191 protein-coding genes (1 of these 191 cut by a window edge) are annotated in these 230686 nt (G+C 36.4%); 100 read left to right on the top strand and 91 right to left on the bottom strand.

Annotation, left to right across the window (positions count from 1 at the left end; genetic code table 11):
- Positions 1 to 223 precede the first annotated feature (223 nt).
- Positions 224 to 421, bottom strand: coding sequence for a transposase (locus EV200_RS10505; RefSeq protein ID WP_132532273.1), 198 nt, complete (start codon positions 419 to 421; stop codon positions 224 to 226).
- 827 nt (positions 422 to 1248) lie between these two features.
- Here EV200_RS10505 and EV200_RS10510 point away from each other — a divergent pair.
- The 10 genes from EV200_RS10510 (at position 1249) to aqpZ (ending at position 19993) form a co-directional block, all read left to right on the top strand.
- The gene (locus EV200_RS10510) at positions 1249 to 8283 is read left to right on the top strand and encodes a type I polyketide synthase (protein ID WP_132532276.1); all 7035 of its coding nucleotides are present in this window, start codon (positions 1249 to 1251) and stop codon (positions 8281 to 8283) included.
- 15 nt (positions 8284 to 8298) lie between these two features.
- Positions 8299 to 12534, top strand: a complete 4236-nt coding sequence (locus EV200_RS10515) for a type I polyketide synthase (RefSeq protein ID WP_229676746.1) — start codon at positions 8299 to 8301, stop codon at positions 12532 to 12534.
- Positions 12535 to 12569: 35 nt separating this feature from the next.
- A complete protein-coding gene (locus EV200_RS10520) occupies positions 12570 to 12818 on the top strand; it encodes a phosphopantetheine-binding protein (RefSeq protein WP_229676745.1) in 249 nt (82 codons plus the stop codon).
- Positions 12806 to 13570, top strand: coding sequence for an alpha/beta fold hydrolase (locus EV200_RS10525; protein WP_132532283.1), 765 nt, complete (start codon positions 12806 to 12808; stop codon positions 13568 to 13570). The genes EV200_RS10520 and EV200_RS10525 overlap by 13 nt, the downstream gene beginning before the upstream one ends.
- Positions 13571 to 13585: 15 nt before the next feature.
- Positions 13586 to 14791: a glycosyltransferase gene (locus EV200_RS10530; protein ID WP_132532286.1), complete on the top strand. Its 1206-nt coding sequence runs from the start codon at positions 13586 to 13588 to the stop codon at positions 14789 to 14791.
- An 11-nt stretch (positions 14792 to 14802) separates the two neighbouring features.
- A complete protein-coding gene (locus tag EV200_RS10535; RefSeq protein WP_132532289.1) occupies positions 14803 to 16005 on the top strand; it encodes a glycosyltransferase in 1203 nt (400 codons plus the stop codon).
- On the top strand, positions 16005 to 17276 hold the full coding sequence (locus EV200_RS10540) for a condensation domain-containing protein (RefSeq protein ID WP_132532292.1): 1272 nt from the start codon (positions 16005 to 16007) through the stop codon (positions 17274 to 17276). The genes EV200_RS10535 and EV200_RS10540 overlap by 1 nt, the downstream gene beginning before the upstream one ends.
- Positions 17277 to 17286: 10 nt before the next feature.
- On the top strand, positions 17287 to 18549 hold the full coding sequence (locus EV200_RS10545) for a phthiocerol/phthiodiolone dimycocerosyl transferase family protein (protein ID WP_132532295.1): 1263 nt from the start codon (positions 17287 to 17289) through the stop codon (positions 18547 to 18549).
- A gap of 16 nt (positions 18550 to 18565) precedes the next feature.
- Positions 18566 to 19036 (top strand): hypothetical protein, encoded by a 471-nt coding sequence (locus tag EV200_RS10550; RefSeq protein ID WP_132532298.1) that lies wholly within the window; start codon positions 18566 to 18568, stop codon positions 19034 to 19036.
- Between the two features lie 249 nt (positions 19037 to 19285).
- Positions 19286 to 19993 carry an aquaporin Z gene (gene aqpZ / locus EV200_RS10555; protein WP_132532301.1) on the top strand — a complete coding sequence of 236 codons (708 nt, stop codon included), beginning with the start codon at positions 19286 to 19288 and terminating at the stop codon, positions 19991 to 19993.
- Between the two features lie 134 nt (positions 19994 to 20127).
- Here aqpZ and EV200_RS10560 read toward each other — a convergent pair whose 3' ends face one another.
- Positions 20128 to 20643: a glutathione peroxidase gene (locus EV200_RS10560; protein ID WP_029285401.1), complete on the bottom strand. Its 516-nt coding sequence runs from the start codon at positions 20641 to 20643 to the stop codon at positions 20128 to 20130.
- Positions 20644 to 21321: 678 nt separating this feature from the next.
- Here EV200_RS10560 and topA point away from each other — a divergent pair.
- Entirely contained in the window at positions 21322 to 23886 is a 2565-nt protein-coding gene (gene topA, locus EV200_RS10565; protein WP_132532304.1) for a type I DNA topoisomerase, read from the top strand.
- 106 nt (positions 23887 to 23992) lie between these two features.
- Positions 23993 to 24397, top strand: a complete 405-nt coding sequence (locus EV200_RS10570) for a hypothetical protein (RefSeq protein WP_132532307.1) — start codon at positions 23993 to 23995, stop codon at positions 24395 to 24397.
- A 158-nt stretch (positions 24398 to 24555) separates the two neighbouring features.
- Here the strand turns inward: EV200_RS10570 and EV200_RS10575 are convergent, their stop codons facing one another.
- Positions 24556 to 24990 carry a nuclear transport factor 2 family protein gene (locus EV200_RS10575; RefSeq protein WP_229676744.1) on the bottom strand — a complete coding sequence of 145 codons (435 nt, stop codon included), beginning with the start codon at positions 24988 to 24990 and terminating at the stop codon, positions 24556 to 24558.
- A 272-nt stretch (positions 24991 to 25262) separates the two neighbouring features.
- Here EV200_RS10575 and EV200_RS10580 point away from each other — a divergent pair, with 272 nt between their 5' ends.
- Together EV200_RS10580 and pbpC are read left to right on the top strand one after the other, a co-directional pair.
- Positions 25263 to 30854: an alpha-2-macroglobulin family protein gene (locus tag EV200_RS10580; RefSeq protein WP_132532313.1), complete on the top strand. Its 5592-nt coding sequence runs from the start codon at positions 25263 to 25265 to the stop codon at positions 30852 to 30854.
- Between the two features lie 78 nt (positions 30855 to 30932).
- A complete protein-coding gene (gene pbpC / locus EV200_RS10585; RefSeq protein ID WP_132532316.1) occupies positions 30933 to 33308 on the top strand; it encodes a penicillin-binding protein 1C in 2376 nt (791 codons plus the stop codon).
- Between the two features lie 225 nt (positions 33309 to 33533).
- Here pbpC and EV200_RS10590 read toward each other — a convergent pair whose 3' ends face one another.
- The 4 genes from EV200_RS10590 to EV200_RS10605 form a co-directional block, all read right to left on the bottom strand.
- A complete protein-coding gene (locus tag EV200_RS10590) occupies positions 33534 to 34226 on the bottom strand; it encodes a lysoplasmalogenase (protein ID WP_132532319.1) in 693 nt (230 codons plus the stop codon).
- Positions 34227 to 34299: 73 nt separating this feature from the next.
- Positions 34300 to 34497 (bottom strand): hypothetical protein, encoded by a 198-nt coding sequence (locus EV200_RS10595; RefSeq protein ID WP_132532322.1) that lies wholly within the window; start codon positions 34495 to 34497, stop codon positions 34300 to 34302.
- A gap of 292 nt (positions 34498 to 34789) precedes the next feature.
- Entirely contained in the window at positions 34790 to 36214 is a 1425-nt protein-coding gene (locus tag EV200_RS10600) for a glycoside hydrolase family 125 protein (protein ID WP_132532325.1), read from the bottom strand.
- Between the two features lie 11 nt (positions 36215 to 36225).
- Positions 36226 to 37302 (bottom strand): glycoside hydrolase family 76 protein, encoded by a 1077-nt coding sequence (locus tag EV200_RS10605; RefSeq protein WP_132532328.1) that lies wholly within the window; start codon positions 37300 to 37302, stop codon positions 36226 to 36228.
- 377 nt (positions 37303 to 37679) lie between these two features.
- On the opposite strand from EV200_RS10605, the gene EV200_RS10610 reads away from it, so the two are divergent.
- The gene (locus EV200_RS10610; RefSeq protein ID WP_132532331.1) at positions 37680 to 38867 is read left to right on the top strand and encodes a DUF1624 domain-containing protein; all 1188 of its coding nucleotides are present in this window, start codon (positions 37680 to 37682) and stop codon (positions 38865 to 38867) included.
- A gap of 92 nt (positions 38868 to 38959) precedes the next feature.
- Here the strand turns inward: EV200_RS10610 and EV200_RS10615 are convergent, their stop codons facing one another.
- Positions 38960 to 41245, bottom strand: coding sequence for a GH92 family glycosyl hydrolase (locus tag EV200_RS10615; protein WP_132532334.1), 2286 nt, complete (start codon positions 41243 to 41245; stop codon positions 38960 to 38962).
- A 244-nt stretch (positions 41246 to 41489) separates the two neighbouring features.
- Between EV200_RS10615 and mnmA the strand changes: the two genes are divergently transcribed.
- The gene (gene mnmA / locus EV200_RS10620; protein ID WP_132532337.1) at positions 41490 to 42581 is read left to right on the top strand and encodes a tRNA 2-thiouridine(34) synthase MnmA; all 1092 of its coding nucleotides are present in this window, start codon (positions 41490 to 41492) and stop codon (positions 42579 to 42581) included.
- Between the two features lie 143 nt (positions 42582 to 42724).
- Positions 42725 to 44542 carry a glycoside hydrolase family 15 protein gene (locus EV200_RS10625; protein WP_132532340.1) on the top strand — a complete coding sequence of 606 codons (1818 nt, stop codon included), beginning with the start codon at positions 42725 to 42727 and terminating at the stop codon, positions 44540 to 44542.
- Between the two features lie 11 nt (positions 44543 to 44553).
- On the opposite strand, the gene EV200_RS10630 is transcribed toward EV200_RS10625, so the two are convergent.
- From EV200_RS10630 to EV200_RS10655, 6 genes are all read right to left on the bottom strand, one after another.
- Complete coding sequence (locus EV200_RS10630; protein ID WP_132532343.1) at positions 44554 to 45324, bottom strand: SDR family NAD(P)-dependent oxidoreductase; 771 nt, start codon at positions 45322 to 45324, stop codon at positions 44554 to 44556.
- Positions 45325 to 45352: 28 nt separating this feature from the next.
- Positions 45353 to 46438, bottom strand: a complete 1086-nt coding sequence (locus EV200_RS10635; RefSeq protein WP_132532346.1) for an AI-2E family transporter — start codon at positions 46436 to 46438, stop codon at positions 45353 to 45355.
- A 36-nt stretch (positions 46439 to 46474) separates the two neighbouring features.
- Complete coding sequence (locus EV200_RS10640; protein ID WP_132532349.1) at positions 46475 to 46690, bottom strand: hypothetical protein; 216 nt, start codon at positions 46688 to 46690, stop codon at positions 46475 to 46477.
- 154 nt (positions 46691 to 46844) lie between these two features.
- Entirely contained in the window at positions 46845 to 47495 is a 651-nt protein-coding gene (locus EV200_RS10645; protein WP_132532352.1) for a response regulator, read from the bottom strand.
- 56 nt (positions 47496 to 47551) lie between these two features.
- Positions 47552 to 48649 (bottom strand): PAS domain-containing sensor histidine kinase, encoded by a 1098-nt coding sequence (locus tag EV200_RS10650; RefSeq protein WP_229676743.1) that lies wholly within the window; start codon positions 48647 to 48649, stop codon positions 47552 to 47554.
- A 77-nt stretch (positions 48650 to 48726) separates the two neighbouring features.
- The gene (locus tag EV200_RS10655; protein ID WP_132532355.1) at positions 48727 to 49095 is read right to left on the bottom strand and encodes a response regulator transcription factor; all 369 of its coding nucleotides are present in this window, start codon (positions 49093 to 49095) and stop codon (positions 48727 to 48729) included.
- 389 nt (positions 49096 to 49484) lie between these two features.
- On the opposite strand from EV200_RS10655, the gene EV200_RS10660 reads away from it, so the two are divergent.
- Together EV200_RS10660 and EV200_RS21765 are read left to right on the top strand one after the other, a co-directional pair.
- Positions 49485 to 49778, top strand: a complete 294-nt coding sequence (locus EV200_RS10660; RefSeq protein ID WP_132532358.1) for a hypothetical protein — start codon at positions 49485 to 49487, stop codon at positions 49776 to 49778.
- A 548-nt stretch (positions 49779 to 50326) separates the two neighbouring features.
- On the top strand, positions 50327 to 50497 hold the full coding sequence (locus EV200_RS21765) for a hypothetical protein (RefSeq protein WP_165877913.1): 171 nt from the start codon (positions 50327 to 50329) through the stop codon (positions 50495 to 50497).
- Positions 50498 to 50522: 25 nt separating this feature from the next.
- Here the strand turns inward: EV200_RS21765 and EV200_RS10665 are convergent, their stop codons facing one another.
- A complete protein-coding gene (locus EV200_RS10665; protein ID WP_132532361.1) occupies positions 50523 to 51038 on the bottom strand; it encodes a DinB family protein in 516 nt (171 codons plus the stop codon).
- A gap of 211 nt (positions 51039 to 51249) precedes the next feature.
- Here EV200_RS10665 and EV200_RS10670 point away from each other — a divergent pair, with 211 nt between their 5' ends.
- On the top strand, positions 51250 to 52080 hold the full coding sequence (locus EV200_RS10670) for a hypothetical protein (protein WP_132532364.1): 831 nt from the start codon (positions 51250 to 51252) through the stop codon (positions 52078 to 52080).
- Between the two features lie 47 nt (positions 52081 to 52127).
- Here the strand turns inward: EV200_RS10670 and EV200_RS10675 are convergent, their stop codons facing one another.
- Both EV200_RS10675 and EV200_RS10680 read right to left on the bottom strand, forming a co-directional pair.
- Entirely contained in the window at positions 52128 to 53204 is a 1077-nt protein-coding gene (locus EV200_RS10675) for a calcium:proton antiporter (protein ID WP_132532367.1), read from the bottom strand.
- A 472-nt stretch (positions 53205 to 53676) separates the two neighbouring features.
- Positions 53677 to 54159: a hypothetical protein gene (locus tag EV200_RS10680; protein WP_132532370.1), complete on the bottom strand. Its 483-nt coding sequence runs from the start codon at positions 54157 to 54159 to the stop codon at positions 53677 to 53679.
- A 260-nt stretch (positions 54160 to 54419) separates the two neighbouring features.
- Here EV200_RS10680 and EV200_RS10685 point away from each other — a divergent pair, with 260 nt between their 5' ends.
- The gene (locus tag EV200_RS10685) at positions 54420 to 54923 is read left to right on the top strand and encodes a hypothetical protein (protein WP_132532373.1); all 504 of its coding nucleotides are present in this window, start codon (positions 54420 to 54422) and stop codon (positions 54921 to 54923) included.
- Between the two features lie 169 nt (positions 54924 to 55092).
- On the opposite strand, the gene EV200_RS10690 is transcribed toward EV200_RS10685, so the two are convergent.
- Together EV200_RS10690 and EV200_RS10695 are read right to left on the bottom strand one after the other, a co-directional pair.
- A complete protein-coding gene (locus EV200_RS10690; RefSeq protein WP_132532376.1) occupies positions 55093 to 55485 on the bottom strand; it encodes a response regulator transcription factor in 393 nt (130 codons plus the stop codon).
- A 43-nt stretch (positions 55486 to 55528) separates the two neighbouring features.
- The gene (locus EV200_RS10695) at positions 55529 to 56293 is read right to left on the bottom strand and encodes a DeoR/GlpR family DNA-binding transcription regulator (RefSeq protein WP_132532379.1); all 765 of its coding nucleotides are present in this window, start codon (positions 56291 to 56293) and stop codon (positions 55529 to 55531) included.
- 158 nt (positions 56294 to 56451) lie between these two features.
- Here EV200_RS10695 and EV200_RS10700 point away from each other — a divergent pair, with 158 nt between their 5' ends.
- From EV200_RS10700 to EV200_RS10720, 5 genes are all read left to right on the top strand, one after another.
- Complete coding sequence (locus tag EV200_RS10700) at positions 56452 to 58014, top strand: glycerol-3-phosphate dehydrogenase/oxidase (protein WP_229676742.1); 1563 nt, start codon at positions 56452 to 56454, stop codon at positions 58012 to 58014.
- 48 nt (positions 58015 to 58062) lie between these two features.
- Positions 58063 to 59553, top strand: coding sequence for a glycerol kinase GlpK (gene glpK / locus EV200_RS10705; RefSeq protein ID WP_188754100.1), 1491 nt, complete (start codon positions 58063 to 58065; stop codon positions 59551 to 59553).
- Between the two features lie 30 nt (positions 59554 to 59583).
- A complete protein-coding gene (locus EV200_RS10710) occupies positions 59584 to 60315 on the top strand; it encodes an MIP/aquaporin family protein (protein ID WP_132532388.1) in 732 nt (243 codons plus the stop codon).
- A 146-nt stretch (positions 60316 to 60461) separates the two neighbouring features.
- Positions 60462 to 61142 carry a 3'-5' exonuclease gene (locus EV200_RS10715; RefSeq protein WP_132532391.1) on the top strand — a complete coding sequence of 227 codons (681 nt, stop codon included), beginning with the start codon at positions 60462 to 60464 and terminating at the stop codon, positions 61140 to 61142.
- A complete protein-coding gene (locus EV200_RS10720; protein ID WP_132532395.1) occupies positions 61127 to 62578 on the top strand; it encodes a DUF294 nucleotidyltransferase-like domain-containing protein in 1452 nt (483 codons plus the stop codon). Before EV200_RS10715 ends, EV200_RS10720 begins: the two co-directional genes overlap by 16 nt.
- 637 nt (positions 62579 to 63215) lie before the next feature.
- On the opposite strand, the gene rplT is transcribed toward EV200_RS10720, so the two are convergent.
- The 8 genes from rplT to EV200_RS10760 form a co-directional block, all read right to left on the bottom strand.
- Entirely contained in the window at positions 63216 to 63560 is a 345-nt protein-coding gene (gene rplT, locus EV200_RS10725) for a 50S ribosomal protein L20 (RefSeq protein WP_029285460.1), read from the bottom strand.
- Between the two features lie 75 nt (positions 63561 to 63635).
- Positions 63636 to 63836, bottom strand: coding sequence for a 50S ribosomal protein L35 (gene rpmI / locus EV200_RS10730; RefSeq protein WP_010600880.1), 201 nt, complete (start codon positions 63834 to 63836; stop codon positions 63636 to 63638).
- Positions 63837 to 63865: 29 nt separating this feature from the next.
- Positions 63866 to 64435 (bottom strand): translation initiation factor IF-3, encoded by a 570-nt coding sequence (infC, locus tag EV200_RS10735; protein ID WP_056872808.1) that lies wholly within the window; start codon positions 64433 to 64435, stop codon positions 63866 to 63868.
- An 18-nt stretch (positions 64436 to 64453) separates the two neighbouring features.
- Entirely contained in the window at positions 64454 to 66379 is a 1926-nt protein-coding gene (gene thrS, locus EV200_RS10740) for a threonine--tRNA ligase (protein ID WP_132532398.1), read from the bottom strand.
- 329 nt (positions 66380 to 66708) lie between these two features.
- Positions 66709 to 67605 (bottom strand): hypothetical protein, encoded by an 897-nt coding sequence (locus EV200_RS10745; RefSeq protein WP_132532401.1) that lies wholly within the window; start codon positions 67603 to 67605, stop codon positions 66709 to 66711.
- Positions 67606 to 67698: 93 nt separating this feature from the next.
- On the bottom strand, positions 67699 to 68436 hold the full coding sequence (locus EV200_RS10750; protein WP_132533254.1) for a (Fe-S)-binding protein: 738 nt from the start codon (positions 68434 to 68436) through the stop codon (positions 67699 to 67701).
- Positions 68437 to 68454: 18 nt separating this feature from the next.
- Positions 68455 to 69762 (bottom strand): MFS transporter, encoded by a 1308-nt coding sequence (locus EV200_RS10755; RefSeq protein WP_132532404.1) that lies wholly within the window; start codon positions 69760 to 69762, stop codon positions 68455 to 68457.
- A 106-nt stretch (positions 69763 to 69868) separates the two neighbouring features.
- Positions 69869 to 71767 (bottom strand): RecQ family ATP-dependent DNA helicase, encoded by a 1899-nt coding sequence (locus tag EV200_RS10760; protein WP_132532407.1) that lies wholly within the window; start codon positions 71765 to 71767, stop codon positions 69869 to 69871.
- A gap of 111 nt (positions 71768 to 71878) precedes the next feature.
- On the opposite strand from EV200_RS10760, the gene EV200_RS10765 reads away from it, so the two are divergent.
- Together EV200_RS10765 and EV200_RS10770 are read left to right on the top strand one after the other, a co-directional pair.
- Positions 71879 to 72133 carry a hypothetical protein gene (locus tag EV200_RS10765; RefSeq protein WP_132532410.1) on the top strand — a complete coding sequence of 85 codons (255 nt, stop codon included), beginning with the start codon at positions 71879 to 71881 and terminating at the stop codon, positions 72131 to 72133.
- A complete protein-coding gene (locus tag EV200_RS10770) occupies positions 72130 to 75357 on the top strand; it encodes an amidohydrolase family protein (protein ID WP_165877914.1) in 3228 nt (1075 codons plus the stop codon). The genes EV200_RS10765 and EV200_RS10770 overlap by 4 nt, the downstream gene beginning before the upstream one ends.
- 330 nt (positions 75358 to 75687) lie before the next feature.
- Here the strand turns inward: EV200_RS10770 and EV200_RS10775 are convergent, their stop codons facing one another.
- A complete protein-coding gene (locus tag EV200_RS10775) occupies positions 75688 to 77883 on the bottom strand; it encodes a B12-binding domain-containing radical SAM protein (RefSeq protein WP_132532413.1) in 2196 nt (731 codons plus the stop codon).
- A 136-nt stretch (positions 77884 to 78019) separates the two neighbouring features.
- On the opposite strand from EV200_RS10775, the gene EV200_RS10780 reads away from it, so the two are divergent.
- Positions 78020 to 78736: a hypothetical protein gene (locus EV200_RS10780; RefSeq protein WP_132532416.1), complete on the top strand. Its 717-nt coding sequence runs from the start codon at positions 78020 to 78022 to the stop codon at positions 78734 to 78736.
- A 56-nt stretch (positions 78737 to 78792) separates the two neighbouring features.
- Here EV200_RS10780 and EV200_RS10785 read toward each other — a convergent pair whose 3' ends face one another.
- Positions 78793 to 79983 (bottom strand): BaiN/RdsA family NAD(P)/FAD-dependent oxidoreductase, encoded by a 1191-nt coding sequence (locus tag EV200_RS10785; RefSeq protein ID WP_132533258.1) that lies wholly within the window; start codon positions 79981 to 79983, stop codon positions 78793 to 78795.
- Between the two features lie 55 nt (positions 79984 to 80038).
- Between EV200_RS10785 and EV200_RS10790 the strand changes: the two genes are divergently transcribed.
- The 4 genes from EV200_RS10790 to EV200_RS10805 all read left to right on the top strand — a co-directional run bounded on the left by EV200_RS10790 (position 80039) and on the right by EV200_RS10805 (position 83689).
- Entirely contained in the window at positions 80039 to 81178 is a 1140-nt protein-coding gene (locus tag EV200_RS10790; RefSeq protein WP_132532419.1) for a 5-(carboxyamino)imidazole ribonucleotide synthase, read from the top strand.
- Positions 81179 to 81269: 91 nt separating this feature from the next.
- Entirely contained in the window at positions 81270 to 81788 is a 519-nt protein-coding gene (purE, locus tag EV200_RS10795) for a 5-(carboxyamino)imidazole ribonucleotide mutase (RefSeq protein ID WP_132532422.1), read from the top strand.
- An 80-nt stretch (positions 81789 to 81868) separates the two neighbouring features.
- Entirely contained in the window at positions 81869 to 82675 is an 807-nt protein-coding gene (locus EV200_RS10800; RefSeq protein WP_132532425.1) for a helix-turn-helix domain-containing protein, read from the top strand.
- Positions 82676 to 82747: 72 nt separating this feature from the next.
- Complete coding sequence (locus EV200_RS10805) at positions 82748 to 83689, top strand: nitrilase family protein (protein ID WP_132532428.1); 942 nt, start codon at positions 82748 to 82750, stop codon at positions 83687 to 83689.
- 71 nt (positions 83690 to 83760) lie between these two features.
- On the opposite strand, the gene EV200_RS10810 is transcribed toward EV200_RS10805, so the two are convergent.
- Entirely contained in the window at positions 83761 to 84324 is a 564-nt protein-coding gene (locus EV200_RS10810; protein WP_132532431.1) for a YqgE/AlgH family protein, read from the bottom strand.
- A gap of 46 nt (positions 84325 to 84370) precedes the next feature.
- Between EV200_RS10810 and pdxH the strand changes: the two genes are divergently transcribed.
- On the top strand, positions 84371 to 85021 hold the full coding sequence (pdxH, locus tag EV200_RS10815) for a pyridoxamine 5'-phosphate oxidase (RefSeq protein ID WP_132532434.1): 651 nt from the start codon (positions 84371 to 84373) through the stop codon (positions 85019 to 85021).
- 417 nt (positions 85022 to 85438) lie between these two features.
- On the opposite strand, the gene EV200_RS10820 is transcribed toward pdxH, so the two are convergent.
- Both EV200_RS10820 and EV200_RS10825 read right to left on the bottom strand, forming a co-directional pair.
- Positions 85439 to 87046 carry a RagB/SusD family nutrient uptake outer membrane protein gene (locus tag EV200_RS10820; protein WP_132532437.1) on the bottom strand — a complete coding sequence of 536 codons (1608 nt, stop codon included), beginning with the start codon at positions 87044 to 87046 and terminating at the stop codon, positions 85439 to 85441.
- Positions 87047 to 87058: 12 nt separating this feature from the next.
- Positions 87059 to 90187 (bottom strand): SusC/RagA family TonB-linked outer membrane protein, encoded by a 3129-nt coding sequence (locus EV200_RS10825; RefSeq protein ID WP_132532440.1) that lies wholly within the window; start codon positions 90185 to 90187, stop codon positions 87059 to 87061.
- A gap of 420 nt (positions 90188 to 90607) precedes the next feature.
- Between EV200_RS10825 and EV200_RS10830 the strand changes: the two genes are divergently transcribed.
- The 3 genes from EV200_RS10830 to EV200_RS10840 all read left to right on the top strand — a co-directional run bounded on the left by EV200_RS10830 (position 90608) and on the right by EV200_RS10840 (position 94349).
- Positions 90608 to 91501, top strand: a complete 894-nt coding sequence (locus tag EV200_RS10830) for a 3-hydroxybutyryl-CoA dehydrogenase (protein WP_132533260.1) — start codon at positions 90608 to 90610, stop codon at positions 91499 to 91501.
- A gap of 31 nt (positions 91502 to 91532) precedes the next feature.
- Entirely contained in the window at positions 91533 to 92555 is a 1023-nt protein-coding gene (ruvB, locus tag EV200_RS10835; RefSeq protein WP_132532443.1) for a Holliday junction branch migration DNA helicase RuvB, read from the top strand.
- Between the two features lie 285 nt (positions 92556 to 92840).
- On the top strand, positions 92841 to 94349 hold the full coding sequence (locus tag EV200_RS10840) for a carbon-nitrogen hydrolase family protein (protein WP_132532446.1): 1509 nt from the start codon (positions 92841 to 92843) through the stop codon (positions 94347 to 94349).
- A 68-nt stretch (positions 94350 to 94417) separates the two neighbouring features.
- Here EV200_RS10840 and EV200_RS10845 read toward each other — a convergent pair whose 3' ends face one another.
- Positions 94418 to 94624 carry a hypothetical protein gene (locus tag EV200_RS10845; protein WP_132532449.1) on the bottom strand — a complete coding sequence of 69 codons (207 nt, stop codon included), beginning with the start codon at positions 94622 to 94624 and terminating at the stop codon, positions 94418 to 94420.
- A 135-nt stretch (positions 94625 to 94759) separates the two neighbouring features.
- On the opposite strand from EV200_RS10845, the gene queG reads away from it, so the two are divergent.
- Positions 94760 to 95695: a tRNA epoxyqueuosine(34) reductase QueG gene (gene queG, locus EV200_RS10850; protein ID WP_132533262.1), complete on the top strand. Its 936-nt coding sequence runs from the start codon at positions 94760 to 94762 to the stop codon at positions 95693 to 95695.
- 61 nt (positions 95696 to 95756) lie between these two features.
- On the opposite strand, the gene EV200_RS10855 is transcribed toward queG, so the two are convergent.
- Together EV200_RS10855 and EV200_RS10860 are read right to left on the bottom strand one after the other, a co-directional pair.
- The gene (locus EV200_RS10855) at positions 95757 to 97616 is read right to left on the bottom strand and encodes a M1 family metallopeptidase (protein WP_132532452.1); all 1860 of its coding nucleotides are present in this window, start codon (positions 97614 to 97616) and stop codon (positions 95757 to 95759) included.
- A gap of 70 nt (positions 97617 to 97686) precedes the next feature.
- Entirely contained in the window at positions 97687 to 98637 is a 951-nt protein-coding gene (locus EV200_RS10860; protein WP_132532455.1) for a 3'-5' exonuclease, read from the bottom strand.
- A 166-nt stretch (positions 98638 to 98803) separates the two neighbouring features.
- Between EV200_RS10860 and EV200_RS10865 the strand changes: the two genes are divergently transcribed.
- Together EV200_RS10865 and EV200_RS10870 are read left to right on the top strand one after the other, a co-directional pair.
- The gene (locus EV200_RS10865) at positions 98804 to 100777 is read left to right on the top strand and encodes a DUF3857 domain-containing protein (protein ID WP_132532458.1); all 1974 of its coding nucleotides are present in this window, start codon (positions 98804 to 98806) and stop codon (positions 100775 to 100777) included.
- Positions 100777 to 102681, top strand: coding sequence for a DUF3857 domain-containing protein (locus tag EV200_RS10870; RefSeq protein ID WP_132532461.1), 1905 nt, complete (start codon positions 100777 to 100779; stop codon positions 102679 to 102681). Before EV200_RS10865 ends, EV200_RS10870 begins: the two co-directional genes overlap by 1 nt.
- On the opposite strand, the gene EV200_RS22095 is transcribed toward EV200_RS10870, so the two are convergent.
- Together EV200_RS22095 and EV200_RS10875 are read right to left on the bottom strand one after the other, a co-directional pair.
- Positions 102668 to 102790 (bottom strand): hypothetical protein, encoded by a 123-nt coding sequence (locus tag EV200_RS22095; protein WP_262707932.1) that lies wholly within the window; start codon positions 102788 to 102790, stop codon positions 102668 to 102670. The two genes, EV200_RS10870 and EV200_RS22095, sit on opposite strands and share 14 nt — an antisense overlap.
- Positions 102791 to 102827: 37 nt before the next feature.
- Entirely contained in the window at positions 102828 to 104276 is a 1449-nt protein-coding gene (locus EV200_RS10875; RefSeq protein ID WP_132532464.1) for an SDR family oxidoreductase, read from the bottom strand.
- Between the two features lie 165 nt (positions 104277 to 104441).
- On the opposite strand from EV200_RS10875, the gene EV200_RS10880 reads away from it, so the two are divergent.
- From EV200_RS10880 to EV200_RS10910, 7 genes are all read left to right on the top strand, one after another.
- Entirely contained in the window at positions 104442 to 105224 is a 783-nt protein-coding gene (locus tag EV200_RS10880; protein ID WP_132532466.1) for a murein L,D-transpeptidase catalytic domain family protein, read from the top strand.
- 116 nt (positions 105225 to 105340) lie between these two features.
- Complete coding sequence (locus EV200_RS10885; RefSeq protein ID WP_132532468.1) at positions 105341 to 106144, top strand: PorV/PorQ family protein; 804 nt, start codon at positions 105341 to 105343, stop codon at positions 106142 to 106144.
- On the top strand, positions 106110 to 108164 hold the full coding sequence (locus EV200_RS10890; protein WP_244312991.1) for a helix-hairpin-helix domain-containing protein: 2055 nt from the start codon (positions 106110 to 106112) through the stop codon (positions 108162 to 108164). Before EV200_RS10885 ends, EV200_RS10890 begins: the two co-directional genes overlap by 35 nt.
- Before the next feature lie 3 nt (positions 108165 to 108167).
- A complete protein-coding gene (locus tag EV200_RS10895) occupies positions 108168 to 110255 on the top strand; it encodes a ComEC/Rec2 family competence protein (protein ID WP_132532470.1) in 2088 nt (695 codons plus the stop codon).
- Position 110256: 1 nt separating this feature from the next.
- Positions 110257 to 111033 carry an enoyl-CoA hydratase/isomerase family protein gene (locus tag EV200_RS10900; RefSeq protein ID WP_132532473.1) on the top strand — a complete coding sequence of 259 codons (777 nt, stop codon included), beginning with the start codon at positions 110257 to 110259 and terminating at the stop codon, positions 111031 to 111033.
- A gap of 23 nt (positions 111034 to 111056) precedes the next feature.
- Positions 111057 to 111740 carry a hypothetical protein gene (locus EV200_RS10905; RefSeq protein ID WP_132532475.1) on the top strand — a complete coding sequence of 228 codons (684 nt, stop codon included), beginning with the start codon at positions 111057 to 111059 and terminating at the stop codon, positions 111738 to 111740.
- Between the two features lie 95 nt (positions 111741 to 111835).
- Entirely contained in the window at positions 111836 to 114004 is a 2169-nt protein-coding gene (locus tag EV200_RS10910; protein WP_132532477.1) for a S9 family peptidase, read from the top strand.
- A gap of 87 nt (positions 114005 to 114091) precedes the next feature.
- Here the strand turns inward: EV200_RS10910 and EV200_RS10915 are convergent, their stop codons facing one another.
- Both EV200_RS10915 and EV200_RS10920 read right to left on the bottom strand, forming a co-directional pair.
- Positions 114092 to 114802, bottom strand: a complete 711-nt coding sequence (locus EV200_RS10915) for a DUF3307 domain-containing protein (RefSeq protein ID WP_132532479.1) — start codon at positions 114800 to 114802, stop codon at positions 114092 to 114094.
- Entirely contained in the window at positions 114802 to 115413 is a 612-nt protein-coding gene (locus EV200_RS10920; protein ID WP_132532481.1) for a SatD family protein, read from the bottom strand. Before EV200_RS10920 ends, EV200_RS10915 begins: the two co-directional genes overlap by 1 nt.
- A 154-nt stretch (positions 115414 to 115567) precedes the next feature.
- On the opposite strand from EV200_RS10920, the gene EV200_RS10925 reads away from it, so the two are divergent.
- From EV200_RS10925 to pdeM, 4 genes are all read left to right on the top strand, one after another.
- Complete coding sequence (locus EV200_RS10925; protein ID WP_132532483.1) at positions 115568 to 116623, top strand: ligase-associated DNA damage response exonuclease; 1056 nt, start codon at positions 115568 to 115570, stop codon at positions 116621 to 116623.
- The gene (locus EV200_RS10930; protein WP_132532487.1) at positions 116620 to 118218 is read left to right on the top strand and encodes an ATP-dependent DNA ligase; all 1599 of its coding nucleotides are present in this window, start codon (positions 116620 to 116622) and stop codon (positions 118216 to 118218) included. The genes EV200_RS10925 and EV200_RS10930 overlap by 4 nt, the downstream gene beginning before the upstream one ends.
- Positions 118219 to 118260: 42 nt before the next feature.
- Positions 118261 to 120738: a ligase-associated DNA damage response DEXH box helicase gene (locus EV200_RS10935; RefSeq protein ID WP_132532490.1), complete on the top strand. Its 2478-nt coding sequence runs from the start codon at positions 118261 to 118263 to the stop codon at positions 120736 to 120738.
- Positions 120739 to 121316: 578 nt separating this feature from the next.
- A complete protein-coding gene (pdeM, locus tag EV200_RS10940) occupies positions 121317 to 121955 on the top strand; it encodes a ligase-associated DNA damage response endonuclease PdeM (protein ID WP_132532494.1) in 639 nt (212 codons plus the stop codon).
- A 1-nt stretch (position 121956) separates the two neighbouring features.
- Here the strand turns inward: pdeM and trxA are convergent, their stop codons facing one another.
- The 4 genes from trxA to EV200_RS10960 all read right to left on the bottom strand — a co-directional run bounded on the left by trxA (position 121957) and on the right by EV200_RS10960 (position 127690).
- On the bottom strand, positions 121957 to 122253 hold the full coding sequence (trxA, locus tag EV200_RS10945) for a thioredoxin (protein ID WP_132532497.1): 297 nt from the start codon (positions 122251 to 122253) through the stop codon (positions 121957 to 121959).
- Between the two features lie 97 nt (positions 122254 to 122350).
- Positions 122351 to 123688 carry a dihydrolipoamide acetyltransferase family protein gene (locus EV200_RS10950; protein ID WP_132532500.1) on the bottom strand — a complete coding sequence of 446 codons (1338 nt, stop codon included), beginning with the start codon at positions 123686 to 123688 and terminating at the stop codon, positions 122351 to 122353.
- A gap of 47 nt (positions 123689 to 123735) precedes the next feature.
- A complete protein-coding gene (locus EV200_RS10955; RefSeq protein ID WP_132532503.1) occupies positions 123736 to 124989 on the bottom strand; it encodes a competence/damage-inducible protein A in 1254 nt (417 codons plus the stop codon).
- 4 nt (positions 124990 to 124993) lie between these two features.
- Complete coding sequence (locus EV200_RS10960; protein ID WP_132532506.1) at positions 124994 to 127690, bottom strand: putative LPS assembly protein LptD; 2697 nt, start codon at positions 127688 to 127690, stop codon at positions 124994 to 124996.
- 74 nt (positions 127691 to 127764) lie between these two features.
- Between EV200_RS10960 and EV200_RS10965 the strand changes: the two genes are divergently transcribed.
- The 3 genes from EV200_RS10965 to EV200_RS10975 all read left to right on the top strand — a co-directional run bounded on the left by EV200_RS10965 (position 127765) and on the right by EV200_RS10975 (position 130539).
- Positions 127765 to 128628: an N-acetylmuramoyl-L-alanine amidase family protein gene (locus tag EV200_RS10965; protein WP_132533266.1), complete on the top strand. Its 864-nt coding sequence runs from the start codon at positions 127765 to 127767 to the stop codon at positions 128626 to 128628.
- A 10-nt stretch (positions 128629 to 128638) separates the two neighbouring features.
- Positions 128639 to 129418 carry an N-acetylmuramoyl-L-alanine amidase family protein gene (locus EV200_RS10970; protein WP_132532509.1) on the top strand — a complete coding sequence of 260 codons (780 nt, stop codon included), beginning with the start codon at positions 128639 to 128641 and terminating at the stop codon, positions 129416 to 129418.
- Positions 129419 to 129585: 167 nt separating this feature from the next.
- On the top strand, positions 129586 to 130539 hold the full coding sequence (locus EV200_RS10975) for an MlaD family protein (RefSeq protein WP_029285558.1): 954 nt from the start codon (positions 129586 to 129588) through the stop codon (positions 130537 to 130539).
- A gap of 207 nt (positions 130540 to 130746) precedes the next feature.
- Here the strand turns inward: EV200_RS10975 and EV200_RS10980 are convergent, their stop codons facing one another.
- From EV200_RS10980 to EV200_RS10995, 4 genes are all read right to left on the bottom strand, one after another.
- The gene (locus EV200_RS10980) at positions 130747 to 131652 is read right to left on the bottom strand and encodes a ribonuclease Z (RefSeq protein WP_132533269.1); all 906 of its coding nucleotides are present in this window, start codon (positions 131650 to 131652) and stop codon (positions 130747 to 130749) included.
- 70 nt (positions 131653 to 131722) lie between these two features.
- Complete coding sequence (locus EV200_RS10985; protein ID WP_132532512.1) at positions 131723 to 132100, bottom strand: STAS domain-containing protein; 378 nt, start codon at positions 132098 to 132100, stop codon at positions 131723 to 131725.
- A gap of 40 nt (positions 132101 to 132140) precedes the next feature.
- On the bottom strand, positions 132141 to 133085 hold the full coding sequence (locus tag EV200_RS10990) for a phosphoribosylaminoimidazolesuccinocarboxamide synthase (RefSeq protein ID WP_132532515.1): 945 nt from the start codon (positions 133083 to 133085) through the stop codon (positions 132141 to 132143).
- Between the two features lie 104 nt (positions 133086 to 133189).
- The gene (locus EV200_RS10995; RefSeq protein ID WP_132532518.1) at positions 133190 to 134149 is read right to left on the bottom strand and encodes a PhoH family protein; all 960 of its coding nucleotides are present in this window, start codon (positions 134147 to 134149) and stop codon (positions 133190 to 133192) included.
- Between the two features lie 102 nt (positions 134150 to 134251).
- Here EV200_RS10995 and EV200_RS11000 point away from each other — a divergent pair, with 102 nt between their 5' ends.
- From EV200_RS11000 to EV200_RS21770, 3 genes are all read left to right on the top strand, one after another.
- Positions 134252 to 135031, top strand: a complete 780-nt coding sequence (locus tag EV200_RS11000) for an SAM hydrolase/SAM-dependent halogenase family protein (RefSeq protein ID WP_132532521.1) — start codon at positions 134252 to 134254, stop codon at positions 135029 to 135031.
- Positions 135032 to 135231: 200 nt separating this feature from the next.
- Entirely contained in the window at positions 135232 to 135747 is a 516-nt protein-coding gene (locus EV200_RS11005) for a hypothetical protein (RefSeq protein WP_132532524.1), read from the top strand.
- Positions 135728 to 135874 carry a hypothetical protein gene (locus EV200_RS21770; RefSeq protein ID WP_165877915.1) on the top strand — a complete coding sequence of 49 codons (147 nt, stop codon included), beginning with the start codon at positions 135728 to 135730 and terminating at the stop codon, positions 135872 to 135874. Before EV200_RS11005 ends, EV200_RS21770 begins: the two co-directional genes overlap by 20 nt.
- Before the next feature lie 55 nt (positions 135875 to 135929).
- On the opposite strand, the gene EV200_RS11010 is transcribed toward EV200_RS21770, so the two are convergent.
- The 8 genes from EV200_RS11010 to EV200_RS11045 all read right to left on the bottom strand — a co-directional run bounded on the left by EV200_RS11010 (position 135930) and on the right by EV200_RS11045 (position 145476).
- Positions 135930 to 136880, bottom strand: a complete 951-nt coding sequence (locus tag EV200_RS11010; RefSeq protein ID WP_188754098.1) for a D-2-hydroxyacid dehydrogenase — start codon at positions 136878 to 136880, stop codon at positions 135930 to 135932.
- Between the two features lie 61 nt (positions 136881 to 136941).
- Complete coding sequence (serC, locus tag EV200_RS11015) at positions 136942 to 138015, bottom strand: 3-phosphoserine/phosphohydroxythreonine transaminase (protein WP_132532527.1); 1074 nt, start codon at positions 138013 to 138015, stop codon at positions 136942 to 136944.
- A 473-nt stretch (positions 138016 to 138488) separates the two neighbouring features.
- Positions 138489 to 140909: a TonB-dependent receptor gene (locus EV200_RS11020; RefSeq protein ID WP_132532530.1), complete on the bottom strand. Its 2421-nt coding sequence runs from the start codon at positions 140907 to 140909 to the stop codon at positions 138489 to 138491.
- 83 nt (positions 140910 to 140992) lie between these two features.
- Positions 140993 to 141664 carry a ribulose-phosphate 3-epimerase gene (gene rpe, locus EV200_RS11025; RefSeq protein ID WP_132532533.1) on the bottom strand — a complete coding sequence of 224 codons (672 nt, stop codon included), beginning with the start codon at positions 141662 to 141664 and terminating at the stop codon, positions 140993 to 140995.
- A 226-nt stretch (positions 141665 to 141890) separates the two neighbouring features.
- Positions 141891 to 144026: a polyribonucleotide nucleotidyltransferase gene (gene pnp, locus EV200_RS11030; RefSeq protein ID WP_132532536.1), complete on the bottom strand. Its 2136-nt coding sequence runs from the start codon at positions 144024 to 144026 to the stop codon at positions 141891 to 141893.
- A gap of 177 nt (positions 144027 to 144203) precedes the next feature.
- Complete coding sequence (gene rpsO, locus EV200_RS11035; RefSeq protein WP_131537188.1) at positions 144204 to 144488, bottom strand: 30S ribosomal protein S15; 285 nt, start codon at positions 144486 to 144488, stop codon at positions 144204 to 144206.
- A 295-nt stretch (positions 144489 to 144783) separates the two neighbouring features.
- The gene (locus tag EV200_RS11040; protein WP_132532539.1) at positions 144784 to 145263 is read right to left on the bottom strand and encodes a hypothetical protein; all 480 of its coding nucleotides are present in this window, start codon (positions 145261 to 145263) and stop codon (positions 144784 to 144786) included.
- 9 nt (positions 145264 to 145272) lie between these two features.
- The gene (locus tag EV200_RS11045; RefSeq protein WP_132532542.1) at positions 145273 to 145476 is read right to left on the bottom strand and encodes a hypothetical protein; all 204 of its coding nucleotides are present in this window, start codon (positions 145474 to 145476) and stop codon (positions 145273 to 145275) included.
- 93 nt (positions 145477 to 145569) lie between these two features.
- Between EV200_RS11045 and EV200_RS11050 the strand changes: the two genes are divergently transcribed.
- From EV200_RS11050 to EV200_RS11075, 6 genes are all read left to right on the top strand, one after another.
- Positions 145570 to 145989: an acyl-CoA thioesterase gene (locus tag EV200_RS11050; RefSeq protein WP_132532545.1), complete on the top strand. Its 420-nt coding sequence runs from the start codon at positions 145570 to 145572 to the stop codon at positions 145987 to 145989.
- Between the two features lie 646 nt (positions 145990 to 146635).
- The gene (locus tag EV200_RS11055) at positions 146636 to 148060 is read left to right on the top strand and encodes an MATE family efflux transporter (protein ID WP_132532548.1); all 1425 of its coding nucleotides are present in this window, start codon (positions 146636 to 146638) and stop codon (positions 148058 to 148060) included.
- 98 nt (positions 148061 to 148158) lie between these two features.
- On the top strand, positions 148159 to 149946 hold the full coding sequence (gene lepA / locus EV200_RS11060) for a translation elongation factor 4 (protein ID WP_132532551.1): 1788 nt from the start codon (positions 148159 to 148161) through the stop codon (positions 149944 to 149946).
- Between the two features lie 83 nt (positions 149947 to 150029).
- Positions 150030 to 150911: a bifunctional 5,10-methylenetetrahydrofolate dehydrogenase/5,10-methenyltetrahydrofolate cyclohydrolase gene (locus tag EV200_RS11065; RefSeq protein ID WP_132532554.1), complete on the top strand. Its 882-nt coding sequence runs from the start codon at positions 150030 to 150032 to the stop codon at positions 150909 to 150911.
- A 138-nt stretch (positions 150912 to 151049) separates the two neighbouring features.
- Positions 151050 to 151310 carry a DUF6364 family protein gene (locus EV200_RS11070; RefSeq protein WP_132532557.1) on the top strand — a complete coding sequence of 87 codons (261 nt, stop codon included), beginning with the start codon at positions 151050 to 151052 and terminating at the stop codon, positions 151308 to 151310.
- 3 nt (positions 151311 to 151313) lie between these two features.
- Positions 151314 to 151730 carry a PIN domain-containing protein gene (locus EV200_RS11075; RefSeq protein WP_132532560.1) on the top strand — a complete coding sequence of 139 codons (417 nt, stop codon included), beginning with the start codon at positions 151314 to 151316 and terminating at the stop codon, positions 151728 to 151730.
- A gap of 68 nt (positions 151731 to 151798) precedes the next feature.
- Here the strand turns inward: EV200_RS11075 and EV200_RS11080 are convergent, their stop codons facing one another.
- Positions 151799 to 152134 (bottom strand): Rieske (2Fe-2S) protein, encoded by a 336-nt coding sequence (locus EV200_RS11080; protein ID WP_132532563.1) that lies wholly within the window; start codon positions 152132 to 152134, stop codon positions 151799 to 151801.
- Between the two features lie 107 nt (positions 152135 to 152241).
- On the opposite strand from EV200_RS11080, the gene EV200_RS11085 reads away from it, so the two are divergent.
- From EV200_RS11085 to EV200_RS11095, 3 genes are read left to right on the top strand one after another with little or no spacing between them, the layout of a single operon-like run.
- Complete coding sequence (locus EV200_RS11085) at positions 152242 to 152865, top strand: 7-carboxy-7-deazaguanine synthase QueE (protein ID WP_132532566.1); 624 nt, start codon at positions 152242 to 152244, stop codon at positions 152863 to 152865.
- Positions 152866 to 152901: 36 nt separating this feature from the next.
- Positions 152902 to 154788, top strand: a complete 1887-nt coding sequence (locus EV200_RS11090) for an OmpA family protein (RefSeq protein ID WP_132532568.1) — start codon at positions 152902 to 152904, stop codon at positions 154786 to 154788.
- The gene (locus tag EV200_RS11095) at positions 154785 to 155708 is read left to right on the top strand and encodes a DUF6438 domain-containing protein (RefSeq protein ID WP_132532570.1); all 924 of its coding nucleotides are present in this window, start codon (positions 154785 to 154787) and stop codon (positions 155706 to 155708) included. Before EV200_RS11090 ends, EV200_RS11095 begins: the two co-directional genes overlap by 4 nt.
- A gap of 49 nt (positions 155709 to 155757) precedes the next feature.
- Here the strand turns inward: EV200_RS11095 and EV200_RS11100 are convergent, their stop codons facing one another.
- The 3 genes from EV200_RS11100 to recQ form a co-directional block, all read right to left on the bottom strand.
- On the bottom strand, positions 155758 to 156474 hold the full coding sequence (locus EV200_RS11100) for a YqjF family protein (RefSeq protein WP_132532572.1): 717 nt from the start codon (positions 156472 to 156474) through the stop codon (positions 155758 to 155760).
- A gap of 2 nt (positions 156475 to 156476) precedes the next feature.
- Positions 156477 to 157289 carry a 3-deoxy-8-phosphooctulonate synthase gene (gene kdsA / locus EV200_RS11105; protein WP_132532574.1) on the bottom strand — a complete coding sequence of 271 codons (813 nt, stop codon included), beginning with the start codon at positions 157287 to 157289 and terminating at the stop codon, positions 156477 to 156479.
- Positions 157290 to 157378: 89 nt separating this feature from the next.
- Positions 157379 to 159568, bottom strand: coding sequence for a DNA helicase RecQ (recQ, locus tag EV200_RS11110; protein WP_132533273.1), 2190 nt, complete (start codon positions 159566 to 159568; stop codon positions 157379 to 157381).
- A gap of 91 nt (positions 159569 to 159659) precedes the next feature.
- On the opposite strand from recQ, the gene EV200_RS11115 reads away from it, so the two are divergent.
- Positions 159660 to 160628, top strand: coding sequence for a KpsF/GutQ family sugar-phosphate isomerase (locus EV200_RS11115; protein ID WP_132532576.1), 969 nt, complete (start codon positions 159660 to 159662; stop codon positions 160626 to 160628).
- A 14-nt stretch (positions 160629 to 160642) separates the two neighbouring features.
- On the top strand, positions 160643 to 161734 hold the full coding sequence (locus tag EV200_RS11120) for a mannose-1-phosphate guanylyltransferase (protein ID WP_132532578.1): 1092 nt from the start codon (positions 160643 to 160645) through the stop codon (positions 161732 to 161734).
- A gap of 102 nt (positions 161735 to 161836) precedes the next feature.
- Here the strand turns inward: EV200_RS11120 and rlmB are convergent, their stop codons facing one another.
- A complete protein-coding gene (gene rlmB, locus EV200_RS11125) occupies positions 161837 to 162607 on the bottom strand; it encodes a 23S rRNA (guanosine(2251)-2'-O)-methyltransferase RlmB (RefSeq protein WP_132532580.1) in 771 nt (256 codons plus the stop codon).
- Positions 162608 to 162851: 244 nt separating this feature from the next.
- Here rlmB and dnaB point away from each other — a divergent pair, with 244 nt between their 5' ends.
- Entirely contained in the window at positions 162852 to 164414 is a 1563-nt protein-coding gene (gene dnaB / locus EV200_RS11130) for a replicative DNA helicase (RefSeq protein ID WP_132532582.1), read from the top strand.
- Positions 164415 to 164799: 385 nt separating this feature from the next.
- Here dnaB and chrA read toward each other — a convergent pair whose 3' ends face one another.
- Both chrA and EV200_RS11140 read right to left on the bottom strand, forming a co-directional pair.
- Positions 164800 to 166017, bottom strand: a complete 1218-nt coding sequence (gene chrA / locus EV200_RS11135; RefSeq protein WP_132532584.1) for a chromate efflux transporter — start codon at positions 166015 to 166017, stop codon at positions 164800 to 164802.
- A gap of 55 nt (positions 166018 to 166072) precedes the next feature.
- Complete coding sequence (locus tag EV200_RS11140) at positions 166073 to 166408, bottom strand: tetratricopeptide repeat protein (protein ID WP_029284246.1); 336 nt, start codon at positions 166406 to 166408, stop codon at positions 166073 to 166075.
- A 62-nt stretch (positions 166409 to 166470) separates the two neighbouring features.
- Here EV200_RS11140 and EV200_RS11145 point away from each other — a divergent pair, with 62 nt between their 5' ends.
- The 5 genes from EV200_RS11145 to EV200_RS11165 all read left to right on the top strand — a co-directional run bounded on the left by EV200_RS11145 (position 166471) and on the right by EV200_RS11165 (position 171613).
- On the top strand, positions 166471 to 167208 hold the full coding sequence (locus tag EV200_RS11145; RefSeq protein WP_132532586.1) for an electron transfer flavoprotein subunit beta/FixA family protein: 738 nt from the start codon (positions 166471 to 166473) through the stop codon (positions 167206 to 167208).
- A gap of 77 nt (positions 167209 to 167285) precedes the next feature.
- Positions 167286 to 168254, top strand: a complete 969-nt coding sequence (locus tag EV200_RS11150) for an electron transfer flavoprotein subunit alpha/FixB family protein (protein WP_132532588.1) — start codon at positions 167286 to 167288, stop codon at positions 168252 to 168254.
- A 50-nt stretch (positions 168255 to 168304) separates the two neighbouring features.
- Complete coding sequence (locus EV200_RS11155; RefSeq protein WP_132532590.1) at positions 168305 to 168919, top strand: bifunctional nuclease family protein; 615 nt, start codon at positions 168305 to 168307, stop codon at positions 168917 to 168919.
- A gap of 166 nt (positions 168920 to 169085) precedes the next feature.
- Positions 169086 to 170471 carry a nucleoside permease gene (locus EV200_RS11160; protein ID WP_132532592.1) on the top strand — a complete coding sequence of 462 codons (1386 nt, stop codon included), beginning with the start codon at positions 169086 to 169088 and terminating at the stop codon, positions 170469 to 170471.
- Between the two features lie 20 nt (positions 170472 to 170491).
- Positions 170492 to 171613: a DUF3667 domain-containing protein gene (locus EV200_RS11165; RefSeq protein ID WP_132532594.1), complete on the top strand. Its 1122-nt coding sequence runs from the start codon at positions 170492 to 170494 to the stop codon at positions 171611 to 171613.
- 160 nt (positions 171614 to 171773) lie between these two features.
- On the opposite strand, the gene EV200_RS11170 is transcribed toward EV200_RS11165, so the two are convergent.
- From EV200_RS11170 to EV200_RS11210, 9 genes are all read right to left on the bottom strand, one after another.
- Positions 171774 to 173063 (bottom strand): citrate synthase, encoded by a 1290-nt coding sequence (locus EV200_RS11170; protein ID WP_132532596.1) that lies wholly within the window; start codon positions 173061 to 173063, stop codon positions 171774 to 171776.
- A 134-nt stretch (positions 173064 to 173197) separates the two neighbouring features.
- On the bottom strand, positions 173198 to 173728 hold the full coding sequence (locus tag EV200_RS11175) for a DUF3347 domain-containing protein (protein ID WP_132532598.1): 531 nt from the start codon (positions 173726 to 173728) through the stop codon (positions 173198 to 173200).
- Positions 173729 to 173824: 96 nt separating this feature from the next.
- Entirely contained in the window at positions 173825 to 174376 is a 552-nt protein-coding gene (locus tag EV200_RS11180) for a hypothetical protein (RefSeq protein ID WP_132532600.1), read from the bottom strand.
- A gap of 149 nt (positions 174377 to 174525) precedes the next feature.
- On the bottom strand, positions 174526 to 175041 hold the full coding sequence (locus EV200_RS11185; RefSeq protein WP_132532602.1) for a hypothetical protein: 516 nt from the start codon (positions 175039 to 175041) through the stop codon (positions 174526 to 174528).
- A 115-nt stretch (positions 175042 to 175156) separates the two neighbouring features.
- The gene (miaA, locus tag EV200_RS11190; RefSeq protein ID WP_132532604.1) at positions 175157 to 176083 is read right to left on the bottom strand and encodes a tRNA (adenosine(37)-N6)-dimethylallyltransferase MiaA; all 927 of its coding nucleotides are present in this window, start codon (positions 176081 to 176083) and stop codon (positions 175157 to 175159) included.
- Between the two features lies 1 nt (position 176084).
- Positions 176085 to 176882 (bottom strand): hypothetical protein, encoded by a 798-nt coding sequence (locus EV200_RS11195; RefSeq protein WP_132532606.1) that lies wholly within the window; start codon positions 176880 to 176882, stop codon positions 176085 to 176087.
- 57 nt (positions 176883 to 176939) lie between these two features.
- Complete coding sequence (locus EV200_RS11200; RefSeq protein WP_132532608.1) at positions 176940 to 177302, bottom strand: hypothetical protein; 363 nt, start codon at positions 177300 to 177302, stop codon at positions 176940 to 176942.
- Positions 177303 to 177351: 49 nt separating this feature from the next.
- Positions 177352 to 178446: an MBL fold metallo-hydrolase gene (locus EV200_RS11205; RefSeq protein ID WP_132532610.1), complete on the bottom strand. Its 1095-nt coding sequence runs from the start codon at positions 178444 to 178446 to the stop codon at positions 177352 to 177354.
- A gap of 117 nt (positions 178447 to 178563) precedes the next feature.
- Positions 178564 to 179493, bottom strand: a complete 930-nt coding sequence (locus tag EV200_RS11210; RefSeq protein WP_132532612.1) for a helix-turn-helix transcriptional regulator — start codon at positions 179491 to 179493, stop codon at positions 178564 to 178566.
- Positions 179494 to 179658: 165 nt separating this feature from the next.
- Here EV200_RS11210 and EV200_RS11215 point away from each other — a divergent pair, with 165 nt between their 5' ends.
- The 3 genes from EV200_RS11215 to ppnP all read left to right on the top strand — a co-directional run bounded on the left by EV200_RS11215 (position 179659) and on the right by ppnP (position 183229).
- Positions 179659 to 181737 (top strand): TonB-dependent receptor plug domain-containing protein, encoded by a 2079-nt coding sequence (locus EV200_RS11215; protein ID WP_132532615.1) that lies wholly within the window; start codon positions 179659 to 179661, stop codon positions 181735 to 181737.
- Between the two features lie 13 nt (positions 181738 to 181750).
- Positions 181751 to 182818, top strand: coding sequence for an HmuY family protein (locus EV200_RS11220; protein ID WP_132532617.1), 1068 nt, complete (start codon positions 181751 to 181753; stop codon positions 182816 to 182818).
- 123 nt (positions 182819 to 182941) lie between these two features.
- On the top strand, positions 182942 to 183229 hold the full coding sequence (ppnP, locus tag EV200_RS11225; protein ID WP_229676738.1) for a pyrimidine/purine nucleoside phosphorylase: 288 nt from the start codon (positions 182942 to 182944) through the stop codon (positions 183227 to 183229).
- A 68-nt stretch (positions 183230 to 183297) separates the two neighbouring features.
- Here the strand turns inward: ppnP and EV200_RS11230 are convergent, their stop codons facing one another.
- Complete coding sequence (locus EV200_RS11230; protein WP_132532619.1) at positions 183298 to 184569, bottom strand: M16 family metallopeptidase; 1272 nt, start codon at positions 184567 to 184569, stop codon at positions 183298 to 183300.
- Complete coding sequence (locus tag EV200_RS11235; RefSeq protein ID WP_132532621.1) at positions 184562 to 185806, bottom strand: M16 family metallopeptidase; 1245 nt, start codon at positions 185804 to 185806, stop codon at positions 184562 to 184564. The genes EV200_RS11230 and EV200_RS11235 overlap by 8 nt, the downstream gene beginning before the upstream one ends.
- Positions 185807 to 185971: 165 nt before the next feature.
- Between EV200_RS11235 and EV200_RS11240 the strand changes: the two genes are divergently transcribed.
- The 5 genes from EV200_RS11240 to EV200_RS11260 all read left to right on the top strand — a co-directional run bounded on the left by EV200_RS11240 (position 185972) and on the right by EV200_RS11260 (position 191537).
- Positions 185972 to 186601: a hypothetical protein gene (locus tag EV200_RS11240; protein WP_132532623.1), complete on the top strand. Its 630-nt coding sequence runs from the start codon at positions 185972 to 185974 to the stop codon at positions 186599 to 186601.
- 1 nt (position 186602) lies between these two features.
- A complete protein-coding gene (locus EV200_RS11245; protein ID WP_132532625.1) occupies positions 186603 to 187280 on the top strand; it encodes a hypothetical protein in 678 nt (225 codons plus the stop codon).
- Positions 187281 to 187343: 63 nt separating this feature from the next.
- Positions 187344 to 188468: a cyclic dehypoxanthinyl futalosine synthase gene (gene mqnC, locus EV200_RS11250; RefSeq protein WP_132532627.1), complete on the top strand. Its 1125-nt coding sequence runs from the start codon at positions 187344 to 187346 to the stop codon at positions 188466 to 188468.
- A 1100-nt stretch (positions 188469 to 189568) separates the two neighbouring features.
- Positions 189569 to 190837: an AAA family ATPase gene (locus tag EV200_RS11255; RefSeq protein WP_132532629.1), complete on the top strand. Its 1269-nt coding sequence runs from the start codon at positions 189569 to 189571 to the stop codon at positions 190835 to 190837.
- Positions 190830 to 191537, top strand: coding sequence for an RloB family protein (locus EV200_RS11260; RefSeq protein ID WP_165877916.1), 708 nt, complete (start codon positions 190830 to 190832; stop codon positions 191535 to 191537). The genes EV200_RS11255 and EV200_RS11260 overlap by 8 nt, the downstream gene beginning before the upstream one ends.
- A 210-nt stretch (positions 191538 to 191747) precedes the next feature.
- Here EV200_RS11260 and EV200_RS11265 read toward each other — a convergent pair whose 3' ends face one another.
- Positions 191748 to 192602: a HEPN domain-containing protein gene (locus EV200_RS11265; RefSeq protein WP_132532633.1), complete on the bottom strand. Its 855-nt coding sequence runs from the start codon at positions 192600 to 192602 to the stop codon at positions 191748 to 191750.
- A 404-nt stretch (positions 192603 to 193006) separates the two neighbouring features.
- Here EV200_RS11265 and EV200_RS11270 point away from each other — a divergent pair, with 404 nt between their 5' ends.
- Positions 193007 to 193414: a helix-turn-helix domain-containing protein gene (locus tag EV200_RS11270; RefSeq protein ID WP_132532635.1), complete on the top strand. Its 408-nt coding sequence runs from the start codon at positions 193007 to 193009 to the stop codon at positions 193412 to 193414.
- 57 nt (positions 193415 to 193471) lie between these two features.
- Here EV200_RS11270 and EV200_RS11275 read toward each other — a convergent pair whose 3' ends face one another.
- The gene (locus EV200_RS11275; protein ID WP_132532637.1) at positions 193472 to 194011 is read right to left on the bottom strand and encodes a hypothetical protein; all 540 of its coding nucleotides are present in this window, start codon (positions 194009 to 194011) and stop codon (positions 193472 to 193474) included.
- A gap of 506 nt (positions 194012 to 194517) precedes the next feature.
- On the bottom strand, positions 194518 to 194802 hold the full coding sequence (locus EV200_RS11280; protein ID WP_132532639.1) for a hypothetical protein: 285 nt from the start codon (positions 194800 to 194802) through the stop codon (positions 194518 to 194520).
- A 573-nt stretch (positions 194803 to 195375) separates the two neighbouring features.
- Here EV200_RS11280 and EV200_RS11290 point away from each other — a divergent pair.
- Entirely contained in the window at positions 195376 to 196122 is a 747-nt protein-coding gene (locus EV200_RS11290) for a hypothetical protein (protein ID WP_132532643.1), read from the top strand.
- A gap of 723 nt (positions 196123 to 196845) precedes the next feature.
- On the opposite strand, the gene EV200_RS11300 is transcribed toward EV200_RS11290, so the two are convergent.
- Together EV200_RS11300 and EV200_RS11305 are read right to left on the bottom strand one after the other, a co-directional pair.
- On the bottom strand, positions 196846 to 197706 hold the full coding sequence (locus EV200_RS11300; protein WP_132532645.1) for a ferritin-like domain-containing protein: 861 nt from the start codon (positions 197704 to 197706) through the stop codon (positions 196846 to 196848).
- A gap of 19 nt (positions 197707 to 197725) precedes the next feature.
- On the bottom strand, positions 197726 to 198454 hold the full coding sequence (locus EV200_RS11305; protein ID WP_132532647.1) for a ferritin-like domain-containing protein: 729 nt from the start codon (positions 198452 to 198454) through the stop codon (positions 197726 to 197728).
- 124 nt (positions 198455 to 198578) lie between these two features.
- Between EV200_RS11305 and EV200_RS11310 the strand changes: the two genes are divergently transcribed.
- The 5 genes from EV200_RS11310 to EV200_RS11330 all read left to right on the top strand — a co-directional run bounded on the left by EV200_RS11310 (position 198579) and on the right by EV200_RS11330 (position 204650).
- Positions 198579 to 199364 (top strand): LytR/AlgR family response regulator transcription factor, encoded by a 786-nt coding sequence (locus EV200_RS11310; RefSeq protein ID WP_132532649.1) that lies wholly within the window; start codon positions 198579 to 198581, stop codon positions 199362 to 199364.
- Positions 199365 to 199395: 31 nt separating this feature from the next.
- On the top strand, positions 199396 to 202359 hold the full coding sequence (locus EV200_RS11315; protein WP_132532651.1) for a sensor histidine kinase: 2964 nt from the start codon (positions 199396 to 199398) through the stop codon (positions 202357 to 202359).
- A 252-nt stretch (positions 202360 to 202611) separates the two neighbouring features.
- Positions 202612 to 203178, top strand: coding sequence for an SMC-Scp complex subunit ScpB (gene scpB, locus EV200_RS11320; protein WP_132532653.1), 567 nt, complete (start codon positions 202612 to 202614; stop codon positions 203176 to 203178).
- Between the two features lie 88 nt (positions 203179 to 203266).
- Positions 203267 to 203458 carry a hypothetical protein gene (locus EV200_RS11325; RefSeq protein WP_132532655.1) on the top strand — a complete coding sequence of 64 codons (192 nt, stop codon included), beginning with the start codon at positions 203267 to 203269 and terminating at the stop codon, positions 203456 to 203458.
- A gap of 73 nt (positions 203459 to 203531) precedes the next feature.
- The gene (locus EV200_RS11330; protein ID WP_132532657.1) at positions 203532 to 204650 is read left to right on the top strand and encodes a GNAT family N-acetyltransferase; all 1119 of its coding nucleotides are present in this window, start codon (positions 203532 to 203534) and stop codon (positions 204648 to 204650) included.
- Positions 204651 to 204711: 61 nt separating this feature from the next.
- On the opposite strand, the gene EV200_RS11335 is transcribed toward EV200_RS11330, so the two are convergent.
- From EV200_RS11335 to EV200_RS11370, 8 genes are all read right to left on the bottom strand, one after another.
- Positions 204712 to 205644, bottom strand: coding sequence for an EamA family transporter (locus tag EV200_RS11335; RefSeq protein WP_208864534.1), 933 nt, complete (start codon positions 205642 to 205644; stop codon positions 204712 to 204714).
- Between the two features lie 4 nt (positions 205645 to 205648).
- Positions 205649 to 206128, bottom strand: coding sequence for an Lrp/AsnC family transcriptional regulator (locus EV200_RS11340; RefSeq protein ID WP_132532659.1), 480 nt, complete (start codon positions 206126 to 206128; stop codon positions 205649 to 205651).
- 507 nt (positions 206129 to 206635) lie between these two features.
- Positions 206636 to 206959 carry a helix-turn-helix domain-containing protein gene (locus EV200_RS11345; RefSeq protein WP_132532661.1) on the bottom strand — a complete coding sequence of 108 codons (324 nt, stop codon included), beginning with the start codon at positions 206957 to 206959 and terminating at the stop codon, positions 206636 to 206638.
- Positions 206960 to 207038: 79 nt separating this feature from the next.
- Positions 207039 to 208391 (bottom strand): UDP-N-acetylmuramate--L-alanine ligase, encoded by a 1353-nt coding sequence (locus tag EV200_RS11350; RefSeq protein WP_132532663.1) that lies wholly within the window; start codon positions 208389 to 208391, stop codon positions 207039 to 207041.
- A gap of 80 nt (positions 208392 to 208471) precedes the next feature.
- Positions 208472 to 209311, bottom strand: a complete 840-nt coding sequence (gene prmA / locus EV200_RS11355; protein ID WP_132532665.1) for a 50S ribosomal protein L11 methyltransferase — start codon at positions 209309 to 209311, stop codon at positions 208472 to 208474.
- Entirely contained in the window at positions 209312 to 210073 is a 762-nt protein-coding gene (tpiA, locus tag EV200_RS11360; RefSeq protein ID WP_132532667.1) for a triose-phosphate isomerase, read from the bottom strand.
- A 51-nt stretch (positions 210074 to 210124) separates the two neighbouring features.
- On the bottom strand, positions 210125 to 211297 hold the full coding sequence (locus tag EV200_RS11365; RefSeq protein WP_132532669.1) for a GlmU family protein: 1173 nt from the start codon (positions 211295 to 211297) through the stop codon (positions 210125 to 210127).
- A 72-nt stretch (positions 211298 to 211369) separates the two neighbouring features.
- Positions 211370 to 211618 (bottom strand): type B 50S ribosomal protein L31, encoded by a 249-nt coding sequence (locus EV200_RS11370; protein WP_025142617.1) that lies wholly within the window; start codon positions 211616 to 211618, stop codon positions 211370 to 211372.
- 318 nt (positions 211619 to 211936) lie between these two features.
- On the opposite strand from EV200_RS11370, the gene EV200_RS21775 reads away from it, so the two are divergent.
- Together EV200_RS21775 and EV200_RS11375 are read left to right on the top strand one after the other, a co-directional pair.
- Complete coding sequence (locus tag EV200_RS21775; protein ID WP_157263259.1) at positions 211937 to 212104, top strand: hypothetical protein; 168 nt, start codon at positions 211937 to 211939, stop codon at positions 212102 to 212104.
- 7 nt (positions 212105 to 212111) lie between these two features.
- On the top strand, positions 212112 to 212798 hold the full coding sequence (locus EV200_RS11375) for a hypothetical protein (protein ID WP_132532671.1): 687 nt from the start codon (positions 212112 to 212114) through the stop codon (positions 212796 to 212798).
- Positions 212799 to 212805: 7 nt separating this feature from the next.
- Here the strand turns inward: EV200_RS11375 and EV200_RS11380 are convergent, their stop codons facing one another.
- Both EV200_RS11380 and mce read right to left on the bottom strand, forming a co-directional pair.
- On the bottom strand, positions 212806 to 213090 hold the full coding sequence (locus EV200_RS11380; protein WP_132532673.1) for a hypothetical protein: 285 nt from the start codon (positions 213088 to 213090) through the stop codon (positions 212806 to 212808).
- A gap of 84 nt (positions 213091 to 213174) precedes the next feature.
- Positions 213175 to 213582, bottom strand: coding sequence for a methylmalonyl-CoA epimerase (gene mce, locus EV200_RS11385; RefSeq protein WP_132532675.1), 408 nt, complete (start codon positions 213580 to 213582; stop codon positions 213175 to 213177).
- A 117-nt stretch (positions 213583 to 213699) separates the two neighbouring features.
- Between mce and EV200_RS11390 the strand changes: the two genes are divergently transcribed.
- The 4 genes from EV200_RS11390 (at position 213700) to EV200_RS11405 (ending at position 217960) form a co-directional block, all read left to right on the top strand.
- Entirely contained in the window at positions 213700 to 214911 is a 1212-nt protein-coding gene (locus EV200_RS11390) for an IscS subfamily cysteine desulfurase (RefSeq protein ID WP_132532677.1), read from the top strand.
- Between the two features lie 117 nt (positions 214912 to 215028).
- Positions 215029 to 215442, top strand: a complete 414-nt coding sequence (gene iscU, locus EV200_RS11395) for a Fe-S cluster assembly scaffold IscU (protein ID WP_010602054.1) — start codon at positions 215029 to 215031, stop codon at positions 215440 to 215442.
- Between the two features lie 95 nt (positions 215443 to 215537).
- The gene (locus EV200_RS11400; protein ID WP_088300521.1) at positions 215538 to 215864 is read left to right on the top strand and encodes a HesB/IscA family protein; all 327 of its coding nucleotides are present in this window, start codon (positions 215538 to 215540) and stop codon (positions 215862 to 215864) included.
- A 179-nt stretch (positions 215865 to 216043) separates the two neighbouring features.
- Positions 216044 to 217960 carry an AMP-dependent synthetase/ligase gene (locus EV200_RS11405; RefSeq protein ID WP_132532679.1) on the top strand — a complete coding sequence of 639 codons (1917 nt, stop codon included), beginning with the start codon at positions 216044 to 216046 and terminating at the stop codon, positions 217958 to 217960.
- Positions 217961 to 218044: 84 nt separating this feature from the next.
- Here EV200_RS11405 and EV200_RS11410 read toward each other — a convergent pair whose 3' ends face one another.
- The 3 genes from EV200_RS11410 to EV200_RS11420 form a co-directional block, all read right to left on the bottom strand.
- Positions 218045 to 219448, bottom strand: coding sequence for a glycoside hydrolase family 28 protein (locus tag EV200_RS11410; RefSeq protein WP_132532681.1), 1404 nt, complete (start codon positions 219446 to 219448; stop codon positions 218045 to 218047).
- Positions 219449 to 219503: 55 nt separating this feature from the next.
- Positions 219504 to 221132, bottom strand: a complete 1629-nt coding sequence (locus EV200_RS11415) for a sodium/sugar symporter (protein WP_132532683.1) — start codon at positions 221130 to 221132, stop codon at positions 219504 to 219506.
- A 127-nt stretch (positions 221133 to 221259) separates the two neighbouring features.
- Complete coding sequence (locus tag EV200_RS11420) at positions 221260 to 222267, bottom strand: LacI family DNA-binding transcriptional regulator (RefSeq protein ID WP_132532685.1); 1008 nt, start codon at positions 222265 to 222267, stop codon at positions 221260 to 221262.
- A gap of 413 nt (positions 222268 to 222680) precedes the next feature.
- Here EV200_RS11420 and EV200_RS11425 point away from each other — a divergent pair, with 413 nt between their 5' ends.
- From EV200_RS11425 to EV200_RS11445, 5 genes are all read left to right on the top strand, one after another.
- A complete protein-coding gene (locus EV200_RS11425) occupies positions 222681 to 223568 on the top strand; it encodes an inositol oxygenase family protein (protein WP_132532687.1) in 888 nt (295 codons plus the stop codon).
- Between the two features lie 52 nt (positions 223569 to 223620).
- On the top strand, positions 223621 to 226662 hold the full coding sequence (locus EV200_RS11430) for a SusC/RagA family TonB-linked outer membrane protein (RefSeq protein ID WP_132532689.1): 3042 nt from the start codon (positions 223621 to 223623) through the stop codon (positions 226660 to 226662).
- An 11-nt stretch (positions 226663 to 226673) separates the two neighbouring features.
- A complete protein-coding gene (locus tag EV200_RS11435) occupies positions 226674 to 228272 on the top strand; it encodes a RagB/SusD family nutrient uptake outer membrane protein (RefSeq protein ID WP_132532691.1) in 1599 nt (532 codons plus the stop codon).
- A 203-nt stretch (positions 228273 to 228475) separates the two neighbouring features.
- The gene (locus EV200_RS11440; RefSeq protein WP_132532693.1) at positions 228476 to 229702 is read left to right on the top strand and encodes an acyltransferase family protein; all 1227 of its coding nucleotides are present in this window, start codon (positions 228476 to 228478) and stop codon (positions 229700 to 229702) included.
- 1 nt (position 229703) lies between these two features.
- Positions 229704 to 230686, top strand: partial view of an alpha-N-acetylglucosaminidase gene (locus EV200_RS11445; protein ID WP_132532695.1) — the beginning only. Its footprint extends 1228 nt past the window's final position; only the first 983 of its 2211 coding nucleotides appear in the window; its start codon is at positions 229704 to 229706; the stop codon falls past the right edge of the window.

The raw sequence follows: 230686 nt of genomic DNA on the forward strand, positions 1-230686 counted from the left end.
CAGACGCACAAGGCCAACCCTGGCGTAAGCATCCTTCATTTCATGGATTACCTGGTACTGGACTTTTTTCTAATGGGCACCTTCAGCTCGGACTCCGCAATATCGATCATCCTGCTATAGGCCTCAGCACGTAACTGCTCGTCTTCCAACTGGCGTTCGAGTGCTTTGATGCGAGCTTTCAGCTCCTCATGAGAGGTATCAGATTGGACTGGCTTATTTGTTTTCAAGGGATGGGATCGAAGTACAAACTTAGCGAACATTTACCATACCTTTCATAATTGCGTTGCCAGTTTAAAATAGAGCTCTTTCCCTTGATCCCATAACGGCGACGGGCAGCCTCCTTACTGATAGCGCCACAGCTCACCTCTTCGATGATTGTGCGCTTGAATTGTTCACTGAATTCTTGAATCTCTTTTTTCATAAGTCTACATTTTTATGTAAACCTATTTTAGGACAAGACAATATTTCAACCACCCCGCCCTTTGGGCACCCCTCCAAAGGAGGGGAATGGCGACCGTCTAGCCAATTCATTTTGTTCAGCGAACACTCGCTGTAGAATTTACTCCAGATACTAATCTTGCTAAAAGATTTATTGATCATCCTCTTCTCTCCTCTGGTTTCGGCCTTTTTAAATGTTTACGAAAACATTAAGAATAAAAAGAAATAAATGATAAGTGTATTTTATACAATATGCCTCAAATAAAACAAATTTAAATATACATATTATAATAATTAATTATACATATGAAACTAAATGAAAATATTAATAAATAATAATAATCATACAAATTAAATTGCTTTTTATATTCAAATTAAGAAGCATATCACAAAACCCAACTATTACTAAAAATTCGATTGATGCGATTAAATGTGCCTAAAAACTTTAAATTAATATGTTTTTAACACTTTTTTAATCAAAAAATAACAGAAGTCGTCAATATTTTTCGTGTTTTCAAATTATGTTTGTATAATAATTTATATTAAATAGTATTAAAAAGTTTGTATTATGTATTTTTATATTTAATTTTATATCACTACTCATTACTATATTCATTTTATTCATTTCATATTTCAGTGCAAAAAATTCAATTTTTGATTTATATATTAGACTTATTAATAATACACACAAATAGTATCGGAAAATTGCTGCCAAATGGCATAATCATAAACTAATAATCAATCCTTTATTCCTTAGGTATCTGGAAAAAAGCCAGGGCTTAAGATGATAAAGCTAAATGATCTCAAATCATGAACAGACACCTTCTTATTGGGTTAACTCCCTTCGAAATCCCAGATGCCAGGCTAGTATCCAGTTTAGCAAAAACCTCTTGTTTCCCTGTTCTTAGCTTTGGGCATGACAAAGCCAAGGCTGAGCAGGCCTTAAAAAGTTTGAAAGAACAAACCATTATGGATTATGGCGTTTGCTATAATACCAATGAGTGGCAGGATATTGAATTGCCAGCCGAGGTAAGTCTGATTATTGCGCCTTTTGGCTTTGAGTTTAAAAAACAGCCTCAGGCTAAAGTCATCTACCAGATTTTTGATCTTGAATCTGCCCGGAAAGCCAAGGCTGCAGGTGCATATGGCATCATCATTAAAGGAAACGAAGGTGCAGGAAAAGTGGCTGCTGAATCTTCTTTTGTGCTCTTTCAGCGGGTAGTTAAAGAAGCTTTAGACCTTCCAATCTGGGTTCAGGGCGGCGTTGGCCTTCATACGGCAGCATCATTAATTGCGCAAGGTGCATCAGGTGTAATTTTAGACAGTCAGCTGACGCTCTTTGCAGAATGTGCTGCTCCGGCAGAATTAAAGTCTGTATGTGGTAAACTCAGTGGAACAGAAACTAAAATCATTGATCAACATAGGGTATTGGTTCGTCCTAATTCTCCAACACTGTTTGAAGATGATCAAAACTATTCAAAACTTAAAACATACTTTGGTGGCTATGATCTTAATACGAATTACCTGCCAATGGGCCAGGACATTAGTTTATCAATAGATCTGTTTGAAAAATATAAGAAGTTAGATAAACTTATATTTGGTTTGAAAGCTTCCATTTTCGGGCACTTAAAACAAGCAAAATCTTTAAATACCATCAGCGCAAATAATGCATTGGCTGAAGATTTAAACATCAAATATCCCATTGCGCAAGGCCCTATGACACGGGTAAGTGATGTACCACTTTTTGCCGATGCCGTTTCAACAGCCGGGGCTTTATCATTTGTGGCGTTATCTCTTTTAAAAGGTAGTGCGGCAAAAAACCTGATCGATCAAACCAAAGCATTGGCTGGTACAAAAACCTGGGGCGTGGGTATACTGGGTTTTGCTCCTCAAGAGCTTCGCGATGAACAACAGGAATACATTTTAGCTGCAAAGCCACCTGTATTATTGATTGCTGGGGGAAGACCTTCACAAGCTAAACCCTTTGAAAAGGCTGGCATTAAAACGTTTTTACACGTACCATCTGCTGCCTTACTGGACATGTATCTGAAAGAAGGGGCGAAAAGGTTTGTATTTGAAGGCCGTGAATGTGGTGGCCACGTTGGACCTTTATCCAGCATGGTTTTGTGGGAAAAACAGATAGAACGCCTTTTAAAAGTAGACAAACCTGAAGAGATCAGTATCTTCTTTGCCGGTGGTATTCATGATGCTTTTTCAGCGGCCTTTATTTCTATAATGGCTGCCCCCCTCGCCGCAAAAGGAATGAAAATTGGCGTGCTGATGGGTACGGCTTATTTATATACAAAAGAAGCGGTGAGCACGGGTGCTATTCTGAATAAGTTTCAACAGGAAGCCATGCAGGCGCAAGAAACAATATTACTGGAAACAGCTCCCGGTCATGAAACCAGGTGTTTAAATTCTTCTTTTGCCAACCATTTTAACCAGGAGAAATCCAAATTGCAGGCACAGGGTATCGACAAAAAACTGATCTGGGAAAAATTAGAAAGTCTGAATGTGGGCAGATTGAGAATTGCCGCGAAAGGAATTGAAAGACAGGGTGATCAGCTAGTTGAAATTAACGAAAAAGAGCAGACTGAACTGGGTATGTATATGATTGGCCAGATTGCGCCTATGCACCAGGAAGTTGTTTCTTTGGTTGATTTGCATGAGGCTGTAGCGACTGGAAATTATGAATATATTGATCAGGCCATCTTATCTGCACCACCAAAAAGTGAGGCAAAATCTTTAGATGTAGCCATTGTGGGCATGGCCTGTATTTTTCCTGGTGCTAAAAATCTGGACGAATACTGGAGAAATATTATCCTGGGAAAAGATTCTGTAACTGAAGTACCAGATGAAAGATGGAATAAAGCGGTTTATTATGATCCGGAATCTACTGCTGGCGACATGTCGCACTCTAAATGGGGTGGCTTCATTCCAAGAATAGACTTTGATCCGCTTGAATTTGGTATTCCACCACAATCTCTTGCTGCTATTGAGCCTACCCAACTCCTCACTTTGATGGTAGCTAAACAGGCCATGCAACATGCTGGTTACGGTGATGAAGGTGTTGATAAAGAAAACGTATCCGTGATTATTGGTGCTGAAGGCGGAAATGATTTGGCCAATAGTTATAGTTTCAGGTGTTTTTATAAACAGGTATTTGGTGAAATGCCAGCGGAAGTTGATGCTGCATTGCCTAAGATGACTGAAGATTCTTTTCCTGGGATTCTGGCGAATGTAATATCTGGCAGAATCACCAACAGATTGAATTTAGGCGGTAGGAATTTCACGGTTGACGCTGCTTGCGCATCTTCTCTTGCGGCCATTGACCTGGCTTGCCAGGAACTTTTCCTCGAAAAATCTGATATGGTGTTGGCTGGCGGTGCCGATCTTCATAATGGTATTAACGATTACCTGATGTTCTCCAGCACACATGCCCTATCCAAAAAAGGAAGGTGCGCAACCTTTGATGCGGAAGCAGATGGAATAGCCCTGGGCGAAGGAATTGCGATGGTGGTTTTGAAAAGACACGAAGATGCCTTAAGAGATGGTGACACGATTTATTCAGTGATTAAAGGCGTGGGTGGATCCAGCGATGGAAAGAGCCTTGGCTTAACTGCCCCTCGTAAAAACGGACAAATCAATGCTTTAGAAAGGGCTTACAGTCAGGCGGGGATCATGCCATCCAGCGTAGGCTTAATTGAGGCGCATGGAACAGGTACCGTTGTGGGTGATAAAACAGAAATCAGCGCTTTAACAGATATGCTGAATGAAACCGGCGCAACTGTGGGACAAACTTACCTAGGGTCGGTTAAGACGCAGATCGGACATACAAAATGTGCTGCTGGTATTGCGGGTTTAATTAAGGCTTCACTTGCCGTTTACCACGGAATTAAACCTCCTACTATAAATTTAAAAACGCCAAACAGTTTCTATAATGCTAAAACAAGTCCTTTCGCCTTCCATACTGAGGCTGGCTTATGGATGGAAGAAAAACGTTATGCTGGCGTGAGTGCCTTTGGTTTTGGTGGAACGAATTTTCATGCTGTGCTAGAAAGCGGTAAAAATATCGAGAACCAATATCCAGTTCTTAAATCATGGCCATCGGAATTGTTTGTATTTAGAGGCGATACTTATGAGGAAGCTAAAATAACACTCACTGATGTTAAAAATCTTTTGGAAGTTAATGGTCAGATTGCACTGAAGGATATTGCCTTCAGTTTGGCTACAGGTACACAAAAGCCAATACAGATGAGTATTGTAGCCAACAATGCTGAAGATTTAGTCATGAAAATTGACTTGGTTTTATCTGGCATTCAAAGTAAAGACACTTATAAAACCAATATAAAAGAAGGTAAAGTGGCCTTTCTTTTTCCTGGCCAGGGCAGCCAACGGATTAACATGGCAAGAGATCTTTTTGTGGTTTTTCCAGAGATGAGAAAATTATTAAAGGGCTATCCGGCTTATGAAAAAATACTTTTCCCTCATGCGGTATTTAATGCAGAATCGGCTACACTACAGAAAGAAAGCATTAAAGATACGCGGATGGCGCAGCCATTGCTCGGCATAGTCGATCTGGCTATTGCAAAATTGCTTCAATCTTTAGGTATTCAGCCAGATATGGTTGCGGGCCATAGTTATGGTGAATTACCAGCACTTTGTTTCGCAGGTGCTTTTGAAGATGATCAACTGGTTAAATTGAGTGCACAAAGGGCACAATCAATTTTAGATGCCGTTACAGATGGAGATCCTGGAAGTATGCTGGCCGTTAGCGCAAAACGTGAAGACCTGAGTGATTTATTATCAGGTATAGAAAATGTTTACCCTGTAAACTTTAATGCACCAACACAGTGTGTTATAGCAGGTTCAACAACAGGCATTCAAAATTTAGCCGCTAAATTGAAAGAAGCAAAAGTTTCTTTCCGACAGTTGGAAGTGGCTTGTGCTTTTCACAGCCCAATCGTAGCCAGGTCTAAAGACCTTTACCAAGAGGTATTGTCAAAAGTTCCATTCCAGAATATAGAAATTCCAGTCTGGTCCAACACAACTGCAAAAACATATCCTACAACTGCTTCAGCGATTAAGGAGCGCTTAACAGCACATTTGGTTCAGCCCGTACTTTTTGTTGATCAGCTGAATAACATGTACGATGCTGGTGCAAGAATTTTTATCGAAGTAGGTCCCGGCAAGGTATTAAGCGGGCTGACTAAATCTTGTATTGGTAAAGATGAAACTATTTTTCATACCGAAGATCAGGGCCAAAACAAGTTGAGTAACCTTCTTGGAACTTTAGCCAGCTATATTTCAACTGGAAGAACCATCAATCTTGAAAAATTATTCGAGGGAAGGTCTGCACAGTTTATTCAAATCGACCAGCCAACACTTTACAAAAAAAGTCCGGCCATCTGGTATGTAAATGGTCAACATGCCATACCATCAACGGGCAAACTTCCAGAAAACGGAGCCGCTCCAATCACCAAACCGATTATTCTTATGAAAGAAACACCAGGTCAGTATAGTAGCCAACAGGTTCAGTCATCCGCAAAAGATATGATGATGCAAGAATACTTGAATAGCATGAAAACGCTTATTCAGGCACAACGAGATGTGATGCTGTCTTTTTTAGGGCAGAATCCATCCGTTCAAATGCCAGCTTATCATCAAGCGCCACAAGCTGCTTACCAAACACCGCAACCCATTAAAATTGAAAATCAATTGATCGGGCAGGTAGAAATTTCACCAGTGATGGAAGTAAAATCTGCAGTATTGGTACAAAAGGACATTAAACAGGTTTTATTACAGATTGTAAGTGACAAAACGGGATATCCGCAAGAAATGCTGGGAATGGAAATGGATCTGGAAGCAGATTTAAGCATCGATTCCATCAAACGGGTTGAAATTATTGGTGCCTTACGTACTGAATTGGGCGGTTTTTCTGAGCTTAATCTTCCAGAGGATAAAATCATGGAACAACTGGCAGGCTTAAAAACACTGAGCAGCTTAGTCAGCTGGATTACAGAAAACACCCAGCAGCAGGCTCCAGAAATTCAGGTGGTGATTTCAACGAAAATCGCAGAGCCTCAAAAGTTGTCCATCGATCAGTTAAAATCAGCTATTCTGGATGTGGTGAGTGAAAAAACAGGTTATCCTAAAGAAATGCTGGGAATGGATTTAGACCTGGAGGCAGATTTAAGTATAGATTCTATTAAACGCATGGAAATTATCGCCTCGCTTAAAGAAAAAGTAGGTTTTGGTTCACAAAATGATCAGACAGATGATTTAATGGAAAAATTAGCCGCCATTAAAACCTTAAATAGTCTGGTTAACTGGATTGCGGATATAGAAACTGAAACTACCGAAATACTGATCGAAGCGAAAAAAATTATTGAGGATAGTATTGATGACCTCACGGTTAAAGAAAAACTTTCGCGATTGCGTTTTGAGCTTACACCTGCTGCACTAACCATAACAGAGGCGGCCATTTTAAAGGGGCAACGGTTTGCACTGACTAATGATGGCGGCGGACAGGCGCTTAAAATTAAAGCGATGTTGGAAAAACACGGGGCCATTGCTGATATCGTGAATATTGATGATTCATTGGAAAGCTATCAGGGCCTGATTATCCTGAATATGTTCGATGCGCAGAAAAAGGCAAGTATTCTGGATCACTTTTCTACCATCAAAAAACTAAATTTCGATACCGTAAAATGGGTTTATCTGATTGCTGATACAAAAAGGTATTTCAATGCAGAATCAGACATATCATTCTTAAGAAATTATCAAGGCTATTCGGGTTTCTTTAAAAGCCTGGATCGCGAATACGAGCACACCAAATGCCGTTTTATCAGCCTGGAAACTAAAATGTCGGCAGATGAAATTGCCAATGTTACTTTAAATGAAATTTTAAATCCGGATAAACCATCTGAAGTGATTTATAACGATCATAAAAGACACATCATGGAACTTGTACCTACGCAACTCAGTATGGAAACTGATGAGGCTCATATTCAATTGGATAAGGATGCCGTGGTGATGGTTTTAGGTGGTGCACAAGGCATTACCGCAGAGCTGATGATTCATTTCGCAAAAGATTATCCATGCCATTACATTTTGGTTGGAAGGTCGGCTAATCCGCAGTTAAGCCTTCAGGAAGCGACTGCAAAATTAGAAACGAAAGATGAAATCAGAAACTATATTATTCAACAGGCACAGTTATCTAAACCTGCCGAAATTGAAAAGGAAACCAATCGGATTTATAAAAACAATCAGATTCTCCGTTGCATTTCCACACTTGAAGAAGGTGGCTCAACCGTGGTTTACGAATCGTTGGATCTTCGGGATGAAGATGGCCTGAACAGATTAATCAAACAGGTATACCAGGAATATGGCAGAATTGATGGCGTGGTACATGGAGCAGGTTTATTGGAAGATAAATTGTTCAGCAGTAAAACTTCAGAATCTTTTGAACGGGTTTTCGACACTAAGGTAACACCGCTTCGGGTACTTGCCGAGCAGTTGAGACCTGAAACCCAATTTGTTATTCTTTTCTCCAGCATTGCGTCTGTTTATGGAAACCGCGGACAAACAGATTATGCCGCTGCAAACAGCGTAATGGATAAATATGCCTGGGCTTTAAAACAAAAAATTAAAGGAAAGGTAATGGCCATTAACTGGGGTCCATGGAAAGGTGCCGGAATGGTTTCTCCAACCCTGGAAAAAGAATATCAACGCCGTGGTATTGCCATGATTCCTTTACAGGATGGAATGGAAACATTCTTAAACGAACTGAAATATGGGAAAGAGAGTCAGGTTTTAATTATGGCTGGCAATACCTGGACTTAAATTTAAAGTACAACCATGATGAAAAAAAGCGATGTGGCAATTATTGGAATGTCTTGTACGTTTCCCGGGGCTAAAAACGTGCAAACGTTTTGGGAAAACATCCTGAATGGCATTGATTCGACTCAAACCGTTCCTGCCGATCGCATTGATCCGGTACATTTTGATCAATCGGCGACTGGCGTAGATCGTTTTTATTGTAACAAAGGCGGTTTTATTCCTGAATATAGCTTTGATCCTCAGCGATTTGGAATCCTACCCTTAGCCGTTGAGGGTACAGAACCAGATCATTTAATTACACTTGATCTGGTGCATACCGCCATGGAAGACGCTGGTATTTTTGAAAAAAAATATAGCCTGGATAAAACCGGAATCATCATCGGCAAAGGCAATTACACGGGCCCGGGGGCAACCAGAGCCATTGAAATTGTAAGAACAGGAGAACAGATTTCGAGTGTACTCAAAGACCTTCTTCCACATTTATCTGATACAGACCTGGAAAAAGTGAAACATGAATTTCAGTTTAAAAAGGGACGTTTCAGTGCTGATACTGCCATGGGATTAATCCCTAACCTGGTTGCTTCACTGGTGGCCAACCGTTTTAATTTAGGTGGCCTGGCCTTTACATTGGATGCGGCTTGTGCCAGTTCACTTTTAGCGGTTGACCATGCCGTGCAGGAACTGAACAGCGGACGTTGCAACATGGTGATTGCCGGTGGTGTTCATTTGGGTCAGAATGCTGCCTTCTGGAGCATCTTCTCACAATTAGGTGCTTTATCCAAACAAGAAAAAATTAAGCCATTTGATCAGCATGCCGATGGGTTGATTATTGGTGAAGGCTGCGGCTTTGTGGTGCTTAAGAAACTGGATGATGCCCTTCAGGATCAGGATAAAATCTATGCTGTAATTAAAGGAATTGGCGTAAGTAGCGATGGAAGCGGAACAAGTGTGATGAGCCCATCGGTTAAAGGTCAGCTTAAAGCCGTTGCACAAGCCTGGGAAAATTCGACACTTGATCCTCAAAATATCGGGTATCTGGAAGCGCACGGAACGGGTACGCCACTAGGCGATAAAACAGAAATTGAAACCTTAAAACAGTTTTTTGGTGAAAATGAAGCTTTACCAAAGGCTGGAATTGGTTCGGTAAAATCGAACATTGGCCATGCCATGCCTGCAGCCGGAATAGCCGGATTAATTAAAACCTCTTTAGCTTTATATCACGGCGTTATCCCTCCTACTTTACATTGTGACGAACCTTTGGCTCAACTTCAAGAAACCAGGTTCTCAGCCGTTCAAAAAACAATTAACTGGGCTAATTCGGGTTTGCCAAAGCTGGCTGCAGTAAATGCATTCGGTTTCGGAGGCATTAATGCACATGTGGTTTTAGCGGGTTTTGATCAACCCAAAAAAGACGAAGTGATTGTAATGGCCCGCCAAACGCAACAAGAATTAATTGATGCGCTTGAGGCTAAAGATTATAGCCCGGGAACTGGGAATTTCCGCATCGCCATCTTTAATCCAACGACGGATAGAATAAATAAGGCGATTAAAATTGTAGCCAAGAACATGCCTTGGAAAAACAAACAGGATATTTGGTACAGCAGAAACCCTTTGCTTGAAAAAGGTGGCAAAATTGCCTTTGTTTTTCCAGGCCTGGATGGTTTATCAGGAGGAGAAGTAGATAGTGTGACTCAATATTTCAACATCCAAACTGACGAGCAGGAAACGAAAGAAGGACTGCTGAGTGATGCGCTTCAAACCTTAAACAAAAGCAGTGTTTTAGACCAGGCGCTAAAAAGTTTAGGCATCAAATCAGATATGAATGCGGGTCACAGTTTAGGCGAATGGCTTGCGGCAAGATCCTCAGAGCTGGCAGAAGAAAGTTCTGTGATGAATTTACTGAAAGTGCTAACGCCGGAAACATTCGAATTAAAAGATTCACGCTTTATTGCCATAGGTTGTGGTGTAGAAACTTTGGAACCCGTGATCGAAAGTATTTCAGACTTATACATTTCAAATGATAACTGCCCGCAACAGGCTATTCTTTGTGGCAGCAAAAATGCATTGGAAGAACTGGTTCCAATTTTAAAGGCAAAGCAGATTTTTCATCAGATTTTACCTTTCCAATCAGGATTTCACTCCCCTTTTGTTGCCGATAAATTAGAAGTCATTCTTGCTGGCATGAAAGATATGACGTTCAGAAAAACCACTACTCCATTGTGGTCGGCCACTACTTTAGAAATTTACCCCGAAGGTTTTGATGCCATCAGGCAATTAAGTGCTGAGCATTTAATTAAGCCGGTGCGTTTCCGGGAGCTGACCGACAAACTTTATCAGGAAGGTGCGAGAGTATTTATTCAGGTTGGTTCGGGTGGATTAACAGGTTTTATTGATGATACTTTAAAAGGAAAAGAAATCAGCACGATTAGTGCAAATGTTCCGATCCGTTCAGGCATTACCCAGTTACAAAGAGTGGTAGCTGCCTTGTTTGTTGAGGGAAGAGAAATTGGACTGGATTTTCTTGGTCAGACAAAATCCAGTTCGGTTAAACCAAATAAAGGGATTAAGCTTGTACTGGGTTCACCCATTATCCATCATCTTCAAACTTTAAAAAACCTTGCTATTCAAAATCAGCCGAAGGCAAAACCTGTATTTGCCGATTCGCTGCATCCTGTTTTAAATGCATTTAATGAGAATGTTTTAGAGATGATCAGCATGCAGGAGGAAATGATCGGGCATTTTGAAAAAGCAAACTTCAACGATCAAAGCCAGCCAAGTTTTGAATACCAGCATCCTGTAAAAACCATTCGTAAACCTTTCAGTCAAAAGCTGGATGTCAGTTTAGATCATCAACCCTATTTAATTGATCACTCCCTTTTAAGACAGCCTAAGGGATGGCCCACTGTAGAAGACATGGATCCGGTAATCCCCATGACGATGATTTTTGAGCTTTTTGCAGAAATTGCCCTGGCGCAATCTCCGGAGGAGAAGGTTCATAAAATCAAAAACATGCGTGTTTTTCAATGGATGAATGTAGTTAAACCTTTTCAGGAAACCGTTACCGGAGAATGGAAAGATGATGAAACCGTTTACCTTAATTTAGAACGCTTTGCCAATGCTGAAGTAAAGCTTTCACCATTTTTAAACACAGCACCTGATCGTAATTTTGATATCGGTGAAAAGCTAAATATAGACCGGACAGCGGAACAGATTTACGATGCCCACATGTTTCATGGCCCTGCTTACCAGGGCATTAAAAAAATTGTTGCAGTTGGCCAGAACGGAATTACCGGAATTATTGAAGCGGCCGATGGTAAAGGTTCACTATTGGATAATGCCGGGCAACTTTTTGGTTTGTGGCTACAGCTTACCCTCGAAAAAGATCGCATTGCCTTTCCTGTGAAAATACAGGAAATAGAGTTTTTTGGCGAGATTGCTGAACAAGATGGCACATTTGAATGCACTTGTGTACTCACCGAATTAAATGATGAATTTGCTACGGCAGATATCGTGATGAAAAAGGCTGGTCAGATCTGGCTCATCATTTCGGGCTGGCAAAACCGCCGTTTAGAGATCGATGAACCGCTTTGGAATGTATCCATGTCACCACTGCGCAACCGCTTATCTGAAGAAATTGCACCTGGGGTTTTCCTTTTTGGAAATGCCTATTCGAGGGTGGTATCATGGGATTTTATCCTGAAAAGATATTTCAATCAGACAGAAAAAAAGCACCATAATAGCCTTTTACCCAATAAAAGAAAAACCTGGATGATTAGCAGGGTAGCTGCAAAAGATGCGGTCAGGAATTTACTGAATACCCAAAAACAACAGGCTTGCTACCCTATCACCTTCGAAATCTATTCGGATGAATTTCGCAAACCCTATGTTAAAGGTGGTTTAACTGAAGGGATACAGATTTCAATTGCCCATAAGGGAACAGATGCCGTGGGTATTGCCAGGTTTGATCAGGCTGTTGGAATAGATATCGAAACCATTGAAGAAAGAAGTCATGCTTTTTTTGACCTGGTTTTCAATGACCACGAACTGGAACTTTTAGCACAAAAAGACAAAACCGAATGGGCAACCCGCTTCTGGGTAGCGAAAGAAGCTTATGGCAAATTTTTAGGCAAAGGCTTACAGGGAAACCCCAAGGCTTACACCGTAGAAAAAATTAATGGTGATGAACTCATCATTAATAACATCACTATCAAAACAATCAAACACCAAAACTATATCATCGGATGGACACTATAACAACTAAATTAAGCAAAGAAGAGATTTTCAATCTCATGAAAAAATTTATAACTGAAGTAATCGGAGAAGAATTTGTGGAGGAAATGGACATCACACCAGAAAGTTCATTCACCAAAGATTTAGAAATGGACAGCATTGAGATTGTGTCCTTTTCAGAAAAAATCAAAGCACATTTTGGCGATCAGATTGATTTTACGGGCTGGCTTTCATCCATGGATTTAGATCAGTTGATTAATCTGAACTTAGGTATGATCATCTCTTACATCGAAGAATGCCAATCTTAAACATCAATCATCAATCGGTACATATTCAGGAGTTGAATCAAAATGCACCTGAAACCATTGTGTTGGTACATGGCATGTTCAGTAATTTATCTGTTTATTACTTTAGCATCGCTCCTATGCTGGCTACACATTTTCATGTGGTGTTGTATGATTTGAAAAGTCATGGTATGAGCGGAAAAACGCTGTCTGGTTACGATCTAAAGAGTATGACGGATGATTTAAAAGGTTTAATGGATGCGCTGAAATTAAAACAGGTTTACTTAGGTGGTTATAGTTTTGGTGGATTAATTGCTTTGAAAATGGCTATCCGCTTTCCAAACCTGATTAAAAAACTGGCGGTTATTGAAGCTCCTGATCCCAGCGATGAAAAAGCCCGAGGAATTATTGAAGAGTATAGTCGTGAGTTTCTGGAACATTACGTAGAAAATTTTACTGATACCACGAAGGTTAAAATGGGTAAAAGACAAATGGAAAAAAATCACCGCATGTATGAATATCTCTTTCATCAAACCTCTATTAAAGAAGATATGATTCTGGAAAAAGATTTTTTTAAAGAGGAAGCCATTACAAAAATTGAACAGGAGGTTTTACTGCTCTACGGCTTAAGCTCAAACTGCCTGGAAACTGGTAAAAACCTAAACCAGAAAATTAAAAATTCATCGATTCAAATCGTTGATGGAGACCATAACATTCCAATACAAGAGCCACAACTTATTGGTGAGGCACTATTAAATTTCTTTCAACGAAAATAAAAAAGATCAACGCGTATGGCAAAATTTGTATTCATTGTACCTCCATTAACCGGTCACATTAACCCTACCCTAAGCCTGGGCACTGTTTTGTTGGAACGCGGACACCGGGTAGGCTGGATTACTTTAGATCAAGCGCTAGGTGATAAACTTCCCTTGGGAGGCGAACTTTTGCTTATCCAATACCATGAAGATGATCAGCAGAAAAAAGAAGCGGAAAAATACCTGGATATCATCACTCAAAAAGTAGTTTACGGAATTGATAGTGTTAAATTTTTATATGAAGAAGTGTTGATTCCGCTCAACCGGCACAGTTACGATGGGATAGTGAGGTGGTTAGATTTGTTTAAGCCCGATATGGTGATTACAGATCATCAAATGTTTGCAGGGGGAATGGCAGCAACCCATAGAAACCTACCCTATGCCACCTCTGTGACTGCACCAGCTGCCATAAAAGTAATGGATGAGTTGCCCAAAGTGCATGAGTGGGAAGTTAATCAAATTATGGCCTTGCAACGGGAGTTTGGCATTCATGAATCGAAAAATCTAAGCACTTCAGAACTCCTGACGCTGATTTTCACCTCCCGTGATTTTTTCGGAGAAATGGAATTGCCAGAGCATTTCAAATTTGTAGGTCCGGTTTTTAACCACCGGAAAGTAGCAATACCCTTTAACTGGGAGGCTTTTCACCGTATTAACCAACCTAAAATTCTGGTCAGCATTGGTACAACCTTCGATCATGAGCATAAAAAAAGCTTTTTTAGTAAAGTTGTTGAAGCCTTTGCGTCACAGCCTATTCATGTAGTGGTTGTTTCCGACCCTAATTTATTTGAGGAATGGCCGGAAAATTTTACAGTTCAGAAGCAGGTTCCTCAGGTTGAGTTACTACCTTATTTAGATGCAGTGGTTTGCCATGCAGGCCATAATACCGTTTGTGAAAGTTTAATGCATGGCTTGCCTTTGGTGGTTATTCCAATTGCATATGATCAAAGTCATGTCGCGGGCCGTGTAGTAAGAGTGGGTGCAGGTGAACGTTTAAACTTCAATCGCTTTAAAGCAAAACACCTTTTAGAAACTGTAAATGGCGTGCTCGAAAATCCATCGTACAAAAATGCCGCCATACAAATTAAACAATCCTTCATTCATGCTGGTGGAAACGAAACTGCAGCCGATTTATTGGAAAATGCACTTCTTGAAGCCACCAGTAAAACATTGACCACTTAATTTAAATCCATATGTCGAAATTTCTATTTGTTGTTCCACCCTTTTTTGGCCACATTAGTCCAACACTCAGCATTGGGGCCAGCTTACTGGCTCGTGGACATGAAGTAAAATGGTTTGGAATCACTTCGTTGGCAAAGGTTCATCTCCCAGAAGGTGGTGACTTTATTTATCCGGAAGAAGATTTACTGCCACACGCTGAAGAAATTGATTTGATTTTAAAACGTCAGGATGATGGACCATCATGTTCTGGTCCGGAAGTGATGAAACTCGCCCTAGAGGAAACTTACGTTCCCTTTGCCCGCATCATGATGAAGCCACTGAATAAATTCGTGGATGAGTGGAAACCTGATGTGATTGTAAACGACTGTATTACTTTTGCCGGAGCACTATGCGCTCATATAAAAGGAATTCCATCAGTGACCACTACACCAGTACCGCCAGATGTGATGGGCGATACGGCGAACAGCGCACCCAAAATATTTGAGTGGCAACAAAATCTGATTTTAGGTCTGCAGAAGGAAGTGGGGATTTACAGTGAGCAAATCCATATCCACTCGCACCAGCTGAACCTGGTTTTTACCTCACAAACTTTTGCTGGGTTCGATGAAAAACCAGCACATATGCATTTCGTAGGTCCGGTTAAAGGCCGTCCGAACCTGGCAGCATTTGATTGGGATAGATTAGCTGAAGCCACTACTCCCAAAGTGTTTGTTTCCTTAGGCACTTTATTAGTAGATATTCGTGCAGCATTTTTTCAAAAACTCATCGATGCTTTTGCTGGTGAACCGATAACCATTGTTGCGGCTACCAATCCGGATATTTTCGAAAAATGGCCAGATAATTTTATTGTAAGTGGCTTCGTTCCACAATCCGAACTAATGCCTCATATGGACGCTGTTATCTGTCATGGTGGTTTCAACACCGTAAATGACACCTTTACCAATGGCCTACCCATGCTAATTACGCCAATTGCTTATGATCATTTTCATACCGCAAAACTGATTGAGCAGGCAGGTTGTGGGGTAAGTATCAGGTATAAACGACTTCGGATAACTGATTTAAGAAATACCGTTTTCGAACTATTGGAAAATCCTAAATATCGTCTGGCCGCTCAAAAAATCAGGGAAACCTTTATTGCTGCTGGAGGGAATGATAAGGCTGTTGAATTACTGGAAGATTTCGCTAAAAATAACCGCATTTTAGAACCTGCCTGATGAATCAAATCAAACGAAAATTACTCTTTGGCGAAAGAATGCTTTATGGTGATGGAACAAGTCCGTTTAATCTGGTTCTTCCATTTAAAATTAAGGGCGAAATTTCTGAAAAGATCCTGGAGTCGGCACTTTTAAATATTCAGATGAAACATCCTTGGCTGGCTGCAACTATCCAAATAGATGAGAATCAAAAACCCTGGTTTACAACACATTCAGCAACATCGTTAAAAGTTCCGGTTCGCATGGTCGCACGCCATCATGATACAGATTGGAAAGAAGAATCTGAACGGGAATGGCGTATGCCATTTGATGCAACCATTTCACCACTTTTCAGGGTTACCTGGATCAAAGGCTTAGTATATTCAGAATTTTTGCTGGTTTTTCACCACTGCCTTTGTGATGGAACTGCTGGCCTGTCCATCTTAAAAGAACTTCTTTTATTACTTGATCATCCGGACGCAAATATTGGAACCGAAATTCCCATCCTGGACATTAAAGATATTGTTCCCGCAAAGGTGCTTAGCAATTATCGTAAACGAACCAAAAATGCACTGATCGGTAGAATGGCAACCTTAGCACTATGGATAATGCCAGTTAAAAAGGTTGAGATAGACCGAAAGCAGGATTTTCTAATCCACTGGAAACTTAATGAAGAACTTACTACAGCTATCGTAAACTTTTGTAGAGCAAACGAATTTACGGTTAACACGCTACTTAGTGCTGTTGTGTTAAAGGCATTTCACACAGTAAGAGCAGAAAAATCTTTTAATAAAATATCTCTTCCGGTTGATATCAGAAATTTAAATCCATTGATTAAAAAGGACCATGTTTTTGCCTTTGGATTAATGATTGTGCTATCTGCAGAAAAAAATGATCATTTTATTGATGGTGTTAAACAACTACAGAAAAAGGTTAATGAGAAATTAGCAAAACTCGATCCATATGCTTTAATGATGATGATGGAAGTTTGTCATCCTGCACTTCATCATTTCAGTAAGCTACTAAAATATGGTAAAACAAGTAACGATTGTATGTTTTCGAATCTTGGAAAACTGGATTTTCCGCATGAATATGAAAATTTCGAACTTGTAACCATCTACAGTCCTTCCGTAATCGGACCATTGGGAAATACCACCACCATATTAACTTCAACTTTTAGAAAACAAATGGACTTTTCCTTCATCGCCAGTGAGGGCTATCTTCCATTTAAAGATGCGCAGTTCATTCAGGAAAAGGTAATTGCTCTTTTAGAAGAATGTGTCAAAATATAGAGATGATGATATGAAAAGAAGATTAATTTTAGGCGAAAGAATCATGTATGTTGATCCCATAACGCCATTAAACTGCGTTTTTACGGCAAAAATACTAGGTGAATTGGAAGAAAATAATATTCAGCAGGCGCTGGATAAAATTCAAAGCAAACATCCTTTGCTGCGGATGAATATTGAGATGATCAATAAAATCCCTCATTTTGTACCCAACGATAATATTGATCAAATCCCGATACGTAAAGTAGCTTTTTTAAGCGACAGTGACTGGTTAAAAGAATCTAAAACAGAATGGTATAAGCTCTTCAATCAAAACAATAAACCTCTTGCTAGACTGGTGTGGTTAAAGGGTAACCTGGAATCCAATTTAATGTTGATTCTACCCCACTGCATTTGCGATGGAACGACCATAGCCAACCTGATGCAGGAGCTGTTAACTTTAATTGATCATCCAGAACAGGAACTTCAGCCTTATCAATCCTTTTCATCAGTTAGTGAATTATTACCTCAAAAGGATTTGAAGCAAAATTTAATAAAAGGTAAAACATTTGCTGCTTTGGGAAGACTATTTTTCCTTTTCAAACCTACATCAGAAAAGAGATTTAATCCGAATAATTATGCCATCAACTGGAAATTGAGCAAGGAAGAAACAAACGCTTTTCTGAACAAATGCAAAACAGAAAACACAAGCGTTCATGCGGCTATTTGTGCCATTTTTATTGATGCCTTTAAAAGGTTAAAGCAAGATAAGGCTCATGGAAAAATCATTTGTCCTGTAGATATCAGGCGATTTATACCGGGTATAAAGGCTGATACCATGTTTGCTTTTGCACCAATTGCCGAACTTAAAGTACCTGCTGGTGATACGGATATCTGGCAAAATGCCCGAATGCTAAAAGCTAATCTGGAGGATAAAATTAATAAAATGGATGTAGCTCAACTTTTAAAAATGAGTGAATTTTTCCATTCCACTGCCAGTAAAATGATTGGTTTCTTACGTTCTACAAATGGTTCTCATGATATTACATTAAGCAATATGGGGCTGCTAAATATCAGGCAGCATTATAAAACATTTAGTGTAGAAACCATTTATAGCCCTACTGTAGCCTTTCCATGGAAAAACGCCAACACACTGGTCGTAAGCACTTTTAACAATCAACTGGATTTCTCTTTTATGTCTGAAGAGACTTTTTTAAGAGAAGTTGATGCTTTATCAATCAAGGCTAGTGTAATTTCATTAATGACCAGCGATATCAATGAATATGCAAACATCTGATCTGATGAGAATAAAAATGATTAGATGGCAAAAATTTGTACGCAAAAATTTATTATTATACTTCGTTCCGAATGTGTTACTAAATACTGTCATCCCCTATTTTGTACTGAGTGCACAACCCTCTGTTTACTTATTTAGCGGTGAGCAAAACCTGGCCCGGTTCCTATTGCCTATGTCATTATTACTACCATTTCTCATCACCATAGATGTTTTGAAAAAAGTAAGGGCATTACAAAATGATGATGCCATCCATTTTGTAATGAATAAAAAATTCGAAGAAAACCGTAAAATGTTCAAACTAGCTGGCCTGCATAGTTTCTATACCATATTAATCGTATCCATTACTTTATTCATTATTCATATAAGCTTTCCTGATCATTTTGATTTTGGTGTGACCGCCTCGGTGGCATCTTCCGGTATTTTAGCTGGCTTTTATTCCATTGCATTTTTCTTTTTATCCATCAGGAAAATAAGAATTATTAATTAGAGACTAATTGAAATGCTATTGAGATAGATAATGTTTATTCATCTTTTATCAAAATTCTGAGTTATTTCTTTACTTCAAAAATAGTTTGTTTGGTTAATTTGGGGCTTGAGGATTTGAGCCCCTTAACTCTTAAAGACAAATTTCAACCCTTACATTTATTTTACGAAAATATTTGAAAATGTAAAATTTAAATTACTTTTACGATGAATCTCCCCCTATTCGTTTTTCTAAACTTCTAATTTAAATTATATGGAAACGAGTAAATTCTCAAAATTTAGTGCTGAATTTTTAGGTACAATGGTATTGGTTTTAATGGGTTGCGGCAGCGCCGTAATTGCGGGGGCAGATGGCACAACTGGTGTCGGTTTGCTGGGTATTTCTTTTGCTTTTGGCCTCTCGGTTGTGGCGATGGCTTATGCAATAGGTCACATTTCTGGTTGCCACATCAATCCAGCTATTTCCATCGGTATGGTGGTGGTTGGCAGAATGAAGGCAAGTGAAGCAGCTTACTATATTGTTGCACAGGTGTTAGGCGGAATTGCAGGTGCGGCACTGCTTTATCTTATTGTAAGCAATCAAGCTAATTTTGCCATGAAAGAATGGGCTTTGGGTTCTAACGGCTGGGGAAAAGGTTATCTGGCTGAATATAATTCAATTGCAGCATTTGTAGCCGAAGCTGTTTTCACATTCATTTTTCTACTGGTCATTTTTGGAGCCACCTCTACCAAAAATATTAATGGTGGTTTCGCCGGCCTGGCGATTGGCCTTTCATTGGTGCTTATTCATATCGTCGGAATTAAAATTACAGGGGTTTCTGTAAATCCAGCACGAAGTATTGGTCCGGCGTTGCTATCTGGTGGTGAAGCACTGAAACAAATATGGATGTTTATAGCTGCACCGATCACTGGTGCAGTGCTCAGTGCAGTAGTTTGGAAAACAATTTTAGAAAAGAATTAAGAGGCATTAGCGTTAATTTTTCAACAATAAAAAAAGGTTTAAGGAAGATAAATCATATCCACTTCCTTAAACCTTTTTTACAATCTGTATTTTTAAATTTTGTCAAGGATTAATACCCCCCGCAATATTTAAGCTTACAGGTTTTTCACTATAGCTTCATCTAAAGGCTTTGTTTTAGAACGGAAGCGGTGAACTAATTGACCTTTTTCATTGATCAGAAATTTCTCAAAATTCCATTTGATATCGCCTTGCTCTTCTGTATTGGTTTGAGAAGTCAGATATTTAAATAATGGATTGATATCATCTCCTTTAACACTGGTTTTTTCTGCCATTAAGAATGATACATTATATTTACCAGTACAAAACTCTTTAATTTCAGCATTGGTAGAAAATTCCTGACCGCCAAAATTTCCTGCCGGAAAACCAATTAGCACTACTTTTTTGCCATATTGCTTCTGAAGTTTTTCTAAATCTTCGTACTGTGGCGTGAAACCGCATTTTGAAGCCGTATTCACTATCATGATTTTTTTGCCTTTAAATTTCGACAGTTTTACCTCTTTACCATCAATGGTTTTAAAGCTGAAATCGTAAACAGTTTTTGGTGGATTCGGAACCAAAAAGTTTAATAGGATTAGAATTGTGCTGATCATCGTTCTTTTTTATTTATATACGAATATAGGTACAAAAAGTTTTCATCAAGGTAATGTTCCTGTAAATAATGTAAAAAGCCCCTATCCGCCTAACGGCACCTTTCCCCGGGAGGGAAAGGATTAAGACAGCATTCTTCGCACCTCGCGATCGACGACCTGCTATTTCTACCCTGACAACCGGCTTAGGAGATGATGGAAAGAGAAGCTATTGAAAATTTAACCCCTCCCATTCAATTAACTTAAGGCCAACAGCAGTAAAATTGTCGCTAAGCCACCATAGTTTGAATTGGTTGGTATTGGTTAGTTTGGTTTGGTTGGTGAGTCACCAACCAAGGGTGGTGGGGGTCAAACGATTAACCTGAATTCGATAATTATTAATTTATTTTAACACCCCGGTCTGCGACCACCCCTCTGAAAGAGGGGAATTACGATCGCCATTCCCTCCTATGCATCGGAAGGTGCCGACAGGCTTATAGGTATTCAACAAATAGCGATAAAATCGATGTTCTCATTCATCCTCGTTAAAAAAGAGGACGATGTATATAACCATTAATCATTCTGTTTTCTTAAAATAATGATTAGCCTCACTTCTTAAATTTGAAAAAAAATCGTATAAAATTCCATGCATGTTTTGATTTATGCTTTAATTATAGCTTTATTTGCACAAAATCGTATTTCATGGCTAAAAACTTATTAATCGTCGAGTCTCCTGCAAAAGCTAAAACCATAGAGGGCTATTTAGGAAAAGATTTCCTTGTGAAATCCAGCTACGGCCACATCCGGGATTTGGTTAAAGGCGACATGGCCATTGATATCAAAAATAACTTTGCCCAGACTTACGAAGTACCTGCCGATAAAAAAAGCATGGTTGCTGAATTAAAGAAATTAGCAAAGGAGGCCGAAATGGTATGGCTAGCATCCGATGAGGACCGTGAAGGAGAAGCAATTTCATGGCACTTGTTTGAGACTTTAGGTCTGAAGGAAGAAAAAACCAAGAGGATTGTATTTCATGAAATCACTAAGCCTGCGATTTTAAAAGCCATTGATAGTCCGAGAAGTATTGATTATAATTTAGTGAATGCCCAGCAGGCCCGCCGTGTTTTAGACCGATTGGTGGGTTTTGAACTATCACCTGTATTGTGGAAAAAAGTAAAACCATCACTATCAGCAGGTCGTGTTCAATCCGTTGCGGTGCGTTTAATTGTTGATAGAGAAAGAGAAGTTCAAAACTTTAATGCTTCAGCAGCCTTTAAAATTACAGCTCAGTTTTCTACTGGTAAAGGCAGAGAAACCGTAAAAGCAGAATTGCCTCAACGTTTCGATAGCGAAGCTGATGCAGAAAAGTTTCTTCAGGATTGTGCAACAGCCAAATTCGATATTACCAGCCTGGAAACGAGACCAGCAAAACGTAACCCTGCTGCACCATTTACCACCTCAACTTTACAACAGGAAGCCTCCAGGAAATTAGGCTTTTCGGTAGCCAGAACCATGCAGGTGGCGCAAAGATTATACGAAGCCGGTAAGATTACTTACATGAGAACGGATTCGTTAAACTTATCAGATACAGCTTTATCTGCTGCAGAACAAGAAATAAAATCGGCCTATGGTAATCAGTATCATCAGCCAAGAAAATATAAAACGAAATCTGCCGGTGCACAAGAGGCTCACGAAGCCATCCGCCCAACTTATTTCGATAGACACACTGTAGACGGCGATATTTCTGAAAAACGTTTATACGATTTGATTTGGAAACGTTCCATCGCTTCACAAATGAGTGAGGCCTTATTTGAAAAAACCACTGCCCAAATCACCGCATCTACCAGAAAAGAACATTTAGTTGCTGAAGGTGAAGTATTAAAATTTGATGGTTTCTTAAAAGTTTATTTAGAATCTACAGATGATGAAGAAGGTGAAGAAAAAGAAGGCGGTGCGATCCTCCCTCCTTTAGCTAAGGGACAAGAACTATTCTTAAACGAAATGCAGGCTACGGAGCGTTATTCGCGTCCGCCAGCAAGATATACTGAGGCCAGTTTAGTAAAGAAATTAGAAGAATTGGGCATTGGCCGTCCGTCTACTTATGCACCAACCATTTCTACGGTTCAAAATCGTGGTTATGTGGTGAAGGAAGACAGAGATGGTAAACCCCGTAAGTTTACAGCGATTGTTTTAAATAACGGAACAGTTACAAAAGAAATTAAATCTGAGATTACAGGTGCTGAAAAATCAAAACTCTTCCCTACTGATATTGGCGAAGTCGTAAATGATTTTCTGGTTGAACACTTTAAAGGTATTGTAGATTTCAATTTTACCGCTAATGTAGAGAAGGAATTTGATGAGATTGCGCAGGGTCTACAAGAATGGACTAAAATGCTGCATTCTTTTTATAACCCTTTTCACCAGGAAGTAGAAAATACTTTAGAAACTGCAGAACGTGCAACTGGAGAGCGTTTACTTGGTTTGGATCCGGCTACTGGCAAAAATGTGTATACGAAAGTTGGTAAATTCGGTCCGCTCGTTCAGATTGGTGAACAGGACGATGAAGAAAAGCCACGCTATGCCAGTTTAATGCGTAGCCAATCCGTTGCTACGATCCAACTCGAAGATGCTTTAGAATTGTTTAAACTTCCATTTTCGCTTCCTGATTTTGAAGGTAAAGAAGTGATGATCGGTGTGGGACGTTTTGGTCCGTACGTGAAGTGGGGAGAAAGCTTTATTTCGCTACCAAAAAATGAAGAACCTTTATCGGTAACCTATGATCGGGCGGTTGAAATTATTAAGGAGAAGATGGATGCTGATGCACCTATTGCGCATTACGAGGGTTTAGGTGTAACGAAAGGAAAAGGCCGTTTCGGACCATTCATTAAATGGAATGATTTATTCATTAACATCCCTGCAAAAGGGTATGATTTCGATAACTTATCACAGGAAGATATTGAGGCACTCATTAGTAAAAAGGTGGAGAAAGAAGCTAATCGCTTCATTAAGACCTGGGATGCAGAAAAAATTTCTATTGAAAATGGACGTTGGGGACCATTTATTCGCTTCGGTAAACTCATGCTTAAATTGAGGAACAACGAGGCTACTAAACAAAAATATACACCTGAAGAATTGGTTGACATTGATTTAGAGGTAGTAAAGAAAATGATTGTAGAACAAGTACCAAACGCATTCGAAACCAAGAAAAAAGCACCTGCAAAAAAGAAAGCACCAGCAGCGAAAAAAGCCGTGGCGAAGAAAAAATAGATCAGGATTAAAAGATTTTAGGATTATCAGGATTAAATTTACATGCTATTATTCTATCATTCAAAATTTCAATTATTCCATCATTCAAAATTCAATAATTAAAAAATTGAAAGCAGATTTACCAGAAAATATAGTTGAAGATATTGCAATGGCAGTTGTGCTGATGAGTGAAACGCCAGAAGTTAAAAACTGGACGGTTTATCTGGTCAACTTAAAAAACGAGCCGATTACCAATGTGCTCATCAGTTCTAAAGGTTATGGAGAAAAAGATGGCAAGCAAGTTAAAACGTCTGTTTTACGACATTTCATCGGTGATATGGCTGCACAGGAATTCAAAGGTGTAGAAGCCATTGATCCAGAAGTTTTTGGCCTAACCAATGAATATTGGCTGAGTTATTATATTGGTAGCACGATCTATGATAAAAAGTTTATTTTTCTCCCGGAAAGTATAGTCGATATCAATCTAATTAAAATTCCACTGGTGAACAGGCCGGGCGTGATGATTAAGTAAATAGGTTATAGGGTTAGGGTTTAGGAGGTTAGATATTAATCGAAATTTAGACTCAAAGCTTATTAAAGCACCCAGAACTCAAGACTGCAAACTCTAAACTCAAGACTAAATTAACGCACCCAGGACTTATGACTCCGAACTCTAGACTAAAGACTCACTTAAGGTACTTTAACCGCCTGTCTGCCAAGCAACTTCCAGCCTGATTTCTCCTTACTCCAGATCAGTAAAATATAGAGGTTAATACTTCCCTTAACTCCCTTATCATTTGTTTGAGCTGTCAATTTATGACGCACCAGCGCTGTATTGCCTTGAACGATAGTTTTAGGATCACCTATTATCATATCATCCAGAAAATCTGATTCACCGGAAAGTAATGAATGCATAAACTCCTGCTTACTTTGAATCTTTCCACTCGAATGGCCGTAGCTTAAATTATTTAAAAGCAATTGATCCAGTTTGAGGCTATCCGGGGTAACCATTAATCCTAACAATTTGCTTACGGCTTGATCAACTTCCTTTTCGGCATTTGTTTGTTGCGCAAAAGAAATATTAGCAAGTATCATCAGGCATCCAAAAATCAATAATTTCTTCATTATATCTCGTTTATAAGGTTGATGACGTAAACATATCTAAATCATACTAAAGGAACAAATCGAAAAGTAAGGAAATGTTTCCAATCGTTGGGCATTGATTAAGGTATTAATATAAATAACATTAACTGATCAATCATTATTTAGAAAAACATAGCAATTACGACAATGAAAATATACAAGGGCATTCAAATTACGTCTTACTTTTCAACATCATTCCTTTTCACATTAATTTTATTTAATTTCCTCCATCTAAAATAAAACATTATCCCAAAATGGAGCAACCATCTACCTACCAATCGTCATCCAAAAAGAAATTTATTTTTATAGGTCTTTTAGCACTATCGATTGCTGCAATCATTTTTATTTATTTCCGTCACAAGAAAAAATCAAATGAAGACAATCAGGCCTATGCCAAATACATTGAGGCATATACCTCAGGTACAATATCTAAGAAAAGTTTTATCCGTGTTCACCTTGCAAATGCAGCAACAGGTATGCAGGATCTGGGAAAGGCAGATTCCCGGGACCTGTTCGATTTCTCGCCCTCTATTTCGGGAAAAACTTATTGGATTGATCCACAAACGGTTGAATTCAGACCAGATGAAAACCTGAAACCAGGTAAAGAATACGAAGCAAGTTTCAAATTATCAGAAGTTTCAGCAACGGAAAAAGGGCTGGAAGATTTCGATTTTGAATTTAAGGTCATTACGCCTGGAATCATGCTTACTCAGAATGGCCTGGTTTCTCAAAATAATACCTCGTTGGAGTATATGAAACTGACGGGTGAAGTGGCTACAGCAGATGCTGAGGAAACCGCTAAAATTGAAAAAGTTATAACCCTTGATTTTGACCAGAAACTAAAAATAAAATGGCAGCATGATCCTGCTAAAAACATATCAAAATTTACAGTCGACAGTATAAAGAAAAAAGCATCAGACCAAACCCTCAAATTAGACTGGGATGGCGATGAACTGGATGCAGAGCAAAAAGGTAAAGAAGAAATCCGCATACCTGCCTTAAATAAGTTTGAAATTCTGGATATGAAAGCCATTCAGGGCGAAGAAGATTATGCTTTGGTGCAATTCTCTGAACCCATTGGTGTAGGCCAGGATTTGACAGGTATGATTGCCCTTGGAAATTTAAGCGATTTAAGGTTTACGATAGATGCCAGTCAGGTAAAGGTGTATGCCGCAGAAGAACTGAAAGGAAATTACACGTTGAACGTTAACAATGGTGTAGAGAATATTAATGGCAAAACATTAGCAGGTGGCAAAACTGCAAATCTGGTTTTCGAAGATAAATTACCAGCCGTAACCATTGCAGGTGCTGGCACAATTCTGCCAAATTCAAGCAAACTCGTACTACCTTTTGAAGCCATCAACCTTAAGGCTGTAGATGTTACTGTTATTAAAATTTATGAAAATAACATTCCTCAATTCTTCCAGAGCAATAGTTACCGCGATGGAAATGAACTTAGAAGAGTAGCTAAACCGATTCTGCAGAAAACCATACGACTGGATGAAGACAAATCTCTAAACTTGCATAAAAAAAATCGCTTTACGCTGGATTTAGATAAGATGATCCGTACGGAGCCTGGTGCCATGTACCGGGTAACCATCGCGTTTAGAAGAGAATACAATGCTTATAACTGCAAAGCCAATGATGAAAAAGTAGAAAGCGATGGTGGGGATAGCTATTATGATGAGAACGAAATATATGGTGAAAAAATAGATGAAGATGATAATTTCTGGCAGAAATACAATAGCAACTATCCACCCAATTACCGCTGGAATGATAAGGATAATCCTTGTACCCCGTCATTCTATACGACTGAGCGTTGGGTAAGCAGAAATTTATTGGCTTCTAATATCGGTTTAGTTGCTAAACGAGGAAATGATAACAGCATGCTTATCGTCGCAACTGATTTGTTAACAGCTAAACCATTGAGTGGGGTTGATCTGGAGTTGATGGATTACCAGAAGCAAATCATTTTTACAACGAAAACAGATGGCGATGGCTTTGCCCGTTTTGACTTAAAGCGCCATCCTTTTTTGCTGATTGCAAAAAACGGTTCGGAACGCGGATATTTGAAACTAGATGATGGAAGTTCGCTCCCGTTGAGTCGTTTTGATGTGAGTGGTGATGTAGTTCAAAGTGGTTTAAAAGGATTTATTTATGGGGAACGTGGAGTTTGGCGACCTGGAGATAGTTTATTTGTGTCTTTCGTACTGGAAGATAAACTAAAAAAACTTCCGGCAAATTATCCGGTTACCATGGAATTTTATAACCCAAAAGGGCAATTGTACAAACGCCTGATTAATGGCAAGCCTTTAAATGGTTTTTATACTTTCAAAACAGCAACCGAAAATACAGCACCAACCGGAAACTGGATGGCGAAAGTGAAGGCAGGTGGAGCAACTTTCACCAAAACCCTGAAGATTGAAACGGTTATGCCAAACCGATTAAAGATTGATTTCAATGTAGGCAACAAACCTTACCTGACTACCGGAACTTCTGCCGCTACCCTATCTGCTAAATGGCTATTTGGTGCTGCTGCTCAAAATTTAAAAGCCAAGGTTGATGTGAATTTAAATACCACAGAAACTAAATTTAAAGGCTTTGAAGGCTACAGTTTTGATAATCCTACGGTTAATTTTGAATCACAGGTGAAGACCATTTTTGAAGGCACATTAAATGCCGCAGGAAGTGCGCAAGTGAATACCAATTTAAACGAAAACAATACTGCTCCGGGTGTTTTAAGGGCTAACTTTACCACAAAGATTTTTGAACCAGGAGGAAATTTCAGTATTGATAATTTTAGTATTCCTTATCATGTTTATAAGAGCTATTTGGGTATTCGCCCGGAAAAGGGAGATAAACTCAGTGGCATGCTGGTTACTGGCAAAGACCATAAAATTGAGATTGTAAATGTGAATACAGATGGGAAATTGCTTTCTGGCAGTAAAACCGTTCAGGTAGAGCTGTATAAAACACAATGGCGCTGGTGGTGGGAACAGGATGATCAGTATACCTATGCCAACTTCACGCAAAATCAATACAACAAGTTGGTAGAAACACATCAGGTAACCCTATCAAATGGAAAAGGCAGTTGGAATTTAAAAATTGATGAACCTGAATGGGGTCGGTATTTAATTTTAGTTCGGGATGTAAATGGTGGTCATGTTACCGGAAAATCAGTTTATGTAGATTGGCCGGGTTGGGCACAACGTGAACAAGGATCAAATCCAACAGAAGCATCCATGTTATCATTTACCGCAAATAAAGAGAAATTTACAGTTGGTGAAGATATTACGCTTACCATTCCTACTGCTGAAAATGGTAGAGCATTGGTATCTATTGAAAATGGAAGTCGGGTTTTAAAAACCTTCTGGATTGATACTAAAGCTGGACAAACGCAATACAAATTTAAGGCGGAAAAAGAAATGGCGCCAAATGTTTTTGCGAACATTACACTGTTACAGCCTCACGCACAAACGGTTAATGATTTGCCAATCCGGATGTACGGGGCAATTCCGATTCTGGTAGAAGATCCACAAACCATTTTGAAACCTACCATCAAAATGCAGGATAAGATTAAACCTGAAACTGTAAATACCATTACTGTTGGGGAACAGAACGGAAAGGCCATGACTTATACCATTGCACTGGTTGACGAAGGTTTATTGGATTTAACACGTTTCAAAACACCAGATCCGCATGGTGCATTCTACGCCCGTGAAGGATTAGGCGTTAAAACCTGGGATTTATTTGATTATGTTTTAGGTGCATGGGGAGGAAACCTGGAACGAATTTTAAGTATTGGTGGTGATGGAAGTATCAATAAAAACTTAAATCCGGCAAAGGCTAACCGATTTAAAGCGGTGGTTAAATATATGGGACCATTTACCATTGGTAAAGGCGAAAGCAAAACCCATAAATTCAAATTACCACAATATATTGGAGCAGTTAGGGCAATGGTAGTAGCCGGACAGGATGCAGCTTATGGCTTTGCAGAAAAATCAGTTCAGGTGAAAAAGCCTTTAATGGTTTTAGCAACATTGCCACGGGTAATTGGTCCGGGTGAAACCTTTACTTTACCCGTTACGGTTTTTGCAACAGAAAAAAATCTAAAAAATGTTTCCGTTCAACTTCAGGCAAGTAATCTAATTGTTAAGGGTACCAATAAACAACAGCTTTTCTACAAGCAAACTGGAGAGCAAATGGCCTATTTTGAAGTAAAAGCACCTAATACAGTTGGCATTGCTAAAGTGAAAGTTATTGCACAAAGTGGCGGTGAGCGAACAGACTATGATGTGGAAATGGATATTCGAAATCCAAACCCTTATGTAACCAATGTAGTTTCTGCAACCGTTCAACCCGGTCAGAAATGGGCAATAAATTATTCACCTATCGGAATGACCGGAACAAATTCAGGTGCACTTGAAGTGTCTTCTATCCCATCGATTAACTTAAAGAAACGCCTGAGTTATCTGATCCAATATCCGCATGGATGTATTGAGCAAACTACTTCAGGTATTTTTCCACAGTTGTATTTAGATCGGTTAAGTCCGTTAAATGAGCAACAAAAAGCCATGACGGAGAGAAATATTAAAGCCGGAATTAATAAAATAAAAGGATTCCAAACCACTGATGGTGGATTATCTTATTGGCCTGGTGAGGGAAATGCAGATGAATGGGGAAGTAATTATGGTGGCCACTTTTTAGTTGAAGCACAAAACGCGGGCTACACCTTACCTGTAGGATTGCTGGAGGATTTACTGCGTTATCAAAAAACAAAAGCAGCTAATTGGGCACCTAACAGCAATAATTTTTACGGTGGGGATTTATCTCAGGCCTATCGCTTATACATGCTTGCACTTGCAAAAAAACCAGAAATGGCTGCGATGAACAGGTTAAAAGCATTTGAGTACTTATCCGTTTCTGCAAAATGGCGTCTGGCTGCTGCTTATAAATTAGCAGGTCAAAATGATGTGGCACAAAACATGATTCGTGGATTAGACACTTCCATCCAGCCATACAAACAGTTGGGTGGAACTTATGGTTCTGATGTTCGGGATGAAGCAATGATTTTAGAGACTTTAACCTTGCTCGGTCAGAAAGCTAAGGCAGCAAGCCTATTACAACCTTTGGCAGCAAAATTAGGTGAGAATACCTGGTATAGCACCCAAACTACAGCATATAGTTTACTGGCCATTGCTAAATTTTGCGGTACTACGCAATCTGCTAATAAATTACAATATCAATATGTTTTAGATGGAAAAACAGCCGCCGTAAATTCAAATCAGTATTTAAACAATACAGCAGTAAACTTTAAAGGAAACACGGCATCTGTAACCAATAGCGGTAAAAACGTTTTATTTGTACGTTTGGTTTTAGAAGGACAACCTGTTGCAGGTCAGAATAATTTCTTACCAAACCGACCTGAGGTATTGGATATGAATGTAATTTACAAACGCTTGAATGGAACCACATTAGATCCTACAACACTGAAACAAGGAATGGATTTTTATGCTGAGGTAACGGTTAAGAATCCAGGAAGAATGGGGTATTATGAGCAAATGGCTTTAACACAGATTTTCCCATCTGGATGGGAGATCATTAACACCAGGTTAAATGATAACCAAAGCATTTTGGCTTCTTCTCCTTTTACTTATCAGGATATCAGAGATGATAGGGTTTTCACTTATTTCAACATCCGTGAAAATGAAAGTCTGGTTTACAAGGTGCTGTTGAATGCTTCTTATTTAGGGAAATATTATTTATCAGCAGTGCAATGCGAAGCGATGTATAACAATGATATTTCGGCAACACAAGATGGTAAATGGGTGCAGGTAGTGAAATAGTCCCCTATTTAATTTATTCATATCTCCAAACCTCACAGGTTTTAAAAACCTGTGAGGTTTCTAATTTTCTAAAATTAAATGCATAAAACACCAAAAGCATTTCTGATTACAGATATCATTTGTATTACCTTGCTTTTGGTGTTCTTGTTACTTTTGCCTTCAAAACTTTTTAAATCTCCTACATCTTTTGTGGTTGAAGCCAGTAATGGAAATTTATTGAGTGCAGCAATTGCAAGTGATGGGCAATGGCGCTTTCCGGTGGCCGATTCAGTACCAGTGAAATTCAAAGACTGTATTATTGCCTTTGAGGATAAAAGATTCTATAGCCATTTTGGAGTTGATTTCCTGGCCATGAGCAGAGCTATGCGACAAAACCTTCGGGCAAAAAGTGTAGTGAGTGGTGGAAGTACCCTAACCATGCAGGTAATCAGATTATCCAGAAAGGAAGATAGAACCATATGGCAGAAGCTTTATGAAGTGATCCTCGCCTTTAGGCTGGAACTTAAATATTCAAAGCCAGAAATTATTGGTTTATATGCCGCTAATGCACCATTTGGAAGTAATGTAGTCGGATTGGAAGCCGCAAGCTGGCGCTATTATGGCCGTAATGCCAAAACCCTTTCCTGGGGTGAAATGGCCACCTTAGCTGTTTTGCCTAATAGTCCTTCATTGGTTCACCCCGGAAAAAATTCAACCCGGTTAATTAAAAAACGAAATGATTTATTAGATAGACTAGCCAAGCTTAACTATATAGATCAAGGAACGGCAAACCTGTCAAAGCTGGAACCTATTCCTGGAAAACCCATGCCCCTGCCACAAAATGCACCTCATTTGCTCAATCGATTCAAGGCAGAAAGAGCGAGTTTGGAGATTAATTCCACCAGAATTACGACAACACTAAATGAAGACATTCAACTCAAAGTGAATGCCATTCTGAAACGCTATAATAACCGTTACCGTGCAAATGACATCAATAATATTTCTGCATTAATTCTTGATGCTAAAACAGGTAATGTGGTCAGCTATGTGGGTAATATTTATCAACCTGAAAATACAGCATTGCTTAGTCATGTAGATATGATCAAAGCACCAAGAAGTCCGGGAAGCACATTAAAACCCTTGCTTTACGCCAGTATGTTGAATGATGGGTTTATTCTACCACATACACTAATTCCAGATGTGCCTACGCAAATTGCTGGTTATTCACCTCAAAATTATGATTTGGGATACGATGGTGCAATTGCGGCCGATAAGGCTTTAAGTCGTTCGTTAAATATACCAGCCGTGAAAATGCTGCAGCAATATAAGTATGAAAGGTTTTACGATAAGCTAAAAAAGCTCGGGATTGGAACATTAAATCAACCAGCAGATCACTATGGCCTATCTCTTATTTTAGGCGGCAGTGAAGTAACCATGTGGGATCTGGCAAATACTTACATGGGCATGGTGCGAACTTTAAACCATTTTAATGCCTATAAAGGGTTATATGATCCCAATGATTATAAACAGGCAACCTATTATCATCCTAAGCAGGAGAATGAAAAAGATTATCAACGCAACTCTTTTTTAGATCATGGAGCCATTTGGGCAACTTTTAATGCTATGGAAGAAGTAATGCGTCCGGGTGATGAAGGCTTATGGGAACAATTTTCTTCATCACAAAGAGTCGCCTGGAAAACAGGTACAAGCTTCGGCTTTCGCGATGCCTGGGCAGTAGGTTTAACACCAAATTATGTGGTTTGTGTATGGGTAGGCAATGCAGATGGAGAAGGCCGGCCAGGTTTGGTGGGTATAGAAGCCGCTGCACCAGTTTTATTTGATCTTTTTAGGTTGTTGCCAAATGGCAAATGGTTTGAAACACCTAAAACAAAATTAAAAAAAATTAAGGTTTGTAAACAAAGTGGTTATAAAGCCGGAGAATTTTGTCCTGATGTTATAGATGAATGGGTGCCCGTTGCCGGAGAAAAAACCGTTGTTTGCCCCTTTCATAAAATTGTTCATCTAGATAGAACCGGAACATACCGTGTAACCGATCAGTGCGAAAGTGTAACCAATATGCAGCATAAAAGCTGGTTCATTCTGCCACCGGCAATGGAATATTATTATAGAATTAAAAACAGTGATTATAGAAACTTGCCACCCTATCTCCCTGGCTGTGATCTATCTGGAGGAAATAATGTGATGGAGCTGATCTATCCAAAAAATGGAGCTTCCGTTTATATTCCGCTTGAACTAAATGGAACACGTGGAAAAATCGTTTTAAATGCAGCGCATCGAAATCAAAGTTCTAAAATTTACTGGCACATTGACAATGAATATATCGCTACCACTACCAATTATCACCAACTGGCTGTTAGTCCGCCGCCAGGAAAACATACGCTGACGCTTGTAGATGAAAATGGAGAAAGATTAGTACAAGTGTTCACAGTGATGGATAAGGATAAAAAGAAATAGCGAGGATATTCTTTTTGAAGTTTTTACCGCAAAGAAAAAGAAGATTTTCGCAAAGAATAAAAAGTAAGGTGAGTTATTTTTCACCACAGAGGGCACAGAGATTTACACAGAGCAGTTCAAGAATTCGCAAAAGAGAAATAAAATTTGAGCGCAGTATTCTCTGTGCCTGCTACTTTGGTGTGTAATTCAATAAGGTACTCCTTTGTTGGTAAAAAACGCAGGTATCTATATCTCTGTTTGCTTCACCACCAACTCCCGCACCACTGTTCCGTAAACAATCAGATATTGAGCTAACATATAGCTGGCCATAATGAGTAGACCAGCTTGAGGAATAGGTCTGCCGAACTTATTCACCGCCAGCACACTATCCGATAAAAGGAAAAGCAATGCACCCACTAACACAAACTTAAAACTACTCAAGTTTACTTTTCCATAACGATTGAGCGCCATAATCGTCATAAATGTAATGATGATGGCATACATTAAAATCGCAAACTGCCAGGCACCCAGGTAAGGTTGTAAGTAAAAGAATAAACCCATGCAGAAAATGATTAATGCTCCTGCACCCCACAAAAAAAACGGACTTCTAAATTCTGGGTTAGATTTATGATCAAGAGTAAACGCCCTAATATAGAAGATGTGACAAAGTAAAAATGCAATCAGGCCATAATTAAAAAAGCTACCGTTTTCAGATTGCAACATCAAAAAGATATCGCCAGCCAAACTAAAAATTAAACCTGTAAAAATTCTTTTGTGAAAACGACCTTTAAGATGAGTAGCCAAGTACAACCAAACCAATAATGTAATTACGATAAATGGTTTAGAAACTTGACTCAATAAAGTATTTCCTGATGCTTCTGCATACAATTGAACAATAAATACCAGTGTAAAAATGAAGGCAAAAAGTTTTGTTTTCATTAAGATTTATAAATTGAAGAACAAATTTAATGTTATTACTTAAAGCCTGAAAATAGTAAAGAAGATATTCTGGTTAGCACACCTGGCGAAGTTTTTTCGCTTTGATCTCACCACCTTCCTGAAGTCCAAAAATTAACATTAAAAATTCATCAGTTTCCTGAATGGCAATATTAACCACCACCCCTGATAATCCATTATCATCACTTATGGTGTCGCCTACCTTAATTTCTAATAGTGTTGATGTTGGAATGTTATCATTTAAAACAGTCATGATATTGATATATTTAAAAATAAAATTAATTGCTGGATAAGAGCAGGCTTAATAGTTGACGTTTTAGTTGCCCATTGAATTAACCTGTTTACCCCTAAACGGTGGCAAAATTGAACATATTTTTAATAAGGCAAAGCATTAAACCTCAAGAAATTTGGTTTTCTTGACAAGCCTGTGAGATGGCTTCGGTAGAAGATGTGATCAATTTGGTTCTAAATCAAGATAGAAACCCATAAGTATTTTATAAGCCAAAGGCCTTCACAAAAATGAATGGCCTTTAGCAAAATGGGTTTTAAACGGTTAAAAGTGAAGGTTTTTCATGGTAAGTCCTCCATAACAATTCTCCAAAAAGCGTGTTGGACCATGCAAACCAGGCTCTGGTAAATTTAGCGGGATTATCTTTATGAAATGACTCGTGCATAAAACCCTTACCGGCATGTGTTTTTTGTAAGGTGCTGATACAATATTTGATTTCAGCATCATCTTTTGATGTTAATGCCCTCATGGTAATACTCATTGGCCAAATCATATCCTGACCAACGTGTGGTCCTCCTATTCCTTCACCGGCGGTACCTTTAAAAAAGTATGGGTTATCTTTAGACAATACAAATTTTCTGGTGTTTTGGTAAATTGGATCTTCCGCACTCATTGCACCAAGATATGGCAGACTTAATAAACTAGGTACATTTGCATCATCCATTAAATAGTTACTTCCAAAGCCATCAGTTTCAAATGCGTAGATTTTACCATATGTTGGGTGGGTAACAATTGCATGCTTTTTCAAAGCCACATTTACCTCATCAGCCAGATTAAGCAAATTACTTTCTAAAGCTTTATCACTTTGAAGTGCCCTGATCATTTCAGCAGCTTGTTTTAAGCTGGACACAGCAAAGAAGTTGGAAGGTATTAAAAAAGGAAAAATTGTAGCATCATCACTTGGGCGAAAGGCCGAACAAATTAATCCGACAGGGTTTACCGGAAAGCCATATCCAGCCATCGGTAATGAATCTGTAGGCTTGGTGGTTTCACGCTGAAAATGATAAGGGCCGTGATCTGTTTTACGTTGCTGCTCTTTAAAGGTTTTTAGAATCGTTTCTATTCCTTTCTTCCAATCTGAATCAAAAGGAGCTTTATCTTCTGTCTTTTTCCAATAATGATAAGCCAAACGAATGGGATAGCACAATGAATCAATTTCCCATTTACGTTCATGTACACCCGCCTGCATAGCAGTATCATCTGTTTTCCATTCACCTACTTTATTGGCATCACCATAAAAAGCATTGGCATATGGATCTTTTAGCACACACTTCGTTTGATGATTGATTACACCTGCAATTAGTTTTTTCAGGGCTTCATCTTCATTTACGAATTGCAAATATGGCCAAACCTGGGCTGAACTATCCCTTAACCACATGGCATCTATATCTCCGGTAATCACATAGGTATCGGAACGACCATTTTTTTCTGAATAATAAACCGTGGTATCTAATGTATTGGGAAAACAGTTTTCGAAAAGCCAGGCCAATTCCGGATTTTTAACATTAGACTGGAACGTTTTTATTGCGGCATTCACTGCCTTACTTTCAAAATGTCTTTTTCCAGCCGCAGCGCGAACTACCGGAAACTCTGAAGCAAAGTCAGCTGCAAATGAAAACTTGGATGCCACTACTCCTGCCCCAAGCAAGCCTGTATTTTGAATAAATGTTCTTCTTTTCATTAATTATATTTTTATGATTTGGTTAAATTTAAAGTTGCCAGTCTGGCGTATATTTCTAATATTCCGGCCTGTTGCAACAAAGTTTTATCACTTTCCTTTCCTAAAAGATTTCTTTCATCACGTTCGGTATTCCAAATGCGATCTGCATCTTTAATCAAAAATGCCAGGCGTGAAGCGTTTTTTTCAACAGCATATAAAGCCAGGTAACCTCTAAGCAAAACGGCATTAAACCAATAATGGTCTGGCAGTTTTCCATTTTTATAAAATCGTTTTTCAGCAGCCGCAGCAATAAGTTTTGCTTCTTTTAGGTATTTATCATCTTTTGTGATTTTATAAAGCAGCACATTTGATTCCAGCATTGTACCCGTATTGTATGTGTAGGCAGCAGAATCTATTTTTAAGGATGCAACCCTTATTGCATCATAATAAATACCATCAGGCCCCCGCAAGGTTTTATTGGTCCAGTTATAGACCAATAAGGCTGTATCCAGATATTTTTTTTCTTTTGTAGCTTGATATAATTCAAGCGAAACTAAGATATTAGGCCCATTTGAACAAGTGTTTTTGGAGGTTTTCTCATCTTCTTTCCAGTATAATCCGCCACCGGTTTTGTTATCATATCCAGTTAATAACCATGTATAAATTTCTTTTGCCCGATCAAAATAAATCTTATTCTTTGTACGGCTGTAAGCATTGAGGTAAGCAATTGCAATCCATTGATTATCATCGTAAAACTGACTACTTTTTTCAACATAGGATTGATAAGCCGGCGCTGGAGATTCTTTGGTGTAATACTGATCAATCGCTTTCATTACTGGCTGCATACCCTGATCATTTTTTAATACCTCTGTTTCGTTTTTAGCCTGAATTAGTGCACAAAGTGGCCATAAATAAGAATATGGTTTTTCGGTTTTTCCAATATTTTCAAGATATAGTCCCTTATCTTTCAGGTAAAAATAACGATCTATATTACTTTCGATAATTTTAATGCGTTGTAAATATTTAAATTTACTGATTTGTGCAGATGAATTGATCCAGCATGAAATCAATAATAAAAAACCTGTAAATACTCTAGTGATGTGTTGCATTTAAAATTATTAAATGTTAAGCTCCTTTTATACCGATCATGGTTAGCCCTTTAGAAAATTCAAATAATCAACATTTGGTCAGAACTTAACAAATATTAGGATATTTTTTAAAAGATCAAAATTAAAAACGCATATTTTGGCATTCCTAAATCGATTTTACAATTCAATACAGTGATTGATTCGAAATGGTAAAATATATTTATCAAATAAATAAAGATGCATTAATTGATTAAATCAGGACCACACAAATATAAAAAGGGCAACAAAATCACCAGATAAAAGAAACAGGCATTGCTAAAGTCTAAGCTTCATTTAACTGGAATCATTCAGCATGCTTTTTTGTCTGGATTTTATATCTTTAAATAGATTATATAAATATGAATACAGATCACTCCCCGCCTTCAAACCGCATCTTATCTATTGATATCCTGAGAGGAATAGTGATGATTATTATGGCACTAGATCATACACGTGATTTTTTTCACATATCGGCCATGACAGGTAATCCGCTCGACCCTGCCACCACAACTGGAGCGCTGTTTTTTACCAGATGGATTACCCATTTCTGTGCACCCATATTTGTTTTTCTTTCAGGTTTATCAGCTTATTTATCTGCACAAAATAAAACTCCTGCAGCATCAGGTAAATTTCTTATTAAGCGTGGGTTATGGCTTGTCGTAGTTGAAATCGTATTCGTGTCATTAGGGTTAACCTTTAACCCATTTTATAATTTTATTATCTTACAGGTAATTTGGGCCATTGGCTGGAGCATGATTCTCCTAGGGCTGATAAGCAGATTATCATATAAAACTGTATTAATTATTGGGTTACTCCTGGTATTTGGGCATGATATTTTAAACCTGTTGCCAGTACCACAAAACCCTACCTGGGCGATAATATTAAAAGTACTATTTACAGCATTTGGAACAGTGCTGCCCATATCTAATAATCATTTAGTTGGGGTATTCTATGCCATACTACCCTGGACGGGCATCATGTTTATCGGTTATGCCATAGGTAGCTGGTACAAAAAGGGATATGATGTTGCAAAGCGCAAAAGAAATTTAATCCTCGCAGGTTGTTTAACCACCTTACTATTTTTGGTTTTAAGATGGATTAATCTTTATGGCGATCCTGCCCCTAGAAAAGAATATCTTAATGTTTTCCGTAACATGCTTTCTTTTTTAAATGTAAGTAAGTACCCACCTTCCTTACTGTATACCTGCATGACTTTAGGTCCTGCAATGCTATTTTTAGCTTTCTCGGAACGTTTAAAAAATATCGGGAGCCGGATTTTTGCTATTTATGGCTCAGTCCCCTTCTTCTATTACGTATTACACTTTTATCTGTTACATACTTTTTTGGTTATAGCTTTTTTTGCAACAGGCTTTACAGGGAAAGATATTATCCAGATTCCATTTTATTTTAGACCTGTGAATTTAGGCTTTAATTTAATAGTGGTCTATATGATCTGGTTTTCAGTTGTAGCATTACTCTATCTTCCCTGCAAATGGTTTAAAAAATATAAACAAACACACAGGCAATGGTGGCTGAGGTACGTTTGAGTTGATACTACCATTATAATCATCAAATTGAAAAACAAATAAACCGCTGGCATGACCAGCGGCTTCATATGACAACCGAGACAATTGAAATATTATTTTTTTGGTTTAGCACTCATGTAGAAAGTCAGCTTTCCGCCAGCCGTAATATCTGCATGTTTGATGCTGTGGTTCGTAATTTCTTTTCCATTTAACATCACTTTTTGAACATAAACGTTTTTATCGCTTTGGTTTATGGCCTCTACCGTAAACGTTTTATTATTTTCCAATTGCATTACTGCTTTGTTCACCAACGGACTACCTAATGAATACACATCAGAACCCGGAGCTACCGGATAAAAACCCATAGCCGAAAACATATACCAGGCACTCATTTGCCCGCAATCATCATTTCCGCCTAAACCATCGGCAGTGGGTTTGTATTGCATGTTTAAGATGTGACGAATCTGCGCCTGACCTTTATACACCTCATCAGTCCAGTTATATAAATAAGCCACGTGATGGGCTGGCTCATTGCCATGTACGTAGCCCCCAATAATTCCCTCTCGGGTAATATCTTCAGTATGTGCGAAAAACTCATCTGGCAAATGCATACTAAATAATGAATCTAATCGAGCGGCGAATTTCTTTTTGCCACCCATTACCTCAATCAGCGAAGTGGGATCATGAGGAACAAAAAAACTGTAATTCCAGCTATTTCCTTCAATAAAACCCTGTCCTTCCGTATCCTTTGGGTCAAACTTCTTTTTAAAAGTTCCGTCAGCCAATTTAGGTCGCATAAAGCCAGATGCCTGATCATAATTGTTTCTCCAGTTTTCTGAACGCTTAATGAACTCCTTATAAACATCCGTACGATTTAATTTTTTAGCCAGTTGTGCTATTGCCCAATCATCATAAGCATATTCCAATGTGTTGGAAACAGATACGCCACTTTTCTCCGCAGGGATAAAACCCTTATCCATATAATAACCTATTCCTTCATAATCGCGGTGTTTTGCTGTTACTACACAGGCATCAAGTGCTTGATTTGGATCTCCGTTGTAAGTCCCTTTAACAATGGCATCGGCAATTACTGAAACGCTATGGTATCCACTCATACACCAGTTATCATTTGCATAATGCGACCAGATGGGTAACATATGCAAACTGCTTTGATCATAATGTGCCAGCATTGATTTCACCATGTCATTGCTGCGACCTGGTTGCACCAGATTAAAAAATGGATGCAATGCCCTATAAGTATCCCACAATGAGAATGTGGTGTAATTGGTAAAACCTTCCGCTTTATGAACGCCCTGATCCAAACCCTTATACTCGCCATTTACATCAGTATACGTAGTTGGATTAATAAATGCATGGTAAAGTGCTGTGTAAAAGTTAACTTTATTTGAGTTTGAAGTTGTTACCTGGATTTTGTTCAGCTCCTTATTCCAGGTGGCTTGTGCCTGTGCTTTTACCTTATTAAAATCCCATCCTGAAATTTCGGCACGCATGTTCTGTAAAGCATTTTCCTGACTAACCGGCGATAATGCAAACTTAATTTTCACCTGCTCCCCTTCTTTGGTATCAAAGTCAAAATACATTTTGATTTTCTTGCCTGCTATTTCAGGAAAATTCTGTTCCTGGTTAAATTTACCCCAGAAGCCCCGGTAAGCTTGTTTTGCATCGTAGCTTTTCCTTCCGTAACTTTTAAAAGGTTTAGAAAAACTCATGGCAAAATAAACCGTTCTGGTACGTGCCCAGCCGTTCGTTTGGCGATAGCCCGTAATCAATGTATCATTAACCACTCGAACGTAAGTCCAAACTGTTTTATCTTCATAATTGTAGATACCAGCCATTAAATCTAAAATAATATGCGATTGATCAGATTTTGGAAAAGTATATTGGTGCATTCCTACACGAGTAGTCGCCGTTAATTCGGCAGTGATGTTATGGTCATCCAGTTTCACTTTATAATAGCCAGCCTCCGCAGTTTCATTGGCATGAGCATAGGCCGAACGATAACCACTTTTAGGTTGATCTGCCGTACCCGGATTTAATTGCAGTTTACCTTGTGTAGGCATAATTAAAAAGTCGCCCAAATCTGAATGCCCTGTACCACTAAAATGGGTATGACTAAAGCCAACTATCGTTTTATCTTCATATTTATAACCTGCACAATACTTATATACATCGCCGTTATACTTTCCGTTCACTTCATAAGATAAAGTATCTGTTTCCGGACTTAACTGCACTGCTCCGAAAGGAACGGTTGCACCCGGATAGGTATGCCCCATTTTAGAGGTACCAATAATGGGATTGACATATTGTACTAAATTCTGCTGTGCAGATGCAAAAAATGCCGAAAACAGCAAACAAGGCAGGATAATTTTTTTAATCATGAGGTTATTAAAATTGAACATTTGCAATGAAGATTCTAAGGTATAAATTAAAATTGAAATCTGTTTAAACATTAAACTAAAACGTTTAACTTAAATTAATTCGCGAACTGAGAAAATCATCCACTGAATATCTACACGGAGTTTATAATCATCTGATGACTAATGGCTGCTTTTTACAACGAACTGACTTGCTTTAAAAAATTTCAGGTAAATAAACCTTATTTTTGCAACCTATAATTTAGAAATGAGTAAACACGGTAGAATTCTGGTGGCCATGAGTGGCGGTGTAGATAGTTCGGTTGCAGCTGTAATGTTGCATGAGGAGGGTTATGAGGTAATCGGATTAACTATGAAGACCTGGGATTATGCCAGTGCAGGTGGCAGCAGCAAGGAAACTGGCTGTTGTTCATTAGACAGCATTAACGATGCCCGCACACTTGCGGTGAATTATGGTTTCCCCCACTATATTCTGGATATTCGTGATGAATTTGGCGATTATGTAATTGATAATTTTGTAGATGAATACCTTGCGGGAAGAACGCCTAATCCTTGCGTTTTGTGTAATACCCATATTAAATGGGAAGCGTTATTAAAAAGAGCAAATAAACTGGATTGCGAATTTATTGCTACCGGGCATTATGCCAATATTCGTCAGCAAGATAGTGGCCGCTATGTGATCTCAAAAGGTAAAGACGAAAATAAAGATCAGTCTTATGTGCTTTGGGGCGTATCTCAGGAAAACCTTTCCCGTACTAAATTCCCTTTAGGTAGTTTTGCAAAATCAGACATCAGGCAAATGGCTTTGGATATGGGACAGGAAGAGTTGGCCAAAAAATCAGAAAGCTATGAGATCTGTTTCGTACCTGATAATGATTACCGTGCGTTTTTAAAACATAAAGTAGAAGATCTGGAAGATCGCGTTGCTGGAGGTAATTTTATTTTAAGTAACGGAATGGTCGTTGGAAAGCATAAGGGTTATCCATTTTATACCATTGGCCAGCGTAAGGGTTTAGGTGTTGCATTTGGCGAACCGATGTTTGTTACTCAGATTTTACCGGAAAGTAATACGGTGGTTCTAGGTCGGGCTGATGAACTGGAACGTAAAGAAGCCATGGTTCGGAATATTAACCTGATTAAATATGCAGCTATTGAAGAACCTATGAATGATGTGATTACCAAAATCCGCTATAAGGATGCAGGTATGCTGAGCACTATTGTTCAGGAGAAAGACAAAATGCGTGTTGTTTTTGACCATAATGTTTCTGCCATTGCCCCCGGTCAGTCTGCAGTATTTTACGAAGGAAATGATTTATTAGGTGGAGGATTTTTAGTTTAAATTCCCATTTCAGAAATACGAATCCCGGCTAACCAGTCGGGATTTTTTTTTGAATTAATTTGTAATTCTACTTTACAACCAAACAAAAAGTATAGAATTTCCTTTGTTAGGGTAAACTTATTATTCATCATTCCCGTAACCATATGAATCACATCAAAAGACCATTTCAACCGATAGAAAACTATGGCATCATTGGCAATTTAAGAACTGTTGCACTGGTATCTTTAGATGGATCTATTGATTTTATGTGTGCACCAAAGTTTGATTCTCCCTCGGTGTTTGCCACCATGTTGGATAGGCAAAAAGGTGGTTTTTGTGCTTTAGAGCCAGAGTTGGAAGATTTTACAACCAAGCAGCTTTATTTCCCAGGAACAGCGATTTTACTTACACGGTTTTTCGCTGATACCGGAATTGCAGAATTAACGGATTTTATGCCAATATCAACCGAGCATAATTCGTCAACAAGTGCCATTGTGAGACAAATTAAAACCATCAGGGGTAGCATTAAATTTAAATTTAGTTGTGTACCCCGGTTTGGTTATTCAGAAAGCAACTACGAAGTTACAAATCAAAAAGACCATGTTATTTTTGATTGCCCGAAGGAAGACTTGAAAATTAAAGTCTCTGCAGACGTGCCATTAACCATAAGAAAGCAAAATGGATATGCAGAATTTATGCTGGAGGAATCTGAAACGGCTACCATTGTATTGGAGTTTTTAAAACCAAATGAAGAAGGTGAACAACTCTCCTATTATATTGATAAAGCCTACCACGAAACTAAAGATTTTTGGGTTAAATGGATTAATAAAACCAGTTATAAGGGTCATTATAGTGAATTGATCAGACGTTCGGCCATCACACTTAAGTTGCTTACTTCAGCAGAATGTGGTTCTGTTGTGGCAGCACCAACCTTTGGATTGCCCGAAACACTTGGTGGTAATAGAAACTGGGATTACCGCTTCACGTGGATTAGAGATGCGGCCTTTACAATGTATGCTTTTTTATCTTTAGGCTATTATGATGAGGCGACAGCATTTATCGACTGGATTTTCAATCTTTGTCAAAAAATAGACCTGCAACTCATTTATCAAATAGATGGTAACCCACATATTGAAGAGCAAGAACTCAAACATTTTGAAGGCTATCGAAAATCAAAACCTGTTAGGATTGGAAATGCTGCAGCGAATCAAGTTCAAATTGATATCTATGGAGAATTGATTGATACCATATACATTTACAACAAATCATACAAACCCATTACTTATCAATTCTGGACAATTATAGAAAAACAAATTGCTCAGGTAATTAAAAACTGGAAAAATCCCGATCATGGTATTTGGGAAATCAGAAATGCAGAAAAGGAATTTTTACATACCCGATTGATGTGCTGGGTGGCGATGGACAGGGCAATCAAAATCGCGGATGATCGTTCATTCCCATATCCGGAGCAAGAGTGGCACGAAATCAGAAGTGAAATATATAAAGATATCTACCATAATTTCTGGAATGAAAAACTGGGTGCCTGGGTACAATACAAAGGCGCTGAACAAGTTGATGCCAGTGCGCTTTTAATGCCTTTAACCCATTTTATTTCTCCGCTAGAACCTAGGTGGCTATCCACCATGAAAGTCATTGAAAAGGAACTGCTATTGGATGTACTCGTTTACAGATACAAAAACGGCGATGATAGTTTTGATGGCCTTGACGGAGAAGAAGGTACATTCAATATGTGTTCTTTCTGGTTTATTGAATCTCTTGCAAAAAGTGGGGAGTTGGATAAGGCTGTGGAATATTTTGAGAAGATGATCAGCTATTCTAATCATCTTCTTTTGTTTAGTGAAGAATTGGGTAGAAAGGGAGAACATTTAGGCAATTTTCCTCAGGCTTTCACACATTTAGCGTTAATTAGTGCAGCTGTCGAATTAAACAAACAGCTCAACAGGCAGGTTGTTAAAGGCTAATTATAAATGCTTTATTGTTCTTCGTAATGGTAAGTTAAGCCACCATCAACATAATAAGTTGAACCGGTTACATAAGCAGCTTCATCTGATGCCAGAAATGCGACAACTGCTGCAACATCATCTACGGTACCCATTCTTTTTAGTGGGATGTTGCTGATTACTTTTTCTAACTGCTTTTTGTCATTCAACAAATCCTGATTAATTGGGGTAGATATTGCGCCCGGTGCCACATTATTTACCCTGATATTGAAAGGTGCTAATTCTGTAGCCAGATTGCGACTTAGCATTTTTAAACCACCTTTACTCGCACAATAAGCAGCAAAATGCGGGAAAACAATTTCTTCATGTACAGAACTCATATTAATGATGGTACCAGGTCTTTTTGCCTTCCTGCAATAGTTTACAAAAGTCTGAATCCCAAAGAAAACACCTTTTAGGTTGGTATCCATCACCAAGTCATAATCTTCCTCCGTTACCTCCCAAAAATCTGCCTTGGTTTCTAAACCAGCATTATTGACCAAAATATCCAAAGATCCAAACACTTCAATAGCATCTTTAACAAGCTTGATCACATCCTTAGTCTTGCTCACATCAGCAGCTAAAAATTCTGCCCTTCCTCCCATCGCTTTAATCTCAGCAATTAATTCTTCCCCACGTTCGTCAAATTTTCTGCCATTTAAAATGATATCTGCTCCTTCTTTCGCTAACCGTAAGGCACAAGCCTCACCTATACCCTGACTACTTCCTGTGATCAATGCAATTTTATTTTTAAAACGCTTCATGCTAACTATATTTTATGATATAAATAAACTACTTGTGATAAACAATCTCGTCAATTCTATGGTCCATTTCCAAATCTTCCGGCAAATTTTTCAGATAAAATTCTTCATAATATGCTTTTATAATGGCTGCCATTGGCGTAGCTAAAAGTGCTCCGGTTAGGCCAAAGGCGGCACCCATGGCCAATAACATCACTAATGATGATACCGGATGAATGTTCATGGTAGAAGAGCGAAGCTTTGGCATCAGAAAATCAGAAACCAGCTCATTCAACAAAAGGAAAAATAATAGACACCAGAACGCTGTTAACGGACTTATAGAAAGCGCAACCAACGTGGGTGGAATGGCCATTATGTAAAAACCAAGCTTTGGAATCAACTCTGAAAAGAAGGCCAAAGCTGCCCAAACCAAAGCTCCAGGTACACTTATAATACTTAAAAAAGCATAAACCAAAACAGATTGGATGGCACCACCTATTAAATTAGATTTCATCCAACCCACTAACATGGTTGTAGTATGTTGCAAAGCATTTTTCGCGCTTTCTCTTTTTCGAGGTTGAAAAAGAGATAAATATAATTCAACAATTGGTTTAGGATGGCTGACATAAAAAACAACCAGACAAATAAATACGATAAATAAAAATATCCCTCCAATTATACCGAAGGAAAAGTTGCCAAGCCCGATGATTGTTTTTCCAACCGATGGAATAGCAGAGCCAACGGATACGCCACTATCCTGAATTTCACGATTAAACTCTGGGTAATTTTTAAGTGTTGATGCAATGTGTTTAGATGCGGAGGTATAATAACCAGGTAAGTTACTGATTAATACATCCAGCTGATTGGTAATGTGTGGTACAATTAACCACCCCAATCCGATACTTACTCCAAAAATAATAACAAAAATAATAGAGCTCGCCAGCCAGCGTTTCATTCCCATTCGTTCGAATTTACTCACGGGCGCACTGATGATAATTCCCAATACCAATGCGAAAATAACCAGCAAAACAATGGAAATAATTTTAAACGTAAAGAACAGCAGTAAGGTTAATCCTGTGATGTAAAGAATAGTTGATTTAATAGTTTCAAAAAGGTTATTGTTTTTTGATAAGCTCATTTGGCTATTGGTTTTGATTTAATGCTACGGTGAATATTACACCAATACTATTTTTTCAACAGCTTCAATACCCTCACAACGAATAAAGAGAACCCTGGGTTGATTTAGGTTTTTAAACCGGTTTTTAAGTTTGGCAATAAAGCTTTTTGCATTGGTTTCCCGAACTAAAGTAATCGCAAGCGCATTAGCATTACCCCTCACCTCAATAATTTCAGTTGGATAAACCGCTCTCAGCTCCTGTGTAAATTCCATACTGAAGAAACCAACTTTTTAAATTAATGTTTGATTTAAGCGGTTAATTTATCTTTCAACAAAAAAAATCCTGAAGTGGTTCAGGATTTTTCTTTTTGTCAAGGTGATTAGATCAGCAACATCTACATTGCAAGCAAAACTGATTTCTAATACTTTAACTTACATAACCATTTAATACCGCATAGCGGATTAATGCAGCAGAATTTTTAGCACCTGTTCTATCAATCAATGCCTGCCGGATACCTTCAACCGTCCTCCTACTTAAAAAAACCTGTTCTGCAATTTCCTGATTCGTCATACCATTAGCGATTAATGCTAAAACCAATTGCTCACGTTCAGAAAGTGCCAACCTTGGCATTCCCTTTTCGGGCATATTGGTAAGCTGGTGGTTGAAACGTTCTAGCACACCAATGCTTAATTCAGATGATAAATATCTTTTTCCATTAACCACTTGCCGTAAAGCAAAAAGTAACTCGGTTTCATCAACATCTTTAGATAAGTAAGCTCTTGCGCCTGCTACAAATGATTTTGCCGCATATTTCTCATCTTCGAGAATAGATAGCATGACAACATGAATCTGTGGATTTATTAAGTGAATTTCAGAAATCATTTGAATCCCATCCATGTCGGGCATAGACACATCAGTTAGCACGATATCTGCTTTTGTTCCATTTTTTAAAAGTTCTAAAACTGCATTTGCGCCACCCACCGCTTCTACTACCTCTAAATCAACATGTTGCTTTAACAATGCCTGTAAAGATTTCCTTACGATTTGATGGTCTTCTACTAAGATAATTTTAATCATATAATTTATTTGAATGACCTGGTATTTTTCCAGATCTCCTAACCTTTAGCTAAATGCTATTTCGGAAGCATAATATAAAATTCTGTTCCTTTGTTTATTTCTGTGTCGAACCAAATTTTACCGCCATGCAAATCAACAATAGCCTTAATAATTCCCATACCAAGGCCATGTGACTCTTCACCTTTTAGTCCACGTTTAAGTCCTTGCTCGGCTCTGTCAAAAAGTGACGATCTTATTTCCTCTGGAATTCCACATCCATTGTCAGCAACAGAAATCAGTACTGTTTCATCCATCTCCTGTGCAGTAAGCGTAATCTCACCCTGATCACCCGTAAACTTAATGGCATTAGAAATCAAATTATTTAATACCTGAAGAAACTTCATACTATCCATGCGAATGTAAATGCGGTCAGATTTACAATTAAAAGAAAAGTTTTTATTTTCCTTTAAACGTGATCTTCTGTAAAAACGAATCAGATCACGAAATTCCCATACCAAGTCTGTACGTTCTTTTTTAATTTCTACTTCTGCTGATTTTAGGAATTCTTTATTGATCAGGCTTCTAACCATCTTCATATTCCTTTCGCACATTTCAATAATGAAAGATAATCCTTCCGATAAATATTCATCATTTTTTCCTTCTATCCCATTTGCCATTGATGAGGCAGCGAGCTTCATCATACCAAAAGGCTCTTTCAAATCATGAGAAAGTACTTCAAGTGCTATATTTTTTCTATTATTAATTTGTTCAATGTGGATTCTATTATGCGTTTCAACTGTAACATCTTCCACAATTCCGCATAAGGCTTCATTTCCACTTCCAGTTACCGGACTTATGCTCACCCTCAAGCATTTTTCTTTTTCATCATCCAGCAGCAATCGAAATTCATACTTTTTAAATTTTTTATCATCAGAAATTTCCTGAAAGCAATAACCTACCAGTTCCTGGTCATCCGGATGTACCAGATCGAATAAAATGGTAGGCGATTTCCTGATGTCATCCGGTTTTAAACCCCATATGCCTGTTAACGCAGCATTGAAGTATAAAAATTTACAATCAATAACATCATAAACAAAATATCCATCAGAGGATTGTTCTCCCAGTTGATAAAAAAGATCTTGTTGCATTACATTATTATTTTGTTGATCAATCATAAAGCTATTTTTTTAATAGAACAGGCATAACCCAAACAATGGGTTTCACAAAATGTTTACGTGGCCGGTAAGATGTTTTAGCTTTTTTGAATTAATTTTTCAACCACGCTTTCCAGATAGGAAATATCGAATGGTTTTTGAATCAACAGCTCATGTCCGCAATCAAGTGTTTCTTCTTTAATAATGGCTGCAGATAGCAGGATAATAGGAATGTGAGCTGTAGACGGCATTTGCTTTAAGTTTCGACAAATCGCTCTCCCATCGTTAACACCAAGCATGATATCGAGCATAATCAGATCCGGCTTAAACCTGATCATTAAATTTTCAATATCTGTAATATCCGCTATAGTCTTAATTTGATAAAACTGTTGATCAAAGATAAATGGAATCATTTCTCTGATACTTTCATCATCATCAATAAGCAGTAGTTTCTTTGTTGAGCGCATAATTTAAAAGCTCAAATTTATAGATAAATCAGTATTGGTAAATAAGTATATCTACTTGAATTTACTGCAACAGGTATAGAATTTATGAAGAATAATAAATGATAATACAGATATAATCAGCCTAGTGAAAGCTTCATTAAGATAAAATTTTCAAGTAACTTTTTTAAAATGAAGCAGGTATCTGGTAATCTGATCTAAAATACTATTTAAATAGCGGCATTAAGATGCATTACAAACTACTGACTTACAGACCATAGCTTGCTGGGTTTTAAAATTTAGATAAATGTTAAAAAATAAAAGCCTATTTCTAAAATAAGCAAGCTACATTTGCGGGAATGTTGTCACAATACCAAATTTTATATTTTTTTGAAGGGGAAGGATTAATCATCATGGAACTGAAGCGAAATGACATGCATCAAGGTGCAGATTTAGCTGAAATTTTCCATTGGCTCTATCTTGAAAAACAATCCCAGTCATTAATTAAGTTATGGTTTAGGTCGATGGATTCATCTGCTGATATTGAAGAACGCTTTTTTGAACAAGGTTACCTAAAATTTAACGCCAGAGAAGCTACATTTATTGAAAAATATAATTCAGCACAACACAAACTCATTAATGACCCGGTTGATTCTGTAAGGGAAGACATCCATGAGATCATTAGAAACTACTTAAAACAGCCTTAGGCTTATCCAGCTTTACTTGCTTTTTTTGTTTACAAACATTGACTGTTATTTGTTTAACCTAATTGAACACATAATAACCCTAAAACCTTTGGTTGTAAACAAATAATTAAATTATCGTTAATTTAAAAAATATTTCTTTGCGATTATGTGTTTAAATCTTTTTAAATATTACAATGGACCAAGGTAGAGATCACAAAAGAATTGAAGATTCCAATAAAATAGTTGCAATTACCATTTTAACCGGAATTTTGGTGCTACTATTCATGGCGATGATCAGATAAAAAAGAAATTGACCGATTATAAGGTTCCCTATCTTATTTTCAGCAATACACATCCCAAGATTACGATAAAAAGCTTCGCATTGCGGAGCTTTTTTATTAGAATAAAATTTAAACTATATAATATCATCTGACCAACCTCATTAAGATCCGTTTTAGTCATACTGAAGACAGATTCTAAATGATAAATTTATTTTTCTTATACTTTTTTGAATTTTAAAGATAATTTCCTTATATTCACAGTATTAGTCACCAATTAATCAGGATGTTATGAAAAATATAGCCATTTTCATTATAGCTTGTCTGATCTCAACAGGCTCAGCCTTTTTTTCTAAAACAATAGCCGCTCCGGAATTAGGTATTTCGACGATACTATTGGTATGGGGTATGGCAACCTGGTATTTCCTGAATCGCCAAAGCCGAACCATTGAGAATGAATAATCAGTCTTTTTAAAAGACTAATTATTTAAATTCCATTATTTTTTACAACAGCTACCGTAACCATCAATTGTCCTAAATGGCGCATGGTATGTTCTGCAGCATGAAACAGTAAGCCAATAACGGTAGAAGGCAAGCCTGCTCTTCCAATCCACCTGTAATCTGTCAAATTCGCTTCATTGGTTTCTTTTAACTGTTTTAGCGCCTGATCCACCTGAAGATTAAACCGCTCAACCAAATCACTAACTAAACATTTCTCTTCAATGTCTTTTCCCTCTTGAGATAATTGTTGAAACTGCAATTCAGAAAGACCTTCAGCACGTGCGTATGTAAATACACGATCGAGTACGCCGCTTAAGTGTTGCAAATGAAATCCTGCGGACGCCATCCCGGCAGGGCGGATCCAAAGCAGATCATCAGAAAACTGATCCAAATATTCGTTAACTTCCTCTTTCGCCTGCAGCAATGCATGAGCCACTGGCTGAAGCAATGGAGCGACATCAGGTACCGGACCTCTTTGCCAAACTTCAGTTTTTTGTGTCATATTAATTGGTTCTGATTCAAAATTAAAATAAAAACTGTTACCTCAATTGAATACTTATGATAGTTTGAAACTTTATTCGTTTCCTTCCGTTTTAATAAACATAAGTTCAATGATATTTAAGTCTTATTAGCATATTACTTTGATTGCAAAAAAGAATTAATGCTGTCTTGATATAATTTTCTAATTTTAAAGCCTAATACTATAAAGTAGCATGTCCGTTCGTTCACTGTCATCACAAAATTTTTCTCAATATCAGGAAGCAATTTCCACATCCACCAGTGCAAAAAAAAGCTTTTCTTCAATAATAGATCTTTATCAGCGCCTTACAATAAACGAGGAAGAATTGGAAGCGCTGCAATTTGATTCTTTGCTCACCGAAATTCAGGCACAATACGATCTTCAAAAAGAATCCTTTAGAAATGAACATCAAATATTAAAAGGTGTTCGAAAAGCAATTGATGAGCGGATTTTAATTGTAGAGCAAAAACTTTACCTCGGTCTTCCAGATGATCTGACTGAAATGGATCGATTGATAGCCGAACAGGAAGCCATAGTTGCTGATCAGGAAGAACTCAATGAGAATGAGCTTGCCCTTATGGAAAAAATGAGTCAAAGTGATATCAGTTATGGCAAAAAATTAGCTGCACTTGATCAATCTAAATCTAATCGTGAGCTACCTTTAAAATCAAAATTAGACAGGCAAATTTCGCAAGTAGTCCAAGCAGAGAAACAAACTGCTTTTCGCACCAACATATTGTCTATAGTTGTTATTTTACTTATTCCAATAATTCTGGATTATTTAGCTTACTTGCTTGGGCTTAATGGCAAAACAGATACCAGATTGATTTTCTCTCATTACGTTTTCCTCCTTACGTTTATCATAATTGAGTTTTTCTATGCGGAGAAAATCAAAAACCTGATTTCTACTTTCCTTGCAAAAAAACAATGTGATTCTTTTTTAAATGAAATTTCAGCTTCGCTGGAAAATATTGAAAAAGCCAAACGTAAGTTGAATATCAATCAATTAAATATCGTTTTATAGATTATCTTCTTCAATCATCCAGGCGCAATGCTTCCAGGAATTATTGATTAAGGCACAACAGTATAAAACAAGTAAGAAGCAAAGATTACCAGCAAAACTACACCTTGCTGTACATTTGTTTTTCCGGTAGCCAGAGAGAACATAATGGTAATCATAGAGAGCAACAGCAATACGGTAGAACTCATGTCGATCCCTAACGTAATTGGCATACTAAAAGCAATAGAAACAGCCGCAACTGCAGGAATTGTTAATCCAATACTTGCCAGCGCAGATCCCAGGGCAAGATTCAAACTCGTCTGAATTCTGTCAGCCTTTACGGCACGGTAAGCAGCTAATCCTTCTGGTAAAAGTACTATAGCCGCAATGATTACGCCAACAACTGATTGTGGTGCACCCATCGCCAGTACCATGACTTCAATATCATTAGAAAGATATTTTGCCAGCAACACAACAGTAACTAAACTCACAATTAAAAGCGTTAAACTGCTAAACGTAGTGGTATTATTGGGTGCGTGCTCATGTTCCTCTTCGGATGATGAATCTTTTGGGATAAAATAATCCCTGTGCCTAACGGTTTGCATAAAAATAAAGCCACCATATAAAACCAATGATACAATAGATACAAATATCAACTGGCTGGTGGTATACTCTCCCATGGCACCGCTAATGGTGTAGTTAGGCAAAATAAGTGTAAGTACTAAAATGGAAGCTAGTGTGATTAAAGCTGCGTTAACGCCCTGAAGTTTATAAAGCTGCTCTTTAAATTTGATGCCGCCACGCAGCAGGCAAATCCCTACAATTGCCGTTAAAATAATCATTACTGCTGCAAAAACAGTATCTCTTGCCAACGCTTTTGTTGCTTCACCCCCGGCGAGCATTAACGATACAATAAGCCCAACCTCTATAGTAGTGATGGCCAGGGCCAGAATAATCGTACCGAATGGTTCTCCTACCCGATGTGCAATAACCTCTGCGTGATGTACCGAAGCCAGAATACTACCAACCAGCAGGCCAGCTAATAATACTCGAAACCAAACGCTTGATTCTATTCCTGTTAAAAAGTAGGCTACAATTCCTAATACTGGAATTAACATAGTCCATTTGGGTAGATTAATATTTTTCATAGGCATAATTGAGTTGCCTAACTAACAAAAAACTATCTAGACGGTTTTTATTAATCACAATCAATGAAAATCACACTAACATTTAGCATAATATTTTATACTTCTAAAAAAAGACATATCTTTATAGAACTTAATCGTAATGATTGAATTACGTGATGAAAACCAAATTTTAAACTATGCTATTTTTTGCAGTTCCATTATATTTTACAGCATTTGTAGGGTGGCTACTTTACGCAGGATTTATCAAAAGAAATTTGAGGCATCATTTACCTTTGGTGTATTTTGGTAGTATCTTCAGTATGATCTGGTTTGCTATTGTATTAATATCAATAACATAATATATACCATTTATCAAGTATTAAATTGCTTTCGCAATTGGAACACAATCGTGTTTTTTAAGCTTATTTTATAAATTTCCCCTCTGTTTATTGCGGTTTTTCTAGAAGTAAAGAATCTATATAGATTAAGTTAATTAATCCCAGCCAGCCATATTTTTTTTCCTAACCGTTGGTTTTGCCAGCACGGTGAAATCATCTGAAAAATCATGATTAAAAACCTGAAAGCTTATAGGCCATTCATCTTTTAGTAAACCAGGCACAAATTTGGAGAATATACCTTCAAAACTTTTAAAACTAATTCCCGATTTGCACACCACTAAATATTCCTGATCAGATTTTGCAACCACTTCATGAATCATATTATTCCACCTCGACGTGAGTGCTAATGGAAGTTGATTAAAATGTTGTTTCTCTATCAATTTAATAAGGCTATTTAATAATTCTTCCGAAAAATCTTCACCACTTAGCTGTTTCCAGTTTCCATCGAATTTATCAAGACTACCCATTAACTCACCATCAAGTACTACCCTCCACGAATCTTCAGGAGAAAATTGAATCACCTGATAAACAAGAATTTCTGTATCTGCTTGCGTAAAAAAACACTCTAGTTCAATCATAAATAGGGATAAATATTTGATCTAATAATCCTCAAATATAGACTTAAATACTAAATTAAATAGCAATAAATGTATTTAACTTATGCCTAAACACGAATAACCAGGCTAGCTTTAATGATAATCAGAAGGTTAACTACTAAAAATATTAGTTAAACTAATTATATCAAATATGGATTCAATTCTCATATCTCTGTTACAATATCAATCTTGGCACAGCATTTGAATTTTAATCAATACACACAAATTAAATTTAGATTATTATGAAAAAGCTATTAATCATCTCCGCGATTGTAGGAATCGTGGCTTTAACATCCAATCAATCTAGCGCTCAGGTAAGTTTAAATGTAAATATCGGTTCGCAACCCACATGGGTGCCTGCTGGCTATCAAGATGTAAACTATTATTACCTACCTGAAGTTAATTCTTATTATTATGTACCACAAAGGCAGTTTGTTTATCTAAATGGAAACCGCTGGACCAGATCACGAAGTTTACCAAACCGATACAGAGGCTATGACTTAAATAATGGAAGAAAGGTAGTTGTTTATGGTAACCAACCTTATCGCAGTTACCATAAACATCAAGTGAAGTATGCCAACAGGTCTAATGTTTACAGATCAGCATATGGAGGTGGCAATCGTGTAAATTATAGACCAGTAAGAAATAATCACAGGTCATTTAAGGTAGATAAAGGCCGTCATGGCAGACATGAGAATCCAAGATTTGCTCCTCATGGTCATGGTGGAAAACATGGAAGACATTAATTTAATTAAGCCTTGTAGCCGGAAGAAAAAATTTTCCGGCTTTTTATTTATACTTCTACTTATACATAAGACAAAATAACTGTCGAAATCTTTTTAAACAGCAAAGGTTGGAAGAAATTCCAACCTTTGCTGTTTCTATGAAAAACTTTAATTAACCTACTAAGTTAAATTAGGCTTTTGCAGGACTATTTTCTTCACTAATTTTCAATTGTGCGTTAATACGATCCAAAACGTCATAAATATCAAAGGGCTTGCTGATGTAATCATTTGCAAAGGCTGCGATTGCTTTTTGTTCACTGTTGTTTTGTGCAGACATTACAATAATTGGAATGTGTTTAGTGAACATATCCGTTTTTAAATCTTCACATATTTCGGCACCATTGCCATCAGGAAGCATTACATCAAGTAAAAATAAGTCTGGCATGGCATCCTGGATATTTTTTTTCAATTCGGCGAAAGAAGATGATAACTGTAATTCAAACCCCTCCTCTTTTAAAAGAATTTCAATTACATTTCTAATTTCCTGATCATCTTCTAAAATGTGTATTCGTTTAGTTTCCATATTCAAATTATATTGTTTTGGTTTCTTGCATAAAAAATAAATTTTATACGATAGTTACTGTAACACCTAAACCTTCTAAATGTTTTACAATTTGTTCAGAAATCCCCTTATCTGTAATGATATGATCAATTTCCTCCAATCCGCATATTTTGCCAAATCCTCTTTTTCCAAATTTGGTAGAATCAGCCAGTACGATTGTTTTTTGCGATGCGTTAATCATTTTCCTATTGAGGTGAGCTTCCATCGCATTGGTAGTCGTTAGACCGAAATCTAAGTCAATTCCATCAACACCTAAAAAAAGCTTGTTAAAATAGAAATCCTGCAAAACCTGTTCAGCATAGGCACCCATTACAGATGATGAGCTTTTTCTTAAAATGCCACCCAATTGAATGACTTCAATATTTGGTTCACGCATTAATTCTAAGGCCACATTAAGTGCAGATGTAACTACTGTAAGTTGACTAGATGGTGTAATATTTTTAGCGAAGTAATAAACCGTTGTTCCTGAAGCAATTACAATAGAATCATTTTCATTTAATAAGGCTGCCGCTGCAATACCAATTCTATTCTTTTCTGTTGACTGGATTTTCTCTTTTTCATTCACCGGCCGATCCACCGTATATGGATTATTAATGGTAGCGCCGCCGTGCGTTCTGAAGAGTAAGCTCTTATCTTCCAGGAGTTTTAAGTCCTTTCTTATCGTTACAGAAGACACTTTCAACTCCTTACATAAATCTACAACATTAATATATTGATCTTTTTGTAAGCGACTTAAAATAAACTGGTGCCTCTCAGCCAAATTCATCATAAACTTTATTAGTTAAGTATTTTGCAAAATAGCAAATAATAATCTCTATAAAATTGATTTGTTGAAATATTTAATATTTTTTTAATGTGGATCATCAATGATTTCGAAATTGATTATTTATACTTGCGTATTGTTTCGTTTTATTTTTATTCATCCAAGTGAAGACAGCACACGATTATATTTTGCCAGCAAGTTCTGAATGGGATATCATTATCATTGGAGGAGGCGCTACGGGTTTAGGTACAGCCCTTGACGCGGTAACCCGTGGCTTAAAAACATTGCTCGTAGAACAATCAGACTTTGCAAAAGGTACATCCAGTCGCAGTACAAAACTGGTACATGGTGGTGTCCGGTACCTCGCACAGGGTGATATCGGCTTAGTTAGGCGTGCGTTAAAAGAGCGTGGACTTTTACAATTAAATGCCAATCACCTGGTAAACAAAGAGGCTTTTATCATTCCATGCTACGATTGGTTCTCCATTATTAAATATTTAACAGGCTTAACACTTTATGATTGGCTAGCTGGTAAATTCTCATTTGGTAAATCTAAGTTTCTTTCTAAAAAAGAAACACTCATTTTAATGCCTGGCATCAAATCAAAGGGCTTAAAAGGTGGAGTAATCTACTATGATGGAAAATTTGATGATGCTCGTTTAGCCATAAATATTGCTCAAACAGCTGTAGAACAAGGCGCAAAACTTTGCAATTATACTAAGGTAATCGGATTAATTAAAAATAACAGCGATGAAGTAACTGGTGTAAAAATCTTGGATACACTCAGCGGAAAAATAGCAGAAGCGCGAGGAAAAGTGATCATTAATGCCACTGGTGTATTTGTAGATGATATTTTACAAATGAATAATCCACTATCAAAAAAAATAGTAAGACCCAGTCAAGGTGTGCATATTGTTATTGATCAGGCATTCCTAAACACAAATGCTGCATTAATGATCCCTAAAACATCTGATGGAAGGGTTCTTTTTGCAGTCCCTTGGCATAACCATCTTTTAGTAGGCACCACTGATACACCATTAGATGCCCATGATTTAGAACCCAGAGCTTTAAAAGAAGAAGTTGATTTTATCTTGAATACGGCCAGCACTTATTTTGAAAGGGCGCCACTTAAAAAAGATATACTAAGCGTATTTTCTGGCTTACGCCCACTTGCCGCACCAACAAATGGCGATAAAAATAGCACCAAAGAAATCAGCCGAGACCATAAACTTATTGTTTCTGCCAAAGGATTAATTACCATTACTGGTGGTAAATGGACAACTTATAGAAACATGGCGGAGGAAACCGTTGATTTAGCCATCAGCCATGCACAATTAAAAGCAGAGAAATGCAAGACTCAAAATTTGAAAATTCACGGCTGTAGTGCTTTCAAGGCAGATCATTACTTAGATATTTATGGTTCAGATCGTAAAGAAATAGAAAAACTTGCTATTGAGCTGCCGGAATATAACCGGAAACTTCACCCCGCATTTCCAGATACAGAGATCCAAGTAGTATGGGCGGCGAGGTATGAAATGGCCAAAACTGTTGAAGATGTACTAAGCAGAAGATTGCGGATCTTATTTATTGATGCCAAGGCTGCAAAACTAATGGCACCGATAGTTGCAACCATTCTTGCTTCCGAACTTAATAAAGATGAAACCTGGGAACACGAACAGATTATAGATTTTAATCAACTGGCTGATGGTTATATTTATACATCTTAATATCATGTATACTCCATATTAAGCCAAACAGTAACTAACCAAATCATGATGAATAAGTATATTTTATCTTTAGATCAGGGAACAACAAGTTCAAGAGCAATCATTTTTAATCATAACGGCGAAATTGTAGCCATTGCTCAAAAAGAATTTAGACAGATTTATCCTCAGGCGGGTTGGGTGGAACACGATCCTTTAGAAATCTGGTCTACACAATTAACTGTTGCCACAGAAGCCATTATTAAAGCAGGTTTATCTGTATTTGATATTGATTCTATAGGCATTACCAATCAAAGAGAAACCACTGTAGTTTGGGATAGGGAAACCGGACAACCTGTATATAATGCCATTGTTTGGCAAGACAGACGCACTTCCCAGTATTGTGACGATATTAAAGCAAAAGGGCTGTCTGATTTAATACAAAAGAAAACCGGCTTAATCATAGATTCATATTTTTCAGCAACTAAGGCAAAATGGATTCTTGAAAATGTAGATGGTGCAAGAGAAAAAGCTGAAGAAGGCAAGCTTGCCTTCGGTACAATAGATACGTGGCTAATCTGGAAGCTAACCGCCGGAAAAACCTTTGTTACGGATGTTACCAATGCTTCTAGAACCATGCTCTACAATATTCATACGCTGGAATGGGACGATGAGCTTACAGAATTATTTGGGATTCCTAAAAGCATGTTGCCAAAAGTCAAATCATCTAGTGAGGTATATGGTGAAACTGCAGGTAAAATTCTAGCCGCAAAAATACCGATTGCAGGAATTGCAGGTGATCAGCAATCTGCCCTCTTTGGACAAATGTGTACAGAAATCGGAATGGTTAAAAACACCTATGGTACGGGCTGTTTTATGCTGATGAATATTGGTGAGACACCTAAAACATCTTCTAATAATTTGTTAACTACTATTGCATGGCAAATAAATGGTCAGGTTAATTATGCTCTTGAAGGAAGTATATTTATTGGAGGCGCTGTAGTACAATGGCTAAGAGATGAATTGGGAATGATTTCCAAATCAGCTGATGTGGAAACACTGGCACAACAGGTAAAAGACACTAATGGTGTTTATATTGTCCCTGCATTTGCGGGTCTGGGTGCTCCCCATTGGGATCAGCATGCAAGAGGAACCATTACTGGCCTAACCCGTGGCACCAATAAAGCACATATCGCCAGGGCGGCATTGGAGAGTATTGCTTTCCAAACGATGGACGTATTAAAAGCGATGGAAGCTGACGCCGGAATAGAAATTACGGAATTACGAGTTGATGGCGGCGCAACCAGAAATAATCTTTTGATGCAATTTCAGGCAGATCTTTTAAAAAGCATTGTAGTAAGACCTGAAATTACGGAAGTTACTGCCTTGGGTGCTGCTTACCTCGCAGGTTTGGCTACAGGTTATTGGGATAGTATTGAACAAATCAGGTCGCAGTGGAAGATAGACCAAACGTTTAAAGCCGAGGAAGGCATAGATAATACCGCAAGAATTAAAGGCTGGAACCGTGCCATAAAAGCCGCAAGAGTTAGTGCTACAGATTAAATACAATTTGAATTTATAACATATTAACTGATGACAGAATTTGTTGCAGAATTAATAGGAACAGCCCTGCTCATTCTTTTAGGTAACGGTGTAGTGGCTAACGTGGTGCTGAAGGGTACGAAGGGAAATAACAGCGGATGGATGGTTATTACAACAGCTTGGGGATTAGCTGTTTTTATAGGTGTGGTCATCGCGGCACCTTACAGTGGCGCACACCTCAATCCGGCAGTTACCATTGCCTTAGCCATCGCTCAGAAATTTGACTGGATTAAAGTGCCTTACTATATTCTAGCCCAGCTGTGCGGGGCGATGTTAGGCTCATTTTTAGTTTGGGTAATGTATAAAGATCATTTTGATGCGACAGATGATCAAAATTTAAAAGCTGCTCCATTTGCCACCTCACCAGCCATTAGGAATTTTAAATCCAATCTTTTTTCTGAAATTATTGGAACTTTCGTACTGATCTTCGTTATATTTTATTTTACCAACGCAGAAATGGGGAGTGATAAAACACCTATTGGCCTAGGTTCATTAGGAGCCTTACCTGTAGCATTTCTGGTTTGGGTAATTGGTTTAGGCCTTGGTGGTACTACGGGCTATGCCATTAACCCCGTAAGAGATTTAGGGCCTAGAATTATTCATGCCATAATCCCAATGAAAGGAAAAGGAAGCAGTGACTGGTCTTACGCATGGGTTCCTATTGTAGGCCCATTTATTGGCGCGATACTGGCCGCCTTACTCTATATGACTTTACAAATCTAAAAGATTGTTGTCCGCTCATTTTGTTATCATAAGAGGAAATCTACAGCTACTGTTGAAGTCTAACCATTGTCGAATTCATAATTTTATTATCTTTGAAATGAAGACAAGTATGATATATTTGCTGTCCCTAACCTAAATATAACGAATTGCACAACTTTTTTCTTTTTATAGATACCGAGACATCTGGCTTACCGAAAAACTGGCGTGCACCTTATTCTAAAGAAAACAATTGGCCGCACGTATTACAGATTGCATGGATCATTTTTGATGAAAATTATGATGAAATCAAACGAGCAAATCATTACATCAAAAATGATGGTTTTATCATTGATAAGGCAGCACAAAAAATCCATCATATAACCGATGATTTTTTAAAAATCCACGGTGAACCAATCGAGCCCATCATGTTATCATTATGTGAAGATATGGAACGATTCAATCCCCTGGTTATTGGTCACTTTATAGAATTGGATTTTCATATGGTAAATGTTGAACTTAATCGATTAGGCCTGGAAAGTATTTTCAAATCATCAACTTTCTATTGCACCATGAAAACCAGTGCAGATTATGTAACCAATTCCATTATCAGCCACCTTAAATTAGATAAATTTTACACCATTTTATTTAATGAAGAACCTGAAGAAAGTCATAATGCACTTACTGATGCATTAAATACTTCAAAAATTTTCTTTCATTTACTGCAGGATAAAAAAATAAGCATATCTTCCATTTATAAACAAGAACACACCTTCATTAAAGTAGAAGAAATAGAGCGTTCATTATTTAGACGTATTTTACAGAAAATATTTCCATGGATAATAAGTTAGCAGATAAAATATATACCTCGAGAATTGGCGATATTACCTTTAAAAAAATTGTGAGCTGTTCTCCTGATACTCCTGTATATCAAGCCGCTATCAAAATGGCCGATCATAAAACCAGCTGCTTGTTTATTGAAGATGGTAATGGATCATTTAAAGGCTTTGTAACAGATATTATTCTTCGTGATGAAGTCATTGCCAAGCGAATTGATCCTCAAATCGCAATTAGTGAAGTAATGGATCCGAATATTGTAACCATTGTACCTGAAGCATTTGTTTACGAAGCCATACTGATGATGTTCAGTAAAAAATCAAGATACTTATTAGTCAATGACAATGGTAATTATGTAGGGTTTTTAAGCCGCAACAGGCTTTTAAGCGAACAGGCAGAATCACCTTTAGTATTTATTCAGTCCGTTAAATCTGCAGTAAACACTTCTGATTTAAAATCTAAATGGCAAAAGGTGCCGCATATTGTTGCCCAGCTTTTAGACAGAGGTGTACATGCCAAGATTGTGAATGAAGTGGTTACCACTATCGCAGATACCATTTCTCTAAAAATTATAGAAGAGGTAATCGCTAAGCTGGGTCAACCGCCGGCCAAGTTTGTATTTATGGTTTTGGGTAGTGAAGGAAGAAAAGAACTCAGTTTGAAAACCGATCAGGACAATGCTATTTTGTATGAAGATACACCAGAGGATCAAAGACCTGCGGTTCGCTCCTATTTTCTTGATTTTGCTACTCAAGTTTCAGATAAGTTAAACTACGTTGGTTTCGTGTATTGCGATGGCGATTATATGGCTACAAATCCAAACTGGACTCATTCATTGGAGCACTGGAAATACAATTACAAAAACTGGATTGAAGAAGCACTTCCGGAAACAGCTGTAAAATTTGCCGCATTTTTTGATTGCAGGGCCATTTATGGAGACCTTTCCTTAATGACCAGTTTGAGAGTATTTGTGGATGAGGAACTTCAGAAGCCTATTGAAAAATTTTATGTTTATTTGGCAAAAAATGCTTTGCTATATGAGCCACCACTAACCTATTTCAGAAACATCAGAACTCAGAAGATCGCAAAGCGTGAAGTTTTTGATATTAAAACAGCAATGACTCCTATTGTAGATTTGGCCAGGGTTTATGCTTTACAAAATAGAATTTTTCAAAAGGAAAACACAGGTGAGCGTTTAAAAGCTTTAAAGGAACTGGGGATTTTCAGCGAGAAACAATTCAATGAGCTTTCTCATGCTTATTACTATTTGATGGGATTAAGATTGAAACACCAGGCGAATTTGATCATCAATGATCAGGCAATTCCAAATAACTTTATTGATATTGATTCGCTAAGCAAGATTGAAAAGGTAACTTTAATAGAAATTTTTAAGATTATTTTAGACTTTCAGAGTGGAATCAGAATGAAGTTTACCAATAGTTTAAGTTAAAATCAGCCTTTCTGAAGACCATAATATGCTCTTTATTATAGTTAATTTATGTAATAAATAACATTAATCTACTGGTTGGTATCTCACCAAACAGCTTAAGTTTTGTCTCATCAATCTGTTCATACCATTGAATTTATACTCATGAGTTTTTCGGTTGGTGAGACACCAACCGATAAGGGAATCAGACTTTCTGAAAGCCATAATATACTCTTCATTATGGTTAATTTATGTAATAAATAACATTAATCTACTTAGTCTACTGGTTGGTGTCTCACCAAACAGCTTAAGTTTTGTCTCATCAATCGGTTCATACCATTGAATTTGTGAATATATTTTTTTCGTTTGGCATGACATCCATCCATAGATAGAAGGATTGGTTTCTATCATGATAAGTATTCTAAAGATTAAGAATTTGTCAATTGAAAACAACCGACTGAACTAACCACCCCCTGCCCCTCCTAAATTAGGAGGGAAGTTTACCTCATAGCTGTATAAGGGGAACTACCAACTAATTTTCAGAAGAACCAAAGCGACTCTCACCAGATGGAAATTATATAATACAAATTCTACCAAACAAAAAAGAGTTCCGGAAAACCGGAACTCTTTTTAAAATATGATTATCGCTAACGCGAAATTTCTATTTTACTGCATCAATTACAGCTTTGAAAGCTTCTGGGTGATTCATTGCTAAATCAGCCAATACTTTACGGTTTAAACCGATTTCTTTTGAAGCAAGTTTACCAATTAATTGAGAGTAAGAAATACCGTGCTGACGAGCACCTGCATTAATACGTTGGATCCATAATCCTCGGAATTCTCTTTTCTTAACTTTACGGTCACGGTATGCATATTGCAAACCTTTTTCTACTGTGTTTTTAGCAACCGTAAAAACTTTACTTCTTGCGCCCCAATAGCCTTTGGCCATATTAAGGACTTTTTTCCGTCTTCTTCTCGAAGCTACTGCGTTTACCGAACGTGGCATGTTGTTGTTGTTTTTTGGTAAGCGGCGTTCCTTTTTCTCGGAAACTTAAGGCCTGATACCTGGTGAATTAATAAATTACTTTCCGATGCAAAGCATACGTTTAACGTTACCTGAATCTGCATCTGTTACAATTCCTGCATTTCCAAGAGCACGTTTACGTTTAGTACTCATCTTGGTTAAGATGTGACTTTTGTATGCTTTGTTTCTTTTGATTTTACCTGTTCCAGTAAGCGAAAAACGCTTTTTAGCACTGGAATTGGTTTTCATTTTTGGCATAACCTGTTTTTTAATTTATAAACCTATTTTTATTTTTTTGCAACTTTAGGCGCAACTGTTAAGAACATCCTCTTACCCTCTAACTTAGGCAATAATTCTACTTTACCCACATCTTCCAGGGCCTGAGCGAATTTCAATAATAAAATCTCTCCCTGTTCCTTGTAAACAATTGCCCTACCTTTAAAATGCACATAAGCCCGAACTTTTTCACCATTCTCTAAAAAGCTTACTGCATGTTTCAATTTAAACTGGAAATCGTGATCATTTGTATTAGGACCAAAACGAATTTCCTTGATTACCGTTTGCTTAGCATTAGATTTAATCTCTTTTTGCTTTTTCTTTTGTTCGTAAACGAACTTACTGTAATCAATAATTCTACAAACTGGTGGTACAGCATTTGGAGAAATTTCTACCAAATCCAATTCCAACTCATCAGCAAGCGCCAAAGCTTTTGCCAAAGGATAAATCCCAGGTTCAACATTATCGCCAGCCAAACGCACTTCAGGCGATTTAATGTACTGATTAATGTTATGCTCTGCTTCTTTTTTCTTAAAAGGTGGACGTGGTCCCCTGTTAAATCCTGGTCTTCCTAATGCCAAACGTGTAACTATTTTAATTTAAACTGTTATTTCTTTTTTTAATAAATCGCCGAACTCTTCCATCGTCATTTCCCCTAAATCTCCCTCACCGTGTTTACGTACTGAAACTTTTCCTTCAGCCATCTCTTTATCGCCAATAATAAGCATATAAGGGATCTTTTTAACTTCGGCATCACGGATTTTTCGTCCGATTTTCTCATCTCGAAAGTCAATCAGCCCGCGAATATCGGAATTATTTAGTTCATCTAAAACTTTTTTTGCATATTCTTCATATTTTTCTGAAATCGGAAGAATGATAAATTGTTCAGGACTCAACCATAAAGGGAAATTTCCGGCACAATGTTCGATTAAAACCGCTATGAATCTTTCTAACGAACCAAATGGCGCACGGTGAATCATTACGGGTCTGTGTTTCTGGTTATCACTACCAGTATATTCTAATTCAAAACGCTCTGGCAAGTTATAATCTACCTGAATGGTTCCCAATTGCCACTTTCTACCCAAAGCATCTTTCACCATAAAATCTAGCTTAGGACCATAAAAAGCCGCTTCACCATATTCTACAACCGTATTTAAGCCTTTTTCAGCAGCCGCCTCAATAATGGATTCTTCTGCAAGTTTCCAATTCTCATCATTACCAATATACTTTGATCGGTTATCCGGATCACGAAGGGATACCTGGGCGATATAATTATCAAAACCTAACGATTTAAATACATAAAGCACCAAATCAATCACTTTTTTAAATTCTTCTTTTACTTGATCAGGGCGACAAAATAAGTGTGCATCATCCTGAGTAAAGCCCCTTACACGGGTTAAACCATGTAACTCACCACTTTGTTCGTAACGATATACCGTACCAAATTCAGCAAAACGAACCGGCAAATCTTTATAAGATCGCGGTTTGAATTTATACATTTCACAATGATGCGGACAATTCATCGGCTTTAATAAAAACTCCTCTCCTTCTTGTGGAGTCTTTATCGGCTGAAAACTGTCTTTACCATATTTTTCATAATGACCTGAAGTTATATATAAATTCTTATTCCCTATGTGTGGAGTAACAACCTGTTCATAGCCATGTTTTGCCTGTGCTTTCGTTAAAAATTGAACTAAACGTTCTCTTAATGCAGTTCCTTTTGGCAACCACATTGGTAAGCCCATCCCTACTTTTTCGGAAAACATAAAGAGCTCTAACTCTTTTCCCAGTTTACGGTGATCGCGTTTCTTAGCCTCTTCAATCATCGCAAGATATTCAGTCAGCTCGCTTGCCTTTGGAAAAGTTACGCCATAAATACGGGTTAACTGTTTTTTTGTTTCATCACCGCGCCAGTAAGCGCCGGCAACGTTCATCAGCTTTACAGCTTTAACGAAACCAGTATTTGGAATATGTGGACCACGACATAAATCGGTAAATTGACCTTGAGAATAGAAAGTAATTTTTCCATCTTCCAAACCGTCAATCAAATCCAATTTATATTCATCACCTTTTTCAGTGAAATATTTAATTGCATCAGCTTTGCTTACACTTTCACGGGTAAAAGTTTCTTTTTGCTTAGCCAGCTCAATCATTTTGGTCTCGATGGCTTTGAAATCATCCGAAGAAAATTCCTTTTCGCCAAAATCAACATCATAATAAAAGCCAGTTTCAATTGCCGGACCAATACCAAACTTTGTGCCTGGATAAAGTGCTTCTAAAGCCTCAGCCATTAAGTGGGCAGACGAATGCCAAAAAGTTGATTTACCAGAGGCATCATTCCAGGTTAATAGTTTAACCGATGAATCTGCTTCGATTGGACGCGTTGAATCCCAAACTTCGCCATTCACTTCGGCAGCTAAAACATTACGGGCTAAACCCTCAGAAATTGATAATGCAATTTGATGGGCAGATGTGCCCTGTTCATACTGACGAACGGAGCCGTCAGGTAAAGTAATATTAATCATCTACAACTATGATTTGTTCCTTATCAGTATTAAAGCTTCGGAACGGTTTAAAAATATGGTGAATTCTAAATCACATACAAAGTGATTTTTATTGTCGCGAAGATAAGAAATTTATCTCAACGTTATTTACGGCAGAAAATATTTTTAAGGATATTGATGTGTCTAATTGCATTGGAATAGATCCTGAATCAAGTTCAGGAGGACGCCCGAGGGAGGATTTACGTGAGGACTAACAAAAAAAGCTCTAAAATTCCTACTAAACAAAGCCCTTAAGATATAAAGCCTTTCGAAAATACATCCGAAAGGCTCTCAAAACATTATATTAAAATTTAGTTACCTGGAACAACGATTCGCTGAACACCACCGCCTGGTCTGTTTTGTCTAAAACGTTTCATCATGGCATCCATTTTAACCTTATATTCATCTTCCGTAATTAATTTGGCTTTTTTTGGAGGCGTAACATCTTTAGCACTCACTCCTCTATATTCAATACTTTTAGCAATGGTTGAGCTACCTCTTCCTTCGATGGCTAAAACAGTACCTTCCGTCCACATTTTAGGATTTGGAGAAAAATTAAATCCCAAATCATTCGTGTACCAAATGTGTGTTTCTTCAGTCACGTCTTTATCCATATCTAAAATTTTAACTGATCTGGTTGATTTCACAATCACCTCTTTACAATCAAAACCAATAATCTTTTTGGTAGCATCTGTTTTTATAATTTCAATTTTTGGAGGCGCAACTTGTTTATTTTTAGCAGTATCACCTGCATTTCCACCACCCATTCTGAATGATCCCATTGGGCCAGAAGTAGATAATGATAATTTACTTGGCATATAATAAGTAGTATCATTTAAATCGAAAACTTCGGTTAGTTTTTGATCAGCAAAGCTGTAATAATATTCGCGGTTACCACCACCGCCGCCAAAGCGCATCATCATCCTGCCCATTCCACCACCGCCGCCACCTGCGCCGTTACTATCTTCTACATCCTCAACAGGCATATAACTTGCATTTGTAGCCGTAAATAATAATTCGAAATTGCTTTTACTGGATGATGGCATTCTTGCTTTCATCTGATCTGGAATTTGCATTCCACTAGCAGCTGCCATGGCGGCCGGATCAATAGTTGTTTCAAACTGAATTGCACCAGAAGTTTTCTTTTGTGCATCTGCAATAGTAACCAGTGAGAAAACACTAATCAAGGCCAGAAATATTTTTTTCATGTTTTGTTCTTTTTGCTTTAGAGGTGGTTGTACTTAAAAGGTTTAATACGGAATACAGATTTCAAGAAATAGAAACTACAAACCAATCAAAATTTAGTATTCCGTACTTTCTAACCAGCCATTGCACAAAACATCAGCAAGATGCATGGTTTTGATAGGCAGGTTATTTTTATCGATATAGCCCTGCAAATGTAACAGGCAGGATAAATCTGTAGAAATAATGTAATCAGCATGTTGCGCCATGGCATGATTTACCTTTTGTTCGGCCATCGCCGAAGAAATCGCATCGAACTTAACTGCAAATGTTCCACCGAAGCCGCAGCACATATCGGTATCCTGCATTTCCAGCATTTCCAGTCCATGAACTTTAGACAAAAGCTGACGTGGTTCATCTTTAATTTTACATTCTCGTAATGCACTGCAAGAATCGTGATAGACGGCTTTACCTTCCAGCTCTGCCCCGAAATAATCTTTTTTGGCAATATGAACTAAAAAATCAGAAAGTTCCCAGATATTGGATTGTAAACTTCTGCACTTATTATGTACGATTGTATTGGTAAACAAATCGTTATAACCACCCTTTATCATCCCAACACAAGAAGCGGAAGGTGCAACTACATAAGTATTTTCTGTAAAATCATTTAAGAACTTAGTTCCCACCTCTTTTGCTTCATCCCAGTAACCAGCATTGTAAGCAGGTTGTCCACAACAGGTTTGTTTTGAATTGTAGGTAACTTCACACCCTGATTTTTCCAGTAACCTTAACGTATTAAAAGCGGTTTCCGGATAGAGTTGATCTACAAAACAAGGCACAAATAATTCTACTTTCATCATATTCTTCGGGCAAACTTACGGTTTTACTATTTCTTTACTTACTGTTTTTCTTAAGATTAGCAAAAAGACTAATCCTACAATAAAAAATGATGCTAAAGCAATAATGGAGTAGCGAATGTTTCCTGTTAAATCTTCGATGTAAGCAAAGCTAAATAAGCCAATTACGATAGCCAGTTTCTCGGTAACATCATAAAAGCTAAAAAATGATGTGGTGTCTGGTGTATTTAATGGCAAATATTTAGAGTAGGTAGAACGAGATAGCGACTGAATTCCACCCATAATTAAACCAACAATTGCAGCCAGTGAATAAAACTGATATTCACTAGTAATATAATAACCATAAACACAGCAGCCGATCCAAACCAGAACCACCATGATCAAAATGTTTATATTGCCTATTTTCTTTGCCAGATAAGACATCAATAATGCTCCGGGAATGGCAACCAACTGAATAATCAGAATCACCGCAATCAGTTTTGCAGTACCTAATTTTAGTGTTTTTTCAGCAAAACCTGCGGCAGCCAGCATAATGGTTTGTACGCCCATAGAATAGAAGAAAAAGGATAAGAGAAATCCCTTTAATCTTTTAATTTGTTTCAACTGCGCCCAAACCTTTGTTAATTCACTAAAGCCATCTTTAATGATATTGGTCTTGATTTTTGATACTTGTGGTGTTCCATCTGGCAAAACACTAAATGGAATTTGTGAAAAGGCGATCCACCACACGCCTACCAATAAGAATGATAACCTTGGGGGGAATGATGCGTCTGTAATGCCGAACCATTCTGGTTTTAATACGAATAGGAAACAAATCAATTGAAGCAAAACCGACCCGATATATCCGTAAGAAAAGCCTTGTGCACTTACGCGATCCTGATGTTCCTCTGTAGCGATTTCTGGCAAATAAGAATTACTGAACAAAACACCACCTATATAGCCCATCGCCGCGACTGCGAAAAATATGATGCTCATTTCGAGTGTATCCAGTTTAAAGAAATATAATGCCATACAAGCCAGACCACCCATATAAGTAAAAAACTTCATGAATGATTTTTTATTCCCTCTCCTGTCTGCAATGGACGAAAGGATGGGCAAGGCCATTGCCATAATTAAATAGGCAAATGACAGTGCATAATTAGAAAGCGAAGTGTTTACAAAGGTTCGTCCGAAGAAAGTTACCTGATCACCATGTTCTTTTGTGGTGGTAATGATGGTATAGTAGGCCGGAAAAATAGTCGATGTAATCACCAGATTATAGGCTGAGTTTGCCCAATCGAAGAAAGCCCATGAGCGGATGGTTTTCTTATTGTTTTTTTCTATCATTATATTTCGCTTCGCGGATGATTACAGAGATTGATTAATGATTACAAAACTAATATTTTATCGATCACTTTAGTTAGCTCTTTTAACAGTTTTCAGTTTCTAATTCTCATATCTCGAGATAATACTTCTTCCCATCAGTTTTAATCTTGCCAGCATCTAATAATTCGCGAATGGCATTGATGCGTTCGTTTTCGGTGCCGTTCTTTATTCCGGTTACCAGATCATCTAAATTTAAAGGTTGCTGCTGCAATAAGGAAACGATTTCGAAATCAATCTCATCATCTTTTTGATGATCATTTTCTGCTTTTTTTTCTGCCAGGCAAACATCGCAAACGCCACATTTTGAAGCATGCTGTTCGTCAAAATAGGCTAGTAATTGAATGCTCCGGCAAATATTTGTAGACGCATAACCAATCACCGCATTTACCTGCTTGAGTAAGATTTCTTTGCGTAGTTCGAGATATTTCACATCCAAATCAAAATGATCCATATCTACACGAGGCCGAATATACTGTAGTTGTGGTTGATCAGTTTGCTGAATATAAGTGAGCAATTCTAGTGATTGTAATTTATTCAATAAGGCAATAATATCATGATATGATAAACCGGTTCTCTTGGCTAAATCTGCTTCTTTTATATTTATAAAACCATCAAAGGCACCACCGTGTGATCTTAAAATGGTTTTGATCATACCATCATAGGCTTTATTTTCAATTTGAAACCTGTAAATGTCCTCATGACTGGCGATAAACATCATCCGCGAAGGCAGAAAAACACTTTCTGATAGGGTGAGATAGCCATCATGTTCCAAAAACTTCAGGGCAGATATTGTTTTTAAGACACTAATATTAAAACGTTTACAAAAATCAGCGATATCAAAGGTAAAGGTTAAGCCTTCCCCGGCACCAAAAGCCAATTGGAAATAATTGCCTAAATAATGGTAAATTTTACGAATTTCATCTGGAGCAGGAAAACTATCAATATAGCGTGATTCCAGGTTCATGATATCAGATTGATTGGCGAGTAAAACGGCATAGCTTCTTTTTTCGTCTCGCCCGGCCCTCCCCGCCTCCTGATAATAAGCCTCTAAGCTTTCGGGTAAATCTAAATGCACTACCGTTCGTACATCGGACTTATCAATGCCCATTCCAAAAGCATTTGTAGCCACCATGATACGGGTCTTATTTAATTTCCAGTCTTCTTGTTTTTGAAAACGGACATCCCTTTCTAAACCTGCATGATAAAAATCAGCTTTAATTTGATTTCGATTTAAAAAGTTCGACACCTCCGCCGTTTCCCGACGATTACGGACATATACCAACCCTGTTCCATTTACATTTCTACAAATTTCCAGCAGTTTTTTGTATTTATCCTCCTTATTGAAAACTACATAACTCAGGTTATCTCTGGCAAAGCTTTTAACAAAAACCTGTGGATCTTTCATCTCCAGCTTTTCAATAATATCCTGTCTCACAAAATTAGTAGCAGTAGCAGTAAGTGCTAAAACTGGTACATCAGGTAAAATTTCTCTGAGCTTGGAAATTTGTTGATATGGTGGACGAAAATCATAACCCCATTGTGAGATACAATGCGCTTCATCAACCGCAATCAGATTTACATTCATATAGGAAATCCTTACCCTCACCAGTTCAGAAAGTAATCTTTCTGGAGACAGGTATAAAAATTTGATTTTCCCGTAAATGCAATTATCCAGTAAAATATCAATTTCGCGTTTACCCATTCCTGCATAAATGGCAATCGCCTCTATACCTTTTGATTTCAAATTCTCGACCTGATCTTTCATCAAGGCAATTAATGGCGAAACCACAATGCAAATACCTTCTTTTACTAATGCAGGAACCTGAAAGCAAACAGACTTGCCACCGCCAGTGGGCAAAAGCGCTAAACTATCTTTTCCTTCCAAAACTGAATTGATAATATCTTGCTGTAGCGGTCGGAAGGCTGTGTAACCCCAATATTTTTGTAAAATCTCTATGGCTGTCATAAATCGGCGGTATCAAAACTATAAAATTTAAATGTAAAGCAATAGTATATTTACAATTGGCATAAAACCATTTTTACAAAAGATTATTAACTTTGTTAAATACTTAAATAAATGCTGGAAAGTCAGCTCACAAAAATTATAAGCTTAATTAGAAATGCCAAATGGAGACAATCTGTTGTAAAAGAGTTGGCTGAATTTTTATCAAGAAATAATCCTATTAGCAGTAGTTTTTTTGAGCGTTCCGTTACAGAAAATATAAAACTCTTGGCAGTGCTGAGAGAAATGCTTCAAGAAATTGAAAACATAACTCCCAAAAAAAGATACCACAACAAAAAATACACGAACTATTCCGGTAATATAAAATGAAAAACCTTTACTTTCTCTCTACGCTTACTCTCCTATTTTTCACGTCAAATGCCCAGGAAAAGAAATGGGATGTAGAAAAATATCAAGGTACAACCAAAAATTTCACTTTGAATACAGATGAAGGTACCTGGATGAACCTGGATGTGAGTCCTGATGGGCAAGAAATTGTATTTGATCTGTTAGGTGATATTTACACGATTCCAATTTCAGGAGGCCAGGCAAAATTAATTAGTGGCGGCATAGCCTATGATGTGCAGCCAAGGTTTAGTCCGAATGGCAAATATATTTCTTACACGAGTGATCGAAGCGGAGGTGATAATATCTGGATTATGAGCCGTGATGGTTCAAACAAAAAACAGGTGACCAAAGAAACTTTCAGGTTATTAAATAATGCCACCTGGATGCCGAATAGCGAATATCTGGTAGCGCGTAAACACTTTACAGCAGGGCGCTCTTTGGGTGCTGGCGAAATGTGGATGTATAATATAAATGGTGGCGAAGGTGTTCAGCTAACCAAAAGAAAAAATGATCAGCAAGATGCTGGAGAACCGAATGTTTCGCCTGATGGAAGATATGTCTACTTTAGTGAAGATGTAAGCCCGGGGCCAAATTTTGAATACAGTAAAGACCCGAACGGAACAATCTATGCCATTCGCCAACTGGATTTAACCACGGGAAAACTAACCACATTGATTAATGAGCAAGGTGGTGCATGCCGTCCACAGGTTTCACCAGATGGAAATATGATTGCCTTTGTAAAACGTGTTCGTTTGAAATCGACGCTTTACGTTCAGAATATTAAAACGGGTGAAGAGTGGCCTATAAATGAAGATTTATCTCACGATCAGCAAGAAACCTGGGCTATTTTTGGTGTTTATCCGAATTTTGCCTGGACTCCAGATAGTAAAAGCTTGATATTTTACGCCAAAGGAAAAATAAGGAAGACAGAAATTGGCAACTTGATTAATTCGACCATTCCTTTTCAAGCCAATACTGTTCAAACCATACAACAAGCCTTACATTTCGAACAGCAGGTATTTAACAACGAATTCACAGCTAAAATGCTGAGGCAAGTAACCACATCACCTGATGGCAAAACAATTATTTTTAATGCGGCAGGATATCTTTACAGGCAAGATTTACCTTCCGGAACACCTGAACGTTTAACGAGCAGCTTGGATTTCGAATTTGAACCAGCATTTAGTCCAGATGGAAAGTTTATTATTTACACCACCTGGAGTGACGAACTGCGGGGCGCAATCAAGAGAACAGACTTAAAATCAGGTAAGACAATTACTTTAAGTGATGAGAAAGGCTTTTATTATTCACCGCAATATTCTACCAAAGGTGATAAAATTGTGTTTAGAAAAGGAAGTGGAAATGATGTTTTAGGGTACAATTATGGCCGAGGAACTGGAATTTTTATCATGCCTGCTAGTGGTGGCTCCAAAACGCTTGTTTCTGAGAATGGAATCCGTCCACAATTTAACAATACCGATACCCGGATTTATTTCCAAAGTTATGCTGATGGAAAGAAAGCCTTAAAAAGTATTGATTTAAATGGCGGAAATGAAAGGACACATTTTACTTCGCAATATGCAAATCAGTTTGTCATCAGTCCTGATAATAAATGGCTGGCCTTTAATGAACTCTTTAATGTGTATATCACCCCGATGATTAATGTTGGAACTGCTCAGGATGCATCTGCCGGAAATAAGGCCATTCCTGTTACAAAAGTAACAACCGATGGTGGAACATATATTCAATGGAGTGCCGATAGTAAAAACCTGCACTGGACTTTAGGACCGAAATATTTTACTGTGGATGTGAACAGTGCCTTTAATTTTGATGGCAGCACACCAAAGACACAGCCCACTTCTATAGATATTAATCTGGTTTTAAAATCTGATGTACCTACGGGTATAGTAGCGCTAAAAGGTGCGAGAATTATCTCCATGAAAGGTGATGAAGTAATTGAAAACGGAACCATTTTAACTGATGGCAATAAAATCACAGCCATTGGGAAAGCAGATGAGATAACTATTCCATCCAAGGCTAAAGTGATTGATGTAAATGGGAAAACTATTATGCCTGGAATCATTGATGTTCATGCACATTTACGTACAAGTCCTGACGGGATTTCGCCTCAAAGCGATTGGAGTTACCTTGCTAATCTGGCTTTCGGAATAACTACATCACATGATCCATCCAGCAACACAGAAATGGTTTTTAGTCAAAGTGAAATGTTAAAAGCCGGCAGAATGATTGGTCCACGGGTTTATTCTACAGGTTCTATTTTATATGGTGCTGATGGTGATTTTAAAGTGGTGATTAACAGTTTAGATGATGCTCTGGCAAACTTAAAGCGATTAAAAGCTGTTGGTGCATTTTCCGTAAAATCATATAATCAACCCCGCAGGGAGCAACGCCAGCAAATTTTAGAAGCAGCAAGACAATTAAAAATGGAAGTGGTACCTGAAGGTGGTTCTACATTCTTTCATAATATGAATATGATTGCCGATGGACATACCGGAATTGAACACAGCATTCCGGTTTTACCAGTGTATAAAGATGTAACCACGCTTTGGAACAATACTGAAGTTGGCTACACCCCTACTTTGATCGTAGCTTATGGTGGCCAGTGGGGCGAAAATTATTGGTACGACCGTACCAACGTTTGGGAGAATGAAAAATTAATGGCTTATACGCCTCGTTCGATTATTGATGCGAGGGCCAGACGCAGAACCACATCAGAATATAGTGACTACAACCATATTGATATTGCTAGAGCAGCCAAAAAAATTGCAGATGGTGGTACTAAAGTAAATTTAGGCGCTCATGGGCAAATTCAGGGATTAGGTGCACATTGGGAATTATGGATGTTTGTTCAAGGCGGTTTTACACCACTGCAAGCCATTCGAAATGCTACTTTAAATGGTGCGAGCTATTTAGGAATGAGTAAAGAAATTGGTTCATTGGAAGTTGGAAAGCTAGCCGATCTAGTAATTATGGATGCAAATCCTTTAGATGATATCCGAAACTCGGAAAAGATTAAATATGTGATGATTAACGGTCGTTTATATGATAGTGCGACCATGAACGAAGTAGGAACACGAGAAAAACTTCGAAGTAAATTATGGTTCGAAAATGCAAGAGGAAATGGATATGTGGTTCCAAATGGTGAATCAGAAACCTGGACGTTTACGGTTCCGCATTGCGATTAAATTTTACCATATAAGGAATGTAAGTAAATATAAGGCGAATGAGCTTATATGAATCTTATATGCCTTATATGCCTTATATGGTCAACTAAGCTTTCATTATTAATATAAAATTTTATCACAAGTATGTGCTGTCTTTCTTAGAAAGAAAGACAGCCTATTTATTATAATGAACCTTATTATACCATCAATCCAAAGTCACTTGAACCTATAACTCTTGCAATTGATATTTCACCATATAAGGAATGTAAGAAAAAATAAGACGGATGAGCTTATATGAATCTTAGATGCCTTATATGGTTACTAACGTGAAATTTATCGAGAGTAAGCAAATTATAACACCAATAACCCAAATTCCCGCAAAGTATTAATTGGTTTAGCATACCAGAACAATTCAAAATTTTCCATTTCACTTTCATAATTATTCTTTACTTCCTGAAAAGTAAATACTTCTTCATTATTGACTGAAATTTTATCCAGAATAACACTCAGCCATATACCTTCATTTTTACTGGTTTGGATGGTAAAAGTTTCCTTCTTATGGTGAAAGATGAGTGAGGCCATTTCCCATGAATTACCTTTTTTAGTTTTGGTAAAAAAATCTACTTCAGGTTTTGTACCTAACCACACTACTTTTGCTGTGGGCTTGGTACTGAAATTATGATCTTCGTTTAATGCGCCTTCTATAAAATCGGAAGGAATTTTTGTTCTTGGAATTTTAAAATCGAACCAGTCCTGAAGTTCATAATCGAAGCAAATCCCATGCATAAAATTGAACAATGACTTTTTTAATCCAAAGCTGAATTTGTTATGATCAATGCCTGTTTTATCAACGTAATTAATATCATTATTTGCAAATGTGCCAATCGTTTCGGTTTCTTTAACTACCCCAAATTTTTCTGGATACAAACCTACTGGACTATGTGCCGTCATGGCAAATTGATGCCAGAAACCCGATTGCAAAATGCCAGCTTCGAACAACTGTCGAACCATTTCCAGACTATCAACTGTTTCCTGAATGGTTTGCGTGGGATAACCGTACATTAAATAAGCATGAACCATAATGCCAGCCTCTGTAAAATTCCGTGTTACCCTTGCAACCTGTTCAACGGTTACGCCTTTCTCGATTAATTTCAATAAACGATCTGAAGCGACTTCCAATCCGCCTGAAACAGCAATACAACCAGATGCTTTTAAAAGCAGACATAAATCGGCGGTGAAGCTTTTCTCAAAACGAATATTGGTCCACCAGGTTACTGCCAAGCCACGACGAAGAATCTCCAAAGCAACCTCACGCATCAATGCGGGTGGTGCAGCCTCATCTACAAAATGAAATCCATTTTGCCCAGTTTTTAGCGATAATTCTTCAATACGATCGACAATTTGTTTTGCCTGAACAGGTTCATAAACTTTAATATAATCTAAAGAGATATCACAAAATGTACATTTACCCCAATAACAACCATGGGCCATGGTTAATTTATTCCACCTTCCGTCGCTCCACATGCGGTGCATCGGGTTCACGATTTCGATTACAGATATGTATTTGTCGAGAAGTAAACCCGAATAATCAGGTGTCCCCACATCAGCCTGTTTGTAATCCTTTCTAAATGAATCGTTTTTGTAAGTAACAGCTCCATTTTCGAGCAAGAACGTACGCTTATACATCTGCATTTCTGCTGGCACCGTTCCACTGATATTCTGAATCAGTAGTTCTATTGGCAGCTCACCATCATCAAGGGTTATAAAATCAAAAAACTCGAAAACTCTGGGATCAGAAAGGGAACGGAGCTCTGTATTCGGAAAACCACCTCCCATTGAAATTTTTATTTCAGGATGATGCTTTTTAACCCATTGTGCACAACGAAAGGCACTGTATAAATTACCTGGAAATGGAACAGAAATCAGAAATAATTTAGGTTGAACAGTTTCGATGTATTCCTTTAAAATGGAAATCAGAATCTGATCAATGTAACTGGGTGCTTGCTCCAAAGCGCTATAGAGCTCATTAAAAGAGCTTGCACTTCTGCCTAATCGCTCTGCATAACGACTGAAACCAAAATTTTCATCTACACATTCAACAATATAATCGGAGATATCTTCCAGATAAAGGGTGGCAAGATGTTTGGCTTTATCCTGCGTACCCATTGTACCAAAAGCCCAGTCCAATTCTTCCAATTGTGCAAATCGCGATGCCTGAGGTAGAAAATCATCTCCACAAATCTGTAGTGCTAATGTTGGATTTTTTCCCTGAAGAAAATGAATAACAGCATCGATGGTTTTTAAATATTCACTTTTTAAAGCCAAAATACGCTTGGCATTAGCACTCAAAGGTTTGGTTATTGGCGTATTAAAAAGTGTAATTAAGCCTTTTCTCGAAAATAGAACGAGAATCACTTCAATGCCTAAATCTGCTTGGGTAGCGCGGATATCTTTCGTATTTAGAAAACCTTTAATATACGCTGTTGCTGGATAAGGTGTATTCAGTTGTGTAAAGGGTGGCGTAATGGCAAAGATTTCTGTTCTCAAAAGAAAATTATTTTCTGCAAAAGTAAGTGAATTTTAAGACTTCTTGTCGACAAATCATGCTGCTTGTAATTAAATGAACTAAACTAAAACCACTATCCAAACGTTTTAAAATTACATCAACACCATTACTACCTGAATGAAAGTTTTCCATTTTCTTTTAATAATGCTATTGGCGCAAATCAGCTTTGCTCAAAAATCATTTATTTTCCCAAAAGTAAAGCAGCAAGGTTCTTCTATTGAACAACTTACCCCGAATAACTGGACAGTAATTGAAACGGCTCAAGGCGATTTGAACAATGACCAAACTGAGGACTTAGCTTTGGTTTTTGAATCCAATCAGAAGATTGATGAAACCCGAACATATGGCGATAACAATTCTGAAATCATAAAGGAAACACAGAAACCACGCATTTTAGCCATTTATTTCAAAGATAAAACAGGTGGCACATATCACTTATCTACACAGAATAACGATTTTATTTTACGATCTGAAGAAGGTGGAAGACTCGGAGATCCTTTACAACGAGTAGAAATTAAAGATCAACAACTATTTTTACGCTTTAGAGGCGGTAGTGAATGGCGATGGGAATTGGGCTATACTTTCAAGTTTCAAAATAAAGATTGGTTCCTCACCAGCGCGATTAACCTTTATTATAACCAGAACACTGGTGATATGACAGAAAGAATTTACGATTTCACTTCCCGACAACTCTTTACCACTGTTGGTAATTTACATCGCCGGGATATCGCCAATCAAAAAACCAGTGAGGTATTATTTTTCAGTCAGTTGAGAACATTCAAAACCTTTAAAAAACCTTGGGCCTGGAAAATCATGCCAAATGTTTATTTATGATATCCTAAGCCTATTTCAAACCTGATAGGTTTTTAAAATTTATGAGGTTTAATGATTTAAATCTGCTGCGCAATTACAAAACCACTTGCCCAGGCCCATTGGAAATTATAACCACCAAGCCAGCCTGTTACATCCAAACATTCGCCACCGAAGAACAGGTTAGGAATTTTTTTACACTCCAGCGTTTTAGAAGAAACTTCATTCGTATCAATTCCGCCACGCATTACCTCCGCTTTATCATAACCCTTATCTCCCGCCGGTTTCACTTTAAACCGATGAATGGTTTCATCAATTAATTCAATTTCAATTTTAGTTAATGAAGCAACCGGCTTACTTAAGGGTAAAAACTTGCCTAAGGCATCCGTTAACTTTTTAGTGTAAAAACGGTTCAGTAAGGTAGAAACCAAAGTTTTTCCATTCATTTTACGCTCCTCATCCAGTAATAGCAGTATGTTTTCTCCGGGAAGAAGATTTAAATTAATGACCTCCCCCCTACGCCAGAAGGAGGAAATCTGCAAAATTGCCGGACCGCTCAATCCCCAATGTGTAAAAAGAATATTTTCTTCAAAAGAAATCTCATCGTTACTCACTTCACAAAAAACCGAATTACCAGAAAGCTGTGAGAACCATTCTTCGTTTTTCCCGGTGATGGTTAAAGGAACTAAAGCCGGAGCGGTTTCTATAATTTTTAATTGGTGTTTCCTGGCAAAACGCAAGGCAAAATCAGTGGCACCCATTTTAGGGATTGGTAAGCCTCCTGTGGCAATCACTAATTTCTCTGCACGGAGGGAAATGGTTTTTTCATTTTTCTGGTAAGTTACTTTAAAGCCATCAGGTAAAACTTCAATCTCCTTAACATCAGCTTTGGTTCTGATTTCTTGCCCAAAATCGGCACAAGCAGAAGTAAAAACATCTACCACATCCTTTGCATTCTTACCCTCAGGAAACAGTTGTCCCAATGTTTTTTCTTTACCCTGGATACCATAAGTCTCGAAGAAACTGATGGTATCATCAACAGTCCATTGGTTAAAAGCTGATTTGATAAAATGAGAATTGGCAGAGATAAACTGCTCGGCAGATGCAAACTGATTGGTATAATTGCAACGCCCGCCACCAGAGATTAAAATTTTAGCGCCAGGTTTTTCATTCTTTTCCAGAATGATAACCTTTTTGCCCAGATAGCCTGCCTGTACAGCACACATCAAACCACAAGCACCTGCACCAATAATAATCGCATCTGCATCCATCATTTAAACCTAAATTATTACTTTTGTACAAAATTAGCATAATTTTCAACCCCTCATGGCAAAACAGATAAGCGAATTAAAATTAGGTATTTTAGGTGGTGGACAACTAGGCAGAATGCTTATTCAGCAAGCAATCAATTATAATGTAACTTCTTTGGTTTTAGATCCTGATCCGGATGCACCTTGTAAACACCTGGCAAACTATTTTGAAAATGGTTCGATAACAGATTTTGACACGGTTTACAATTTTGGCAAGAAGGCGGATATAATCACCATCGAAATTGAGAAGGTAAATATTGAGGCTTTAGAACAACTGGAAAAAGAAGGAAAACAAGTATTTCCGCAATCGAGAGTGATTCGTTTGATTCAGGATAAAGGGGTTCAAAAGCAATTTTTTAAAGAGAATGATATTCCAACCTCTCCCTTTCAGATTGTAAATACTAAAGAAGATATTGAAAACAGCCAGATTCCTTTTCCATATATTTTAAAGTTGCGTAAAGATGGATATGATGGCAAAGGGGTAATGAGAATAAATAGTGCTGATGATTTAAACGATGCATTCGACGCACCTTGCATCATTGAAAAATTGGTTGATTTTGAAAAAGAAGTAGCTGTGATTGTAGCCAGAAATGCTAAAGGCGACATGAAAACCTTCCCGATGGTTGAAATGGAATTTAACCCGGAAGCTAACCTGGTTGAGTTTCTGATTTCACCTTCTACTTATGCAGAAAGCCTGCAACAAAAGGCAGAAAATATTGCTAAAAACATTGCATCAGCAATGAACATCACAGGTATTTTAGCCGTTGAAATGTTCGTATCAAGAGATGGTGAGATTTTAGTAAACGAAGTGGCCCCTAGACCACACAATAGCGGCCACCACACCATCGAAGGAAATTATGTTTCTCAGTTTGAACAACATTTAAGATCTATCTATAATTTGCCTTTGGGCGATACCACTAGCATTACTAATGCGGTTATGATTAATCTGTTAGGCGAAAAAGGTTCAGAAGGAGTAGCTCGATATGAAAATCTGGAGAAAATATTAGCTATTGATGGTGTCTTTGTTCACCTCTACGGTAAAAAGTACACCAAACCTTTCCGTAAAATGGGGCACGTTACCATTGTTGATATTGATAGAGATAAGGCGATTGAGAAAGCGAGATACGTTCAAAATACATTAAAGGTAATTGCGTAAGCCCCCCAGCCCCCTAAAGGGGTAGTTTACAAACAATGTGGAAATAGCAAAACATCAAATAAATTTTTAGATAAGATATAAACATATAGATATGAATGATGGAAATTCAGGTTCCCCTTTAGCGGCGGAGGGATTCTTAGTAGGAATAATTATGGGTAGCAAATCTGATTTGCCCGTAATGCAAGATGCCGCTGATATCTTAAAAGAATTTGGAATCAGTTATGAAATTACAGTTGTATCTGCCCATAGAACGCCAGAACGCATGTTTAATTATGCTAAAGAAGCTCACGGAAGAGGTTTGAAGGTAATTATTGCGGGTGCTGGTGGTGCGGCTCACTTACCTGGTATGGTAGCCTCTATTACCACGTTACCTGTAATTGGTGTTCCTGTAAAATCTTCCAATTCAATTGATGGCTGGGACAGTATTCTATCCATCCTACAAATGCCCAATGGCATTCCTGTAGCTACTGTAGCCTTAAATGCTGCGAAAAATGCGGGCTTGTTGGCTGCTCAAATTTTGGCAACAGCTGATGAATCTTTAAGTGTAAAAATGCAGAATTATAAAGACGAGTTGAGAAGAAAAGTGGAAGAGAGTGCTCTGGAAATGTAATAATCACAGAAAGTCTAACATTTGGAAGTCAGAAAAAAAAATTAAAATACCTTTTATCTATTTTAATTTCGATGTAATTCATGCAAATACCGCCATCACTAGCTCTCAGCAATATTGTTAGACACTACCTGATTCTTTCAAGAGATGTCTGCGTAAAACATGATTTCAGATTTTTTTCTGATGGAAGTCCCGGAATTGTTTTTCACAGGAAAATACCCTTTTCACAGAAAAATAAATTAGATGGTAATTTTAGTGCACAACCTAAATGCTTTGTATACGGACAGATTACACAGTTTAATACCTTATCAACCACTGCAGAAACAGATATGCTGATTGTTGTTTTACAACCATTTGCCCTATTTAAATTGTTTAATATTGCTGCTTTTGAGGTTAATGATGAAACCATTTCGTTTGATGAATTAACTGGTCATTCTGGCCGTTTACTTTTAGAAAGAATTCAGGAACAACCTGAAAATGGCGCAGCTATTCATTTGATTGAAGATTTTTTGTTAGGGCTGCGTATTCAAAATACTCATTATGACAAGATAATTTTTACTTCGCTCCAGCATATTTATGCCCGGAAAGGAATGAGCAGTTTAACAAAAATGCTAAAAGAAGTTCCTACAACTGAAAGACAGCTGGAAAGAAAATTTCGTGAACACATCGGCTTAAGTCCAAAAAAGTTCGCAGATATTGTCAGGTTCAGATACTTACTTAAATGCCTCAAACAAGCAAATCAGCATACAAATATATCATCAATTAGTTATAGTTGTGGCTATTATGATCAATCACATTTAAATAACATCTTTAAGAAATTTACCGGCTTAACGCCACTTCAATACCAAAGCAACAGTAATTTACTTGCGGTTAATTTTCTTTTGCTTTAACATATTGTCGCTTTTTTCCAATTTTTAAAATAGCTTTCTACTCATCTTCGTATTAACAATTAAGATAACGAAATGAAAAATTTAAAAATTGCTACTGCACAGTTTGAAAACAAAAGTTACGATAAAGCTTACAATCTGAGTGTTATAGAAAAACTTTCAAAGGAAGCTGCAGAAAAAGGTGCCAAAGTCATTAATTTTCATGAATGCTCCCTTACAGGTTATACTTTTGCCAGAAATTTAAGTAAGCAGCAGATGCTGAAGCTAGCGGAAACTATTCCTGATGGCCACAGTATTAAGGTATTAATATCTATCGCAAAGAAATATCAGATTACAATATTGGCAGGGTTGTTCGAAAAAGATCACGAAGAAAACTTATATAAAGCGCATGTTTGTGTTGATGAAAAAGGTTTTGTAACAAAACATAGAAAACTTCACCCTTTTATCAATCCAAACCTTTCTGCTGGAACAAGCTATACAATTTTCAATATTCATGGATGGAAGTGTGGAATTCTGATTTGTTATGACAATAATATTATTGAGAATGTACGTGCCACGGCACTACTTGGAGCTCAGATCATATTTATGCCCCATGTAACCATGTGTACGCCGTCTACAAGACCAGGTGCAGGCTTCGTTGATCCAGAATTATGGACGGATAAAGAAACAAATGCTAAACAGCTGCGTGAAGAATTTGATAGTTTAAAAGGAAGACGGTGGCTGATGAAATGGCTGCCTGCACGTGCTTATGATAATGCCATTTATGCAGTTTTTTCTAATCCTATCGGGATGGACGATGACCAGTTAAAAAACGGATGCTCAATGATTATTGATCCCTTTGGTGATGTAATTGCAGAATGTAGATCACTAGAGGATTCTTTTGTGATAGCAGAGTTAAATCCGGAAAAATTAGTTCAAGCCGGAGGTCATCGCTATTTGGAGGCGAGAAAGCCAGAATTATATGGAGAAATTATAAGCAAAGCCCATAAAAGCGTTCAAAAAGTGATATGGCGATGAAACAGTTTACAATTTCCTGTTGATCGTTATCAGTTAAACTTATCTAATTAATGGATAAGTTTAACTAAAACTTAATTCAAACTCGGATCAATTGGAAAATTGCTCACATGCGCATATTTTGGTCCTAGATTGACAATGACATCCCTCCAAAGTTTTTCATCGTCATTCCCAAAAATGAGGTCAAGATCAGAAACCTCACTTACCATCCAGGCATTTTGTTCCAATTCTCTGTCCAGCTGCCCGTTATCCCAGCCTGAATATCCCATAAAAAACTTAACTTCACTCTCATCAATGGTATTAGTATTGATTAAAATTTTAAGTGTTTCAAAATTTCCTCCCCAATACAAACCATTGCCAATTGGTTCACCACTTTGCAGTTTATCATAAGCGCGGTGAATAAAATGTAAAGTATCTGCAGCCACTGGTCCACCAAAATAAATGTGGTTTTGTGCCTCCCATAAATCCTGAATTACATCTTTCAAAACAACGTTAGCAACCTGATTTAAGATATAACCTACAGAACCATCATTACCATGCTCGGATAATATTACGACAGATCTTTTGAAATTAGGATCAGACATAAAGGGTTCGGAGATTAATAAACGGCCTGTTTTTGGTTTTATATTGTTAAGCATGATGATAATCATTTGTAGCACCATAAAAGATGCCTATTTTTGTTTTATGCAAGTTACTAATGAATATCTACAAAACCTGCGCCAAGAATATAAAAGCGCCACGTTGGATGAGTCTGACGTAGATAACAATCCTATTACCCAGTTTAAAAAATGGTTTGACCATGCTGTTGAAGCCCAGATTTACGAGCCCAATGTGATGACTTTGGCAACCGCTGATAAATCAGGCCGACCAGATGCCCGAATCGTGCTTTTAAAAGGTGTTGATGATGACGGATTTAGGTTCTTTACCAACTATTTAAGTGCAAAAGGTAAAGATTTAAAAAGAAACCCTTATGCTGCATTGGTCTTCTTCTGGCCGGAGCTGGAACGCCAGGTAAGAATTGAAGGAACGGTAGAAAAGTTGGATAAAGAAACTTCAGAAGCCTATTTTAACACCCGTCCGGTGGCTAGTCAGATTGGTGCCATTGCATCTCCACAAAGCCAGGTTATCCCAAACAGGTCTTTTTTAGAAGAAAAATTTGAAGAACTAAAATCTAAAAGTGAGGATAAAAATATTGTAAAGCCTGCACATTGGGGCGGCTATATTGTAAAGCCTACACGAATCGAATTCTGGCAAGGTAGAAGAAGCCGATTACATGATCGCGTGAACTTTGAATGGATCAAGAATGAATGGGTTAAAAGTAGATTAGCACCATAAATATTAGTTTAAAATAAAATAGAGATCTGCTATCCAGCAAGATCTCTATTTCTAACTAATCATTAACTAACCTAATTTTCAAGGAAGTATTTTTATATAAACGTTGAACTTGATTTTTCAACGGTAAATCTTCATTTCAATTATCAAGTAATAAATTTTGTTTTACTTGATAGATCAAATATCATCAGAAATTAAGTCAAAATAAAACATGTATCGGTGAACAATTGGTATTTATCGATTAAAGAAAATTAGGCTGAATTTTTAACTTTTTCTTAACAAATTTTAACTTTATAGTTTTGTTATTCAGTGCATTATACTGTATTTAAACAATAATATATTTAGTTAAAAAATTATCTGTAAAATCAAAAGCCATCCTGTATTTAGGATGGCTTTTGTAATAAACAAATTATTGAGAAATTAGTAACCAGGGTTTTGAGATATATTTGGATTGGCATTAAGTTCATCTGTTGGAATCGGCCAAACGTATCTGTAGTCGCTATAAGCAATTGCAGCTTTTCCTGCAGCGGTAGTTGGTCTTAAGGTTACATCCCAATTGGAACCAGTTCCACTTAATGCTGTAACCAGAATCTTCGCCGGAATTCCACCACCTGCTACCTGAAAATTAGCTTCTTTAGAAAGCCTGGTAATGTCTGGCCATCTTCTTCCCTCGCCAGCAAATTCAATTCTTCGCTCATTTAATATGGCCTGAGTGAGTGCTGTCTGCGAAGCAAAACTAGCAATAACGTATTGACTAGCCACCGGAACGGCTCTATTTCTAACTGCATTTAAAAGATTTAAAGCTCTGGTATCTAAAGCCGTAGTCCTGGAATAAGCCTCAGCCACATTTAATAAAACCTCAGCATATCTGATAATTGGTGCATAATCCGTCTTATTGGTGTAATCTCTATACTTATAATTGAAGAAATATTTGGCTCCGGTTGTAGTTTGTTGTACTTGTAAAAGAGTTCTTCTGGTATCGCCAGTTACCCAAAATGAAGCATTGTACAAGTTAGGGTTGGTCGCCACCAAACCACGTCCACCTAAACTGGCCGGACCAAACATATTAGGTAATGCTCCATTTGTACCACCATTTGCAGCGGCACTATTTTCAATAGAAAAAATAGATTCTGTGTTGTTAGCAAAGCTTGTAAAAGGACCATCAGCTGCTGTTGTTAAAGCATAATTACCAACAGCACTGGTATACGGTCCTGCTGCTGCTGAAGTACCCAACTTCGCTCCTTCTGCTATTACACCAGCAAAATCGTTCATATGTAATTTTATACGAGTTTTCAAAGCAATTGCCGCCCCTTTTGTAGCCCTTGTAATGGCATAAGTAGATCTGGTTGCTGGTAAATTTGTTTCTGCATAATCCAGATCAGCTAAAATTTTAGTATAATCTTCAGCAACAGTTCCCCTTGGTACAAGAACTTCTGAGGTTACAGCATCTGTTGAATTCACAGCAACCGTTCTGTAAGGTATTCCAACATTACTTCCATTTCCATCTACGTATGGACGTGCAAAATTGATAACCAGTTCATGATGAGCCAAAGCCCTTAAAAAGCGGGCTTCAGCGGCATATTGTGTGGATACAGCAGAAGTTATAGTTCCCTTTGCAGCAGCTGATTCTACCCCGGCAATTAAGATATTACATTGGTTAATTAGTGCGTACAAATTACTCCAAAGGTTAATGTTATTAGCTGTTGTAGCGGTATATGTCGACTCATAGGTGATTTGATAAAACGTAGCCAGATTGACCATGTCCTCTCCTCTCATTTCTCCTTGCTCAATTGCAGCGGCACCAAATGGATAACCACGACCTGTACTCCCATTATAAGTACCTACTGCTGCCGTACTATACACACCTGCAGCAACTAATTCTATATTTGCTGGCGTATCAAAAGCTGTAGCTTCTGATAGCGAATTAATAGGATTTAATTCCGTGTATTTCTCGCAAGAACTTACTGATAATATGATTGAAAGTAAGGCTACGTAAGTAAATTTATTTTTTATTTTAAAATTCTTCATATCTGTATATTCTTAAAATCCAACATTTAAACCCACTAAAAATGTTCTTGCTTTCGGATTGGTATTGTAATCCAAACCTGCCTGACTGTTAGTGGTTGTACTATAATTTAATTCAGGATCTAAACCAGAATACGGGGTTATTACAAAAGCATTTTGTACTTGTGCGTAGATTCTTAATCTATTAAGTTTTATTTTATCAGTGAATAATTTAGGAAATGAATAGCCTAAAATGATATCCTGAGCCCTGATAAATTTACCATCCTCAACAAAACGAGATGAAGCACTTGAAGTTAAATTGGTAAAAGCATCTCTGCCATAGTAAAGCTTAGGCACGCTCGTAACTTGCCCAGGAGTAGTCCATCTCTCTAAAATTTCAGTGCCGTTGTTTAAGAATTTTTGATTTAAAAGACTTTCCTGACGCGTAATATTCATTACTTTGTTTCCGCCAGAGAATACCATATTAATGTTTAAATCAAAACCTTTATAGCTAAAATTATTTACTAAACCGCCATAGTAAGTTGGGTTAGACTGGCCTAATATTTTTTTATCAGAAGCTGCTAAAGTTGTAGCTGTAGTTAATGCTGTTGGATTTGCAGGATCATAGTTATAATACGTTTGATTAGCAATATTGCCCTGAATAACTTGTCCATTTGCCTTAACATATAAAGGATTACCATTTGCAGCATTTACACCAGCATATTCATAACCGTATAAAGAACCAATTGATTCGCCAACCCGGTTAACGTTATATGTGTAGGTGATATCCGAATTATTGTTGGAAAGCTGGGTAATTTTATTCTTTACAAAAGTGATATTAAAGGATGCATTCCATTTGAATGGACTATCTCTAAAAATATCAGCGCTTATTGCAAATTCATAACCTTTGTTATACATTTTACCAACGTTCTGGTTAATTGAATTCCCTGGAACACCTAAAGATGGTGCAGTTGGTGCAGCAAGAATTAAATTGTCAACATTGTTTTTAAAATAGTCTGCCGTTAAGGTAATGCGGCTGTCGAACATGGTTGCATCTATACCAACATCATATTTCCCACTGGTTTCAAATTTTAGCGAGCTATTACCAACTTGAGTATAAGCCAAACCACTTTGAACACCATAAGTTGCTGCACCAAAGGTTCCTGCAAAAGGATAGTTACCAATATCAGTATTACCTGTTTTTGCATAACCACCACGAATTTTTAAATCGTTAATAAATTTTACGTTATCCTTAAAAAAATCTTCTTGGGAAACTCTCCATCCAACAGATACCCCAGGAAGTTTTGCACTTTGATTTCCGAGTGGAAGTGATGAAATGGCATCAATACGATAGGTTCCAGACACTAAATAACGATCTTTGAAAGCGTAATTTGCTCTCGCGAAATAAGATTTGTAAGCATTTTCAGTTACACCGCCTCCAATACCATAGGTAGATTGGGTTAAAGAGTTGCTGATAATATTCTCTCCACTAAAAAATGTACTTGATAATTGAGAACCGCTGGCATAAAACGATCTATCCTTTGATTTTTGGTACTCAATACCAACGGTAGCCCCAAATGAATGATCGCCAATTACCTTGTTGTATGTTGCTGTGTTTGTCCAGCTGTATCTAAATCTCGGAATGTATTGTTGAAATTCATAGCCTTTTGTTGCACTTCCACCATCACCATGTAATGGATCAAGATATTGATAATCTTCGCCGAAAACATTTTGTGTAGAAATTTGCGAACGCAGGTTTAATCCATCAATAATTTTAATATCGGCAAAGGCATTTCCAAGTAATGTAAAGGTTTGATTGCTAAATATATTATGATCCAATACATATTTGATATTCGTATAGTTATCATCAATTTCCTTTAAGTTAGCGCCTTTACCCAAACGAGCATTATCTGAACTTAAATTGTAAGAACCATCCGCATTAAATGCACCCACATTAGGTAAGGCCCTGATTGCATTTCCAATATTTCCTGATAAAGAACTGGTACCAGAATTTAGGCCAGTATTTTTAACATATGATCCAGTTAAGCTTGCACCAAATGTTAAATAATTATTTAACGCTTTTTGCTCAAACTTTCCTGAAAACTGATATTTAGTCTGATTGTTTCCAACCGTTGTCCCCTTCAAATCGGCATAACCTAGGGAGAAATAATAGTTTGATACATCAGTTGCTCCGCTAAAAGAAATATTGTGATTTTGCTGGAATGCATTTTTGTTAAAAACTAAATCCTGCCAATCGGTATCAATAACATTCCCCGATGCATCATTTGCCAAAACTGCCTGTGGTGTAGTAGTGCCTGCGTTAAAAAGTTTCTCGTTGGCAATGGTTACAAATTCTTGCGCATTCAGTAAATCAAAACGTTTGGCAACATTTGCCGAAGCAAACCACGAATTATAATTAACCTGTGTTTTTCCTTTAACCCCCTTTTTGGTGGTAATAATGATCACACCATTTGCTCCTCTAGATCCATAAATGGCAGTAGCCGCCCCGTCTTTTAACACGTCAACGCTTTGGATATCATTTGGATTAATATCTCCCAGTGGATTGATTGATGCAACGCTGCTTGAACCACTAGACATAATCACCATTCCATCAACCACATACAATGGATCAGCACCCGATGAGATACTATTCGTACCACGAATTCGAATCCGTGGGGCTGCACCCAAAATACCACTTGAATTGGTTACCTGAACACCAGTGATTTTACCCGCAAGGGCTTGATCGAAACTGGCAACAGGTTTACCAGCCAAATCTTCGCCTTTAATGCTGGCGACAGAACCAGTAACATCTTTCCTTTTCGCTGTACCATAACCAATTACCACTACGTCTGTTAGGGCATTGGCATCAGAAATTAGTGATACATTGATTTTCATAGATCTTCCGGCAGGAATATGTTGCGTTGCATAACCTATAGAGGAGAACTGCAGCACTGCTGACGCAGCACCAACTCTAATTGAATAAGTTCCGTCTGCGCCGGTAGAAACGCCGAGTTTACTGTTAACAACCTTCACACTTACCCCCGGGATTGGTAAACCGTCATCTTTTGATGTGACTACACCGGTAACAGTTCTTTCTTGTGCGGAAACTTTTGTAACCAACAAAACCATAAAGAACAACAAAAACTTGAGTAGGTTTCTTTTCATTTACATTTAATTTTAGTTTAAATAGTTAATAATATATTTGAAGAATTAATCACAGCGTAGCCTTTTAGAACTGGCATAAGTCTTGCTAAGTGCACCATTAAAATGATTAGTTGATATTTTTCATCATATGGGAAATCTTGAGAGGATTTCCAGTGCTTACGAACAATGCGATGATTAATAATTCAGGAGCTAATAAAGTATATTTAAAAAATATAAAATGTTAAGTACCGACGAATACGTTATTTGTATCGATAAAGAATATTTGAATGTTAAATAATACAATTTTGACAGAATTTTTAACAAATTTCACTATCACATATAAAAATGCAGGCAGAAAGTTAATAATAACAAGACAGAAACAGAATTTAATAAAAATTGTCAAAACAATAACAAATATAATTTGATAAACTAACCAAAATGATAAAAAATATATCTGTCATTGGCTCAGGAACAATGGGAAATGGCATTGCACATGTGTTTGCACAATTCGATTACAAAGTAAATCTTATTGATATCCAACAAACCGCACTTGATCAGGCTTTAGACACTATCGCTAAAAATCTGGATAGACAAGTGAGTAAGGAATTACTCACCGAAGAGCAGAAGGCTGCCACACTTAAAAACATCACTACTTTTACATCAATAAGTGAAGGAGTGTCAACAGCAGATTTAATTGTTGAAGCAGCAACAGAAAACGTAGAACTAAAATTAAAAATATTTAAAGATTTAGATATCTATGCCCCTGCCGATGCAATTCTGGCTTCCAACACTTCATCAATTTCGATTACGCAAATTGCGGCAGTTACCAAACGTGGTAATAAGGTAATTGGCATGCATTTCATGAATCCTGTACCCGTGATAAAACTGGTTGAAGTGATTCGGGGTTACCAAACCAGCGATGAAACAACTAAGGCCATTATGTCTCTTTCCGAAAATCTGGGAAAAGTTCCGGTTGAAGTAAATGATTATCCAGGGTTTGTAGCCAACCGGATTTTGATGCCCATGATTAATGAAGCCATTTATACTTTATACGAAGGTGTTGCTGGTGTTTATGAAATTGATACCGTGATGAAACTTGGCATGGCACATCCAATGGGGCCGCTTCAACTTGCTGATTTTATCGGACTTGATGTTTGTCTCGCTATCTTGAAAGTATTACACAATGGATTCGGAAACCCCAAATATGCGCCTTGTCCGTTATTAATTAACATGGTGGCTGCAGGAAAAAAAGGAACAAAATCAGGAGAAGGATTCTACAAATATACCCATGGATCCAAAGAATTGGTGGTTTCAGATAAATTTACACAATCCTAATTTTTTTAGCAATTTATCTTATATTTGCGTTATGAACGAAAATCTTGATCCGGATGCTGACCACCTCTCGCCTATTGACCGCGATATTGAAAGGGTACTAAGACCACAGGCTTTTGAAGATTTTACAGGTCAGGAAAAAGTGATGGAAAATCTAAGGATTTTCGTTCAGGCAGCAAAACTTCGTGGTGAGGCATTAGATCATGTGTTGTTACATGGCCCTCCAGGTTTAGGTAAAACCACGCTATCCTACATTATTGCCAATGAAATGGGTGCCGGAATAAAAGTAACATCTGGCCCCGTATTAGATAAACCTGGTGATTTGGCCGGACTTCTAACTGGTTTAGATGAAGGTGATATCCTTTTTATTGATGAAATTCATCGTTTATCGCCTTTAGTTGAAGAATATCTTTATTCTGCGATGGAAGATTTCAAAATCGACATCATGCTGGAGAGTGGTCCGAATGCACGTTCAGTTCAGATCTCACTTAACCCATTTACGTTGGTTGGTGCCACTACCCGATCTGGTTTACTTACTGCTCCACTAAGAGCCAGATTTGGAATCAACTGTCGTTTGGCTTATTATGATGCCAAATTATTAACAACTATTGTACTACGATCATCAGACATTTTGAATACACCCATCAGTGATGAAGGTGCGTTTGAAATTGCCCGACGCAGTCGAGGTACGCCACGTATTGCCAATGCACTTTTGCGTCGTACCAGAGATTTTGCTCAAATTAAAGGCACAGGAAGTATTGATCCTGATATTGCAAACTATGCTTTGAATGCACTAAATGTAGATGAACATGGCTTAGATGAAATGGACAATAAAATCCTGACAACTATTATTGATAAATTCAAAGGCGGACCAGTAGGTTTAAAAACCATCGCTACTGCTGTAGGAGAAGATGAAGGTACTATTGAGGAAGTTTACGAACCCTTTTTAATTCAGGAAGGTTTCATTATGCGAACCTCTCGTGGCCGTGAAGTTACGGAAGCTGCTTACAAACACTTGAAGAAAAATTATCCGGCACAAACCGGGAAATTATTTTAGCATTATCCTACACCAAATTTCAGCCGAGATAAAAAATGCTACGTAAATTAGTTCACGCAGATATAAGGGAATTGAAAGCGCTGATTGAAATGGATTTTTAAATAGCTTATATTTTACAGCACATTTTTAATCAGCGTTATTTGCAAAATCTGCGGGAAAATCTAATGCTCATCAAAAGATAAAAACATTATAAACTGTACTTTTAGAATCTATTCAACGATTATTATTATTTAATCAAACATTTAATGCCCCCATCCGTTCAGTAAGGGTAAAACCAACAAATTTATGAATATTGAATTACGTAAGCTGACGCTCGAAGATTATGCTGATTTAAAAGAGTCTATGCTACAAGCCTATGATAGCATGGGCGGATCCATCTGGCCTAAAGCCAGCATTGCTAAACTCTTAAATATATTTCCTGAAGGACAAGTTTGTATCGCTGTTGATAATAAGGTAGTGGCCTGCTCGCTTTCCATTATTGTTGAGTATGATGAATATGGAGATCGTCACACTTATAAATTAATTACAGGAGATTATTCCTTTTCTACACATGATGCAAATGGAGATACTTTATATGGTATCGAGATCTTTGTACACCCCGATTTTCGCGGATTAAGACTAGGAAGAAGACTTTACGAAGCCAGAAAGGAACTTTGTGAAAGCTTAAACCTAAAAAGCATCATTGCCGGCGGAAGAATCCCAGGTTACCATACCTTTTCTGAAACATTAACACCAAGACAATATATAGATAAGGTTAAAGCCAAGGAAATTTATGATCCTACATTAACCTTTCAAATCTCCAATGATTTCCACGTAAGGAAAGTTCTAAAAAATTACTTACCTGGCGATAAAGAATCAAAAGAATTTGCCACACTAATTGAATGGAACAACATCTATTATCAGGGTGTTGATGCTTCAGCCCGTTCTGCCATGACAATCAGACTAGGATTAGTTCAATGGGAAATGCGATTATTTCCAGATATGGACGTATTTTATGAGCAGGTTGAATTTTTTGTTGATGCATTGAGTGGTTACAAATCTGATTTCATCATGTTTCCAGAACTGTTCAATACACCACTCCTTCAACCATACAACCATCTTCCTGAAATTGAAGCAATGCGTAAACTGGCTGAAAAAACTAAGGAAATTGTAGATAGAATGCATGAGTATGCACTAAGCTATAATGTAAATATCATTACGGGTAGTATGCCTTTGTTGGAAAATGGCAAACTCTATAATGCTACCTATTTATGCCACCGAACTGGTAAAATAGATGAATATAGAAAAATTCACATTACCCCAAATGAGCAAAAATACTACGGAATGATTGGTGGAGATAAAGTTCAGGTTTTTGATACGGATTGTGGGAAAATCGGAATTTTAATTTGCTATGATGTTGAATTTCCTGAATTAAGCAGAATCTATGCTGACCAGGGGATGCAAATTCTGTTTGTTCCATTCTTAACAGATACACAAAACGGTTACACCCGGGTGAGACATTGTGCACAGGCGAGGGCAATAGAAAACGAATGTTATGTTGCCATTGCAGGTTGTGTAGGTAATCTACCAAAGGTAAATAATATGGATATACAATTTGCACAATCAGCAGTTTTTACCCCTTCTGATTTTGCTTTTCCAACGAATGCTGTAAAAGCAGAAGCCACACCAAATACAGAAATGGTATTGGTGGTTGATGTTGATTTACACCTTTTAGATGAATTACACCATTATGGAACGGTTAAAGTTCTAAAAGACAGAAGAACAGATTTATATCAAACCAAATTGCTAAAATAGTTCTTAAAATAATCAAAAAAAAATGCCGGTTGCATCAACAACCGGCATTCAATTTAATCTAAAGCTAATTATTTTCTTAATACAAACCATACAATCAACCCGATGATCACGGCTACTGGTAAAATCCATTTTAAAACAGATCCTGCACCATTCTCATCTCTTTCGGTTACTGCTGGTTTTGCTGGCCCTGGAGCTTCTTTATGACTTTCATAATCTTTTTCAATCGGTTGAGGAGCTGCTCCTGATTCCGTATGTTTTGGATCTATATTTTCCATATTTAGTTATTGGTAAATTCCTTAATCTTCATTTCTTAATGATTAAGAGGCATTATAAAATTAATTTAGTTTCTGAAGGAAGAACACGTGATTAATCAAAATGTTTTAAATCCTAAGCCTTATCTTTGCAGTTCAGTGTACAACAATGCTACAAAATATAGCCAGTTAATTAAAAATGAGGCAAAACGCCTCGGATTTTTGGATGTAGGCATTTCAAAAGCAGAATTTCTGGAAAGTGAGGCGCCCAGACTGGAAAAGTGGCTCCATCAAAACCACCATGGCGAGATGAAGTACATGGAAAATTATTTTGATAAACGCCTTGATCCGAGATTACTGGTGGATGGTGCAAAATCTGTTATCTCTTTATCCTTAAACTATTACACTGAAGAAAAGCAGCTCGATCCTAATGCTCCGAAAATTTCTAAATATGCTTACGGACAGGATTATCACACAGTGATTAAAGATAAGCTTAAAGCCTTAACACATTTTATTGAAGAAAATATTGGTGAAGTATCAGGAAGAGCATTTGTAGACTCTGCTCCCGTTCTAGACCGGGCATGGGCTAAAAAATCCGGTATTGGCTGGATCGGAAAAAATTCAAATTTAATCAGTAAAACAGAAGGCTCCTTCTTCTTTCTGGCTGAACTGATTGTTGATTTAGCCTTAGATTATGATCATCCATTTCAAACCGATCACTGCGGAACTTGTACCCGATGTTTAGATGCCTGTCCTACAGATGCTATTATTGCACCGCAGGTGGTAGATGGTACAAAATGTATTTCTTACCTCACCATCGAATTGAAAAATGAAATACCGACGGAGTTCAAAGATAAAATGAGCAACTGGATGTTTGGCTGTGATATTTGTCAGGATGTGTGCCCATGGAACAGATTTTCAAAAGCCCACAATGAGGAAGCTTTTAAACCAGAAAACGGACTTTTAGATCTGAGCGCTAAAGATCTGACTGAAATTACAGATGATGTATTTAAAAAGGTGTTTAAAGGTTCTGCAGTTAAAAGGACTAAATACAACGGACTAAAGCGAAATATTGATTTCCTTAAACCAGAATAGCTTTAAAAGCAGAGAGCCTTTAATCATTAAAGGCCCTCTGTTAATTAAATAATTTAAATGCTTATTTCACATTAAAGGTATTATCACCTTTAGATTTATCCGGAACATGGCTACTTCCCATCACCACTTTATTTAACTTTTTAGTTGTTTTTATATTTATCGAAACAACTTTATTCCCGCTTTCCCAAATACCTATAGAACTGTGATTTTTCTCTGTAGAACCATCATCATAGGTTAAAGTCAAGTCAATTGGTAAAGGCTTTATCCCTTTATTTTCAATGGAAATAGCATATCCGCTATTGGTTTTATCTACAGCCTTGATGCCCAAATCTAAAACCCCACCTTCAAAAAACCATGGTTTCCAAAACCAATTTAGGTCTTTACCACTTCCTTCATTGATACTGTTGAAAAAATCGTATGGCATAGGATGTTTTCCATTCCAGTTTTTGATATAGGTGTGCAGGGCTTTTGTAAACAATTCATCACCCAAATAATCTTTAACAAATAAATAAGCTAAGCCCGGCTTAGGGTACGAATTTGTAAATGAGCCCGAGCCTTTTAAATCAGGAGTTAGTGTCATAATCGGAGTGTCGTCTTTACCACCTGACGATGACGCAGTTGGCTGAATCCCATATTCATCAACCATGGTCGAATCAATCATTGGAGAAATAAGCCACTCTCCTATAGTTGCCCAGCCTTCATCCATCCAACCATATTTGGTTTCGTTAATCCCCATATAAAATGGAAACATGGTATGAAAGATTTCATGATCAGTTAAGGTAATGGCATCCTCACGACTATCAACAGGGTTATCATTAACCATCATTGGATATTCCATCTGATCTAAACCATCAAAAATAGTTTCATGATTATATGGAAACGGCCATTTTGGAAAAACAAAACTCATAGACGATACCGTTTTACGGGCAAAATCAATAACCTCGTAATAGTCTTTATGTTTTGGATTAAAAACCGCATCCACACGGGTTCTTCTTTTCGTTTTTGGATCAACAACTAAACTGGTTGATTTCCATAAATAATGATCACTTAAGGCAAAAACAAAATCTGTTACATGAAGTGCTTCAAATTTAAATGTATTGAATGCATTATTCTTAGTCACCTTTTTAGCAGCTAAATCCTGATCTGTAATTACATCAATTACTTCATCTTTCTTCTCTGCGGTATTAAGCCTGGCTACAACCTGTTCTTGAAAAACATCCGAAGCATTTTTAAGATCGCCGGTTGCCCAAACGCCGTATCCACCTGGAACCGTTATCTCTGCATTAAACTGATCAAAATCATTATAAAACTCTTCAGCACCGGTATAAGGGTATTGATTCCATCCATCAACATCATCATATACCGCAATCCGAGGAAAAAAGTAAGCAACGAAATGCGAACCATCATCTACCTGACCGGTGCGCATGTGTGAGCCTTTATTTAAGGTATAATGGTAATCAATGTCAAATTTGATGGTTTTACCTGGTAAAACTACCGGCACTTTAACAGTCATGTTTGTACCATCAATCTGATAATCGCTGATCGTTTTTCCAGCAGCAGTTAATTTTTCGATAGCCACGCCTTCGCCTAAATCAGATTCAGCAATTTTAGATTTTCTGGGTGTACCTTTTTTATAAAGGTTTGGATATAACTTAAACCAGATTTCACTTAATGCATCTGGACTATTATTGGTGTACACTACCGTAACTTTACCCTTTAATAGGCGACTTACCGGATTGAAGTTTATTTTGAGATTATATTTGGAAGCATTTTGCCAGTAATTTTTACCAGGTTTTCCATTAACACTTCTGGTTTCTTTTAGATAAGTTTTCTGAAATTCAGGTGCTATGGGTAAAGCGGTTTGTGCATTGGCATAGAATGCCGTACCCAATAACAGACTAAATATTTTTATAAATTTCATTTTTAAATTTTAAACATAAATAAGGAAAGAATGCTATTTCATCTTAGCACTCTATCCAACTTCACCTTACCTATTTGCCAAATTTCATTTTTAACTGTTCCAGCATATCTGTATTAATAGGCTCTGCTGGTTTATCAGGTTTTGGCTGAGGCTTTTTAAACTGTGGTCTAGGAGCCGGAGGATTATTTTGTGGTTTTGGTGCTCTATTTTCATTCTTTTTTACATTGAACTTCGCCCATTCCTCATCCAGTTTCTTTTTAGTATAGAGTGGAAAATCACCATTTTTCATCCAGGCATAATAACTGGGCTCTACAGCAAAAACCTGCTGAGTGGTTTTACCTTTATGCTTACCGAAATTAAAACAAACTTCATCCTGATCATTGTAAACTAAACGACCGGCGAAATCAACAGGCTTATTGATGTTGGTAAAAACATGCAAAGCATCTACATCATTTACAACCGGAATGCTTTTAACCCCCTGTTTGCTTTCAAATTCAGTTTCCTTATACATTTCTAACTGACCTAAAAGCACTTTATAAGTAGCAATAACGTCTGCTTCTGCGGCGTGTGCATTTACTAAATCTTCCTGGCAGTAGAATTTGTAAGCAGCTTTTAGTGTGCGCTGTTCCATTTGATGGAAAATATTCTGTACATCAACAAACTTTCTTTCTGCCATGTCGAAATCAACATCAGCCCTCAGAAATTCTTCCAGAAGCATTGGTATATCAAATTTATTCGAGTTGTAACCAGCAAGGTCGCTTTCTCCTATAAACTCGGCAATTTCTGCTGCTAAAACTTTAAAAGTTGGCGCATTAGCAATATCCTCATCATAAATACCATGAATAAGAGATGTTTGTAACGGAATAGGCATTTCAGGATTTACACGCCAGGTTTTAACTATTTCAGTTCCATCAGGCATTGCCTTTAAGATGGCAATTTCAACAATCCTATCTGCTCCTACGTTTATACCAGTTGCCTCAAGATCAAAAAATGCTAAAGGGCGCTTTAAATTTAATTTCATCAGTTTTTAATATCAGATTTAGATGAAGCTGTAATCAACATCCATTAATATATATTTATTCAAAAGTGCTAAAAAGGATTGATTGTTTTTACATCACATTTATTTAATTCAAAATATTTCCTAGTTATCATATGTAGCATTAAATTGCGGAAAATTACGCTTTAAAATGAAAATCTTCTTGTTGCCTGTTGCGCTTTGCTTGCTAACATTAACCTCGTTCGCTCAAAATTTTACTTTCGGTCAGATTACTTATGAGAACATGGATTTTGATCGAAAAACAATAGATAGTACTGCGAATGCAGTAGTTCTTAAGGAATTCGGAACAGCTTCCATTCAAAAAGATGATAATACGGGCCAGCTTGAACTCATCTTTGAATACCACACTAAAATCAAAATATATAATAAAAACGGCTTCACAGCTGCCAATGTCGTTATCCCGATGTATAAGGATGAAAATCGGGAAGAGATTGTGATTGATCTAAAAGCCTCTACCTTCAATTATATTAACGGAAATTTTGTAGAAACTGTGATGGATAAAAAGGCTATTTTTATTGAAAACAGGTCAAAGTACACCAGATTAACTAAGTTCACCTTACCCAATTTAAAAGAAGGATCGGTAATTGAATACAGTTATCGGTTGAAATCACCTAGATTATTTAATTTCAAAACCTGGGAATTCCAGTCTGATCTACCTAAAGTATGGAGCGAATACCAAGTATACATTCCAGGGATATACAACTATAACGTTTCGTTAAAGGGATACCAAAAACTAACCGACCAAAAGGTAGAACTTTCGAAAGATTGTTTAAGGTTTAATGGTGTGAGTATAGATTGTTCTAAAATCACCTATTTGATGAAGGATATTCCTGCATTTTTGGAGGAAGAAAACATGACTGCACCCAGTAATTTCAAATCTGCTATTTATTTTGAATTATCTGATTTCACCAACCCAAATGGCGCAAAAACTTCTTATACTAAAACCTGGAAAGATGTAGATTATGAATTAACATCTGATAAATCATTTGGCTCACAGATGAAGAGGAAGGATGTTTATAAGGATTTACTTGCAACCATTATAAAGGATGCTCCTGATGATTTGCAAAAAGCCCAGGCAATTTATGCTTACATCAAAAAACAAATTAAATGGAATAATTATTATGGAATTTTTACTGAAGACAACATTAAAAAATCTTTAGAAACCAGATCAGGAAGCATTGCCGACATTAACCTTAATTTAATTGCAGCCCTATCAGCAGCTAATCTGGATGCTGAGGCAGTTATTTTATCCACCAGAGAAAACGGAAACATTAATAAATTATATCCGGTAATTTCTGATTTTAATTATGTGGTGGCTAAAGTTAATATTGGCGATAAAAGCTATTTGTTAGATGCGTCTGAGCCACTGCTACCCTTTGGCTTATTGCCATTAAGATGTATAAATGACAAGGGAAGAGTCATTAACCTTAAAAAAGCATCTTACTGGATGGATTTAAAAGCAAGCCAGAAGAACACGACCAGTTATATATTACAAGGCAAATTGAATCCTGATGGGAAATTAACAGGATTATTGACGACCTATAGTCAAGGTTATGCAGCCTATAATAAAAGGAAAGACATTATGAAATATGGATCAATAGACGAATATGTGGAAAAGATTGATGAGCGTTTGCCTAGAATTAAAATCAAACATTTCGAAATTAGTAATGTGGATAGTATTGAAAATGCGCTTACCGAAAAATATGAAGTTGAATTTACCATGATTGATGGAACTGCAAACAAGCAGTTTTACCTGAGCCCATTTTTTATTAATACCATTACCAAAAACCCTTTCAATTTAAACGAAAGAACATACCCTGTTGATTTAGGTGCCGCTACTGATGAGCGAATTTCCATTCAAATTACAATGCCAGATCAATACGAAGTCTTAGAAAAACCTAAAGATATGGCCATGGGCTTACCGGATTCTGGTGGCAGATATTTATTAAATACGTCATTTGAAAACAATACATTATCGCTAACCCAAGCTTTACAGTTAAACAAGGCCATTTATGAACCTGAGCAATATCTTTATTTAAAAGAGTTCTACAGCAAAATTATTCAAACTCAAAAAAGTGAGTATCTATTAAAAAAGGCAAACTAATGAAGTGGATTATCACGTTTATATCTTTCATTTTAATATCGAACTTGGGCTTTGCGCAAGTAAATTATGATGCTGACCTGATCCCGTCTCAACTTCGTAGCAGGGCAAACGCTTGCATCAGAAACGAAGAAATTACGGTAGACATGAGAGCGTCAGACAATGTAATGTACCTGCAAAAAAAGGTGATTACAGTCTTCAACCAAAACGGGGATGATGATGCCCGGATGGCTATTGCCTATGATAAAAATACATCCATAAAAAGTATTAAAGGAGAAATTTACAATTCTGGAGGAATATTAATCAGCAAATTCAACCAAAATAATTTTTCTGATGTAAGTGCTGTAGATGGATTTTCTCTTTTTACAGATAGTCGGTTAAAATATTATACACCATCAGTAAATCAATATCCCTATACCATTTCATACGAAATAGAGATCAGAAATAAACAAAATCTGATTATCCGTGATTGGATGCCAACACGCCAAAATAAAGTTTCCGTTGAAAAAAGCAGTTACGCTTTTATTTGTAAACCAACGGATCAAGTGCGGATTAAAACACAACATTATGGTGGGAAACCCATTGAAATGATTGATGAAAAACAGAAAAAAATGAGTTGGTCTATCAGCAATCATATGGCAACCAAATCAGAACCATACAGTCCTGACCCTGAACGCTATATGACCAAGATACAGATTGCACCTCAGCAATTTTATTATTATGGACATAAGGGGAGTTATGACAACTGGCAGAATTTAGGTAAATGGGTTTATGATGATTTGCTAAAAGATAGAACGACATTGCCTCCTGCAACCATACAAATGGTGAAAGAATTGGTTAAAGCTGAAGTGAACGATAAGGAAAAAGCCAGAAAGATCTACCAGTTTTTACAAGAAAAAACCCGATACATTAGTGTTCAAATCGGAATCGGTGGCTTCCAACCTATTGCAGCCAGCGAGGTTGATCACCTGGGTTATGGAGATTGCAAGGCATTGGTAAATTATATGCAGAGCTTACTTAAAGCTGCAGACATTGAATCTTATTATTGTGTGGTAGAAGCAGGATCTTTAAAAAGAAGTATTGATCCTACTTATGCCAGCATGGCACAAGGCAATCATATTATTTTATGTATGCCCCTTAAAGGCGATACTACCTGGCTGGAATGTACTAATCAAAAGATTCCTTTCGGATTTCTGAGCGATTTTACTGATGACAGAACTGTTTTTGCCTGTACGCCAACAGGCGGAAAACTGATGCATACGCCAAAGTTAATGACTAAAGATAACTTGCAGGTTCGAAAAGCTACGTTTATCATCAGCCCGGATGGCCATGTTACTGGTAAAATGAATACGGTATTTTCAGGTGCTCAGTATGATAACCGAGAATCTTTAATTAGTGAGCCAATAACGGAGCAACGAAAGCTTTTAAAAGAGGCCTACAACGTTGATAACATTAACTTTGAAAGTGTGGGTTTTACCGAGAAGAAAGCAACCGATCCGCAATTAACAGAAGAAATTAGCCTAAGTATTAAAAATTATGCGCCTATAAATGGCAATAAAATGTTTTTGCAATTGAATGCATTTAACGTACAGCCAACCGTTCAAGAATTAGCTAGTCGTACCCTACCGGTTTATATCAATCGCGGTTTCACAGATGAAGATAGTATAACATACGATTTACCTGAGAATCTAAAATCTGAATTGGTTTTGATTGAAGACAAACACTTCACAAATTCATTTGGCGAATATGAAAGAAAGGTAAGTAAAAAGGAAAATAAATTAATCTATTACAGGAAGCTGGTACTTAATGATTGTACATTCCCTGCAGAAAAGTATGCTGAATTTTCTAAATTTATGAATGATGTAAATGCCGCAGACCACTTGAAACTGGTACTTAACTTAAAATAATAATGCCAAGTCCGATTCCAATAATCATGATGAGGTACATAATGATTTCAGTTGATGCAAAGCGTTTATATTTAGTCCAGAACGAATAATCATGATCTCGGTTTGGCATGTTAGCAAGTTTAATAACCAAATGTAGATAAATTCAGCTAATTATCTGGTCGATATTTTGTGATCTGTTTAGCCATACCCCTAAAAAGCACCAGGTGGAATGGCCACATGGCATACCAATACATCCTGCCCCATAAGCCACGGGGCCGAAAGGTAGCAATTTGAGATAAAAATGCTTTGCCATGGAAGTTAATTAATTTGAGTTCAAGCCATGCCTCACCTGGTACCTTCATTTCAGCATACAGCAAAAGTCGCTTGTTCTTCTTATCAGCCAGCAACACCCTCCAAAAGTCAAGAACATCTCCAGCTTGTAAATCTGTATTACTGGTTCTTCCCCGTCTGGTACCTACGCCACCGAACATTTTATCTAAAAATCCCCTAAATTGCCACAACCAATCCATGTAATACCATCCCCTGTTTCCGCCAATGCTCCAGATGTTTTCAAAAACCTCTTCTGCTTCTCTGTCGAATTGCATTTTCACCTTATATTCTAATGTACCATTCTGTGGAACCCTGATCTGATCCATAAAATCGGTATGCAGGTATCCCCTGTTCAGCGCATCTTTCCAGCTTGATACAATAGAATTTTGATCAATTTTTTCAAATGCCAGATGTAAGGCTTCTGCATAAGTTAAACATTTTCTAGGCACTACATTCTGAATCCTGTTGTCTTTACAAACCACTTCATTTTTCATGCTATCTACTAAACTTCTGGCTAAGGAATAAGGCACTGGCGTGATCATATTTAACCAAAGAGATGAAAGCCGAGGTGTAAGTACTGGTACAGTAATAATCCATCTTTTAAGTTTTCGCTCCTTAGCATAGTCTAAAAGCATATTCCGATAGGATAAAACATCAGGCCCTCCAATATCAAAAGTTTCATTATAAGCCTTTTCATTTAATAGTACTCCCGTCAAATAGGCCAATACATCTCTGATGCCAATAGGCTGGCAAAGTGTTTTTACCCATTTTGGAGCCACCATCACCGGTATTTTCTCTGTCAAATCCCTAATAATTTCAAAAGAAGCACTCCCGGAACCAATAATAATGGCAGCCCTTAAAATAGTGCAGGCTATTTGAGAAGATTTCAATTCATCTTCTACAGCCAGTCTGGACCCCAGGTGCTTAGAGAGATGTTCATCATTAGCAATTCCGGTGAGGTAAATAATCTGTTTACAAGAAGTTTTTTGAATCACAGCAGAAAAATTTTCTGAAGATTTCCTTTCCATATCAGAAAACCCTTGCTCACTGGAAGACATAGAATGAACCAGGTAATATGCAGCATCTAAATCCGAAGGTATCTCCGTCAAAGAATTTAAATTAAGTAAGTCGCCAGAAATAACAGTAACTTTTCCATTCGCATCTGATGGTAAAATAAACCTACGCTTATCTCGCACCATGCAAACCACGTCATGATTTTCAGCTATCAATAAAGGCAGTAACCTGGTACCAATGTAACCGTTTGCACCTGTTAATAAAATTTTCATCTGATGATTATTTCAGGAATAACAGATTTTACCCAGCTTTGTTGCAAATAAGTAAATAGTCATAGGAGCGTAAAACACTTTGTAACTTAAAATATACAGGTCTTTGCTGATAATAAAATAATATATTAACCGTATTATTCGTTAGTGTTGACCTAAATATTATAAATGAGAAGAAGCATCCTGCGCATTGCTCCTATTTTTTTAGTAGCCATTAGCATTGTTGGTACCAGCTGGAGATCAGTAGAAATTGAAAACAAACAACAATCAATAATCACAACTGCTAAAGACAGTATTTATAACCTTTACGTTTCTAATATTTATCATCAAAATAAACTTGATTCTGCAGGATTAAGCGAAACCGTTTTTGAAAAAGCATTAACTGGTTTTTATAATTTAAGATATTCTGGATTAAATCCATCAAAATCAATATTAACAATTGCTGATTTTGATCAGGAAAGTTGTAAAAAACGACTCTACATCATTGACCTGCAAGAAAATAAACTTCTATTAAATACTTGGGTGGCTCATGGGCAAAACAGTGGTGGCGATAAACCAGATTGTTTTTCAAATACACCAAATTCAAATCAAAGTAGCTTAGGCTTTTATATCACGGGCGAAACTTATAATGGCAAACATGGCCGCTCCCTTAAGCTTGATGGAATGGATTTAGGCTTTAATGATAAAGCACGTGAAAGAGCAATTGTACTGCATGGCGCCAACTATGTCTCACAAGGCACCATTGATCATTTGGGGAGATTGGGTCGAAGTCAGGGTTGCCCGGCCGTTTCTTCAAAACTAGCAAATCAAATTATCGATATGATCTCAGGCAGAAGCGTATTATTCATCAACAATTCAGATCAGAATTATAATTCTCAGTTTTTAAATGAGACTTTAGCAGCCAGCATGGTTTCCAATCAGCAAGAAGTTTTCACTGCTAAAATAGATTAATATTAAATAACTACAATTATTAACTAATTAAAACCTCAATTTCGTAATTTATTTTATACATTTAGAATCTAATCAAAATCACTCTATTTTTTATACATCCCGCTTAATACGAGATTATGAAAATATTGTGTTTTTTGGTGATAGTATTTCTATCCACACCTTACCTTCATGCCCAAAACAATTTAGGCCCCAGGCTTTCTGCCATGGCTGATAACGGAGCAGCCGTTAATGATATCTGGGCAATACAAGCTAATCCTGCCGGAATAACTTTTTTAGATCACCCGGCAATTTCGCTAAACTACGTTAAACATCTTCTAAGTGATGAGATCAGCTCACAGGGTATTGTTGGAGTTATACCTTTTAAAAATAATTATGTAGGCGCAAGTTTTCAACGTTATGGGTTTTCCGTATACAATGAAAGTAAAATTGGTTTCGCCTATGCGAAGAGCTTTGGCGAAAAACTGTCCCTTGGACTTAATGGAAACTATCATCAACTAAAAATTGATAATTATGGTGCTTCAACTGGCTTCTCAATTGACTTTGGGGTATTATATCATTTTGACGATCATTTTAGTATTGGGGCTTTCACCAACAATCCATCAAAGCAAAAGTTTAATAGTCAACTCATCTCTGCGAAAATTCCCACGTCATTTAACCTCGGAGCAAGTTATCTCGCTACCAATAAAGTGCTGATTGCTACTACGGTTACAAAGATTATTAATCAATCTATAGATGTTAAACTGGGAATAGAATACAAAATAGTTGATTTATTGAGTCTTAGAGGAGGAATAAGTGCAAAACCATTTAAACAATCTGTTGGTTTCGGACTGAACTACAAACAATTTCTGGTGGATATGGCAACAAACTATGATGCCAATCTAGGTTATGCACCCCAAATTGCAATCGGCTATGCGTTTTAGAATGTTAACTACTTTGTTTGTTTTGATAGGATTCATTGCAAACGCTCAAATCTTAGAACAAGAGCCTGACGTTAAAGACATTTTGGAAAGTGTCGCCGATAACTTGCCAGATGATTATGATTTCTCAGAACTTATGGATATACTAACCCGATATCGTAAGCACCCTATTAATCTAAATAAAACTTCGCCTGAGGAATTAAAAACATTGGTTTTCCTTTCTCCTTTACAAATTAGTAATTTCTTCAGTCACATTAAAGAAAGTGGAAATTTAGCAGACGTGTTAGAACTTCAGTCTATTGATGGTTTTGATACCAAAACAGTTCAAAGCCTCTTACCTTTTGTAACAACTAATAATATAACGGAATATGAGAAGTTATCCTTACGAAACATCATTCATTTAGGTGAAAATGATTTAATAATGCGTTTTGCTCAAACATTACAAAAGCAAAAAGGATTTACGGATTTACCTGGCAATCGTTATTTAGGCTCACCAGAACGTTTTCAAACCCGGTACCGTTATCACTATAGTACTATTTTATCGGCAGCCATTACATTGGATAAAGATGCAGGTGAAAAATTCATGGGTAAGCCTTTTGATTTTTACTCTGGGAATATTGCGCTTTCTAAACTTGGAAAAGTAAAGAAATTAGTCATTGGGGATTACACAATGCAATTCGGACAGGGTTTAACACTATGGTCTGGATTTTCATTTGGCAAAGGTCCGGATGTGACGAGTGTTGCAAAAAAGGACCTTGGATTAAGACCCTATAATTCTACTAATGAATATTCTTTTTTAAGAGGCACCTCTGCCACCATTAATCTTTTAAATGGTGTTGATATCACTCCCTTTATTTCATTTAGAAAATTAGATGCCAGCCAGGACATTGGCATTGATGGAGCGCTCGTTCAATCAACGATCAACCAAACTGGTTTACATAGAACTCCTACAGAAATTAAAAACAAAAATAATTTAACTCAGCAGATCTATGGAACTGCAATCCAATACCATGAAAATGAATTTTCTGTTGGTGCCATTGCTTATCAGAGCAAATATGGAAATAGTTTTATCACGCAAACTGCACCTTATGACAAATTTAGTTTTACAGGAAATTCATTAACCAATTATGGTATCTACTACAACTACACTTATAGAAATATGTATTTATATGGCGAAGTTGGAAAAAGCTTTCCAGGTGGTTTTGCTTACATAAATGGCGTATTAATCAGCTTGTCTCCAACCGTCTCCGCTGCGGTAACCTATCGCAATTATGCCAGGAACTATTATAATTTCTTTAATCAGGCTGTCTCAGAATCAAGTGAACCTATTAATGAGAAAGGTATTTACATGGGATTAAATATCAATCCGAATAAGCAATGGGCCTTTTCTGTTTATGGTGACTATTTCCGTTTTCCATGGCTCAAATATAGAGTAGATGCACCTTCCAAAGGCTATGAGGTATTAAGTCAGGCCACTTACACACCAAGCAAAATCTTTAAAGTACTGCTTCGCTATAAAACGGAAATTAAACAGCAAAACACAGATTTAGACGTGCCTGTAAACTTTATTGATGAGGTTAAAAAAGAAGGATACAGACTCGAATCTTCCTGGCAGGCAAATCCAAAATGGGGTTTTCAAAACAGAATTGAAGTGTCCCAATATAAAAAAGGTGATGCCAATGCGGAATTTGGTTACCTGCTTTATCAGGATATTGATTATTCGCCCTTATTCTCCAAAATCACTGGAAATCTCAGGATTGCTTATTTCAATACACCCAGTTATAATAGTCGGATTTATGCTTATGAAGATGATGTGTTATACAGCTTTGCATTCGGAATGTATAGTGGCAAAGGTTTTAGAACCTATCTGAATATGAAATATACCTTGGCTAAAAAGTTAAATCTGTGGGCAAGATACGCCATGTTTCATTATCAGCATGTAACAACTATTGGTACCTATCTTGATCAGATTGAAGGAAACAACAAGTCAGAAGTTAAAATTCAGCTTCGTTACCAATTCTAATATATGTTTAAGGAGGAGTATTTTTTCGTCAGAATTTTAGTGCCACTAACGCTCGGCATCGGAATATTTTATTTCTTGCCTCATGAAAATCTGATCTTTATTGTTGGCTCAATTTCTACGGTATTATTTTTTTCAATCTTATGGCTAAATATTTCTTACCGGAAATTGAGCATTTACAAATTCAAAGGTTTTACTGGGATTTTAATATACCTGCTATTTTTCTTTATTGGTGGTTTACTTAGCCTTACCAATAATGAAAAACTTAAGCCAGATTACTTTACAAAAAAGAGTGTTGATTATTTAAAGATTAGCGTTAACAATGAACCTGTATCAAATAATGGCATTTTGAGATTCAGAGCGAGCGCTGTTTCCGGTTACACCAAAAACACACAGACAAAAGTGAGCGGCCAAATTCTGCTGGCATTAAAGCTAGATGATTCTAAGCCATTAAAAATTAAGTATGGAGATGAATTAATCATTACCGCAAAGTATTCAACAGTTGAACCACCATATAATCCTGCAGAATTTGATTTCCGAAACTGGTTAGCTATACAAAACGTTTATGAGCAAACATTTATTAATCAAAGTCATGTATTAAAAACCGGCCGGAATATTGGAAACCCAATTTTAAGATTTGCAATAGAATGGCGGGAGCAGCAGATAAAAAAATACAGGAAATTTATTAAAGATGATGAAGCTTTTGCGATTGCATCTACACTTATTTTAGGCTATAGGGCTGATCTTTCAAAAGAAACATTGGCTGCATATTCAAAAACCGGAACCATTCATGCCCTTTCTGTTTCGGGAAGTCATGTGGCCATTATTTTTCTGGTACTTGATTTTTTGTTAATGTTTTTAGATAAAATAAAATCTCTTAAAGTCTTGAAATTCATTTTAATATGCAGTTTAATATGGACTTATGCGCTCGTTACGGGATTATCGCCATCTGTAGTTCGTTCTGCGATTATGATTACTATATTTATTACCGCAAAAACTTTTGCTCAAAATAAAAATGGCTATAATACTTTGGCTTTTGCCGCTTTTTGCCAGTTCATCTATGATCCATTTCTAATTTGGGATGTTGGATTTCAGCTTTCCTATCTTTCAGTTCTCGGACTCATTTATCTTCAACCAAAAATTTATAAATGGGTCTATATTAAAAACAAATGGCTTGATAAGGTTTGGGAGTTAATAGCCCTATCCATAGCCGCACAGGTGGCCACATTTCCACTTTGCATTTATTATTTCCATCAATTTCCGGTATATTTTCTTCTTGGGAACTTATTTATTTCTATCCCTCTTATGGTCATTATGATTTTAGGAATAGCCATACTCCTTCCCTTATTAGATCGACTTTCGCCAATATTTGAATGGATAATTATTTCTACCAATCAGGTTTTAAAGTGGATAGCTGACTTACCCTATGCCACTTTTTCATCATTGTGGATCAACTTACCTGCATTAATTTTATTGAGTTTATCACTTGCATTTTTCATATATGCCATGGCTAAGTACAATAAGAAGTTTCTTTTTGCCTCTATTTCTACCTTTATTATTTACCAATTCATAATTGTTTATGATAGCTACCAGGCTGTTAAACAGAAGAGAATTATCTTTTATACTTTAAGAAAAAACTATGCTGCGGCATTTATTCAGGGCAATCAAACCATTTTGGTTACAGATTTGAATCCTAACGATAAGACCTTTCAGTTTTTCATTAAACCGGCGTTAGACCAATCACAGATAGACCAAATTAAAATTATTAATTTATTAACCGATACCACTACACCCTACTTTGTGCTTAAAAACAAGCAGATCATTTTTAATCAATACAAAATTTTAATTATCGATAATTCCTTCAATTATAAAAAACTGGATGCTAGAGGAAAGTTCAATGCCATCTGGCTTACGGGCAATACCACTTTTAAAATAAATAAACTTCCTAATGGAGTTAAATATGAAAACATTGTAGTAGACGCAACGAATAAAGATTACAAAATTAAATGGTTTAAAGAAAATGAGCATAATATTCAAGCACACCTTCAAATTTTAAAGAAAAATCCTGCATATTTGGTTCAATTAACCGAATAATATGGAAGAACTGGTTTTATACAATGTAATTGACAGAATAGCCACCATTACGATAAACCGTCCTGAAAAGCGTAATGCATTAAATCCAGCACTTGTTGATGCATTGACATTAGCTTTCCTTCAGGCAGAAGAAGATGAACAGGTTAAAGTAATCGTACTAAATGCTAATGGAGGTACTTTCAGTGCTGGCGCAGATTTAGAATATTTACAACAACTGCAAAACAATAACTTTGAAGAAAACATAGCTGATTCAAACCGCTTGAAAAAGCTTTTCACCACTATTTATTATCTGCCGAAAATTGTAATTGCCCAGGTTGAAGGACATGCCATTGCGGGTGGCTGCGGATTGGCAACCATTTGTGATATCATTTTTGCAACTCCGGAAAGTAGCTTTGGTTACACTGAAGTAAAGATTGGTTTTGTACCTGCAATTGTCTCTTGTTTTTTGATGCAAAAGGTTAACGAAACCATTGCCAGAGAGATTTTACTTACAGGGAAAATTTTTCCGGCAATGCAGGCATTGGAATATAATTTAATAAATTTTGTAACAAATTCAGCAGAAATAAATCAAAAGGTTAAAGAATTTGCTTTAAGTTTGTGTAGCGAGAGTTCGGGGAATTCGTTAATGATTACGAAACAACTGATTAGTCAAACTACAAAACCGCTTTTAGAAAAAACTTTAGAGACTGCTGTACAGATTAATGCCCGGGTGCGCGAAAGCGCTGATTTTAAAAGAGGCATAGCATCATTTCTAAATAAAGAAAAAATTAACTGGTAAATAACTAAACTGAAATAAAAAACATGTTCAAATCAATTAAAACAAGTGTTGTAGCCTTTATATTAGTAGGTACAGCAGTAATCGCTCACGCCCAAAAGAAGATCACTGAAGGCACGCTTATCTACGGAATGGAATATAAATTAACGGATGAGCAAAAATCTGCAATGAGTGGACAAGAGCCACCAGCAGAATTAAAGGTTAAATTTAATAATGGTCTAACTAAAATCGAAATGGAACAAGGACCAGCAATGATTGGGATTGTTTCTGACAATAATGATAAAACAGGCTTACTTTTAATTGATGTGCCAATTGCTCAAAAACAATTTGCCGTAAAACAATCAAAAGAAGATGTTGCAAAAGTAATGGGCGAAATGCCGAAATTTTCTGATTTCAAAGCTACTGGTCAGAAACAAACTGTTGGTGGCTTTAATGCTGAAAAATATACTTTCAAAGATGATAAAGGTGGCGCACATGAACTTTGGGCAACTAAAGAAGTAGACTTACCAAATGTTGGATCTCAAAATTACTTCCCAGGCCTTAATGCTTTCCCTGTAAAATATACTTTAGTGCAACGTGGTATTGAAACAACAACCACACTTAAATCTATTGCTGAAGGAAAAGTTGGTGCAATCTCTAAAGATGTTCCAACTGGCTACGAAGTAGTTACCATGGAAGATCTTGCTAAAATGCAAGGTGGTGGTGAATAATTAAACACTATCGATTAATATTAGGCTTTTTAACTGCCGGCTTTTTATTTAAATTAGCCGAAAAGTTAAAAGGCTTTTTTTATGATTAAAAATATATGATTAAAAACTTATTATTCAAATTATCTATCATTTGCATCGCTGCTTTTGCCGTACTTGATGCGCAGGCTCAAGGCATCAACTGGGCAAAAGATGGAAACTCTTATTATCAGATTTCAAGCGGAGAAATTGTTTTAGTTACCCTTCCAAAGAATGATAAAAAAACAGTTGTTTCAAGGAGATTACTTACACCAGCGGGTTCAAGTAATGCAATCGCAGTAAGAAGTTTTCAATTTTCAGCTGATGGAACAAAGGCATTAATTTATACCAATAGTAAAAAAGTATGGCGTTATGATACCCGAGGTGATTATTGGCTGGCAGATTTAACAGCAAATAAAATTACCCAAATTGGAAAAGACAAACCTGCGTCTTCATTGATGTTTGCTAAAATTTCTCCGGATGGAACCAAAATAGCTTATGTAAGCAAACATAATTTATATGTAGAAAATACAGATGGATCAGGAACAAAAGCCTTAACAACAGACGGAACTGACCGCATGATTAACGGAACTTTTGATTGGGTTTACGAAGAAGAATTTGATTGCCGTGATGGTTTTAGATGGAGTCCTGATAGCAAAACTATTGCTTACTGGCAAATTGACGCCACTAAAATCAAAAACTTTTTAATGATTAACAATACCGATTCTATTTATCCTTTTACCATACCAGTAGAATATCCAAAGGTAGGCGAAAATCCATCGGCATGCAAAGTTGGAGTAGTTGATATCACAACCGCAAAAACAAACTGGCTAAATGTTCCAGGAGATAATATACAGCATTATATCCCTCGTATGCAGTGGGTTCCTAATAGCAATGAGATTATTTTACAGCAGCTTAGTCGCGAGCAGAATGAAAGTAAGGTTTTTCTTTGTGATGCAAATTCTGGTGTAGCAAAGGCAATTTATACTGAATCAGCCAAAGCCTGGATTGATGCACAGGATGAATGGAAATGGTTATCAGATAATAAAGAATTCACCATTCTGTCTGACAAGGATGGCTGGAACCACTTATACAGAGTAAGCCGCGATGGCAAGAAACAAACTTTGGTTACTAAGGGAAATTATGATGTGATCGACATCAAATTGATAGATGAAAAAACTAACTATGTTTATTTCACAGCATCGCCAACCAATGCCACTCAAAAATATTTATTTAAAACCAAATTGGATGGAAAAGGTAAATTGGAACAGATAACGCCATCAATTCTACCTGGAACACATAATTACGATATTTCACCAAGTGCTGCTTTTGCTCGCCATACCTATAATAGTTCAGTAGTTAGACCTATCACAGAGTGGATGAACTTTACAACAGGTAATCCATTTACAATGGATGGAAGTATCACTACGCAGCTATCTAAGCAGGAACCACCAAAAAATAAAGTAGAATTTTTTAAGGTAACTACCGAGGATGGAGTAGAATTAGATGGATGGATGAAAAAACCAGACAACTTCAATCCTGATAAGAAATATCCGGTGGTATTTTATGTTTACGGTGAACCAGCTTCACAAACTGCCGCTGATACTTATGGTGCTGGTATGAATAGGTTATATGCAGGTGATATGGCTAAAGATGGCTATATCTACATTTCTATGGATAACCGAGGTGCACCTGTTCCAAAAGGTGCTGCCTGGCGCAAAAGCATTTATAAAAACATCGGCGTACTGAATGTTCATGATCAGGCAATGGCTGCAAAAAAATTATTGGCCACAAATTCTTTTATGGATAAAGAACGTGTTGCAGTTTGGGGCTGGAGTGGTGGTGGTTCATCAACTTTAAACCTGATGTTCCAATATCCGGAAATTTATAAAACGGGAATTGCCATTGCAGCAGTAGGTAATCAACTCACTTATGACAATGTATACCAGGAACGTTATATGGGTACGCCTTTCCCAAGTAAGGAAGCTTATATTAAAGGCTCTCCCATTACATATGCTAAAAACCTAAAAGGTAATTTATTGTATATCCATGGCACCGGAGATGATAATGTTCATTACCAAAATGCAGAGATGCTAATCAATGAATTAATTAAGAATAAAAAAGTTTTTCAATTGATGAGCTATCCAAATCGTACCCATAGCATCTCTGAAGGTGAAGGAACAAGTGAGCATTTATCACTTACTTTTACTAAATTCTTAAAAGACAACTGCCCTCCGGGAGCAAGGTAAATACCAATTTATAAAGTAATTTCAGCGGGGAATCGGTTTCGATAGCCCCGCTTTTTATTTTAACTGAGTTTTAATAATCAAAAAATTCTAACCCAACCATCCTTTTACGACCAGCGCAATCCCAATAGCAATTCCAAAACTTAGTAACGTTCCAATTAAAACATATTCTGTTAACTTTAAATCATGCGCTTCTTTTAAATCACCAAAGCGGAAGATTGATTTTGCAGCGAGTAAAAATCCTACAGCTTCAAAATGATTGGTCGTAATAAAGATAAAAATTAATACCCGTTCTAAAATTCCGATGTACTTTCCAGCATTTTGCAACGATTTTGGACTTTCATCATCACTTTCAGGTAACCATTTGGCAATAATCACTTTCATGATAATGGAAGTTGGCATGGTTAAAAACAAAGCACTGGAAATTAAAATCCAAAACTTAATATCGTTAAGATAATTAATATCCAGATGCCCATTGAAAAAAAGATGCCAGACTAATATAATGGTATAAAAATGAAATATCTGATCGATAAAAAACAATACACGAGCGTTTTTTCGAGTCTGAAAAATAGCTTTTGCTCCATCAATAAACAAATGCAATAATCCTATTGAAAGTGCTACCTTCCATACGCTAAAGCTTAAAAACACTAAAAAAATCAACGCTATATGTACGGCTACATGGATATATAGTTTTCCAGATTTTAGTTTTTTAGTTGCCTTATCTTTTACCCAGGAATTTGGTTGCAGAAAGAAATCACCTATTAAATGTGCAAGGATGAGCTTAATTAGATAGATATCCATCAGTTAGAAAATATTTGATTCAATTTTTTACGATACAATTTATCCATATCCATTAATTCAGAGTAGTGCGCACGCTTTAAGGCTTCACTAACAGACGATTGCGTTCTGCCTGAAAGGGTAGCCAGCTCACTTTGTAATAGATTTTCATATTCCAATGCAAGTTTTACCATCTCTGCAGCAACAATTCCCCAGCTATCCATCGCAATTAATGCAAGCCTAATCATTACATTAATATCTTCATCAAATTCATTAAAATCGGTTTTGATAGCCAAATTCACTTTTGCTTGTTTTAAGCTATCAAAAGCAATTCCTGAATTCACAAATACATCACCATTTGATTCAGAAAGCTTTTTACGTTTACTTTTAACTGTCCCAATCCCTATTCCCATTCTAACATCAGCTGGCTTATTAACCCTGATGCAGGCTTTTAAATACGCTGCTGCTTTAATTGCATTTTCAGGTTCAACTTCTATCTGAAAGCTATCTCCCCTGTAAATCTCCCATTTGTTGTATTGCCCTGCAATCACTTTAAGCGCACTTTTTAAGTTCGATAACCAACTATCCTTTACTTTTCTGGAGCCTACAATATCACCTGTTATAATGCAAATCATAATACTAAGATATTTTAAATTATTCAATTTCACAAAATTATCGGCTAATTACCCGATATTTCACTTTATCGGCTAATTACCCGATATTTCATTTTATCGGACAATTAGCCGATATCATTTCAAAACTTAAATTCTGATTTATTGTTTACTATCTATGGCATTAATCGAATTTACAAAAAGAGGCATTTATTGCAAACAAGGCGACTTCTATGTAGACCCTTGGTGGCCTGTAGATTATGCTGTAACTACGCATGGACATAGCGATCATGTTCGTTTTGGCAACAAATATTATCTATGCCATACGCTCACTAAACCGATCATTAAAAGGCGTATCAGTGAGGATTTAAATGTAGAAACATTGAATTATGGTGAAAGTATTGTTCGGAATGGGGTCAATATATCATTCTATCCTGCTGGTCATATTATTGGCTCAGCTCAGGTTCGTTTAGAATATAAAGGGGAAGTATGTGTTATCTCTGGTGATTATAAAACTGAAGATGACGGCATTAGTGACGTTTTTGAACCTGTAAAATGCCACTCTTTTGTTTCGGAAAGTACTTTTGGCTTACCCGTTTATAAATGGCAAAAGCAAGAAGTGGTTTTTAATGGAATTAAAAGCTGGGTGAATGATAATATCCAACAGCAAAAAACCAGCGTATTAATTGCCTATAGCCTTGGAAAAGCACAACGCCTGATCAAAAATCTTGCGGGCGATGTTCCCATTTATGTACATAATAGCATAGCAAATTTAAACGAAGTAATTATTGATGCTGGTGTAAACCTCCCTGAAACCATCAGAATTACACCGGAAACTACAAAAGACGAGTTGCAAAAAGGAATCGTTATTGTCCCCCCAGCCATGAGAGATAGCCGATGGATTAAGAACTTATCTCATCCGGTAACAGGAATTTGTTCAGGTTGGATGCAGGTTCGGGCACATCGCCGCTGGCAAAGTGCAGATGCGGGCTTTGCATTAAGTGACCATGCTGATTGGACAGGTTTAATGGATGCCATTACTGCGACAGGCGCAGAAAAAGTTTACGTTACACACGGTTTTACCGCTGCCTTTAGTCGGTTTTTAAATGATGAGGGAATTGAATCAGAAGAAGTAATGACCAAGTTCGGCCAGGAAGATGATGAAGAAAATAAAGTTGATTTAGCCGATGCTGAAAATCATCATATTGAAACAGAAAATAAAAAGTCAGAATGAAACGTTTCGCAAAACTAATTCAACAGCTCGAACTGAGCAATAAAACCAATGATAAAATTGCTGCGCTGGTTGATTATTTTAATCATGCAGATGATCAGGATAAAATTTGGGTAATCGCTCTGTTTACCGGTAAAAAGCCTAAACGTCCAATCAAGTCTACTTTACTTAAATATTGGGCAATAGATATTACACAGACACCTGAATGGCTATTTTCTGAAAGCTATTCAAACGTTGGTGATTTGAGTGAAACCATCGCACTGCTCCTGCCGCCAGCTGAAAATACATCTGATTTTCAATTGCATAAGTGGATTGAAGACTTACATGATCTGGAAGGCAAAGATGATGAAACTAAAAAATATTTTATTTTAAATGCCTGGAATCAACTGGAAACACAAGAACGCTTCATTTTTAACAAACTCATTTCAGGAAATTTTAGAATTGGCGTTTCAAACAAAATGCTGGTAAACGCTTTGGCTAAACAAAGTAGTTTAGATAGTGCACAAATTATGCATAGTATTATGGGTAAGTGGAATCCGTATGAAATAACTTTCCATGAGTTAATTAATGGTACGCATGTTAATACTGATAATTCCTGGCCTTACCCTTTTTGCCTGGCTTATGCCTTAGAGCAGGAGCCAGAAAAATTAGGTGATCTATCCGAGTGGCAGGCCGAATGGAAGTGGGATGGTATTAGAGGACAAATAGTTAAAAGAAATGGTGAACTTTTTATCTGGAGTCGTGGAGAAGAACTGGTAACTGATCAGTTCCCTGAACTTCATTTTTTAATCGATGTTTTACCTGACGGAGTTGTACTAGATGGAGAAATTCTGGCGGTACAAGATAAACAAGTTTTATCTTTTAGTACTTTACAACAGCGTTTGAACCGTAAAACGATCAATAAAAAGCAATTGGATGATGCTCCAATCGGTTTTTTTGTTTACGATATTCTTGAGTATGAAACCAATGATTATCGTGAGTATCCCTTAAGTGAAAGAAGAGCAATTTTAGAGCAGTTATTCGAAAATTTAGATGAAAGCGCGGTTATCCTTTCGCCATTGATTAATTGCAAAAACTGGGAAGAGCTGGCTGCATTGAGGCAAACCTCACGATCCATTAATAGTGAGGGCATTATGCTTAAAAAGCTAAGTTCTCATTATCACAGCGGAAGAAAACGTGGCGATTGGTGGAAATGGAAAATTAATCCCTACACAGTAGATGCGGTAATGATTTATGCGCAGAAAGGTAGCGGCAGAAGAGCAAATTTCTTTACTGATTATACTTTTGCCGTTCGTGATGGGGAAAATTTAGTCACCATTGCTAAAGCTTATTCAGGTTTAACAGATAAGGAGATTAAAGAGGTAAATTCATTTGTAACCAGAAATGCAATAGAAAAATTCGGACCAGTGCGCACAGTGAAACCAGAACTGGTTTTTGAAATTGCATTTGAGGGAATTGCTGAAAGTAAAAGGCATAAGGCAGGCTTGGCGCTTCGTTTTCCAAGAATTTTACGCTGGCGAAAAGATAAAAAAGCAGCAGAAATTAATACATTAGAAGATTTACGTCAGCTGCTGGAATCGACGTTTATAAATGGCTAGGAACCTATAAGTCTGATAAAGGATAAAATACAGAAATTGTACATGGATCAAACCAAAACTAAGGGTTACAAAAAGATAAAAGCATGGCTTAAACAAAATAAGCGTAAACCTTTTCAATTTCAGGAAGATGCCTGGCAGTATTATCTTAATGGTTATAGCGGTTTGGTAAATGCACCAACTGGTTTTGGAAAAACTTTTTCTTTATTTCTAGCTGTTATCATTGAGGCTTTAAATGCATCAGAAGCCAGTAATAAAAAAGCAAAAGACCGTTTACAATTAATCTGGATTACACCTTTACGTTCGCTGGCTAAAGATTTAGCAAGGGCCATGAGGGAAACTTTGACTGAACTCGATCTGGACTGGCATGTAGGTGTTAGAAATGGAGATACTTCACAGGCAGAGAAAGTACAGCAAAAGAAATCGATGCCAGAAATTTTATTAATAACACCAGAAAGCCTGCATTTACTTCTGGCGCAGAAAGGCTCTTCTACCCTATTTAAAAACCTGAAATGTATTGTTGCTGATGAATGGCATGAACTTTTAGGCAGTAAACGAGGCGTATTGGTAGAACTTGCAGTATCCAGAATTAAAGGCCTGCAGAAATTAGAGCAGCATCAATTTTTAAGGGTTTGGGGAATTTCAGCAACCATTGGAAATATAGAAGAAGCACTAGATGTTTTAGAACCCGATGAGGCAGCCAAAAGAATCATTGTAAAAGCAGATCTGGAAAAGAAAATCATAATTAAGTCTATTCTGCCAGATGATATAGAAACCTTACCATGGGCCGGCCATTTGGGCTTAAAATTAGCCTACAAGCTGTTGCCCATTATTGAAAATAGCAAAACCACTTTAATCTTTATCAATACACGTGGTCAGTCTGAAATGTGGTACCAGCATCTTTTAAATATAGAACCTGAACTGGCAGGCCGAATTGCGATTCACCATGGGTCTATAGATTTTGAATTGAGAAACTGGATTGAAGATGCTTTGCACACTGGTCAACTAAAAGCTGTAATTGCAACCTCCTCATTGGATTTAGGAGTAGATTTTAAACCTGTAGATACCGTTGTGCAAGTTGGATCTCCAAAGGGTGTGGCCAGGTTTTTGCAACGTGCGGGCCGTTCAGGACACTCACCAAATGAGGTTTCCAAAATCTATTTTCTGCCCACCCATGCACTGGAATTGGTTGAGGCTGCTGCAATTAAGGAAGCCGCAAAAACCAATAATATTGAAAGTAGAGAACCTTTTATTATGGTCTTTGATACATTAGTACAATATTTGGTTACTCTTGCCATTGGGGATGGTTTTGACGATAAAATCATCTATGAAGAAATTAAGAATACGCATGCTTTTAAGTTAATTTTGCCTGAAGAATGGACCTGGGTGATGCAATTTATTACTTCAGGTGGTGATAGTTTAGGCGCTTACAATGAGTTTAAAAAGGTTACCAAAGATGAAGATGGCCTTTGGAAAGTAAAGAGTCGGCAATTGGCTATGCGACACCGTTTACACATTGGTACTATTGTAAGTGATGCCATGCTGAAGGTTAAATTTCTTTCAGGTGGTTACATTGGCATGGTTGAAGAATATTTTGTAACCCGATTAAAAGCAGGTGATAATTTTCGTTTGGCAGGTCGTGTTTTAGAATTTGTACATGTTAAAGATATGACGGTAATTGTTAGAAACAGTAAGCAGCATAATGCCATATCACCCAGCTGGAATGGTGGCAGATTACCTTTATCATCCAATTTGGGTTCAGTTTTAAGAAAAAAATATAATGAAGCTTTGGATAAAACACATCAGGATGAGGAACTTGATTCTGTTTATCCGTTGTTTCTATTACAAGAAAAGCGGTCTCATGTACCTAGAAATGACGAATTATTAATTGAACTGATCAATAACAAAGAGGGTTTTCATCTCTTTGCATACCCATTTGAAGGAAGATTGGTACACGAAGTTTTAGCTGCTTTAGTAGCTTATCGCCTGAGCAAATTATTACCAATTAGTTTTTCCATCGCTATGAATGATTATGGCTTTGAATTGCTCAGTGAAACAGAAATTCCAATGGACGAATCCATCGCTTATGAAGTTTTCTCTCCAAAAAATCTAACTGAAGATATTACTTTGAGTATCAATTCGACAGAAATGGCCAGAAGAAAATTCAGAGATATTGCTTGTATTTCCGGATTGGTATTTCAAGGTTATCCAGGCAAATATGTTGCGAATAAGCACTTGCAGTCATCTGCAGGTTTGTTTTTCAATGTTTTTAGTGATTATGACAAACATAATTTACTTTTGCGCCAGGCTTACGATGAGGTATTTTATCAACAACTGGAAGAGCCCAGGTTGGCTGCTGCTTTGGAAAGAATTCAAAATAGTATTGTTGTCATCACAAACCCTAAAAGTTTTACGCCATTATCGTTTCCGATTAAGGTTGATAGCTTGAGGGAAAACATGAGTTCGGAGGAATTAGAGCAACGCATTGCTAGAATGAAAGCAGAATCGGAGAAAGTAAAATAATCCGATTTATTTTTTGACCATATTAGACATTTAGGACAACACATTTATATGAACTTACATTTCTTATATGGTGGAATCTTGTAGATACAAATTAGTGACTATTACAACATAATTTACTCTTGACCATATTAGACATTTAGGACAACTTGATTTTAGAGACAATAAGCTTACATGAACTTATATTTCTTATATGATAAAACTTTATAGATACAATCAATAACTATTACAACATAATTTACTCTTGACCATATAAGACATTTAAGAATATATAAGTTTAAGACAATACGCTTACATGGACTTAAATTTCTTATATGGTAAAACTTTATAGATACGAATCAATAACTGTTACAACCTAATTTAATCTTGACCATATAAGACATTTAAGAAAATTCAAGTTTAATCATAATACGATTAAGGACTTACATTTCTTATATGATAAAACTTTATAGATACAAATCAATAACTGTTACAACCTAATTTACTCTTGACCATATAAGACATTTAAGAAAATTCAAGTTTAAGCAAAATACAATTACATGGACTTACATTTCTTATATGATAAAACTTTATAGATACAAATGACCATTACAAGCCACGGGGAAGAACTGATTTTAGATAAAGAAAGGGCTTTATATTTACCCAACCATCAACTTTTAGCCATTAGCGATTTGCATTTAGGCAAGTCTGCGCATTTTAGATCTGCAGGTGTTCAGGTTCCATCTACAATTGCACAAAACGATTTGCAAAGATTGGGATCACTGATCGAAAAGTATAATCCAAAAACTTTGCTCATTAATGGAGACATGTTTCATCATGGTTTAAATACTGATATAGATGATTTTTCAGAATGGCAAAAAGAATATCCGCATTTAAATTTCTTACTTGTAAAAGGAAATCATGATAGATTATCCCATGCAGACTATGCCTCAATGAATATTGATATACACGATACGAGTTATTGTCTTGGTCCTTTTTGTTTTATTCACGATGCACCGAAATGTACTGAAGAAGAGTTATACCCTATCACCGGACATATTCATCCCGGTGTAACTATCGTTGGAAAAGCAAAGCAAAGGCTAAAGTTTCCATGCTTCTATTTTGGAAAAGAATACGCAGTATTACCTGCATTTAGCACGTTTACTGGTCTGTACAATATCTATCCTAAAACAAATGAACAGATTTTTGCAGTAACACCAAATACCGTCGTTGAAGTATAAATTATGCGTGTGAATCAATTATTTGTTTCAACTGTGAAGCTTGTAAAACCCCACTTTGACGCCAAACCTGCTTGCCCTTTTTGAACAGCATTAATGTAGGAACACTTTGAACGCTATATGCAGATGCTGCAGCTTGATTCTTATCAATATCAACTTTAATAATTGAAGCTGAATCACCAACCTGAGCCTTTAACTGTTCTAGAATGGGTTTCATCATTTTACAAGGTCCGCACCATTCAGCAAAAAAGTCAACCAATACAGGTTTATCGCCATTTATTAATTCTGAAAATTTAGCCATAATTATACTTTATTTTATGAGAAACAAGTGAAGTTTAATTTGGTTTTAAACGAAAGAAGTCAAGCTAAAACTTGACTTCTTTTATATCTTAGATGTATTAAATCTCTCTATTAAAGTCCCAGTTTTCAAGATAATCTGCAACTCTTCGAACAAACATCCCTCCTAATGAACCATCAACAACTCTATGGTCATAAGAAAGGGAAAGGAACATCATATGCCGAATGGCAATGACATCGCCATGTTCAGTTTCTAAAACTGCTGGCTTCTTTTTAATGGCACCAACAGCTAAAATAGCTACCTGAGGTTGGTTAATAATTGGAGTACCCATCACATTTCCAAATGAACCTACATTTGTAAGTGTAAATGTTCCACCCTGTGTTTCATCAGGTTTTAGCTTTGAATTTCTTGCACGCAAAGCCAAATCATTAACGGCCTTGGTTAAACCCACTAAATTCAACTGATCAGCATTTCTGATTACCGGAACAATTAAATTCCCGCTAGGTAAGGCAGCAGCCATTCCAATATTAATATCGCGTTTTTTAATAATTTGTGTTCCACTTACGGACACATTAATCATAGGAAAATCTTTTATGGCTTTAGCAACTGCCTCTACAAAAATAGGTGTAAAGGTTATTTTCTCATTTTCACGCTTTTCGAAATTGTTTTTTACTTTGTTACGCCATAAAACCATGTTGGTCACATCAGCCTCAACAAATGAAGTTACATGCGGAGATGTTGTTTTACTCATCACCATGTGATCGGCGATAAGTTTGCGCATTCTGTCCATCTCTATAATTTCATCCCCACCAGAAACTGATGTTGTTGATGTTTTATTAGGCATAGCGGCTACAACTGGAGCTGCAGCAGACTTATTTTCAATTGGTTCTTTTTGCGTTTCAGTTTTTACAGCCTGCTGTCCACCATTTTTATTAGCGATGTAACTTAATAAATCATCTTTATTTAAACGTCCATCCGCACCAGAGCCTTTAATGGCATTTAACTCTGAAAAGGAGATATTTTCCTGAGCGGCAATATTTTTTACCAATGGAGAATAAAAACGTTCTGAAGTAGAAAAATCAGGCTGTGGTAATTTGTTTTCTGCCGGAAGTTGTGCAATACCAGGAATAGACTCGGCCTTTTCTTCAGGTGTTGAAGGAGCAGGAATACTTTCTTCAACCTTTATATCATTAGCACCTTGAGTTTCAATAATGGCAATAACATCTCCAACCTGAGCGACATCATTTTCTTGAAATAATTGTTTAACCAATTTACCAGCAACTGGCGAAGGCACTTCAGAATCAACCTTATCTGTCGCAATTTCTAAAATGGTGTCGTCCAAATCGATAGCATCACCAGGTTGCTTTACCCATTTAATCACCGTTGCTTCGGCAACGCTCTCACCCATTTTTGGTAACAATAATTCGTATTGAGCCATATTAAATTAAAGTATATTATATTGGTATTGCGACAAAAATACGTTTTTTATTCTTTCAACCCGTCTTCCTTAAGTAGATTTAAAAGCATTGTCAACGCAGACGCGGCTGATCGTTCTATATTTTGAATACGCTTGTTACTGAAAGTAAATACTTTAGCTATCGTTTTATTTTTATTAGATACTGCTATCCAAACTGTACCCACTGGTTTATCAGCTGTACCACCATCTGGCCCTGCAATTCCACTTACTGCGATAGAATAGTCAGTTTTAAATTGTTTAATCGCTCCCTCAGCCATTTCAGTAACTGTTTCTTCACTCACTGCACCAAAAGTATTTAATGTTTGCTCCTTAACCCCTAATATTGATTCTTTTAGTTCATAAGCATAGGCTACTGCCCCACCCCAATAAACTGATGAACAACCTGGATGTTGCGTAATTAAATGAGCTATATATCCTCCCGTACAGCTTTCAGCAGTAGATAAGGTAAGTCCACGGCTTTTCATTATATTAAGAACAGCTTTTTCAAACGGAATATCCTCATCTACCACCACAAATTTTGGAATTTTTTCCATAATCTGTTTTGCATAAGATTCAACCTCAGCACTTAAAGCCATTTCATTAGCTCCACTGGCAGATAATCGCAAGCGCACCTGCCCTAGTTTTGGTAAATAGGCCAATTTAATATGCTGAGGCAACTGATCTTCAATTTCCTCAATTTCTTTAGCTAAAAATGATTCTCCGATATTGGCGGTAAGAATGGTTTTATGAACAATTGATGGCAGGATAAATTTCGATTTAATTCTTGGAAGAATCTCATCATCCATTAAATACATCATCTCATAGGGAACACCAGGCATTGATATGAAAATTTTATCATGATGCTCAAACCACATACAAGGTGCTGTACCATTTTTATTTACAATAACTTCACAACCATCCGGAACATCTGCCTGCTGAACATTGATATCAAGTAACGGACGGTTATATTTTTTGAAAATGGAGGTGACCATTTCAAGCGCCCCCTCATCTCTGCGAAAACCCATATCAAAATATTTCGCCAGCGTTTTTTTAGTAATATCATCCTTCGTCGGGCCTAATCCTCCTGTAATCAAAATCAGATCAGCACGTTCCTGAGCTTGCGTAAGTGAAGCCAGAATATGACTTTCATCATCAGAAACCGATGTAATTTGTTTTACAGAAACACCAATTAAATTGAGTTGCTTTGCCATCCAGGCTGAATTGGTATCAACGATCTGACCGATGAGTATTTCATCACCAATGGTTATTATTTCCGCTAACATAAATTTATTGATAAGTATTGTAGAAGCCTTGTCTTTTACTTAGTTTCAGGTCCTGTAGTATCGATGCTTTTACTTTAAGTGTTAATGAATAACTTTTATAGGCTCCATAAGGCACCCAGTTTACACTCATGTCCCAGCAATGCAGATCGCGATAAATACCGATGTTCATAGGTGTTAAACCATTATTCTGAAAATCATATCCTGAATTATAGGTAATCTTCCATTTTGGGGTAAGATTTAAATCACCATTAAAGTTTAGCGTATTACTGGTTCTGCTAATACCCAAATCATTTGTGTATTGAAAACTATAAGAAAATGAAAAATTCCATGGGATGTTAAAATCAACAAATGCATTTGGATCACGGCTAATTGCAGCCAGTTGTTCTGATTGTAATGGTGATAAACCTTTTTGTTTGGCTGTTTCACTTAATTTATCATTGGCTTCATTTTTCTTTTTTAAAGCCTCCGGATTCAAACTATAATCAAATGAGAAGCCAATAGAAGTTAACCGTGCTAACCTACCCCTTTTTAATAAATAATTATTACTTCTAACGTAGGTAGCGCTTCCGTCTGCATTACGGATAACATTTCCACTGAGATCTGTTGATAGTTCTATATCATAAGGATCAAAAGTACCATTATAATTTATTCCCAGTTTATCAGTGAATTGCGAACGTCCGCTAAAGCCAAGTGTTGATAATTTATTTCTGGTAGCTAAGAAATTATAGGATCCGTTAATACTTAAACCCTGAATGATGGGGATTTTTCGCTCTCCTGTTCCTGTGGTATCTTTACTCGATTTTACTTTTAACTCTACTGTATTATCTACTCCAAAACCAATTGAAGCAGTTTTAGGTGAAAATGATCCCTGATAAGCCATTCCTTGAAACGTGGAATATGTTAAGGGAAGACCATTCGCATCTCTGATGATTTTCTTACTCCCGTCACTTTCAAATTCATTTTCAGAAACCGCCGCTAAAAATGGTCCACTACCTGCCTTTGTAAAATCAGGAGAATAACTAAAGGAAACATTCGGTGTCATGACGTGCCTTAGCGCCTTTATATTTCCGAGGTTTTTGAAAACTTTTAACCCATAAATTTTTGTGGACATGCTGGTGGAAAGGTTGTAACTGCCAGCTCTTTTAAATCCACTTACCGTATCTGATCTTACGGTATAAGTATTATCAGCATAAGTAGTATAACGATTTCTAATGGTTTGAAAGTTCCAAACTTCATTATAAGTTCCACCTAAAGAGAAGTTCAAATACTTCAAAGCGGTGAATGACATGTTGATTGGAATACTATGAGAGAAACCAGATTTCAATCTTTTCAAACCATCGTTTTGAAACAATAAGCTATCCTTGGTATCAATGGCATTGGTTCCCTGTAAAGCGTATCCAACCGTAATTTTTTGATACCATTTCTGTTCACCAACCCTTGTTTTTGAATCAAATGGACTAAAAGTTGGCACGTTGAAGGTTGCTTCCGGTAGTCTGATGGAAACATCTCTGGTGCTCAAAGTTTGATTACTCGTCATCGATAACGAGTAGTTCATATTATTGGAAAATGTTCTGGAATAACTGATACTACTGTTGGTGGTATTATTGGCTATTGCCCTGATGTCATATGTTTGATTGGCCGCAGTATTTGTATAGTAACTGCTTGAGGTGATATTTACACTCGCACTAAAAGTTGTTCCAGGGTTTGCATTGGCATTTTGAGAATGTGACCACCGGATGCTAAAATCCTTTTTCGGATTATCGAAAGCTTCTGTTCCTTCCAGGCCATTTTTAACACTGGCATAGTTAATTCCGATATTACCAGAATATTTATATCGCTTAATATATTGTGAGTTTACACTGGTTTCATAAGAACCATTGGTATAAATACTACCCAAAAATTTAGCATCCCAATAATCATTCAAACCGAGATAATAACCACCATTTTGAAGAAAAAATCCCCTGGTAGCATCTTCTCCGGGTGATGGTAAAATAATACCAGAAGTTCGTTTATTGGGTTTAGGGAAAAATGCAAAAGGCAATCCCAATGGAGTTGGAATATCTTCAATAATCATGTAAACCGGACCTGTGATGATTTGTTTCTCTGTAACAACACCTTTGGAAATCATTAAACCAAAATGTGGATGTGGCAGGTTACAAGTACTGTACATTACATTTTTGATGTGTAACTCATCATCAATTTGCTTTTTACTTTGTCCGCCGGAAAAGAAACCACCTTCCTGTTCAGAAAATACCCCAAATACTTTTGCACGTGTCGTTTCTGAGTTGTAATATATAGAATCAGCTATTGCAGATCCTTCGGGGCCAGACTTAAAAATCGGCTTGCCCACATACTTATTTGTTTTAGGATCAGTTCTACCACTTGCAAAAATTACTTTTTTATCTGAATCATATCGGATGTAATCGGCATCTAATTCAAAGTCGCCATAAAGCACTCTTGCATTTCCGTATAAATAAACAACACTTTTATTTTTATTGAATTTTACAGAGTCTGCTTTGTACTCTACTTTTTGATCAAGACCACTATTATTTTTGGCTACTTTTTTTGTAGTATCCTTTTTGGATGTGTCTTGTTGAATGATCTGTTGCAATGAAAAACGAGAAAACACGTTAGCTTTACCAACACCATGTGTTAATAAAATGACAGAAATTAGTAAAATAGAACCCTTAAGAAGTTTCAAATTCGTATTTGAATGTTATTTTTGCACAGATGTTTAATCAGAAACGTTCAAAATTAGTGAAAAATATACCATTGATGTATCTTAAAACCATTTTAACATTTATTATTTATTTCGTTCTTAATAATGCCATTGATAATCAAGCATTTGCACAAGAATATAAAATTAAAACAATTGTAATTGATGCCGGACACGGTGGCAAGGACGGCGCCACACACGGTGTTTATTCAAAAGAAAAAGATGTTGCTTTAAGAACAGCATTAAATTTAGGTCAGGCACTTCAAGATAGTATAAAAGATATCAAGGTGGTATATACGAGGCAAACAGATGTTTTTATTCCACTTTACGAACGAATCAACATTGCCAATAATGCAAAAGCTGATCTTTTCATTTCTATTCACTTAAATGATATGCCTGTCAGGGTATCACGTGTGGTAGATTATTATAAAAAAGTAAAGGGAAGAAGTGTTCCTGTTTACAGAACTATTGCAGCTAAAAGTACTTCAACAAAGGGCACTGAAACTTTTGTATCCGGAACAGGCCGTTTAGGCGAGCAGGATGAAGTAATTAAACGTGAAAATGCCGCGATGTTTTTAGAGGATAACTATCAAAAAAACTATGAAGGTTTTATCGCTAACACTCCTGAAAATGATATTATGCTTTCATTAATGAAGCAAACTAATCGCGACAGAAGTTTAAAGTTTGCGTCATTGCTGCAGCAGGAATATGTTAGTGCAGGCAGAATTAATCGCGGTGTGCAGGAAAAAAGCTTGGCAGTACTGGCTAGAGCCGCAATGCCAGCCGTTTTAACGGAAATTGGTTTTGTGAGTAATCCAGACGAAGAAGATTATATGAATTCGCCTGAAGGTCAGAAAGAAATTATAGATGGTATTATTAAAGCAATTAAAAATTATAAGCGTATAGCAGAAACATCATTCTAACATCCCATAAATGAAGATTAAACTTGCAGTAATATCAGTTTTTATCTTAACACTCTTTTCAGTTCAGATTTTATTTGCCCAAGGGTATAAAATTAAGACCATTGTCATTGATCCCGGACATGGTGGAAGAAAGCCTGGTGCCTCTGGAAGTTATTCTAAAGAAAAAGACATAGCACTTAAAGTTGCTTTAAAACTTGGTGCTAAACTTCAGGAAGAAATGCCTGGAATTAAAGTAATTTATACCCGAACAAAGGATATAGATGTTGATTTGTATCGTCGTGCCGAAATTGCCAATAATGCTAATGCTGACTTATTTATCTCTGTTCATTGCAATTCTATGCCACCGGGAAATAAACATGTGAAAGGTACGGAAACACTGGTTGCAGGTTCTCATCGGTTAAAAGAACAGGATGCAGCAATCAGGGAAAATGCCGATATTAAGCTGGAAAAAAACTATAAAAGTAAATATGATGGTTATGATCCAAATAAACCAGGTACATTTATTTTAATGTCGCTACTCAAAAATACTTTTAGAGATAAAAGCATTAAATTTGCAAAACTGATACAAAATAGCTATATCAATAGAGATAATAGGGCCAGTAGAGGTGTTAAAGAACAAGGAGTTTTAGTTTTACAGCGTTGTGGAATGCCTGCAATATTAACAGAGGTTGGTTTTATTTCCAATAAGGAAGAAGAAAAATATATCAATTCCAGCAGTGGACAAAATGAAATTGCCGAATCAATTCTTGCTGCAATAAAGAAGTATAAGAAAGATATAGAGATTGATTAGTTTGGCATTATAAGTGGTAGTGAATTGTATTAAAAAATTATAACAAATACCAAACAAAAACGTTGGTGCAAACATTATGTAATTATAATACCTTTGCACTACAAAAATGATAGCGCTCATGCATATTTTGAATTACAACCATATTTGCAGCCAATAAATAGAAACACATGAAAATTAAGAACGAAACCAAAGTCGGTATTTTAGCTGCATTCGCCATTGCTTTATTAATTATCGGATATAACTTTTTAAAAGGGAATTCCATATTCTCCAGTGAAACTACTTTATTCGCAAGATATACACGTGTTGATGGTTTAACAGTATCTAAACCGGTTTTAATTAATGGTTATCAAATTGGTCGTGTAGCTAAATTGCAATTAGAACCAGGCGGAACAATTCTAGCCACTTTAAGCATCAATAGCAAATATGACATTCCAGAAAATAGTGTTGCACGCCTGGAAGGTACAGATCTTTTAGGGAGCAAGGCTATCGTAATGTCTCTTGGAAATTCAAAGAAAATTGCGGAAGATGGCTTTACCTTAAATGCTAACGTTGAAAAAGGTTTAATGGAACAAGTACAACCTGTTCAAAAGAAGGCAGAATTAATTATTGGCAAAATGGATTCTATTTTGAGCAGTGTGAACTCTATTTTAAATCCAAATTTTCAAAAAAATGTGGATAAGAGTTTCAACAGTATTGCTGGAACGCTTGCTTCTCTGGAAACAACATCAAAAAAAGTCGATGGTTTAGTAGGTTCTGAAAGTGCACGTATTGAGGCTATCTTTAAAAATGTTGAAGGCATAACAGCAAACCTTAACAACAATAATAAAAAAATCAGCGATATCTTAACCAATATTAATACAGTAACAGATAAGTTTGCAGCCGCGAACTTTAAACAAACTTTAGATAATGCCAATAATGCGATTGCTGATTTACAAGGTGTCATTTCAGGAATCAAGGATGGCAAAGGGAGCTTAGGTTTATTATTAAATGATGATAAAATGTATAATAACCTGAATAGTGCTTCTAAAAATCTTGACGAGTTGATGATTGATTTAAAAGCTAATCCTAAACGTTATGTTCACTTCTCAGTATTTGGCGGCGGGAATAAAAAAGACAAGTAACTAATTTTATAAAATTGAAGCCTTGTAATTGATTTTGCAAGGCTTTTTTTTATGCTTAAAATTTTCTGCTAATGCTCGTAAATGAACACATTAATTAGGAATCTTGGAGATTGAAAAACTTTGTAATTGAACTTACTTACCTGCTAAACTTTGCGATCTCCCGTGTCTATCTTTGTTGTTCTTTGCGGTTGAAACCCACTTAAAAATTTAAAGCTGAAAGGTTCTACCTTCCACAGCTAACTCTGTATTTTCAAAAACTGATTGAGTTTCTTCCAAAAGCATTTGAAGTGTTTTATAACGCGATGAAAAGTGACCAATGAGTAATTTCTTAACTCCATTTATTTTGGCAATTTCGCCTGCCTGTTTTGCAGTGGTATGATGTGTTTCATTCGCCCTATCTAAGAGTTCATGCATGAAAGTTGCCTCATGATATAAAGTATCACTTTCTTTAATGGTTTCAAAATAGCGTTCATCATACATCGTATCTGAACAATAAGCATATGATCTCGGTGGCTCAGCAGGAGTTGTAAAATCCTCACTTCTTAATATCTCACCATTACTCTGCTCTATATCCTTTCCTTTTTTTAAGGCTGCATAATAAGCCATTGGTATGTCTTCAGTTTTTTCTTTAATCAACTTTCGTTGTCGTGGTTTTTGCTGAAAAACAAATCCAGTGGTTGGAATACGGTGATTTAATACTACCGTTTTCACTATCAAATCCTGATTCTCAAATATTTGTTTTGATTCATCAGCCTCGATAGGAAAAAACTCAATAGGATATCTTAAATTGGTATCAGAATATTTAAACTGAATTTCTAAAATCTCTAATAATGGCGTAGGTGCAAAAATTTGCATCGGTTTGATTCTTCCATTCAGGTGGAGGCTGGAAAGTAAACCAATTAAACCAAAGTAGTGGTCGCCATGAAGATGGCTAATAAAAATATGATCAATCCGCGCTGCCTTAAGATTATACTTGGTTAGCTGCTGCTGGGTTCCTTCCCCACAATCAATCAGATAATATTTTTCATTACAATTCAAAAGTTGTGCAGATGGATTCCTATTAAATACAGGTGTCGCCGAACTACTTCCAAGAATGGTAACTTCAAATTTCATCATGGTATGATATAAAAAACCTCGTAGGTTTAGTAACTACGAGGCAGTATTTTTAGATTAAAAACCGTTATTATTTATCGCCTCTGAACTCTTTTTCCAATTCATCCATAAAGATGAAATCGGTAGCCTCTTCTATTGTATTAACAAACGTTACAGATTGAAATATGTTTGACAATTCGATAATAGGTTCAAGCTGATCATTGATACCCGTTACTATAAATAATCCACCAGCTGACTTACAAAGTCTGTCGCCAACCAACAGGCAACTTAAATCCTGGGCATCATGACATTCTTTAACATCACTTAAATCAACAATGATATTTTTAAATCCTTCAGCATTAAGCAAATACAATTCAGATTTAACTCCTGGGGCATTATCATTGGTAAACTTAGGCTCTTCTAATTTTAAGGTTACGTATTTATCGTGTTTATCTATTGAAAATTTCATTTTTATTTTGTTTTACTAATGTATAAAATTCATTCGAATTCTATAATGTTTGCAAAGCCTCTAAAACATTGGCTTCAATACGTGTTGAGATAGCATCAGCCTCAGCCTTTATAAAAGCCTCTCCAACAATCTGTTCGTAAAGCTCAATGTACCGCTCTGATATCGAAGTTACAATTTCTGGAGTCATTTCTGGTATCACCTGGCCATCTTTACCCTGAAAACCATTTTCAATTAACCATTTTCTTACAAATTCTTTAGAAAGTTGCTTTTGAGGTTCATCAGTTCTTTGGCGTTCCTCATACCCCTCTGCATAAAAATAACGGGAAGAATCAGGTGTATGAATTTCATCGATTAAATAAATTACGCCATCTGCCTTTCCAAATTCATACTTCGTATCAACCAAAATCAATCCGCTTTTTGCTGCAATTTCAGTCCCTCTTTGGTATAAATCAAAAGTATATTTTTCCAATTGTTCATAATCAGAGATGGAAACAATTCCTTTTGCTAAAATATCTTCCTTAGAAATATCCTCATCATGACCAACAGATGCTTTTGTGGTAGGCGTAATAATCGGTTGTGGCAACTTGTCATTCTCTTTTAAACCATCTGGCAATGATACGCCACAAACTGAACGCTTTCCAGCACTATACTCCCGCCAGGCGTGACCAGCTAAATAACCTCTAATTACCATTTCAACTTTAAATGGCTCGCAAATACGACCTATGGTAACCATCGGATCAGGAACATCTAAAACCCAGTTCGGTACAATATCCTGCGTAGCAGATAAAAATTTGGCAGCGATTTGATTTAAAACCTGCCCCTTAAATGGAATAGCTTCAGTTAATACGACATCAAAAGCAGAAATGCGATCTGATACCACCATAACCATAAATTTATCGGCTATGGTATACACATCACGTACTTTACCTTTGTAAAAATTGCTCTGATTAGGAAAATTAAAATGGGTTTCTTTTAGTGCTTTCATGAGGCCATAAAAATAGGAAAAAAGTTGGGAAGTCGGAAAGTCTTTGATCTATAGTCTATAGTCGATTTAGACTCAAGACTATAGACTAAAAACACAGTACTCAATTACTGAATATCACCGTAAGCTTTCAAAATGTCTTTCACCAATTTATGGCGAACCACATCTTCCCCACTTAAATAAATAATATCGATGCCTTTGATGTCTTCTAAAATACGCAAGCCATTAAACAAGCCCGACATTTGTTTTTTAGGTAAATCAATCTGCGTCACATCTCCCGTAACAATAAATTTAGCTGTTGGGCCCATACGGGTGAGGAACATCTTCAATTGCATATCCGTAGCATTCTGTGCCTCATCTAAAATCACAAAGCAATTATCTAGGGTACGGCCACGCATGAAAGCCAATGGTGCAATCTCGATCGTACGGTTTTCGATGTAGAATTTTAATTTCTCCGCAGGGATCATATCATCCAGTGCATCGTAAAGCGGGCGTAAATACGGATCAATTTTTTCCTTTAAATCTCCCGGTAAAAAACCGAGGTTCTCCCCTGCCTCTACTGCCGGACGGGTTAATATAATTCGTTTAATCTCTTTGTTTTTTAAGGCCCTAACAGCTAAGGCCACTGCCGTATATGTCTTTCCAGTTCCAGCTGGGCCGATAGCAAAAAGAATATCATTTTTAGCGATACTGCTTACCATTCTACGTTGATTTGCAGTTCTGGCTTTAACTAAAAGACCATTTGTTCCGAAAACGATCACTTCTCCACCTCCACCTGTAGGCTGTTCAACATCTTTTTTCACCACACCATTTGCTTTAGCACCCAATATAGATTCTACATCATTATTGGTAAGTGAACTGTATTTTTCAAGGTGAGCAACCAGCTGACTGAATTTATCTTCGAAGGCCTTAAGTTCTTGTTCATCACCGAGAACCTTAATCTCACTCCCTCTTGCAACCAGTTTCAACTTCGCAAAAGCACCTTTAATCATTTCGTAATTCTCATTATTTGCTCCCCAGAAGTGAGCAGGATTTACGGTATCCAGAGTTAATTTTAATTCGTTCAAACTATAGTATTTTAAAAAGTTATCGGGGTATATTAATTAAAATTTGAATATTTGCAGACGCTTAGGCCTCTACACAAGAATAAGCAATAATATTGAATTTTAATGGGTATAATTACTTTAACAACAGATTTAGGTTCGAAAGATTTTTACCAGAGTGCCCTTAAAGGTAGCCTGCTAAGTCTTATGCCTAATGTTAATTTAGTTGATATTACCCATGAAGTTCCATCATTCAACATCTCCTATGCGGCTTTCGTTTTAAAAAATGCTTATCCTTATTTCCCTAAAAACACCGTACACTTAATCGGGATTGATTCTGTATATAGCGAAAACACCAAATATATTGCCATCAAACATCGTGATCATTTTTTTGTTGGTGCAGATAATGGTATTTTTTCTTTGCTTTTTGATGATGTTCCGGAAGATGTGGTTGAGTTAAACATTATGCAGGATTTAAAATATCTTCATTTTCCTTTGGTTGATATTTTTGTTAAAGCTGCAACACATCTGGCAAAGGGCGGCAGGTTAAAAGACATTGGTTTACCTGTAGCAGAAATTGAGCAAAAGATGCTCTTGCATCCTGTTATTGAACGTGATATCATTCGTGGAAGTGTTGTTTATATTGATACTTTCTGCAACGTCATTACCAACATCACTAAAGATCTTTTCACACGGATTCAAAAAAACCGCGACTTCACTTTATACTTTAGAAAAAGTGAAACCATTACACAATTAAGCTGGCATTATAACGAAGTTCAGGAAGGCGAAAAGCTTTGTCTTTTTGGAATAAGTAATCACCTGGAAATCGCCATTAATAAAGGGAAAGCCAGCGGATTATTGGGTTTACACCTTGGTGATATTGTTAGGGTAGAGTTTCATCCTTAAAAAGGACTAAAGCAGAAAGATTAAGGATTAGAGACCAAGATGAAAGACATAAGTAAAAGGATATTATTATTTCGCTAGATCTGCTAAAACCGTCGTCATGCTGAATCATTTCAGCACCTTATTAAAGAAGACTCTGAAATAAATTTAGTGTGACGATATATCCAGCAAAAACAACTCTACTCTTTTCACGTTTATTATACATGAAAAAGTACATCTATCTCCTCTTATTATTATTTCTTCAAATTCAAGTCAACGCTCAGCAAGACACATCAACTTACGCGGCTCAACGTGTTAAGGTAAATGCTTTGCTTACTGAGCGAAGTGAAAAATTTGGCCAATACGACGAGAGTCTGAATCAACGAACTGGAATATTTGGCTGGCAAACCAAGAAAGACATTAAAAATTCTAATGAAATTCTTCGTGAGGTGGTGTTAACAGATAACAACATCTTTAAGGAATTGAAAATATTAATGGAATATAAAGATTTGCAAAACCAACAGAAAGTTGAGGTTGCGGATCATTCTCAGGAACGGATTGAGGGTTGTATGAAAACCATTAAGAAGCTTCAGGATCAAAACACGGCACTTCAAAAAGAGGCCAAGCCTGATAGTTATGGGGCTTCAACATACATTATCATCATCTTACTTTTAGTGATAATAGGCATGTTCTTCTTCTTCAATAAAAAACTTCAGCGTTATGAAAAAACAGGTGTTTAAAGTCCTGGCTAAACTCAACAAAGTAGTATTGCCAAGTTTATATAAGAAAGACCCCAATAAGTTAAATACTTTTCAGAAAGCGATATTAGGTTATCGATACTGGGTATTAACGAAAGCTTTGGATTAATAAAAATAAAAAAGCGTTACTAACTTTTTAAAAGTTAGTAACGCTAGAATTTAATTTATTTCTTAAAATGTTCAATAATTAAAGTCGCCAATTCCGTACCGATACGTTCCTGGGCTTCATTAGTTGATGCACCAATGTGCGGTGTTAAAGAAATTTTAGGATGAGTTAAAATTTCTGCAAGTGGTGTAGGCTCATTATCGAAAACATCTAAACCGGCAAAAGCAACTTTACCAGAATTTAAAGCTTCAATTAAAGCTGGTTCATCAATTGTTCCACCACGTGAGCAGTTTACAATTCCAACACCATTCTTCATTTTTGCAAATTCTTCAGCACCTAAAATCGGCTTAGCAGCGAAAGGTGTGTGTAAACTTAAGAAATCACTTCCGGCGATTACCTCATCTAAAGAAACCGTTTTAATTGGAATACTTACAGATTTTCCGCCCTGAAATTCTAAAATAATTTCAGATTCAGAAGGGTATAAATCATAAGCTAAAACATTCATCCCTAAGCCCAAGGCAACTTTAGCCGTGGCACGACCAATACGTCCAAAACCGATAATACCGATGGTTTTACCGCTTAATTCAGTTCCTTTAGCATAAGCTTTTTTAAGGTTATTAAATTGAGTAGCACCTTCAACTGGCATTTTACGGTTAGCATCTTGTAAAAATCTAATTCCGGTAAATAGATGAGAAAAAACTAACTCAGCTACTGATAATGAAGATGCAGCAGGTGTATTTACTACAGCAACTCCCTGACTACGTGCATATTCAACGTCAATATTATCCATACCAACGCCACCCCTACCAATTAATTTAATATTTGGCACGGCATCAATTAATTCTTTTCTAACTTTTGTTGCACTACGAACAGTGATGGCATCATAATTTTTTAAAGCTTCGGCTAACTGATCCTGAGGAATTGTTTCCGTATCCACCTGAAAACCTGCTTTTTCTAATAATTCTTTTCCGATAGGGTCTATTCCATCGTTTGCTAATATCTTAATCATTGTTATTTATGATTGCACAGATTACCAGGATTACACTGATAATCTGGGATTATAATTTAAATTAATTTGTTTTCGCTTGTTTCTCTTCGAAAGTTTGCATTGCATCAATTAAAGCGTGAACACTTGTAATGGGTAATGCGTTATACATTGATGCACGGAAACCGCCAACACTTCTATGGCCTTTAATTCCTACAATACCTTGATCTTCTGCAAATTTCAGAAATGGTTTTTCCAATTCCGCATTTTCCATTACGAAACAAATATTCATTTTTGAACGATCTTCAACAGCACAAGTTCCTTTGAATAAAGGGTTACGATCAATTTCTCTGTACAGCGCCTCAGCTTTTTGCTTATTTTCTTTCTCAATTTCAGCAACGCCACCTTTCGATTTTAACCAGCGAAGATTTAATAAAGCAACATAAACTGAAAATACAGGCGGTGTATTGTACATTGAACCATTATCAATATGTGATTGATAGTTTAACATTGATGGAATTTTACGATCGATTTTACCGAGAATTTCATCTTTCACAATTACAATGGTTAAACCTGCAGGTCCGATATTTTTCTGCGCACCGGCATAAATTAAATCGAATTTCGAAACGTTGATCACGCGGCTCATGATATCTGATGACATATCGCAAACGATAGGAACACTTGTTTCAGGAACATTGAAAAGCTCTGTTCCATAAATCGTATTGTTTGATGTATAATGAAAATAAGCACTATCAGCAGGGATTTCAAAATCCTTCGGAATGAAGGTATAGTTGGCATCTTTTGAAGAAGCAACAACATTTACATTTCCTACAAATTTAGCTTCCTTTAATGCTTTAGTAGCCCAAACGCCAGAATCTAAATAACTGGCAGTTTGACCATCTCCAAGTAAATTCATAGGAACCATTGCAAATTGTAAACTTGCACCGCCTTGTAAAAATAAAACGGAATAACCCGATGGCACGTTTAGTAACTCTTTTACCAATTTCTCAGCTTCAGCAACAACGGCCTCAAACTCGGTTGTTCTGTGCGAAATTTCTAAAATTGATAATCCATCGTTAAAATCTAAAACTGCCTGTGCAGCTTGTTTAAACACTTCTTGAGGTAAAATACAAGGGCCTGCGCCAAAATTATGCTTCATCTTATTATATAATGTTTTATGTGCGTAAATGTAAAATTTTTATAGGAGTTATCTTAAAAAATCGTATCCTAAAAAATTAGATATTGTTAAAATATAACAGAAAATTGATTGATTTATTGCAGTTTTTGCAATAAAATCGATTTATAAGAAAATTGTAGATTTAATAGTTTCGAAAGCTAGAACTGTGGCTTTTAGATTGCAGCAGTCCCGCCATCCGCTTCAATCTTTTTGTCAACTTCTGTCGTTCTGAGGAATGAAGAATCTGTTTCATCGGTTGCAGATACTTCGTTCCTCAGCATTTCAACATATTCAGCGTTGCTGAAACAAAAAGTATTTCCGCTCCTGTCAGGTTTAGATTACTCAAACATTGTAATTCTTGGGATGGTTTTCCGTACAAAGCTTATCATTTGGCTAAAATTCCAAATGCATGTTCATTGGTGAAAATTTGAAAGCCTGTAATCCTTTCACCTGGTTCAATTTTTCAATTTCACAATTAGTTTAAGATTAAATTGTCTGCCAGTTAAATAATTTGGAATAGCATATTGTACCTTATCAACATTGTTTAACCACAGGTAAGAAACTGTATTGTTGATATTCAGTAAATTGAAAATTTCAAAAAATAAGATCACCGAACTAAAATTTTTATCTAAGAATTTAGGCTTATGTATCGCAACATCATCTAAAAAATCTTTAGAAAAACCGATATCAACACGCTTATATGATGGAATAAAAAACTTATCCAAATATTTTGGTGTTTGTGGCGGTCCGATAGGTAATCGGGAACCATATACTGCATTTAAATGTACTTTATAGGTAGGACTGTTTAATAACCTATCCTGAAAGAAAAATGAAAAATTCAACCTTTGATCAGTAGGACGTTTTATATATCCAGGATAAATGGTTTCGCCATTTTGAAGATAATGATCACCAAAAATATCTTCTTTTGCACTCATCACCGACATCCTAAAGTAGGATATCAAATCTTTAACAAATTCACCTCCTATGCTGAAATCTGCGCCATAGGCATAACCTTTTGATACTTCATTAGCCAAATACCTGATTCTTAAATTGTCAATTTTATAAGGAATTAAACGATCTGAATATTTAAAGTATGCCTCAGAGGTAAATTTTAACCGGGTACCAAAGGCATCAAATGCATAATCATATCCAAAAGAAGTATTGTAAGAACTTTGCGCTTTTTGATTGATATTCAATTTTCCAGAGAAATCCCGAATGGTTCTGTAAGATGGTGGTTGTTTATAAACACCAGCGGTGAATCGCAAAATCTTATTATTTCCATTCGGTCTGTAAGCAAGCAACATCCTTGGACTGAGTATCAATTGCCTGCTTAAAGAATTGTAACCTGCACGTGTGCCCAATTGTAATTCTGCATAATCGGAAAGCGAATAACTATCCTGAATGTACGCACTATAATTTTTGATATCTATATCATTTTCAACGTTAACCACATTCTGTAACACAATATTTTTACTATCATTCGGCACTAAAAATCCAGTTGTATCAGTATAACTATATTCGTTCAACCGATCTGCATAATGAGAGCGATCGAACTTTAAACCCCAGGAAAAAACATGGTTATTAAAGTTTTGATCTACCTTAACCTCTGAAACAAAAATCTGTGTATTCAGGTTATTGTGACCATAATTATAATAATTACCTATTGCCCTAGCTTTATTTGTGACACCTTGATTTTCTGATGAGTTACTTTGATCAACTTTATCAAAAACATAACTTCCATTAATATCAAACTGCTCCCTTTCAATAGTATTAAAATAACTGTTTATAAATTTAACCACCAGATTTGGCTTTGGGGAATAGGTTGCAGTAACTGCTGTGCCCAGTGTTTGGTAGTCATCAATTTCCTGACCAGTATAATCTACATCCAGTCGAAGTGTTGTATTTAAAGTACCGAATGTAGTTTCTCGATTTGTCGGCTCCAGCTTAAACCGTCCAAGATTCAAGTTTCCTAAAACACTAATGTTAAACTTAGGAGAGAAATCATATTGATACATTAACTGCCCATCAGCGAAATTCGGGTTATAACTCCCCTTATCATCTTGCTTAATGAGCACGCTTGAATTATTTTTGTACCGTAAACCAACAAGCAAAAAACTACGTTTAAAAAGCCGCTTTGCAGTTAATGAAGTATTTAAAAGACTGGTACTTAAAATGGTTTGGTTACTATCTGGCTTATCATATCTAATATCCAATATAGATGATAACTTATCCCCATATTTAGCCTCAAAACCACCAGCCGAAAATTTTGCTTTACTAACCAGATCAGCATTAATAAAACTCAATCCTTCTTGCTGCCCATTACGGATTAAAACTGGCCTATTGATTTCAACATCATTAACATATATTAAATTTTCATCGAAATTACCACCTCGAACGCTATATTGTGCGCTTAACTCGTTATTTGTTGAAACGCCTGGTAAAGTTTTCAGCATCGTTTCAAAATTCCCAGACACCAGTGGCATGGACGCAACATCAGCGATATTTATTGTGGTGGTATTACTAAGCTGATTTTGCTTGTTCGTGATATTGATTTGTTCAAGCTCATTTATATTAGCGGACAAATTTACGTGTTGCGTTATCCGTGCACCAGAATGCTCATTGAACTTTAAAATCTGTGGCTGATATCCCAGTAAAGAATATTTAATACGGAATGACTTTGATTTGGAATAGATGGTGTAAACACCAAATTCATCGGTAACAGTTGATTGTGCCTGACCCAATACAATAACCGTAACCTGTGCCATGGGTAATTGCTGCTCGTTATAAACAATTCCAGAAACTCTTACCAATGGCTGTGCTACAGCTAAACTACAACCGGCAATGAATAAAAAAAAGATTAGCCGAATTTGGAGCATTCTAGTGTTAAAATAAATGTATCAGGTATTAAGATGCTATGCACCTCATCCTAGAAACAATTTAGCAATAAACATTTAACAATTTAAATATTTATAGTGCTAGCCGTCAGGCTTTTCATACTGGAAATGGTTTCAGATGGATTTTCCGTAGCGAAAATGGCATTACCAGCTACAAAAGCATTTGCGCCTGCTGATACCAATGTGGTTATATTTTGTAAACCTACACCACCATCAACCTGAATGATTAGATTTTCATTTACACCCTGAATCAATTGTTTTAAATCACTAATTTTTTTGTAGGTGTTATGAATAAATTTTTGTCCACCGAAACCCGGGTTTACTGACATGATTAACACCAAATCCAAGTCTTCAATAACATCTTGCAATAATGTAACTGGTGTGTGTGGATTTAGTGCCACTCCTGCTTTACAGCCTGAGGCTTTAATTAATTGAATGGTTCGATGTAAATGCGTACACGCTTCATAATGAATGGTAATCCGATCTGCACCTGCCTCCGCAAATTCTGAAATATATTGATCAGGATTTACAATCATTAAGTGTACATCTAATGGTTTTGTTGCATGTTTTTTTACAGCAGCCATTATTGGAAAGCCAAAGGAAATATTGGGTACAAAAACACCATCCATCACATCAACATGAAACCAATCGGCTTCACTTTGATTAATCATTTCGATATCACGCTGTAAGTTGCCAAAATCAGCTGAAAGTATGGAGGGTGCGATGATGTATTTCATTTAGTCTTATATTTTCGTCATTGCGAGGCACGAAGCAATCTTTTAAATTTTCTGCTTGAAGATTGCTTCGTGCCTCGCAATGACGATTTTTTTATACGATTCTTACTAAGAATGCAAGTTACAAAATCATTTCAAACAAAATTATATCTTAACAAAAAACCCTTCCAGTAAACTGAAAGGGTTTTTATATATCTCCGGACTCCGGACTTCCGACTCAGGAATTTTTCTACGCTTGTGGCGCAGCTGGTTTTTCTGGTCTTGGCAATAAAACTTTACGTGAAAGTTTCATTTTACCTTGCTTATCGATGTCTAATAATTTAACCTCGATTTTATCACCTTCTTTCAATACACCGTCCATAGTTTCTAAACGCTCCCATGAAATTTCGGAAATGTGTAGTAAACCATCTTTACCTGGCATCACCTCAACAAATGCTCCAAATGGCATGATTGATTTTACTTTACCTTGGTAAACTTCGCCAATTTCTGGTTTAGCTACGATGTTACGAATACGGGTAACTGCTGAATCAATAGCTGCTTTATTATCAGCAAAAATTTCTACGATTCCTTTACCATCAACTTCTTCGATAGAGATTGAAGCGCCAGTTTCACGTTGCATTTCCTGAATGATTTTTCCTCCAGGGCCGATAATAGCACCGATGAATTCTTTTTCAATTGTTAAAGAAACAATACGTGGAGCATGTGGTTTGTAATCTTCATTTGGTGAGCTGATGGTTTTCTTCATCTCATTTAAGATATGTAAGCGACCTTCTTTAGCTTGCAATAAAGCTTTAGTTAACACCTCATAAGATAAACCATTGATTTTTAAGTCCATCTGACAAGCCACAATACCATTTTCAGTACCTGTTACTTTAAAATCCATATCACCTAAGTGATCTTCATCACCTAAAATATCAGAAAGGATGGCATATTTACCAGTTTTCTCATCAGTGATTAAACCCATTGCAATACCTGAAACCGGAGATTTGATTTTGATACCAGCATCCATTAATGCTAATGTACCCGCACAAACAGTTGCCATTGATGAAGAACCGTTAGATTCTAAAATATCAGAAACGATACGGATCGTATATGGATTAGCATCACCTTGTGGTAATACTTTTTTCAATGAACGTTGCGCTAAAGCACCGTGGCCAATTTCGCGACGACCAGCGCCTCTATTTGGTCTAACTTCACCAGTTGAAAAACCAGGGAAATTATAGTGCAATAAGAATTTTTGGTAACCGTTAAAGAAAGCACCATCAATCATTTGCTCATCATCTTTGCTACCTAAAGTAACTGATGTTAACGATTGAGTTTCGCCACGAGTAAATACGGCAGAACCGTGAGCCGCTGGCAAATAACCAACTTCACTCCAGATTGGACGAATTTCAGTTGTTTTACGACCGTCTAAACGGATACCTTCATCTAATAATAAATTCCTAATGGCATCATACTGAACATCATGGTAATAATGTTTAGCCATTGCTTTAGTTAAATCTGCTGTATCTTCTGGCATTGCTGCAAAGAAATCATTAATAATTGCAGTAAAACCTTCTTTACGAACATCTTTATTTCCACCAGCTTTTGCTACAGCATAAACTTTTTCATAAGTATCTGCATAAACTTTTGCTTTTAAATCAGCATCATGATCTTCATGGCTATATTCACGTTTAACCGTTTTGCCAGTAGCTTCAGTTAATTCTTTCTGGATAGCACATTGAATTTTAATTGCATCATGTGCAAATTTCAATGCCTCAACCATTTCATCTTCCTGAATTTCGTCGCATTCACCTTCAACCATGCCGATATCATTTGCAGAACCCGCAACCATAAATTCTAATGTTGCACGCTCTAGATCACTAGCATATGGGTTGATGACTAATTTACCATCAATCTTAGCTACACGTACTTCAGAAATTGGACCGTTAAAAGGAATATCTGAAACTGATAATGCAGCTGAAGCAGCTAAACCAGCTAAACAATCAGGCAGGATATTTTTATCAGCAGAAATTAATGAAATCATCACTTGTGTATCAGAGTGATAATCAGAAGGGAACATCGGGCGTAAAGCTCTATCTACCAAACGAGAGATTAAAACCTCATAATCAGATAATCTTGCTTCACGACGTAAAAATCCGCCTGGAATGCGACCAGTAGCCGCATATTTTTCTTGATAATCAACTGATAATGGTAAGAAATCAGTTCCAGGTTTAGCACCTACAGTTGATACTACAGTTGCTAACAACATCGTATCACCCATTTTCACTACTACCGAACCATCAGCTTGTTTAGCTAATTTACCAGTTTCAATTTCAATTGTTCTGCCATCGCCCAAATCGAACGATTTTTTTATTACATTCATTTAATTAGAATTGTGGTGTGTTTTCCTCTTTCTACACACCGTTGTTTATATATGTTTCTGTTTTGAAAACGAAGATAAGATTAAAAAACCCTATCTATAATAAATCCCGTTAAAATATTTAACAGGAAAGTAAAAAAGCCATTCTTTAAAGAATGGCTTTTAATGATAAAATTACGCTTATTTTTGTTTAATGATATCACGAAGCGATAAAGCTTTAATGATAGCACGATAGCGCTCAATATCTTTTTTGTATAAGTAAGCCAAAATACCGCGGCGTTTACCTACCAATTTTTGAAGTGACAACTGGGTAGAGAAATCTTTACGATTTTTCTTTAAGTGTTCTGTTAAGTGCGCAATACGGTATGTAAATAACGCTACCTGACCTTCAGCAGAACCCGTGTTGGTTTCTACTTCGCCGTGTGTTTTAAAAATTTCGGCTTTCTTTTCTGTACTTAAATACATTCTTGAATAATATTAAAGTGTATAAAATTAATTAATAATGCCGCAAAGATAAAGTTTTTTAACTTACCAACAAAGTATGCTGAATTGTTTAATTGCCGATTTATTAAAGTGACCTTAATAAAGTCGATTTTAATAATAAAGTGCTGTTTTTTAGGTTACTGAAATCCTGCTCTTTGTACAACCTTTAACTTTATAAACCTTATAGTTATCTATTCAATTTGCAGATTTAAACTGATAAGGTTTAATAAATATTTTTCCGATAATCAGTTTAAAAACTTCTTTTTTTTTACTAAAATTAATCCTTTTTATTAATCCGCTCTAATTCTAAAACATCTAATTGGTCTTTAGGCCTATTGGTTGCACGCTTATTATCAATAAGATGATTATAATGAAGAAACCTGGCTTTTATACCATTAATTTCATCAACAGTGGCCATTTGAAAATACTCATCAAATTTTTGTTTGTCTAAACCAGGAATGTCAGTCATTAAATCAGCATACATCCCATCGTCCATCATTACCTCGCAATACCCTGCTATAATTGGAATGTTCAAAAGCATATCATATTTGCCATATCCCATTTTATCCAGTGCATAGATTAAATTCTGCCTATTTTCTTTTGTATCTTTTAGATAGATATCCAAGTCTCCTGTAGTACGATTATACCCATAACGGTTAACGGCAAAGCCACCTACAATTAAATAATATAAATCAAACTGTTGAAACGTTTCTAACAACAAAAGCATTTCTGGATTTTCTTTATCAAAAGACGACATAAATGGAAATTATATAGCTGGCTTACGAATGACCAGACCTTTACCTTGAGGAGATTTTAAAGGCTTACCCCCATTCATAGCAACTGAAATGTGATTAAGATGTAATACGCTAAAAAAACGTTGCTCTGGACTACGACTCAAATAAACACTTTCACGCTCTTCAGCAATTAACTCACGTGGAATTGAAGTATCATATAATTTAAGCTTTCCCATTTATAATCAAAAATACAAAAATTGTGATATAAAGACGTCATGATGTCAATATATCTTCGTCGTATTTAATACTTTTGTGCAAAATATCAACCATTGGAAAAGAATCAATATAGCATTTTCGAAAGCGAACTTCGCGTGCGGCCTGACGACATAGACATGTTTAATCATGTACATAATAGTAAATACCTGGATTATGTATTAGCTGCCCGTTACGAACAAATGGAAAAATTCTATGGTATGCCTTGGGAGCATTTTACTAAGCAAGGCCTGGGTTGGGTGGTGAGCCATGTAGATATTAACTTTAAACGCCCACTTTTAATGAACGATTTAATGTTGATTAGAACCGGAATATTAACCATGAATGATAAAGGTTGTGCAGTTCAGTTCGAAATTATTAATAAAAAAACAGGCAAAGTTGCATCAGATGGTATTTTTGATTACGTATTAATAGACTTAAATACTAGCCGTGGAACAAAAGTGACCGAAGAAATGATTCAAGCTTATAGTATTTAAGTTTAAGGTCTTAGTATATGAATTTCAATAAGTCGTCATTTCGAGCGCAGCCGAGAAATCTTTGAAGCTAAAACTCGCAATTTTAAAAGATTTCTCCGTTTCGCTGTGTTTCAGTCGAAAAGACGATCGTAGTTTAAACAAAATATCATGGAGATAAGATCGATTACTTAATTTGTAGTAAACAGATTAGTCGTCATTTCGAGCGCAGCCGAGAAATCTTTGAACCTAAAACTCGCAATTTTAAAAGATTTCTCCGTTTCGCTGCGTTCCAGTCGAAAAGACGATCGTGAGTTTAAACATAATATCAAGGAAATACGATCAATTACTTAATTTGTAGTAAATAGACTTAGTCGTCATTTCGGGCACAACTGAGAAATCTTTGAATCAACTTTTCAATATTTAAAAAGAGATATTCGACTATGCCCCAATCGTCAAGACCACGATCATTTTAATCAAAGAATCAAAAATCAGTATTATTTTCAAAATCATTGCCTATATTTGTTCTATCAAAAAGATCAGAGCCATGATAGTATCTGCAATCCGTTTAAGGTTCTAAGCAACCGAGGACTCCCTCCCATTTTAATTTAAGATATATATGCAGTTAACTGCATATCATTGGTATAATCATACATTTTACAATATTTATATGTCACAGTCAGTAAAGACACAGGGCAAACTATCTTCATTTTTTGATGTCCTAGTACAATCTTTAAAAGGAAATGAAGTAGATTTAACTTCAATTAGTATTAAACGAGCTATTATTTTATTAGCCATCCCCATGATGCTCGAAATGGCCATGGAATCCGTTTTTGCCTTAGTTGATTTATATTTTGTGGGTCACTTAGAAAATAGCAGCCATGCTATACAAACGGTAGGTTTAACAGAATCAGTTCTCACGATAATTTATTCATTAGCAATAGGTTTAAGTATGGCAGCCACTGCTGTTGTATCAAGAAGAATAGGTGAGAAAAATCCAGAAGCTGCATCTAAAGCCGGAATGCAAACCATTGTTATTGCAGTGGCCTTAAATATTCTGATCAGCATTGCAGGCCTAATTTATGCCAGAGACATCCTTTTACTCATGGGCGCATCAACGGAAACTGCTGATCATGGAACCGCTTTCGTTCGCATTATGATGGGTGGAAGCATTATCATTGTGCTGCTCTTTTTAATTAATGGTATTTTCAGGGGCGCAGGGAATGCAGCAATCGCCATGCGAAGTTTGTGGATTGCCAATATTGCAAACATTATCCTATGCCCTATTTTTATTAATGGCTTTGGTCCCGTACCTGCATTTGGATTAACGGGTGCGGCAATTGCCACAACAATTGGCCGTGGTTTAGGGGTAACGTATCAGATTTACAATTTATTTAACGGAAAAAATGCCTTAAAAATCCGTATAAGCTATTTTATTCCAGCGTTTGATCAAATCAAAGCAATTATAAAAATTGCTGCACCTGCCATCTTCCAGTTTGTAATTGCGAGTTGCAGCTGGGTATTTTTAGCAGAATTGGTAGCGACCACTGGCGGAGATGAAGGTTCTGCAGGTTACCAAACCGCATTGAGGTTAATGATGTTCTTTTTATTGCCGGCATGGGGCTTGAGCAATGCTGCTGCAACATTAGTTGGCCAGAACCTGGGTGCCGGACATATCGACCGGGCTGAAAAATCTGTTTTTCAAACGATGAAATACATTCTCGTTTTTATGGCAATTGTGAGCGTGATTTTTTTAACCTGCGGACATTTATTTGCTGCTTTTTTTACATCTGATGAAAAGGTAATTGAAATTGCCAGCAGGGCATTAAAGATTTTAAGCATTGGCTTTGTTATATATGGAATGGGAATGGTGTTGACAAGTGCTTTCAATGGTGCAGGCGATACCTGGACCCCCACAAAGATTAACATTTTTGCATTTTGGTTATTTCAGATTCCATTAGCCTATTTCCTGGCTAAATATTTAGAGATGGGTCCAACGGGTGTTTTCATCGCCATTCCAACAGCTGAAATTGGAATTGCCATTGCTGCCTTTATTTTATTTAAAAAAGGGAAATGGAAGAAAACGATGGTTTAGTTTATATGATTCTATTAAAAACCGAGTGAAATTGAACTGTCTTGACATAAGATTTTCAATCTCCTATTTTACATTAAAAACTATATCTTTGCGCAAAGATGAAGCATATACGTAATTTTTGCATTATTGCACATATTGACCACGGAAAGAGTACACTAGCCGATAGGTTACTAGAATATACTGAGACGATTTCGAAGCGTGAAGCGCAGGCGCAATTGCTCGATAATATGGATTTGGAGCGTGAGCGAGGCATTACCATTAAAAGTCATGCCATACAAATGAACTATAAGGTTGGAGACATTGAATACAATTTTAACCTCATTGATACACCGGGGCACGTAGATTTTTCATACGAAGTTTCGCGTTCTATCGCCGCTTGTGAAGGCGCATTGCTTATTGTTGATGCATCACAAGGAATTCAGGCCCAAACCATTTCAAATTTATACTTAGCATTAGAACACGATTTAGAAATCATTCCGATTTTAAATAAAATGGATTTGCCTGGGGCGATGCCTGAGGAAGTTAAAGACCAGATTATTGATTTAATCGGTTGTAAACGTGAGGATATTATTCCAGCGTCTGGTAAAACTGGTTTAGGTATTCCTGATATTATTCAGGCGATTGTAGACCGTGTTCCAGCTCCTGTTGGAGACCCTGAAGCACCTTTACAAGCATTAATTTTTGATTCCGTATTTAATTCATTCAGAGGAATTATCGCTTATTATAAAGTGGTAAATGGAGAAATTAAAAAGGGTGACAAAGTAAAATTCATCAATACTGGAAAACAATATTTAGCTGATGAAGTTGGAATCTTAAAACTGGATATGTCTCCTAGAAATGTAGTTAAAACCGGAGATGTGGGATACATTATTTCTGGTATTAAGGAAGCACGCGAAGTAAAAGTTGGTGATACCATCACTACTGTGGATAGACCATCTCCTGATTCAATCCAAGGTTTTGAAGAAGTAAAACCCATGGTTTTTGCTGGTATTTATCCTGTTGATACAGATGAATATGAGGAATTACGTGAGGCAATGCACAAGTTACAATTGAATGATGCATCTATCGTTTTCGAACCTGAAAGTTCAGCAGCTTTAGGCTTTGGCTTCCGTTGCGGTTTCTTGGGCATGTTGCACATGGAAATTGTACAGGAACGATTAGAGCGTGAATTCGACATGACGGTAATTACGACCGTTCCCAACGTTTCTTACATTGCACACACGACAAAAGGTGATGAATTTATCGTAAATAACCCTTCAGATTTACCAGATCCAAGTAAATTGGATTCTGTTGAAGAGCCTTTTATTAAAGCTAATATCATTACCAAGGCAGAATTTGTTGGACCGGTAATGTCGCTTTGTATCCAGAAAAGAGGAACAATTATTAATCAATCATATTTAACATCTGATAGAGTTGAGCTGGTTTTTGAAATGCCAATGGCCGAAATCGTATTCGACTTTTATGATAAGTTGAAAACAATCTCTAAAGGTTATGCATCCTTCGATTATCATCAAATAGGATACCGTAAATCAGATTTGGTGCGTTTAGATTTATTACTAAATGAAGAACCTGTTGATGCTTTATCTTCATTAATTCACCGCACTAATGCTTACGATTTTGGTAAGAAGATTTGCGAAAAATTAAGAGAGTTAATTCCCCGTCAACAATTTGAAATTAAAATACAAGCTTCGATCGGTGCAAAAGTAATTGCCCGCGAAACGCTGAGTGCCTTACGTAAAGATGTAACTGCTAAATGTTATGGTGGTGATATTTCTCGTAAGCGTAAATTATTAGAGAAACAGAAAAAAGGTAAAAAACGCATGCGCCAGGTTGGAAACGTAGAAATTCCACAATCAGCGTTTATGGCAGTTTTGAAATTGGATTAAATTAGATATGAGATGATGGATATGAGACATAAGACAGTTTGTTCGATCTCAAATCTCAAATCTCATTTCTCACATCTTTGAAAATGAAATTATTAGACGGTAAATACGTATCTGAAAAAGTAAAAATTCAGATTGCAGAGGAAGCTGCAGAATTTTTAAATAAAAGTGGTCGTAAGCCACATTTAGTAGCCATTTTAGTTGGTAATGATGGTGGCAGTGAAACTTACGTGGCCAGTAAAATGAAAAACTGCGAGAAGGTAGGTTTCAAATCCTCACTTTATCGTTATGATAATTCAGTTACGGAAGCAGAATTATTAGCTAAAATTCAAGAAATCAATCAGGATGCCGATGTTGATGGCTTAATTGTTCAATTACCTCTTCCAAAGCACATTGATCCGGAAAAGGTTACGGAAACGATCGATCACCGCAAAGATGTAGATGGATTTCATCCGGTAAATTTGGGTAGAATGATGCGTAATCTACCATGTTTTATTCCAGCTACACCGTATGGAATTATGTTAATGCTACAGGAATATAATATTGATACGACTGGCATGCACTGTGTTGTTGTGGGTAGAAGTAATATTGTGGGTAGTCCGATGAGCATCTTAATGGCTCGAAATGCCAATCCTGGTAATTGTACCGTAACACTTACACATTCACGTACTAAAGACTTAAAAGAGCAAGTTTTACAAGCGGACATCATTATCGCAGCAATTGGCAAAAAGAATTTTATCACAGCTGATATGGTTAAGCCTGGTGCAATTATTATTGATGTGGGTATTAATAGAGAAACCTCTACTGAGACAAAATCTGGCTTCAAACTTTATGGCGATGTCGACTTTGAAAATGTAGCACCAAAAGCATCTTACATTACGCCTGTTCCAGGTGGTGTTGGGTTAATGACTATTGTTGGTTTGTTAAAAAACACGTTAGCATCTGCCAGGAAAGAAATTTATTCATAAGCAAAAAGCTTATAAGTGAACCTAAAAATTCACTGTTAAAAACATTAAAGCAGCTTAATAAATTAAGTTGCTTTTTTTTACGTGTTATTTTTTTTAACTTTACGTAAAATGATTAAATTTTAAAATAAATTTTACGTTATGGATTCAAAACTAACTTTAAGCTTTAACCAGGATGTAGTTGCAAAAGCTAAAAAATACGCAGCCGAAAATAACATCAGTTTGTCGCGTTTAATTGAGCATTTATTAATTCAGGTCACAGCAAGTGATTACAAATCTCTTGAGGATTATCCCATTTCTGATTGGGTAAGCATGGTTGCTGAAGGTGAGATAGAATACAAAAAAACACCAAAATCATCACGCAAAGCATTAAAAGATGAATTTTTTTCCTCTAAAAAATAATCGATGAAGATATTTTTAGATGCAAATGTTCTTGTCTCAGTGTTGAATAAAGAATACCCATTATTTACCTATTCATCTAGAATTTTAAGCTTAGCATCACATTCAAGATTTGAAGTGTATACTTCGCCTCTTTGTTTGGCTATTGCATTTTATTTTGCTGAAAAAAAACATAAAACTTCGGCTAAACATAAAATCGATTTGCTTTGTCAGCATATTAAAATTGCCCCTAATTCTTCAAACGGTGTTTCCAAGGCATTATCAAACAGGTCAATTCATGATTTTGAAGACGGATTGGAATATTATGCGGCAGAGGCGGTTGGTTGTACCTGCATTATTACGGAAGACATTGCAGATTTTTATTTTTCAGAACTTGAAGTTTTAAATTGCCAAGCCTTTTTTAAAAGACATCTATTAAACTAATTTCATCATTTAACACAAATTATTACGCTAAAAATGCTTTGTTCATCCTCTTTTATCAATGGTTAAATTTAGCTCCACAGCTTAGTCCACCAACTTTCTTCAAAACCAATATATAACCCATCATCTCGTAAGTCGGTAGGGTAAATATGAATATAATCTCCTTGTCCTTCTACTCCTCTTCCTGTTTTTAAATTGTATTCATATCGATGAATCGGACAAACCAAGTGTCCATTTTTACACCAGCCACCTGAAAAATGACCACCGGCATGCGGACAATAAGACTGAGTTGCTACAATACGCGCTTCGGTATTGATGATACAAAGTTGTTTTCCTCCAACATGTATAGTTTTGATATCCCCTTCCATTGGGATCTGAGTTATATTTAAAGCTTTATGCCACTTCATCACCACTAATTTAAGTATTTAAATATCAGTCTTATTTCATCTTTCTATTAAATATTAAATCAAGACTAACTCGACCATATTTTTTTTGGATATTTGCATCCTCAAAAATGATACAACATATACCAGAAGACGGCACATTACTTCCTTTAATGGAAGAATTCTATACCATACAAGGCGAAGGATTTAATACAGGTAAAGCAGCATATTTTATACGCTTAGGTGGTTGCGATGTAGGTTGTCACTGGTGCGACGTTAAAGAAAGCTGGGATGCCAATATGCATCCTCTTACACCAGCAGACGTAATTGTGGCAAACGCAGATAAATTCCCTGGTAAAGCAGTTGTTATTACGGGTGGAGAACCTTTAATTTATAATCTTGATTACTTAACCAATAAGCTTAAAGAAAGAGGAATTTTAACTTTCATCGAAACATCAGGAGCTTATCCGTTATCAGGAAATTGGGATTGGATTTGTTTATCGCCTAAAAAATTTAAAGCCCCAAGACCAGACATTACGCCTTTTGCTCATGAATTAAAGGTGATTGTTTTTAATAAAAGTGATTTTAAGTGGGCTGAAGAATATGCCGCTATGGTATCTCCTACCTGCAAGTTATATTTACAGCCAGAATGGTCGAAATCAAAAGAAATTACGCCTATGATTATTGAATATGTTATGGCAAATCCAAAATGGGAAATTTCTTTACAAACGCATAAATTTTTAAATATTCCTTAAAAACAATACATTAGCTTCATAACCAATGTATTGTTTATGAAGCTTTGCTTTACTCTTCTTTTAATCTTAAATAGCTATTGTGTTTTTGCACAGTCCTCTAACAATAAGAAAGCACAGCTATCTTTCGAGCGAGCTAACGCCTTAATTGAAAAGTCAGACTATTCTGCTGCAGAACAGATACTTAAAAGTGCAGTAGAAGCAGATCCACTATTTCAGTCCGCCTATATTCTTTTAGGAAATGTTCAGAAGCTGCAAAAAAAATATACAGAAGCAAAGGCTGCCTATCAGAAGTCGGTTTTAATCAATACAAATGTTTCACCGACCGTTATTTATAACCTGGCGGAAACTGAATTTGCCACGCAGGATTATGATAAAGCCAAGATACATTTTGCATCATTTTTGATTTCAGATTCTTCGTCTGATCAGGGGAAGAAGGCCAGAAAATACCTACTTGATTGCGACTTCGCTTCCATATCGATTAATAAACCAGTAGTATTTAAACCAACAAATCTTGGCAAAGGCATCAATACTACTGACGCTGAATATTTCCCGGCTTTAACAGCTGATGGCGAAACATTGATTTTTACAAGGCAAGTTAGCGGTAATGAAGATTTCTGGACTTCACAATTTAAGAATAATGCATGGACAGAAGCGACACCATTATCACCTAAAATCAACACTTTAAAATATAATGAGGGTGCCCAAACCATATCTCCCGATGGAAAATATTTATTCTTTACAGGATGCAATCGTCCTGATGGATCAGGTAGATGTGATATTTACGTTTCTCACCGAGAAGGAAAGGATTGGGGTGAACCATATAATTTAGGGAAACCAGTAAATTCAGAATATTGGGAATCTCAACCTGCAATCAGTCCCGACGGAAGAACATTATATTTTATCAGTAATCGTCCGGGCGGATCTGGCGGCTATGACATTTGGAAAAGCACCATCACAGACGATGCCAAATGGGGCCCTGCAATCAATCTGGGTTCAGATATAAATACTGCATATGATGAAAATACTCCTTTTCTTCATGCTGATGGACGAACACTATATTTTTCATCAGATGGTTGGCCAGGCTTTGGCCATAAGGATATTTTCTATAGTAGAATGGATGAAAATGGAAAATTCAACAAACCACTAAATATGGGCTACCCGATTAATTCTTATGAAGATGAAAATGGATTGATAGTAAATGCCAATGGAAATTTCGGTATGTTTTCTTCAAATTTAACTAATGGTTTTGGTGTTCAGGATATTTATAGTTTTGGAATTCCTGAATCTGCAAAGCCTTTAAAAATTTCTTATGTTAAAGGTATTGTAAGAGATAAAGACACAAAAAAAACAATTGAAAGCAATGTTCAGGTAATTGATCTAAAAACAAGTCGTGCAGTTTTTGATGACTATACTGACGCGGAAACCGGTCAGTTTTTAGCAGTGATGCCTGTTGGAAGTAATTATCTTTTTAATGTAAATGCAGATGGCTATTTGTTCTACTCTGAAAATTTTGAATTAAAACAAGGAAACATTAACCAGCCTTATCAGATTGAGGTGTTCATGGAAAAAATTAAACCTGGCGCAAATGTTACTTTAAAGAATATCTTTTTTGACACCAATAAATATAATCTTTTATCTGCATCGATACGTGAATTGGATTTGTTAATTGATTTCCTGCAACAAAATGAAAGTGTATCTATTGAAATCCAGGGGCATACAGACAATATAGGGGATGATCAGTTAAATAAAAAACTATCATTCGATAGAGCAAATGCCGTACATGACTACTTAACTAAAAATAAAGTTGATGCAAAGCGACTTACCTTTAAGGGCTTTGGAGCTGAGAAGCCGATAAATGATAATAAAACAGAAGCGGGCAGGAAAAATAACCGTAGAACCTCATTTGTAATTACTAAAATATGATAAAAAATTATAAAAATAAAAAGGTAATATCATCTCTTCTTTGCTTCATTTCATTTTTTATAATAATTATCTTAGTCAATGGGTGTGACAATTCTAGGCAAATTGAAAATGACAGAATAAAAAAAGCCATTATCGGAGAATGGGATTATATAATTCCAAATAATAACTTTGGGTTATCTATACCAATTTACAAGAATAAAAGAATTATATTTTTAAATGATAGTATTTATGAAGATTCGGACGGCTTTTATGAAAAGGACATAAATAATAAATCCATATTAGTGGATGCTATTAGAAAGTATAAGATTGAAAATCAAGCATTACTAGATTATAATGAAAAAACTTCAGAGTGGGAATCAAATAAAATCATGAGGTGTGATAAAGATTCTTTATTTATTGAAAGTAATGAAAAAGTCTCTAAATTTTCTAGAGTTGATCCAAAATTAGATAAATCATTTGATTTTGATAAAATCGTTTTAAATACCTATCCCTGCTTTGGAGGGTGCCCAGTTGGGGCAATTTCTATTTCTTTAAATGGAGACGTTTATATTCAAAAGATAAATGCAAACTTAATACCCATTGAAAAAAAGTTTTATATCTCTAAAGCAAGCAATAAGTTAATTGAAAACATTAAACAAAAAGTATATAGAGCTAACATCCCATCTCTTAAAAATAATTATCGCGGAACTGGTTATGTTTATAATATAACACTTACCTTCTTCAAAAAGGGAAAAGCAAAAAAAACGATAACAGATATGGGCTCTGCATCAACAAAGGAGTTATTTTGGTTATACAATTACTTATCTAATTTTGATCAATTATTAAAACTTAAAGAAGTCAATCGGAATGATTTTCTAAAATCTTTTGAAATTCTCGATTACAATACGATAGAAAACTTAAAAAACTATAAATTTAAGTAATCAAGCTTATCAAATCTTTGATTCACTATTTTGAAGAACTATCTGAAAACTAAAACCTTCTACCTTTCATCACATTGATTTCCGATCCCTCAGCCAACATCACGGAATCTGGTTCAGCACCATTTAAAAAAGCAAAATCATCACCATAATTGGCCTGAAAATCAACATCTATAGCATACTGCATAACCGGATAAACTTCCCATCTTGGATGTTCCACGCCATATTCAGAAGTACGGTTTGAACCTATTTTTGTATAGCCCCAGTAATGTTCTGTTATAAATTCCTCTTCACTACCCATTGGAATATCTACCGCCTTTGATGATGCAGTGACAGAAAAACTATTCCATTTTTTAGCATTCCAAAGATAGTCTACTTTAATTTGATTATCCTTTGTTGTCCAAAGGTGCTTCATTGGTAAGGTTTGATAATTTTCCTTATAAATGGTATTTGCTACAAAAGTAATGGCGGGCAATGGTACAATCTCTTTGATGAAAACAACACCTCGTTTCCATTCAGTACCATCCATATACTTTACATAAAACCTGAGGTTTACTTCTTCAAAATTAGTATGAAATGGAATATTAAATCCAAGAAGTTTCACATCAACAAACATAAACCCAACCAAACTGACATAGTATTTTCCCTTCCAGTCATCTAGTTCCGTATTTGGTGGAAGATATTTTTTAAGGATATCTTCATCAACCGCATATTGCGCTAAAGCCAACTTTCTCCATTCGGCGGTCAGAAATACTTTGGATTTTGTCAAAATTATAAAATGGCTTGTCTGATACGAATCAGCTTAACTAATGTTTCTTCAAGTAAATCAAGATGCAGCATGTTCGCACCATCAGATTTTGCATTGGCCGGATCTGGATGCGTTTCAATAAATAAACCATCAGCCCCAACTGCAATTGCCGCTTTAGCTATCGTTGATATGAGTTCAGGCTTACCACCTGTTACACCACTACTTTGATTGGGTTGTTGTAAAGAATGTGTGCAATCCATCACGACAGGAACGCCAAAACTTTGCATTTCGGGTAACCCACGATAATCCACGATCAGATCCTGATAACCAAAGGTATTTCCCCTATCCGTCAATATCACCTTATCATTTCCAGCTTCTTTAATTTTTTCTACTGCAAATTTCATCGAGCCGGCAGAAAGAAACTGACCTTTTTTTACATTAACCACTTTCCCTGTTTGTGCAGCCGCAATTAACAGATCAGTCTGGCGGCAAAGAAAAGCAGGAATCTGCAATACATCTACATATGCAGCTGCCATTGCAGCTTCATCACTTTCATGAATATCAGTTACTGTAGGTACGCCAAATTCTCTCCCGATTCGCTCTAAAATTCGCAAAGCTTTCTCATCACCAATGCCAGTAAAGGAACTGCCTTTGCTCCTGTTTGCCTTACGGTACGAACCTTTAAAAATATAGGGTATCTGAAGTTTATCCGTAATTGAGATAATCTTTTCAGCAATACGCATTGCAATATCTTCACCTTCAATTGCACATGGGCCAGCCATTAAAAAGAAGTTTCCAGATTCGGTATTTTTTATTTTATCTAAGTAGTTAAGCATAATTGAGATTTGAGATTTGAGACTTAAGATATGAGATTTCAAAACGTCAACTGTTTCAAATCTAATATCTATTATTTCAAATCTAATTTTTAGTTTCCTAGTTCCGACATAAATTTAATTCTCATCAATTGAATCTCTTCGCGGGTATAATCTGTTTCGCCCAACTCGTTCAATGCTTCATCAATAGAATCACTCTCAGCTGCTCTGAAATAGTCAAAAACCTCGTCTTGTCTGTCATCATCAATCACTTCATCAATGAAATAGTTAAGATTAAGTTTTGTTCCGGAGTTTACAATAGATTCTACTTCTTTCAAAATTTCTTCATAGGTAATCCCTTTTGAATCAGCAATATCTTCCAAACCAATCTGACGATCTATATTCTGAATGATGGAAACCTTCATTTGCGATTTGTTCGCCTGCGTTTTGATAATTAAATCAATCGGCCGTTCAATGTCATTATCCTCTACATACTTTTTGATCAGCTCAATAAATGGTGTACCAAATTTCATGGCTTTACCAGAACCAACTCCAGAAATTTGTTTGATCTCTTCCGTAGTGATTGGATAATGCGTACACATTTCTTCTAAAGAAGGGTCTTGAAATACCACAAATGGCGGAACACTCTTTTGCTTTGCAATTTTTTTACGTAAATCTTTAAGTAATTGTAGTAATTGTGTATCCAATGCGCCAGAGCCCTGTTTTACATCATCATCGTCATCATCTACACCTGTTTCAATAGGCTCGTTTAAAATAAATTTTAAACTATAAGGATTAATGATAAAATCTTTTCCTTGTTTGGTTAATTTCAATAACCCATAATTATCAATATCCTTAAAAAGATAATTATTTAAAACCGCCTGACGAATCACTGATTTCCAAAGCAATATGCCTTCTTCTTTACCGATTCCAAATTCTGGCACTTTACTATGCTCATAAGCAATGGTTTGTGCAGTTTCCAAACCTAAAAAAACATTCAGCAAATGGGCATCATCAAATTTTTCTTCAGTTTTTTGAATAAACTGAAGTAAGGTTGATAATTGTGCTTCAGCATCAAATTGTTTCTTCGGTTTTTTGCAGTTATCACACATGCAATTACAACCTGTTTCATTAAAATTTTCTCCAAAATAATGAAGAATTTGTTTCCGGCGACAAACGCCAGATTCAGCATAGTCAATAACTTCTTTTAATATTTGCGTACCAATTTCACGTTCTGAAACTGGCTTATCTTTCATAAACTTCGCTAACTTATCTACGTCTTTCTGCGCATAAAAAGCAATGCAAATTCCTTCTCCACCGTCACGGCCTGCCCTACCAGTTTCCTGATAGTAACCTTCCATACTCTTTGGCACATCATGGTGTATTACAAAGCGAACATCAGGTTTATCGATGCCCATTCCAAAAGCAATGGTTGCCACAATCACCTCAGCATCTTCCATCAAAAACTTATCCTGTGTTTCAGCCCTTACTTTAGGGTCTAAACCTGCATGATAAGGTAAAGCACTGATTCCATTTAAGTTTAAAGCTTCGGCAACCTCTTCTACCTTTTTACGGCTGAGGCAATAAATAATTCCAGATTTACCAGGATTAGATTTTATATACTTAATGATTTCTTTATTAATATCACGCTTAGGGCGAATTTCATAAAACAGATTCGGCCTGTTAAATGATGATTTAAATAAAGTGGCTTCAGACATGCCTAAGTTCTTCATAATATCCTGCTGAACTTTCGGCGTAGCTGTGGCTGTAAGTGCGATGATTGGAATGTTATCGCCTAAACCAGCAATTACCTGTTTAATTTTACGATATTCTGGCCTGAAATCATGACCCCACTCTGAAATACAATGTGCCTCATCAACAGCTACAAAAGAAATTTTAATCAAGTTTAAAAACTCAATATTGTCTTGCTTAGCTAAAGATTCCGGTGCCACATATAATAGCTTCGTATGCCCACTAAGCAAATCAGATTTAACCTGAGTAATTTCAGATTTATTTAGGGATGAATTCAGGAAATGCGCAATACTGTCATTGCCACCAAAGGCCCGCAATTGGTCCACCTGGTTTTTCATTAATGCGATAAGAGGCGAAATAACAATTGCCGTCCCTTCACTCATTAGCGCTGGCAACTGATAGCAAATAGACTTCCCTCCGCCCGTTGGCATAATCACAAAAGTGTTGTTGCCTTCTAAAATATTTGTTATGATCGACTCCTGATCACCTTTGAAATTATCAAACCCGAAGAAATTTTGCAGGTTATCAAATAACGACTTTTTCACGTCCATTTTGTGTAATAAAATATGCGATGCTATTTTTCTATCCAAAATAACATAATTTTACAAGAAATTCAAGTATCAACAAACAATTTTTTTCTCTTTGAAAAGTAAAAAATATATTCTCCAGTCGGCTGTAAACACTTTAGCGCTCGAAGCAGCAGCAATATTGAATGTTGCAAAAAATCTAAACGATGATTTTGAAAAGGTAGTATCAACCATTTTAAATTGCAAAGGCCGCGTAATTGTAACTGGAATAGGGAAAAGTGCTATCATTGCACAGAAAATAGTGGCTACATTTAATTCTACTGGTACGCCAGCTATATTTATGCATGCTGCCGACGCCATTCATGGTGATTTAGGTATGATTCAACGGAATGATGTTATTATCTGTTTATCAAAAAGTGGAAACACACCAGAAATTAAAGTATTAATTCCACTGCTTAAAGCTGCAGGAAATATTTTGATTGGCATGGTAGGAGAATTAAGCTCCTTTTTAGCCGAGCATGCACATTTAATTTTAAATACGGAGTTTGAAAAGGAAGCTTGTCCGCATAACCTGGCACCAACAACAAGTACTACCGCTCAGCTGGCTTTAGGTGATGCCCTGGCTATTTGTCTTTTAGAATGCAGAGAATTTAATGAGTCTGATTTTGCAAAGTATCACCCCGGTGGTTCACTTGGGAAGAAACTATATCTAAAGGCTGGTGATCTGGCTTTAACAAATGAGAAACCTGCTATCAGTCCTAATGCATCAGTAAAGGATGTGTTAATAGAAATTAGCAAAAACCGTTTGGGTGCAGTTGCTGTTGTAGATAGCGAGAATAATGTGCTTGGTGTAATTACAGATGGTGACATCCGTAGAATGCTTGAAAATAATGAATCAATTGCCGGATTAAAGGCAGAAGACATTATGGGTAAGCAGCCCAAAAGTATACAGTATAACTCACTTGCTGTCGATGCGCTACACATAATAAAGGAAAATAACATTACACAGTTGTTAGTGTTAGAACAAAACACTTACTTTGGAATAATCCACCTACACGATCTCCTGAATGAGGGAATTGTGTAACATTAAAATATATAATGAATAAAGATTACTACGCATTAATTATGGCAGGCGGAGTCGGAAGTCGCTTTTGGCCCGTAAGTAGAACAGAATACCCAAAACAGTTTATAGATTTTTTTGGCGTTGGCAAAACGTTGATTCAAAGTACATATGAAAGATTTTTAAAGATTTGTCCACCTGAAAATATCTTTATCGTTACCAACGATATTTATTCTGATTTGATTAAGGAGCAACTCCCGCAATTAAGTGATAATCAAATTCTTGCTGAGCCTTTAATGAGAAATACAGGACCTTGTATTGCTTATGGAAGTTTTAAAATTGCTGAGTTAAATCCGAATGCAACCATCGTGGTGGCACCATCCGATCATACCATTGCAGATATGGATGGATTTATTGCTTCGATTGAGCAATCGCTGGAAGCAGCATCTAAAAATGATTGTCTGATTACTTTAGGGATTAAACCTAACCGCCCGGATACTGGATATGGTTATATTCAGCATACCGATCATGTATTAAATACCGATACTGATTTACATAAAGTTAAAACCTTTACTGAAAAGCCTAACTTAGAACTGGCCAAGTCATTTATACAGAGTGGGGATTTTTTATGGAACGCGGGTATTTTTATCTGGTCTGCAAGGGCCATATTAAATGCGTTTGAAAAACATCTGCCTGATATGTATGAAATTTTCCATATTGGAAGATCAGATTTAAACAGCGCTGCCGAAAAAGAATTTATTAACAATGCGTATTTTCAATGCACCAATATCTCTATTGATTTTGGTATTATGGAAAAGGCAGATAATGTTTACGTACTTCCATCAGATTTTGGCTGGTCGGATTTAGGCACCTGGGCTTCTATTTATGAAATGGCTGATAAGGATTATGTGGGTAATGCTGTCATTCCATCAGAACAGGTAATTATGTTTGATTCTTCCAACTGTATGGTGAACGTACCTAAAGAAAAGTTGGTGATTTTGAACGGATTACACGATTATATTGTAGTGGAGAACAACAATATGCTGATGATTTGCCCTAGAAATGAAGAGCAAAAGGTAAAAGAATTTGTAGCCGAGGTAAAATCAAGATTTGGCAACAAATTTATTTAAGCGAAAGTTAAATCAATAAAAAAATCCTAACGGCTATATTATGTAGAAGTTAGGATTTTTTTGTTTGTAATGCTTCATTCGGCAGATGCCTAATGAAATATTTTATGAAAGAGTTCTTTGTCTTACAGCCTCGTATAAAATTACACCGGCAGAAACAGAAACATTAAGCGATTCTATTTTCCCTGACATTGGAATCTTGGCTAAATGATCAGCTACACGTAAAAGATCATTAGAAATCCCTTCATCTTCTGATCCCATTACAATTGCTGTTGGCATGGTATAATCAGGCGCATATATCAAATCACTTGTTTTTTCTGTACAGGCAACGATTTGCAATCCGCTTTCCTGTAAATAAAGACAAATTTTGTGAAGATTGGCATGTCGACATATAGGAATATTAAATAAAGCACCTGCTGAGGTTTTAATAGCATCAGCATTGATTTGAGCTGCATTTTTTAAGGGTACAACAATGGCATGAACACCAACACAGGCAGCCGTTCTTGCCATGGCGCCCATATTTCGCACATCCGTAACACTATCCAAAACCAAAATTAAAGGTACCTCTCCTTTTTCAAATACAGCAGGAATGATATCTTCAATGTTCTGATAAGTGATTGGAGAAATTACTGCAATAACACCCTGGTGGTTTTTCTGCGACATGCGGTTTAATTTCTCAATCGGAACAGCATTTAAAGGAATCAGGGTATCTTTTAATAAGGCTTTAAGTTCCAGGAAAAGTTCTCCGCCCAGGCCGCGTTGCTGATAAATCGTTTCAATATCTCTTCCGGCTTTTACTGCCTCGATTACGGCTCTGATGCCAAATACAAACTCATTATTTTCTTTTGCGCGTTGCGGTCTTCTAAAATTATCCATGTTTCGAAATTGTTTGCAAAAGTAATTGTTTTTACCGCAAAGGCGAGGAAATTTATTTGTAATAAGGAATCGAAATTCTAAAACAGGAAATTGATTGGTGTACATGCCCACCCATTTCGTATTTTCAACTTCCAATTTAAACCATTTATAAAATCTAAAAATAAATTTATTCAGATCCAATTTGTTAACAAACTGCTAGTAACTTGTTCAAACATTCCGGTAAACTTTTACCTACTTTTGTAAAATGAGTATCGATAACGGACAAGGCGGAAAAAATAGTTTAACAGCGCGGAAGGCAAGGCTAACGAGCACAGTGAGCAACATGGGGAAATTACCTCCACAAGCTTTAGATTTAGAAGAAGCTGTTTTAGGTGCACTAATGCTTGAAAAAGATGCTTTATCTGCTGTAATTGATATCTTAAAACCCGAAGTATTTTATCAGGAAGCACACCAAAAGATTTTCGAAGCCATTCACATGCTTTTTGAAAAATCTAAACCTGTTGATATTTTAACCGTTACCGCAGAGCTTCGCCAAATGGGATCTCTGGAAATGGTAGGTGGTGCTTATTACATTACTAACCTCACCAATCGTGTTGCATCAGCAGCCAATATTGAGTACCATGCCCGGATCATTTCTCAGAAATATATTCAAAGAGAATTAATCAGGATTTCTACAGACATCATTACTACAGCATATGAAGATACAGCAGATATATTTGATTTGCTGGATCATGCTGAGAAAGGCTTATTTGATATTGCCCAAAATAACTTGCGTAGAGATACCCAGAAAATGGACGATATTATTAAGCAGTCTTTAGCAACACTTGAAGAATTAAGAACTAAAACGGATGGTTTAACTGGTGTTCCAACTGGTTTTACCGGACTGGATAGAATTACCGGAGGCTGGCAAAAACAAGATTTAGTGATCATTGCGGCTCGTCCGGCGATGGGTAAAACTGCTTTTGTTTTAACCTGTGCACGAAATGCAACGGTAGATTTTCAAAAACCTACTGTAGTTTTTTCACTGGAGATGTCATCAGTACAGCTGGTAAATCGTTTAATTTCCGGAGAAGCAGAAATTGAGCAGGAAAAAATCAGAAAAGGAAATCTACAAGAATGGGAATGGCAACAATTGCACAGTAAAATTGGTCGTTTAACTGAAGCACCATTACTAATTGATGATACACCTGCATTAAATATCTTTGAATTCAGGGCGAAATGCCGGAGGTTAAAATCGCAATACGATATCCAACTCGTTATTGTGGATTATTTGCAATTGATGCACGGTAAAGGCGAAGGAAAAGGTGGTGGTAACCGTGAGCAGGAAATTGGTAGTATTTCAAGGGCTTTAAAATCAGTAGCTAAAGAGCTAGATGTTCCGGTATTGGCACTTTCACAGCTGAGTCGTGCCGTAGAAAGCAGACCTGGTTTACAAGGCAAGCGTCCAATGCTTTCCGATTTGAGGGAATCAGGATCTATTGAGCAGGATGCCGATATGGTATTATTCCTTTACCGTCCGGAATATTATGGGATTACTGAAGATGAGCAAGGAAGATCACAAGCGGGTATTGGAGAAGTAATTATTGCAAAACACCGTAATGGTGAAACCGGAATTGTTCCGCTTCGTTTCATCGGGAAATTTGTGAAGTTTACCGATCTGGAAGAAGATTTTACTGCACCAACCTCATTTGCTGCCGCAGATCCATCAGCCGGAATGTATCCTTCGCAAGATTTTGAAAAACAAAGTAACGTGATTATTCGTCCGTCAAAAATGGATGACTACAATGATGATGATCCTCCGTTTTAGGATAAATTGGCATTGCTCAAATAATTCCCCGAAGATTTAAGTGATTTCCGCAGAACGAAAGCTAAAATCTGCGATAATCATTTTAATCTGCGGGACAAATTATTAATAGTGATCGCTTAAAGTTTACAATTGCACGTATTAATGATTACAATGATGATGATCCACCGTTTTAGGATAAATCGGCATTGCCAAAATAATTTCCAGCAGATTTAGGTGATTTCTGCAGAACGACAGTTAAAATTTGCGGTGATCATTTTAATCTGCGGGACAAATTCTTAATAGTGATCGCTTAAACATTTACAATGCAAGTTAACAACATCACATCTTTGTTGAACTTGATTCAACATTAATATTCAGCAACAAAACTTTTCGAAGAATCCACTTCTTAAAAAATATAACCAATTAAAATTCCTGCTAAAACAATAAAGGGCGGACTAACTTTAGTAAAGTTCAGCAGTAGAAAAGTAGCAACCATTATAGCCAGGAATAACCAATTCATTGCCATAGGTATGAGTAGCAGAATAAAAGCAGCAATGATAAAACCTACACTCACAGCATTAATTCCGCTTAAGCTATGCCGTATTCTGGAAATTTTCTTCAAGTCATCCCAGAAGGGAACAATGAATAACACCAAAATTAAACCTGGTAAATTAATCCCCACTACTCCGATCAGCCCACCTAAAATTTGTCCGGAAAGGCCATATCCAAAGTTTTTCATACTCAGTGCTCCAAGATAACTTGTAAAAGAGAACGTTGGCCCGGGAAGTGCTTGTTGCAATGCAAAACCTGATAAGAAACCAGGTGCGGCCAAATAATGCTTCATATCAACAAACTCTGTAAACATAAGGGGCACCAACACTTGTCCGCCTCCAAAAACCAGGATACCATTACGGTAAAAATTTTCCAATAAACGAATAGGCAAACTAAAAGGCGATGTTCGGTTGATGATTGCACCCACTAATGCAAATAAAAGCAATGCACCTAAAAAATAAATCATTTTTTTAGGGTTCAGGTTAGAAAATAGTCTTACCCTCAGTTCCGTTTCTTCTTTTGGTGTTTCAATAGCAGAAGAAATGATCCCACCCACAAGGATTGCCAAAGGAAATACATAAGCGTTTCTCAATACAAATGTAGCCACCACCGATCCTATCGCTAAAAATATGGATACTTGAGAAGTTAATACTTTTCTCCCTAATTTCCAGGCACCATAGGCAACAATACCTAAAGCAATAGGTTGGATATATTCAAGTACATCATTAAACTTCTGTTTTTGATCCAGCAAAGCATAACTTATCGCTGCAAAGGTCATAATCGCAGCAGTAGGTAAAATCCAGATGAGGAAAGTGATAATGGCCAGTTTTAATTTACCAACTTTCCAGGCAATTCCTACCAGGGTTTGTGTAGATGCCGGACCTGGTAAAACCTGCGCAAGGGCATTTAATTCTAATAACTCCTCTTCAGAAATGAACCTGGTGCTGTGCACAAAATATTTTAGTAAAAGCGCTAAATGTGCCTGTGCTCCACCAAAGGAAGTAAAAGTAAAAAACAGCACGTTACGGATAAATAACCACTGCTTTTTAACTGAGATGGGTTTAGGTTGCATTTAGAAAAATATTTTATTGCTAAATTGTTGAGATGATTGGTGGCTACAAGCTAAATTAATCATCTTCATAATCTAAACCCGCTGCAGTATTATATGCACCTTGAAGTTCAGAAAAGGCATGCATATCCCGTTTGTTTCTGGCGGTTACCATTCCTTTCTGATATACTTCGATTGCTTTCTCTTTTTGACCATCCTTTTCATATAATTTGCCTAAATGGTAATAAGTTCCCACATAATCTGGGTGTTTATCAGTTAACTGAAGGTAAAAAGAATAGGCTTTTTCCTTATCATTTTGGTTGTTATACTCTGTGGCTAAGGCATATAGAATAAATGGATCATTCGGTTCACTTTCTAAAAACTCCAATAACTTGACTAAACGGGTTGATGACATTTTATTTCCTTGCTTTTTTAATTAAATTTGCAGAAAGACCTTATATATAAATCTCAATAAATATGAAAATATTAGTTTGTATCAGTAACGTGCCCGACACGACGACAAAAATAACTTTTACCAACGATAATACCGAATTCAATACGGCGGGAGTACAATATATTGTTAATCCTTATGATGAAATTGCGTTATCACGAGCAATTGAATTAACAGAGGGTGGTAAAGGAACAGTAACTGTGATTAATGTTGGTGAAGCTGCCAATGATCCAACGGTTAGAAAAGCACTTGCTATTGGTGCAGATGATGCAGTTCGTGTAAATGCCGCTCCGCGTGATGCTTATTTTGTTGCGAAACAAATCGCAGAATACGCAAAGGATAAAGATTTCGACATGATCTTAACTGGTCGTGAATCTATCGACTACAACGGGAACCAGGTTGCAGCGATGGTGGGTGAATTTTTAGATATCCCTTCTGTTTCAATCATCAAAAAACTAGATTATGACGGAAGCTCCGCTACTATTGAAAGAGAAATTGAAGGTGGTAAAGAAGTAGTAACCGTTTCAGGTAAATTTGTAGCAAGTTGTGCAGAAGGTGTTGCAGAACCAAAAATCCCAACCATGCGCGGAATCATGAGCGCTAGAACCAAGCCATTAAACGTAGTAGAGGCTGTAACTATCGAAGAGGTTACCAAGGTTGCCAAATATGAAACCCCTGCCCCACGCGGCTCGGTTAAACTGGTTCTTGCAGATCAGGTTGAATCACTTATTGGCTTATTGCATAGCGAAGCTAAAGTAATCTAATGCCTAAATTTCCAATAGGAATTTAGTTAAATAATCAAATCGTTTACACGTCCGAATAAGGATCAAGAAATAAATATATGTCAGTATTAGTATATGTAGAACAAGCTGAAGGTAAATTTAAAAAATCTGTTTTTGAAGCAGTTTCTTATGCCAGAGCCATTGCCGATCAAGAGTCAACAAATTTAACCGCAATTTCCATTGGTGATGTTGCTGAAAGTGAATTGAAAGAACTAGGAAAGTATGGTGCTGCTAAAGTGTTAAATGTAAGTGCAGATCAGTTAAAAACTTTTGTTAACCAAGCTTATGCAAGCGTTATTGCTGCAGCAGCTGAAAAAGAAGGTGCAGATATCATTGTCTTATCTAACTCTTTCTCTGGAAAAGGTTTGGCTCCTCGAATTGCAGTAAAACTTAAGGCCGGATTAGCAGATGGTGCTGTTGAACTACCAAGTACTGATGGTAAATTCTCCATCAAAAAAACAGCTTTCTCCGGAAAGGCTTTTGCCATTACAGAATTGACTTCTACCAATAAAGTAATTGCTTTAAATCCGAATGCTTTTGGTGTTAAAGAAAATGCCACAGAAATAGCGGTTGAAAACTTTGCAGCTGATATTAAACAATCAGACCTTGGAACTGTTATCAAGGAGATTGTTAGGGCTACAGATAAAGTGTCATTGCCAGATGCAGAATTAGTAGTTTCAGCAGGAAGAGGCTTAAAAGCGCCTGAAAACTGGGGAATGATAGAAGAATTAGCAGGCCTTTTGGGGGCTGCAACGGCTTGTTCTAAACCAGTTTCTGATGCAGATTGGAGACCTCATTCTGAACACGTTGGTCAGACCGGAATTTCAATTAGCCCAAACTTATATATTGCAATCGGAATTTCTGGAGCAATTCAACACCTTGCCGGTGTGAGTTCTTCTAAAGTAATTGTGGTTATCAATAAAGATCCTGAAGCACCATTCTTTAAAGTGGCTGATTATGGTATCGTTGGTGATGCTTTTGAAGTGGTACCTAAATTAATTGAAGCTTTAAAAGCACATAAGGGATAAATAACATCAGAACTGATTGGTTTTAAAACCGATCAGTTCTCAATATTAATATGAAAAAAGTAAAATTAGACATTGTAGGATTATCTTACAGCCAGACTCAATCTGGTGCTTATGCCCTTGTTTTAGGAGAAGTAAATGGACGGAGACGTTTGCCTATCATTATAGGTGCATTTGAGGCACAAGCCATTGCGATTGAAATTGAAAAAATGACTCCCAGCAGGCCTTTAACACATGATTTATTTAAATCAATGGCAGATACTTTTCATATCAATATTGAAGAAATTATCATTTACAACCTGGTTGATGGTGTCTTTTATGCCAAGTTAATCTGTAATGATGGGAAGAACAAGCATGAAATTGATGCCAGAACATCTGATGCAATAGCATTAGCAGTTCGTTTCGATGCCATGATTTACACCTATGAGTTTATTTTATCTTCTGCTGGAATTGTAATTGAAGGTAATGACTTTTTATTTCTGGAAAATATGGATTCCATTGCCAAAGAACCTGAAGCTGACAGCACTCCCGGAACCAGCAAACATCAGGGCTTTAATGATTTATCAGTTGAAGAACTTCAACAAAAATTGCAGGAAGCGATAGCTGATGAAGCTTACGAAAAAGCAGCGAGATTAAGAGATGAGCTCAGCAAAAGAGGCACATCTTAATTTTATTGCGTAAAGTTTTCAAAAATCATTCAATATTTTTTTCATAAAAACATTAAAAGTTGAAATGAACCAAATTATTTTAAATAATTTGGGTTTATTTTTAAATTATGTTTCAGATTAGTTCTATATTCAGCCTTTACTTAAGAAATCAAACTAAATTATTATTATGAACGTTAAGTTTCGCTTAACTATAATGAGTTTCATGCAATTCTTTGTATGGGCTGCCTGGTTAATTACTATTGCAAATTACTGGTTTGGGACTAAACAATGGGATGGTGCAAATTTTGGAATTATTTTTTCAACAATGGGGATAGCATCCTTGTTTATGCCTACCTTAACAGGAATCTTAGCTGATAAATGGATTAATGCAGAAAAGCTCTACGCAATTTTACATATTCTTTATGCGGCTACCATGTTCTATCTGCCTCAGGTGGATGATCCACATACTTTTTTTTGGGTAATACTGGTTGCCATGTGCTTTTATATGCCAACCATTGCCTTAAGTAATTCCATCAGTTACACTACTTTAAAAAACGGAAATTTCGATGTGGTGAAGAATTTTCCGCCTATACGGGTATGGGGAACGGTTGGCTTTATTGTGGCGATGTGGATTACCAACCTAACAGGTAACAAAGCGAGTGCAAATCAATTTTATATTGCAGGTGTTAGCGCTTTATTTCTAGGTGTTTATTCGTTCTCACTCCCGGCATGTAAACCATTAAATTTAATTAGCGAGAAAAAAACATTCGCACAAAAACTAGGACTAGAATCATTTAAGCTTTTTGCTGATTATAAAATGGCTTTATTTTTCATCTTCTCCATGTTTTTAGGTGCAGCTTTACAATTAACAAATGCCTATGGAGATGTTTTTTTAGATGAATTTAAATTATTTCCAGTTTTTGCAGAATCTTTTGTCATTCGTTATTCCACCATTATTTTATCGATTTCTCAAATATCAGAAACACTTTTCATTCTGGCGATTCCATTCTTTTTGAAAAGATTCGGAATTAAATGGGTAATTGCCATAGCCATGTTTGCCTGGGTATTACGCTTTGCCCTATTTGCTTTTGGTGATCCGTCAGAAAATTTATGGATGATCATTACCTCTTGCGTGGTATACGGCATGGCCTTCGACTTCTTTAATATATCGGGTTCATTGTTTGTAGAGACTTCTACAACACCTAAAACACGTTCATCAGCACAAGGTTTATTTATGATGATGACCAATGGCTTTGGTGCCGTTTTTGGGAGTTTGGTATCTGGCTGGATGATCAATAAATATTTCACTACTTATTACAGCAATATTAGCTCGCTATCTAAATATGTAAAAAGTGAGGAAGACAATGTTCATTTGCTTAAATTTTTGAAGGACAAAGGAATCAGCGTTTTGCAAAATGGAAATTTAAGCAGGGCTTTAGATGTAAAAGACTGGCATAATATCTGGCTTTCTTTCACTATTTATGTTCTGGTGATTGCCATTGTTTTTGTATTCATTTTCAAACACAAACACACCAAAGCTGAAGAGAAAGCCATTGAAGCCATTAGTCATTAATTAACCGCTCAAAATTAAATATGTCATCTGGTAAGTACAGAAAAGAACATGACTGCCTGAATTGTGGCGCACATGTAGAAAAACACTATTGTAGCCAATGTGGACAACCCAATTTAGAACTCAAAGAAAGTTTCTGGGGCTTCATTAGCCATAGTATTGCACATTATTTCCACTTTGATAATAAATTTTTCCAAACACTCTCCCCCCTTTTAACAAAGCCGGGCCAGGTTACACTTGATTATTTAGCAGGTAAAAGAGCTCGGTATATCAATCCGGTAAGTATGTATATTTTTGTTTCCATTGTATACTTTTTGGTGGTGTATTCTCCCAAACATGCTGAAAAAGATACGGAAAATGGTCATATTAATATTGAAAAGAAAAATAAACAAAATGTAACAGACAGTGTAAACAAAGCATTAAAACTTACAGGAATACCAAAAAATATTGCTAGTAAAGCCACGAAATCCATTGATGAGGCAATTAAGAAGGAAGAATTTATAGCATTGGGTTTTGCTGATCAGGAAAAGGAATTAAATAGACTAAAAGCAGAAAATACCCATTTAAAATCTGATTCTATAGCAAACAGAATTGAAGATTTTAATGAGATCCATATTGAAAGGAACGACAGCACTTATGCTGCATATCTTCAACGTCAGAAAAAATTGTCTGTAGCCGAGCAAGACAGTTGGTATGAAAAATTGATTAACAAAAGGGCGATTACTATTGGGGAGAAATCTGAGGTCATTCAGGAAACTTTAGAACATAACAGGCCAAAACAATATTTTTTATTGATGCCTTTGCTGGCAGGGTTTATCATGCTCAACTTCAGAAAAAATCATATTTACTATTTAGATCACCTGATTTTTACCATTCATGGGATGATGGTTTATTTTATCGTATCCATTATTACCAAGCCAATCATGATACATGTATTTGGAGAGGATTCTTTTTTAAGTAAAATTATTGAGGTTGGCGTTACCATTTATTTATTTTGGTATATGTTTAAAGCACTTACCGTTTTTTATCAGCGTAAAACGTGGAGCACAGTTTTTAAAATCTTTTGGATTTTAATTCTTTATGCTGTTGCATTTAAGCTATCAGAAATGGCGATGATTAATTTAATTTATTATGTAGCTACTTAGAACTTAATCGTCATGCTGAACTGTTTTAGCATCTTTTTCGCTTTACAATGTATATAATAAGACCCTAAAATAAATTCAGGGTGACGACTGTTCAAGATTTAACGCAATAAAAAAACCACTCGACATTATCGAGTGGTTTTTTTATGGTTTTTTATTGCAATTATTTTCTGTCTTTCAATTCAACAAATTCTCTATCGGTTTCGCCAATATAAATCTGACGTGGACGGCCTATCGGCTCTTTGTTTTCATGCATTTCTTTCCATTGTGCAATCCATCCTGGTAAACGACCTAAGGCAAATAATACCGTAAACATTTCTGATGGGAAACCTAAGGCTCTGTAAATGATACCTGAATAGAAATCTACATTTGGATAAAGCTTTCTGTCGATAAAGTATTGATCAGTTAAAGCAGCCTCTTCCAGCTTTTTAGCAATATCTAAAATAGGATCATCAATTCCCAGGTTTTCAAGGATATCATCACATGCCTTTTTAATAATTTTTGCACGTGGATCAAAGTTTTTATAAACCCGGTGTCCAAATCCCATCATACGGAAAGGATCATTTTTATCTTTTGCTTTGTTTATCCATTTTTCTGTATCTCCACCGTCAGCTTTAATCAATTCCAACATGTCGATAACAGCCTGGTTTGCACCGCCATGTAGTGGACCCCATAGTGCAGCAATACCAGCAGCAATAGATGCATATAAATTACAATCTGATGAACCTACAATCCGAACAGTTGACGCTGAGCAATTCTGTTCATGATCTGCATGAAGAATCAACAATTTGTTCATTGCATTTACAACAATCGGGTTTACATCATAATCTTCCGTCCGTTGTCCAAAAGTCATCCAAAGAAAATTGGTTACATAATCATATTTATTTTTTGGATAAATAAGCGGATGACCCAATGATTTTTTATAGACAAATGAAACTACGGTAGGGAATTTAGCCAGCAGTTTTATGATGGTTAAATCTTGCTCTTCCGCAGTCTGATTAGGCTTTAAACATTCCGGATAAAAGGTTGATAAAGAAAAAATTAAAGAGCCTAACTGACCCATTGGATGAGATCGTGATGGATATCCGTCGAAAAATTTCTTCATATCCTCATGGATGAGGGTATGTCTGTTAATTTCTGCCTGAAAATCTTCTACTTGTGATTGTGTAGGAAGATCACCATATATGATCAAATAAATTACTTCTAAGAAACTTGATTTTGCTGCAAGTTCTTCAATAGAATAGCCTCTATATTTAAGAATACCCTTCTCACCGTCTAAAAATGTGATTTTACTTTTTGTTGAACCCGTATTTTTGAAACCAGTATCTAAGGTTACAAAACCAGAAAGATCTCTCAATTTCGAAATATCTATGGCCTTTTCATCTTCTGTTCCTATAATTATTGGCAATTCTAACGTCTTACCATCAACTTTAATCTCTGCAATATCTGACATATTATTGTATTGTGTTTATAGCTTTCTAAATTATATAAAATTAATATACGTGCATAACAAATCTGTTAAATTAATATGAATAATTGGTCAGAAAGACGTAACAATCATGCTTAATTTAATATAAAACTAATTTTCTAATTTGCTTTTAATTCTTCTGTAACCCTACCACATTCCAGCATTTCTTTTCCGTAATATGGGTTTCTGATTTCCTTTTCTGTTGATAACCAATCGCCACCATCTCCTTTGTTGGCCATTGGGCAATGCTGCACAAAGATTGTTCCTTTTTCTATTTCTGCATTTTTCATCAGTGCGATCAGATCAGAACTTAAAATGGTAAAACCTTTCCGCTGATCGATAAGATTGCCACTACTTGCTATTTTACCAGCAATCTCAGCTGTAGGTTCGCAACCTTCAAAGTCAGCCAAACTCTTCTGTAAATCTGCAGCATTTTTTTGAGTAAGCTTTTCATCTGATTTAACCAGGGCATTTTTAAGATTTACATATTTAATTAAAATATCTTCCTTCTTTTTATCTTTAATAGAAACCTGACTACTTACACTAATCGAATCTGCTTGGCTGGAATCATTTTGATCAGCGGACTTTTTTTCAGACTGATTACAAGCTATAAAAGTGAGGAGTATGGCAATTCCGAATATTTGTTTCATGGTATTTGGTTTTCGGTTCAAATTAGGTATTTTAATATTAAATAAACGAAAAAAGCCCCGCAAATTGCGAGGCTTTCAAATTAAATGATGTTTTAATTATAATTTGAAATTATAAGCCAATCTTAAAGCATATTGACCTGTTTTTCTAAAATAAGTTGTTGAAGCGCTATCATTCACATAACCTTCATATCTGATGCCCGCATCAAAACCACCAAATTCATATCCTAAACCACCAGAGTATATAAAGTTTGTTTTAGCGCCGTCTTGAATAGAGATACCTGCACCAGCCTCAGTAGCCAGATACATTCTTTTAATTGGGAATACTTTTACTCCACCTTTTGCTGGAATAAAGTCAGCATCCACAGCATTATCTTTGGCAACCAGTTTAGTGTAACCGCCAGATGCAGTAACTGCAACGTAAGGAGTTAAGTCCCACTGTAATTTCAAATCTGCACCATAAGCGTAATCCATTGGTGATTTATCACGAAAAACACCGCCGTTAATCCCCACACCTACCTTGAAAGCCATGCCTTTTGGAGCCGGATTCATGTCTTCAGTTGTAGTCATGGTTTGTGCACTTAATGTTGTAGTAGCAAAAACTGCAACCGCAGTTGCTGCTGTTGCTAAAATTTTAGTAATCGTTTTCATATCAGATAAATTTAAGTTATTAATAAGGTTTTGATGTACATACGAAAAACGATTCCGTTTAGATTTATTTATTTTCATCTTTTTCAGAAATGATAATAAACAAAAAAAGCCCCAGCATTTGCTGGGGCTTTTTTAATAAAGTTAGTAGATTACAAACTAAATCCGTAAGCTAAACGTAAACCTACATAACCAGTGCTACCACCGTCTCTAGCTAAACCTTCATATTTTAAACCTAAATCTAAACCATTGCTCCAAGCATAACCTAATGCAGGAGAATATACAAAAGATGTTCCACTACCTGATTTAGTACCGAAACCAGCACCTAATTCAGCTAAGCCATAAACACCAGCACCAGATTCATTGAAGAAATATTTTGCACCAACTTTAACTGGGATGTAGCCAAAATCAGCATAATTAAGGCCTGAATCACCAATTTCCTTACCAACAAAATGTGTATAACCAGCAGTAACCGGAATAGATAATTGCTTATCAACATCAAATTGGTAACGTAAATCTGCACCAAGTGCCACACTATATGCATCGCTGGTAGGGATACCACCAATAATTCCTATTCCTAATTTTTGAGATTGTGCATTAGCGCTAGTTGTGAAGAATAATGCCACTACAGCTGCTGAAGTAGCAATAATTTTAGTAAATGTTTTCATTAATTATTATTTTTAAGTTAATTGAATATATCGCCATCTATACAAAACCTATGCCAAAAACGATATCATAACAACTTTTAAGAGTTTAAATATTAAATCATTAGAAGTTAGATACTTAAGATTTAGCCATAATTTTTTTTATCATTTGTTGAATCAGGAAACTGGTTGGCATTGCAGCATTCAGCCAGTTAATATTCACCTGATCCTTTTCCATCTTTCTGAAAAAGGTATTTTGTCGCTTTGCATATTGACAGATGGCTATTCCTAATCTAAGCTTTAATTCATCATAGGTCAGTTGGCCATTCAGATAATTTACAATAAATTTATATTCTAAACCGTAGTAAACTAACATTTCTTTTGACACACCACTTGTTATCAAAGACGCTACCTCTTCAATCATTCCATTTTCAAGCCTATAATGAAGTCTGGATAAAATTTTTGATCTGGTAAGTTCAACCTCGTTTTTTAACCCAAAAACGATTGGTTTAATTAATGGCCTATTTTCATCCTCTACCTCATGATTTTGCAGAAACTCAGCAATTTCAATTGCCCTGATTAATCTTTTTTTAGAGGATTTATCTACATGAATCACTTCTTCAAGCGGGTATGCTTTCAGTTTTAGAATTAATTGTTCTTTTTCGAGTAAATCTAACTCTTCCCTTAAATGTATATCAACAGGAACAGCGGTATATTTCTGATTTTGGAGTAAGCTATGAATGTACATGCCTGTTCCACCACATAAAATGGGCACTTTATTTCGATGAATAATAGATTCAAAGGCAGCATAAAAATCGTTCTTGAATGCATCAACATGATAACGTTCTCCCGGATCTAAAATATCGATCAGGTGATATGGAATGGTTCTATTGTTAATGTCATACTCATGAAGATCTTTCCCGGTACCAATATCCATTTTTCTAAAAATCTGGCGGCTATCTGCACTGATAATTTCACCATTCAGCTTATCGGCAAGCTGTACCGCAAGTTTCGTTTTACCAGAAGCTGTTGCCCCCAAAATGATGATTAAATTGTAATCTGCCATCTTAAAAACTCAGAATAAATTTGAAACTTCCGGTATTAAAGGTTATCGGATTATTTCCCTGAACCTCCTGATCTTTCTTTAGTTTGCGATTTAAATTTTCATCCAGTAAGAATTGTTGAGGTTCAAGAATACCGGTTAATGCAAAACCAAGGGTTAGATAAGCTTCTCCCCCAGACCAATCCCTATCCGCATATGTCATTAAATCATTGGATTTTTGAAGCAAATAAAAATGTTTAATTAATTTACTTAAGCCTCCGGTAATGGTATAACCAGCTTTTACTGCAAACCTAATTAACTCTGCCGACTTATAATTTTCAGTGTGATTCATTTTTCTTAGTGCAGAAAAGGTAGCCACAGCTACCAGTTGTTCGCCCTCAAACAACCCCAATTTATGACGGCTACTTACTGAACCTTGCAAATGATTTTCGTCAATAAACTGATCGGCGACTGGCTTTTCTATTTTGTAAACTTTAGTTTTTCGCCCATGGATTCGGACATTTAAGCCTAATAGTGATTTAATTCTAGCCAGTACCTGCAATGGTCTGGTTCTCCAGATATCTTCCCAAAGGTGAATAAGCTTGATTCCTGAATCATTATATTTCTCCTGCAATTGGAGAAAATCTACTGGTTGAAACCGATTGTTGACATCAGCCAGGTGAATCAAAATTTTACTTTTAGCCAGAGAAAGTAGCTTAAAGTCATGCTCTAAAAAAAAATGGCATTCAATTCCAGAATCCTCTAATTTGGATTGCAATTGATGATGCCAGTCTGTATTTTTATAAAGCGTAATGTGATTCAATGATGCCTAAATGATTACAGGCACTAATTGCCTGCAACAAATTTAGCCATCAATTCATTAAATCCATTCTTTTTCTTTAAAGTTCGAATGGATAATTTCTATGAAGGTTTGTATTTCACTTAATTTTTGATCATTTAAACTTGAGATTTGAAATCCAATCTTCTGATCATCAAAGTGATTCAAACCCGGTGTATTAGCCGTAAATTCTTCTGTATTCAATTTAACCTCTACAGTATCTCCGTTGATGTAAATTCCAATAAAAAAACGTTCAGTAATTTTTCCTTCAGCTGTTTCAATATTTTTTTCGCTGTAGAGATCATATCCGGTTTCAGAGTTTTCGTGAACGGTATAGCCTCGTGTTGCATAAGGTTGTACTCCTGCCCTAATCGTTTGAAATATTTCTACAAGGTCTGTTTTCATAATCGTATCTAATTTAAAAATAAACACGTTCAGACTATTATTGTTTAATTTATTCTTCCAGCCACCAATTCGTATTGGGCAAATAGTTGTCTAACCGAATGGTTTCTCCAAGTCTTGGCGTAACCAAACGTACTCCATTTTCTTTTGCAGCTTTTACGATCCTATTAATCGGTTCGTTCCAGGGATGCATGGATAAACTAAATTTACCCCAATGTACTGGCATTAAAACTTCTGCCTTTAAATCAATCGCAGCCTTTACAGTTTCTTCAGGAAACATGTGAATATAAGGCCAATAGGCATCATATTGTCCACACTCTAAAATCGCTAGATCAAATGAACCATAGGTTTTACCTATCTCAGCAAAGTGCGTATCATAACCTGAATCGCCTCCAAGAAATAACCTGGATTGGGATGTTTCCAATACAAATGCCGACCATAGCGTTTGATTACGTTTGAACTTTCTTCCGGTAAAATGTCTGGCTGGCACGGCAGTAAACTTTAAGTGTTCAGATAATGAAATGGTTTCATTCCAGCAAAGTTCATGAATTTGATCTGTAGGTATTCCCCATCTCTCCAAGTGTGCACCCACACCAATGGAAGTAACAATTTTTTTCACATGAGGTGCAATGCTTAAGATCGTTTGATAGTCCATATGATCGTAATGATCATGCGTGATCAGTAGAATATCTATATTTTTAAATTGTGTTGCGTTAACAAAGTCTGTTCCTGCGAAAGCTTTGCTACCAATGAATGAAAAAGGTGATGGTACTTTACTAAACACCGGATCTACCAGAATACGAAGATTGTCAACCTTGATCAAATAAGAAGAATGCCCAAACCAAATGATTTCGGGTGAAGGTTGTTCGGGTACGGCATCAAGAGCTGGCTCGACAAATTTCAGGGAAGTTTTTGGTATTTTATTTGGATGTTTTTCAAAAAAGAAAGCCTTTAAAATAGTAAAAAAACTAACACCCTCAGGTTGCATGGGCGTGGGTGACAAGTTTTGAATTGCACCATTACGATAGTTTGGCAAATGACGAATTTTATTTAGCCTTAAACCACTGGGTAAACTTCCGAATACAGGTAAATTGACAACAATTAAAACCAATGCGGCAATGGCTATAAAAATATAAAGGATGATCATGTTCAGTAATTAATCCGTAAATGTAGGTATTGCCGAAAGTATTATTTACAACAAGTCGATCGTTCGATACTTTTTCACTTTATTCTTACAAATCACAAACAGCCGGTTAAGATCAAATTAGTTTTTATTAAGGCTTCCAGGCGATATTTCATATTTTTTCTTAAACGCAGTAATAAAATGTTGCGCATTTTTATAGCCCACCAGAAATGCAACTTCATTAACTGTTTTCTTTTCTTGCAGGAGAAGGTAATGTGCTTTTTCCATCCTTAATTTATACAAATAACCAAATACGGTGTGACCTGTAAGTGCTTTAAAACCTTTTTTTAGCTTAAAATCATTAATTCCAGCCTGACGTGACAATTCAATTAGTGAACTTGGACGTTGTAAATTGTTCTCGACCAATTGCTTGGCCAGCATAATTTTTCTCACATCATCTTCTTTGAGAAATAAGGATGGTACATTTCTTTTATGCAGGTAGAAAATGATCAATTCAAATATTTTAGACTCCAGAAAGATTCTTTTCATCCTGCCGTGATACCTGTGGCTGCTTAAGCTTTTGAGCCATAAATTGATTTCGGGAGCAATTCCATCTTGTTCAAATTTGGCCAAATGAGTAAATTCTCTATTGGTGATTTTCTTAAAATAAGATTCAGTTAACTGTATATAAATGTAAGTGGCATTTTCGACTACATTGATCACTAAAGTTCCTGGCTGACCAATTGAAATGTATTGCTTGTTCTGATGTATAGACAATAAATGATTCGTTTTTGAAGCATCATATAAATTTATCTTTCCATTCAGACAAAAAAAGAAACCGATACGCTCAATTGAAGATTCGTAATAGAAATCTACACCCTTTGCAGTAGTTATTTCTACAGCGCTGATGTGAATCCCATCAAACCATTGTTCATTCCAAAGAATATGATAACGATCTTCCTGAACTTCATGATCAATCTCCTCTAAATCTGCTATTGCCTCGAAATTATTTGTATAGCTATGGTGAAAAATTGTATTACGGGATGGATATTCAGAGAGTCTTATTTTCATTTAGTAATTCTTTTCAGTAGTAGCGCCAGCCTTTTAAATCGCATGATGTCAGAAATCATATTTTAATTTTTAATCCGCTTTACGGCATTAATTATCCGCTTAACGTTATCTGCACTTTGTGATTATCTACAAATTTGCATAATTATTTATAATTAGTCTAAATAAATGAAAATATATTTATTGCTTCTTTTAGTTTTTTGTGGATCAATCGCATTAGCACAACATGTTAAGGTAGATACAACTGGTGCAAATGATTTAAAAGATGTTGTAGTAACCGGTCAATATGCGCCACAATCGTTAAAAAACTCGGTGTACAAGGTGAGAACGATTAGCGCAGAAAAAATCAGACTGCGTGGTGCTGTAAATATTCAACAGGTTTTAAGCACCGAACTGGGTTTTAGATTTAGCAATGATTTAACACTCGGTACATCCGATGTGACCATTATGGGAATGAGCGGTAGAAATGTTAAGGTCTTATTGGATGGTGTTCCGATGATTGACAGGTCTGATACCAGAGAAAGCTTGAATCAAATTGACATTAATACCATTGAGCGAATAGAAATTGTTGAAGGCCCTATGTCCGTTGTTTATGGATCAGATGCCTTGGCTGGCGTAATTAATATCATCACAAAAGGAGCAGGAAAATCTCACTTAAATGTTACCGCAAGAGTTCAGGAAGAAACTGTTGGGAAAGAATATAGTGCATTTACTGACAAAGGAAATCACATTCAAAACATCGGCTTAAGCTGGCAGAACAAGGGCTGGAGTGCTTTGGCTGGCATTACACACAATGATTTTGGTGGCTGGAATATTAAATCGAGTACTACCTCAAGAGATATTGTTGATCAGGATTTAGCAAGCGGAAACCGTTGGAAACCAAAGGAACAATGGCTGGCCAATACAAAAATTGGTTATCACAATGAAAACTTCAATATCTGGTATAGATTAGACGGCCAACAAGAAGAAATTATTAGTCGCGGTGGAATGAACCCCTTAAATTATATAGCCGAATGGCAAACTTATAAAACTTTACGTTATACCCATCAATTACAGTCTGAATGGAAAGTAACGCCTTCCTTTCATATTAATGCTATTGCAGGCTATTCTGATTTAAAAAGACTAACAAGTACCATTAATCACAATTTTAGCACCGGGGCAGATATATTAAGTACCGAACAAGGTAAACAGGATACAGCAAAATTCAATTCAACCATATTAAGAGCTACTGCTCAATATGTTCTGAATGATCAGATTTCGTTTCAGCCAGGTATTGAATACAACAGAGATGCAGCCAGTGGACAAAGAATTAGCGGTTCACCCGTGATTAATGATTATGCTTTCTTTATATCTTCAGAAATTAAACCAACAGATGGCATCAATATCAGGCCGGGTTTAAGGGTTATCAAAAACTCTGTATACAATGCACCACCAATCATTCCTTCTATAAATACCAAGTTTGCTTTAGGTCAAAAATTTGATTTAAGGTTAGCATATGCAAGAGGATTTAGGGCTCCGGCCTTACGGGAATTGTATTATGATTTTGTAGATGCCAGTCATAATATTATCGGCAACCCAGACTTAAAGGCAGAAGAATCAAATAGCTTTAATGGTTCAATCACCTGGGCAGGTGCAGATATTAATGATTTTCAATTTCGTAGCTCTTTCGCTGGTTTTTATAACCTGTTTAAAAACCGGATCACCTTTGCGCAATCTGCTCAGAATTTATCAATGACCACTTTATTTAATTTAGCAAAGTATAAAACTACAGGCTTTACGCTAGAAAATACCATTCATTATCAAAACATCAATGCAACTATTGGTGCTTCCTATATCGGACGTTATAATGAACAATTGCAAAATGAGCCCGATTTAAACATTCCTGAATTTTCGTGGTCGCCCGAAATTACGGCAACCATCCTTTACAACTTCCCTAAAATAAAAGGAAATGTGAGCTTGTTTTATAAATATACAGGCAAAATGCCTGGCTACCAAAACAGTGAAGCCAGTGCTACAGATTATAAATTGGTCGAAATTGGAGATTTTAGTTTAGCTGATTTAATGCTAAATAAAAGTTTTTACAAATACCTCACCATTAATGCTGGTGTAAAAAATCTGTTTGATGTTACTCAACTCACCAATACTTCAACAGCATCAGGCGGGGCCCATAGCACAGGCGGTGGCGCAGTGCCCTACAGCTATGGCCGCTCTTATGTACTCGGACTAACTTTTAACTGGAACAAATAAATAAACAGAAAATATGAACAAACTTCACTCCATGATTGCAATCGCCGCTTTGGCGATCACTTTTACAGCTTGTAAAAAAGATAATGATGAACCAATAATTGTTGTGCCGCCCTCGGATGGGAGTACGTTAACTTTAAGTGGTAAAACAACGGAATCTAATTACGCAAACGTTGTATATGCTGATTTAAGTACAGATAAATCAACGGCGGTTAATCGAAAAAGTTGGGCTTTAGGATTTTATAGTGGTTCTGATTTTAAAGTGGTACTTAATCAATCATTTCAAGCTTTAGCACAAGTGATCAATAAGACAGATATTAATGCTGTGACTTTAGATGATGCAAAAGCCGCTATGATTTATAATATCAGTTTTCAATCATCAACTTTAACAAATGCTGTTAGTTTAGTTGATAGTTATGATGGAAACTTAAATCGCACTGCAATAGCTACAGTATCTGCAACTGATAGTGAAAACAAAGTTTATATTATAGGTTTAAATGGAACTTATACAGAACCGAATCTTTATAAGGTGAGGATATTGAGAAATGGTAACACGGGTTACACTTTACAATATGCAAAAGTTCAGGAAACTACTTTTAAAACAGTAAATATCACTAAAAATGCAGAATACAATCTGTCCTTTGTATCATTAGGAAATAACAATGATGGTGTTGTAGTTAATGCAGAACCTAAAAAGGCAGAATGGGATTTCCATTGGAGTTACAGTACCTATAGATCTGTAGCTAGTAACCCAGAATCCAATCCATATTTTTATCAGGATTTTATCACTACAAATAATTTAGGTGGCGTAAGCACACTTCAATTTGAAGAAACAACCTCAATAACGTATACAACTTTTGCCGAAACCAATCTAAGTGGATTAACATTTTTAACCTCCAGAGATGTTATCGGGAGCAACTGGAGAGTGACAACTGGTACAGGAATCATTAAGAAATACTTCTATTTAATAAAAGACAGTGCTGGCAACATTTACAAATTAAGATTTGTGAGCATGGGTGTTGGTAGCGATGGTGGTGAACGTGGCAAACCTGTAATTGAATATAAATTAGTTAAAAAAGGATAGAGATTTAATCTCTAAGTAAAATATGTTTTGTTAGTTGGATAGATGCTCCCCGCGATGGGGAGCTTTATCTTTTTACAGGCTTTTGCCATTACACCAAATTTTATAGCTTTACAAAAAGATCAAATGATGATAACTGAAAATACATACTTTGACGGAAACGTTAAATCTCTTGGCTACGAAACTACAGAAGGGAAATCTACTATAGGAATTATAAATCCTGGTGAATATGAATTTGGAACAGCGGATAAAGAAATCATGCACATTGTAGAGGGAAAACTATCAGCGTTACTTCCCAATCAAACCGATTGGCAGCATTTTGAAGCTGGAAGTAGTTTTGAAGTATCGGCCAATTCCAATTTAAAGTTAAAACAGAAGTACAAACAGCTTATCTGTGCCAGTATCGGTAACTGAAGTTCGGAAAACAAAAAACCCAATAAGGTCTTTAAGACCTTATTGGGTTTTATATCGCTTTCTAAAAACTACTTCTTCCCTACTACCACTTCTGTAAAATCTTCCTTATTAAAATATTTAATGGCTAATGCACGAATCTCTTCGGCGGTTATTGATTTCACTTTTTTAATGTAGTTTTCATAATAATCATAACCCAAACCGAAAAAATGAATGTTTTTGAATTTATCTGCATGAGAAAAAACATTTTCTAAACTACCCAACATCGATCCGAGCATATAATTTTTAACCAAAGTTAATTCCTCTTCACCAACCAACTCATTCTTAAGCAATTCAATCTCTTTATAAATTTCAGTTAATGCAGCAGAACAAACCTCAGCACCAACTTCAGTCGCGATAAAAAGGTAACCCGCGTCTTGTAAAGATGATATTCCAGAACCAATACCATAGGTATAACCTTTATCTTCACGAATATTATTCATCAGGCGGGAGCCAAAATATCCACCCAAAACGGTATTTAAGATCTGAAGTCCCGGAAAATCTTCATGAGTACGATTAACGGCCAGTTTTCCTATTCTAATGGCAGATTGCAAAGCATCCGGACGATCTTTGTAAATAGCTGTGCGAGGCACCAGGCTGAAGTTAAACTTATTCTTTAATGCTTTACCCAATTCCCAATTACGGCCAAATTGCTCATTCAGTAGGTGGAAACTTGCTTCCTCAAACTTACCAGAAACTACAATTGTACAATTATCAGGTGCATAAGCAGATCTAAAATAGCTGATTAAATCTTCACGTTTTAATTCATCATAGTGTTTGGCCTGAATATCTACGCCATAAGCAGTATCTCCAAATAGCGCGTGTGCAAATTCCTTCCGGGCAAGAATATCATTTTTTTGAAGATTTACCTGAAGTTTCTGCTTTTGATTTTGAATGTAAATATCAATCTCAGCTTGAGGAAACTGACTGTCAGCAAGTACATTTTTCACAATCGGTAATACCGATGCCAAGTGCTTGTTTAAGGTATAAAGCGTAACCGTGGAATGATCCTGAACATACTCTGTCTGGAAGAATGCTCCATAAAAATCAATCTGTTCAGCAATATCTTTTGCAGATAACTTACTGGTACCATTATTCAGCATCGCGCTAACGGCAATGGCTTGTAAAGGTTTCTCTACATTCCAGTTCACATTATTAAAAATGAATTCAATGCGCACTAAATCTTGCTCACCAGAGTAAATTGTGTAAACAGGAATACTATTATTTAAAGCTTGTTGAGTAGGCTGGATAAAATTGATCGTCGATACCTGCTTAAAATCAGGTGCTAATTGTCTGTTAAGCATGTTTTTCAGTTAAATAATATAAGGTTGATGATTTTTCTCTCCCAAAAGTTTCATTCGAGATTCTTTTAATATCTTCTGCAGTTACTTTTAAAAATTCTACAGCTTCCTGATTTAACAATTCCGCATCGCCCAACAGTTCATAATAAGCCAAATTCATCGCCTTATCCAGTAAACTCATTTCAGAAAATACCAATACAGATTCTACCTTATTTTTAACCTTCGTTAATTCGTTATCAGTAACTACTTCAGCTTTAAGCTTGTCTAATTCTGCCCAGATGGCTTTTTCGGCAGTCTCAATCGTTACGCCTTCTACCAGTTTGCCTTCTATGATAAATAATCCGGCATCCAAACTACTTGAAATATAAGCATTGATATCACTAAATAATTTTTGTTCCTTTAAAAGGCTATTGTATAAACGTGAAGATTGTCCGCGTGATAAAATATCTGAAAGCAAATCAAATGCATAATAATCTGAATTTAATCTCCCTGGCATTTTAAAAGCCATATAAATAGCATTTAAAGGTACGTTGGCTTTTACAGTCTCATTTCTAGATTCGGTTTGAAGATCTTCCTGTATCAGATCCCGAACATACTTATCTCCTGCCGGAATAGGCTCAAACCATTTCTCTGCCATTTCTTTAACATATGCTGTTTTTACATTTCCACCAACCACTAAAATGGCATTCTGTGGTGTATAATGTTTCTTAAAAAAAGCTTTCACATCATCCATCGTTGCATTTTCAATGTGTGAAAGTTCTTTTCCTATTGTTGCCCAGCGATAAGCGTGTTTTTTATAAGCTAAAGGACGCAGCTTTAACCAAACATCGCCATAAGGTTGATTTAAATAGCGTTGTTTAAATTCTTCGCTCACCACATTTCTTTGTGTTTCCAGGCTTTTTTCAGAAAATGCAAGGCTTAGCATGCGATCACTTTCCAACCAAAAAGCTGTTTCGATATTCTCTGCAGGCAGTGTGATGTAATAATTGGTGATATCATTACTGGTGAACGCATTATTTTCACCGCCAACCCGTTGCAAAGGCTCATCATAATTAGGAACATTAACCGATCCGCCGAACATTAAATGCTCAAATAAGTGTGCAAAACCAGTTTTTTCAGGATCCTCGTCGCGAGCACCCACATCATATAAAATATTTAAAACCGCCATCGGAGTGGTTGGATCTTCATGAACCAGAACCTTTAATCCATTGGCAAGTGTAAAACGATTAAAATCTACCATAAGTGACAAAGATAAATGAATTGTTGAATTGCAAAATGGTTTAATCACTTAAACAGTAAATGAATGATTAATTTTTATGATTTGTTAAAGGATGTAAATACCGTTTGTAATTTTTTTATTACGTTTAATTATTTTATTTTTGGAAAAATTTAAACCGCAAAAAATATGCTTACTTATGTTATAATATCCCTTATTTTAATTGCAATAAGTCTTTTTTTACTCAATTTTAGAAGAGATAGCCCTTGGCGTAAAAATAATAACCAGACAGTCAGTTTCATCATTTCGCTCATTTCTACTTTTACAGGATTATTTATTGCATTAGCGGTAAATACTTTTCTGGATAACATCAACAAAAAGGATAACTTAATTAAGCTATTAAACACAACCAATTTAGCTATAGAAAATTGCCAGATGAAAACCAAGGGAATGTATTTGAATACTTCCAATTCTGGAGTAAACTTAACAGAAACCCTAAAGAAAACACCTGTTACATTGCCGAAGTTATACCCACAACTCGAAACCAATAATTTGGTTAATGATTATTTTACATCAAATGCTTTTCAAGCTTATATTGTGTGTATAGATAACATGGAAACCTTTGTTAAAAACCTTGGCAATACTGAACAAACTAACAATGGAACAAAAATTGAGATCCTGAACAGGTATTTAAAATATTTAGAATTCGCTAAAAGCATTAATCATTTAGAGATTGAAAGACTTGGCGGAAACATAACAGAAGAACAAGAAACCAGTTCCTTAAAGAAAATAGTTGACCAATTTACTACCTCAAAATAATATGAAAAATATCATTATAATTTGCCTATTAGCCTTCAGCTTAACAGCATGTAATACAGCTACAAAGAACGAAGAAAAAATTGATTTTACTAAATCTTATGAATCTGCAGCACTCGCGCTTACCGATGCCCAGTTAAATTATGATGCAGCTGTTGCAAGTAATGATACCGCAAGAATAGCAGCCGCGAAAGTACAGTTAGAAACCGCCAAAACCACTTATTTAAAAAGTAAAACCTATTATACCGCAAATGGAGGCATCGTAAAAACAGAAGATGAGCAATTGCTTGCTAAAACGAATACGGCTTTAGGTAAACCAGTTAATGATACGACTACCATAGCCGCTCAGCCAACAGCAGAAACCACTAAACCATTGAGTAATTTAGAACAAACGCCAATGGCTATTGCGGCTAAGAAGTTTATAGATAGCAGTAAACTTAATGCCAATAAAAAAATCAAACAAGTTTCAGGCGCTATAACAACTGGTGAAAATACGGTTAAACAAGTTTCTGATGCGGTTTCAACTGGCCAAAATACGGTTAAAAACAATGTAATTAAGGCCAATGAAAGTTTAACAAAAGTTAGCGACAGCACAAAAAAGCGTTTAGAAGAATTAAAAAAACAAGGAAACGATTTGCGAAACCTATTTAAACGTAAAGCAGATACCACTAAAAATAATTAGAGCTGCATTGTTTTTTTATAAAACTGTGATTATACTGATACTTATTTCGAGTATTTTTGCTTCATGAATACAGCCGATTTACTGCAACGGGCCCTACATTTTGATTTTTTAACACAAGAAGAAGGTGTATACTTATACCACCATGCCGATACTGCATCGTTGATGTTTGTAGCAAATGAATTAAGGAAAATTCAGGTACCGAGTGGTAAAGTAACCTGGCAGATAGATAGAAATGTAAACACCACCAATGTTTGTATTGCTAACTGTAAATTCTGTAACTTTTTTAGAAGACCCGGTCATGATGAAAGTTACATCACAGACATTGAAACTTATAAAGTAAAAATTGAAGAAACTTTCCGTTTAGGAGGTGATCAATTATTACTTCAGGGTGGCCATCACCCAGATTTAGGTTTAAATTTTTATGCAGATTTATTTAGAAAACTCAAAGAATTATATCCTGATTTAAAACTTCATGCCTTAGGTCCACCAGAAATTGCACATGTTGCAAAACTGGAAGGCATTAGTCATACCGAAGTTTTAAAAGCATTAAAGGATGCAGGAATGGATTCACTTCCGGGTGCAGGTGCGGAAATTCTGAACGATCGTGTTAGACGATTAATTTCTAAGGGTAAATGTGGTGGACAAGAATGGCTTGATGTGATGCGTGCTTGTCACCAGTTAGACATTACCACATCAGCAACCATGATGTTTGGCCATGTGGAAACCATAGAGGAACGTTTTGAACACCTGGTTTGGATTCGCCAGGTTCAGAGTGAAAAACCAGCCGATGCAAATGGTTTTCTGGCCTTTATTCCATGGCCTTTTCAGGATGATGGAACTTTACTAAAAAGATTACGCGGCATTAGCAATAACGTAACTGCTGATGAATATATTAGAATGATAGCGTTAAGCAGAATCATGCTGCCAAATATTAAAAACATTCAGGCGAGTTGGTTAACGGTTGGAAAAACTACCGCACAGCTATGTCTACATGCAGGAGCAAATGATTTTGGTTCAATTATGATTGAAGAAAATGTGGTTTCTGCTGCAGGTGCACCACATCGTTTTACAGCAAATGGCATTCAGCAATCTATCAAAGCTGCAGGCTTTGAGCCACAACTACGTGGCCAGAAATATAATTACCGTAATCTACCTGAGCATTTAGAAGAACAAGTAATTACTTATTAAGACTTGCATAAACCTAATAAGGTCTTAAAGACCTTATGGGTTTATTATAAATCCGGTTACCCTTTAATACCCCCTCATTTGCAAAAAGGATGAATGAGAATTATTAACTGAAGTTCTATTTATTTAAATTTGAAATTATTCAATATTTCAGTTAGGATAACTATTGATTTATCCTGATCCTTTTTCTCATATTTTATGAAACCATCAATATAAGCCTCCTTATGTATTTCTGAAGAAAACCAATAATAATTTTGCCTCTGTTCTTCTGTCTGTTGAATCAAATACTTTATCCCTTTATAATTTTTAATATCAAAACTAACTATCTTGTTGCTTTTAATCAACTTTAACTTCTTTCATTTCATTTTGCATCTGTTCAAGTATTCCCTTTGTATACCCTTCCTTTATATCCCAAAACCCCATCTTTCTCATACAGATTAGCATTTTTACGTAAATACGTTACATCTTTTTTGGTTAAGAGGCCTTGCAGTTTTACAAGTAGCTCTTATTGGTTTAATTTTTCAACTTTTTTAGGCATGCTAATTTAGCCACATTACTAGCCACTAATTCTTGCGCCTTTAACCCCAACCTAAACAAGAGACGCTATTATAATTAATTTGATTTTCATATCTGTTAGGATTTAAAGTTACAAGAATATTATAGGTATGATGTTGACATGATGTCACTTGTATCATTGAGCTTCAACTCTAAGGGCTCAAATTCGGCGGAACCTGCTGGTGCTTTATATAAATAGAGCGCATTGGCAAATAAAGCCAGAAACGCATATTCTGTAGAGTTACCATTGCTTCTAGCTGAATCTATATATCTATTATTAAAAGCATCTTTATTAAATTTCCTATAAACCGATTCGAGGGCAGTCCAGTTTTTAACCGTAATCACGTAAGTGGCCTCTGTTGTTATAATTGTATTGGATATGTTGGCTTTGAAAAACTCTTTCGCTACATCACCCGCTGCACGAAGTTTGAATTATTAATGTTGTAAATCCGTCAATCAATATTAAAAACCAATATATCTTTATACAATTCATTTTTTGTTTTATCAATCAACTATTGTATTTTTACGAAAACAAGTAAAAAAACAATATGTTGTTAGAATTTAAGGTTGCCAATTTCAGATCCATTGGTGAAGAACAAGTACTAAGCCTTGTCCCATCCGAAAATCAAAAGGAATATTTTCAAAATATATTAACTGAGGGCAACTATTCGGCGTTGAATCTAATTTCTATTTATGGCGCTAATGGAAGTGGAAAGAGTAATGTATTGAAAGCAATAAGTGTTTTCTTATATAAGATAAAATCTTCCTCTAAGTTTTCATCAACCCAATCTTTAATTTTTGATCCATTTATATTAAGAGAAGGGTGGAAATTAAAACCGACTACCTTCGAGATCACTTTTATATTAAATGATTCAAGATATCGTTATGGCTTCACTTATAATAAAACAACTATATTAAAAGAGTGGCTATTTAGAAAAAAGATAGGTCGTGAGGTAAATGTATTTCAAAGAGAGGGTGAGATCATCGACCCTAGTTCTTCGTTAAAGGGTAACGCCAAATTAATAGATGCCGCTGTAGAAGGGACAAAAGATAACGCCCTATTTTTATCCTCTTTAGACGCGCTTAACATAGAAGAAGCAACTGAAATTTTCGAATTTTTCCAAAAATTCCTTTCACTTGACGGAACAAATACTACACCTTTACGTGACGATAAGGCAAGATGGGAAAATGAAAAAATTAAGAGCTTGGTGACTTCTCAAATTAAACGCTTAAATCTAGGCATTGTAGATATTGAAGCCCGTGAAGAATTTGACGAAGAGAATTCCGAAGCAGTGCCGAATTTCAAAATTATGGCCAAACATCGTTATTACGACCCAACGGGCGAACCGACCAAAAGAAGAATGAGCTGGGACTTCTACAAACGTGAATCAAGCGGTTCTAAAAAGGTGCTAGAATTGTCCGCCCCAATACTCGCCATTTTACAGACAGGAGGGGTTCTATCTATTGATGAAATTGAAGCCAATATGCACCCCTTACTCACTCTAGATACTATCAATCTATTTCTAAATAAAGAAACAAATCCCCGTAATGCACAGCTCATCTTTACTACCCACGACACTAACCTTCTGAGCTATTCCAAACTTAGAAGAGATCAGATCTATTTTGCCGAAAAGAATAATTGGGAATCGACAGAGTTATATTCCCTATCAGATTTTGTTTACATGGAAGCAAACGGAGATAAAATCGGCAAAGAACGCCCAGACTCAGACAAAGAAAAAAGATATATTGAAGGCCGATATGGTGCAATTCCAGTTTTTGGAAGACTAGATGCTCAGGAGGTGGAACACAATGGCTAAAAGAGGAAAAATTGTTGATTTTGAATCAGTAGATGAAGTCGCACGTCCAGAAAGAATGAAAAAATATCTTTATTTAATTTTAATTATTTGTGAAGATGAAAATACCGAAAGAGTTTACTTCGAGAAATTCAAATCTCACATACCAAAAGAAACCATCTTTTTAAGACCAATTGGAACTGGCTTTGACCCGTTAGGTGTTGTCAAAAAAGCAATTGAAGAAAAGAAAAAACTAAAAGCTGAATGCGGAGGGAAAGATGTTGATGAGGTATGGCTGGTTTTCGATAAAGATGACGCAGACATTTACCCAGGAAAAACTGATCGTTTCAACAGCGCGATAGCATTGGCAGAAGCTGAAAAGTTTCAATTAGCTTATAGCAATGAAGTTTTCGAACTTTGGCTCTTGCTTCACTTAACAAATTTAGATCCAACCATACCTCTTCCAAGAGCACAAATTTATGAAAAACTGCAAAATCTAATTACAGCAGAACCAGGACATGAGACCTTTATTTACAATCATGGTGATGTAGAAATATTAGAAAAAATTGCACTTTTGGGAAGCGAAGTTGATGCAATCGAACGAGCAGAAATGCTTATTAACCATCATGGCGCTAAACACCTTTTGGAGCGAAATCCAGTTACATTTGTAAATGAATTAATAAAAAATCTTTACAGCTGGATCAAATATTATTCGTACCAATAAAAAATTGTCCTGATTCAAAAGAATTAAGACAATGATATAAAGAGGTTGCTATCCCATTAATCGTCCTTTTTTCTAACGAGGATGAATGACAATAGCAATTTAATCGCTATCGTAAACAACAACCACCTTGTGCATGAAGTACTGCTATTACATAAAAACCTATAAGATTTTTAAAACCTTATAGGTTTATTATAACGGTTACTACAATTTTTACTCATCCACAGCCAATTGTAGTACCTTAAATTGCGCTTCACAAATGCTTTTAGCCAAATCCAGGAAACCTTCGGTAAGATCTAAAAACTTAAAGAAAGACTTAATTTCCAAATCAGGATTAATTTCAAAATTAATTCGATGAAAACTTTCCATTATAATTTCCAGTAGCCTTTCATTTTCAGGGATACCTAAAAAGTGTTGCAGCGTACTTTTAGAAAAACAAGCACATAAATAGAGCAATTGCTTTAAATTATAGCCATCAGGCCGATAATGCATAAATACGTAAATAAGCCCCATACACCCTTGCTCAATAGCGTGATGCAATAAAAAGATAGAAATTTCTTCCTTACCGCTACCCATAGCCTGCTCAGCAGCTGCCCAAAAACCATTAGCCACTTCCAAACGTTTCCGCCAATGTAAAATGACCCTGCCCAATTGCTTTTTACGGTTTAAAACGGTGGGTAAAAAAACAGGTTTAAAATCTGGCCTGCTGTAGCATAATTCAGCACATTTTATTACTGCTGTAAAAAAATCATTAGCATGGTGATGTTTCTTAAGTAGCATATCCTGCTCCTGTACCAGTATAATTACCTTGCAATTGGTGCAAGCCTTATCAATAAAATTTTGCACGCTTTTTTCTTTAACTACCGCACATTCAGTAATCATTAAAAGATAGTAAGTACGCTGCGTTTGCAACAAGCTAGGGCTAAATACACTTTTAACTTCTTCCTGCTGTGTTAACGTAGCGAAGCAAAAAATTTGCAAAGGGGCAAATTGCTGCACCAGCAAATGAATAGCATGAGTTAAAATGGTATTTGTTTTCACCTCAGGGGTATGCGTTTTTACATTCATAACTTTAGTTGGTTAGTAAGAACCTAAAATTACCCTCAACAGTTAAAGTATAAAACCATAGGCCGTTGTTAAAAACAACCTATGTCTTTGTTTCTCACTTAACCCCTATCCGCCTGGCGGCACCTTTCCCCTGAAAGGGAAAGGGCGATGAAAATAACATTTCTCGAAACTCATATGTAAAATCAAACATTAACTTACGAAGTTTCAAGGGCCATTTCAGGTAGCAGAACTTCGTCAGTTTTTATAGGAAGTTTAACATTCTGCCTAACAATTACATAAAAACCTATAAGGTCTTCAAGACCTTATAGGTTTAGAAAACGTACCAACTGCCAAATACCAAACCGTATGTTTTTTACAACTAACCTTAATACCCTTACAATTCAAAAAATTAAATATATTTGGCTATGGAAACTGCTGAAAAAACCAACCGTACTCATTTAGGTAGAAAAATTAGTCGCATCCGCGAATTACGTGGCATGAAACAAGAAGCACTCGCCATTGAACTGGGCATTAGCCAGCAGGCCATTAGCAAATTAGAACAAAGTGCCGAAATTGAAGATTCTACTTTAGAGAAAGTGGCGAAGGTTTTGGGAGTAAGTGCAGAAGCAATTAAAAGTTATACTGATGATATGGTTATCAACTATATCAATAACTTTAATGATAGCAGTATCAATCATGGCCCATTGAACAATTACAACTGCACATTCAATCCTCTGGATGAATTAATAAAAGCACTAAATGCTAATAAGGAATTGTATGAAAGGTTGTTAGCAAGTGAAAAAGAGAAAGTTGAAATATTGAAGAATAAATAGAAAAATAGATATCTAGAAAGCTATCCTCAAAGCCTTTTTTATATTAATAGATAAAGCTTATCTAGACATTATATCAATTTGTACCCATGCATCCTCTGGATCATCTAAAACACTAAAATTTATTTTAGTACCTAATCTTGAATATTTGATCCCATATTGCTTTTTTTTGTCTATTTTATTTCCAATAGATCTTGATATTTCAACTTCAAAAGTTTCTTTTAAGGGATATGCTTTCCTTATGTTTTTTAAAAGTTCATTCAAATAATCCTCAGCATAGTGCCTCCTTATTTGATATTTTATACCCTTAACATTGATATTAAGCATTTCAAAAGTTGATAAAATAACTTTAGGTTCTAAATTTTCAGATACAATATTATATTTCTTGTACATATAATCGGTTGTGTCGGGTTCTGACATTAAAATTTCCCAATGCTTCTTATAATCCTTAGAATTATAAGAAAATCCATTTTCTAGTAATTCTATTTTCAATGCTTCATTGTTTGTTATGCCTACTTCAAGTGATTTGACGGATAAAGGCTTTTGAGCAAAGGATGATAGGCTGAATATTAACCCAAGCATAAATAACATTATTTTCATTGTTGTGGTAATTTTTGGATAAAAAAATAGCGTGACTGAAAATCTTTCGCTATCCAAGGCTTACCACGGCCATAAACACAAAAAGATACAGCCACGCCATATTGCGCACTTATATCTCGGATGCATGCTTGCTAAAGGGGTAATTCTGGATAGCACTCCGAAATTTAGTACAAACTCTTATTTAGTGTTTTTAATATAAAATATTGGTGTTTTTTAAAGTGTAAAACAATATTTCAAAAATATAACAATTCAATTAATCAACAGATTTATTCACAATTTAAACTTTACAACTTTACAAAAAATGCAACAACAAAAAAAAGCCTATCTCCATCAGAAACAATCGAGATAATTATTTTGCTATCTAAAAAGATAGATGAACTAATAAATGAAACTTCACTAAAATTACCTGTGGGTCTTAAAATTTCTGCAATAGCCTCTGATCCTGATAGGCTATATAAATATAGCTCAAAGGGTCAACATATTACATTAGCCTTTATTGGTTAATCTTAATTTAGCTCCAAAAGAATATCTTGAAGAATATCGAAAAGGAGTTGTGGATACCATTGCCTATCGGAGCGGAACAGAAGAACATATAATTCGAAATTATCATATGGGGTCAGAAGTTTTAAATTATTTGAAGAAACATCGTTAATTACATTTTCTTTTATTTCTTCAAAGTGTTCTCCGTTAATTGGGGTTGTGAACAAAGAATGAATATAATATCCATTCCAATTCCTTCCGACCATCGGCTTACAGAACTCATGCAGTATTTCCGCTTGTTCTCTAGTCATAATTTTTAAACGTTAAAAGGTTAAACAATTTTACAATATAAGAAACTACTGATTATGAACAACTTAAAAAACAGTATAAAAATGGTACAGAATTATATTTGGGTGTGGGTTGGGTTTGTATATAACTGCCTATATTATTAGCGAAGAAACACCAACTTTTAAGCTACTACCTTTTCCAAAAAAACACAATCGACCTAACTCGTGTGGCACGGTTTCGAACAATGCACACATCCATTAATTTGTTTTGAAGGATATTTTCTCTTTGCTTCACTAACTGCTGGTCCACAAGAGTTATAACTACCTAAATCATTATAATTTACTGTTGGATAATAAGTGCATCCACTTTCGTGAACCTCATAATCTCCATTAGGTTGTTGGTTCAAATTTAATCTGTAATTAGCCATATTATTAATTTTTAAAGTTTAATTATCCAAACCTATTCAATCACTATGATCATTTTGTACGGTTTCCCGTACCCTCCTCAAAAAAAACAATCCACCCCTATAAGTTGTAAACCTAAATCCCTATCTTGATTTCAATTAATCAAATATTTACTTCTTAAAACAAAAAACAATGTCTAAAACGTATGAAACCGGCCATGCCAAGAATGTGGCCAACTTTGAAACCCTGATTACCTATTTAACCAGTTATGGTGCAGTTTACAACCCAAGTAACACCAAAATTAATCTATCAAGTTTAAACCAGAAAGCAGAATCTGCCAGGTTTATTACCAAACAAGTAAACGAACTAATAGCCACAAGTAGCAGCGCTATAGCTGCACGAGCAGAAGCTTTCGAACCATTAAGCAAGTTAAGTACAAAGATTTTTAACGCATTAAAAGCAAGTAACCTCACTGCTTCAATTATAGATAATGCGGCCACCAACCACCGTAAACTACAAGGCAGGCGAGCAACAGCAATATTAACAGAAGAGCAAAAACAACAATTAGCCGCAAGTGGTACACCTGTAAATCAAATTTCTGCGTCTCAACAAAGTTTCGATAGCAAGTTAGATAGCCTCGATAAGCAAGTTCAGTTACTTAAAACCATTCCGCAATATGCACCAAACGAAACAGAATTAAAGTTTGAAACACTTGTGGCACTACAAAACGATTTGTTACTTAAAAACCGAGATGTAATTTTTAAAAATGCAGAGTTAAACAACGCCCGCCTCAATCGCGATAAAATATTATACCACCCAGATCATGGCATGGTTGCCCTTGCGGTAGATGCAAAAAACTATTCTAAATCTATTTTTGGCACTACTACACCACAATACAAGCAAATTTCTGGCATATCTTTTAGAAATATAAAAATGTAATCCATGAAAACAATCATCCCTATCCCACCAACAATATAAAAACAGCAACAGAAAAAAATCGGTTGCTGTTTTTATTTCATGCCCATTAAGATTACCTACGCAGCTATCTCGTGAACAATCATACTATAAGTCTGAATTTAATAATTATGAATTGATTCTAACACCCCGGTCTGCGACCACCTCTCTGAAAGAGGAGAATGGCGATCGTAATTCTCTCCGATGCATCGGAGGCTGCCCAAAGGTTAGGGTGGTTAAAAAAAAGATAAAACGTTCAAATAGCATTTTAAGGCACACTTTAATCGAACGCTCAGGTTTAAAGATAAGGTAAAACATTCTTTGGCTCCAGGCATAGATAACCTACTGCAAACCTTATGTTGCCTACTGCGAAGCTTATGTTGCTTACTGCAAAGCTTATGTTGCCTACTGCAAACCTTATGTTGCTTACTGCAAACCTTATGTTGCTTACTGCAAACCTTATGTTGCCTACTGCAAACCTTATGTTGCTTACTGCAAACCTTATGTTGCTTAAGCAAAATTTGCATGATCTGCTAAACTTTTAAAACACCGCCACCCTTTTAGCATTTAGTCATCCTGTAATGAGCACTTCATCTTGCTAATCCTGCAAATCCCAAAAATCCTGTTAAAAAAAAAGGGAAACAAAACTAAGTTCTGCTTCCCTACCTCAACCTAAACATTACCTAATTAATAATGTAAATGCTTTTATTATGCTAATTTTTTACCAGTTCTGATAAATAAGTTCGCTATTTTCTTCACATCAGAACCTGTTAAGAACTCATCAAAACATTCTGCTGCGTGAGATTGCGTTACCGCAGTACCATTAATACCGGTAATTTGAACGCCAGCCTGAGTGGTATTTTGTTCTCCTGCGTAAACTGCATCTACTGCTGCAACACCGGTATCATTACCGTTTGCGGTATAAGCAATCCAAGGTTTTAAGCCAGATGCACCTGTTACGTTTGCAGCAACCATTTGGCGAATATGTGCTGCGTGGCGTGCTTCTACAGAGTGAATCCGTAAAGCAGTGGTTAATACTGGCATACCTTTTAAAATTGGTGCCTGGCCTTTATAAGCCCTAACGCCTGTATCTTCGAAAGCCAATGCTACTTTTAAAAATGTTTGATAGTTAGTATTAACATCAGCAAAGCCACCACCTGCTGTAAAGTCGAAATCGGCGAAAACATATCCATCTGCACCAGAAATATTTAAAGCACCTTTTAACAAATCAACGTGTGCACGTTCGTGGTTACGAATAGTAGTAATGGCTTGTCTTGCTGGTCCATCAGGGATGTATGTAGAATTGGCAAGCGTTAAAGCATTGTTGTAATAGTTATATTCAAGGTATTCTAATGCTAAAGCAAAATTTAATACATCGGTAACTGAAGATGGATTGGTTTGACCATAAGCTTTTTGAAACAATGAGCCCATAGCTAATGGTAAGGCAGCCATAGAAATTTTCTTTCCAACGTTGAAAAAATCTTTCATTGCACTGCGTCGCGGACTTAATCTTTCATAGATCTCTCCATCCACTTTTTCAATTTGGTCTAATATATTTAAGATATTCATGATTGCTGAGTTTTAAAGATTAAAGGTTAATTACGTTAATTTTGGTTTTGATATATTTACCTGCAGCATTTGCAGCTAACACTTTATCTGGTGTTAAAGAAGCATCTAATCCGCCGGCAACGTCAGCACCTAGTGCAGTAAGTTCAGTTAAGTTTGCAAAATTTCCGTTAGAAATTATGTCTCTGATATAAGCTGCATGACGCGCTTCTACAGAAACGATTTTACCTGCCGCTACCAGGTAAGCATCTGTTGTAATACGTACACCCGCGCCATTGTATGCGGCTACACCTAAATCTTCAAATGCCATGGCTGCACCTAAAACACCGCTTGCACTTGTAAAATCAATTGATGAGAAATCTACTTCAAGGCTTCCAATTGCTGCTGTACTTAATACATTTTTAAAAAACTCTCTGTGTGCAATTTCATGGAATTGAATATCCTGGAAATAAGCTTTTTGAGCGGTTGTGAATGATGATGGTGGTGCAGATGCCACTTTAACATAAAATGCAGCTTCTAGTTGTTCTAATGCATAGGCATAATTTAAAACGCCAATTTCATTTTTAAAATCCAAAGTTGCGCCAGTCATTACGTTTTCTACACCACGGTCTTTTTTACAACCTGCTGCTACTAACGCAATACCCGCCGCACTCGCTCCTGCATACTGAAGAAAAGATCTTCTGCCTAGTGAGCCTTTAAATAAACTTTCATTTTGAAGTTCACTTTTTGTTTCTAGTTCATTGTTTTTCATAGTCATCTATGTTTTAGGTTTTTGAATTCGTTTGATGATACATACGTGACAATTAATCGGCTGGTTTTTTCTTTTACACTTTTTTTTATTAAGTGATTTTTAATACATTCACCAACCTATAACTATGATTACACTAAAAGCCATTATTGTTGATGATGAAGAGTTTGCACGTTCGTCGTTATTTTTCCTTCTGCAGCAGAATTGCCCACTGGTAGAAATCATTGGTATTGCAAAATCTGTAACCGAGGCAAAGGAAATTTTAGCCCATCATCCCATCAATTTAATTTTTTTGGATATCGCCATGCCCGGCAGTAATGGTTTCGAACTTATTCCTGATGCGCAAAAACATCATGCTGCAGTTATCTTTACTACCGCATATGATCAGTATGCCCTTAAGGCGATTAAAGCAAATGCGTTAGATTATCTTCTAAAGCCAATTGATATAGATGAATTAAAAACTGCCGTAGATAAAGTTTCCGAACACCTTAAACGCTACCAACACCAGAATGAAAGTGATGAACGCATGGTAAATCTGGCATCAAGCCTGAGTACGAAATCGGAGATAAAAAAGTTAACCCTACCCTACGGACAAGGCTTTAAAATGATAGATGTAGATGATATTATTTATATTGAGGCCGATAGCAATTATTCTGTTGTCCACTTTGCAGATCAGGATAAAATAACCGTTTCAAAAGTATTGAGGGAGTTTGAAGAACTTCTTCCCTCCGATCAGTTTGTACGTGTACATAAATCCAGTATTATTAACCTCAACCACTTAAAAGAATACAATTCAAAAAACGGATTACAGGTTTTCTTGAAAAATGGCGAGAGCATCAATATATCACGACGTAGAGCAAGTGATTTTTTTGAGAAAATTAAACTATTTATCAAAGCAGGTAGTGACCATTAATTTCGTCTCAACCATATTAAAAACACATCAGATGATCAAGAAAATGCAAATTTTTCATCATTACCATTTCATCTGTGCCCTGCTTTTTTTGCTTTTTTTATTGCCGAAGGATCTATTTTCTCAAACAACTTACCTCCCCCATTACACCTCAAAAAATGGCCTGGCCAGTAATAACTGTTATTACATTTTACAAGATAAAAAAGGCTTTATCTGGATTGCGACCGATAATGGTTTAAGCCGGTTCGATGGAACCAATTTCCAAAATTTTACCATTGAAGATGGCTTGCCTGACACTCAGATTCTTCAAATGAAAGAAGATAAGAGCGGCCGGATATGGTTCTTTGCATTAAATGGTCAGCTAAGCTATTTAAAAGATGGTAAGTTTTACAATAAAGACAATGATCAGCTACTCAAAAAACTAAATTTTAACACCGTAATTGTCTCATTTCTAATTGATAAATCTGGTAGAATCTGGCTAGGCACTAACTCTAATTTAATTGTTTGCTGGGATGGAAAAACGATCACAAAATATGTTTCTCCAAATCCAGATGATAAGTTTATAAATGCCTTTATCCATGAAGATGAGCGAGGAAACATTTTTGCATATAGCGATTTAAGCGTTCAAAAATTTAATGGCAAAACGTTTTCAATAGTTAAATCTGCTGTGCGCCCCATTTCTTATATGACAGCAACCAGCCTGCCCAATCAGTCACTCCTTTACCTGGATCAAAAAGGGCTGAAAGAATATAAATCAGGAAAAATAAATGACCTCATCCCTATCCCGCAAAATTTAATCAAGAATATGTCGGGCTATTTTTATTACGATCAAACACTAAAAGAAGTTTGGTTGGCCAATGCAAATGGCACCTTTGCATTAAATAAAAGTGGAAAAACAGTTCAGTATCTTCAAGATATTTCGGTAAACCAGGTAATGAAAGATAGCAACCAGAATATGTGGTTTGCCACCAGTACCGGAATCTACATGCTGCCAAACATCAATAACAGGCTTTCTATTATTGATGCAGAATCAGGATTGAGCAGCAATGTAATCAAAAGCATTACTAAAGATGGAAAAAACCGCTTGTGGTTAGGTACTGATGATGCCGTGATTGATATTTTAAATATTCATAATTACCAGCTCCTTGAAGTGGGTTTAGATGACTTTAAAAAATACAAGACCATTAAACAACTGGCCTACGATCCTAAAAATGAATCCATTTATTTCGCTTCAGATTATGGCATGGGCGTGTTTAAAAATATTTATAAAAACACAGATAATGTAAGTTACCTCAAAGAAGCTAACAATTCTATGTTCGTAATTAAACACTTTAGTTTGAGTGGAAATAATAATCATTTAGCATTAGCTTTATCTTCCGGTGTGGTTTTCTTATCAGATAAAATGAAAAAATTTGAATTCAATTCCCTCAAGTACCGGGAAAAGGAAGATTTTTTTAAAGACAGGTCTTATCATGTTTTTTATGATAAAAAAGGAAATTTATGGTTTTCCAATATCAATGGCTTATCTGAATTTTCTAATGGACGCCTAATTAAACATTATGAAAAGGAAAATCTGTTAACCAAACGCATTAATGACATTCAACAACTGGCTGATGGCACACTGATTTTAGCGACTGATGGATATGGCTTAATTTTTTATCGGGATAATAAAATCACCAGACAGATTACCCAGGAAGATGGCTTAACCAATAATGTTTGCACTAAACTTTTTATCAAGAATAATGAAATATGGGTGCTCACCAATAAAGGTGTAAATAAAATTACCAACTATCCTAAAACACCAAGCGTAGCCAATTTTGATTATGGGAAAGAGTTGCTCAGTGATGATATTAACAGCCTGTTTATAGATGATAGTACGGCTTATTTCGCAACCAATAAAGGTTTAATCTTATTTAAGTATAACAATAAAAACATCACCAAAAACTTACCTAAAGTTTATGTAACGTCCATCGTTAAAGATAACGAGCGTTTACCTGTAAACCAGGGAAATTTCACTTTTGAAACAGGCACCAATACCATCTTATTTACTTTTAGTGCTGTAGATTTTACAACGAGTGATATTACTTATCGTTATCGCTTAAATGAAAATGCAGCATGGGTAGAAACACGTACCAGAAGGCTAGATTTTTCTTCACTTCAATCTGGAGATTATGTTTTTGAAGTATGTGCCAAAAATCAGAATGGAAACTGGGGACCATCAGCAATGATTTCGTTTACCATTAAAAAGCACTTCTGGCAAAGTTTGTGGTTTCTTTCTATCCTGATCTTGCTCGTTGCATATATTTTCTACAAAGTGGCCGTTTACATTACCCGCAAGCAAAAAGATAAAGAACAAGCTCAACTGCTCCTAAAAAATAAAGTGCTGATGTTAGAGCAGCAGGCTTTGCAAGCCATGATGAACCCACATTTTGTGTTCAATGTAATGAATTCCATTCAGCATTATATCAATACGCAAAATACAGCATCGGCCAACAAGGTTTTAACAGGTTTTGCACGCTTGATTAGAAAAAACCTGGAAATATGTACCAAGAGTTATATTTCATTGGATGAGGAATTGGAATACCTGAATCTTTACTTAAAACTGGAGAAAAACAGATTCGGAGATAAACTTCAATATACCATTTCAATTGATGAAGAAATTGATCAGGAAGACACTTTTATTCCTTCTATGCTTCTCCAGCCTTATGTTGAAAATGCCATCTGGCATGGAATTATGCCAAAAGAAACGCAAGGATTGATTCAGGTTAACATTAAATTATTAGATGCTGATTACCTGAACATCGAAATTATAGATGATGGAATTGGCATTGAAAATTCACTAAAAAATAAAAAGGAAGATCACATCAGTAAAGGAATGCAACTCACCAGAGAACGATTAAATCTTTTAAGCCAGATTGAAGCAAAACCTATACATTTAAAGGTTAGTCAAAATGCTACAAATGGTACAACAGTTTCAATTTCTGTACCGTTAAAATAAATAAATTACCGTTTACTCAATTTTTAATACCACTCACTAAATAGAACTTTCGCAGAACATGGTTTAGCCTTAAACTTGTGTTAGAAATAAACGATAGTGTTTATCAAAGACGTTCTTATAGGATTGATATAGATATTTAATAACCTAACCTAAAGCTATATCTTAATTCAGGTTTCATTTGTGTGTTAAAAGCGGTCTTGTTTTTTAAAAGCGAGACCGCTTTTTTTGTGCCCAAAAATTATATTTTTGTATATGCCTCAGCAAGATATCACCAGACACATCGAAGCCCTTATTTTTTCTTCTATTCAAAGCATTAGTGTTGAAGAAATTATACTTGCTTTAAATGCTGTATTTGAAGAGGAAATTGTAGAAAGCCAGATTTTTGAAAGTTTAGATCTTATCGCAGCGAAATATAGCAAAGATGATTTTGCTATCGAATTGGTAAATCTCAACAAAGGTTATCAGTTTTTAACCAAGAAAGATTACCACGAAACGGTTAATCAACTTCAGTTGCATCGTTCTAAGAAAAAGCTGAGTCAGGCTGCTATGGAAACCCTGGCCATTATCGCCTACCGACAGCCGATTACCAAGTTGGAGATTGAGCAAATAAGGGGCGTAAACTCCGATTATTCTGTCCAGCGATTGTTGGAAAAAGAACTCATCAGCATTGAAGGTAAAGCCGAAACCCCCGGCCGGCCGATTCTTTATCGTACCAGTCCTTTATTTATGGATTATTTTGGTTTAAATCATTTAAATCAGCTTCCACAGTTAAAAGATATCACGAAAGAAGAAAATACAATTGGTGAAAACACAGCATAAAATAATTTAATTTCTTCGCTTACAGATTGTTATTAAAAAAGTTTTTTTAGTATTTTTAAACTATTAAACCAATCTTTATTTTTGTGTTATGAAAGCGCCAAAGAAACTCCCAACTAAACCAACTACCCAGAAACAGGTAGATGAAGACGACGATATGGAAGATGATGATATTCAAGCTATAAAGGCAAAATCTCAGGAGGAAGATGAAGATGATTTTGATGTTCCATTAGATGACCTTGACAACTTTGATAACTTTGACGATGATGACGACGATTTTTAATATTTAAAAAATGATATATTTGAAAAAGCATCCTACCTGTTGGTTGGATGCTTTTTAATTTTAAAAACATTCCATGCAAATTATACTGGTAAATAATTCAGCGCTCAAAAATGATTTCTTAAGCGTTCCAAAAGTACTTTACAAAAATGATAAAAATTGGATCTGTCCTTTAGACACTGAAGTTGAAAATGTTTTTGATCCTCAAAAAAACAACTTTTTCAATCATGGAAAATGTACCAGATGGGTTTTAAAAGATTCGTCTGGAAATCTGATTGGTCGTGTTGCAGCATTTATTAATGATAAAAAAGCATTTCAATATGACCAGCCTACTGGCGGAATGGGCTTTTTTGAATCGATAGATGATGAACAAGCTGCTTTCCTACTATTTGATACAGCGAAGGCATGGTTAATTGAAAATGGCATGAAAGCCATGGATGGCCCAATTAATTTTGGGGAAAATGATTCATTTTGGGGTTTACTGGTTGAAGGCTTTACCCCTCCCTCTTTCGGAATGAATTATAATTTCCCCTATTATAAAAAGTTTTTCGACGCTTATGGTTTCACCACTGAATATGAACAACTAACCAACCACATTAATTTAACCATTCCTTTTCCAGAGCGTTTCACTAAAATTGCCAACTGGGTTAGAAATAAACCCGGTTATACTTTCGAATATTTTAGCAAGCAAAATGCAGAAAAGTATATTAACGACTTAATGGAAATTTACAATGATGGCTGGCAGGATTTTGAAAGTTTCGTTCCCATTAAAAAGGAAACCTTAAAGGAAAGTTTTAAGAGTATGGAACCCATCATGGATGAAAAATTAATTCAATTTGCTTATTTTAATGGTGAGCCAGCATCTTTTGTGGTTTTAATACCAGATGCCAACCAAATGATTAAAGGTTTTGATGGTAAGCTGGGCATTATTGAAAAGTTAAAATTTGCTTACCGCAGATGGGTTGGTGTGACCAGAATGCGTGCCATTGTGATGGGCACAAAACCTAAATTTCAAAAGCATGGATTAGAATCTGTTCTATTTATCAGATTAGGGGAATACGTTCTTCCTAAAAACCAATACAAAGAACTGGAATTAAGCTGGGTGGGTGATTTTAACGAACAAATGATTGCTATTCACAAAGCTACAGGCGCAACCTTCGGCAAAAAACACCTTACCATGCGCAAGATCTTTTAAATTAAATCGTCATTGCAAAAAGGTCTTTTCTGCAACTTGCAATGACGATTTTGCGAAGAACCTAGCCTAAACTTTTATATTTCGGCAAATTAATCAAAAGCACACTTCCTAAAATAATCACCAGACCAATCACCTGCGTAATCCCGATTACCTCGTTGGTAAAGGTTAAGCTTAATAAAACTGCAACCACCGGATTTACATAAGCGTAAGTGCTCACTTGCGTAGCCGGACGAACCTTAAGCAACCATACATAAGCACTAAACGCCGCGATTGAACCGAATATGATCAGGTAAATGATCGAAAGCCAGGCATCAAGTGATATATTTCCCCAATCCAATAACTTAAATTCTGATTTTAAAAAACCTCCTGGTACAAATGCTATACTGGCCATTAACATTTGCCAGCCTGTGTTTACAGAAACTGAACTTCCGGTAGTGGGGTGATATTTCGAGTAAAGCGATCCTCCAGCCCATGCTATAGGCCCGAAAACCAATAATACCATACCTATAATCTGCTGATTGCTTTGAGGTTTATCCATTGCCTGCACAATCTGATCGCCGAATAATAGCACTACACCCAAAAAACCTATTATTAATCCGGATACAATATATTTATTACTCAGATTTTCTTTCCAGTGCGATTTATCCAATACGACAAACCATATTGCCGCAGAAGCAACCATGATGGCGACTAAACCACTTGGAATAAACTGCTCTACCCAAATTACGATGCCATTTCCCAAACCCAACATTAAAATCCCACTTATAGCAGCAATTTTCATCGTTTTCAAGTTAAAAATCTGCTCACCCTTAATCTTACACCAGGTTAACATCAAAATACCTGCAACCGAAAAACGGAATGCACCTAAAATGAACGGAGGGAAACCGACCAACGCTTTCTGGATAAAAAAATAAGTAGAGCCCCATACGATATATACAATAGCGAACGCGAGGTAAACCATTAACGGAGATGCCGTTTTGTTTAAATTTGACATGTTTTTATTTTTGAGGAATCACCAATTGTTGTTGCTCTTTTACCGTTTCTAAAACTATTGTTGTTTTAACCGATAAAATATTGGGAACCTTACTAAACTCATCGCGTAGTAAAGCCATGAGTGATGCAGAATCTGTTGTTCTCACCTTAACCAAAAAACAATCATCACCTGCAATAACATGCACTTCCTGTACATCTGGAATTTTCGCCAATGCGTTTGCGGTATCGTTGCAACTGAAACTTTTCGATGATTTGATCGAAATAAAAGCGAGCAATTTTAAATCAACTGCAATGGGATTTACCTTGGCGCTGTATCCGATAATTACATTTTTCTTTTCAAGTTTTTTTACGCGTTCCAGCACAGCTGACGGAACCAGATCCAATGCCTTTGCTAAATCTACATTAGAGATCCGGGCATTATCCTGCATCAGTCTGAGAATAGCCAGATCAACATGATCCAGACTAATATTATTTTCAGCTACCATTCTATAAACATACAAATAATCAGAATAAAATTCATTTTATATTTAATAAATATGAATTTTATTCTACCAATCAGGATTATTCTGATCATTAGTCTGACCAATGTCTGTAAGACTGAATTTTATATTTGGAATTTACAGAAAAATGGAAACTGCTTATTAGACTAGCTGTTTGATGAAATACCAAACAGTAAATAAGATAATGACTTTATGATCATTAATGCTTAATAATTCGAGCAATGAATTTTATATTACACTATCGATTGGTGTTTCACCATAGTTGTTTGGAAATTATGATTTGTCAATCGAAAACTGCTACTGAATGGCTAACCACCCCCTGCCCCTCCTAAATTAGGAGGGGAGTTCCCCTCATAGCTGTATAATGTAAACTGCTATTAATCTTTCGAATAACTGAGGCGTTTCACTAATTAGCAAACCATCATGAATCCTGATTCTTGTGATTCATCAATCAATGAGTCGAGTCCATCATGAGTCGCCAATGAATTTGATTTACATCCCTAGTTTATCATAAAGGTCAATAACCTTTTTACGAAGTTTATTGACCTCTTCTTCTTTTTCAATCAGTTGTTGTTTCAATGCATCTAAATCAGCTGAAGAATTTAGTTCTTCTCCATTAGTGCCAGAAATTAACTGCATCACCGGGACTTTAAAAGTTTTGGCTATTTGTAAAAGCCTGGAGATATTCAGGTCAGTTTGATTTTTTTCAATTTTGCAAAAAGCAGGTGTAGAAATATCAAGCATTTTAGCAGCATCTGCCTGGCTTAAGCCCAAAGCTTGTCTACTTTGTTTAATACGATCTCCGATGCTTTTCATACTTTTTTAGATTTGAGATATTAGAGGTGCGATAAGAAAACCTGAGTCCGTCTCCTATCTAATATCTCATGTCTTAAATCTATCTTTCTAATAGAGCCGCCAATTCTGGTAGATCGAAACCAGCATAATTACCGGAGCTCATCATCAATAAATTGGTGTCTTTATAATTCAGGCTTAACAAATACGATTTCAGCTTTGCAGCATCATTAAAGAATTTAAGTTTTGGGTTAGCAAAAGCTTGTTGTACATCTTCTTCAGAAAACGGCTCCATTCTCTTTTGTTCAAAACTCTTCAAATCGATAAAGACAATTGCTTCATCTGCCTGGTTCATCGCGCCAGCATATTCTTTCAAAAAATCTTTATTTAAACTACTAAAAGTGTGCAGTTCGATACAGGCTACCAATTTCCTATTTTCAAACTGAGCTTTCACGGCATCAATTGTAGCCTTAAGTTTTGATGGTGAATGTGCAAAATCTTTATATACGTTTGTAGATTCATTCGCAGAAATCACTTCCAGACGTTTTGCTGCTCCGGTAAAAGATGCTATTGCGATATCAAAATCAGCATAGCTAATATTCAGTTCTTTACAAACCAGTTTTGCAGCATTTAAATTCATAAGGTTATGATCACCAAATATTTTTAAAGCCGTTTTCTCTGGCAGTAAATATGTAATTCCATTTTGGATTTCGTGATCAGGAATGGCATACCCTATCTTGTTAACTTTTGCTTTCGACTGATCTACAATATTATTCAAATCCTGATCAGCCTTGCAATAAATCAAAGTACCATTTTCTTCAATGGTATCAATAAATTTATCAAATTGTAAAGTATAATCAGCATAAGTAGGGAACACATTAATATGATCCCAGGCAATCCCGCTGATTACCGCAACATTGGCTTTATAAAGATGAAATTTTGGTCTTCTGTCTATCGGAGAAGATAAATATTCATCTCCTTCAATAATCATTACAGGTGCTTCTTCAGTTACTTTTACCATGGTTTCAAAACCAGCTAATTGTGCACCAACCAGGTAATCGAAATCACGTTCATAATGATTAAGCACATGTAAAATCATACTGGTAATGGTGGTTTTACCATGGCTACCACCAATAACAACACGCAATTTATCTTTGCTCTGCTCGTAGATATATTCCGGATAAGAGTAGATCTTTACACCAAGTTCCTGAGCCTTTAACAACTCTGGATTATCAATTCTGGCGTGCATGCCTAAAATTACAGCATCTAAATCTGTCGAAATGCGATTTTCATCCCAACCCATTTCGGAAGGCAATAAACCATATTGATCCAAACGCGATTTTGCGGGTTCAAAAATTACATCATCCGAACCTGAAATCTGATACCCTTTTTTATGTAAGGCGATGGCCAGGTTGTGCATGGCACTTCCACCAATCGCTATAAAATGTATACGCATATAAATTAATTTTGAATGAGAGAAATACTGAATGAGAGAATGGGTGTTGTGTTAAAACTCAATCATTCAAAATTCAATCATTATTTTTTCTCAAACTGAGCAGCCACCCAATCGCCATTTTGTTTATGGTCTAGATATTTAATACCATATTTAGCACATTCTGCCGTAATCATGCTCAAATCTGGTTCGAGATAAAAGCCACTGAAGAAAATCTTGCCTTCAGCTTTCAACACTTCAGCATAACGATGGATTTGATCCAGCAGGATGTTTCTGTTGATATTGGCAAAAATGACATCATATTCCTCATCAGGAATCACTTCCTTACTGCCGCAAAGTGCTTTTAGATTAATGACATTATTTAACGTGGCATTTTCGATAGTACTCTCGTAGCAAATATCGTCGTAATCAATAGCCATTAAACTTTTGGCTCCAAGCTTACCTGCTAGGATGGCTAAGATTCCTGTTCCGCAACCCATATCAAGAATATTTTTATCGAGTAAATCAGCGGAAAGAATATACTGCATCATCATCGTTGTGGTTTGATGGTGACCAGTACCAAAAGCCATTTTCGGATCAATGATAACCTCGTAAGGATAGGAAGGTTTTGGTTCATGAAACGTTGCCCTTACATAGCAAACATCATCAATAATCAGTGGACTAAAGTTTTTTTCCCATTCAGCATTCCAGTTTTCGTCTGCTACCTCTTCGATAATATAAGTTGAAGAGAAGTCATCAGCATAACTGCTCAAAAGGTCTTTCAATTCCTGCTCATTAAAGTTATCCTTGATTACGAAAGCAGTAAAACCACCCTCACTATCTTCGAAAGTATCAAAACCTAAATCAGCAAGATCACTAATAAGTAGATCTTGCTGAAACTCTTCAATACTATTGAATTTAAATATTGCCTTAATATATTGCATCTAGCTGTTTAATGCTTTAATAATATCTGTAAAATCACGTGATTTTAATGAGGCTCCACCGATTAATCCACCGTCAATATCTTTTTGTGAAAATAGGCTTTCTGCATTACCTGGGTTGCAACTTCCACCATAAAGGATCGTAGTATCATCAGCAATATTGAAACCGTAATTAGCCTCAATTTCGGAACGAATAAAGGCGTGGATATCCTGTGCTTGTTCTGGTGAAGCAGTTAAACCTGTACCAATCGCCCAAACAGGTTCGTAAGCAATTACAATTTTAGCGAAATCTACATCACTTAAACTAAAAATCCCTTCTACTAATTGTTTTTTTAATACCTCATAATAACTTCCGTTGTTACGCTCATCTAAAGTTTCCCCGATACAAAAAATCGGAGTTAAGCCATTAGCTAAGGCAATCTTTGTTTTCTCAGCTAATAATGCATCGCTTTCAGCAAAATATTGTCTGCGTTCTGAGTGACCTAAAATTACATATTCTGCACCAACAGATTTTACCATTTTAGCAGAAGTTTCACCAGTGTAAGCACCACTTTCTTTATCGCTAATGTTTTGAGCACCAATTTTCACATCATTTCCACCCAATTTAGCAAGGCTATTTAAATGAATAAAAGGTGAGCAAATGATCGCTATCTGATTGCCTTTACGCTCATCTTTAACCATATTTACAATTTCACTAAATAACGAAACGCCTTCGTTATAGTCTAAATTCATTTTCCAGTTACCGGCTACTATTTGTTTTCTCATTGTATTTATTTTATTGGTTTAAAGATCCTCAATAGAAAGATCATGTTCATATTAATAGTTTCTGTATGATGAAGTTAATTCAAAAACTTTTGTTAAAATGTCTTTTTCTACCTGATCAAATGTTAATGTCTTCCTTGCCAACACCTTCTCTGCTGTCTCGAACATTTTATTTAATTGATAGGTTTCGAAGCAATTACCGCCGCCCCAGCTAAAATCAGGAATATGGTTTGGAGGAAGACCAGCACCAAAAACATTCGCGCTAACGCCAACTATACTCCCGGTATTAAACATGGTATTAATGCCACATTTGGAATGATCAGCCATGATTAAACCACAAAATTGCAGTTGAGTATTTCGCATTGCTTTACTTTCATAATCGTAAAGCTTTACTTCAGCATAATTATTTTTGAGATTAGAATTATTCGTATCTGCACCAATATTGCACCATTCGCCCAAAACAGAATTACCTAAATAACCTTCGTGACCTTTGGCAGAATTTCCCCAGATAACCGAATTATTAATTTCGCCACCTGCACGGCTATTGGGACCTATTGTTGTGCCTGAATAGATTTTTGCACCCATTTTAATAGATGAATTTTCACAAAGGGCAAAAGATCCACGAATTAAACTACCTTCCCATATTTCGGCATTTTTACCTACATAAATGGGTCCGTAGCTGGTGTTCAGCACACTACATTCCGCTTGCGCACCTTCTTCGAAAAAGATATCATGACCAATTAGCTGATTGGTACTGCTAATTTTTGCTGAGCTCCGTCCTTTTGTTAACAATTCAAAATCTTTTCTGATTTCCGAAGGATTGTTTCCGAAAATCTCTTCAGGGTAAGTAATTTTAACAAATTTTAAATTATAATTTATTGGCTTTAGCACTTGTTTAGCTTGCTGATCCGTAAGTACTTCTTCGCAATTAAAAGCGATAACATGATTTCCAGCAAGAAGAACCTCACCCATTTTTAAAGTTGCAACAGCATCCAGCAAATCTTGATCAGGGCATACCGAACCATTAATAGATAAACTGCTATTGGTTTTAGATGGATATTTTGCGGCAAGATAATCCTGGGTATAAAATCCAAAATCGGCTTTAAGGTATTTTGCCCATTTTTCTGCAATGGTTAAAATACCAATGCGCAGATCAGCAACAGGGCGGGTAAAGGTAAGCGGACGAAGAGACATCCAGCTTGCATCATCAAATAAATTGATTGTCATAAGCAGCAAAAATAAAAAAAGTCCCGATGCTTTTGGCAAAGGGACTTTAAAAAATGCTTTTTGTTGCTAAAATTATTTCTTAGCGTAACGGTTTTTGAATTTATCGATACGTCCTGCAGTATCAACCAATTTCATTTTACCAGTATAAAAAGGGTGTGAAGTATGAGAAATCTCTAATTTATAAAGAGGATACTCATTACCATCTTCCCATTTAATCGTTTCTTTAGTATCTACGCAAGATTTTGTTAAGAAAGCATATTCGTTAGACATGTCTTTAAAAACAACTGGTCTGTAGCTTGTTGGGTGCAAATCTTTTTTCATTTGAATATTATTTTAAGTTATTTGTGTGAAAGCATCAAGAACATTTTTGCAATTTGCTGGCAACAACGCTTATGACAATTTCTATTAATCTTTCTACTTCTATTTTAGAGGATGCAAATATCTTAATTTTATTTTTGATATACAAGCCTAAATTAATAATTTTAAATTATAAGCTTTTTTAGCTGGCAGTGAACTGAAATGGCCTGACCTTGAGTTCACTGAAGGCTTCTTATTATTGAGAAATTGGTCTGCAAATTTAAACTTTTTAGAAATTATATTGTTTTTCAGATATTTAAAGAAAATAACTAAATTTGAGTTATGAGAAAAGATGGCACATTTGATGGCATTATCCACTCGAACAGTAGTGGAAAGCTTTATATTAAAAGTCCTGATTTTTTTGCACAGCCACGCATTAAAGAGATGGTGGGTGCATTAATGGAATCAAGTATTTTTAAAAAAATAGAAAAAGATAAAAATAAGAAATAACCTTTAGATGCCATTTAACCTACTTTTGTTTCCTCTTGTGGGTGGCTATTATATTCTAATCAGGTTTAGATACCTTCGGTATATCCAATACCGTCTTGAAAGCCAGCGTGTATTATTAAATTCTGCTATCGCTGGTATCATGCTCTTAGGAGCCTGCTTTTTGTTAAGAGCATTATTGATCGCAATATTTCCTGAAACAGTTACATATTTAAGTGAATTATTGCCTATTCGCACACCATATTTCGGTACTACGAGCCTATCGTTATTTGTAGCGGTAGTTGCAACAGAATTTGCCAACCTATTTATTAATCGACTTAAAGCAATAAAAAGGGCTATATCAACCTCCGGAAATGAGTTTGAGCTTTTATTGAGTTCCTCCTTCTTTGACGCACACCTTTTACAATTTACCATGGATAGTGGTAAATTTTATATTGGCTGGGTGAAAGAACTACCAAAGCCCTTTACCACCAGCTATATAAGGATTACACCTGCTTTTAGTGGATTCCGAAATAATGATAAAGAACTGGTTTTTACTACGCAGTATTTAACCGTCTACGCCAGTTATATTGAAGATGGCTCTGTTGCCAACACTAATGAACTGAAAACTGATCTTGTACTTAAGGCCGATAAGATTAACTCCGTTTCATTTTTTGATATGGATATGTATAATCGATTTAATCCGGTACAGGAGTAAATTTCAGCTAATCTTTTTTAGGACTGTATTTATTCCACGTTTCTACTTTAGCCAGCTGGCGGGCAATGTAGGCATCAGCAATCACTTCCGCAGAACTCAAACCCTCTACCGTTTCCAGCATTTTTTTCAATTCGTATTGATCTACATCTGCCTTATATAAAATCTGAATCAGCTTCGAAAAATCATTGTCAATCAGATAAGCAAAAGCATCAACCAATGCTTTTCTTAACTGGCTTTCGGAAAGGTGATCTGGTATATCGAAATCTTTGCTGATGATTTTAATTAATTGCATAAAAAAGGTTTAAAATACATTTGAAATATGTAGAAGCTATTTTCTTTATTCTTCATCTATCTTAAACCTCACATCTAAAACCTCTTAAATCCACTTAATTTCCTGACAAAGTTCAATTAAAACACCATTTGTACTTTTGGGATGCAAAAAACAAACCATTTTATTATCAGCACCTTTTTTAGGCATATCATTAAGCAGCACAAAACCATTGGCTTTTAATCGCTCCATCTCTTTCAGAATATCATCTACAGCAAAGGCGATATGATGAATTCCCTCTCCTTTTTTCTCCAGAAATTTAGCAATTGCGCTATCATCGTCCGTAGCCTCAAGTAACTCTATTTTACTTTCGCCAGTTTTAAAAAACGCAGTATTTACGTATTCTGAGGCCACAATTTCAGTTTTATAACAAGAAGTATTTAATAAAATTTCGTAAAGTGGAACAGACTTTGAGAGACTGTTTACGGCTATACCGACATGTTCTATCTTATTCATCGTTTAAAAGGTTGGTTGAATGTAAAAATGCAGGTTTTCTCTATAACCTCATAGCTATTATTGATAATTCTTAGGAAACTTTTTTCGTATCTTTGTATTATAATTAACAGAATAGAGATGAAACAGCCGATATATTTAGATAATAACGCAACAACACCTTTAGATCCAAGGGTGCTGGAAGCGATGCTACCTTACTTTACTGAGAAATTTGGAAATGCCGCAAGCCGTAATCACGCTTTTGGATGGGTGGCTGAAGAAGGAGTGGATTATGCTCGTGAGCAAGTAGCCAAATTAATCGGCTGTACAGAAAAAGAAGTTATTTTTACATCAGGCGCAACCGAAGCTGATAACCTGGCTATTAAGGGTGTGTTCGAAATGTATAAAGAAAAAGGTAACCACATCATTACTGCGGTTACTGAACATAAAGCCGTATTGGATACTTGCAAGCACCTGGAAAAACATGGTGCAAGGGTAACTTATTTAGGTGTTAAGGAAGATGGTTTAGTTGATTTAGCTCAATTAGAAGCAGCAATGACTCCAGAAACGATTTTAGTTTCGATCATGTATGGCAATAACGAAATTGGTGTAATTCAGCCGGTTAAAGAAATTTCTGCCATTGCACACAAATATGGTGCTTTATTTATGACAGATGCTACTCAGGCAGTTGGTAAAATACCAGTTGATGTAAATGCAGATGGAATTGATTTAATGGCCTTTTCAGCACATAAAATGTACGGTCCGAAAGGCGTTGGTGCACTTTACGTTCGCAGAAAAAACCCAAGAGTTAAAGTTACCTCACAAATGGATGGCGGCGGCCATGAGCGTGGAATGCGTTCTGGAACATTAAACGTTCCTGGTATTGTGGGTTTAGGTAAAGCTTGCGAGCTTTGTCGTTTAGAAATGGAAAGCGAAGCCATTCGTTTATCTGGCCTACGCGACCGTTTAGAATCGACTTTAAGCAAAATGGAAGAAAGTTATGTGAATGGTAATACTCAACACCGTTTACCACATGTAGCAAATATTTCTTTCAAATATGTGGAAGGTGAAGGTTTAATGATGGCCATGAGTGATTTAGCTGTATCTTCAGGTTCTGCCTGTACATCTGCTTCATTAGAACCATCATATGTATTAAAAAGCTTAGGTTTATCAGATGACTTAGCACACTCTTCTATCCGTTATGGTCTAGGACGCTTTACTACTGAAGAAGAAATAGACCAGGCCATTGCAGTTACTGAAAAAGCAGTAAATCACTTAAGAGAACTTTCTCCACTTTGGGAAATGTTTAAAGAAGGAATTGACTTGAGTAAAATTGAGTGGGCAGAACACTAAGTTGAATTACGATTGTAGATTGAAGAATTACGATTTTCAAATCTCAATAAAATATAAAATTTAATAATTTACGGTTGAGGGGAAATCTAAAATCGTAAATCAAAAATCAAAAATATCATGGCATATTCAGAAAAAGTAATTGACCATTACAATAACCCACGTAACGTAGGTACATTAAATAAAGACAGTAAATTTGTTGGAACAGGTTTAGTTGGTGCACCTGAGTGTGGCGACGTAATGCGTTTACAAATAGAAGTAAGTGAAGATAACGTAATCACTGATGCTAAATTTAAAACATTTGGTTGTGGTTCAGCAATCGCTTCTTCTTCATTAGCTACTGAATGGTTAAAAGGCAAAACAATTGATGAGGCTTTATCTATTGATAATATGGATATCGTTGAAGAATTGGCATTACCACCAGTAAAAATTCACTGTTCAGTACTTGCAGAAGATGCAATTAAATCTGCCATTAATGATTACCGTGTTAAAAATGGTTTAGAAGCTATTGTTTTAGAAAAATCACACCATTAATATTAGTAGCAAGTATCAAGTATCAAGATTGGGTTTAACTAAATCTAAATACTTGATACCTGATACTCAAATTTAGATACTAAATACTCAACACCATGATTACAATAACCGATAAAGCAAAAGATAAAATCGATCACCTCATGCAGGATTCTGAAATGGGTTCTGATTACTTTTTACGGGTATCTGTAAAAGGCGGTGGCTGTTCTGGTTTGTCATATAATCTGGATTTTGATAACGAAGAACAAAAAGGCGATCAGTTTTTTGAAGATAGAGGAATTAAAATTGCATTGGATATGAAATCATTCCTTTATCTGGCCGGAACTGAATTAGATTTCACAGATGGCTTGAATGGAAAAGGTTTTAACTTTGTAAATCCAAATGCCAGCCGCACATGCGGTTGTGGCGAAAGTTTTTCAGTTTAGTCAAGCTACAGATAAAAAAAAGATTCCATTTATGGGATCTTTTTTGCGTTTATAAACTTGTCAAAATTGCTCGGAAAATGTTAGTCCTATTGAAAGCACCTAAATTCTTAAGCTGATTTGCATTTTTAATTCAAAAAGCATTATTATTGTTAATTATAACGAACACCAAATAACGAGCAATGCCATTAATTAATGAATTTTCAACAGTCCCTACCCTGTTGAGAAATGTTGTGAAAAACATTCATAAACCTGCGGATACTTTCTTAATTCATAAGCAAGGAACGGAATGGGTTGAAATTTCATATGAGGAAACTCTTAAAAAAGCCGACGCCGTATCTGCATACTTTCTGGAGAAGGGTATTAAAAAAGGTGATTGTTTAGGATTGATGATTGAAAACTCTCCCGAGTACGTTTATTACGATCAGGGCATTCAGCAAATTGGTGTGATTAACGTTTCCATCTATCCAACACTTTCTGAACAAGAAGTAGCTTATATCATTAATGACTCGGGAATAAAAGGCATTCTGGTAGGAAATAACTTTTTATATAGAAAAGTATTGAAGGTTGCCTCGAACTGTAAAGCATTAAAATATATAATCCCGGCCTTCAAAGATTTTGAAAAAGTAACCATCCCGGCTGATGTAAAGGTTGAGGTCATTGCATTTTCAGACATTCTTGCACTTAAACACCAGGTCACCGCAGCAGAAAAAGCTGAAATTGAGCAATGTAGAAATTTAGTCGAACCTAATGATGTTTCTTCGCTTATCTACACTTCTGGCACTACGGGAATACCAAAGGGTGTGATGCTTACCCATTATAATTTTGTGAAGAATGTAGAAGTTTGTTTGCAACAAATTCCAGTAATCGATCAAACAGAAACTTTCCTCTCCTTTCTCCCATTATCTCATGTATTCGAACGTACGGCTACCTATCATGTTTGTTGTGCCCAAGGTTGTAAAATTGCCTTTGCTCAAAGCTTAGAATTGCTGGCGAAAAACATGGGTGAGATTCGTCCGACAGTGATGAGTTGTGTACCCAGATTATTGGAACGCATTCATGATAAAGCCATAAAATCAGGAACTGCCGCAGGTGGTACAAAAGCTAAAATATTTACCTGGGCATTGGAGACTGGAAAAAACTATCGGGTAATTAAAGAAGCAGGAAATAACCCGGGGTTAATTTTATCAGCAAAAAAGGCCCTGGCAGAAAAATTGGTTTTCAGTAAAATCAAAGAGAAAACTGGTGGTCGATTAAAATTTATGATCTCTGGTGGCGCTGCATTACCCAAGAACGTAGGTGAATTTTTTGGAGATTTAGGCATCAAAATTTTGGAAGGTTTTGGTTTAACGGAGACTTCGCCAGTGATGTCGGTTACGGAATACCACCGACAGGTTTATGGTACTGTTGGCCGTGTGATCCCAGGAATTGAAGTGGGTGTTCAGGATGTGGAAACGAAAGAAATCATTAATATCCAAACACACGACACTTTTAATGAAGCATTTGAATGTGAAGAGGGAGAGGTGATTGTTCGTGGCCATTGTGTAATGAAAGGTTATTTTAACAAGCCTGCTGAAACTGCTGAGGCAATAGACAAAGACATGTGGTTCCATACCGGAGATATTGGCCGTTTTTATAAAGGGAATCTTCAAATTACCGATCGTTTAAAAAATATGATTGTTAATGCGTATGGAAAAAACGTTTATCCTACACCTGTTGAAAATATTTATCTAAAAAGTCCGAAAATTGATCAGCTATTTTTAATTGGTGATAAACGCGAATTCATCACAGCGATTATCATTCCCAACAAAGAAACACTGGAAGAAACGTTTAAATTAAAGCCTGATTTTTTTGACCAGCCAGAAACTTTCATTAGCGAAAAAGAAATTATTGATTGGATGGAGGTTGATATTAAAAAAATCTCTAATGAATTGGCAAAGTTCGAACGAATTAAGAACTTTAAAATTAAGCGGAATCCATTTAATATAAATGAAGGCGAAATTACGCCAACCATGAAAGTTAAGCGCCGCGTGGTAGAAAAGAAATATACAGACGCTATTAATGAAATGTACGAAGAAGGTATTGAAACCGAAGGGTAACAAAAGTTCCTGCAAAAAAAGGTTACTAACTCTAATAGCCACATTGCCATGAGAGTTAGTAACTTTTGAATAATTTTGGAAATACTAGCGCTCTTGAAAATTTACTACACTAATTTTCTTCACATTTTTTTGTTCCAGGGCCTTTCCGGCATATGAAGGTTTATTTGGACCCCAGATGACTTCACTATTATTTACACTTACAAATCCTGTATTTTCGAAGAAAAATCCGGCAATAGGACTTTTCACTAAACCCTCTACATTACTTGGTCTGCGATCATAAATTCCACCCGGTTGTTTAGTGGTTTTGTTCAATTTAACGCTTACCTGATCGAAGTGAATATTAGAAACTTTGTCCTGACTTTCTGCGCTGATGTAAACACCACTCTCTCCGGTACAACGAATATTACTGAAATAAATATCACGAACAGCCCCTACTTTTCCTTTAGTTTGTCCTTTAGGTAAACGCCAGCCAGCATCCTTATTGTTAGCAGTTGCTCTCGGGTAAGCCGTAATATAAATCGGTTCGGATTTCCCCCACCATACATCTGAAAAAAGCTTCGATTCAATAATCAAATTCGAAAAAATTACATCACTCACTGTTCCTTCATCTCTGTTTTGAATTCCGATACCACGATTACTATTTACAATATTGCAGTTGTTGATTAAAACCTTACTGATCCGATCCATATTTTCAGAACCAATTTTAATGGCGCAAGAACTTGAGGTCATGGTGCAGTTACTGATCACAATGTTTTCGCAGGCACCATATTCTTCAAACTCACGACGATTTTTAAGACAAATACAATCATCACCTGATTCGATATAACAATTTGTAATTCTTACATTTTTACTGTGATCCAGGTCTATCCCATCACTGTTCCGGATTTTGATGCTATTTAATAAAGTGATGTTGGATATTGAAACATCATTACAGCCAATCAGGTGAACTGTCCAGTAGGCTGAATTTTGAAAGGTAACGCCATCAATATTTAGCTTTTTACAATCGATAAGTGTAAGCAGGTGCGGTCTCGGGTCTATGATTTCAAAAGGTTTTAACACATAAGAATCAGAAATTTCTTCGCCCATAAATGAAATTCCATTACCATCAAGAATTCCGGTTCCCGTGATACTCACCTGTTCCAGTTTTTCGCCACCAATCCAGATGGTTCCTTCACCTTTATTTTCCCTGAACGCACTCTTAGTGTATAATTTCTCATCCGGACTGGCTAGAATTTTTGCACCTCCTTCAATTCTCAGCTCAACAAAAGACTTTAAACCAAACGGACCAGACATAAACACGTGGCCAGTTGGCACCAGCACTTGTCCACCGCCCGCAGCGGAACAAGCATCAATGGCTTTTTGAATGGCCTTAGCATCATTGGTTTTTCCATCTCCGACAGCACCAAAATTTTTTATGTTATATTTTTGTTGAGCTATGGCATGAATTGAGGATAGCAGCAAAAAAGCAATCAGGATCTTAAATTTCATTATATGTTGATTTATCTTTTTATAGTTAGAATTGATTTCGAAAATTTTGATTTGCTTACCAGAATAATGTATATAAGGCAGCCAAAATCCCGCATATAATTACGGAAGCCACTGTAAATGCTGGTGTTACCTTAAACATACTGCGATCGATTTCAAGACCTTGTGGATTATTTTTACTTTTTGGATCAGTTAGGGTGACTAAAACCATCAATATCATAATAATAACAAATACCCACGACATGCGATTCAAAAAAGGAATCGGTGCAATCCATTCATTGGTTAATACTGGCAGGAATTTAAACAACATTGATAGTGGAATGGTTAATAATGCAGCAGTGAGTGCGGCACGAGATGTCGTTTTTTTCCAGAAAAATCCCAGCAAAAAAATGGCAAAAATTCCGGGAGAAATAAAGCCTACATACTCCTGAATAAATTGGTAAACCTGATCAAAACTACGCAGTGCAGGTGCTACAACTATTGCAATTAGGGAAGCCACTACAACAGACCATCGCCCTACGGCAACCAATCTTCTTTCTGATGCTTCAGGTTTGATAAACTTTTTATAAATATCAAGAGTGAAGATAGTGGCTAAGCTATTGGATTTTCCGGCAAGCGAAGCCACAATTGCAGCGGTTAACGCCGCAAACGCAAGGCCTTTGATGCCTACAGGCAATAAATTCATCAGTACAGGATAAGCATGATCAGGTTTAACCACACCGCTGGCATCAAGCATTTCCTGCTGAAAATATCCGCGTTGATACATTACAAAAGCGGCAATACCTGGAATTACAACAATAACAGGAATTAACAATTTTAAAAATGCGGCAAAAATTAATCCGCTTCGGCCAGTTTTTAAATCAGCACCCAATGCCCGTTGTACAATATATTGATTGCAACCCCAATAGTTAAGGTTATTAATCCAGAGGCCGCCAACTAATACCGCAATTCCAGGTAGTTCATTGTAAAACTTGTCACCTTTTGAAAAAATCATGTGGAAGTGATCTGAGGCTTCACTTTTTAATAATGGAAGGGCACCCAGAACGGTTTGTGTATCCAGTTTTTCAGAAACGAGCTTTAAGGCCATGTAGCAGGTTATTAGGCCACCCGCTACTAGCACAATTACCTGAATAACATCTGTATAACCGATCACTTTCATTCCTCCTAAAGTGATGATTGCTGAAAAAATAGCTAGAAATATGATGCAAGTGCTAAATGGGATTCCGGTTATGGTTTCGATGGCAATAGCACCCAGGAAAAAAATGGAGGTTAAATTGACAAACACATAAACCAAAAGCCAGAAAACAGCCATCAGCGTACTTACAGTATTATTGTATCGTTGCGACAGGAACTGGGGCATGGTGTAAATTTTATTCTTCAGGTATATCGGAAGAAAAAATATAGCAACAATAATTAATGTTGCCGCAGCCATCCATTCGTAACTTGCGATAGCAAGACCCATTGCAAAGCCGGAGCCAGACATCCCAATAAAATGTTCAGCAGATATATTAGATGCTATAATAGAGGCCCCAATTGCCCACCAGGTTAATGAGCCTTCAGCCAGAAAATAATCTTTTGTATCAGTTTGCTTCTTTTTTTTACTTCGGTAAACCCAATAGCCATAAGCAGATACAACAATGAAGTATATCAAAAATACGGCACAATCAAGTGCTGAAAGGTGATTCATATCAGGGATTTAAATATTTGGTTTTTTTAAAAATCAGAAAAAATTTAAAGCTTAATGGCTTAAAGCTTTTATTTAATTACGTAAACGTTTTCGGTACGGTAATTATTTAAATGAGTTCGAATTACACCTAACACCCTGTAGATTCTCTTTTGATTAAAGTTGATTTAAGAATGATGTCCTGATCATCTCCATGACCTTTTTTGTTTAAAATTTTAAACAGGCAGGTAGCGGCTTCACGGCCAATTTCAAAAGCTGGTTGTGTTATCGTGGTTAATGATGGATTCAGGAGATGCGCGGTAGCCTGATTTGAAAAACTTATGATTTTAATATCTTCCGGAATCTGGAACTTGAGTGCTTTGCAGGCGGTATAAGCTGGAATTACAAATTCTTCTATGGATGAAAAAAGTGCATCAGGTTGATGCTGACTTAGTAGATCACTGATTTGTTTTAAATTTTGTTCTTCATCCTCCACATATTTGATCACCAACTGATCATCTACCATTAATCCGTTATCTTGCAAAGCATCTTCAAAACCAGAAAACCTTGCTTTGCCAGCAGGCAAATTTTCTAAGCCATATAAATAAGCGATTTTTTTACAGCCACACTCAATTAAATGAACAGTGGCATCATATGAAATTTCATAATCATCGGTGGCTACATTATAAGCATCCAAATCTTTATAAACCCGATCAAAAAACACCAATGGTACTTTCTTCACGAGATTTTTATAATAATCTAAATTATATTCACTGCTAGATACTGAAGTAAGAATCCCGTCTACCCGCCCATTGAGTAAACTATTGGTGAAAGACATTTCCATTTCAATATCTTCGTGCGTTTGATAAATCAATACATGGTGCCCGTACTTTCTGGCAATTTCCTCAATACCTTTAATTGCCCTTGAAAAAAAATTATTGGCCACAAAAGGAATAATTACGGCGATGGTTTTGGTCTTATTGCTTCTTAAATTACTGGCTGCAGGATTTGGTGTATAATTAAGCTGTTTAGCCAGGTCCCAAACCCTGTTCTTTGTTTTTAAACTAATCTCATAGCTATCATTAAGTGCCTTAGAAACAGTTGCAATAGAAATATTGAGTTCTTGTGCTAATCGTTTAATATTAACCTCTCCAGACATTCTTCGTTATTTATGTTTTGTTTGTTTGTTTTTTATGATTGCGATAACAAAGAGTTTATTCTTAACTATTTTGAATATGAATTTTAATTAGTTAGAGTTACTTTTTTGAACCGCTTGGAATTATCAATTCCTGCTGGCTTATCAAATTCCAGTTGCGAAAATATAAAATAATTATCATAATAATACCCCAGCAGAAAGGTAGAATACTTTATTAAAACATACTGGTTACAAACCAATTAACCTTCTAACCCATCAGCATTAAAATATTAATAAACATCGCTGCACTAAATTTTGCTGAATTTTACGTAATCGTTTAAGTAAATAAAAACGGTAAATCATAAAATTTTAAGGTTTCAAAAACTCAACTTTAGGAAACCAAAAAGATAATTTTTAACCAAATCATTTCTAATCTTATGAGAAACGAAAATATCGTTTCAAAGGATGATCACAATCCTTTGAAAAATCTTGATCAATGGGAAGAGGATTTATTAGTCCGTTATCCTGATCCAACCAGCATTAATGCAGATAAAAAAGAAGATCAGTTCAGGAACTATGAAGAAACTGAAAAAGATGGCGTAAAAGAATTTTACAGATTAAATCATACTTATCAAACTTATGATTTTGTTCAGCAGAAAAAAGCTGATTATTTAAAGTTTGATAAAGAAGAAATGCCAATCTGGAATGCGTTTGATTTCTTAAATAAACTGGTTGATGATTCTGACCCTGACACGGATTTAGATCAGATGCAGCACCTTTTACAAACTTCTGAAGCGATACGAAATGATGGCCACCCAGATTGGATGGTATTGGTTGGACTGATTCACGATATGGGCAAAGTGCTTTGCTTATATGGCGAGCCGCAATGGGCCGTTGTGGGTGATACCTTTCCGGTGGGTTGTGCTTATTCAGATAAAATTGTGTATTCAGAATTTTTTAGTGCAAACCCTGATTTCCATAATCCCGTTTACCAAACCAAACTTGGCGTTTATACGCAAAATTGCGGGCTTGATCACGTGGATATGTCATGGGGGCATGATGAATACGTATACCACATGATGAAGCCTTATTTACCCGAATCTGGATTATATATGCTGCGTTATCATTCGTTTTATTCGCAACACCGGGAAAATGCATATGATCATTTGATGAGTGAAAAAGACCACGAAATGTTTAAGTGGGTAAGACTGTTCAATCCATATGATTTATATTCTAAAAACCCTAACCAAAAGAGTTGGGAAGAATTACAGCCCTACTACAAAGCATTGGTTGCGAAATACCTCCCTCCTACAATTAAATTTTAACTAACAATAACTAAATCAAACAAATTATTTATGAACTTAATTTTACTCACTCATGGGAATTAACTTTACGCACTTTAAGTATAGTTTTGTTCTTCTGGTTCTCTTACTCATTGGGCAATCTTTCAATAATGTTTATGCACAAACAGAGCGCAAAATTTCAGGAAATTTATTAGACAATACCAACCAGCCCATCATTGGTGCTTCTGTTGCAGTAAAAGGAAGTACTAAAGTTACTTCAACTGGCACAGGCGGATCATTCAGTATTTCAGCAAAAACGGGAGATAAAATTGTTTTCAGTTTTTTAGGATATGAAACCAAAGAACTTACCGTAGCTGCTGCATCAACCTATCAGGTAATCATTACTGAAGCCAGTTCATCACTTACTGATGTGGTGGTAGTTGGTTATGGTAAAAGTACCAGAAAGGCTTTAACCAGTTCAATCTCCACTGTTAAAGGAGATGACTTGAACAAGGGAGCAATTAGTGATGTTGGCCAGATGTTACAAGGTAAAGTACCTGGATTGAACATTACCCGCAGCGGAGACCCAAACCGTAACGCAGCGATTATTATGAGAGGTGCTTCTACACTTCGTGAAGGTGCGCAATCTCCATTATTTGTAATTGATGGTGTAGTGGGTGCTGACATTTCCATTATTGCACCTGACGATATCGCTTCTATAGACGTACTGAAAGACGCTGCTGCAGCCGCCATTTATGGAAACAGGGCTGCAAACGGTGTCATCATGGTCACAACCAAAAAAGGTGTCGCCGGACAAACTCAAATTGCATATAACGGTTATTTTGGAGTTGAGAATGTTTCAAATAGATATGAGATGATGAATGCAGATCAATTACGTGCTTTTTTAGCGAAAAATAATTCTGCATTAACGCCAGCGAATGATAAAGGTGCCAACACCAATTGGCAAGATGAAGTGCAAAGAAGCGACGCGATGTCTCAAAATCATAACATTTCATTAAGTGGAGGGACAGAAAAAACAACTTACAACGCAAGTGTAAACTATTTTAACCAACAAGGAATTATTAAAACCAGTGGTTTAGATAGATTTATTGGCCGTGTTGGTGTGGAGCAAAAAGCTTTCAATGACAAACTTAAACTTTCATTTAATTTAAGCAATTCTGTGAGCAATGCAGATTTGGTTCCTTACAGAAACACAATTCTTTCGCAAATGCTTACTTACTTGCCGACAGCTCCGGTAAGAAATCCAGATGGAAGTTATTTTGACAATCTAGTTCAAACCAGCTATTACAATCCGGTTTCCATGTTAGAAAATGGAAAAGAAAACCTAAAAACCAAAAATATTTTAGGAAACCTGAGTGCTAATTTGAAATTGCCTTTTGGATTTACGTATGACATCAATGTTTCTTACCAAAATACACAGAATGTTTATGGTGCATTTTATAATAGTATTTATACTTCTCGTTACAACAATGTAAGAAACACACCTGATCCGCCCGCAAATCCTACATTTGTATCATTGGTTGGCCAAAATGGTGTTGCATTGAGAAATGCATATCAAAATACAAATAAAATTTTAGAAACTTATCTTACCTGGAATAAGAAGTTCGGGGACCATGATATTAATGCGGTAGTTGGATATTCTTATCAGCAATCTTTAAATAATGATGGTTTTCAAGCTACATCTACCAATTTCCCGGTTAACGAGGTTGGTTATAATAATTTAAGTTTAGGAAACCCATATGCTGTAAGCGATTTTAGGGTAAACTTTAATCCAGATGTTATATATCAGGAAATATTAATGATTTCTGATTTTGCAAGGGTTAACTATAATTATAAAAACAAATACTTAATTCAGGGATCAATTAGAAGAGATGGCTCCAATGTATTCGGCAAAAACGAACAATGGGGTTATTTTCCATCGGTTGGTGCAGCCTGGAATATCGACCAGGAAAACTTCCTGAAAAATCAAAATGTGATCAGATCATTAAAACTGCGTGGAAGTTATGGTATTGCCGGAAACTCACTTGGTTTTGCACCACTAACAACTAAACTTATTTATGGGCAGGTAGGCCAATTTTATTATAATGGCTCACCTAGAGAAGGCGCTTATGGTGCTATCCAAAATGAAAACCCAGATTTACGTTGGGAGAAAACAGCAACAACCAATTTAGGTGTAGACTTTGGTTTATTTGGCGGAAGATTAAGTGGTTCAGTCGATTGGTACAATAAGCGAACCACTGATTTAATTCTAACCTTCGATGTTGATCAAAATCTTTATCCTTCTGGCCAACTTACCGCAAATGTGGGCAAATTAAGCAATAAAGGTATAGAGGTAGTTTTAAACGGCACACCAGTAATTACGGATAGCTTCAGTTGGACTACTGGAATTAACCTAGCCCGAAATGTGAACAAAATCATTACACTATCTGATAGTAGATACAACATTGATAACCGATTGACTATAACACCGGATGGAGCAGGACAAAGTGGTGCAACATTGCAGATTTTAGCACCTGGACAGGCTATCGGAACATTTTATACTTTCAATTATGCTGGTAAAGATGCAAATGGTGTTTCTCAGTATTATGATGCTGCTGGAAATATAAAAACGCAGGGTTTACTGAACAAAACTGACTATTATATATTAGGAAATGCACAACCAAAAGCATTAGTTGGGTGGACCAATAATCTGCGTTACAAAAACTTCGATTTAAGTATTTTCATGAGGGCAGTTTTGGGTAGTAAAATTATGAATGTAACGCGTGCTGATTTATTCCGCCCAAGTACCGCACAATTTACTAATATTCCAGTTGAAGTAGAAAATGAATCGGTAGCAGATTTTAACTCATATAAATATTCAAGCCGTTTTATTGAAAATGGAAGTTACCTGAGGTTAGATAACGCGACGTTAGGTTATACCTTTAAAAAGGGACTTATTCCAGGCGTGAATTCGTTAAGAATTTATACCACTGCTAATAATTTATTTGTGATCACTGGTTACAAAGGAATCGATCCAGAGATTAATCAAGGAGGTATCGCTCCAGGTGTAGATACCAACAACTTTTATCCTAAAACCAGAACATTCTTGTTTGGTTTAAACGTATCATTTAATTAAAATCAACGAAGATGAAAAGTCTTATTAAATATATCGCAGGAACAATATTAACATTGAGTGTGTTAAGCTCCTGCCATAAACTAGATTTAAAAGTGGAAACACAATTAACGCCTGAAACATTTCCACAAACAGATCAACACTTTATACAACTAACGGGGCAGGTTTATGTACAATTGAGACAAAATTGGGGTACGGATTACTTCTTCATGCAATCTTTAAGTACAGATGAATCAATTATGCCTGCAAGAGGTGGTAACTGGTACGATGGAGGACGTTTTGAGCAGCATCACAAACACACCTGGGATAAAGACAACGGACATGTGAATAGTGGCTGGTCATGGCTTTCAGGCACCATTAGTAAAGCAAATCAAAGTTTATTTTTACTTGAAAGTGCACCCGCATCAAGCGGTAAAGTAGCTGCAGTTGCTGAATTGAGGGCCACAAGAGCGCTTGCTTTTTTCATGATGATGGATTTATGGGGTAACATCCCGATTGTAACTTCTTTTGGAGAAACAACATCTCCTGAAACAAAATCCCGAACTGAGGTTTTTAATTTTATCGAAGCAGAACTTAAGGATGTACTGCCAAACTTAAGCATTACTACAGGAGCCACAACGTATGGCAGGCCAACCAAGTACACTGCTTACGCCATTCTAGCAAAAATGTATCTTAACGCTGAAGTTTACACTGGTACCGCTCGCTATAATGAAGCAGCGGCAATGTGCGACGCGATTATTTCTGCTACGGGTACACCATTTAGTTTAGAAACTGATTATCACAAAATGTTCTTCATTGATAATGGTTCTCAGATAAAAGAATTTATTTTCGCTATTCCTTACGATCCTGGATTTAGCAACGGATATATGTTTTATGCCCGTTATTCATTACCAAGATCATTACAAGCAAAGTATAGTTTAAAACACACACCAAGTGCCCCCATGAGCACTTTACCGGAGTACTATGCAAACTTTAACGATCCGAATGATAAAAGAAATGCGCAATGGATTACAGGACCTCAATTTAAATTTGATGGTTCTCCAGTTACTGTACTCACAACTAAGAAAGGTTATGATCAATTCTATACAGGATCAGATGGTGGAGATACTCTGACTTATAAGGTAAATATTATGCCTAACGTTACTTTGCGTGATGCTTCCAGACCATTCGATGCCGGAAACGACGAAATCGCCTGGAACATGGGCTACCGCAATAACAAATTCTATTGTGACAGCACCTCATCCAATAGAAACCAGAACAATGATGTACCCATTTTCAGATATGCGGATATTCTGCTGATGAAAGCAGAAGCAAACCTTCGTGGTGCTATACCAACATTAGGTCAAACTGCTTTATCTTTAGTTAACCAAGTGAGAGCTGCTAGAACCACTTCTCCAGCTTGGGCTGCCGTAACATTAGAAGATTTATATAAAGAGCGTTGCAGAGAAATGGCATGGGAATGCTGGCACCGCAATGATATGATTCGCTTTGGTAAGTTTGAAGGAAAATGGGGCTTTAAAACAGATGCGCAAACATTCCATCGTTTGATGCCAATTCCAGCATCAGCAATGATTTTAAATCCAAAACTGAAACAAAATCCGGGTTATAATTAAAATTAAAGGACGGTAAAGAAGAACTTTCTCTAAAATAGTGTTTAGAGAAAGTTCTTCCTCATTACAGGTTATTCAGAAAAAATACCCAAATTCATCTCTATGATTAAACGATTACTTTTTTTATTTCCATTACTCACTTCTGTTTCATTACAGGCACAAGTTCTTACCTCTGGATACCCGCCATATTAATTTACAATCTACAAATGGACACCGCAAAAATTACAGCAGCAAAATTGCCTGACCAAAAAAGCAAACGGTTGATTTCACTCGATGCATTGAGGGGTTTTGACATGTTCTGGATTGTAAGCGGCGAAGGGATTTTTCATGGATTAGCAAATGGTGTAAAAGAAAAGTATGCATTGGTTCAAAATCCTAAAGATTGGACTATCGCCACAAATGAAAACCTATCTATATTTGAACGGATTTTAATTGGTATCAGCAATCAATTACACCATTCACCCTGGAATGGCTTCACTTTCTATGACCTGATTTTCCCATTATTTATTTTTATATCGGGAGTATCTATGCCATATTCCTATCAAAAATATTTCGACCAAAAAAATACAGGTAACCATTCTTCAAAGCCCATCTATAAAGCTTTAATTAAGCGAACACTCATTTTAATTTTGCTGGGCGTTATTGTAAATGGCCTTTTTAAATGGAATGGATATGAAAATACAAGGTTTGCCAGTGTGCTCGCCAGAATTGGATTATCTACATTTTTTGCCGCATTAATTTATTTAAATTTTTCACTGCCAAAGCAAATTATCTGGTTCTTCGCCATTCTCATTGGTTATTACCTATTTATGGCTTATGTACCTATACCCCATTTTGGTCGCGGAGTGTTAACACCCGAAGGCAATCTTTCCGCTTATATAGATAGGATATTATTGCCTGGTAAACTGCATCGAAAGGTATATGATCCTGAGGGATTACTCAGTACCATCCCTGCAATCTGTTCCGCAATGATGGGTATTTTTGTTGGTACTTTTATCAAATCTGCCTCTCCTCTTTTAAGCATTCAAAAGAAGCTAATGGGGTTATTTTTAGGAGGTGTCTTATGCCTGATCACCGGCCTAACTTGGGGCTTATTTTTTCCGGTTAACAAAACCATGTGGACCAGCTCATTCGTGCTTTTTGCCGGAGGATGGAGCATTTTACTTTTCACAATCTTCTATTACATCATTGATGTGAAGTCGCTAAAAAAATGGAGTATGCCATTTGTATGGATGGGTACCAATTCCATACTCATTTATATTTTTGCACATGGTTTTCTTAATTTTGAATCTACCTCACAATTTCTTTTCGGAGGACTCATTAACCAAATACCAATGGCCTGGCAACAAGCAGGCTTATGGACAGGTGTTTTACTTATACAATTATTACTCTTAAAGTTTCTTTACGATAAAAAGTGGTTCCTAAAAATCTAACATGAAATTAAAAATTATATTCGCTGCTATACTCTTCATCCTGACTTCCAGCAATGGTTGGTCACAAGATTATCTTGCATCTTCTAATCAATTAATTCAAAGGGTGTTGCCAAAATTACATGGTTCCTTTATCACCGAAAGCATCGATGCTAAAAATGGAATGGATGTTTTTGAAATAGAAAGTAAAAACAAAAAAATTATTTTAAGAGGAAGCAGTGGTGTAGCCCTGGCTTCTGCCTTTTATTATTACCTCACCGAATACGCTCACTGCCAGATTACCTGGAATGGCACCAACCTGAATGTCCCTAAAAACCTTCCTGAAGTAACCCAAAAAATAAGGAAGGAAACGCCATATGAATATCGGTATTACCTTAATTATTGCACCTTTAATTACAGCATGAGTTGGTGGGATTGGGAAAGATGGGAAAAAGAAATCGACTGGATGGCATTACATGGCATTAATATTCCATTGGCGATAACAGGAGAAGAATACACCTGGTATTTACTTTATAAAGAAATGGGTTTTTCGGATGAAGAGTTAAAAGGCTTTTTTACCGGGCCTGCATATTTTTCGTGGTTTTGGATGGGTAACATCGATGGCTGGGGTGGTCCGCTTCCGGTAACCTGGATGAAAAGCCACTTCGAATTACAAAAGAAAATTTTAGAAAGAGAAAGATCATTGGGAATGAAACCTGTATTGCCTGCCTTTACGGGGCACGTACCTGCGGCTTTTAAAAATAAATTCCCTAATGCAAAACTAAAAGCTACTAATTGGACCAATGGGTTTGCAGACACGTACATTCTGGATTCAGAAGACCCCATGTTTGCGATGATTGGAAAGAAATTCCTTCAAAAACAAACAGAAATGTTGGGTACCGATCACCTTTATTCAGCCGATACTTTCAATGAAAATGAACCACCATCTGCCGAACCTGAATTTCTAAGTAAGTTGAGTGCCAGAATATATGATGGCATGTCGGCCGC

This window comes from Pedobacter psychrotolerans (assembly GCF_004340665.1).
GTDB lineage: Bacteria > Bacteroidota > Bacteroidia > Sphingobacteriales > Sphingobacteriaceae > Pedobacter > Pedobacter psychrotolerans.

Coding starts and splice junctions, on each gene's coding strand:
- EV200_RS10505 (WP_132532273.1), bottom strand. CDS start 421: ATGAAAAAAGAGATTCAAGAATTCAGTGAACAATTCAAGCGCACAATC.
- EV200_RS10510 (WP_132532276.1), top strand. CDS start 1,249: ATGAACAGACACCTTCTTATTGGGTTAACTCCCTTCGAAATCCCAGAT.
- EV200_RS10515 (WP_229676746.1), top strand. CDS start 8,299: ATGATGAAAAAAAGCGATGTGGCAATTATTGGAATGTCTTGTACGTTT.
- EV200_RS10520 (WP_229676745.1), top strand. CDS start 12,570: ATGAAAAAATTTATAACTGAAGTAATCGGAGAAGAATTTGTGGAGGAA.
- EV200_RS10525 (WP_132532283.1), top strand. CDS start 12,806: ATGCCAATCTTAAACATCAATCATCAATCGGTACATATTCAGGAGTTG.
- EV200_RS10530 (WP_132532286.1), top strand. CDS start 13,586: ATGGCAAAATTTGTATTCATTGTACCTCCATTAACCGGTCACATTAAC.
- EV200_RS10535 (WP_132532289.1), top strand. CDS start 14,803: ATGTCGAAATTTCTATTTGTTGTTCCACCCTTTTTTGGCCACATTAGT.
- EV200_RS10540 (WP_132532292.1), top strand. CDS start 16,005: ATGAATCAAATCAAACGAAAATTACTCTTTGGCGAAAGAATGCTTTAT.
- EV200_RS10545 (WP_132532295.1), top strand. CDS start 17,287: ATGAAAAGAAGATTAATTTTAGGCGAAAGAATCATGTATGTTGATCCC.
- EV200_RS10550 (WP_132532298.1), top strand. CDS start 18,566: ATGATTAGATGGCAAAAATTTGTACGCAAAAATTTATTATTATACTTC.
- aqpZ (WP_132532301.1), top strand. CDS start 19,286: ATGGAAACGAGTAAATTCTCAAAATTTAGTGCTGAATTTTTAGGTACA.
- EV200_RS10560 (WP_029285401.1), bottom strand. CDS start 20,643: ATGATCAGCACAATTCTAATCCTATTAAACTTTTTGGTTCCGAATCCA.
- topA (WP_132532304.1), top strand. CDS start 21,322: ATGGCTAAAAACTTATTAATCGTCGAGTCTCCTGCAAAAGCTAAAACC.
- EV200_RS10575 (WP_229676744.1), bottom strand. CDS start 24,990: ATGAAGAAATTATTGATTTTTGGATGCCTGATGATACTTGCTAATATT.
- EV200_RS10580 (WP_132532313.1), top strand. CDS start 25,263: ATGGAGCAACCATCTACCTACCAATCGTCATCCAAAAAGAAATTTATT.
- pbpC (WP_132532316.1), top strand. CDS start 30,933: ATGCATAAAACACCAAAAGCATTTCTGATTACAGATATCATTTGTATT.
- EV200_RS10590 (WP_132532319.1), bottom strand. CDS start 34,226: ATGAAAACAAAACTTTTTGCCTTCATTTTTACACTGGTATTTATTGTT.
- EV200_RS10595 (WP_132532322.1), bottom strand. CDS start 34,497: ATGACTGTTTTAAATGATAACATTCCAACATCAACACTATTAGAAATT.
- EV200_RS10600 (WP_132532325.1), bottom strand. CDS start 36,214: ATGAAAAGAAGAACATTTATTCAAAATACAGGCTTGCTTGGGGCAGGA.
- EV200_RS10605 (WP_132532328.1), bottom strand. CDS start 37,302: ATGCAACACATCACTAGAGTATTTACAGGTTTTTTATTATTGATTTCA.
- EV200_RS10610 (WP_132532331.1), top strand. CDS start 37,680: ATGAATACAGATCACTCCCCGCCTTCAAACCGCATCTTATCTATTGAT.
- EV200_RS10615 (WP_132532334.1), bottom strand. CDS start 41,245: ATGATTAAAAAAATTATCCTGCCTTGTTTGCTGTTTTCGGCATTTTTT.
- mnmA (WP_132532337.1), top strand. CDS start 41,490: ATGAGTAAACACGGTAGAATTCTGGTGGCCATGAGTGGCGGTGTAGAT.
- EV200_RS10625 (WP_132532340.1), top strand. CDS start 42,725: ATGAATCACATCAAAAGACCATTTCAACCGATAGAAAACTATGGCATC.
- EV200_RS10630 (WP_132532343.1), bottom strand. CDS start 45,324: ATGAAGCGTTTTAAAAATAAAATTGCATTGATCACAGGAAGTAGTCAG.
- EV200_RS10635 (WP_132532346.1), bottom strand. CDS start 46,438: ATGAGCTTATCAAAAAACAATAACCTTTTTGAAACTATTAAATCAACT.
- EV200_RS10640 (WP_132532349.1), bottom strand. CDS start 46,690: ATGGAATTTACACAGGAGCTGAGAGCGGTTTATCCAACTGAAATTATT.
- EV200_RS10645 (WP_132532352.1), bottom strand. CDS start 47,495: ATGATTAAAATTATCTTAGTAGAAGACCATCAAATCGTAAGGAAATCT.
- EV200_RS10650 (WP_229676743.1), bottom strand. CDS start 48,649: ATGATTGATCAACAAAATAATAATGTAATGCAACAAGATCTTTTTTAT.
- EV200_RS10655 (WP_132532355.1), bottom strand. CDS start 49,095: ATGCGCTCAACAAAGAAACTACTGCTTATTGATGATGATGAAAGTATC.
- EV200_RS10660 (WP_132532358.1), top strand. CDS start 49,485: ATGGAACTGAAGCGAAATGACATGCATCAAGGTGCAGATTTAGCTGAA.
- EV200_RS21765 (WP_165877913.1), top strand. CDS start 50,327: ATGAAAAATATAGCCATTTTCATTATAGCTTGTCTGATCTCAACAGGC.
- EV200_RS10665 (WP_132532361.1), bottom strand. CDS start 51,038: ATGACACAAAAAACTGAAGTTTGGCAAAGAGGTCCGGTACCTGATGTC.
- EV200_RS10670 (WP_132532364.1), top strand. CDS start 51,250: ATGTCCGTTCGTTCACTGTCATCACAAAATTTTTCTCAATATCAGGAA.
- EV200_RS10675 (WP_132532367.1), bottom strand. CDS start 53,204: ATGAAAAATATTAATCTACCCAAATGGACTATGTTAATTCCAGTATTA.
- EV200_RS10680 (WP_132532370.1), bottom strand. CDS start 54,159: ATGATTGAACTAGAGTGTTTTTTTACGCAAGCAGATACAGAAATTCTT.
- EV200_RS10685 (WP_132532373.1), top strand. CDS start 54,420: ATGAAAAAGCTATTAATCATCTCCGCGATTGTAGGAATCGTGGCTTTA.
- EV200_RS10690 (WP_132532376.1), bottom strand. CDS start 55,485: ATGGAAACTAAACGAATACACATTTTAGAAGATGATCAGGAAATTAGA.
- EV200_RS10695 (WP_132532379.1), bottom strand. CDS start 56,293: ATGATGAATTTGGCTGAGAGGCACCAGTTTATTTTAAGTCGCTTACAA.
- glpK (WP_188754100.1), top strand. CDS start 58,063: ATGAATAAGTATATTTTATCTTTAGATCAGGGAACAACAAGTTCAAGA.
- EV200_RS10710 (WP_132532388.1), top strand. CDS start 59,584: ATGACAGAATTTGTTGCAGAATTAATAGGAACAGCCCTGCTCATTCTT.
- EV200_RS10720 (WP_132532395.1), top strand. CDS start 61,127: ATGGATAATAAGTTAGCAGATAAAATATATACCTCGAGAATTGGCGAT.
- rplT (WP_029285460.1), bottom strand. CDS start 63,560: ATGCCACGTTCGGTAAACGCAGTAGCTTCGAGAAGAAGACGGAAAAAA.
- rpmI (WP_010600880.1), bottom strand. CDS start 63,836: ATGCCAAAAATGAAAACCAATTCCAGTGCTAAAAAGCGTTTTTCGCTT.
- thrS (WP_132532398.1), bottom strand. CDS start 66,379: ATGATTAATATTACTTTACCTGACGGCTCCGTTCGTCAGTATGAACAG.
- EV200_RS10745 (WP_132532401.1), bottom strand. CDS start 67,605: ATGAAAAAAATATTTCTGGCCTTGATTAGTGTTTTCTCACTGGTTACT.
- EV200_RS10750 (WP_132533254.1), bottom strand. CDS start 68,436: ATGAAAGTAGAATTATTTGTGCCTTGTTTTGTAGATCAACTCTATCCG.
- EV200_RS10755 (WP_132532404.1), bottom strand. CDS start 69,762: ATGATAGAAAAAAACAATAAGAAAACCATCCGCTCATGGGCTTTCTTC.
- EV200_RS10760 (WP_132532407.1), bottom strand. CDS start 71,767: ATGACAGCCATAGAGATTTTACAAAAATATTGGGGTTACACAGCCTTC.
- EV200_RS10765 (WP_132532410.1), top strand. CDS start 71,879: ATGCTGGAAAGTCAGCTCACAAAAATTATAAGCTTAATTAGAAATGCC.
- EV200_RS10770 (WP_165877914.1), top strand. CDS start 72,130: ATGAAAAACCTTTACTTTCTCTCTACGCTTACTCTCCTATTTTTCACG.
- EV200_RS10780 (WP_132532416.1), top strand. CDS start 78,020: ATGAAAGTTTTCCATTTTCTTTTAATAATGCTATTGGCGCAAATCAGC.
- EV200_RS10785 (WP_132533258.1), bottom strand. CDS start 79,983: ATGGATGCAGATGCGATTATTATTGGTGCAGGTGCTTGTGGTTTGATG.
- EV200_RS10790 (WP_132532419.1), top strand. CDS start 80,039: ATGGCAAAACAGATAAGCGAATTAAAATTAGGTATTTTAGGTGGTGGA.
- purE (WP_132532422.1), top strand. CDS start 81,270: ATGAATGATGGAAATTCAGGTTCCCCTTTAGCGGCGGAGGGATTCTTA.
- EV200_RS10800 (WP_132532425.1), top strand. CDS start 81,869: ATGCAAATACCGCCATCACTAGCTCTCAGCAATATTGTTAGACACTAC.
- EV200_RS10805 (WP_132532428.1), top strand. CDS start 82,748: ATGAAAAATTTAAAAATTGCTACTGCACAGTTTGAAAACAAAAGTTAC.
- EV200_RS10810 (WP_132532431.1), bottom strand. CDS start 84,324: ATGCTTAACAATATAAAACCAAAAACAGGCCGTTTATTAATCTCCGAA.
- pdxH (WP_132532434.1), top strand. CDS start 84,371: ATGCAAGTTACTAATGAATATCTACAAAACCTGCGCCAAGAATATAAA.
- EV200_RS10820 (WP_132532437.1), bottom strand. CDS start 87,046: ATGAAGAATTTTAAAATAAAAAATAAATTTACTTACGTAGCCTTACTT.
- EV200_RS10825 (WP_132532440.1), bottom strand. CDS start 90,187: ATGAAAAGAAACCTACTCAAGTTTTTGTTGTTCTTTATGGTTTTGTTG.
- ruvB (WP_132532443.1), top strand. CDS start 91,533: ATGAACGAAAATCTTGATCCGGATGCTGACCACCTCTCGCCTATTGAC.
- EV200_RS10840 (WP_132532446.1), top strand. CDS start 92,841: ATGAATATTGAATTACGTAAGCTGACGCTCGAAGATTATGCTGATTTA.
- EV200_RS10845 (WP_132532449.1), bottom strand. CDS start 94,624: ATGGAAAATATAGATCCAAAACATACGGAATCAGGAGCAGCTCCTCAA.
- EV200_RS10855 (WP_132532452.1), bottom strand. CDS start 97,616: ATGAAATTTATAAAAATATTTAGTCTGTTATTGGGTACGGCATTCTAT.
- EV200_RS10860 (WP_132532455.1), bottom strand. CDS start 98,637: ATGAAATTAAATTTAAAGCGCCCTTTAGCATTTTTTGATCTTGAGGCA.
- EV200_RS10865 (WP_132532458.1), top strand. CDS start 98,804: ATGAAAATCTTCTTGTTGCCTGTTGCGCTTTGCTTGCTAACATTAACC.
- EV200_RS10870 (WP_132532461.1), top strand. CDS start 100,777: ATGAAGTGGATTATCACGTTTATATCTTTCATTTTAATATCGAACTTG.
- EV200_RS22095 (WP_262707932.1), bottom strand. CDS start 102,790: ATGCCAAACCGAGATCATGATTATTCGTTCTGGACTAAATATAAACGC.
- EV200_RS10875 (WP_132532464.1), bottom strand. CDS start 104,276: ATGAAAATTTTATTAACAGGTGCAAACGGTTACATTGGTACCAGGTTA.
- EV200_RS10880 (WP_132532466.1), top strand. CDS start 104,442: ATGAGAAGAAGCATCCTGCGCATTGCTCCTATTTTTTTAGTAGCCATT.
- EV200_RS10885 (WP_132532468.1), top strand. CDS start 105,341: ATGAAAATATTGTGTTTTTTGGTGATAGTATTTCTATCCACACCTTAC.
- EV200_RS10890 (WP_244312991.1), top strand. CDS start 106,110: ATGCACCCCAAATTGCAATCGGCTATGCGTTTTAGAATGTTAACTACT.
- EV200_RS10895 (WP_132532470.1), top strand. CDS start 108,168: ATGTTTAAGGAGGAGTATTTTTTCGTCAGAATTTTAGTGCCACTAACG.
- EV200_RS10900 (WP_132532473.1), top strand. CDS start 110,257: ATGGAAGAACTGGTTTTATACAATGTAATTGACAGAATAGCCACCATT.
- EV200_RS10905 (WP_132532475.1), top strand. CDS start 111,057: ATGTTCAAATCAATTAAAACAAGTGTTGTAGCCTTTATATTAGTAGGT.
- EV200_RS10910 (WP_132532477.1), top strand. CDS start 111,836: ATGATTAAAAACTTATTATTCAAATTATCTATCATTTGCATCGCTGCT.
- EV200_RS10915 (WP_132532479.1), bottom strand. CDS start 114,802: ATGGATATCTATCTAATTAAGCTCATCCTTGCACATTTAATAGGTGAT.
- EV200_RS10920 (WP_132532481.1), bottom strand. CDS start 115,413: ATGATTTGCATTATAACAGGTGATATTGTAGGCTCCAGAAAAGTAAAG.
- EV200_RS10925 (WP_132532483.1), top strand. CDS start 115,568: ATGGCATTAATCGAATTTACAAAAAGAGGCATTTATTGCAAACAAGGC.
- EV200_RS10930 (WP_132532487.1), top strand. CDS start 116,620: ATGAAACGTTTCGCAAAACTAATTCAACAGCTCGAACTGAGCAATAAA.
- EV200_RS10935 (WP_132532490.1), top strand. CDS start 118,261: ATGGATCAAACCAAAACTAAGGGTTACAAAAAGATAAAAGCATGGCTT.
- pdeM (WP_132532494.1), top strand. CDS start 121,317: ATGACCATTACAAGCCACGGGGAAGAACTGATTTTAGATAAAGAAAGG.
- trxA (WP_132532497.1), bottom strand. CDS start 122,253: ATGGCTAAATTTTCAGAATTAATAAATGGCGATAAACCTGTATTGGTT.
- EV200_RS10950 (WP_132532500.1), bottom strand. CDS start 123,688: ATGGCTCAATACGAATTATTGTTACCAAAAATGGGTGAGAGCGTTGCC.
- EV200_RS10955 (WP_132532503.1), bottom strand. CDS start 124,989: ATGTTAGCGGAAATAATAACCATTGGTGATGAAATACTCATCGGTCAG.
- EV200_RS10965 (WP_132533266.1), top strand. CDS start 127,765: ATGTATCTTAAAACCATTTTAACATTTATTATTTATTTCGTTCTTAAT.
- EV200_RS10970 (WP_132532509.1), top strand. CDS start 128,639: ATGAAGATTAAACTTGCAGTAATATCAGTTTTTATCTTAACACTCTTT.
- EV200_RS10975 (WP_029285558.1), top strand. CDS start 129,586: ATGAAAATTAAGAACGAAACCAAAGTCGGTATTTTAGCTGCATTCGCC.
- EV200_RS10980 (WP_132533269.1), bottom strand. CDS start 131,652: ATGAAATTTGAAGTTACCATTCTTGGAAGTAGTTCGGCGACACCTGTA.
- EV200_RS10985 (WP_132532512.1), bottom strand. CDS start 132,100: ATGAAATTTTCAATAGATAAACACGATAAATACGTAACCTTAAAATTA.
- EV200_RS10990 (WP_132532515.1), bottom strand. CDS start 133,085: ATGAAAGCACTAAAAGAAACCCATTTTAATTTTCCTAATCAGAGCAAT.
- EV200_RS11000 (WP_132532521.1), top strand. CDS start 134,252: ATGGGTATAATTACTTTAACAACAGATTTAGGTTCGAAAGATTTTTAC.
- EV200_RS11005 (WP_132532524.1), top strand. CDS start 135,232: ATGAAAAAGTACATCTATCTCCTCTTATTATTATTTCTTCAAATTCAA.
- EV200_RS21770 (WP_165877915.1), top strand. CDS start 135,728: ATGAAAAAACAGGTGTTTAAAGTCCTGGCTAAACTCAACAAAGTAGTA.
- EV200_RS11010 (WP_188754098.1), bottom strand. CDS start 136,880: ATGATTAAGATATTAGCAAACGATGGAATAGACCCTATCGGAAAAGAA.
- serC (WP_132532527.1), bottom strand. CDS start 138,015: ATGAAGCATAATTTTGGCGCAGGCCCTTGTATTTTACCTCAAGAAGTG.
- EV200_RS11020 (WP_132532530.1), bottom strand. CDS start 140,909: ATGCTCCAAATTCGGCTAATCTTTTTTTTATTCATTGCCGGTTGTAGT.
- rpe (WP_132532533.1), bottom strand. CDS start 141,664: ATGAAATACATCATCGCACCCTCCATACTTTCAGCTGATTTTGGCAAC.
- pnp (WP_132532536.1), bottom strand. CDS start 144,026: ATGAATGTAATAAAAAAATCGTTCGATTTGGGCGATGGCAGAACAATT.
- rpsO (WP_131537188.1), bottom strand. CDS start 144,488: ATGTATTTAAGTACAGAAAAGAAAGCCGAAATTTTTAAAACACACGGC.
- EV200_RS11040 (WP_132532539.1), bottom strand. CDS start 145,263: ATGTCGTCTTTTGATAAAGAAAATCCAGAAATGCTTTTGTTGTTAGAA.
- EV200_RS11045 (WP_132532542.1), bottom strand. CDS start 145,476: ATGGGAAAGCTTAAATTATATGATACTTCAATTCCACGTGAGTTAATT.
- EV200_RS11055 (WP_132532548.1), top strand. CDS start 146,636: ATGTCACAGTCAGTAAAGACACAGGGCAAACTATCTTCATTTTTTGAT.
- lepA (WP_132532551.1), top strand. CDS start 148,159: ATGAAGCATATACGTAATTTTTGCATTATTGCACATATTGACCACGGA.
- EV200_RS11065 (WP_132532554.1), top strand. CDS start 150,030: ATGAAATTATTAGACGGTAAATACGTATCTGAAAAAGTAAAAATTCAG.
- EV200_RS11070 (WP_132532557.1), top strand. CDS start 151,050: ATGGATTCAAAACTAACTTTAAGCTTTAACCAGGATGTAGTTGCAAAA.
- EV200_RS11075 (WP_132532560.1), top strand. CDS start 151,314: ATGAAGATATTTTTAGATGCAAATGTTCTTGTCTCAGTGTTGAATAAA.
- EV200_RS11080 (WP_132532563.1), bottom strand. CDS start 152,134: ATGAAGTGGCATAAAGCTTTAAATATAACTCAGATCCCAATGGAAGGG.
- EV200_RS11085 (WP_132532566.1), top strand. CDS start 152,242: ATGATACAACATATACCAGAAGACGGCACATTACTTCCTTTAATGGAA.
- EV200_RS11090 (WP_132532568.1), top strand. CDS start 152,902: ATGAAGCTTTGCTTTACTCTTCTTTTAATCTTAAATAGCTATTGTGTT.
- EV200_RS11095 (WP_132532570.1), top strand. CDS start 154,785: ATGATAAAAAATTATAAAAATAAAAAGGTAATATCATCTCTTCTTTGC.
- kdsA (WP_132532574.1), bottom strand. CDS start 157,289: ATGCTTAACTACTTAGATAAAATAAAAAATACCGAATCTGGAAACTTC.
- recQ (WP_132533273.1), bottom strand. CDS start 159,568: ATGGACGTGAAAAAGTCGTTATTTGATAACCTGCAAAATTTCTTCGGG.
- EV200_RS11120 (WP_132532578.1), top strand. CDS start 160,643: ATGAATAAAGATTACTACGCATTAATTATGGCAGGCGGAGTCGGAAGT.
- rlmB (WP_132532580.1), bottom strand. CDS start 162,607: ATGGATAATTTTAGAAGACCGCAACGCGCAAAAGAAAATAATGAGTTT.
- dnaB (WP_132532582.1), top strand. CDS start 162,852: ATGAGTATCGATAACGGACAAGGCGGAAAAAATAGTTTAACAGCGCGG.
- chrA (WP_132532584.1), bottom strand. CDS start 166,017: ATGCAACCTAAACCCATCTCAGTTAAAAAGCAGTGGTTATTTATCCGT.
- EV200_RS11140 (WP_029284246.1), bottom strand. CDS start 166,408: ATGTCATCAACCCGTTTAGTCAAGTTATTGGAGTTTTTAGAAAGTGAA.
- EV200_RS11145 (WP_132532586.1), top strand. CDS start 166,471: ATGAAAATATTAGTTTGTATCAGTAACGTGCCCGACACGACGACAAAA.
- EV200_RS11150 (WP_132532588.1), top strand. CDS start 167,286: ATGTCAGTATTAGTATATGTAGAACAAGCTGAAGGTAAATTTAAAAAA.
- EV200_RS11155 (WP_132532590.1), top strand. CDS start 168,305: ATGAAAAAAGTAAAATTAGACATTGTAGGATTATCTTACAGCCAGACT.
- EV200_RS11160 (WP_132532592.1), top strand. CDS start 169,086: ATGAACGTTAAGTTTCGCTTAACTATAATGAGTTTCATGCAATTCTTT.
- EV200_RS11165 (WP_132532594.1), top strand. CDS start 170,492: ATGTCATCTGGTAAGTACAGAAAAGAACATGACTGCCTGAATTGTGGC.
- EV200_RS11170 (WP_132532596.1), bottom strand. CDS start 173,063: ATGTCAGATATTGCAGAGATTAAAGTTGATGGTAAGACGTTAGAATTG.
- EV200_RS11175 (WP_132532598.1), bottom strand. CDS start 173,728: ATGAAACAAATATTCGGAATTGCCATACTCCTCACTTTTATAGCTTGT.
- EV200_RS11180 (WP_132532600.1), bottom strand. CDS start 174,376: ATGAAAACGATTACTAAAATTTTAGCAACAGCAGCAACTGCGGTTGCA.
- EV200_RS11185 (WP_132532602.1), bottom strand. CDS start 175,041: ATGAAAACATTTACTAAAATTATTGCTACTTCAGCAGCTGTAGTGGCA.
- miaA (WP_132532604.1), bottom strand. CDS start 176,083: ATGGCAGATTACAATTTAATCATCATTTTGGGGGCAACAGCTTCTGGT.
- EV200_RS11200 (WP_132532608.1), bottom strand. CDS start 177,302: ATGAAAACAGACCTTGTAGAAATATTTCAAACGATTAGGGCAGGAGTA.
- EV200_RS11205 (WP_132532610.1), bottom strand. CDS start 178,446: ATGATCATCCTTTATATTTTTATAGCCATTGCCGCATTGGTTTTAATT.
- EV200_RS11210 (WP_132532612.1), bottom strand. CDS start 179,493: ATGAAAATAAGACTCTCTGAATATCCATCCCGTAATACAATTTTTCAC.
- EV200_RS11215 (WP_132532615.1), top strand. CDS start 179,659: ATGAAAATATATTTATTGCTTCTTTTAGTTTTTTGTGGATCAATCGCA.
- EV200_RS11220 (WP_132532617.1), top strand. CDS start 181,751: ATGAACAAACTTCACTCCATGATTGCAATCGCCGCTTTGGCGATCACT.
- ppnP (WP_229676738.1), top strand. CDS start 182,942: ATGATGATAACTGAAAATACATACTTTGACGGAAACGTTAAATCTCTT.
- EV200_RS11230 (WP_132532619.1), bottom strand. CDS start 184,569: ATGCTTAACAGACAATTAGCACCTGATTTTAAGCAGGTATCGACGATC.
- EV200_RS11235 (WP_132532621.1), bottom strand. CDS start 185,806: ATGGTAGATTTTAATCGTTTTACACTTGCCAATGGATTAAAGGTTCTG.
- EV200_RS11240 (WP_132532623.1), top strand. CDS start 185,972: ATGCTTACTTATGTTATAATATCCCTTATTTTAATTGCAATAAGTCTT.
- EV200_RS11245 (WP_132532625.1), top strand. CDS start 186,603: ATGAAAAATATCATTATAATTTGCCTATTAGCCTTCAGCTTAACAGCA.
- mqnC (WP_132532627.1), top strand. CDS start 187,344: ATGAATACAGCCGATTTACTGCAACGGGCCCTACATTTTGATTTTTTA.
- EV200_RS11255 (WP_132532629.1), top strand. CDS start 189,569: ATGTTGTTAGAATTTAAGGTTGCCAATTTCAGATCCATTGGTGAAGAA.
- EV200_RS11260 (WP_165877916.1), top strand. CDS start 190,830: ATGGCTAAAAGAGGAAAAATTGTTGATTTTGAATCAGTAGATGAAGTC.
- EV200_RS11265 (WP_132532633.1), bottom strand. CDS start 192,602: ATGAATGTAAAAACGCATACCCCTGAGGTGAAAACAAATACCATTTTA.
- EV200_RS11270 (WP_132532635.1), top strand. CDS start 193,007: ATGGAAACTGCTGAAAAAACCAACCGTACTCATTTAGGTAGAAAAATT.
- EV200_RS11275 (WP_132532637.1), bottom strand. CDS start 194,011: ATGAAAATAATGTTATTTATGCTTGGGTTAATATTCAGCCTATCATCC.
- EV200_RS11280 (WP_132532639.1), bottom strand. CDS start 194,802: ATGACTAGAGAACAAGCGGAAATACTGCATGAGTTCTGTAAGCCGATG.
- EV200_RS11290 (WP_132532643.1), top strand. CDS start 195,376: ATGTCTAAAACGTATGAAACCGGCCATGCCAAGAATGTGGCCAACTTT.
- EV200_RS11300 (WP_132532645.1), bottom strand. CDS start 197,706: ATGAATATCTTAAATATATTAGACCAAATTGAAAAAGTGGATGGAGAG.
- EV200_RS11305 (WP_132532647.1), bottom strand. CDS start 198,454: ATGAAAAACAATGAACTAGAAACAAAAAGTGAACTTCAAAATGAAAGT.
- EV200_RS11310 (WP_132532649.1), top strand. CDS start 198,579: ATGATTACACTAAAAGCCATTATTGTTGATGATGAAGAGTTTGCACGT.
- EV200_RS11315 (WP_132532651.1), top strand. CDS start 199,396: ATGATCAAGAAAATGCAAATTTTTCATCATTACCATTTCATCTGTGCC.
- scpB (WP_132532653.1), top strand. CDS start 202,612: ATGCCTCAGCAAGATATCACCAGACACATCGAAGCCCTTATTTTTTCT.
- EV200_RS11325 (WP_132532655.1), top strand. CDS start 203,267: ATGAAAGCGCCAAAGAAACTCCCAACTAAACCAACTACCCAGAAACAG.
- EV200_RS11330 (WP_132532657.1), top strand. CDS start 203,532: ATGCAAATTATACTGGTAAATAATTCAGCGCTCAAAAATGATTTCTTA.
- EV200_RS11335 (WP_208864534.1), bottom strand. CDS start 205,644: ATGTCAAATTTAAACAAAACGGCATCTCCGTTAATGGTTTACCTCGCG.
- EV200_RS11340 (WP_132532659.1), bottom strand. CDS start 206,128: ATGGTAGCTGAAAATAATATTAGTCTGGATCATGTTGATCTGGCTATT.
- EV200_RS11345 (WP_132532661.1), bottom strand. CDS start 206,959: ATGAAAAGCATCGGAGATCGTATTAAACAAAGTAGACAAGCTTTGGGC.
- EV200_RS11350 (WP_132532663.1), bottom strand. CDS start 208,391: ATGCGTATACATTTTATAGCGATTGGTGGAAGTGCCATGCACAACCTG.
- prmA (WP_132532665.1), bottom strand. CDS start 209,311: ATGCAATATATTAAGGCAATATTTAAATTCAATAGTATTGAAGAGTTT.
- tpiA (WP_132532667.1), bottom strand. CDS start 210,073: ATGAGAAAACAAATAGTAGCCGGTAACTGGAAAATGAATTTAGACTAT.
- EV200_RS11365 (WP_132532669.1), bottom strand. CDS start 211,297: ATGACAATCAATTTATTTGATGATGCAAGCTGGATGTCTCTTCGTCCG.
- EV200_RS11370 (WP_025142617.1), bottom strand. CDS start 211,618: ATGAAAAAAGATTTGCACCCAACAAGCTACAGACCAGTTGTTTTTAAA.
- EV200_RS21775 (WP_157263259.1), top strand. CDS start 211,937: ATGAGAAAAGATGGCACATTTGATGGCATTATCCACTCGAACAGTAGT.
- EV200_RS11375 (WP_132532671.1), top strand. CDS start 212,112: ATGCCATTTAACCTACTTTTGTTTCCTCTTGTGGGTGGCTATTATATT.
- EV200_RS11380 (WP_132532673.1), bottom strand. CDS start 213,090: ATGCAATTAATTAAAATCATCAGCAAAGATTTCGATATACCAGATCAC.
- mce (WP_132532675.1), bottom strand. CDS start 213,582: ATGAATAAGATAGAACATGTCGGTATAGCCGTAAACAGTCTCTCAAAG.
- EV200_RS11390 (WP_132532677.1), top strand. CDS start 213,700: ATGAAACAGCCGATATATTTAGATAATAACGCAACAACACCTTTAGAT.
- iscU (WP_010602054.1), top strand. CDS start 215,029: ATGGCATATTCAGAAAAAGTAATTGACCATTACAATAACCCACGTAAC.
- EV200_RS11400 (WP_088300521.1), top strand. CDS start 215,538: ATGATTACAATAACCGATAAAGCAAAAGATAAAATCGATCACCTCATG.
- EV200_RS11405 (WP_132532679.1), top strand. CDS start 216,044: ATGCCATTAATTAATGAATTTTCAACAGTCCCTACCCTGTTGAGAAAT.
- EV200_RS11410 (WP_132532681.1), bottom strand. CDS start 219,448: ATGAAATTTAAGATCCTGATTGCTTTTTTGCTGCTATCCTCAATTCAT.
- EV200_RS11415 (WP_132532683.1), bottom strand. CDS start 221,132: ATGAATCACCTTTCAGCACTTGATTGTGCCGTATTTTTGATATACTTC.
- EV200_RS11420 (WP_132532685.1), bottom strand. CDS start 222,267: ATGTCTGGAGAGGTTAATATTAAACGATTAGCACAAGAACTCAATATT.
- EV200_RS11425 (WP_132532687.1), top strand. CDS start 222,681: ATGAGAAACGAAAATATCGTTTCAAAGGATGATCACAATCCTTTGAAA.
- EV200_RS11430 (WP_132532689.1), top strand. CDS start 223,621: ATGGGAATTAACTTTACGCACTTTAAGTATAGTTTTGTTCTTCTGGTT.
- EV200_RS11435 (WP_132532691.1), top strand. CDS start 226,674: ATGAAAAGTCTTATTAAATATATCGCAGGAACAATATTAACATTGAGT.
- EV200_RS11440 (WP_132532693.1), top strand. CDS start 228,476: ATGGACACCGCAAAAATTACAGCAGCAAAATTGCCTGACCAAAAAAGC.